Source organism: Pseudomonas vanderleydeniana (assembly GCF_014268755.2).
Classification (GTDB): domain Bacteria; phylum Pseudomonadota; class Gammaproteobacteria; order Pseudomonadales; family Pseudomonadaceae; genus Aquipseudomonas; species Aquipseudomonas vanderleydeniana.
The window spans coordinates 1,265,426-1,496,111 of record NZ_CP077093.1 but is presented as its reverse complement, the minus strand read 5'-3'; the positions used below and the strand labels follow the sequence as shown (position 1 = coordinate 1,496,111).

At 63.3% G+C, this 230,686-nt stretch carries 200 protein-coding genes, 1 tRNA gene, 1 other RNA gene, 3 pseudogenes and 1 riboswitch (2 of these 206 cut by a window edge); of the genes and pseudogenes, 62 read left to right on the top strand and 143 right to left on the bottom strand.

Going from position 1 to position 230,686, the window contains the following annotated elements; genetic code table 11:
• The 3 genes from HU752_RS06650 to HU752_RS06640 form a co-directional block, all read left to right on the top strand.
• Nucleotides 1–582, top strand: partial view of a gamma-aminobutyraldehyde dehydrogenase gene (locus HU752_RS06650; protein ID WP_186680893.1) — the end only. The gene continues 843 nt to the left of window position 1, outside the view; only the last 582 of its 1,425 coding nucleotides appear in the window; its start codon lies off the left edge, out of view; it ends in the stop codon at nt 580–582.
• 179 nt (nt 583–761) lie between these two features.
• The gene (locus HU752_RS06645; protein ID WP_186680895.1) at nt 762–2,243 is read left to right on the top strand and encodes an APC family permease; all 1,482 of its coding nucleotides are present in this window, start codon (nt 762–764) and stop codon (nt 2,241–2,243) included.
• Between the two features lie 63 nt (nt 2,244–2,306).
• On the top strand, nt 2,307–4,169 hold the full coding sequence (locus HU752_RS06640; RefSeq protein WP_186680897.1) for an NAD(P)/FAD-dependent oxidoreductase: 1,863 nt from the start codon (nt 2,307–2,309) through the stop codon (nt 4,167–4,169).
• Nucleotides 4,170–4,327: 158 nt separating this feature from the next.
• Here the strand turns inward: HU752_RS06640 and HU752_RS06635 are convergent, their stop codons facing one another.
• The 5 genes from HU752_RS06635 to HU752_RS06615 form a co-directional block, all read right to left on the bottom strand.
• Entirely contained in the window at nt 4,328–4,519 is a 192-nt protein-coding gene (locus HU752_RS06635; RefSeq protein WP_186680898.1) for a hypothetical protein, read from the bottom strand.
• A gap of 154 nt (nt 4,520–4,673) precedes the next feature.
• Nucleotides 4,674–5,207: a GNAT family N-acetyltransferase gene (locus HU752_RS06630; protein ID WP_186680900.1), complete on the bottom strand. Its 534-nt coding sequence runs from the start codon at nt 5,205–5,207 to the stop codon at nt 4,674–4,676.
• 12 nt (nt 5,208–5,219) lie between these two features.
• Nucleotides 5,220–6,326 carry an NADH:flavin oxidoreductase/NADH oxidase gene (locus HU752_RS06625; RefSeq protein ID WP_186680901.1) on the bottom strand — a complete coding sequence of 369 codons (1,107 nt, stop codon included), beginning with the start codon at nt 6,324–6,326 and terminating at the stop codon, nt 5,220–5,222.
• A gap of 185 nt (nt 6,327–6,511) precedes the next feature.
• Nucleotides 6,512–8,221, bottom strand: a complete 1,710-nt coding sequence (gene recJ / locus HU752_RS06620; RefSeq protein WP_186680903.1) for a single-stranded-DNA-specific exonuclease RecJ — start codon at nt 8,219–8,221, stop codon at nt 6,512–6,514.
• A 52-nt stretch (nt 8,222–8,273) separates the two neighbouring features.
• Nucleotides 8,274–8,816: a YaeQ family protein gene (locus HU752_RS06615; protein ID WP_017904979.1), complete on the bottom strand. Its 543-nt coding sequence runs from the start codon at nt 8,814–8,816 to the stop codon at nt 8,274–8,276.
• Between the two features lie 138 nt (nt 8,817–8,954).
• Here HU752_RS06615 and HU752_RS06610 point away from each other — a divergent pair, with 138 nt between their 5' ends.
• On the top strand, nt 8,955–10,154 hold the full coding sequence (locus HU752_RS06610) for a CaiB/BaiF CoA transferase family protein (protein WP_186680904.1): 1,200 nt from the start codon (nt 8,955–8,957) through the stop codon (nt 10,152–10,154).
• A gap of 51 nt (nt 10,155–10,205) precedes the next feature.
• Nucleotides 10,206–11,087: a TIGR02285 family protein gene (locus tag HU752_RS06605; protein ID WP_186680906.1), complete on the top strand. Its 882-nt coding sequence runs from the start codon at nt 10,206–10,208 to the stop codon at nt 11,085–11,087.
• A gap of 162 nt (nt 11,088–11,249) precedes the next feature.
• Here HU752_RS06605 and HU752_RS06600 read toward each other — a convergent pair whose 3' ends face one another.
• Nucleotides 11,250–11,531, bottom strand: coding sequence for a DUF3509 domain-containing protein (locus HU752_RS06600; protein ID WP_186680908.1), 282 nt, complete (start codon nt 11,529–11,531; stop codon nt 11,250–11,252).
• 309 nt (nt 11,532–11,840) lie between these two features.
• On the opposite strand from HU752_RS06600, the gene HU752_RS06595 reads away from it, so the two are divergent.
• Entirely contained in the window at nt 11,841–12,503 is a 663-nt protein-coding gene (locus HU752_RS06595) for a response regulator (protein WP_186680910.1), read from the top strand.
• Here HU752_RS06595 and HU752_RS06590 read toward each other — a convergent pair.
• The 11 genes from HU752_RS06590 to ffh form a co-directional block, all read right to left on the bottom strand.
• On the bottom strand, nt 12,500–13,738 hold the full coding sequence (locus HU752_RS06590) for an EAL domain-containing response regulator (RefSeq protein ID WP_186680912.1): 1,239 nt from the start codon (nt 13,736–13,738) through the stop codon (nt 12,500–12,502). The two genes, HU752_RS06595 and HU752_RS06590, sit on opposite strands and share 4 nt — an antisense overlap.
• An 87-nt stretch (nt 13,739–13,825) precedes the next feature.
• Nucleotides 13,826–17,347: an ATP-binding protein gene (locus tag HU752_RS06585; RefSeq protein ID WP_186681228.1), complete on the bottom strand. Its 3,522-nt coding sequence runs from the start codon at nt 17,345–17,347 to the stop codon at nt 13,826–13,828.
• Between the two features lie 198 nt (nt 17,348–17,545).
• Nucleotides 17,546–18,955 (bottom strand): threonine synthase, encoded by a 1,410-nt coding sequence (gene thrC, locus HU752_RS06580; protein ID WP_186680914.1) that lies wholly within the window; start codon nt 18,953–18,955, stop codon nt 17,546–17,548.
• A 31-nt stretch (nt 18,956–18,986) separates the two neighbouring features.
• Nucleotides 18,987–20,291, bottom strand: a complete 1,305-nt coding sequence (locus tag HU752_RS06575; RefSeq protein ID WP_186680915.1) for a homoserine dehydrogenase — start codon at nt 20,289–20,291, stop codon at nt 18,987–18,989.
• Between the two features lie 140 nt (nt 20,292–20,431).
• The gene (locus HU752_RS06570) at nt 20,432–21,163 is read right to left on the bottom strand and encodes a DsbC family protein (protein ID WP_186680917.1); all 732 of its coding nucleotides are present in this window, start codon (nt 21,161–21,163) and stop codon (nt 20,432–20,434) included.
• Between the two features lie 129 nt (nt 21,164–21,292).
• Nucleotides 21,293–22,189, bottom strand: a complete 897-nt coding sequence (xerD, locus tag HU752_RS06565; RefSeq protein ID WP_186680919.1) for a site-specific tyrosine recombinase XerD — start codon at nt 22,187–22,189, stop codon at nt 21,293–21,295.
• Nucleotides 22,190–22,300: 111 nt separating this feature from the next.
• Entirely contained in the window at nt 22,301–22,651 is a 351-nt protein-coding gene (rplS, locus tag HU752_RS06560) for a 50S ribosomal protein L19 (protein ID WP_017904968.1), read from the bottom strand.
• Nucleotides 22,652–22,696: 45 nt separating this feature from the next.
• Nucleotides 22,697–23,449 carry a tRNA (guanosine(37)-N1)-methyltransferase TrmD gene (gene trmD / locus HU752_RS06555; RefSeq protein WP_186680921.1) on the bottom strand — a complete coding sequence of 251 codons (753 nt, stop codon included), beginning with the start codon at nt 23,447–23,449 and terminating at the stop codon, nt 22,697–22,699.
• A gap of 3 nt (nt 23,450–23,452) precedes the next feature.
• Complete coding sequence (gene rimM / locus HU752_RS06550) at nt 23,453–23,989, bottom strand: ribosome maturation factor RimM (RefSeq protein WP_186680923.1); 537 nt, start codon at nt 23,987–23,989, stop codon at nt 23,453–23,455.
• Nucleotides 23,990–23,994: 5 nt separating this feature from the next.
• On the bottom strand, nt 23,995–24,246 hold the full coding sequence (rpsP, locus tag HU752_RS06545; RefSeq protein WP_017904965.1) for a 30S ribosomal protein S16: 252 nt from the start codon (nt 24,244–24,246) through the stop codon (nt 23,995–23,997).
• Nucleotides 24,247–24,496: 250 nt separating this feature from the next.
• Complete coding sequence (gene ffh / locus HU752_RS06540; RefSeq protein WP_186680925.1) at nt 24,497–25,873, bottom strand: signal recognition particle protein; 1,377 nt, start codon at nt 25,871–25,873, stop codon at nt 24,497–24,499.
• A gap of 188 nt (nt 25,874–26,061) precedes the next feature.
• Here ffh and HU752_RS06535 point away from each other — a divergent pair, with 188 nt between their 5' ends.
• The 3 genes from HU752_RS06535 (at nt 26,062) to HU752_RS06525 (ending at nt 29,807) form a co-directional block, all read left to right on the top strand.
• Entirely contained in the window at nt 26,062–26,874 is an 813-nt protein-coding gene (locus HU752_RS06535; RefSeq protein ID WP_186680927.1) for a cytochrome C assembly family protein, read from the top strand.
• Nucleotides 26,875–26,886: 12 nt separating this feature from the next.
• Nucleotides 26,887–28,131 (top strand): HlyC/CorC family transporter, encoded by a 1,245-nt coding sequence (locus HU752_RS06530; protein WP_186680929.1) that lies wholly within the window; start codon nt 26,887–26,889, stop codon nt 28,129–28,131.
• A 359-nt stretch (nt 28,132–28,490) separates the two neighbouring features.
• A complete protein-coding gene (locus HU752_RS06525) occupies nt 28,491–29,807 on the top strand; it encodes an MFS transporter (RefSeq protein ID WP_186680930.1) in 1,317 nt (438 codons plus the stop codon).
• A gap of 189 nt (nt 29,808–29,996) precedes the next feature.
• On the opposite strand, the gene purT is transcribed toward HU752_RS06525, so the two are convergent.
• The 5 genes from purT to HU752_RS06500 form a co-directional block, all read right to left on the bottom strand.
• Nucleotides 29,997–31,178 (bottom strand): formate-dependent phosphoribosylglycinamide formyltransferase, encoded by a 1,182-nt coding sequence (gene purT, locus HU752_RS06520; RefSeq protein ID WP_186680932.1) that lies wholly within the window; start codon nt 31,176–31,178, stop codon nt 29,997–29,999.
• A 107-nt stretch (nt 31,179–31,285) separates the two neighbouring features.
• Nucleotides 31,286–31,765, bottom strand: a complete 480-nt coding sequence (locus HU752_RS06515; protein WP_186680934.1) for a preQ0 transporter — start codon at nt 31,763–31,765, stop codon at nt 31,286–31,288.
• Nucleotides 31,766–31,840: 75 nt separating this feature from the next.
• Nucleotides 31,841–32,056 carry a DUF1289 domain-containing protein gene (locus tag HU752_RS06510; protein ID WP_189656554.1) on the bottom strand — a complete coding sequence of 72 codons (216 nt, stop codon included), beginning with the start codon at nt 32,054–32,056 and terminating at the stop codon, nt 31,841–31,843.
• Nucleotides 32,053–32,577 (bottom strand): gamma carbonic anhydrase family protein, encoded by a 525-nt coding sequence (locus HU752_RS06505; RefSeq protein ID WP_186680936.1) that lies wholly within the window; start codon nt 32,575–32,577, stop codon nt 32,053–32,055. The genes HU752_RS06510 and HU752_RS06505 overlap by 4 nt, the downstream gene beginning before the upstream one ends.
• 52 nt (nt 32,578–32,629) lie before the next feature.
• Nucleotides 32,630–33,229, bottom strand: a complete 600-nt coding sequence (locus tag HU752_RS06500; RefSeq protein ID WP_186680937.1) for a CoA pyrophosphatase — start codon at nt 33,227–33,229, stop codon at nt 32,630–32,632.
• A gap of 141 nt (nt 33,230–33,370) precedes the next feature.
• Here HU752_RS06500 and HU752_RS06495 point away from each other — a divergent pair, with 141 nt between their 5' ends.
• The 7 genes from HU752_RS06495 to nagE all read left to right on the top strand — a co-directional run bounded on the left by HU752_RS06495 (nt 33,371) and on the right by nagE (nt 41,792).
• A complete protein-coding gene (locus HU752_RS06495; protein WP_186680939.1) occupies nt 33,371–33,928 on the top strand; it encodes an NUDIX hydrolase in 558 nt (185 codons plus the stop codon).
• 34 nt (nt 33,929–33,962) lie between these two features.
• Nucleotides 33,963–34,466 carry a L,D-transpeptidase family protein gene (locus HU752_RS06490; protein ID WP_186680941.1) on the top strand — a complete coding sequence of 168 codons (504 nt, stop codon included), beginning with the start codon at nt 33,963–33,965 and terminating at the stop codon, nt 34,464–34,466.
• A gap of 171 nt (nt 34,467–34,637) precedes the next feature.
• A complete protein-coding gene (locus HU752_RS06485; protein WP_186680943.1) occupies nt 34,638–35,369 on the top strand; it encodes a GntR family transcriptional regulator in 732 nt (243 codons plus the stop codon).
• A gap of 19 nt (nt 35,370–35,388) precedes the next feature.
• A complete protein-coding gene (nagA, locus tag HU752_RS06480; RefSeq protein ID WP_186680945.1) occupies nt 35,389–36,495 on the top strand; it encodes an N-acetylglucosamine-6-phosphate deacetylase in 1,107 nt (368 codons plus the stop codon).
• Nucleotides 36,476–37,498, top strand: coding sequence for an SIS domain-containing protein (locus HU752_RS06475; RefSeq protein WP_186680947.1), 1,023 nt, complete (start codon nt 36,476–36,478; stop codon nt 37,496–37,498). The genes nagA and HU752_RS06475 overlap by 20 nt, the downstream gene beginning before the upstream one ends.
• A gap of 13 nt (nt 37,499–37,511) precedes the next feature.
• Complete coding sequence (ptsP, locus tag HU752_RS06470; RefSeq protein ID WP_186680948.1) at nt 37,512–40,025, top strand: phosphoenolpyruvate--protein phosphotransferase; 2,514 nt, start codon at nt 37,512–37,514, stop codon at nt 40,023–40,025.
• 24 nt (nt 40,026–40,049) lie between these two features.
• On the top strand, nt 40,050–41,792 hold the full coding sequence (nagE, locus tag HU752_RS06465) for an N-acetylglucosamine-specific PTS transporter subunit IIBC (protein WP_186680950.1): 1,743 nt from the start codon (nt 40,050–40,052) through the stop codon (nt 41,790–41,792).
• On the opposite strand, the gene HU752_RS06460 is transcribed toward nagE, so the two are convergent.
• Together HU752_RS06460 and purL are read right to left on the bottom strand one after the other, a co-directional pair.
• The gene (locus tag HU752_RS06460) at nt 41,731–42,042 is read right to left on the bottom strand and encodes a YqfO family protein (protein WP_186680952.1); all 312 of its coding nucleotides are present in this window, start codon (nt 42,040–42,042) and stop codon (nt 41,731–41,733) included. The two genes, nagE and HU752_RS06460, sit on opposite strands and share 62 nt — an antisense overlap.
• Nucleotides 42,043–42,049: 7 nt before the next feature.
• Nucleotides 42,050–45,946, bottom strand: coding sequence for a phosphoribosylformylglycinamidine synthase (gene purL, locus HU752_RS06455; RefSeq protein ID WP_186680953.1), 3,897 nt, complete (start codon nt 45,944–45,946; stop codon nt 42,050–42,052).
• A 286-nt stretch (nt 45,947–46,232) separates the two neighbouring features.
• Between purL and mltF the strand changes: the two genes are divergently transcribed.
• Nucleotides 46,233–47,693 (top strand): membrane-bound lytic murein transglycosylase MltF, encoded by a 1,461-nt coding sequence (gene mltF, locus HU752_RS06450; RefSeq protein WP_186680955.1) that lies wholly within the window; start codon nt 46,233–46,235, stop codon nt 47,691–47,693.
• A gap of 256 nt (nt 47,694–47,949) precedes the next feature.
• On the opposite strand, the gene pdxJ is transcribed toward mltF, so the two are convergent.
• The 9 genes from pdxJ to lptF form a co-directional block, all read right to left on the bottom strand.
• Nucleotides 47,950–48,696 (bottom strand): pyridoxine 5'-phosphate synthase, encoded by a 747-nt coding sequence (gene pdxJ, locus HU752_RS06445; RefSeq protein ID WP_186680957.1) that lies wholly within the window; start codon nt 48,694–48,696, stop codon nt 47,950–47,952.
• Nucleotides 48,697–48,799: 103 nt separating this feature from the next.
• A complete protein-coding gene (recO, locus tag HU752_RS06440; protein ID WP_186680959.1) occupies nt 48,800–49,489 on the bottom strand; it encodes a DNA repair protein RecO in 690 nt (229 codons plus the stop codon).
• 249 nt (nt 49,490–49,738) lie between these two features.
• Nucleotides 49,739–50,641 (bottom strand): GTPase Era, encoded by a 903-nt coding sequence (gene era, locus HU752_RS06435; protein ID WP_186680960.1) that lies wholly within the window; start codon nt 50,639–50,641, stop codon nt 49,739–49,741.
• Nucleotides 50,634–51,323: a ribonuclease III gene (rnc, locus tag HU752_RS06430; RefSeq protein WP_054059217.1), complete on the bottom strand. Its 690-nt coding sequence runs from the start codon at nt 51,321–51,323 to the stop codon at nt 50,634–50,636. Before rnc ends, era begins: the two co-directional genes overlap by 8 nt.
• Nucleotides 51,320–51,697: a DUF4845 domain-containing protein gene (locus tag HU752_RS06425; RefSeq protein ID WP_186680962.1), complete on the bottom strand. Its 378-nt coding sequence runs from the start codon at nt 51,695–51,697 to the stop codon at nt 51,320–51,322. Before HU752_RS06425 ends, rnc begins: the two co-directional genes overlap by 4 nt.
• 66 nt (nt 51,698–51,763) lie before the next feature.
• A complete protein-coding gene (lepB, locus tag HU752_RS06420; RefSeq protein WP_186680963.1) occupies nt 51,764–52,618 on the bottom strand; it encodes a signal peptidase I in 855 nt (284 codons plus the stop codon).
• Nucleotides 52,619–52,623: 5 nt separating this feature from the next.
• Complete coding sequence (lepA, locus tag HU752_RS06415; protein WP_186680965.1) at nt 52,624–54,423, bottom strand: translation elongation factor 4; 1,800 nt, start codon at nt 54,421–54,423, stop codon at nt 52,624–52,626.
• Between the two features lie 169 nt (nt 54,424–54,592).
• Entirely contained in the window at nt 54,593–55,654 is a 1,062-nt protein-coding gene (gene lptG / locus HU752_RS06410) for an LPS export ABC transporter permease LptG (RefSeq protein WP_186680967.1), read from the bottom strand.
• Nucleotides 55,647–56,765 carry an LPS export ABC transporter permease LptF gene (gene lptF / locus HU752_RS06405; RefSeq protein ID WP_186680969.1) on the bottom strand — a complete coding sequence of 373 codons (1,119 nt, stop codon included), beginning with the start codon at nt 56,763–56,765 and terminating at the stop codon, nt 55,647–55,649. Before lptF ends, lptG begins: the two co-directional genes overlap by 8 nt.
• 279 nt (nt 56,766–57,044) lie before the next feature.
• Here lptF and HU752_RS06400 point away from each other — a divergent pair, with 279 nt between their 5' ends.
• The 5 genes from HU752_RS06400 (at nt 57,045) to leuA (ending at nt 64,833) form a co-directional block, all read left to right on the top strand.
• Complete coding sequence (locus HU752_RS06400) at nt 57,045–58,535, top strand: leucyl aminopeptidase (protein WP_186680971.1); 1,491 nt, start codon at nt 57,045–57,047, stop codon at nt 58,533–58,535.
• Between the two features lie 57 nt (nt 58,536–58,592).
• Nucleotides 58,593–59,021: a DNA polymerase III subunit chi gene (locus HU752_RS06395; RefSeq protein ID WP_186680974.1), complete on the top strand. Its 429-nt coding sequence runs from the start codon at nt 58,593–58,595 to the stop codon at nt 59,019–59,021.
• Between the two features lie 8 nt (nt 59,022–59,029).
• Nucleotides 59,030–59,512 (top strand): DNA polymerase III subunit chi, encoded by a 483-nt coding sequence (locus HU752_RS06390; protein WP_186680976.1) that lies wholly within the window; start codon nt 59,030–59,032, stop codon nt 59,510–59,512.
• 366 nt (nt 59,513–59,878) lie between these two features.
• Nucleotides 59,879–62,725: a valine--tRNA ligase gene (locus HU752_RS06385; RefSeq protein WP_186680978.1), complete on the top strand. Its 2,847-nt coding sequence runs from the start codon at nt 59,879–59,881 to the stop codon at nt 62,723–62,725.
• A gap of 425 nt (nt 62,726–63,150) precedes the next feature.
• The gene (leuA, locus tag HU752_RS06380; RefSeq protein ID WP_186680980.1) at nt 63,151–64,833 is read left to right on the top strand and encodes a 2-isopropylmalate synthase; all 1,683 of its coding nucleotides are present in this window, start codon (nt 63,151–63,153) and stop codon (nt 64,831–64,833) included.
• A gap of 197 nt (nt 64,834–65,030) precedes the next feature.
• Here the strand turns inward: leuA and HU752_RS06375 are convergent, their stop codons facing one another.
• The 21 genes from HU752_RS06375 to trmJ form a co-directional block, all read right to left on the bottom strand.
• On the bottom strand, nt 65,031–65,822 hold the full coding sequence (locus HU752_RS06375) for an amidohydrolase (RefSeq protein WP_186680982.1): 792 nt from the start codon (nt 65,820–65,822) through the stop codon (nt 65,031–65,033).
• Nucleotides 65,810–66,958 carry a pyridoxal phosphate-dependent aminotransferase gene (locus tag HU752_RS06370; protein ID WP_186680984.1) on the bottom strand — a complete coding sequence of 383 codons (1,149 nt, stop codon included), beginning with the start codon at nt 66,956–66,958 and terminating at the stop codon, nt 65,810–65,812. The genes HU752_RS06375 and HU752_RS06370 overlap by 13 nt, the downstream gene beginning before the upstream one ends.
• A gap of 114 nt (nt 66,959–67,072) precedes the next feature.
• Nucleotides 67,073–68,542 carry a ribosome biogenesis GTPase Der gene (gene der, locus HU752_RS06365; protein WP_186680986.1) on the bottom strand — a complete coding sequence of 490 codons (1,470 nt, stop codon included), beginning with the start codon at nt 68,540–68,542 and terminating at the stop codon, nt 67,073–67,075.
• Nucleotides 68,543–68,679: 137 nt separating this feature from the next.
• Nucleotides 68,680–69,831, bottom strand: coding sequence for an outer membrane protein assembly factor BamB (gene bamB, locus HU752_RS06360; RefSeq protein ID WP_186680988.1), 1,152 nt, complete (start codon nt 69,829–69,831; stop codon nt 68,680–68,682).
• On the bottom strand, nt 69,824–70,465 hold the full coding sequence (locus tag HU752_RS06355) for a tetratricopeptide repeat protein (RefSeq protein ID WP_186680990.1): 642 nt from the start codon (nt 70,463–70,465) through the stop codon (nt 69,824–69,826). Before HU752_RS06355 ends, bamB begins: the two co-directional genes overlap by 8 nt.
• Nucleotides 70,466–70,506: 41 nt before the next feature.
• Nucleotides 70,507–71,796: a histidine--tRNA ligase gene (gene hisS / locus HU752_RS06350; RefSeq protein ID WP_186680992.1), complete on the bottom strand. Its 1,290-nt coding sequence runs from the start codon at nt 71,794–71,796 to the stop codon at nt 70,507–70,509.
• Between the two features lie 22 nt (nt 71,797–71,818).
• On the bottom strand, nt 71,819–72,928 hold the full coding sequence (ispG, locus tag HU752_RS06345; RefSeq protein ID WP_186680994.1) for a flavodoxin-dependent (E)-4-hydroxy-3-methylbut-2-enyl-diphosphate synthase: 1,110 nt from the start codon (nt 72,926–72,928) through the stop codon (nt 71,819–71,821).
• A 3-nt stretch (nt 72,929–72,931) separates the two neighbouring features.
• Nucleotides 72,932–73,936 (bottom strand): RodZ domain-containing protein, encoded by a 1,005-nt coding sequence (locus tag HU752_RS06340; RefSeq protein WP_186680996.1) that lies wholly within the window; start codon nt 73,934–73,936, stop codon nt 72,932–72,934.
• Nucleotides 73,936–74,694, bottom strand: coding sequence for a type IV pilus biogenesis/stability protein PilW (pilW, locus tag HU752_RS06335; protein ID WP_186680998.1), 759 nt, complete (start codon nt 74,692–74,694; stop codon nt 73,936–73,938). Before pilW ends, HU752_RS06340 begins: the two co-directional genes overlap by 1 nt.
• Nucleotides 74,695–74,717: 23 nt before the next feature.
• On the bottom strand, nt 74,718–75,866 hold the full coding sequence (gene rlmN, locus HU752_RS06330) for a dual-specificity RNA methyltransferase RlmN (RefSeq protein ID WP_186681000.1): 1,149 nt from the start codon (nt 75,864–75,866) through the stop codon (nt 74,718–74,720).
• A 28-nt stretch (nt 75,867–75,894) separates the two neighbouring features.
• Nucleotides 75,895–76,320 carry a nucleoside-diphosphate kinase gene (gene ndk, locus HU752_RS06325; RefSeq protein WP_186681002.1) on the bottom strand — a complete coding sequence of 142 codons (426 nt, stop codon included), beginning with the start codon at nt 76,318–76,320 and terminating at the stop codon, nt 75,895–75,897.
• Nucleotides 76,321–76,424: 104 nt separating this feature from the next.
• Nucleotides 76,425–76,625 carry a Fe-S cluster assembly protein IscX gene (iscX, locus tag HU752_RS06320; RefSeq protein ID WP_186681004.1) on the bottom strand — a complete coding sequence of 67 codons (201 nt, stop codon included), beginning with the start codon at nt 76,623–76,625 and terminating at the stop codon, nt 76,425–76,427.
• A 26-nt stretch (nt 76,626–76,651) separates the two neighbouring features.
• Complete coding sequence (gene fdx, locus HU752_RS06315; protein WP_186681006.1) at nt 76,652–76,993, bottom strand: ISC system 2Fe-2S type ferredoxin; 342 nt, start codon at nt 76,991–76,993, stop codon at nt 76,652–76,654.
• A 2-nt stretch (nt 76,994–76,995) separates the two neighbouring features.
• On the bottom strand, nt 76,996–78,858 hold the full coding sequence (gene hscA, locus HU752_RS06310; RefSeq protein WP_186681008.1) for a Fe-S protein assembly chaperone HscA: 1,863 nt from the start codon (nt 78,856–78,858) through the stop codon (nt 76,996–76,998).
• A 45-nt stretch (nt 78,859–78,903) separates the two neighbouring features.
• The gene (hscB, locus tag HU752_RS06305) at nt 78,904–79,425 is read right to left on the bottom strand and encodes a co-chaperone HscB (protein WP_186681010.1); all 522 of its coding nucleotides are present in this window, start codon (nt 79,423–79,425) and stop codon (nt 78,904–78,906) included.
• 8 nt (nt 79,426–79,433) lie between these two features.
• Nucleotides 79,434–79,757: an iron-sulfur cluster assembly protein IscA gene (iscA, locus tag HU752_RS06300; protein ID WP_017904917.1), complete on the bottom strand. Its 324-nt coding sequence runs from the start codon at nt 79,755–79,757 to the stop codon at nt 79,434–79,436.
• A gap of 45 nt (nt 79,758–79,802) precedes the next feature.
• Nucleotides 79,803–80,189 carry a Fe-S cluster assembly scaffold IscU gene (gene iscU, locus HU752_RS06295; protein ID WP_007929523.1) on the bottom strand — a complete coding sequence of 129 codons (387 nt, stop codon included), beginning with the start codon at nt 80,187–80,189 and terminating at the stop codon, nt 79,803–79,805.
• 101 nt (nt 80,190–80,290) lie between these two features.
• Complete coding sequence (locus tag HU752_RS06290) at nt 80,291–81,505, bottom strand: IscS subfamily cysteine desulfurase (RefSeq protein WP_186681012.1); 1,215 nt, start codon at nt 81,503–81,505, stop codon at nt 80,291–80,293.
• Between the two features lie 50 nt (nt 81,506–81,555).
• A complete protein-coding gene (gene iscR, locus HU752_RS06285; protein WP_054057279.1) occupies nt 81,556–82,047 on the bottom strand; it encodes a Fe-S cluster assembly transcriptional regulator IscR in 492 nt (163 codons plus the stop codon).
• A 280-nt stretch (nt 82,048–82,327) separates the two neighbouring features.
• Nucleotides 82,328–83,104, bottom strand: a complete 777-nt coding sequence (cysE, locus tag HU752_RS06280; protein WP_186681014.1) for a serine O-acetyltransferase — start codon at nt 83,102–83,104, stop codon at nt 82,328–82,330.
• A 2-nt stretch (nt 83,105–83,106) separates the two neighbouring features.
• Complete coding sequence (gene trmJ, locus HU752_RS06275) at nt 83,107–83,865, bottom strand: tRNA (cytosine(32)/uridine(32)-2'-O)-methyltransferase TrmJ (RefSeq protein WP_186681016.1); 759 nt, start codon at nt 83,863–83,865, stop codon at nt 83,107–83,109.
• Nucleotides 83,866–84,010: 145 nt separating this feature from the next.
• On the opposite strand from trmJ, the gene suhB reads away from it, so the two are divergent.
• Complete coding sequence (gene suhB, locus HU752_RS06270; protein WP_186681018.1) at nt 84,011–84,826, top strand: type III secretion system regulator SuhB; 816 nt, start codon at nt 84,011–84,013, stop codon at nt 84,824–84,826.
• 51 nt (nt 84,827–84,877) lie between these two features.
• Here suhB and HU752_RS06265 read toward each other — a convergent pair whose 3' ends face one another.
• From HU752_RS06265 to queA, 6 genes are all read right to left on the bottom strand, one after another.
• Nucleotides 84,878–85,432 carry a glycine zipper 2TM domain-containing protein gene (locus HU752_RS06265; protein WP_186681020.1) on the bottom strand — a complete coding sequence of 185 codons (555 nt, stop codon included), beginning with the start codon at nt 85,430–85,432 and terminating at the stop codon, nt 84,878–84,880.
• A gap of 121 nt (nt 85,433–85,553) precedes the next feature.
• Nucleotides 85,554–86,468 (bottom strand): protein translocase subunit SecF, encoded by a 915-nt coding sequence (secF, locus tag HU752_RS06260; protein WP_186681022.1) that lies wholly within the window; start codon nt 86,466–86,468, stop codon nt 85,554–85,556.
• Between the two features lie 9 nt (nt 86,469–86,477).
• Nucleotides 86,478–88,346 carry a protein translocase subunit SecD gene (secD, locus tag HU752_RS06255; RefSeq protein WP_186681023.1) on the bottom strand — a complete coding sequence of 623 codons (1,869 nt, stop codon included), beginning with the start codon at nt 88,344–88,346 and terminating at the stop codon, nt 86,478–86,480.
• Between the two features lie 62 nt (nt 88,347–88,408).
• A complete protein-coding gene (gene yajC / locus HU752_RS06250; RefSeq protein ID WP_186681025.1) occupies nt 88,409–88,747 on the bottom strand; it encodes a preprotein translocase subunit YajC in 339 nt (112 codons plus the stop codon).
• 36 nt (nt 88,748–88,783) lie between these two features.
• Nucleotides 88,784–89,899 carry a tRNA guanosine(34) transglycosylase Tgt gene (gene tgt, locus HU752_RS06245; protein ID WP_186681231.1) on the bottom strand — a complete coding sequence of 372 codons (1,116 nt, stop codon included), beginning with the start codon at nt 89,897–89,899 and terminating at the stop codon, nt 88,784–88,786.
• 14 nt (nt 89,900–89,913) lie between these two features.
• Nucleotides 89,914–90,978 (bottom strand): tRNA preQ1(34) S-adenosylmethionine ribosyltransferase-isomerase QueA, encoded by a 1,065-nt coding sequence (gene queA, locus HU752_RS06240; protein WP_186681027.1) that lies wholly within the window; start codon nt 90,976–90,978, stop codon nt 89,914–89,916.
• Between the two features lie 110 nt (nt 90,979–91,088).
• Between queA and HU752_RS06235 the strand changes: the two genes are divergently transcribed.
• Together HU752_RS06235 and HU752_RS06230 are read left to right on the top strand one after the other, a co-directional pair.
• Nucleotides 91,089–91,173: transfer RNA gene (locus tag HU752_RS06235), tRNA-Leu, on the top strand.
• Nucleotides 91,174–91,267: 94 nt separating this feature from the next.
• On the top strand, nt 91,268–91,597 hold the full coding sequence (locus HU752_RS06230; RefSeq protein WP_186681029.1) for a hypothetical protein: 330 nt from the start codon (nt 91,268–91,270) through the stop codon (nt 91,595–91,597).
• A 120-nt stretch (nt 91,598–91,717) separates the two neighbouring features.
• Here the strand turns inward: HU752_RS06230 and HU752_RS06225 are convergent, their stop codons facing one another.
• Nucleotides 91,718–91,993 carry a DUF3077 domain-containing protein gene (locus HU752_RS06225; protein WP_186681031.1) on the bottom strand — a complete coding sequence of 92 codons (276 nt, stop codon included), beginning with the start codon at nt 91,991–91,993 and terminating at the stop codon, nt 91,718–91,720.
• A gap of 1,203 nt (nt 91,994–93,196) precedes the next feature.
• On the opposite strand from HU752_RS06225, the gene HU752_RS06220 reads away from it, so the two are divergent.
• The 5 genes from HU752_RS06220 (at nt 93,197) to HU752_RS06200 (ending at nt 99,816) form a co-directional block, all read left to right on the top strand.
• Nucleotides 93,197–94,264 (top strand): hypothetical protein, encoded by a 1,068-nt coding sequence (locus tag HU752_RS06220; protein WP_186681033.1) that lies wholly within the window; start codon nt 93,197–93,199, stop codon nt 94,262–94,264.
• Nucleotides 94,265–94,677: 413 nt separating this feature from the next.
• Nucleotides 94,678–95,154, top strand: a complete 477-nt coding sequence (locus HU752_RS06215) for a formate dehydrogenase subunit gamma (protein ID WP_186681035.1) — start codon at nt 94,678–94,680, stop codon at nt 95,152–95,154.
• Nucleotides 95,151–96,713: a formate dehydrogenase beta subunit gene (locus HU752_RS06210; protein WP_186681036.1), complete on the top strand. Its 1,563-nt coding sequence runs from the start codon at nt 95,151–95,153 to the stop codon at nt 96,711–96,713. Before HU752_RS06215 ends, HU752_RS06210 begins: the two co-directional genes overlap by 4 nt.
• Nucleotides 96,710–99,598, top strand: a complete 2,889-nt coding sequence (gene fdhF, locus HU752_RS06205; RefSeq protein ID WP_186681038.1) for a formate dehydrogenase subunit alpha — start codon at nt 96,710–96,712, stop codon at nt 99,596–99,598. Before HU752_RS06210 ends, fdhF begins: the two co-directional genes overlap by 4 nt.
• Nucleotides 99,595–99,816, top strand: a complete 222-nt coding sequence (locus HU752_RS06200; RefSeq protein WP_186681039.1) for a formate dehydrogenase subunit delta — start codon at nt 99,595–99,597, stop codon at nt 99,814–99,816. The genes fdhF and HU752_RS06200 overlap by 4 nt, the downstream gene beginning before the upstream one ends.
• A gap of 90 nt (nt 99,817–99,906) precedes the next feature.
• Here the strand turns inward: HU752_RS06200 and HU752_RS06195 are convergent, their stop codons facing one another.
• Nucleotides 99,907–100,428, bottom strand: a complete 522-nt coding sequence (locus HU752_RS06195) for a sterol desaturase family protein (protein ID WP_186681041.1) — start codon at nt 100,426–100,428, stop codon at nt 99,907–99,909.
• Between the two features lie 101 nt (nt 100,429–100,529).
• Nucleotides 100,530–101,315, bottom strand: a complete 786-nt coding sequence (locus HU752_RS06190; protein WP_186681043.1) for a DeoR/GlpR family DNA-binding transcription regulator — start codon at nt 101,313–101,315, stop codon at nt 100,530–100,532.
• 369 nt (nt 101,316–101,684) lie between these two features.
• Here HU752_RS06190 and HU752_RS06185 point away from each other — a divergent pair, with 369 nt between their 5' ends.
• The gene (locus HU752_RS06185; protein WP_186681044.1) at nt 101,685–103,082 is read left to right on the top strand and encodes an amino acid permease; all 1,398 of its coding nucleotides are present in this window, start codon (nt 101,685–101,687) and stop codon (nt 103,080–103,082) included.
• A 70-nt stretch (nt 103,083–103,152) separates the two neighbouring features.
• On the opposite strand, the gene HU752_RS06180 is transcribed toward HU752_RS06185, so the two are convergent.
• The 6 genes from HU752_RS06180 to HU752_RS06155 all read right to left on the bottom strand — a co-directional run bounded on the left by HU752_RS06180 (nt 103,153) and on the right by HU752_RS06155 (nt 109,268).
• Nucleotides 103,153–103,614: a GNAT family N-acetyltransferase gene (locus HU752_RS06180; protein ID WP_186681046.1), complete on the bottom strand. Its 462-nt coding sequence runs from the start codon at nt 103,612–103,614 to the stop codon at nt 103,153–103,155.
• A gap of 33 nt (nt 103,615–103,647) precedes the next feature.
• Nucleotides 103,648–104,886: a phospholipase D-like domain-containing protein gene (locus HU752_RS06175; RefSeq protein ID WP_186681048.1), complete on the bottom strand. Its 1,239-nt coding sequence runs from the start codon at nt 104,884–104,886 to the stop codon at nt 103,648–103,650.
• 224 nt (nt 104,887–105,110) lie between these two features.
• Nucleotides 105,111–105,758 (bottom strand): MotA/TolQ/ExbB proton channel family protein, encoded by a 648-nt coding sequence (locus tag HU752_RS06170; protein ID WP_186681050.1) that lies wholly within the window; start codon nt 105,756–105,758, stop codon nt 105,111–105,113.
• A gap of 34 nt (nt 105,759–105,792) precedes the next feature.
• Nucleotides 105,793–108,072 (bottom strand): TonB-dependent receptor, encoded by a 2,280-nt coding sequence (locus HU752_RS06165; protein ID WP_186681052.1) that lies wholly within the window; start codon nt 108,070–108,072, stop codon nt 105,793–105,795.
• A gap of 24 nt (nt 108,073–108,096) precedes the next feature.
• Nucleotides 108,097–108,858, bottom strand: a complete 762-nt coding sequence (locus tag HU752_RS06160) for an energy transducer TonB family protein (protein WP_186681054.1) — start codon at nt 108,856–108,858, stop codon at nt 108,097–108,099.
• A 2-nt stretch (nt 108,859–108,860) separates the two neighbouring features.
• Nucleotides 108,861–109,268 (bottom strand): ExbD/TolR family protein, encoded by a 408-nt coding sequence (locus HU752_RS06155; RefSeq protein WP_186681056.1) that lies wholly within the window; start codon nt 109,266–109,268, stop codon nt 108,861–108,863.
• 188 nt (nt 109,269–109,456) lie between these two features.
• Here HU752_RS06155 and HU752_RS06150 point away from each other — a divergent pair, with 188 nt between their 5' ends.
• Together HU752_RS06150 and HU752_RS06145 are read left to right on the top strand one after the other, a co-directional pair.
• Nucleotides 109,457–110,008: a GNAT family N-acetyltransferase gene (locus tag HU752_RS06150; protein ID WP_186681058.1), complete on the top strand. Its 552-nt coding sequence runs from the start codon at nt 109,457–109,459 to the stop codon at nt 110,006–110,008.
• 21 nt (nt 110,009–110,029) lie between these two features.
• Nucleotides 110,030–111,628 carry an alkaline phosphatase D family protein gene (locus HU752_RS06145; RefSeq protein ID WP_186681060.1) on the top strand — a complete coding sequence of 533 codons (1,599 nt, stop codon included), beginning with the start codon at nt 110,030–110,032 and terminating at the stop codon, nt 111,626–111,628.
• A 17-nt stretch (nt 111,629–111,645) separates the two neighbouring features.
• Here the strand turns inward: HU752_RS06145 and HU752_RS06140 are convergent, their stop codons facing one another.
• The 9 genes from HU752_RS06140 to bcsQ are packed head-to-tail and all read right to left on the bottom strand — an operon-like array spanning nt 111,646 to nt 126,491.
• Nucleotides 111,646–112,791: an alginate O-acetyltransferase AlgX-related protein gene (locus HU752_RS06140; RefSeq protein ID WP_186681062.1), complete on the bottom strand. Its 1,146-nt coding sequence runs from the start codon at nt 112,789–112,791 to the stop codon at nt 111,646–111,648.
• On the bottom strand, nt 112,791–114,206 hold the full coding sequence (locus HU752_RS06135; protein WP_186681064.1) for an MBOAT family O-acyltransferase: 1,416 nt from the start codon (nt 114,204–114,206) through the stop codon (nt 112,791–112,793). The genes HU752_RS06140 and HU752_RS06135 overlap by 1 nt, the downstream gene beginning before the upstream one ends.
• A 19-nt stretch (nt 114,207–114,225) precedes the next feature.
• Nucleotides 114,226–114,903, bottom strand: a complete 678-nt coding sequence (locus tag HU752_RS06130) for a cell division protein FtsQ (protein ID WP_186681066.1) — start codon at nt 114,901–114,903, stop codon at nt 114,226–114,228.
• Nucleotides 114,904–115,587: an SGNH/GDSL hydrolase family protein gene (locus HU752_RS06125; RefSeq protein ID WP_186681068.1), complete on the bottom strand. Its 684-nt coding sequence runs from the start codon at nt 115,585–115,587 to the stop codon at nt 114,904–114,906. It lies immediately after the preceding gene.
• 18 nt (nt 115,588–115,605) lie between these two features.
• On the bottom strand, nt 115,606–119,523 hold the full coding sequence (locus HU752_RS06120; protein ID WP_186681070.1) for a cellulose biosynthesis protein BcsC: 3,918 nt from the start codon (nt 119,521–119,523) through the stop codon (nt 115,606–115,608).
• Nucleotides 119,505–120,728 carry a cellulose synthase complex periplasmic endoglucanase BcsZ gene (gene bcsZ / locus HU752_RS06115; protein WP_186681072.1) on the bottom strand — a complete coding sequence of 408 codons (1,224 nt, stop codon included), beginning with the start codon at nt 120,726–120,728 and terminating at the stop codon, nt 119,505–119,507. Before bcsZ ends, HU752_RS06120 begins: the two co-directional genes overlap by 19 nt.
• A complete protein-coding gene (gene bcsB / locus HU752_RS06110) occupies nt 120,725–123,061 on the bottom strand; it encodes a cellulose biosynthesis cyclic di-GMP-binding regulatory protein BcsB (protein WP_186681074.1) in 2,337 nt (778 codons plus the stop codon). The genes bcsZ and bcsB overlap by 4 nt, the downstream gene beginning before the upstream one ends.
• On the bottom strand, nt 123,058–125,283 hold the full coding sequence (gene bcsA / locus HU752_RS06105; RefSeq protein WP_186681076.1) for a UDP-forming cellulose synthase catalytic subunit: 2,226 nt from the start codon (nt 125,281–125,283) through the stop codon (nt 123,058–123,060). Before bcsA ends, bcsB begins: the two co-directional genes overlap by 4 nt.
• Complete coding sequence (gene bcsQ / locus HU752_RS06100; protein WP_186681078.1) at nt 125,280–126,491, bottom strand: cellulose biosynthesis protein BcsQ; 1,212 nt, start codon at nt 126,489–126,491, stop codon at nt 125,280–125,282. Before bcsQ ends, bcsA begins: the two co-directional genes overlap by 4 nt.
• A gap of 352 nt (nt 126,492–126,843) precedes the next feature.
• Here bcsQ and HU752_RS06095 point away from each other — a divergent pair, with 352 nt between their 5' ends.
• Nucleotides 126,844–127,548 carry a hypothetical protein gene (locus HU752_RS06095; RefSeq protein ID WP_186681080.1) on the top strand — a complete coding sequence of 235 codons (705 nt, stop codon included), beginning with the start codon at nt 126,844–126,846 and terminating at the stop codon, nt 127,546–127,548.
• 119 nt (nt 127,549–127,667) lie between these two features.
• Here HU752_RS06095 and HU752_RS06090 read toward each other — a convergent pair whose 3' ends face one another.
• From HU752_RS06090 to HU752_RS06075, 4 genes are all read right to left on the bottom strand, one after another.
• Complete coding sequence (locus HU752_RS06090) at nt 127,668–127,907, bottom strand: hypothetical protein (RefSeq protein ID WP_186681082.1); 240 nt, start codon at nt 127,905–127,907, stop codon at nt 127,668–127,670.
• A gap of 4 nt (nt 127,908–127,911) precedes the next feature.
• The gene (locus tag HU752_RS06085; protein WP_186681084.1) at nt 127,912–128,193 is read right to left on the bottom strand and encodes a hypothetical protein; all 282 of its coding nucleotides are present in this window, start codon (nt 128,191–128,193) and stop codon (nt 127,912–127,914) included.
• 3 nt (nt 128,194–128,196) lie between these two features.
• Nucleotides 128,197–128,679, bottom strand: coding sequence for a hypothetical protein (locus tag HU752_RS06080; protein ID WP_186681086.1), 483 nt, complete (start codon nt 128,677–128,679; stop codon nt 128,197–128,199).
• Nucleotides 128,680–128,993: 314 nt separating this feature from the next.
• Nucleotides 128,994–130,202 carry an aspartate aminotransferase family protein gene (locus HU752_RS06075; RefSeq protein ID WP_186681088.1) on the bottom strand — a complete coding sequence of 403 codons (1,209 nt, stop codon included), beginning with the start codon at nt 130,200–130,202 and terminating at the stop codon, nt 128,994–128,996.
• Nucleotides 130,203–130,304: 102 nt separating this feature from the next.
• Between HU752_RS06075 and HU752_RS06070 the strand changes: the two genes are divergently transcribed.
• Nucleotides 130,305–131,210, top strand: coding sequence for a LysR family transcriptional regulator (locus HU752_RS06070; protein ID WP_186681090.1), 906 nt, complete (start codon nt 130,305–130,307; stop codon nt 131,208–131,210).
• A 26-nt stretch (nt 131,211–131,236) separates the two neighbouring features.
• Here the strand turns inward: HU752_RS06070 and HU752_RS06065 are convergent, their stop codons facing one another.
• Nucleotides 131,237–132,061, bottom strand: a complete 825-nt coding sequence (locus tag HU752_RS06065; RefSeq protein ID WP_186681092.1) for an alpha/beta fold hydrolase — start codon at nt 132,059–132,061, stop codon at nt 131,237–131,239.
• A gap of 148 nt (nt 132,062–132,209) precedes the next feature.
• Between HU752_RS06065 and HU752_RS06060 the strand changes: the two genes are divergently transcribed.
• Together HU752_RS06060 and HU752_RS06055 are read left to right on the top strand one after the other, a co-directional pair.
• Entirely contained in the window at nt 132,210–133,058 is an 849-nt protein-coding gene (locus HU752_RS06060) for an AraC family transcriptional regulator (protein ID WP_186681094.1), read from the top strand.
• Between the two features lie 96 nt (nt 133,059–133,154).
• Nucleotides 133,155–133,766, top strand: a complete 612-nt coding sequence (locus HU752_RS06055; RefSeq protein ID WP_186681096.1) for a DedA family protein — start codon at nt 133,155–133,157, stop codon at nt 133,764–133,766.
• Here HU752_RS06055 and HU752_RS06050 read toward each other — a convergent pair.
• From HU752_RS06050 to hmpA, 8 genes are all read right to left on the bottom strand, one after another.
• Nucleotides 133,731–135,356, bottom strand: a complete 1,626-nt coding sequence (locus HU752_RS06050; protein ID WP_186681098.1) for a methyl-accepting chemotaxis protein — start codon at nt 135,354–135,356, stop codon at nt 133,731–133,733. The two genes, HU752_RS06055 and HU752_RS06050, sit on opposite strands and share 36 nt — an antisense overlap.
• Before the next feature lie 608 nt (nt 135,357–135,964).
• Nucleotides 135,965–136,852: a heme o synthase gene (cyoE, locus tag HU752_RS06045; RefSeq protein ID WP_054060158.1), complete on the bottom strand. Its 888-nt coding sequence runs from the start codon at nt 136,850–136,852 to the stop codon at nt 135,965–135,967.
• Nucleotides 136,853–136,862: 10 nt separating this feature from the next.
• Complete coding sequence (gene cyoD, locus HU752_RS06040; protein ID WP_186681100.1) at nt 136,863–137,192, bottom strand: cytochrome o ubiquinol oxidase subunit IV; 330 nt, start codon at nt 137,190–137,192, stop codon at nt 136,863–136,865.
• On the bottom strand, nt 137,193–137,819 hold the full coding sequence (locus HU752_RS06035) for a cytochrome o ubiquinol oxidase subunit III (protein ID WP_186681102.1): 627 nt from the start codon (nt 137,817–137,819) through the stop codon (nt 137,193–137,195).
• 3 nt (nt 137,820–137,822) lie between these two features.
• Nucleotides 137,823–139,841, bottom strand: a complete 2,019-nt coding sequence (cyoB, locus tag HU752_RS06030; protein ID WP_186681104.1) for a cytochrome o ubiquinol oxidase subunit I — start codon at nt 139,839–139,841, stop codon at nt 137,823–137,825.
• Nucleotides 139,842–139,844: 3 nt separating this feature from the next.
• Nucleotides 139,845–140,771 (bottom strand): ubiquinol oxidase subunit II, encoded by a 927-nt coding sequence (cyoA, locus tag HU752_RS06025; RefSeq protein WP_186681233.1) that lies wholly within the window; start codon nt 140,769–140,771, stop codon nt 139,845–139,847.
• A gap of 784 nt (nt 140,772–141,555) precedes the next feature.
• Nucleotides 141,556–142,065, bottom strand: coding sequence for a disulfide bond formation protein B (locus HU752_RS06020; protein ID WP_186681106.1), 510 nt, complete (start codon nt 142,063–142,065; stop codon nt 141,556–141,558).
• Nucleotides 142,066–142,392: 327 nt separating this feature from the next.
• Nucleotides 142,393–143,574, bottom strand: a complete 1,182-nt coding sequence (hmpA, locus tag HU752_RS06015) for an NO-inducible flavohemoprotein (protein WP_186681108.1) — start codon at nt 143,572–143,574, stop codon at nt 142,393–142,395.
• 155 nt (nt 143,575–143,729) lie between these two features.
• Here hmpA and norR point away from each other — a divergent pair, with 155 nt between their 5' ends.
• The 5 genes from norR (at nt 143,730) to HU752_RS05990 (ending at nt 148,045) form a co-directional block, all read left to right on the top strand.
• A complete protein-coding gene (norR, locus tag HU752_RS06010; RefSeq protein WP_186681110.1) occupies nt 143,730–145,280 on the top strand; it encodes a nitric oxide reductase transcriptional regulator NorR in 1,551 nt (516 codons plus the stop codon).
• A gap of 157 nt (nt 145,281–145,437) precedes the next feature.
• Entirely contained in the window at nt 145,438–146,340 is a 903-nt protein-coding gene (locus HU752_RS06005) for a chemotaxis protein (protein ID WP_186681112.1), read from the top strand.
• A 1-nt stretch (nt 146,341) separates the two neighbouring features.
• Nucleotides 146,342–146,833: a GNAT family N-acetyltransferase gene (locus tag HU752_RS06000; protein WP_186681114.1), complete on the top strand. Its 492-nt coding sequence runs from the start codon at nt 146,342–146,344 to the stop codon at nt 146,831–146,833.
• A gap of 37 nt (nt 146,834–146,870) precedes the next feature.
• Nucleotides 146,871–147,194 (top strand): hypothetical protein, encoded by a 324-nt coding sequence (locus HU752_RS05995; RefSeq protein ID WP_186681116.1) that lies wholly within the window; start codon nt 146,871–146,873, stop codon nt 147,192–147,194.
• 98 nt (nt 147,195–147,292) lie between these two features.
• The gene (locus HU752_RS05990; protein WP_186681118.1) at nt 147,293–148,045 is read left to right on the top strand and encodes a YkgJ family cysteine cluster protein; all 753 of its coding nucleotides are present in this window, start codon (nt 147,293–147,295) and stop codon (nt 148,043–148,045) included.
• Between the two features lie 11 nt (nt 148,046–148,056).
• On the opposite strand, the gene HU752_RS05985 is transcribed toward HU752_RS05990, so the two are convergent.
• The 8 genes and pseudogenes from HU752_RS05985 to HU752_RS05955 form a co-directional block, all read right to left on the bottom strand.
• Nucleotides 148,057–149,109, bottom strand: a complete 1,053-nt coding sequence (locus tag HU752_RS05985) for a methyl-accepting chemotaxis protein (RefSeq protein WP_437182358.1) — start codon at nt 149,107–149,109, stop codon at nt 148,057–148,059.
• Between the two features lie 255 nt (nt 149,110–149,364).
• Nucleotides 149,365–149,646: pseudogene (locus HU752_RS32065) on the bottom strand (PAS domain-containing protein); the annotation flags it as partial.
• Between the two features lie 121 nt (nt 149,647–149,767).
• Entirely contained in the window at nt 149,768–150,751 is a 984-nt protein-coding gene (locus HU752_RS05980) for a fimbrial protein (RefSeq protein ID WP_186681122.1), read from the bottom strand.
• Entirely contained in the window at nt 150,744–151,523 is a 780-nt protein-coding gene (locus HU752_RS05975) for a fimbrial biogenesis chaperone (RefSeq protein ID WP_186681124.1), read from the bottom strand. The genes HU752_RS05980 and HU752_RS05975 overlap by 8 nt, the downstream gene beginning before the upstream one ends.
• Nucleotides 151,520–154,084 carry a fimbria/pilus outer membrane usher protein gene (locus tag HU752_RS05970; RefSeq protein ID WP_186681126.1) on the bottom strand — a complete coding sequence of 855 codons (2,565 nt, stop codon included), beginning with the start codon at nt 154,082–154,084 and terminating at the stop codon, nt 151,520–151,522. Before HU752_RS05970 ends, HU752_RS05975 begins: the two co-directional genes overlap by 4 nt.
• A gap of 109 nt (nt 154,085–154,193) precedes the next feature.
• The gene (locus HU752_RS05965) at nt 154,194–154,922 is read right to left on the bottom strand and encodes a fimbrial biogenesis chaperone (RefSeq protein ID WP_225920101.1); all 729 of its coding nucleotides are present in this window, start codon (nt 154,920–154,922) and stop codon (nt 154,194–154,196) included.
• A gap of 58 nt (nt 154,923–154,980) precedes the next feature.
• Nucleotides 154,981–155,538: a fimbrial protein gene (locus tag HU752_RS05960; RefSeq protein WP_186681130.1), complete on the bottom strand. Its 558-nt coding sequence runs from the start codon at nt 155,536–155,538 to the stop codon at nt 154,981–154,983.
• A 411-nt stretch (nt 155,539–155,949) separates the two neighbouring features.
• Nucleotides 155,950–156,273 carry a type 1 fimbrial protein gene (locus HU752_RS05955; RefSeq protein ID WP_186681132.1) on the bottom strand — a complete coding sequence of 108 codons (324 nt, stop codon included), beginning with the start codon at nt 156,271–156,273 and terminating at the stop codon, nt 155,950–155,952.
• A 376-nt stretch (nt 156,274–156,649) separates the two neighbouring features.
• Between HU752_RS05955 and HU752_RS05950 the strand changes: the two genes are divergently transcribed.
• The 7 genes from HU752_RS05950 (at nt 156,650) to HU752_RS05920 (ending at nt 166,385) form a co-directional block, all read left to right on the top strand.
• Complete coding sequence (locus tag HU752_RS05950; protein WP_186681134.1) at nt 156,650–157,813, top strand: efflux RND transporter periplasmic adaptor subunit; 1,164 nt, start codon at nt 156,650–156,652, stop codon at nt 157,811–157,813.
• A complete protein-coding gene (locus tag HU752_RS05945; protein ID WP_186681136.1) occupies nt 157,810–160,905 on the top strand; it encodes a multidrug efflux RND transporter permease subunit in 3,096 nt (1,031 codons plus the stop codon). The genes HU752_RS05950 and HU752_RS05945 overlap by 4 nt, the downstream gene beginning before the upstream one ends.
• 9 nt (nt 160,906–160,914) lie before the next feature.
• Nucleotides 160,915–161,595: a heavy metal response regulator transcription factor gene (locus HU752_RS05940; RefSeq protein WP_186681138.1), complete on the top strand. Its 681-nt coding sequence runs from the start codon at nt 160,915–160,917 to the stop codon at nt 161,593–161,595.
• The gene (locus HU752_RS05935) at nt 161,585–162,949 is read left to right on the top strand and encodes a heavy metal sensor histidine kinase (RefSeq protein WP_186681140.1); all 1,365 of its coding nucleotides are present in this window, start codon (nt 161,585–161,587) and stop codon (nt 162,947–162,949) included. The genes HU752_RS05940 and HU752_RS05935 overlap by 11 nt, the downstream gene beginning before the upstream one ends.
• 128 nt (nt 162,950–163,077) lie before the next feature.
• Nucleotides 163,078–163,299: a hypothetical protein gene (locus tag HU752_RS05930; RefSeq protein ID WP_186681142.1), complete on the top strand. Its 222-nt coding sequence runs from the start codon at nt 163,078–163,080 to the stop codon at nt 163,297–163,299.
• A gap of 158 nt (nt 163,300–163,457) precedes the next feature.
• Nucleotides 163,458–164,780, top strand: a complete 1,323-nt coding sequence (locus HU752_RS05925) for an OprD family porin (protein WP_186681144.1) — start codon at nt 163,458–163,460, stop codon at nt 164,778–164,780.
• A 120-nt stretch (nt 164,781–164,900) separates the two neighbouring features.
• Nucleotides 164,901–166,385 (top strand): GGDEF domain-containing protein, encoded by a 1,485-nt coding sequence (locus tag HU752_RS05920; protein ID WP_186681146.1) that lies wholly within the window; start codon nt 164,901–164,903, stop codon nt 166,383–166,385.
• 50 nt (nt 166,386–166,435) lie between these two features.
• Here the strand turns inward: HU752_RS05920 and lpxC are convergent, their stop codons facing one another.
• From lpxC to rsmI, 18 genes are all read right to left on the bottom strand, one after another.
• On the bottom strand, nt 166,436–167,347 hold the full coding sequence (gene lpxC / locus HU752_RS05915) for a UDP-3-O-acyl-N-acetylglucosamine deacetylase (RefSeq protein WP_010452622.1): 912 nt from the start codon (nt 167,345–167,347) through the stop codon (nt 166,436–166,438).
• 112 nt (nt 167,348–167,459) lie between these two features.
• A complete protein-coding gene (gene ftsZ / locus HU752_RS05910) occupies nt 167,460–168,656 on the bottom strand; it encodes a cell division protein FtsZ (RefSeq protein WP_186681148.1) in 1,197 nt (398 codons plus the stop codon).
• Nucleotides 168,657–168,711: 55 nt separating this feature from the next.
• The gene (gene ftsA / locus HU752_RS05905) at nt 168,712–169,977 is read right to left on the bottom strand and encodes a cell division protein FtsA (protein WP_186681150.1); all 1,266 of its coding nucleotides are present in this window, start codon (nt 169,975–169,977) and stop codon (nt 168,712–168,714) included.
• A 14-nt stretch (nt 169,978–169,991) separates the two neighbouring features.
• Nucleotides 169,992–170,861, bottom strand: coding sequence for a cell division protein FtsQ/DivIB (locus HU752_RS05900; protein WP_186681152.1), 870 nt, complete (start codon nt 170,859–170,861; stop codon nt 169,992–169,994).
• A gap of 6 nt (nt 170,862–170,867) precedes the next feature.
• Entirely contained in the window at nt 170,868–171,836 is a 969-nt protein-coding gene (locus HU752_RS05895) for a D-alanine--D-alanine ligase (RefSeq protein ID WP_186681154.1), read from the bottom strand.
• Nucleotides 171,833–173,293, bottom strand: coding sequence for a UDP-N-acetylmuramate--L-alanine ligase (gene murC / locus HU752_RS05890; RefSeq protein WP_186681156.1), 1,461 nt, complete (start codon nt 173,291–173,293; stop codon nt 171,833–171,835). The genes HU752_RS05895 and murC overlap by 4 nt, the downstream gene beginning before the upstream one ends.
• The gene (murG, locus tag HU752_RS05885) at nt 173,286–174,356 is read right to left on the bottom strand and encodes an undecaprenyldiphospho-muramoylpentapeptide beta-N-acetylglucosaminyltransferase (RefSeq protein WP_186681158.1); all 1,071 of its coding nucleotides are present in this window, start codon (nt 174,354–174,356) and stop codon (nt 173,286–173,288) included. The genes murC and murG overlap by 8 nt, the downstream gene beginning before the upstream one ends.
• Nucleotides 174,346–175,560 (bottom strand): putative lipid II flippase FtsW, encoded by a 1,215-nt coding sequence (gene ftsW, locus HU752_RS05880; RefSeq protein ID WP_186681160.1) that lies wholly within the window; start codon nt 175,558–175,560, stop codon nt 174,346–174,348. The genes murG and ftsW overlap by 11 nt, the downstream gene beginning before the upstream one ends.
• Nucleotides 175,557–176,903 (bottom strand): UDP-N-acetylmuramoyl-L-alanine--D-glutamate ligase, encoded by a 1,347-nt coding sequence (gene murD, locus HU752_RS05875; RefSeq protein WP_186681162.1) that lies wholly within the window; start codon nt 176,901–176,903, stop codon nt 175,557–175,559. Before murD ends, ftsW begins: the two co-directional genes overlap by 4 nt.
• 5 nt (nt 176,904–176,908) lie before the next feature.
• Nucleotides 176,909–177,991 carry a phospho-N-acetylmuramoyl-pentapeptide-transferase gene (gene mraY, locus HU752_RS05870; RefSeq protein ID WP_186681164.1) on the bottom strand — a complete coding sequence of 361 codons (1,083 nt, stop codon included), beginning with the start codon at nt 177,989–177,991 and terminating at the stop codon, nt 176,909–176,911.
• Nucleotides 177,991–179,370: a UDP-N-acetylmuramoyl-tripeptide--D-alanyl-D-alanine ligase gene (locus tag HU752_RS05865; RefSeq protein WP_186681166.1), complete on the bottom strand. Its 1,380-nt coding sequence runs from the start codon at nt 179,368–179,370 to the stop codon at nt 177,991–177,993. Before HU752_RS05865 ends, mraY begins: the two co-directional genes overlap by 1 nt.
• On the bottom strand, nt 179,363–180,826 hold the full coding sequence (locus HU752_RS05860; protein ID WP_186681169.1) for a UDP-N-acetylmuramoyl-L-alanyl-D-glutamate--2,6-diaminopimelate ligase: 1,464 nt from the start codon (nt 180,824–180,826) through the stop codon (nt 179,363–179,365). Before HU752_RS05860 ends, HU752_RS05865 begins: the two co-directional genes overlap by 8 nt.
• Complete coding sequence (locus HU752_RS05855; RefSeq protein ID WP_186681235.1) at nt 180,826–182,562, bottom strand: peptidoglycan D,D-transpeptidase FtsI family protein; 1,737 nt, start codon at nt 182,560–182,562, stop codon at nt 180,826–180,828. The genes HU752_RS05860 and HU752_RS05855 overlap by 1 nt, the downstream gene beginning before the upstream one ends.
• Complete coding sequence (ftsL, locus tag HU752_RS05850; protein WP_017904835.1) at nt 182,562–182,855, bottom strand: cell division protein FtsL; 294 nt, start codon at nt 182,853–182,855, stop codon at nt 182,562–182,564. Before ftsL ends, HU752_RS05855 begins: the two co-directional genes overlap by 1 nt.
• A complete protein-coding gene (gene rsmH / locus HU752_RS05845; protein WP_437182331.1) occupies nt 182,852–183,799 on the bottom strand; it encodes a 16S rRNA (cytosine(1402)-N(4))-methyltransferase RsmH in 948 nt (315 codons plus the stop codon). Before rsmH ends, ftsL begins: the two co-directional genes overlap by 4 nt.
• Nucleotides 183,796–184,251 carry a division/cell wall cluster transcriptional repressor MraZ gene (gene mraZ, locus HU752_RS05840; protein ID WP_054059869.1) on the bottom strand — a complete coding sequence of 152 codons (456 nt, stop codon included), beginning with the start codon at nt 184,249–184,251 and terminating at the stop codon, nt 183,796–183,798. The genes rsmH and mraZ overlap by 4 nt, the downstream gene beginning before the upstream one ends.
• 310 nt (nt 184,252–184,561) lie before the next feature.
• An RNA gene (rnpB, locus tag HU752_RS05835) (RNase P RNA component class A) lies at nt 184,562–184,915 on the bottom strand.
• A gap of 133 nt (nt 184,916–185,048) precedes the next feature.
• Nucleotides 185,049–185,891: a 16S rRNA (cytidine(1402)-2'-O)-methyltransferase gene (gene rsmI, locus HU752_RS05830; protein WP_186681171.1), complete on the bottom strand. Its 843-nt coding sequence runs from the start codon at nt 185,889–185,891 to the stop codon at nt 185,049–185,051.
• 249 nt (nt 185,892–186,140) lie between these two features.
• On the opposite strand from rsmI, the gene HU752_RS05825 reads away from it, so the two are divergent.
• The 4 genes from HU752_RS05825 to HU752_RS05810 all read left to right on the top strand — a co-directional run bounded on the left by HU752_RS05825 (nt 186,141) and on the right by HU752_RS05810 (nt 189,635).
• The gene (locus HU752_RS05825) at nt 186,141–187,952 is read left to right on the top strand and encodes a penicillin-binding protein activator (RefSeq protein ID WP_186681173.1); all 1,812 of its coding nucleotides are present in this window, start codon (nt 186,141–186,143) and stop codon (nt 187,950–187,952) included.
• Complete coding sequence (locus tag HU752_RS05820; RefSeq protein ID WP_186681175.1) at nt 187,952–188,323, top strand: YraN family protein; 372 nt, start codon at nt 187,952–187,954, stop codon at nt 188,321–188,323. The genes HU752_RS05825 and HU752_RS05820 overlap by 1 nt, the downstream gene beginning before the upstream one ends.
• Nucleotides 188,324–188,466: 143 nt before the next feature.
• The gene (locus tag HU752_RS05815; protein WP_017904829.1) at nt 188,467–189,060 is read left to right on the top strand and encodes a phosphoheptose isomerase; all 594 of its coding nucleotides are present in this window, start codon (nt 188,467–188,469) and stop codon (nt 189,058–189,060) included.
• On the top strand, nt 189,057–189,635 hold the full coding sequence (locus HU752_RS05810; RefSeq protein WP_186681177.1) for a BON domain-containing protein: 579 nt from the start codon (nt 189,057–189,059) through the stop codon (nt 189,633–189,635). The genes HU752_RS05815 and HU752_RS05810 overlap by 4 nt, the downstream gene beginning before the upstream one ends.
• 109 nt (nt 189,636–189,744) lie before the next feature.
• Here HU752_RS05810 and HU752_RS05805 read toward each other — a convergent pair whose 3' ends face one another.
• The 7 genes from HU752_RS05805 to rplM all read right to left on the bottom strand — a co-directional run bounded on the left by HU752_RS05805 (nt 189,745) and on the right by rplM (nt 194,636).
• Nucleotides 189,745–190,146: a ClpXP protease specificity-enhancing factor gene (locus HU752_RS05805; protein ID WP_186681179.1), complete on the bottom strand. Its 402-nt coding sequence runs from the start codon at nt 190,144–190,146 to the stop codon at nt 189,745–189,747.
• Entirely contained in the window at nt 190,146–190,775 is a 630-nt protein-coding gene (locus tag HU752_RS05800; RefSeq protein ID WP_186681181.1) for a glutathione S-transferase N-terminal domain-containing protein, read from the bottom strand. The genes HU752_RS05805 and HU752_RS05800 overlap by 1 nt, the downstream gene beginning before the upstream one ends.
• Nucleotides 190,776–190,962: 187 nt before the next feature.
• Entirely contained in the window at nt 190,963–191,745 is a 783-nt protein-coding gene (locus HU752_RS05795; RefSeq protein ID WP_186681183.1) for a cytochrome c1, read from the bottom strand.
• Entirely contained in the window at nt 191,745–192,956 is a 1,212-nt protein-coding gene (locus tag HU752_RS05790; protein WP_054059878.1) for a cytochrome b, read from the bottom strand. Before HU752_RS05790 ends, HU752_RS05795 begins: the two co-directional genes overlap by 1 nt.
• Nucleotides 192,956–193,549 (bottom strand): ubiquinol-cytochrome c reductase iron-sulfur subunit, encoded by a 594-nt coding sequence (gene petA / locus HU752_RS05785; protein ID WP_186681185.1) that lies wholly within the window; start codon nt 193,547–193,549, stop codon nt 192,956–192,958. Before petA ends, HU752_RS05790 begins: the two co-directional genes overlap by 1 nt.
• A 251-nt stretch (nt 193,550–193,800) precedes the next feature.
• Complete coding sequence (gene rpsI / locus HU752_RS05780; RefSeq protein WP_017904822.1) at nt 193,801–194,193, bottom strand: 30S ribosomal protein S9; 393 nt, start codon at nt 194,191–194,193, stop codon at nt 193,801–193,803.
• A 14-nt stretch (nt 194,194–194,207) separates the two neighbouring features.
• Entirely contained in the window at nt 194,208–194,636 is a 429-nt protein-coding gene (gene rplM / locus HU752_RS05775; protein WP_017904821.1) for a 50S ribosomal protein L13, read from the bottom strand.
• 246 nt (nt 194,637–194,882) lie between these two features.
• Between rplM and HU752_RS05770 the strand changes: the two genes are divergently transcribed.
• Nucleotides 194,883–195,923 carry an NADP(H)-dependent aldo-keto reductase gene (locus HU752_RS05770; protein ID WP_186681187.1) on the top strand — a complete coding sequence of 347 codons (1,041 nt, stop codon included), beginning with the start codon at nt 194,883–194,885 and terminating at the stop codon, nt 195,921–195,923.
• 319 nt (nt 195,924–196,242) lie between these two features.
• On the opposite strand, the pseudogene HU752_RS05765 reads toward HU752_RS05770, so the two are convergent.
• Nucleotides 196,243–197,381: pseudogene (locus HU752_RS05765) on the bottom strand (acyl-CoA dehydrogenase family protein).
• 221 nt (nt 197,382–197,602) lie between these two features.
• Between HU752_RS05765 and HU752_RS05760 the strand changes: the two are divergent.
• Nucleotides 197,603–198,523 (top strand): GlxA family transcriptional regulator, encoded by a 921-nt coding sequence (locus HU752_RS05760; RefSeq protein WP_186681239.1) that lies wholly within the window; start codon nt 197,603–197,605, stop codon nt 198,521–198,523.
• A gap of 54 nt (nt 198,524–198,577) precedes the next feature.
• Here HU752_RS05760 and zapE read toward each other — a convergent pair whose 3' ends face one another.
• The 3 genes from zapE to HU752_RS05745 form a co-directional block, all read right to left on the bottom strand.
• Complete coding sequence (gene zapE / locus HU752_RS05755) at nt 198,578–199,672, bottom strand: cell division protein ZapE (RefSeq protein WP_186681189.1); 1,095 nt, start codon at nt 199,670–199,672, stop codon at nt 198,578–198,580.
• Between the two features lie 91 nt (nt 199,673–199,763).
• Entirely contained in the window at nt 199,764–201,116 is a 1,353-nt protein-coding gene (locus HU752_RS05750; protein ID WP_186681191.1) for a tryptophan--tRNA ligase, read from the bottom strand.
• Nucleotides 201,117–201,141: 25 nt separating this feature from the next.
• A complete protein-coding gene (locus tag HU752_RS05745; RefSeq protein WP_186681193.1) occupies nt 201,142–201,771 on the bottom strand; it encodes an alpha/beta hydrolase in 630 nt (209 codons plus the stop codon).
• A gap of 148 nt (nt 201,772–201,919) precedes the next feature.
• On the opposite strand from HU752_RS05745, the gene HU752_RS05740 reads away from it, so the two are divergent.
• Complete coding sequence (locus tag HU752_RS05740; protein WP_186681194.1) at nt 201,920–202,357, top strand: Z-ring associated ZapG family protein; 438 nt, start codon at nt 201,920–201,922, stop codon at nt 202,355–202,357.
• Between the two features lie 79 nt (nt 202,358–202,436).
• Here the strand turns inward: HU752_RS05740 and HU752_RS05735 are convergent, their stop codons facing one another.
• The 9 genes from HU752_RS05735 to HU752_RS05695 all read right to left on the bottom strand — a co-directional run bounded on the left by HU752_RS05735 (nt 202,437) and on the right by HU752_RS05695 (nt 220,087).
• Nucleotides 202,437–203,255, bottom strand: coding sequence for a YiaD family glycine zipper/OmpA-like lipoprotein (locus HU752_RS05735; protein ID WP_186681196.1), 819 nt, complete (start codon nt 203,253–203,255; stop codon nt 202,437–202,439).
• A 98-nt stretch (nt 203,256–203,353) separates the two neighbouring features.
• The gene (locus tag HU752_RS05730; protein ID WP_186681198.1) at nt 203,354–203,998 is read right to left on the bottom strand and encodes an MBL fold metallo-hydrolase; all 645 of its coding nucleotides are present in this window, start codon (nt 203,996–203,998) and stop codon (nt 203,354–203,356) included.
• A 273-nt stretch (nt 203,999–204,271) separates the two neighbouring features.
• The gene (locus HU752_RS05725) at nt 204,272–208,591 is read right to left on the bottom strand and encodes a hybrid sensor histidine kinase/response regulator (protein ID WP_186681200.1); all 4,320 of its coding nucleotides are present in this window, start codon (nt 208,589–208,591) and stop codon (nt 204,272–204,274) included.
• A gap of 39 nt (nt 208,592–208,630) precedes the next feature.
• On the bottom strand, nt 208,631–210,325 hold the full coding sequence (locus tag HU752_RS05720) for a two-component system response regulator (protein WP_186681202.1): 1,695 nt from the start codon (nt 210,323–210,325) through the stop codon (nt 208,631–208,633).
• A 204-nt stretch (nt 210,326–210,529) separates the two neighbouring features.
• On the bottom strand, nt 210,530–213,262 hold the full coding sequence (locus tag HU752_RS05715) for a winged helix-turn-helix domain-containing protein (protein WP_186681203.1): 2,733 nt from the start codon (nt 213,260–213,262) through the stop codon (nt 210,530–210,532).
• A 206-nt stretch (nt 213,263–213,468) separates the two neighbouring features.
• A complete protein-coding gene (locus tag HU752_RS05710) occupies nt 213,469–214,833 on the bottom strand; it encodes a DUF1329 domain-containing protein (protein WP_186681205.1) in 1,365 nt (454 codons plus the stop codon).
• Between the two features lie 29 nt (nt 214,834–214,862).
• The gene (locus HU752_RS05705; protein ID WP_186681207.1) at nt 214,863–216,737 is read right to left on the bottom strand and encodes a DUF1302 domain-containing protein; all 1,875 of its coding nucleotides are present in this window, start codon (nt 216,735–216,737) and stop codon (nt 214,863–214,865) included.
• A 334-nt stretch (nt 216,738–217,071) separates the two neighbouring features.
• The gene (locus HU752_RS05700; protein ID WP_186681209.1) at nt 217,072–218,754 is read right to left on the bottom strand and encodes a fatty acid--CoA ligase; all 1,683 of its coding nucleotides are present in this window, start codon (nt 218,752–218,754) and stop codon (nt 217,072–217,074) included.
• Nucleotides 218,755–218,902: 148 nt separating this feature from the next.
• Nucleotides 218,903–220,087 (bottom strand): MFS transporter, encoded by a 1,185-nt coding sequence (locus HU752_RS05695; protein WP_186681211.1) that lies wholly within the window; start codon nt 220,085–220,087, stop codon nt 218,903–218,905.
• A 104-nt stretch (nt 220,088–220,191) separates the two neighbouring features.
• On the opposite strand from HU752_RS05695, the gene HU752_RS05690 reads away from it, so the two are divergent.
• Complete coding sequence (locus HU752_RS05690) at nt 220,192–220,965, top strand: AraC family transcriptional regulator (RefSeq protein ID WP_186681213.1); 774 nt, start codon at nt 220,192–220,194, stop codon at nt 220,963–220,965.
• Here HU752_RS05690 and HU752_RS05685 read toward each other — a convergent pair.
• Together HU752_RS05685 and HU752_RS05680 are read right to left on the bottom strand one after the other, a co-directional pair.
• The gene (locus tag HU752_RS05685; protein WP_186681215.1) at nt 220,952–222,025 is read right to left on the bottom strand and encodes a hypothetical protein; all 1,074 of its coding nucleotides are present in this window, start codon (nt 222,023–222,025) and stop codon (nt 220,952–220,954) included. The genes HU752_RS05690 and HU752_RS05685 overlap by 14 nt on opposite strands.
• A gap of 143 nt (nt 222,026–222,168) precedes the next feature.
• Entirely contained in the window at nt 222,169–222,798 is a 630-nt protein-coding gene (locus HU752_RS05680) for a LysE family translocator (protein ID WP_186681241.1), read from the bottom strand.
• A 92-nt stretch (nt 222,799–222,890) separates the two neighbouring features.
• Between HU752_RS05680 and HU752_RS05675 the strand changes: the two genes are divergently transcribed.
• The 3 genes from HU752_RS05675 (at nt 222,891) to HU752_RS05665 (ending at nt 225,722) form a co-directional block, all read left to right on the top strand.
• Complete coding sequence (locus tag HU752_RS05675) at nt 222,891–223,856, top strand: 2-hydroxyacid dehydrogenase (RefSeq protein ID WP_186681217.1); 966 nt, start codon at nt 222,891–222,893, stop codon at nt 223,854–223,856.
• Between the two features lie 33 nt (nt 223,857–223,889).
• Nucleotides 223,890–224,888, top strand: a complete 999-nt coding sequence (locus tag HU752_RS05670) for a methyltransferase (protein WP_186681219.1) — start codon at nt 223,890–223,892, stop codon at nt 224,886–224,888.
• Between the two features lie 40 nt (nt 224,889–224,928).
• A riboswitch (yybP-ykoY riboswitch) is annotated at nt 224,929–225,050 on the top strand.
• Nucleotides 225,051–225,137: 87 nt separating this feature from the next.
• The gene (locus tag HU752_RS05665; protein ID WP_186681220.1) at nt 225,138–225,722 is read left to right on the top strand and encodes a TMEM165/GDT1 family protein; all 585 of its coding nucleotides are present in this window, start codon (nt 225,138–225,140) and stop codon (nt 225,720–225,722) included.
• 227 nt (nt 225,723–225,949) lie between these two features.
• Here HU752_RS05665 and HU752_RS05660 read toward each other — a convergent pair whose 3' ends face one another.
• Complete coding sequence (locus HU752_RS05660) at nt 225,950–226,768, bottom strand: M48 family metallopeptidase (protein WP_186681222.1); 819 nt, start codon at nt 226,766–226,768, stop codon at nt 225,950–225,952.
• A 211-nt stretch (nt 226,769–226,979) separates the two neighbouring features.
• Between HU752_RS05660 and HU752_RS32060 the strand changes: the two are divergent.
• Nucleotides 226,980–228,323, top strand: a pseudogene (locus HU752_RS32060) (methyl-accepting chemotaxis protein); the annotation flags it as partial.
• A gap of 15 nt (nt 228,324–228,338) precedes the next feature.
• The gene (locus HU752_RS32055; RefSeq protein WP_437182357.1) at nt 228,339–229,181 is read left to right on the top strand and encodes a methyl-accepting chemotaxis protein; all 843 of its coding nucleotides are present in this window, start codon (nt 228,339–228,341) and stop codon (nt 229,179–229,181) included.
• Between the two features lie 491 nt (nt 229,182–229,672).
• On the opposite strand, the gene HU752_RS05650 is transcribed toward HU752_RS32055, so the two are convergent.
• The 3 genes in view from HU752_RS05650 to HU752_RS05640 are tightly spaced (at most 48 nt apart) and all read right to left on the bottom strand, a layout consistent with a single transcriptional unit that may run on beyond the window.
• Nucleotides 229,673–230,293, bottom strand: a complete 621-nt coding sequence (locus HU752_RS05650; protein WP_186686167.1) for an SOS response-associated peptidase — start codon at nt 230,291–230,293, stop codon at nt 229,673–229,675.
• Nucleotides 230,294–230,341: 48 nt separating this feature from the next.
• The gene (locus HU752_RS05645) at nt 230,342–230,602 is read right to left on the bottom strand and encodes a putative signal transducing protein (RefSeq protein ID WP_186686169.1); all 261 of its coding nucleotides are present in this window, start codon (nt 230,600–230,602) and stop codon (nt 230,342–230,344) included.
• Between the two features lie 12 nt (nt 230,603–230,614).
• Nucleotides 230,615–230,686, bottom strand: the 3' portion of a protein-coding gene (locus HU752_RS05640) for a CPXCG motif-containing cysteine-rich protein (RefSeq protein WP_186686172.1). It continues 111 nt past the right edge of the window; only the last 72 of its 183 coding nucleotides appear in the window; the start codon falls outside the window, past its right edge; it ends in the stop codon at nt 230,615–230,617.

Genomic DNA, 230,686 nt, shown 5'->3' with positions numbered 1-230,686 from the left:
GCCGCCTGCCGGGTCTATGCCCAGGCCGGCATCTACGAGCAGTTCGTCGAGAAACTCGGTGCCGCCGTGAGCAGCATCAAGCATGGCCTGCAGGACGACCCGTCGACCGAACTCGGCCCGCTGATCACCGCCCAGCATCGTGATCGAGTCGTCGGCTTCGTCGAACGCGCGATCTCCCAGCCGCACATCCGCCTGGTGACCGGCGGCAAGGCCGTGGAAGGTCCCGGTTTCTTCTTCGAGCCGACGGTGCTGGCCGACGCCCAGCAGGACGACGAGATCGTCCGTCGCGAGGTGTTCGGTCCGGTGGTGTCGGTGACCCGCTTCACCGATGAGGCGCAGGTGCTGGAGTGGGCCAACGACTCGGACTACGGCCTGGCGTCGTCGGTCTGGACAGCCGATGTCGGCCGTGCCCATCGCCTGTCGGCCCGCCTGCAGTACGGCTGCACCTGGGTCAACACCCACTTCATGCTGGTCAGCGAGATGCCCCATGGCGGGCAGAAACTGTCCGGCTATGGCAAGGACATGTCCATGTACGGCCTGGAGGACTACACCACCGTGCGCCATGTGATGTTCAAGCACTGACGGATTCGCCAGCAGGCCGGCAGGAAGCCGGCCTGTCAGCGGCAGACCGCCTTGCGGTCTCATGGACGCTCCACCCGTAAACCAGAACCAACACGACAACATCGAACCGGGACGGGCCCCATGGCTCGGCCACGCTTTCGAACGGCCAGAATCCGCCGATTTTCCGGAGCAATACCGCCATGAGTGCACAACCCCATCTCGGCGCCAGCGCCGACAGCGATGCCGAACAACTGAGGCAACTGGGCTACACCTCGAACTTCAATCGCAGCATGAGCCTGTGGGAAAACTTCGCCCTGGGCTTCACCTACCTGTCGCCGGTGGTCGGCGTCTACACCCTGTTCGGCCTGTGCCTGGCCGCCGGTGGACCGCCGATGTTCTGGGCCTACCTGCTGGTCGGTTGCGGGCAACTGCTGGTGTGCCTGATCTTCGGTGAAGTGGTTTCGCAGTTCCCGATCTCCGGGGGCGTCTATCCCTGGGCCCGGCGCCTGGTCGGCAAGCGCTGGGCGTGGATGGTCGGCTGGATCTACTCCATCGCCCTGTGCGTGACCATCGCCGCCGTCGCCGTGGGCGCAGGCCCCTACCTCGCGGCCATGCTCGGTTTCGAGCCGAGCAACAACACCAACATCGTCATCGCCCTGGTGCTGACGCTGTTCGCCACCGTGATCAACCTCAGCGGCACCAAGACCCTGGCGCGTATCGCCATGTTCGGTTTTCTCTGCGAGCTGGTCGGTGCGGTGATCGTCGGGGTCTATCTGCTGGTCTTCGAACGCCACCAGCCACTGAGCGTGCTGTTCAACACCTTCGACATCCGCGTCGACGGCTCCTACCTGCCGGCGTTCCTCACCGCGTCCCTGGCCGGCATGTTCCTCTACTACGGTTTCGAGGCCTGCGGCGACGTGGCCGAGGAAACCCCGAACCCGAGCAAGCGCATTCCGGTGGCCATGCGCATGACCATCTACATCGGTGGTATCGCGGCGATGTTCGCCTGCCTGGCGCTGATCCTCGCCGTGCCTGACATGCAGGCGGTGATCAACGGCACCGACAAGGACCCGGTGACCACCATTCTCAACAATGCCTTCGGCAGCGTCGGCTCGAAAGTGGTGATGGGCGTGGTGATGATCTCGTTCATCTCCTGCGTGATCAGCCTGCAGGCCGCCGCCAGCCGGCTGCTGTACTCCTACGCCCGCGACGAGATGGTCATCGGCAGCCAACTGCTCAAGCGCATCTCGCCGACCACCCAGGTACCGGTGTCGGCGCTGTTCGTCTCCGGCGTGCTGCCGGCGCTGATCATCGCCCTGGGCTTCTTCCTGCAGGACGCGGTGGCGACCATCGTCAGCTTCGCCGCCATCGGTATCTACCTGGCCTTCCAGATGATCGTGCTCGCCGCCCTGTTCGCCCGGGCCCGCGGCTGGAAACCCAGCGGCAAGTTCAACCTTGGCGCCTGGGGCCTGCCGGTGAACATCGGGGCACTACTCTACGGGGTCAGCGCCATCGTCAACATGGCCTGGCCGCGGACTCCGGATGCGCCGTGGTACACCAACTACGCCATGGTCCTGACCACGGCGATCGTGATCGGTCTCGGCCTGCTCTACATGTGGCTGGGCAAACCCTACGACCGCGGTACCGCGCCAGCGGGCGACGCCTGGAAAATCAGCCGGTAACGGCAATCGCCCGGGCAGGCTACGGCTACCCGGGCACCTACAACAACAAGACAAGGATTCAGTATGGACATCACCCGCCGCGACTTCCTCAACGGCGTCGCCATCACCATCGCCGCCGGCATGACCCCGCTGCAGCTGCTCCAGGCCGCACCGGACGGGCGCTACTACCCACCGGCGCTGACCGGCCTGCGTGGCAGCCATGTCGGTGCATTCGAAGTGGCCCACCAGATGGGCTGGGAGAAGAAGGTCTTCGACACCGACCACCTGCCGATTACCGGTGAGTACGACCTGGTGGTGGTGGGTGGCGGCCTCAGTGGCCTGGCGGCGGCGTGGTTCTATCGGGAGAAGCACCCGAAGGCGCGCATCCTGATCCTCGACAACCACGACGACTTCGGCGGCCACGCCAAGCGCAACGAATTTTCCGCCGGTGGTCGCATGATCCTCGGCTACGGCGGCAGCGAAGCCTTCCAGTCGCCGAACCACCTGTACAGCCAGCAGGTCAATGGCCTGCTGAAAAAACTCGGGGTCGACATCAAGCGCTTCGAAACCGCCTTCGACCGCTCGTTCTACCCGGGCCTGGGGCTGTCACGCGGCGTGTTCTTCGACAAGGAGAACTTCGGCGAAGACAAGCTGGTGACCGGTGATCCGACACCGATGGTCGCCGATGACATCGCCCCGCAGCAGTTGAACGCCCGCCCCATCGATGCGTTCATCAACGACTTCCCGCTGCCAGCGGCCGATCGCCAGGCCTTGATCGAGCTGCACCAGGCGCCTCGCGACTACTTGCCGGGCAAGACCGCCAAGCAAAAGGCCGAGCACCTGGCTGCCACCAGCTACCGCGACTTTTTGCTCAAGGACGTCGGCCTGTCCGAAAACGCGGTGAAATATTTCCAGAGCCGCACCAATGACTTCTCGGCCCTGAGCATCGATGCGGTGGCGGCGTTCGACGCCTACAACGTCGGCTTCCCCGGCTTCGGCGCGATGAACCTCGAGCCCATCAGCGAAGAGGCCAAGGCCGAGATGGAGGAGCCGTACATCTACCACTTCCCGGATGGCAACGCCTCCCTCGCCCGCCTGCTGGTGCGCAGCCTGATCCCGGCGGTCGCCCCCGGCCACGGCATGGAGGACATCGTCCTGGCGGCCTTCGACTACGCCAAGCTCGACCAGCCCCGCTCGCCAGTGCAATTGCGCCTGAACAGCACCGTGGTCAGTGTGCGCAACGTCGGCAAGGGCGTGAACGTCGGCTACAGTCGCGGCGGCCAACTGAGCCAGGTGCGGGGCAAGCACTGCATCCTCGCCTGCTACAACATGATGATCCCCTACCTGCTGCGCGACCTGCCCAAGCCCCAGGCCCACGCCCTGAGCCAGAACGTGAAATTCCCGCTGGTGTACACCAAGGTGGTGGTCCGCAATTGGCAGGCATTCCAGAAGCTCGGCGTGCACGAGATCTACGCGGCCACCCAGCCCTACAGCCGGATCAAGCTCGACTACCCGGTGAGCATGGGCGGCTACGAGCACCCACGCGACCCGAGCCAACCGATCGGCCTGCACATGGTCTACGTCCCCACCAGCCCCAACAGCGGCATGAATGCCCGCGACCAGGCCCGCGCCGGGCGCGGCAGGCTCTACGGCCAGACCTTCGAACAACTGGAGGCGCAACTGCGTGACCAGTTGCAGCGCATGCTCGGCCCCGGGGGCTTCAACCATGAGACCGACATCCTGGCGATCACCGTCAACCGCTGGTCCCACGGCTATGCCTACTTCTCCAACAGCCTGTTCGACGATGCCGATGAAAGCGAGAAACTGATGAACCTGGCGCGCAAGCCGGTCGGCCGGGTGAGCATCGCCAACTCCGATGCGGCGTGGAGCGCGTATGCCCATGCAGCGATCGACGAGGCCTGGCGGGCGGTGGGGGAGATCGGATAGGACACTGCTCCCTGAACTACCGACACCGATCGTTCCCACGCTCCGCGTGGGAATGCCTCTCTGGACGCTCTGCGTCCGCTCTTGTGACGCAGAGCGTCACCGGCTGCGTTCCCACGCAGAGCGTGGGAACGATCAAATGGGCTGAAGTCCGAGCGCGCTCAGAATCGCGACACACTGCCCATCTGGTTCAACAGGCAGAACAGCGCGTCGCGGTCGGCATCGGACAGTGTCCGGTAGCGATCCACCAGTTCGCGCTCCTGCGGGCTGAGCCGGTGCACCCGGGGCGCGGGCGGCGCCCTGAAACGCCAGAGAAACCAGATGAAACCGAAGATGCTGCGCTCCTTTGCCATGGACGACTTCCTTCTGTAACGGGACAGGAACCGTCTGGGCGGGGCGCCTCAGACTTAGCCTAAGGGTAGGAAGGATCAGCATCCGGCTAAGATCTTTTCGGAATTTGCAGCAGAAAAATCCGCAATTACCGGATCCATCGCCTGCATGGCGGCCTCAATGCAACTCGCAATACAGGTGGATATCGTCCGGTTCCAGCGCGTACAGGCCAGGATCGGGCCGCTCCAGCAGCCGGCAGCCGCGCCGCTGGTAGAACTCCACGGTATTGCGCGACGGGGTGGCCGAGACATACAGGGCATCGACGCCCTGGCGGCGGGCCTGGTCGGTGGCCTTGGCAAACAGTCGGCTCGCCAGCCCAGCCCCCCGGTAGTCGTGGCTGACATGCAGAAACTTGAGTTGCAGCAACCGGCGCCCGTCGTTATGGATCGGCTCGCAACCGAGCACCGCCGCCGCCACCAGCGTCGGGCCGGCGAACACGCCATGAAACCAGGCGCCCTGTTCGAAACAGCGGCGCAGGATCACCGCATCCTGCTCCGCCTCACCCTCCGGCCATCCGCTCATGGCGCAGTACTCGTCATACAGTTCCAGGCGGCCGGCCTGGACACGGTAGAACTGTTCGATCAGTTCCTTGCGATCGATCAGTGCCAACTGGCCCAGGTCGCCCAACTGCAGGTCTCGCTCGATCAACACCTTATGGCCTTTCTATTCACGCAGGTCCGATTCATGGATGGGTTGGTCGCGATGGGTCGCACGCTGGTACTGCGCCGGCCAGACGGCCTTGCGCCCGCCCAGGTCATCGTCGGCATGCAACGGCCAGTAGGGATCGCGCAGCAGTTCGCGAGCCAACAGGATGATGTCTGCCTGGCAGGTACGCAAGATGTGTTCGGCCTGGGCCGGCTCGGTGATCAACCCGACCGTGCCGGTGGCGATACCGGATTCCTTGCGCACGCGCTCGGCGAAGCGGGTCTGGTAGCCGGGCCCCGTGGGAATCTCCGCGTTGGCGGCGGTCCCGCCGGACGAGACGTCGATCAGGTCGACACCCAGGGCTTTCAGGCGTCGGGCCAGCTCCACGGTTTCATCAGGGTTCCAGCCATCCTCTACCCAGTCGGTGGCCGAAACACGCACGAACAACGGCAGTTCTTCGGGCCAGACCGCACGCACCGCCTCGCTCACCTGCAGGACCAGGCGGATACGGTTGTCGAACGAACCACCGTACTGGTCACGCCGCTGGTTGCTCAGGGGCGAGAGGAACTGGTGCAGCAGGTAGCCGTGGGCGGCATGCACCTCGACCACCTTGAAGCCGGCCGCCAGGGCACGCCGGGCCGCTGCGACGAACGCCTGGATCACCTCGGCGATCTGCCCCTCGTCGAGCTGCAGGGGCTGGGTGTGCTGCGGATCGAAGGCAATCGGCGACGGTCCGACCGGCGTCCAGCCACCCTCCTCCGGCTTGACGCTGCCATGCTTGCCCAACCATGGCCGATGGGTGCTGGCCTTGCGTCCGGCGTGGGCCAGCTGGATGCCGGCCACGGCGCCCTGGGCCGCGATGAAACGGGTGATGCGCTGCAACGGCTCGATCTGTTCGTCGTTCCACAGGCCCAGGTCCTGGGCGGTGATGCGGCCATCGGCGGTCACCGCCGTGGCTTCGGTGAAAACCAGCCCGGCGCCCCCCACGGCGCGGCTGCCAAGGTGGACAAGATGCCAGTCGTTGGCCAGGCCATCGACACTGGAGTACTGGCACATCGGCGAAACCGCGATGCGGTTCGCCAGGGTCAATTGACGAAGGGTATAGGGTTCAAGCAGCAGACTCATGGGGCACCTCTCAGATCAAGTGGGCTGGCTCCAGGTTCTGTGAGAACGTCGGCAAGTGACACGAACGAAGGTGAAGACCCGCCCCCCGGCGGGTGGAAAGGAAGACAACGTCACAAGACCATTCAGACAGTGCTTAGAGCCTAGTCGACAATGACGGACACCGGAGGGTTCAACCGCGGCAAATCTCAGCGCGGCTCGATGTGCGCGATCATCAGTTGCACGCTTTCCTTGCCGCGGAACTCGTTGAGATCGAGCTTGTAGGCCAGCTCGACCCAGTCGACACGGGCATTGGCCCAGACTTCGGGATCGATGCTGAAAGCGATGCCGTCGAGCTTCAGCGAACCGCATTCGCTTTTCAGCACTACCTTCAGGTGCCGCTCGCCGACGATGCGTTTTTCCACCAGTTGGAACACGCCGTGGAACAACGGCTCGGGGAAGTGCTGGCCCCATGGGCCGGCATTGCGTAGTGCCCGGGCCAGCTCCAGGTTGAATTCCTCCAGCGCCAGCGTGCCATCCGTCTGAAGGCGGCCGGTCAGGTCATCCTCGCTGAGCTGGCGGCGCACCTCGGCATCGAAGGCCTCGGCGAACAGCGGGAAGTTCTCCTGGGGCAGGGTCAGGCCGGCGGCCATGGCATGCCCCCCGTACTTGCTCATCAGGTCCGGATGCTGCGCCGCCACCACGCTCAGCGCATCGCGAATGTGAAAGCCGGCCACCGAACGGCCGGAGCCCTTGAGCATGCCATCACCGGCGTCGGCGAAGGCGATGGTCGGGCGGTGGTAACGCTCCTTCATCCGCGAGGCGAGAATGCCGATCACGCCCTGGTGCCAGTCCGGGTCGAACAGGCACAGGCCGAAGGGCATCGAGTCCAGCGGCAACTCCTTGAGCTGGGCCAGGGCCTCGCGCTGCATGCCCTGCTCGATGGACTTGCGGTCCTTGTTCATCTCGTCCAGCTGGGTGGCCATTTCCAGGGCCAGCACCGGGTCTTCGCACAGCAGGCACTCGATGCCCAGGCTCATGTCGTCCAGGCGTCCGGCCGCATTCAGCCGCGGGCCGAGAATGAACCCCAGGTCGGTGGAGGTCAGCCGGGCCTGCTCGCGCTTGGCCACCTGCAGGATCGCCTTGAGTCCCGGCCGGGCCCGACCGGCACGAATCCGCTCCAGGCCCTGGTGCACCAGGATCCGGTTGTTGGCGTCCAGTGGCACCACGTCGGCGACGCTGCCCAGGGCTACCAGGTCCAGCAGTTCGCCGATGTTCGGCTGCGGCCGGCTGTCATACCAGCCCAGGCTGCGCAGGCGCGCGCGCAAGGCCATCAAGACGTAGAAAATCACCCCGACCCCGGCCAGCGCCTTGCTCGGAAACTCGCAGCCGGGTTGGTTCGGGTTGACGATGGCATCGGCCGCCGGCAGCTCGCTGCCCGGCAAGTGGTGGTCGGTGACCAGTACGTTCAGCCCCGCCGCCTTGGCCGCCTGCACGCCATCGATACTGGAGATGCCGTTGTCGACGGTGATCAGCAACTGCGGCTGGCGCTGCAGGGCCACGGCGACGATTTCCGGGGTCAGGCCATAGCCATAGTCGAAGCGGTTCGGCACCAGGTAGTCGACATGAGCCGCGCCCAGCAGGCGCAGCCCAAGCACCCCGACCGTACTGGCGGTGGCGCCATCGGCATCGAAGTCGCCGACGATCAGGATCCGCTGGCGTTGCTCCAGAGCCACCACCAGCAGGTCGACCGCCGCCTCGATCCCCTTGAGCTGCTGGAAGGGAATCAGCCGGGCCAGGCTCTTGTCCAGTTCGGCCTGGGACTCGACGCCCCGCGCCGCGTAGAGGCGGGTCAGCAGGGGCGGCAGGTCACCGAGGAACGGCAGGGTGGCGGGCAGTGGGCGGGGCTCGATACGCATAACGCTGGCGGAACTTCTCTTCAGGACACAGGAATTGAAACGGCGGCCGGACTCAGCCGCGCTCGCCCAGCAGCCACTGGAGCTGGACTTCGTGCTGGCCACGGTCGTCGGTGACGAAGACGGTGCCGTCGCTGATCATCACGTCCCACTTGATCACCCGTGGCATGTCCTGGGCGAGGGTTTCCAGCACCTCTTGCGGAACGGCGGCGATATTGACGTTCTTCAGGTTCTTCACTGCCGGCACCACCTTGCCTTCCCAGACCCGCAGGCTACCGTAGGCCAGCAGGCTGGTGCGTTCGGTACGGCGCGAGCACCAGGTCAGGCGCTCGGCATCCGGCTGGCCGACTTCGATCCAGTGCAGTACACGGTCGTCCAGGCTTTTTTCCCACAACGCTGGTTCGTCTACTTCAGACAGGCCACGGCCAAAGGCCAGCAGCTCGTTGTACCAGAGGGCGTAGGCCAACAGCCGCACGGCCATCCGCTCTTCGGTCTCCGAAGGATGGCGGGCAATGGTCTGCTTGACGCTCTCGTAGACGTTGCGATCCATGTCGGTGAGGTTGAGTTCGAACTTGTAGGTCGTGGACGGCTGGGCCATGAACAGGGCTTCTAAAGACGGGAAAGGTGCCAAGTCTAACCGATACGCAGGTCAATCAACGACTATCGATGGTTATGAAGATGGCGCGCGCCATGTTAAAAGGCTCTACAACCCCTATCTTGTCCTACAGGATCGTCCATGCCAGTCGCCGACAAACCTCTCTCCGGCCTGAAAGTCATCGAACTCGGAACACTGATCGCCGGGCCTTTCGCCTCGCGGATCTGCGCCGAATTCGGCGCGCAGGTGATCAAGGTCGAATCGCCGGACGGCGGCGATCCCCTGCGCAAGTGGCGCAAGCTGTACGAAGGCACGTCGCTGTGGTGGTTCGTCCAGGCGCGCAACAAGAAATCCCTGACCCTGAACCTGAAGCATCCCGACGGCCTGGCGATCCTCAGGCAGTTGTTGAGCGAAGCCGACATCCTGATCGAGAACTTCCGCCCCGGTGTCCTGGAAAAACTCGGCCTGGGCTGGGAAACCCTGCATGCACTCAACCCCAAGCTGGTGATGGTGCGCCTGTCGGGCTTCGGCCAGACCGGTCCGATGAAGGACCAGCCGGGCTTTGGCGCGGTCGGCGAATCCATGGGCGGCTTGCGCTACATCACCGGCTTCGACGATCGCCCGCCGGTGCGCACCGGCATCTCCATCGGCGACTCGATCGCCGCGCTGTGGGGGGTGATCGGCGCGCTGATGGCCTTGCGTCACCGCGAAGTGAACGGCGGCCAGGGCCAGGTGGTGGATGTCGCCCTGTACGAAGCGATCTTCGCGATGATGGAGAGCATGGTGCCGGAGTTCGACGTGTTCGGGTTCATCCGCGAACGCACCGGCAACATCATGCCGGGCATCACCCCCTCGTCGATCCACACCACCGCCGATGGCCGCCATGTCCAGATCGGCGCCAACGGCGATGCGATCTTCAAGCGCTTCATGCTCGCCATCGGCCGCGAGGACCTGGCGAACGACCCGGCGCTGGCCAGCAACGATGGGCGCGACAGCCGGCGCGATGAGCTCTATGGCGTGATCGACCGCTGGGCCAACTCGCAACCGCTGGACGCGGTACTCGCCGTGCTGGCCGCGGCCGAGGTCCCGGCCAGCCGTATCTACAGCGCCGAGGACATGTTCGGCGATCCGCAATTCCTCGCCCGGGAAATGTTCCTGCAGGCCAAGCTACCGGATGGCAAGGACTTCAAGATGCCCGGCATCGTGCCGAAACTCTCGGATACACCCGGCTCCAGCGAATGGGTCGGGCCGCAGTTGGGCGAGCACAATGCCGAGGTGCTGGCCAGCCTGGGCTACGATGCGGCACAGGTCATGCGACTGCGTGAAAGTGGCGCCATTTGACATGTCACGGTAACCAACGACTGGTTCCAAGCCGAGGAAGGTATCCACCGCATGACTCCCAGTGCCCTGTCGCGACGCCTCGTCCCCGCACTGCTGGCTGTGCTGATCGGCGCCCTGTCACCTGTGGTGCAGGCCAGGGAAACCCTGATCTGGTTGTTGCGGGACCTGCCCCCGCTGAGCATTTTCGACGGGCCGCAACAGGGCCAGGGGGCGGTCGACCGGATGTTGCCGCTGCTGATGGAGCGGCTACCGGAATATGATCACACGATCCTGCGGGTCAATCGCGCCCGGGGCATGCAGATGCTCACCAGCTCCTCGTTCACCTGCGATCCGGCGCTGCTGTGGACTGCGGCCCGGGCACAGAAGATGTTGTTCTCCATTCGCAGCATGGGCACCACCAGCAACGGCCTGCTGATTCGGCAAAAGGATCGGCCATTGGTCGAACCCTTCCTGTCCGACGGCGAGGTCGACCTCGCCGCCCTGCTGAACAGCAACAGCCTGCAACTGGGGATCATCGCCGAGCGCAGCTACGGGCATCCGATCGACGATGTGCTGTCGCATGCCAGCGAGCAGCAGTTGGTGCGCCATTATGGCAACGACGCGCTGGGCAGCCTGTTGCAGATGCAACGCATGGGGCGCCTGAAGGCCCTGCTCGGCTATGGCGTGGAAATCCGCTACCAGGCCCGCCAGCAACAGATCGACGACCGCGAACTGGCCTTCTACCCGATCAAGGGCACGGCCAGCTACCAGTTCATTCGGGTCGCTTGCTCCGACACCCCGCAGGGCCATGCCGCGATACCCCATATCAACGAGATCCTGCGCGAGTTGCGCCAGGAACAGTTGGTCGAGCTCTATGCGCGCTGGCTGGCACCGGCTGACCGGGAAAAGTACCGGGAAGACGCCAAGGGATTCTTCCCAGACCCCGCCCAGTGACGAATTCCGGGCAAAAGAAACCCCGAGAAGTGGGGAGACGACTCGGGGTTAAACATGGCCTACAAAGACCAGTACGACAAGCCACAACCACCGGAGCACAATGCCTGCTCTTGCCGTTATAAATTCTGACAGCGCTTCGGGAAGGAAGGTTCCAAAAAAATTCTAGAGGCTGGCGCCCCGATGCTCTGCGGCGTTACGCAGGGCGGCAATCACGCAGGGCTCCAGGCGGCCCTCGGCAATTCGCAGATCACGATGCAGGCCATCGACCACATCCGTGAGCAGGCGCTTGTCGGTCAGTTGCGCCTGATTGACTTCACGTTCCACCAGCAGCGTGCCGGCAATACCACTCACGCTCACCACGCACTCGCCGTGCCCGCCAGAGGGAGTCAGGGTAACGGCATACGGGCTCAGCGCCTCACTGAGCAACAGGCTGATACTTTCCATTCGATCACCACTCAATAGTCAAAACCCGAAAGGTCGAAAACAAGGTGCCTGGAGTCAGTGACCACCAGTCAGGGAAGAAAGTTCGCGGGGCCCTCCCGGCGCCAGCGAACGGATCGACGTCTCCTGAACATGAACCAGAAAGATGACAAGGAAAAAACAGCGGGAAAAGCATGCCTAGAATCAGATCAGTGGTTTTTAGATTTTTACTACAGGCAACATCGGCTTTACTCACAGACATGAGCCGAAGCATCTGTTCTTTTTTGCTTGATTTTCATCCGCTTCGCCGCTCGCGCCCACCGGAGACCTGTCTTGAGTTCGTCGCCACACACGCCATTGAGGATCGTCCTGGCCGATGATCATCCGATTTTCCTGATCGGCTTGCGCGCCGTCATCGAGCGGGAGTCGACGCTGTGCGTCGTAGGCGAAGCGAGCACCCCCGGGGAGCTTTTCGAACGGCTCGACAACACCCCCTGCGATGCCCTCGTCACCGATTTCATGATGCCGACCACGGACCGCAATGACGGCCTGAGGATGATCGAAGCCCTGCAGCGTAGCCACCCGGCGTTGCCAATCGTGGTCGTCACCATGCTCAACAATGCCGGGCTGTTGCGCTGCATCCTCGACCAGGGGGTCAGGGGCCTGCTGAGCAAGGCCAGCCTGGCGAATGAACTGCCGATGGCGATCCGGCATGTCCGCCAGGGCAAGGTGTTCGTGGCCGATTCCGTGCGCCAGACCCTGGCGCTGGCCGGGGAAGTCGGCACGCACCGGCTGGGCGACCGGGAACAGTTGTCGCCACGGGAACTGGAAGTCACCCGCCTGCTGGCGGCCGGACGCACGGTCGGCGAGATCGCCGCGCGACTGTGCCGTAGCAAGCAGACCGTCAGTGCCCAGAAGATCAGTGCAATGCGCAAGCTTGGGCTGCCCAACGATGCCGCGCTGTTTCTGTACCTGCAGGAACAGGGACTGTCCTAGCCCGGTTGCCGTTCACGCTCGAGCGTATTGGCGAGCCCAGCCGTATGCAGCCAGGGCAACAGTTCGGCGCGGCTCATCGGGGCGGCAATGAACCGCCCCTGGACCAGCACATCGCCCAGCTCCTGGACCAGCCGATGTTCCTCGTCGGTTTCGATCCCAGTGATGACCGCCCGTAACCCCATGCCCTTGGCCATGCCCAGTACCCCGGCGACGATCGAACGCTTGCGAGAGTCCAATGCCATGCCGCTGACGAAACGCGGGGCGATCCTCAATTCCGAGAACGGCAATTCGAGCAGCCGCTGCAGCCCGGCATTGGCTACACCGAAATCGCCGATCGACAACTGGCAACCGAGCATGCGCAAACGCAGCAGCCCTTCTGCCTGGGCCGCGTCGCTGGTGCAGTCGGTACCGTCGATCACTTCCAGGGTCAGCCACCGAGCAGGCAGCTCGAAGCGGGCCAGCAGCTCACCCAGGCGACCGGCGAAATCCACCTGCTCGATCATCAGCCCGGGGATGTTCACCGTCACCGGCAAATAGCGGTCGGTCCCCAGGTACACCTCCAGCGAAAGGCGCACGGCCTGCTCGAGCATGTGCCAGGTGAGGTCCTGGGAAAGCCCGGCATACTCGAGTACCGGGATGAACGTTTCAGGGAGCAGCATGCCCTGCTCCGGATGTTGCCAGCGGGCCAGCGCCTCGACACCCTGCACGCGACCGTCGCAGCTCACCTTGGGCTGGAAGAAGGCCTCGCAATGCTGCCTGATCGCCCCTGCGCCGGCGCCAGCCTGAAGTTCGTGCAGCGAAAGCAGTTCACACACCTGCGCCAATGGCAGCCCCGGACGCTGGCGACCGAAACGGTGCTGATAGGTCGCCAGCAGGTCGCCAAGGATCGCGGCCGAAGCGGGCTTGAGCAGGCAGCCCAGGACGTGCAGTCCCTGCTGCCGGGCCATGTGCGCGGCGCCTTCGCGCAGTTCCGTCTCGAGGCTGCTGAGGATGATCAGCGCCTGGGCCTCGCGGTTTTCCGCCAGGTGGCGGATCAGCTCCAGACCATCCCCCTCCTCCAGGTGCAGGTCGCAGATGGCAATGTCGATCGGCCCCCGGTTGGCCAGTGACTGGCGGGCGCTCTCGACGCTCTCGGCAGTGAGGACATCGAAGACGCCGTTGGCGTTGAGCATCTGGTGCAACGCCATCAGTTGAAAGGGATTGTCTTCCAGAATCAGGATCCTGAGCGCACGCATCGATGTTCTCCGCAGGTGGCAGCGGTGGTTATCCGCATCGGCCTTCCACCTTAGCCACCTGCATCGACATTCCCCATAGGACAAGTCCTAAAGTGCCGGTTTTTCCTGCAGGTTCGGCTCGATCTCGGCGAGCATCCGTTCGATCACCCCCTTGAGCGCCTGCCCGTTGGCGGACAGGTGCTCGACCTGCCGCCGACGCACGCAGTCGTCCATGTTCGCACAGGCCTGCGCCAGGGCCAGGGCATCGACCAGACAGGCAATCCCCTTGAGGCGATGGACACAGGCGGCCATGCCGTCCCAGTCATCCTGGCCACTCCTGGCCTCCAGCTCGCAATACTCATCCCGCAGGTTCTTCCACAGTTCCAGCAACATGTGCTGCAGCACACCGGCATCGGCCTGGGTCATGTCGACGAGCGTCTGGAGATTGAAAGAGCGCTCCGCAGGGGCGACCTGCCCCAGCAGACGAGCCAGGTCGTCGAGCAGCACCGGCTTGACCAGCAGGTCGTTCATCCCGGCCTCCTGGCAACGTTGGCGCTCATCGCTCATGGCATTGGCCGTGCAACCGACGATCAGGCAGGCGGCCCGTTGCTCCGCAGCCTCGATCTGGCGCAACGCCCGGGCCAATTGGTAGCCATTCATGCCGGGCATGTTGCAATCACTGATGACCAGGTCGAAACGCCGGCCTTGCCAAACTTGCAGGGCCGCCTGCGCCGTCTGGCAAGCCTCCACGCGCTGGCCGAGGAAGCCGAGCTGCTGCTGCAGCACCAGGCGGTTGGCGGACAGGTCATCGACGATCAGCACGTCCAGGCTCGGCAATTGAAACCTGGCACGCTCCAGCGCCGTCGTTGGCGACGGTTGCCCCTCGCGCCTGAGCACCAGTTCGATGCGCACCCGGGTGCCTTGGCCTGGCTGGCTTTCGAGCTCGATGGAACCCTCCATCAACTGCACCAGTTGCTTGCAGATGCTCAGGCCCAGGCCGGTGCCTTGATGTTCCCCATCGGCCTCGTCACGGGCCTGCACGAAGGGCGCGAACAGGATTGCCTGCTGCTCGGGACCAATGCCCTTGCCGGAGTCCTCGATATCGAGGCACAGATGGTCGCTGTCCAGCGCTTGCGCAAGGCACAGGACCCGAACACGGACAAAACCCCGGGTGGTGAACTTCAAGGCATTGCCGATCAGGTTATGCAGGACCTGCCGCAGGCGCAGTGGATCAAGCCGATACAGGCCCGCGAGCAACGGATCGATATCCAGGCCGAGGACGATGCCCTTCTCCCGGGCCAGGGCGTCGAACAGTTGCACGACCGCTTCGAGGAAGGCCCTCAGGTCGGTCGGCTGCAACACCAGGCGCATGCCGCCAGCCTCGATCTTCGCCAGGTCCAGGCTGTCACCGATCAGGGCGGTCAGTTCCCGGGCCGACTGATAGGCCACCTGCAACCCCTGCGGGAACACCTGGCCACGGGCCAGCGCCTGCTCGCGCTCGACCTCAAGCAGGCCGATGATCGCGCCCATGGGCGTGCGTATCTCGTGACTCATGGTGGCCAGGAACGCACTCTTGGCCTGGCTGGCCCGCTCGGCCTGCCGGCGGGCCTCGGTCAGCTGTGCCTCGAGCTGCTTGCGTTCGGTGATATCGATCCAGCCCCCCAGCAGCCCCTGCAACTGTGCACCCGCCGAATGGAACGGCACCATCCACAGGTAGACATCGATGCTGCCCTCGGCAAATTCCAGCTGGCGGTCCCTGAACAGCGGTCGCTGCTGCTCCAGCAACAGCAGGAAGTCGTCGTGCAGCTCCTGGGCAACCCTGGGCAGCAACAACCCCTCCTCGGTAACCCGCCGCCCGCGGACCTGCTCCAGTGTCGTCGACAGGCGTTGCTCATAACTGCGATTGCAACTGATCAGCCGTCCCTGCAGGTCGCGCACGAAGATCGGGTCGGGAATGCCGTCGAGCAACGCACGCTGGAACGCCAACTGGTCGCTGAGTTCGCGTTCGGCCTGGCGCCGCTGGCGGATCTGCACATTCAGCCGACGGTTCCAGGTCAGCGAGACGACGCCCAGCACCAACAGGGCCGTGCCCAGCCCATAGACCCAGCGCGGTACCCGTTTCCAGACCGATGGAGGCGGTGCGACCGGAACGGCCCCCAGCCACTTGATGCGCAACGCCCGCAGCTCCGCAACGGGAAAGGCCTCCAGCGACTTGTTGAGGATGCCGAGCAGTTCCGGGGAGGTCTTGACCACCGAGAAGCTGTCCGCCGACCACAGCCCTTCCACACTGCGCCCGACCTTCAATCGGCCCGGGGGATGCAGATAGGCCAGGGCATCGCTCTGGATGGTTGCCGCCGCCGCGCCGTTCTCAACCAGCCACCGGGCCTCCTCCTGGGTCCTGACGCCACGCAACACGACCTCCGGGTATTCCCGGCGAATCATGGCCTGCAACGCATGCTCCTCGGGCAGCGCCAGTACCCGGCCGGCCAGTTGCCGGAACGAACCTAGCGGCGGGGCATCGCTCGGCACGACAAAGACCCAGGAACTGCCGCCAAAGGCGTAGGTGAAATTCAGGAAAGCCTTGCGCTCAGGGCTCTCTGCCAGCGAACCGTTCATCAACGCCCGCCCCTCCTTGAGCATCGCCAGGGTCTGCGCCGTGGAAAAACTCTCGTCGAAGACGAACTGCAACCCGGTCATGCGGGAAATCCGTGCCAGCAAATCGGCATTGAGGCCGACCCAGCGGTTATGGAAATCCTTGTAGATGTATGGCGGGTACTGCTGGGCGGCTACCGTCACCCGCGGATGGTTGTCGATCCAGGCCCGCTCCGCCGCTGTCAGGTTGACTCGCGGCTGGGTGATGTCCGAGCCGAAACCGGTGGTCCAGCGGGCCAGGATCTCCCGGCGCACGGCTTCGTCGAGGCTGTCCAGCGCGCGCTGGATCAGGCCGCCGAGGACCGGCTCCGACTGGCGCGTGGCGAAGGCGAAACCAACCGGCGGCAAGGCACTCTGCCCGCGGATCTGCAGCCCCATGTAGGGCCGTATGGTCTTGTAGGCCCTGACAATGACCTCGTTGCCGATGAAGGCATCGACCTCGCCCTGCAGCAGCGCTTCCAGCGCGCTGTAGAGGGTCGGTGCAAGGATGATCCTGCTCTGGGGATAGGTGGCATGTACCACCGCGGCATCGGCGTAGCCTTCCAGCAGGAGCACCTTGCGCCCGCGCAGGTCGTCAGGATCCGGGGTCTCGCTGCGGCTGACGACGACCGAACGGTCAGGCATGTATTCGCTGGAGAAGGCCAGCTCGGCAAAACCCCGCTCGAAGCCGTTGGCACTGGTCAGCACGTCGATATGCCCATTGAGCAGCGCCTCCACGGCCTGGTCCCGCTCGACGAACCCCAGCACTTCCACCTGCACCCCGAGCCGATCGCGGATCAGGCCCACGTAATCGGCACTGATCCCCTGATAGCGATTGCGGTCGCTGGTGATATCAACGGGCTCGTAGTCGGCGACCGAGATGCCCACCCGGAGCCGGCGGTCCTTTCCCAACCAACGCCGCTCGTCTGCGCTGAGGGGCAGCCGGGGCAGCTCGACGAACGACGCGGGCAGATTGAAGGGCAGGTCCTGGGCGGCCATCAGCGGGCTTGGCAGGCTCGCCAGCGCCACCCAGGACAGCCACGCCAGAATGAAATGGATCGATCTCCCTGCAAGCGCCATGACGAACTACCCGCCCCCTTGATTCGATGGGAATGAAAAACAGGGGGGAAAGTTTGGCATGCAAAAACGATAAAGCCCGCCAAGGGGCGGGCTCTAAAGTGTGACCGTTCTAGTCGGTCAGAGCGGCTTGCCGCGGTTGCCGTGCTGGCTGACAAAGGCCTGCATGACTTTCAGGTCATTGGCCAGAACGGTGCAGCGCTCTTCCCTTTCAAACAAATCCGAAAGGTGTGCAGGTAGTTCAAGCGCTTTTCCTACACCGGCTTTCTCAACTGCCTCAGGGAACTTGACCGGATGCGCAGTACCCAGGATCACCATCGGGGTATCCAGGCTACGGCGGCACTCGCGAGCCGCCTTGACGCCGATGGCGGTATGCGGGTCGAGCACTTCGCCAGTCTGGGCAAAGACTTCGGCAATGGTCTCGCAGGTTTGCGCATCGTCCACCGCCAGCGAATCGAACAGCTTGCGCGCCTCGGTCCAGCGGTCCTGGTCGACGCTGAAACCACCACCCTGCTTGAAGGTGTCCATCAGGCCGGCGATGGCCGCGCCATTGCGACCGTGCAGATCGAACAGCAGGCGCTCGAAGTTCGACGAGACCATGATGTCCATGGACGGCGACAGCGTCGCATGCAGGGTTTCCTTGACGTACTGGTTGCCGCTCATGAAGCGGTGCAGGATGTCGTTGCGGTTGGTCGCGACGATCAGTTGATTGATCGGCAGGCCCATGTTGCGCGCCAGATACCCGGCGAAGATATCGCCGAAGTTGCCGGTTGGCACCGAGAACGACACCGAACGTGCCGGGCCACCCAACTGCAGCGCCGCGTGGAAGTAGTAGACGATCTGGGCCATGATCCGCGCCCAGTTGATCGAGTTCACCGCAACCAGGCGCGTGCCCTTGAGGAAGCTCTGGTCGGCGAAGCTGTTCTTGACCATCTCCTGGCAGTCGTCGAAGTTGCCTTCGACGGCGATGTTGTGGATGTTCTCGCCGAAGATGGTGGTCATCTGCCGGCGCTGCACCTCCGACACCCGGTTGTGCGGGTGCAGGATGAAGATGTCGACGTTCTCGCAGTGCTTGCAGCCTTCGATCGCCGCCGAGCCGGTGTCACCGGAGGTCGCGCCGATGATCACCACGCGCTCGCCGCGTTTGGCCAGCACGTAGTCGAGCAGGCGACCCAGCAGTTGCAGGGCGAAGTCCTTGAAGGCCAGGGTCGGGCCGTGGAACAGCTCGAGCACCCACTCGTTACCGTTCAGCTGGCGCAGGGGCGCCACGGCGTTATGGGCGAAGACAGCGTAGGTTTCCTCGAGGATCTTCTTGAAGTCCGCATCGGGAATGCTGCCAGTGACGAACGGGCGCATGACCCGGAACGCCAGCTCGTGGTACGGCAGGCCGGCCCAGGAAGCGATCTCCTCCTGGGTGAAGCGTGGCAGGTTCTCCGGCACGTACAGGCCGCCATCGCTGGCCAGGCCGGCCAGCAGCACGTCTTCGAAGTTCAGCGCGGGCGCCTGGCCGCGGGTACTGATGTAACGCATGAAAAATTCCTCTCCAGTCGACGACGTCGACTCAGTTCAAATGCTCGACGCGGATCCGCACGACAGGGCCGACCACACCCTGCAGGGCCTCCAGCGCCGCGATGGCATCGTTGATGCGTTGTTCGACCACGCGGTGGGTCAGCAGGATCATCGGCACCAGGCCATCCTGCTCCTCGACTTCCTTCTGCATGATCGACTCGATGTTGATCCCGCGCTCGGACAGGATGCTCGCCACCTGGGCCAGCACGCCCGGATGGTCCTTGGCCTGGATACGCAGGTAGTACGAGCTCTCGCAGGCTTCGATCGGCAGGATCGGGTGAGCCGACAGCGAGTCCGGCTGGAAGGCCAGGTGCGGCACGCGGTTCTCCGGATCGGAGGTCATGGCGCGAACCACGTCGACCAGGTCGGCGATCACCGAGGAAGCGGTCGGCTCCATGCCGGCACCGGCACCGTAGAACAGGGTCGAGCCGGCGGCATCGCCGTTGACCATGACCGCGTTCATCACGCCGTTGACGTTGGCGATCAGGCGATCGGCCGGGATCAGCGTCGGGTGCACCCGCAGCTCGATACCGGCCGCGGTGCTGCGCGCCACGCCCAGGTGCTTGATGCGATAGCCCAGGGCCTCGGCGTAGTTCACGTCCGCCGTGGTCAGCTTGGTGATGCCCTCGGTGTAGGCCTTGTCGAACTGCAGCGGAATACCGAAGGCGATGGACGCCAGGATGGTCAGCTTGTGCGCAGCGTCGATACCCTCGACGTCGAAGGTCGGATCGGCCTCGGCGTAACCCAGGGCCTGGGCCTCGACCAATACGTCCTCGAAGGTACGGCCCTTCTCGCGCATTTCGGTGAGGATGAAGTTGCCAGTGCCGTTGATGATGCCCGCGACCCAGTTGATCCGGTTGGCCGACAGGCCTTCGCGAATCGCCTTGATCACCGGGATGCCGCCTGCCACCGCGGCCTCGAAGGCCACGATCACGCCCTTTTCACGGGCCTTGGCGAAAATTTCGTTACCGTGCACGGCGATCAGCGCCTTGTTCGCGGTAACCACGTGCTTGCCGTTCTCGATCGCTTTGAGTACCAGCTCACGGGCAACGGTATAGCCGCCCATCAACTCTACGACGACGTCGATCTCAGGGTTCGTGGCCACTTCGAAGACATCGTTGGTAATCGCAATACCGGTCGTTTGGAACTGAGGCTTTGGCGTGCGAATGGCAATCTGTGCCACTTCGATCCCACGCCCGGCACGACGAGCAATTTCCTCGGCGTTACGCTGAAGTACGTTGAAGGTGCCGCCACCGACGGTACCTAACCCACAGATGCCTACTTTGACCGGTTTCACTCTTGACTCCCCATGAAACGGCCGACACGAGGTCGGCCGTGAAAAACAGCCGCTGATCCACCAGCGGCTTGCTGTTTAAGACCGACGGACCTGATGCCCGTGGCCGTGCTCGTCAGAAGGCTGACTGCGACGAGACTGAATTACTTGGCTGCCAGCGCCAGTTTGGCAACTTGTGCCGCCGGCTGGTAGCCCGGAATCACCTGGCCGTCAGCCAAAACGATGGCCGGCGTACCGTTGACCCCGATCGACTGGCCAAGGGCGAACTGCCGGGAAACCGGGTTGGCGCACTTGGCCGCCTTGATTTCCTCGCCTTCGACCATCTTGTCCATCGCCGCACGCTTGTCGGTCGAGCACCAGACCGCCTGCAACTGCTGGTCACCCGGCGAACCCAGGCCCTGGCGCGGGAACGCCACGTAGCGGACCTCGATGCCCATCTTGTTCAGGGCCGGCACTTCGGCGTGCAGCTTGTGGCAATAAGGACAGGTGGTGTCGGTGAACACGGTGATGTGCGACTTGGTTTCACCAATGGCCGGATAGACCACGGTTTCGGCCACCGGAATACCGTTGATCAGCTTCGAGATGCCCAGGCGCTCGGTCTTCTCGGTCAGGTTGACCGGCTTGCCATCCTTGAGCTGGAACAGGTAGCCCTGCATGACGAACTGGCCGTCGGCGCTGGCATACAACACGCGGCTGCCCTTGAGCTTGACCTCGTACAGGCCGCTCAACGGGCTGGCGGTGATGCTCTCCACCGGGGTTTCCAGCTGGAGGCTGTCGAGGCTCTTGCGGATCGCCTGCTCGGCCGCGTCGTCGGCCAGGGCGAAGGTGCTGGCCAACGCCAGGGCGGCGGCGGCGAAAATCTGGATCAAGCGCATGGGAACTCCTGATAGCGGGCACGAGGCCAGGCTGGTCTGTCCATTCTGAAACGGAGCGACTCCAAGCGCCCGCATCGCAAACCGATAGAGCCTAACACATAAGCCCGGCCGGGCCGAAGCCCGTATGGATCAACCGCGCGGGTGATGCCTGGCATGCATCTCCTGCAGCCGGGCACGGGCGACATGGGTGTAGATCTGGGTGGTCGACAGGTCACTGTGGCCGAGCAGCATCTGCACGACCCGCAGGTCCGCGCCATGGTTGAGCAGGTGGGTGGCGAAGGCGTGACGCAGGGTATGCGGCGACAGCGACTTGCCGATCCCGGCCACCTGGGCCTGGTGCTTGATCCGGTGCCAGAAGGTCTGGCGCGTCATCTGTTCACCGCGCTGACTGGGAAACAGCACGTCACTGGGGCGTCCGCCGAGCAGCTCGCCACGGGCATCGCGCAGATAGCGCTCGACCCAGACGATCGCCTCCTCGCCCATCGGCACCAGCCGCTCCTTGCTGCCCTTGCCCATCACCCGCAGCACGCCCTGGCGCAGGTTGACCTGTTCCAGAGTCAGGCTGACCAGCTCGGTCACCCGCAACCCACAGGCATAGAGCACTTCAAGCATGGCACGGTCGCGCTGGCCGATGGCCTCGCTCAGGTCCGGCGCCTTGAGCAGCGCCTCGACGTCGGCTTCCGACAAGGACTTGGGGAGTGGCCTGCCCAACTGCGGCATTTCAACCTGCAGGGTCGGGTCGACGGCGATTAGTTTTTCCCGCAGGAGATAGCGATAGAAGCCACGTGCCCCCGAGAGGAAACGCGCAGTGGAGCGCGGCTTGTAGGCTTGTTCCAGGCGCCAGGACAAGTGATCGAGGATCAGTTCGCGCCCGGCGCTGGCCAGTTCCAGGCCCTTGTCCTGCAGCCAGCCATTGAACAGCGTCAAATCGCTTCGATAGGCATCACGGGTATTGTCCGAGAGGCCTTTTTCCAACCACAGGGCGTCGAGGAACTGGTCGATGAGGGGATGATCGATGGCAGGCATAGGGACTCGAGCAACGTGACACGGCGAACCGGGCCAGAGTGCCCAAGGATAAAAGTCCAGGCAACAAAAAAGCAGCCCGTAGGCTGCTTTTTTCTGCATCGGAAGCTGGACTCAGGCCAGTTTTTCCTTGATGCGAGCTGCTTTACCCGACAGGTCGCGCAGGTAGTACAGCTTGGCTTTACGTACGTCGCCGCGACGCTTGACAGCCATGCTGTCGATTTGCGGGCTGTAGGTCTGGAAAGTACGCTCTACGCCAACACCGTTGGAGATTTTACGTACGGTGAACGCGCTGTTCACACCGCGGTTACGCTTGGCAATTACCACGCCTTCAAAGGCCTGCAGACGCGAACGATCGCCTTCCTTCACTTTCACCTGAACGACAATGGTGTCGCCCGGGGCAAAGGCTGGGATCTCTTTGGTCATCTGCTCGGCTTCGAGTTGCAGAATGATTTTGTTGGTCATGCTGTGCTCCTAAGGTAAATCGTCGGATCTACCATCGATACGTTGTTAACTATCGTCCCGCTCGCGGATGTATTCCTCGAGCAGCTTCTTCTCTTCTCCAGAAAGCGAGCGTCTTTCCAGAAGATCGGCGCGTCGTTCCGAGGTCCTGCCAAGGGACTGCTTCAGACGCCAACGCCGGATATGTGCGTGGTTGCCACTGAGCAACACGTCGGGAACACGCTGATCCGCATACACCTCCGGACGGGTGTAGTGCGGGCAATCCAGCAAACCATCCGTGAAGGAATCTTCCTCCGCGGAGTCCGCATGCCCTAAAGCTCCGGGCAGCAGTCGTGTAACCGCATCTATCAGGACCATTGCCGGCAGTTCACCACCGGACAGGACATAGTCCCCAATCGACCACTCTTCATCGACATGCGCCTCTATGAAACGCTCGTCGATGCCTTCATAACGACCAGCAATGAGGATCAAGGCATCCTCTTTCGCCAGGTCGCGAACCGCCAACTGATTCAGTTGCCGACCCTGGGGCGACAGGTAGATCACCTTCGCCGCCTCCCCCGCTGCTGCCTTGGCCTCGACCAGGGCGTCCTCGAGGGGCTTGATCTTCATCACCATGCCCGGACCACCGCCAAATGGGCGATCATCCACAGTGTGATGTCGATCCGTGGTGTAGTCCCGCGGGTTCCAACAGGTCAGTTGCAACAACCCCTGTTTCACCGCACGGCTACTGACGCCGTAGTCGCTGATGGCGGAAAACATCTCGGGAAACAGCGTAATCACTTCTACGCGCAGGCTCGCCATTGCTTAGAAGTCCGCGTCCCAATCCACCTTCATCTCGCCAGCCACCAGGTCGACTGCCAACACGCATTGCTCGGTATACGGCAACAGGCGTTCGCGATCATCCAGGCTGCCCGGACAAGGCTTGACCACCATGACATCATTCGAGCCGGTTTCGAGCAGGTGATCGATTTTCCCGAGCAGTTGCCCGAGGATGTCGATGACCTTGAGACCTTCCAGCTGGTACCAGTAGTACTCGCCGTCGGTCAACTCAGGGAACAGGCTGCTTGGCACGCAGATCTCATAACCGGCCAGAAGACGTGCTTCTTCACGATCATCGAGACCCTTGAGCTTCGCGACCAGGAACTTATCGTTCCCGCGTCCACTGACCAGCTCAACCTGCTTGACACTACCTTCGCGCTTGAGCGTCCAGGTCTTGTAGTTCAACAGGTTCTTGATCGGATCAGTAAAGGAATAAACCTTCACTTCGCCGCGAACGCCATGAACAGAATAGATCTTGCCGATAACGATCAGATCATCGGTAGAAGCAGGCGTCGCGTTCATATCGCTCAGGCCGCAGCCTTGGCGTTTTCCTTCAGCAACTGAGCAACACGCTCAGAAGGTTGTGCACCAACGCTCAACCAGTAGTTGACGCGCTCTTGGTTCACGGACAGACGAACTTCCTGACCACGAGCAATCGGGTTGAAGAAACCCACTTGTTCTTTGTGCGAACCGTCACGAGCGTTGCGGCTGTCGGTTACGGTCAGGTGGTAAAACGGGCGCTTTTTGGAGCCGCCAAGGGCAAGACGGATTGTTAGCATGTGAACATCGTTCCTGTAGTCGGTGCTGCAAATCTAAATGCACAGCGGGCATGGGTGCCCGAAAGGCCGCATATTCTAAGGAATATCCGGACTTTTGCCAATGCCTTTTTCCGGCGTCCAGCGCCGTGCAATAGATATCTGCCATGAAGCCGTTGTGATCAACGGCGGGTCAGCCCCCGCCAGTGCGGGTTTGCTGGAGTTCCCCGCATCCCTGCGAGGCAACGCCGACACGACGGCCGGCGCAGATTCCTTACATTTTCGGCATGCCGCCACCCGGCATCATGCCACCAAGACCGCGCATCATCTTGGCCATGCCGCCCTTGGCGGTGAATTTCTTCATCATCTTCTGCATCTGCTTGTGCTGCTTGATCAAGCGACCGATGTCCTGCACCTGGGTACCGGAACCCAGGGCGATCCGGCGCTTGCGCGAGCCGCTGATCAGCTCGGGATCGCGGCGCTCGGCCGGGGTCATGGAGTTGATGATGGCTTCCATCTGCTTGAATTGCTTCTCCGCCGCATTCTGGGCGTTGCCCATCTGCGACAGGTTCACGCCGCCGATGTTCGGCAGCTTGTCCATCAGGCCGCCGAGGCCGCCCATGTTCTTCATCTGTTGCAACTGATCGCGGAAGTCCTCGAGGTCGAAGCCCTTGCCCTTCTTCAGTTTCTTGGCCAGCTTGTCGGCCTTTTCCTTGTCGAGGGTCTGCTCGGCCTGCTCGATCAGGCTGAGCACGTCGCCCATGCCGAGGATTCGCGAGGCGATCCGATCCGGATGGAAGGGGTCGAGCGCTTCACTCTTCTCGCCCATACCGATGAACTTGATCGGCTTGCCGGTAATGGCACGTACCGACAGCGCGGCGCCACCACGGGCATCACCATCGACCTTGGTCAGCACCACGCCGGTCAGCGGCAGCGCATCGCCGAAGGCCTTGGCGGTGTTGGCCGCGTCCTGGCCGGTCATGGCGTCGACCACGAACAGCGTCTCCACCGGCTTGATCGCCGCGTGCAGTTGCTGGATCTCGACCATCATCTCGGCGTCGACATGCAGACGGCCGGCGGTATCGACGATCACCACGTCGATGAACTTCAGCCGCGCTTCCTTGATGGCCGCTTCGGCGATGGCTACCGGCTTCTGGCTGATATCGGACGGAAAGAAGGTCACGCCGATATCGTTGGCCAGGGTTTCCAACTGCTTGATCGCGGCCGGACGGTAGACGTCCGCCGACACCACCATCACGCTCTTCTTCTTGCGCTCTTTAAGGAAGCGCGCCAGCTTGCCGGCGGTGGTGGTCTTGCCCGCGCCCTGCAAACCGGCCATCAGGATGACCGCAGGCGGTACGGCGGCGAGGTTCAGGTCCTCGTTGGCCGCGCCCATCAGGCTTTCGAGTTCGGCCTGGACGATTTTCACGAACGCCTGGCCCGGTGTCAGGCTGCGCGAGACTTCGGTGCCGACCGCGCGCTCCTTGACCGAGTTGACGAAGTCCTTCACCACCGGCAGGGCGACGTCGGCCTCGAGCAACGCCATGCGCACTTCACGCAGGGTGTCTTTGATGTTGTCCTCGGTCAGCTTGGCCTTGCCGGTGACATGGCGCAGCGTCTGCGAGAGACGGTCGGTCAGGTTTTCAAACATGCGCGATCCTTTGAAGCCACTGAGGTAATGGGCCGCCGGCGAACGCAAAGACGCGCCTGGCAAGCCTGCAGCGTGGGCAGATCGCGAATTATAGCGAGACTGCGTGCGCGGCACTAGCGCCACGGTCTTTCGTGGACTGGCGGTTGTATGCCAAACTCAGCGCCTTTCGGGCTTGCCTCACAGGACTTATGTTTCCTTTGTCACCCAGTTTTCTGACCAGCATTGCCGCAGCCTGCCTGTATGCCGCCGCGGCCCTCTATCAAGGTGCGCGCCTGCGCCAGCGTGCCAAGGCCGACAAACGCCTGCTGGTCGGGCTCGGCACCTTCGCCCTGCTGGCCCACGCCATCGCCCTGTGCACCCACCTGGCGACCCCGGTCGGCCTGGGCCTGGACTTCTTCAACGCGGCCAGCCTGATCGCCGTCGCGGTGATCGCCCTGACCCTGGTCGCCTGCCTGCGCATTCCCGTGGAGAACCTGCTGCTGCTGTTGTTCCCACTGGGCCTGCTGACGGTCCTGCTGGCGCAGTTCGCGCCGTCGGGCACGGTGCAGATCATCGACGAGGAGCCCGGTATCCTCGCGCATATCCTGCTGTCGATCCTCGCCTACGGCATGTTCACCATCGCGGTATTCCAGTCGCTGTTGCTCCTGCTGCAGGACCACCAGCTCAAGAACAAGCATCCCTCGGGCCTGATCCGCAACTTTCCGCCCCTGCAGACCATGGAAAGCCTGCTGTTCGGTTTCCTCTGGGCCGGCTGGACGCTGCTGTCGCTGTCGCTGATCTCCGGCTGGCTGTTCGTCGAGAACCTGTTCGCCCAGCACCTGGTGCACAAGACCCTGCTGGCCTGCCTGGCCTGGGTGGTGTTCAGCGTGCTGCTGTGGGGGCGCAACCGCCTTGGCTGGCGCGGGCACAAGGCGATCCGCTGGACCCTGGCCGGTTTCTGCCTGCTGATGCTGGCCTACTTCGGCAGCAAGCTGGTCCGCGAATACATCCTGCACATCTGACGGGCCGAGAACATGGACAACCTGCCCGCCGGGCCGATGCTCGCCGTATTGGCCCTGCTGATCCTCTGGTCGGCGCTGTTCACCGCCATCGAGGTCGCCCAGCAACTGCTCATGGCCCAGCGTCCGGCCACCCGTTCCGGGGACAAGCCAGCGGCCCGCCTGAGCTTTCCGCGCGAAAGCCTGATCTTCTGCAACACCCTGTGCCGCATCGTCGTCGTGATCATCGCCACCCTGCTCTCGCTGCTGCTCTGGGGTAGCCATGGTCCCTGGCTGGCCTGCCTGGGCAGCGCCGTCGCCCTGCTGGTGCTGGCCGACTACCTGCCACGCCTGCTCGCCGCGCGTTATCCCGAAGCCATGCTCTCGGTCGGCAACACGCTGCTGGCCATCCCCCTGAAGATCATCTACCCCGCCGCCTGGCTGATGAACGGCAGCGCACGCCTCTTGCTGCGCCCGTTCATCAGCCAGGCCAGCGCAGTCAAGCAGAGTGACGAGGACATGCCACCGGTCGACCTCGACGAGCCCGGCAAGGAACACTCGGGCCGGCCACCGCTGCTGTCCGGAATCCATGCGCTGGACAACATCACGGTCAACGACATCCTGGTGCCACGCAGCGAGGTCGACGGGATCAACCTCGATGACCCGATCGAGGCCATCATCGAGCAACTGCGCCATAACAAGCGTACACGCCTGCCGGTTTTCCACAGTGACATCAACCAGGTCGAGGCGGTGCTCAACACCCGCCAGGTCCGCCACCTGCTGCCCGATGCCAGCCTGACCCTGCCGGCCCTGCTGAGCGCCTGCCACGAACCCTACTTCGTCCCGGAAAGCACCCCGCTGCAATTGCAACTGCTGAACTTCCACAAGCAGCAGCGGCGACTGGGCATGGTCGTGGACGAGTACGGCGAAGTGCTGGGCATCGTCACCCTGGAAGACATTCTCGAAGAGATCGTCGGCGAGTTCGAAAGCGAGCACAGCCTCGACAACCCGCACATCCACCCGCAAGCCGACGGCCGCCTGGTGATCGAAGGCGCCGCCTCGATCCGCGAACTGAACAAGAGCCTGGGCTGGCACCTGCCCTGCGATGGACCCAAGACCCTCAACGGCCTGGTGACCGAAGCCCTGGAAACCATTCCGGAAAGTGCGGTCTGCCTGAAGATCGGACGATACCGCCTGGAAATCCTCGAGACCGAGGACAACCGGGTCAGCCGGGTGCTGGCCTGGCATACCAGCGCCACCCCCACGCCTCCTCCGCTGTAGGAGCAGGGCCTGCCTGCGAAAGGGCCTTCGAGACCGCTCAAGGCTTCGCGGCGGTGCGGTGTTCAAACAAGCCCTGCGCCTACGGGGTTACAGGTGGTTCATCAACTTTGTGCCTGACGAACCATTGCGGACCAGGAGCCTGAGCAGTGCTCTTGTTCGATGCATAGGCTGCTTCCTATAATCGAATCGGCTTACCCAGCCGCCACCGGACCGCCTGCCTACCGGCATCTCGCCCTCCGGCCCTACACGTTGCAACCTCCCCGCACCGGACAGGACCCTCGACCGGCCCGGGAAAACCCTTATCCCTGGGTGTTCACTACTAATAATTCGCATGAGCAAGACTTTCAGGGAATCGCGTGATGACTTCCAGCACCACCTTCGATGACGCCAGATCGACCACACCGCTGAACTCCACTGCCCGGGTCGCGACTGCCAGCTTCATCGGCACCGCCATCGAGTTCTACGACTTCTATGTCTACGCCACCGCCGCCGCACTGGTGATCGGACCGGTGTTCTTCCCCCAGACCGACGGCACCGCACAGATGCTCTCGGCCTTCCTGACGTTCGGCATCGCCTTCCTGGCTCGCCCACTGGGCTCGATCCTGTTCGGCCATTTCGGTGACCGGATCGGCCGCAAGTCGACCCTGGTCGCCTCGCTGCTGCTGATGGGCGTGTGCACCACGCTGATCGGCGTGCTGCCCGGTTACTCGAGCATAGGTGCCTGGGCGCCGTTGCTGCTCTGCCTGCTGCGCTTCGGCCAGGGCCTCGGACTGGGCGGGGAATGGGGTGGCGCCGCGCTGCTGGCGACCGAGAACGCCCCCGAGGGCAAGCGCGCCTGGTTCGGCATGTTCCCGCAACTGGGCCCGTCGATCGGTTTCCTCGCGGCCAACGGCCTGTTCCTGATCCTCGCCATGAGCCTCAGCGACGAGCAGTTCCGTTCGTGGGGCTGGCGCATTCCGTTCCTGCTCAGCGCCGTGCTGGTGATCGTCGGCCTCTACGTGCGCCTCAAGCTCGAGGAAACACCGATCTTCGCCAACGCAGTGGCGCGCCAGGAGCGGGTGAAGATGCCGCTGATCGAGCTGTTCAGCCGCTATTGGGTACCGGTGCTGCTGGGCTCGGTGGCCATGGTGGTGTGCTATGCACTGTTCTATATCTCGGCGGTGTTCTCCCTGAGCTACGGCGTCGCCAACCTGGGCTACAGCCGCGAGACCTTCCTCGGCCTGCTGTGCTTCGCGGTGCTGTTCATGGCGGCGGCCACGCCCTTGGCAGCCTGGGCCAGCGATCGCTTCGGGCGCAAGCCGGTACTGATCGTCGGCGCACTGCTGGCGCTGCTGTCCGGGTTCACCATGGAACCCCTGCTGGGCCATGGCTCGACCTGGGGCGTCGCGCTGTTCCTGAGCCTGGAGCTGTTCCTGATGGGAGTGACGTTCGCCCCGATGGGCGCACTGCTGCCGGAGCTGTTTCCGACCCACGTGCGTTACACCGGCGCTTCGGCGGCCTACAACCTGGGTGGCATCGTCGGGGCCTCGGCGGCGCCGTTCTTCGCCCAGAAGCTGGTGGCGATGGGCGGGTTGAGCTGGGTGGGCGGGTATGTGTCGGCAGCGGCGGTGTTGAGCCTGATTGCCGTTCTGTGCCTGAAGGAAACGCGCTACAGCGATTTGGACAAGGTTGGCTGATCACGCTGGGGAATGGCCGCCTGCGGCGGGTCGCGGGCAAGCCCGCTCCACAGCAATCATTCGCGGCGACCCGGCACCGGGCAAGCCCACTGCCATACGGATCGCCAGCAAGCCGGCTCCCACAAGGCACTCCGAATCGGACTCGGTGATTGTGGGAGCGGGCTCGCCCGCGAATAGGGCAAACGCGGTTTACAGCTCTACAACGACTGCCTGAGCCGCACGGGTCGCCTTGGCCCGCGCGGCCTCGATCGACTCGTCACGCGCCAGGGCCACGCCCATGCGGCGCTGGCCGTTGACTTCCGGCTTGCCGAACAGGCGCAGGGCGGTGTCCGGCTCGCTCAGGGCCGCGCCGAGATTGGCGAACGCGGTCTGGGTCGACTGCCCCTCCACCAGGATCACAGCCGAGGCCGATGGGCCGAACTGACGGATCAGCGGGATCGGCAGGCCCAGGATGGCCCGCGCATGCAGGGCAAACTGCGACAGGTCCTGGGAAATCATGGTGACCATGCCGGTGTCATGCGGACGCGGCGAGACTTCGCTGAACCACACCTGGTCGCCCTTGATGAACAGCTCGACGCCGAACATGCCGCGACCGCCCAGGGCCTCGGTGACTGCCTTGGCAACCCGCTCCGACTCGGCCAGCGCCACCGGGCTCATGGCCTGCGGCTGCCAGGACTCCTGGTAGTCGCCCTTCTCCTGCCGATGACCGACCGGTGCACAGAAAGTGGTGCCACCGACGTGGCGTACGGTCAGCAGGGTGATTTCGTAGTCGAAGTCGATGAAGCCCTCGACGATCACGCGCCCCTTGCCGGCACGCCCGCCTTCCTGGGCATAGTCCCAGGCCTTCTGCACGTCATCGACGCTGCGCAGCAGGCTCTGGCCCTTGCCCGAGGAACTCATGACCGGCTTGACCACGCAGGGGAAGCCGAGGTCCTGGACCGCCTTGCTGTAGTCTTCGAAGGTGTCGGCGAAGTGGTACGGCGAGGTCGGCAGCTTCAGCTCCTCGGCGGCCAGGCGACGAATGCCTTCGCGGTTCATGGTCAGTTGCGCGGCACGGGCGGTCGGCACCACGGTGAAACCTTCGCTCTCCAGCTCCACCAGGGTGGCGGTGGCGATGGCTTCGATTTCCGGCACGATGAAGTGCGGCTTCTCCGCCTCGATCACCGCGCGCAGGGCCGCGCCATCGAGCATGTTGATCACGTGGCTGCGGTGGGCGACCTGCATGGCCGGCGCATTCGCGTAGCGGTCGACCGCAATCACTTCGGCGCCCAGGCGCTGCAGCTCGATCACGACTTCCTTGCCCAGCTCACCACAGCCACAAAGCAATACGCGAGTCGCGGTCGGCGACAGTGGAGTTCCGATACGGGTCATTTCAGGTCCTCGAGGAAACGGATCATCGAAGGTGCCCGGTCACCGGGCACCTGCTGGGAAGAAAGGCGGGCATTTTACATGAACTGCGGCGGTTCGCCTGTATGGCGCTACCCCTTCAGACCGTCCTGATGAACGGCATTGCGCTGGCGCCAGGCCATGGCCAGCCAGACCACGGTGACCCCGGCGAATTTCGAACCCAGCGCGGTGAAGATCACCCCGGGAGTCAGGGCGTCGATCAGGCCGAAGAAGATGAAGGTGTCCAGCGGGATACTCAGGGCCGAACTGATCCACAGGCGATCATGCAGGGGGCGCCGGGTGATGGTGAAGACCAGCCAGTCAATGCACTCGGACACCGCGAACGCCGTGGCGCTGGCCAGGGCGATGGCCGGATCGGAGGTGACATAGGACAGCAGCAGCGCGACCAGCATGGCGACGATCGAACCATGACCGAAGCGGGTTTGCACCATGTCCCGCAGCACGAACACCAACCCGCCCCAGGCCGACCAGATGATGTCCAGGTGCGGCGCACTGGAAAACGCAAAGTTGATCAGCACGACGCTGGCGATGTAGGCGATGAGAAAGAGCATGGATGAACGGGTTACCTGTCGATATAGCCGCACAGGGTACTGTAGGAGCCGGCTGGCTGGCGATAGCGGTGTTGGTCAGGACACCGCCGGACCGGCCACTGTCCACACCAATCCGGCAGCCCTGGCCCGCTCGTGACAACGGCCAAGCACCTCACGGCGCTCGGCGTTGTCCATCCGCCCCCAGCGGGTGATTTCACCGGCCGTACGCTGGCAGCCGGTGCAGATGTCCTGCTCGTCCAGCGCGCAGATGCTCACGCAGGGCGAGGCCACCGGGCGTTCCGCGATACTCATGCCTCGTCTTCCTGCAGGTCGCGGGCATACCGTTGCGCGTTATGCACATAGTGGGCGGCACTGGCTTCGAGCATCTTCTTCTGCGGCTCGGTCAGCTCACGCACCACCTTGCCCGGCGAGCCCATCACCAGCGAACCATCGGGAATCTCCTTGCCCTCGCCGATCAGCGAGTTGGCGCCGATGATGCAGTTCCTGCCGATCTTCGCGCCGTTGAGGATCACCGCGTTGATACCGATCAGGCTGTAGTCGCCGACGGTGCAACCGTGCAGCATGGCGTTGTGGCCGATGGTCACGCCAGTGCCGATGGTCAACGGGTAGCCCATGTCGGTGTGCATCACCGTGCCGTCCTGGACGTTGCTGTTGCGGCCGATCAGGATCAGTTCGTTGTCACCGCGCAGCACGGCGTTGAACCAGACGCTGGCGCCCTCCTCCAGTTTGACCTTGCCCACCAGTACGGCATTCGGGGCCACCCAGCTCTGCGGATGGGTTTCGACGCGAAAGTCGCCCAGACGGTATTTCATGCGGTAATCCTCACGGCTCGGGGTACGGCGCCATACTGACGATGGCTTGGGTTCAGAGATTGATGAAGCGCTGCGGTGGCTGGTACAGGTCGATCCGGGTGTCATACAACAGGTTGACCAGTTCGACGATCATGATCGCGGTCAGCCCCCAGATCTTGTAGTCGTCATAACGGTAGCTCGGCACGTAGCAGCTGCGGCCCTGGTAGTCGATGCGATGGGTGTGCTCGCGCGGGTCCTCGCGAAAGAACGCCAGGGGCACGTTGAACACCGCGGCGATCTCGGCATCGTTGGCCCGGTACTCGACGAAGTCCGGCACCACGCCGACGTAGGGCGTGACCTTGAGCCCATGCAGAGAGACCAACGGGCTCAACGGCCCCACCACCTCCACCAGGCCCGGGGCCAGGCCGATTTCCTCCTCGGCCTCGCGCAGGGCGGTGAACACCAGGTCCGGATCCTCCGGGTCGCGCCGGCCACCGGGAAAGGCCACCTCGCCACCGTGGGTCGAAAGGCCGCTGGCACGCAAGGTCAATACCAGTTCCGGCTCTTCGTTGCGCGTGATCGGCACCAATACCGCCGCCTCCGGAAAACGTCGGTCCGTTTCCAGCGGCCGGGGGGTATGCTCTCTTACACGTCGAAGTAGCTCATCCTGCATGGCTGATCTCGATGTCTGACTTACCCTGCATCATGCACCAAACCGCCGGACCGCCCAACCCCTCGACGGTTTCATCAACGCACAACTTGCCGACAGGCGACGGCACACGCAAAAATAGGCGGATCCTCCAGAGAATAGCCCATGAAGTTCTGCAGCCAGTGCGGCAAACCGGTCAGTCAACGTATCCCCGAGGGTGACTCGCGACTGCGTTTTGTCTGCGACCATTGCCAGACCATCCACTACCAGAACCCCAATATCGTCGCCGGCTGCCTGCCGGTCTGGGGCAGCCAGGTACTGCTGTGCCGCCGCGCCATCGAACCACGGCTTGGATACTGGACCCTGCCGGCAGGCTTCATGGAGAACGGCGAGACCGTGGAACAGGCCGCGCGTCGGGAAACCCTCGAGGAAGCCTGTGCCCGGGTCGACAACCTGAGCATCTACACGCTGATCGACGTGCCGCACATCAACCAGGTCCATGTGTTCTACCGTGCGCGGCTGACCGACCTGGATTTCGCCGCCGGCCCCGAAAGCCTGGAGGTGCGCCTGTTCGAGGAACACGAAATCCCCTGGTCAGAGCTGGCTTTCAGGACCGTCGGGCGTACCTTAGAATGCTTCTTCGCCGACCGCCCTACCCAGGAATTTCCGGTACGCAGCGAAGCCGTGCCGCCGATGATGCCGAAGGCGACCGACCCACAATAAGCCGCTCTGCCACCTTTCCAGGGATATCGTTTCAATGCGTTGGTTGTTCGCCGTTTTCTGCCTGTCGTTTGCCACGTTGTCCCAGGCCACCGCCGCCGACCCGCTACAGGGCCTGGTCATCGAGAAAGTCCTGGTTCTCAAGTCCGCCCACCAGTTGCAACTGATCAACGACGGCAAGCCGCTCAAGACCTATCGGATTTCCCTGGGCCGCAATCCCAAGGGCCCCAAGCTGATCGAGGGCGACCGGCGCACGCCGGAAGGCTTCTACTGGATCGATTGGCGCAAGACCAGCGACAAGTTCAACCTGTCGATGCACATCTCCTACCCGAACATCAGCGACGCCGCCCGCGCCCGCCGCGAAGGGGTCAACCCCGGCAGCATGATCATGATCCACGGCACCCCGGACTCCGAGGACTACCCGGAGCAATGGCTGCACACCCTGGACTGGACCGACGGCTGCATCGGCATGCGCAACGTCGACATGCGTGAAGTATGGAACCTGGTCAAGGACGGCACCCTGGTGGAAATCCGCCCCTGAGCCTTGCTACCACCCTGATACCAACCAAACCCCAGAAGCCCGGCATGCACTGCATACCGGGCTTTTTGTTACGTTCGGAAAGACCACTGGCATTGACATGGTATTTAAGTGGTATTACTTTCAATACCACTACCGAGCACAAGAACGCCAATAACCGCATCGGAAACCTGCATGGACAAGATCCTCGCCCTGCGCCCTGACGAGTCGCAACCCACCCCGCTGTACCTGCAACTGGCGCGCAACCTCGAAGCCGCCATTCACGCCGGCCAGTGGAAAGCCGAACAGGCGCTGCCCTCGGAACGCAATCTCAGCGAGTGGCTCGGTATCTCCCGAGTGACCTCGCGCAAGGCCCTGGAGGTCCTCCTCGAACAGGGCCTGATCCGTCGCAACCAGGGCTCCGGGACTTTCATCACGCCACGCCTGGAACAACCGCTGTCGCGTCTCTCCAGCTTCAGCGAGATGCTCCGCTCCAAGGGCTTCGTGCCCGGCTCCCAATGGCTGGAGCGCCACATCACCCTGCCCAGCCATGAAGAACTGATCCGCCTGGCCCTCTCGCCCAGCGCCCAGGTCGCGCGCCTCAAGCGCCTGCGCAAGGCCGACAACACGGTGATGGCGATCGAGATGAGCACCTTGCCCGCCTCGCTGCTGCCTGAACCCGAGAAGGTCGGCGATTCGCTCTACGAATACCTCGACGGCATCGGCCGCCCAGTGGTCCGCGCGCTGCAACACATCCGCGCGATCAACGCCTCGCCGGAGTTCGCTGCACTGGTCGGCATCGAACCCGGCACCGCGATGCTGTTGATGACCCGCGTCGGCTACCTCGAGGACAACACCCCCATCGAACTGACCGACACCTATTGCCGCGACGACTACTACGACTTCGTCGCCGAGTTGCGGCGCTAGCCAGCCCAGGGAGGCCGCCATGCCCGAAGACAATATCCTGACACCCCAAGGCTGGATCCGCGGTCACCTGAGCCACCAGCAGGGCCGGGTGCTGCGTATCGACGGCGAGCCCTGCGATCCGGCCGACAACGACCTGCCGTACCTGCTGCCGGGCTTCATCGACCTGCATGTCCACGGCGGCGGCGGCAAGGACATCATGCAGGGCGGCGACGCCTTCAAAACCATCGCCCGCACGCATCTGCGCTTCGGCACCACCGCCCTGCTGGCGACGACCATGACCGCGCCGTCCGAAGAGATCGGCGCGATCCTGGCCCAACTCGGCCCCTACTGCGAACAGCGCCAGCCGGGCACGGCCAGAATCCTTGGGGTGCACCTCGAGGGCCCGTTCATCAACCCCGGCAAACTGGGTGCCCAGCCGAATTTCGCCCACACCGCCATTGCCGCCGAAATCGACGAGTACCTGCGCCTCGCGCCGATCCGGGTGATCACCATCGCCCCGGAAATCGCCGGCCACGAAGCGCTGATCCGCAGCCTCAGCGCGCGCGGCATCCGCATGCAGATCGGCCACACCCTGGGCAGCTACGAGGAAGGCGTCGCCGCCCTCGCCGCCGGGGCCAGCAGTTTCACCCACCTGTACAACGCCATGAGCCCGCTGCACCACCGCGAACCGGGAATTGTCGGTGCCGCGTTGGCCCACGCGCGCTACGCCGAACTGATTCCCGACCTGCTGCACGTGCACCCGGGGGCGATGCGCGTGGCCCTGCGCTCGATCCCCTGCCTGTATTGCGTGACCGATTCGACCGCCGCCGCCGGCATGCCTGATGGCGAGTACAGCCTCGGCAGCCACATCGTGACCAAGTGCCTGGGCGGCGTGCGGCTGGCCGATGGCACCCTGGCCGGCAGCACCCTGACCATGGACCAGGCCCTGCGCAACCTGGTGAAAATCGGCCTGCCCATCGCCGAAGCCTCGCAACGACTTTCGCAGTTTCCCGCCGACTATCTCGGCCTCGCCGACCGAGGACGCCTGCAACCCGGCAGTTGGGCCGACTGCGTGCGCCTGGATCGCTCATTGAAACTGACCAAGGTAATGGTCGAAGGAGAAGCCGTTGACTTCCAGAATGCTTGAAGAGGCGCTGTCCTCACACGAGGCGGTCAGCCGCCAGTTGCTGGAACTCGATGAGCGCCTGGTCGCCATCGGCGCGCGCCTGCGCCAGCAGCCGCCGCATGTGGCGATGACCGTCGCCCGTGGCAGCTCCGACCATGCCGCCAGCTACCTGGCCTACCTGACCATGCAGCACACCGGCGTGCCGGTGGCGTCACTGCCGATGTCGGTGGTGACCCTGCGGCACTCGCCCTTGCAGGTCAACGGCCAGGCGGTGTTCGCCCTGTCGCAGTCCGGGCAGAGTCCCGACCTGGTCGACAGCCTGCACCTGCTGCGCGAACGCGGGGCTCTGAGCGTGGCCATGGTCAACGCGCCGGACTCACCGCTGCAAGCCGCCTGCGAATACACCATCCCGCTGCTGGCCGGCACCGAACAGAGCGTCGCCGCCACCAAGAGCTTCATCGCCACCCTCAGTGCCAGCGCCCGCCTGCTCGGCTACTGGCAGTACGACCCGGCGCTGCTGGAAGCTGGCCGAGCCCTGCCCGAAGGCCTGCAACAGGCGGCAGCCCTGGACTGGAGCCCGGCCCTGGAGGGGTTGCGTGGCAGCGAGCGGCTGATGGTGATCGGCCGCGGCGCCGGTTTCGCCATCGCCCAGGAGGCGGCCCTGAAGTTCAAGGAAACCTCGGCGATCCAGGCGGAAGCCTTCAGCAGCGCGGAGGTGCGCCATGGACCGATGGCGCTGATCGACGCCGGCTATCCACTGCTGGTCTTCGCCCCGCGCGGAGCGGAACAGGCCGGGCTGCTCAGGCTCGCCGCCGACATGCGCCAGCGCGGCGCACGGGTGCTGCTCGCCGCCCCCACCGACATCGCCGAGCGCGACCTGGACCTGGCCTGCGCCCGCCACCCGGCACTCGACCCGATCCTGGCCATCCAGAGTTTCTACGTGATGGCGGCGCAACTGGCCGTGGCCCGCGGCATGGACCCCGACCAGCCGCGCCACCTGAGCAAAGTCACCCGTACCCACTGACGAGTACCGCGCCATGCATAACAACAATAATGAGCTCACCCTCGGTGCGCCGCTGAGCGGCCCCGTCATGCCACTGTTCAACATCGACGATGCGGTCTTCGCCAGCGGAGCCCTCGGCGACGGCATCGCCATCGACCCACTCAACGACAGCCTGCATGCACCCTGCGGCGGAGTCATCGTGCAGGTCGCGCGGACCCTGCACGCCCTGACCCTGCGCGCCGACAACGGCGCCGAACTGCTGCTGCACCTGGGCCTGGATACCGTTGCCCTGGAGGGTGAAGGCTTTACCCTGCTGGTCGGGGAAGGCGCCCGGGTCGAAGCCGGGCAGGCCCTGCTGCGGTTCGACCTGGACCAGGTGGCCCGCCACAGCAGGAGCCTGGTCAGCCCGCTGGTGCTGACCAATGGCGAACACTACGAACTGCGGGCGCGAGCACTCGAGTCGGTCAAGGTCGGCGACCCCGTGCTGCAGATCGTCCCACGCCAAACGCCACGCGCGGCAGCCACGCCGGAAAGCAGCGACGACGAAGTCCGGCGGCATGCCCGGGTCGCCCATCGCGGCGGCCTGCATGCGCGCCCCGCCGCCCTGCTGCGCCAGACCGCACAACGCTTCGACTGTAGCGCCCGCCTGCACCTGGGGGATCGCTCGGCCTCCCTCGACAGCCTGATCGGTATCATGGGACTGGGTGTCGAGGAACAGGCCCAGGTCGAAATCAGCTGTCGGGGCAAGGACCGCGAAGCAGCCATACAGGCCCTGTTGCAGGTGCTGCAAACGCCCCTGGCCGAAGACCACCCTCACGCCGCGCCACCCCCGCCCATCGCCAGCCGGCCCGTCGAGGCCGGCGTTCTGCACGGCGTGTGCGCCGCACCCGGCCTGGTCAGCGGTCCGCTGGCGCGATTGCAGGGCATCCAGTTGCCACCCGATCCCGGCGGGCATGACGCGCAGGAACAACGACAAGCGCTCAACAGTGCACTGGAACAGGTGCGCAGCGAGATCCGCGCGACCGAGCAGCAGGCCCTGAGCCGTGGCGATCATGCCGAACAGGCGATCTTCAACGCCCATCTCGCACTGCTCGAAGACCCGGCACTGCTCGATACCACCCACCAGGCCATCACCCACGGCAGTGCGGCCACCCATGCCTGGAGCCAGGCGATCGACAGCCAGTGCCAGGTCCTGCTTGAGCTGGGCAACCCGCTGCTCGCCGAACGCACCAATGACTTGCGCGACCTGCGCCAGCGCGTACTGCGCGCCCTGCTCGGTGAAGCCTGCCACTACGAACTACCACAGGGTGCGATCGTCGTCGCCCAGGAGCTGACGCCTTCCGACCTGCTGCTGATCAGCCAGAAGGACGTCGCCGGGCTGTGCATGGCCGAAGGGGGGGCCACCTCGCATGTCGCCATTCTCGCCCGGGCCCGGGGCCTGCCCTGCCTGGTCGCCCTCGGTCCGGCACTGTTGGAGATCGCTCCCGGACAACAGCTGGTGCTCGACGCCGACCATGGCCGTCTCGAACTGACGCCCGACCAGGCCCGTCTCGAAGGCGTCGCCATCGCCCGCTGGCAACATCAACTGCGCCGCCAGCGCCAGCAGGAGCGCGGCCTGTCACCGGCCCAGACCCGCGACGGCCGGACGATCGAGGTGGCGGCCAATGTCGCCTCGGCCGCCGAGGCACGGCAGGCTCACCTGAGTGGCGCCGACGGCGTCGGCCTGCTGCGCACCGAATTTCTCTTCGTCGACCGCCGGACCGCGCCCGACGAACGGGAACAGCTCGACGCCTACCAGGCGGTCGTCGATGCCATGGGCGACAAGCCGGTGATCATCCGCACCATCGACGTCGGCGGCGACAAGCAGCTCGACTACCTGCCCCTGCCCGCGGAGGCCAATCCGGTGCTCGGCCTGCGCGGCATCCGCCTCGCCCAGGCACGTCCGCAACTGCTGGAACAGCAACTGCGGGCGCTGTTGCAGGTCAACCCCGCGCAACGCTGCCGGATCCTGCTGCCCATGGTCAGTGAGGTCGACGAACTGCTGCAGATTCGCCGCTGCCTGGAGCGGCTGGCCGGTGAACTGGGGATCAGCCAACTCCCGGAACTGGGCGTCATGATCGAGGTGCCGTCCGCTGCACTGCTGGCCGGTCAACTGGCCGAGCACGCGGACTTCCTCTCCATCGGCACCAACGACCTGTCGCAATACACCCTGGCCATGGACCGCGACCATGCCGGCCTGGCCGGGCGGGTCGACGCCCTGCACCCGGCGATCCTGCAACTGATCGCCAGCACCTGCGCCGGGGCCGCTCGACACCAGCGCTGGGTCGGTGTCTGCGGCGCCCTCGCCTCGGACCCTCTGGCCACGCCGGTGCTGATCGGCCTGGGCATCAGCGAGCTGTCGGTGAGCCCGCCGCAGATCGGCGAGATCAAGGAGCGGGTGCGCCACCTCGACGCCGCCGAATGCCGCCGTATCAGCGCGTCGCTGCTCCAGCTCGGCAGTGCCGCGAGCGTGCGCGAGGCCTGCCGCCAACACTGGCCACTGGACTGAATAACAACAATAAGGAGAGCCACCATGTACCAGCTTTTTATCGAAGGCCTGCAACGCCTCGGCCGGGCCCTGATGCTGCCCATCGCCATCCTGCCGATCGCCGGCCTGCTGCTGCGCCTGGGTGACGCCGACCTGCTGAACATTGCAATCATCCACGATGCCGGCAATGCCATTTTCAGCAACCTGGCGCTGATCTTCGCCATCGGCATCGCTGTCGGCTTTGCCCGCGACAACAACGGTACCGCCGGGCTGGCGGGGGTCATCGGCTACCTGGTGCTGGTGGCCACGCTGAAGGTCATCGATGCCGAGATCAACATGGGCATGCTCGCGGGGATCATCAGCGGCCTGCTGGGCGGCGCGCTGTACAACCGCTTCAAGGACATCAAGCTGCCCGAATACCTGGCCTTCTTCGGCGGCCGGCGCTTCGTGCCGATCGTCACCGGGTTTTCCGCGGTCGGCCTGGGGCTGGTGTTCGGCCTGATCTGGCCGCCGATCCAGCATGCCATCAACAGCCTGGGGCTGATGATGGTCGAGAGCGGCAGCATCGGCGCGTTCATCTTCGGCGTGTTCAACCGCCTGCTGATCGTCACCGGCCTGCACCACATCCTCAACAACATGATGTGGTTCGTCTTCGGCAGCTTCACCGACCCGGACACCGGCCGGGTCGTCACCGGCGACCTGGCACGCTATTTCGCCGGCGACCCCAAGGCCGGACAGTTCATGACCGGCATGTTCCCGGTCATGGTCTTCGGCCTGCCCGCCGCCTGCCTGGCGATGTATCGCAATGCGCGCCCCGAGCGCCGCAAGCTGATGGGCGGCATCCTGCTGTCGATGGCGTTGACCTCGTTCCTGACCGGCGTGACCGAACCCATCGAATTCGCCTTCATGTTTCTCGCGCCACTGCTCTATGTGGTTCATGCCCTGCTGACCGGGCTGTCGATGGCGATCACCAACCTGCTGGACATCCACCTCGGCTTCACCTTTTCCGGCGGTGCCATCGACATGGCCCTGGGCTGGGGCAAGTCCACCAACGGCTGGTGGGTGCTGCCGGTGGGACTGGCCTACGCGCTGATCTACTACGCGGTGTTCGACTTCTGCATCCGTCGTTTCGACCTGAAGACGCCCGGGCGTGAGGCCACCACCACTCCGGCTGCCACGCCGGTGCTCGACGGCAATCAGCGAGCGGCAGCCTACATCCGTGCCCTGGGCGGTGCCGCCAACCTGCTGACGGTCGGAGCCTGCACCACCCGGCTGCGCCTGGAGCTGCAGGATCGTGACAAGGCGCAGGACAGTGAGCTCAAGGAGCTGGGCGCCCTGGCCGTGGTACGGCCCGGCCAGGGCGGCAGCCTGCAGGTGGTGGTCGGTCCCCTGGCCGACAGCATCGCCGACGAAATCCGCCTGGCGCTACCGGATACCATCGCGAATACGCCGACAGCCGTTCAGCCCGTCGTAGTGGAGACGAGCACGATCCGCACCGGCCAGTTGCAACAATGGCTGGAAGCATTGGGAGGCCGGGACAATGTGCTGGCACTGGACTGTGTCGCCCAGACGCGGCTGCGGGTACAACTGAAGGATGTGGACAGGTTGTCCGAGGTGCAACTCGGTGCTCTCGGTTGCAAGGGCATCAGCCCATTGGCGGGCGGTGCCTGGCACCTGCTGGTCGGCATGCACGCCGAGGGGATCGGCGAGGCCTTGCGGGCAACGCTCAGAAGTCGGCCAGACGCCAGACCTCATACGCCGGCGTTTCGTAGGGATGGCTCTGCTTGAGCGCCAGCACGACTGCCGCGATCAGTGAATCGTCGACGACCAGCTCGACCTTCCACTCCTGCACCTGCTCGACCGCGCCAGTCTGCCCGAGGAACGGCTGGCTGCCGTCCAACGGGCGAAACTGGCCCTGGCCCAGCACCTGCCATGCGCAGTGATCATAGGTGCCGATTCGACCGCCACCGGCGGCGAATACGGCATTCTTGACCTGCTCCACATGGCTGGGTGGAACGAAGAAGGCGAGCTTGTACATCGCCGGATCAGTTCACCCAGACGCGCGCGTTGCGGAACATGCGCATCCACGGTGCATCTTCGCTCCAGTCGTCCGAACGCCAGGAGTTCTGCACGGCACGGAACACCCGCTCAGGGTGCGGCATCATGATCATGACGCGACCGTCACGGCTGGTCAGGCCGGTGATCCCGCGCGGCGAGCCGTTCGGGTTGGCCGGGTAGGTCTCGGTGACCTTGCCGTGGTTGTCGACATAACGCATGGCCACGCAACCGGACAGGTCGGCCTGCAGCAGCGCTTCCTCGCTTTCGAACTCGGCATAACCTTCGCCGTGGGCGATCGCGATCGGCATGCGCGAACCGGCCATGCCCTGCAGGAAGATCGAGTTCGACTCCTGGATCTGCACCATCGCCACCCGCGCCTCGAACTGCTCGGAGCGGTTGCGGACGAAGTGCGGCCAGAACTCGCTGCCCGGAATCAGTTCGTGCAGGTTGGACATCATCTGGCAACCGTTGCACACGCCGAGGGCGAAGCTGTCGTTGCGCTCGAAGAAGCCCTGGAAGGCGTCACGGGCACGGCTGTTGAACAGCGCCGACTTGGCCCAGCCTTCACCGGCACCCAGCACGTCACCGTAGGAGAAGCCGCCGCAGGCGACCAGGCCCTTGAACTCGTTCAGATCGACACGACCGGCGAGGATATCGCTCATGTGCACGTCGATGGCGCTGAAGCCGGCACGGTCGAACGCCGCCGCCATTTCCACCTGGCCGTTGACGCCCTGCTCGCGCAGTACCGCCACCTGAGGACGAATGCCCTTCTTGATGTACGGGGCGGCAACATCCTCGTTGACGTCGAAGCTGGTCTTGTAGCTCAGGCCCGGGTTGCCTTCGTCGAGCAGGACGTCGAATTCCTGGTCGGCGCAGTTGGCATTGTCGCGCAGGCGCTGGATGCGGTAGCTGGTTTCCGCCCACTGGCGTTGCAGCAGACGGCGCTCGCCGGTGAACACGCTTTCACCGTTGAAGCTGATGCTGATTTCGCCGTTGTTCAACGGCTGGCCGATCACCGAGACACACTCGCCCAGGCCGGCGGCGCTGAACTGTGCCAGGACTTCGGCGGTGGCGTCCTGGCGGACCTGGATCACCGCACCCAGTTCTTCGTTGAACAGGATGGCCGAGATGTCCGCAGCGGTTTCCGCCACGCCATCGAGGTTCAGGTTGAGGCCGCAGTGGCCGGCGAAGGCCATCTCCACGGCGCTGACCAGCAGGCCGCCATCGGAACGGTCGTGGTAGGCCAGCAGGTGACCGTCGGCGTTGAGGCCCTGGATCACCGCGAAGAAGGCCTTCAGGTCTTCGGCGTCATCGACGTCCGGAGCCTGCTTGCCGAGCTTGCCGTGCACCTGGGCGAGAATCGACGCGCCCATGCGGTTCTGCCCACGACCCAGGTCGATCAGGATCAGGTCGGTGGTGCCCTTGTCCATGCGCAGCTCTGGCGTCAGGGTCTTGCGAATGTCGGTGACAGGCGCGAAACCGGTCACGATCAGCGACAGCGGCGAGGTCACGCTCTTGTCGACGCCGTCATCCTTCCAGCGGGTGGCCATGGACATGGAGTCCTTGCCGACCGGAATGGTGATGCCCAACTCGGGGCACAGCTCCATGCCGACCGCTTTCACGGTGTCATACAGGCGGGCGTCTTCGCCCGGATGGCCGGCAGCGGACATCCAGTTGGCCGACAGCTTGATGTCGGAAATCTTGCCGATACGCGAGGCCGCCAGGTTGGTCAGGGTCTCGCCGATCGCCATGCGGCCGGACGCCGGGGCATCCAGCAGGGCCAGCGGCGTGCGCTCGCCCATCGCCATGGCTTCACCGGTGTAGACGTCGAAGCTGGTGGCGGTGACGGCCACGTCGGCGACCGGAACCTGCCATGGGCCGACCATCTGGTCGCGGGCCACCAGGCCGGTGATGGTACGGTCGCCGATGGTGATCAGGAAGCTCTTGCTGGCCACGGCCGGATGGTGCAGGACGCGTTCGATGCTGTCGGCGAGCGCCAGGCTGCTCGGGTCGAAATCATCGCCCAGCTCCTCTTCGCGCTTGACCGAACGGTGCATGCGTGGCGGCTTGCCCAGCAGCACTTCGAGCGGCATGTCCACCGGGCTGTTGCCAAAGTGGCTGTCGGTGACGGTCAGTTGCGGTTCGGCAGTGGCTTCGCCGACCACGGCGAACGGGCAGCGTTCGCGTTCGCAGATCGCCTTGAAGCGCTCGAAGTCGGCCGCGTCGACCGCCAGTACGTAGCGTTCCTGGGATTCGTTGCTCCAGATTTCGTGCGGGGCCATGCCCGGCTCGTCGTTGGGCACGTTGCGCAGTTCGAAGCGGCCACCGCGGTCGCCGTCGTTGACCAGTTCCGGGAAGGCGTTGGACAGACCACCTGCACCCACGTCGTGGATGAAGCTGATCGGGTTCTTGTCACCCAGCTGCCAGCAGCGGTCGATCACTTCCTGGCAACGACGTTCCATTTCCGGGTTTTCACGCTGTACCGAAGCGAAGTCCAGGTCAGCCGAGCTGGTGCCGGTGGCCATCGACGAGGCCGCACCGCCACCGAGGCCGATCAGCATCGCCGGGCCGCCGAGCACGATCAGCTTGGAACCGACGCTGATTTCGCCTTTCTGCACGTGTTCGGCACGGATGTTACCCATGCCGCCGGCGAGCATGATCGGCTTGTGGTAGCCGCGCACTTCTTCGCCGTGCGGCGTGTTGATGGACTGCTCGAAGGTACGGAAGTAGCCGGTCAGGGCCGGACGACCGAACTCGTTGTTGAACGCGGCGCCGCCCAGCGGGCCCTCGATCATGATGTCCAGGGCGTTGACGATGCGCTCGGGCTTGCCATACGGCACTTCCCAAGGCTGTTCGAAGCCCGGGATCTGCAGGTTGGACACGGTGAAACCGGTGAGACCGGCCTTCGGCTTGGCACCACGGCCGGTGGCGCCTTCGTCGCGGATCTCGCCACCGGAACCGGTCGACGCGCCGGGGAACGGGGCGATCGCGGTCGGGTGGTTGTGGGTCTCGACCTTCATCAGGATGTGTACCGGCTCCTGCACCGCGCCGTACTGGCGGGTCTCGGGGTCCGGGAAGAAGCGGCCGGCAACGTTGCCGACGATCACCGAGGCATTGTCCTTGTAGGCCGACAGGACACCCTCGTTGTGCATCTGGTAGGTGTTCTTGATCATGCCGAACAGGCTTTTTTCCTGGCTCTCGCCGTCGATGTCCCAACTGGCGTTGAAGATCTTGTGACGGCAGTGCTCGGAGTTGGCCTGGGCGAACATCATCAGCTCGATGTCATGCGGGTTGCGCGCAAGACCGGTGAAGGCGTTCATCAGGTAGTCGATTTCGTCTTCGGCCAGGGCCAGGCCCAGCTCGACGTTGGCTTTCTCCAGCGCGGCGCGACCGCCACCGAGGATATCGACTGCGGTCAGCGGCTTCGGCTCGGCATGACTGAACAGGCCAGCGGCCTGCTCCAGGCTGCCCAGGACGATCTGGGTCATGCGGTCATGCAGGGCGGCGGCGACCTGCTCGGCCTCCGCCTCGCTGAACTGGCCGGCCACGTAGAACGCGATACCGCGCTCGATACGCTGGATTTTCCCCAGGCCGCAGTTGCGGGCGATGTCACTGGCCTTGCTCGACCAGGGCGAAATGGTGCCGAAACGCGGCAACACCAGGAACAGACGACCGCTTGGCTCCTGAACCGGCACGCTCGGGCCGTATTTCAGAAGACGGGCCAGCACTTGCTGTTCGTCGCCGGTCAGGTCGCCGGTCACTTCGGCGAAGTGGGCGAACTCGGCATACAGGCCACTGACAGCCGGAACTTTCTGGCTCAGTTGCTCGAGAAGTTTGCCGTGGCGAAAGGCGGAAAGGGCAGGAGCACCGCGCAGGATCAACATCTTCGGGACAGCCTCGGGAAGGGGGTGTGCTTTGAGGCCGTGCATTCTAGCCTAAACCGCCCGCGACGGCACCCGAAACGGCATCCTCGCGCAGGCCGGATGTCGATTCGGGCCTGGCTGCTTATTATTAATAGGCATCAAGGACATTCAGTACGGTGATTTTTGCACCGTCGCCCGGCCGCAACCGCCCATTCCAGCGGCCTGCAGCCCGACCCGGAATTCGCTAGCAGACCGGCACCTTTCTGTCGAGATATGGCGGCCGAGGTCCTTTGCGTATACTGCGCACATGTTTTCCCAAACTGCTTTCCGCCAGCGCTGCGCCAAGTGGCTCATCGCAACCGGACTCTTCCTGATGCTCGGCGCCTGTGTTGAGAAACCCAGCACGCTCGAGCGCGTAAAGGAGGACGGTGTGCTGCGCGTGATCACCCGCAACAGTCCGGCCACCTATTTCCAGGATCGCAACGGCGAAACCGGTTTCGAATACGAACTGGTCAAGCGTTTTGCCGATGACCTGGGGGTCAAGCTCGAGATCGAAACGGCGGACAACCTCGACGACCTGTTCAGCCAGCTGGGCAAGCCCAACGGCCCGGTCCTCGCGGCGGCGGGCCTGGTCGGCAGCGACGAACGCAAGCAACAGGCGCGCTTCTCCCATCCGTACCTGGAAGTCACCCCACAGGTCATCTACCGCAATGGCCAGCCACGCCCTACTACACCGGCGGACCTGGCGGGCAAGCGCATCACGGTTTTGAAGGGCAGCACCCACGCCGAACAGCTGGCCGAGCTGAAAAAGCAGAATCCCGCAATAGAATACGAAGAGTCCGACGCCGTCGAAGTCGTCGACCTGCTGCGCATGGTCGACGAGGGCCAGATCGACCTGACGCTGGTGGACTCCAACGAAGTGGCGATGAACCAGGTCTACTTTCCCAACGTGCGGGTCGCCTTCGACCTCGGTGATGCCCGCAACCAGCGCTGGGCCGTGGCCCCCGGGGAAGACAACAGCCTGCTCAACGAGATCAACGCCTACCTCGACAAGGTGCAGAAGAACGGCACCCTGCAACGGCTGAAGGATCGCTACTACGGGCACGTCGACGTCCTCGGCTATGTCGGCGCCTACACCTTCGCCCAACACCTGCAGCAGCGCCTGCCCAAATACGAGAAACACTTCCAGGCCGCGGCCAAGGAAGAAAAGGTCGACTGGCGCCTGCTGGCCGCCATCGGCTACCAGGAATCGCTGTGGCAGCCGGACGTCACCTCCAAGACCGGCGTGCGCGGCCTGATGATGCTGACCCAGAACACCGCCCAGGCCATGGGCGTGTCCAACCGCCTGGATGCCCGGCAGAGCATCAGCGGTGGCGCCAAGTACCTGGCCTACATGAAGGACCAGCTCGATGAAAAGATCGAGGAACCGGATCGCACCTGGTTCGCCCTGGCGGCCTACAACGTCGGCAGCGGCCACCTCGACGACGCGCGCAAGCTCGCCGAAAACGAAGGCCTGAACCCGAACAAGTGGCTGGATGTGAAGAAGATGCTGCCGCGCCTGTCGCAGAAGCAGTGGTACCGCAAGACCCGCTACGGTTATGCCCGCGGTGGCGAACCGGTGCATTTCGTCGCCAACATCCGCCGCTACTACGACATCCTGACCTGGGTGACCCAGCCGCAGCTCGAAGGCAGCCAGGTCGCCGAGGGCGTGCTGCACATACCGGGCGTGGACAAGACCAAGCCGACCGAGCAGCCTTCGCAGCTTTGAATGCGAGCGTGACGCGAAGCGGCACTGGATGCATTCCCACGCAGAGCGTGGGAACGATCAATTGCCGAGCGCGGGAACGATCAATTGCCGAGCCTGGGAACGATCAGTCGCCGAGCGCGGGAACGATCAGTCGCAGAGCGCAGGAACGATCAATCGCCGGGCGCGGGAACGATCAAGGTAGGGAGTGAAGAGGTCGAAGATCGTTCCCACGCTCGGCGTGGGAACGCCTCACAGGACGCTTCGCGTCCGAGCTGACTCAGGCCTTGGCCGCAGCCGCCAGAATCAAGGCCTTCATTTCCGCCACGGCGCCCTTGAAACCGACGAACAACGCATGGGCCACCAGCGCATGACCGATGTTCAGCTCGTTGATGCCTGGAATCGCCGCGACCGCCTCGACATTGTGGTAATGCAGGCCGTGCCCGGCATTGACGATCAGCCCCTGGGCCACGCCAAACGCCACGCCATCGGCGATACGCTTCAGCTCCTCGGCGACCTCGGCCGGGGTCTCGGCGTCGGCATAACGCCCGGTGTGCAACTCGATCGCTGGCGCGCCAACCTGCTTGGCCGCAGCGATCTGCCGCTCATCGGCATCGATGAACAGCGACACTTCGCTGCCGATCCGACTCAGGCGCTCGACCGCTGCCTGGATCCGTTCGATCTGGCCGGCCACGTCCAGGCCGCCTTCGGTGGTCAGCTCCTGGCGGGTCTCCGGCACCAGGCAGATGTGCGCCGGACGGATGCGCTCGGCGAACGCCATCATCTCCTCGGTCACGCCCATTTCGAAGTTCATGCGGGTTTGCAGCACATCCTTGAGCAGCAGCACGTCACGCTCCTGGATATGCCGGCGGTCTTCGCGCAGGTGCACGGTGATGCCATCGGCTCCGGCCTCCTCGGCGTCCAGCGCGGCCTTGACCGGGTCAGGATAACGGGTACCCCGGGCCTGGCGCAGGGTGGCAACGTGGTCGATGTTCACGCCGAGAAGAATGCGGGTGCTGGTGCTCACGGAGAGGCTCCTGAAGAGTTGAAGATTCACCCCACAGCATACACGGGACGCAGGCCTCCCCGTTCAGTTCCATCGATCAAATTAGTGGCGGCGCCCTGCCCGCTCAGGGCTTGCGGAACAACTCGCGACTGACCAGTGGCTTGCCGCCCAGGTGCACCGCAAGTGCCTGGCGCATCAGGCGCTTGGCCGCCGACAAGGCGCCGACCGCGCTCCAGTCGGCCTCGGCCATCGCCAGCAGCTCGCGCCCCTGGAACAGCCCGGGCTGCAGCAGATAGACACGCTCCAGGCCGGCATCGACCTGCAGTCGGTACATGCCATCCGCTGCCAGCGGCTCGCCATGGATGTCCACGTTCAGGGCAAAGCCATAACCGAGATCATCCAGCAGCCGCCACTCGAATGAACGCAACAGCGGTTCCAGCGGCCGCCCCTCGGCCAGGGCCAGCAGGGTCAAGGCGTAATGCTCGAACAGCGCCGGGTGTGGGTCTTCTGCCGGCAGCAGGCGAATCAGCAACTCGTTGAGATACAGGCCGCTGAACAGTGCATCGCCGCTCAGCCAGACCGCCACCCCGGCACTTTCCATGCGCCCGACGTTCTTCAGTTCACTCCGGCCACGGAACTCCACTTCCAGCGGCACGAACGGCCGCGCCAGGGTTCCGGCCTTGCCACGGGCATTGCGCAACACCGCGCGCAGCCGGCCCTGGGGCGTGATGAAATCGACCAGGGCGCTGTTTTCGCGATAGGCACGTGAGTGCAGGACGTAGGCCGGTTGGCCGGGAGGCGGTTGGGCGGACATCGGTCTGTGAATGTCTCTGGAAGATGGGCGTGCAGATAAGGGTGGATACAGCTCATTGTAGTGAGCGGGCTTGTCGGGACGCCGCACCGCCGCGCTCGGCTGCAAAGCAGCCGCAAAACCCTGTTTCAGGTTCTGCCTGGCATACCGTCTACCCAGGCTTCGGGGCCGCTTTACGCCGCAGAGCGGCGTTCCGACAAGCCCGCTCGCCACAACAAGCCCGCCCCCCACACACAGGAGAGGGGCGCGCCTTTAGAGGTCGCCGTAGCCCAGCGAACGCAGGGCACGCTCGTCATCGGACCAGCCACCCTTGACCTTGACCCACAGGTTGAGCATGACCTTCGAATCGAACAGCAGCTCCATGTCCTTGCGCGCCTCGCTGCCGATGCGCTTGATACGCTCACCCTTGTCGCCAATGATGATCTTCTTCTGGCCATCACGTTCAACGAGGATCAGCGCATGAATGTGCAAGGTGGCCCCCTGCTGCTTGAACTCCTCGATTTCCACGGTGATCTGGTAAGGCAGTTCCGCCCCCAGCTGGCGCATGATTTTCTCGCGCACCAGTTCGGCGGCGAGGAAACGGCTGCTGCGGTCGGTGATCTGGTCTTCCGGGAAGAAGTGTTCGTTTTCCGGCAGGTGCTGGGCGATCAGGCCTTCCAGGGTATCGAGGTTGTGCCCCTGCTGCGCGGAGATCGGCACGATCTGCGCTTTAGGCAACTGCTCCTGCAACCAGGTCAGGTGCGGCATCAGCTCGGCCTTGTCCTCGATCCGGTCGGTCTTGTTCAGGGCGACGATCACCGGGCCCTCGACGTACTGGATACGCTCCAGGACCAGTTGGTCCTCGTCGGTCCAACGAGTGCGATCGACGACGAAGATCACCACATCGACATCTTTCAAGGCCGCCGAGGCGGTCTTGTTCATGTAGCGGTTGAGCGCCTTTTCGTTGCTCTTGTGCATGCCGGGGGTATCGACGTAGATCGCCTGGATCTCGCCTTCGGTCTTGATCCCGAGCATGTTGTGGCGGGTGGTCTGTGGCTTGCGCGAGGTGATCGCCAGCTTTTGTCCGAGGATGTGGTTCAGCAGCGTGGACTTGCCCACGTTCGGCCGGCCAACGATGGCGACATAGCCGCAGCGTGTTGCAGTTGAATCAGTCATTGCCATTCTCCACGCCCAGGGCGATCAGTGCTGAAGCGGCCGCTACCTGCTCGGCAATACGACGGCTGACGCCCTGCCCACGGCTTTTCTCGTTCAAAAGGGTGACTTCGCACTCGACGAAGAAGGTCCGGCAATGCGGCTCACCCTGGATATCCACCACTTCGTAGCGCGGCAGCTCGCAAGCCCGTGATTGCAGGAATTCCTGCAGGCGGGTCTTGGGGTCCTTGTTGGTGTCGACCAGCGTCAGGCTGTCGAACTCCGAGGCCAGCCAGGCCAACACGCGCTCGCGTGCCACTTCGATGCCAGCATCCAGGTAGATCGCACCGATCAATGCCTCGAGGGCGTCGGCCAGGATCGACTCACGGCGGAAACCACCGCTTTTCAGCTCGCCGGAGCCCAGGCGCAGGTAGTCGCCCAGCTCGAAACCACGAGCCAGTACGGCCAGTGTTTCACCTTTTACCAGGCGTGCGCGCAAACGCGACAACTGGCCTTCACGGGCCTGTGGAAAACGCTCGAACAGCGCCTCGCCGGCCACGAAGTTGAGGATCGCATCGCCCAGGAACTCCAGGCGCTCGTTGTTGCGCCCGGCGAAGCTGCGGTGTGTCAGGGCCAGGAGCATCAGCTCCTGGTCCTTGAAGGTATGGCCGAGCTTGCGCTCGAGACGGCTCAGGGACAGGCTCACGGTTTACCCACGCTGAATTCTTGGTCGAACTTCACCACCAGATCGATATTCTGGATCAGCGCGACACGCTGCTCGTATTTCAGATGGGCAAGAAATCGGCTGCCCTCCACCGTTACGTTTAACGCTTTGTTCAAATCCACATCCTGAATACTGTTGACCTGCATGCCACGGGCAACATGAGTGTAAAAGTCGTTGACGGTGGTCACGCCCGCCGCCTTGTCGGTTTCCACCGACATGATGATTTTCTTCATCGACAGGTTGTCGAGGTAAATCGGGACCAGCTTGAATGCCGTGCTACTGGCGAAGGCCACCAGCGCGAGAGCCAGCAACCAGCCAAAAAACGACAGGCCTTTCTGGGAAGCGGCGGACCGCATAGTCGTTCTCATCGTCTTCAAGTACCTGAAAAGCATTCGGCGCTGTATTCAACAGCGCCGCTTGGGTTACTTGATCAGGCCGACCCGCGAGAAATTCGGCAGGCGGCTGAACTTGGGATCAGGCCAGCTCATCCAGACCGCGAAGGCCTTGCCGACGATATTCTCGTCGGGAACCATGCCCAGCAGTTCCTTGGGAATGTTGGGATCATCCCAGTAGCGGCTGTCGTTGGAGTTGTCGCGGTTGTCGCCCATCATGAAGTAATGGCCGGCCGGAACTTTCCACTCGTGATCAGGCGGTGCGCGATAACGGCCCATTTCCTTGCGGATCAGGTGTTCGACGGCACCCAGCTTCTCTTTATAGAGTTCGGCGCTGCCCAGCATGCCGGGCTCGTTGCCCACCAGTTGCTCGGCCACCGACTCACCGTTGACGAACAGCTTCTTGTCGCTGGTGTAGCGCACCGTGTCGCCCGGCAGCCCGACTACACGCTTGATGTAGTTGACGTTCGGATCGCTCGGATAGCGAAACACCATGACATCCCCGCGTTGCGGATCACCCACCGGGATCACCTTCTTGTCGATCACCGGCAGGCGAATCCCGTAGGAGAACTTGTTCACCAGGATGAAGTCGCCAACATCCAGAGTCGGTTTCATCGAGCCCGACGGAATCTGGAACGGCTCGACCAGGAACGAGCGCAGCACCAGCACGATGAACAGCACCGGGAAGAAGGATTTGCCGTACTCGACCAGCAAGGGCTCCTTGTTCAGCTTCTCGACCACGGCCACGTCAGGTTGCGCGACGCTGCCCTGGTAGCTGGCGATTGCCGCACGCCGACGAGGAGCGAGGAAGACCAGATCAAGCAACGCCAACAGACCGCAGACAGCAACGGCAATGACCAGCAACAGCGGGAAATTTAGTGACATAGGACCTAACTATCCAACCTGAGCACCGCAAGGAAGGCTTCCTGTGGAACTTCCACGTTACCTACTTGCTTCATGCGTTTCTTACCGGCCTTCTGCTTCTCCAGCAGCTTGCGCTTACGGCTCACGTCACCACCGTAGCATTTGGCCAGTACGTTCTTTCTGAGCGCCTTGACGGTTGTCCGCGCGATGATCTGGCCACCGATGGCGGCCTGGATCGCAACGTCGAACATCTGACGAGGAATCAGTTCTTTCATCTTCTCGGTCAACGCACGACCTTTGTAGTGCGCGTTGTCCCGATGCACGATCAACGCCAGGGCATCGACCTTGTCACCGTTGATCATCACATCCAGCTTGACCAGGTTGGCCGACTGGTAGCGATCGAAATGATAGTCCAGCGAAGCATAGCCGCGACTGGTGGATTTGAGACGATCGAAGAAGTCCAGGACCACTTCGTTCATCGGCAGGTCATAGGTCACTTGTACCTGCGAGCCGAGGAACAGCATGTCGTGCTGGATCCCGCGTTTCTCGATACACAGTGTAATGACGTTGCCCAGGTGCTCCTGAGGCACAAGGATGTTGGCCCGTACGATCGGCTCGCGCATGTCCTCGATGGAGGACAGGTCCGGCAGCTTGGACGGGTTGTCGACGTAAATGGTTTCACCATTCTTGAGCTTGAGCTCGAAGATTACCGTCGGCGCGGTGGTGATCAGGTCCAGGTCGTACTCGCGCTCCAGGCGCTCCTGGATGATCTCCATGTGGAGCATGCCGAGGAAGCCGCAACGGAAGCCGAAGCCCAGGGCGTCGGAGCTTTCCGGGGTGTACTGCAGCGAGGAATCGTTGAGGGTCAGCTTCTGCAGGGCTTCGCGGAAGTCCTCGAAGTCGTCGGAACTGACCGGGAACAGGCCGGCATAGACCTGCGGCTGGATGCGCTTGAAGCCCGGCAGCACGTCGACGTCAGGCGTCGAGCTGAGGGTCAGGGTGTCACCGACCGGCGCCCCGTGGATGTCCTTGATGCCGGCGATGATGAAGCCCACCTCGCCCGCCTTCAGGTCGGCGGTGGCGGTGTGTTTCGGGTTGAAGACACCGACGCTGTCCACCAGGTGGACCTTGCCGGTCGACTTGACCAGGATCTTGTCGCCTTTCTTCACGCGACCGTGGCGCACGCGCACCAGGGACACGACGCCCAGGTAGTTGTCGAACCAGGAATCGATGATCAGCGCCTGCAGCGGATCCTCGATGTTGCCTTCCGGCGCCGGGATGGTGGTCACCAGGCGCTCGAGCACCTCGTCGACACCCAGGCCGGTCTTGGCGCTGCAGGTGACGGCGTCGGTGGCGTCGATGCCGATGATCTTCTCGATCTCTTCCTTCACCCGCTCCGGCTCGGCCTGCGGCAGGTCGATCTTGTTCAGGACCGGCATGACCTCCAGGCCCTGTTCGATCGCGGTGTAGCAGTTGGCAACGGACTGGGCCTCGACGCCCTGGCCGGCGTCAACCACCAGCAGCGCACCCTCGCAGGCAGCCAGCGAACGGCTGACTTCATAGGTGAAGTCGACGTGGCCCGGGGTATCGATGAAGTTCAGCTGGTAGGTAATGCCGTCTTTGGCCTTGTAGTACAGGGTGACGCTGTGGGCCTTGATGGTGATCCCGCGCTCGCGCTCGAGGTCCATGGAGTCCAGCACCTGTGCTTCCATCTCGCGCTCGGCCAGGCCGCCGCACATCTGGATGAAGCGATCGGCCAGGGTCGACTTGCCATGGTCAATGTGGGCGATGATGGAGAAATTGCGGATATGACTCAAATCACTCACGGGTCAACACTCAAAAAGGTTGCAGGCAGACTGCCCGCCGAAAAATAGCCGGGAATTGTACCTGATGCGCAGCCAAGGCGTCACGTCAACCGGCAGGAGGACAGGTACAAAAAAGCCCCTGCTGGTCGGCAGGGGCTTTTTTCGGGCTTTCCCGGCGTTCGCAGCCCGCTTAGCCAGCGCGTCGCAGCAGCCAGAACCCGGCAATCGCGCAGATCCCCGCCGGTACCAGCACCGCGAACAGCGGCGAGAAGCCGAACACCAGGCTCGACGGGCCGAGCAGGTCCTGGGCGATGCGGAAGGTGAAACCGACCAGCACGCCGGTGAACACCCGCTGGCCCAGCGTCACCGAACGCAGCGGGCCGAAGATGAACGAAATCGCCATCAGTACCAGTGCCGCGGTGACCAGCGGTTGCAGGACCTTGACCCAGAACGCCAGCCAGTAGCGACCATTGGCCAGCCCCTGGTCCGCCAGGTAGTGGATGTAGCCCCACAGGCCACTGATCGACAGCGACTCGGGCACCATGACCACCGTGCTCAGCAGGTTCGGGCTGAGCGACACGCCCCAGGTTTCCTGCGGCGTATTGATGACTTCGGTGTGATCACCACGGAAATGGGTGGTGGTGACGTCCGTCAGGTTCCAGTGATCCTGCTCGAAGCGAGCCAGCTTGGCGAAGCTGGAGGACTGCAGGCGTCGCTGGTCGTCGAACTGGTAGCGGGTCACCCCGTAGAGCAGGCCGTTGGGCTGCACGGCGTTGATATGGATGAACTCGTCACCCTGGCGATGCCACAGGCCGTGCTTGGAGCTTTGGGCGTCCCCCGAGCCCTGAGCCAGGGCACGATCGGCCTGGGCCTTGCTCTCGGTGACCGGCGCCACGTATTCGCCCACCAGCACGCCGACGATCATCAGCACCAGCATCGGCTTCATGACCGCCCAGACAATGCGCCCGACGGACACGCCCGCCGCACGCATGATGGTCAGTTCGCTGTTGCTGGCCAGGCTGCCCAGACCGATCAGGCAACCGATCAGCGCGGCCATCGGCAGCATGTCGTAGACCCGCCGCGGCGCCGTCAGCACCACGAAGCTGAGTACGTCGCCCCAGGTGTAGGTATCGCTGACGTTGCCCATCTCGTCGATGAAGGCGAACAGCGAGGCCAGGCCAAGGATGATCCCGAGCACCGCCAGGATCGCCATGAATACTGCGCTACCGATGTAGCGGTCGAGCTTAACCACGAGCCATCTCCTTCATGCCGCGACGACTCGCCAGCTTCAAACGCAACGGTTCCCAATACAGCAGCGCCAGGCCGATCGCCAGGAACAGCGCATGCACCCACCACAGGCCCAGCACCGGCGACAGCTTGCCCTTCTCCAGGGCACCGCGGGCGGAAATCAGCATGGTCAGGTAGGCCATGTACAGGAGGATCGCCGGCAACAGCTTGAGGAAGCGCCCCTGGCGTGGGTTGACCCGCGACAGCGGCACCGCCATCAGGGTCACGATGAACACCAGCAGCGGCAACGACAGCCTCCATTGCAGTTCGGCTATCGACTTGCGCTCATTGCTGCCCCACAGGTCGCGGGTCGCCAGTGCATCGCGGTCGGTGACCTCGTTGCTGATTTCCGGTTTTTCCATCTGTACGCCGTAGGTGTCGTACTTGATCACGCGATAGTCCGCCTGCCCCGGGCTGCCGTCATAGCGATAGCCATCCTCCAGGACCAGGAAACGGTTGCCATCGGGCTTGACCTCGAGACGGCCGTGATCGGCAACCAGCACCGAGATACCGCGGTCCTTCTTGTCCTGGCCCAGGCGCTTCTCCGAGATGAATACGCCGCCCAGCTGGGAGCGGTCATCGGAGAGCTTTTCGGTGTAGGTGATCCGTGAACCGTCGTTGAGCGCCTGGAAGCGCCCCGGCTCCAGGGTATCGAACTCGGTCAGGGCGTCCTGCTTGTTGAGCACCATCTGGAACTGGTAGGCCCCCTGCGGTGCCAGGGACAGGCTCAGCCAGGCCACCAGCAGCGCCACCAGCAAGGCCGGTGCCATGGTCATGCCGAGCAGGCGCTGCTGGCTCATGCCAGTGGCGGAGAGCACGGTCATCTCGCTTTCCAGATACAGCCGGCCATAGGCCAGCAGAATCCCGAGGAACAGGCCCAGCGGCAGGATCAACTGCAGGAAGCCCGGCAGGCGAAACCCCATGATCAGGAACAGCGAGCCCGGATCCAGGGCGCCCGAGGCGGCCTGGGCGAGGAATTTGACGAAGCGCCCGCTCATGGTGATCACCAGCAGGACGGCGCTGACGGCACTCAATGTAACCAGGACTTCGCGAGACAGATAACGAAAGACGATCAAACCAGACACTCCAGGGTTGTCAGGCTAAGGCGGCCGAACAAGCAAACAGGGCGGTGCGCACTGCGAACCGCCCGAAAGGATGGCGCATTATCCTGTGATTGAACGCCCCTGTCACTGCGCACGCTCAACCACGCACGCAAAGCTGCAACGCAGGGTTGTCAGCAGCGGTCGGCGAGGTTCAAACTGCCGCCTTTGTCGCTTGCGCGCCACAGTGTCGCCAAGCCACCCAGCGCAGAGCCCCGCTGTGCGCCAACTGACCTTTCATTCAGGGACCCAGACATGGAACTGGTTGTAAAAAGCGTTAGCCCGGAAACGTTGAAGACCGCCACCCTGGTAGTCGCCGTCGGCGAAGGCCGCAAGCTCGGCCCTGTCGCACAGAAGCTCGACGAACTGGCGGGCGGCGCCATCGCTGCCATCCTCAAGCGCGGCGACCTGGCCGGCAAGGTCGGCCAGAGCCTGCTGCTGCAGAGCCTGCCGAACCTGAAGGCCGAGCGCGTACTGCTGGTGGGCGTGGGCAAGGACGCCGAACTGGGCGACCGGCCGTTCCGCAAGATCGTCGCCAGCATCCTCGGAACCCTCAAGGGCCTGGGCGGCAGCGATGCCGTGCTCGCCCTCGACGAAGTCGTGGTCAAGGGCCGCGACAGCTATGGCAAGACCCGCCTGCTGGCCGAGAGCCTGCTCGATGGCGAATACAACTTCGACGCCTACAAGAGCCAGAAGGCCGAGCCTCGCGCCCTGAAGAAGATCACCCTGGCGACCATCAAGGCCGCCCAGGCTGAAGTCGAGCGCGCAGTGACCCACGCCAAGGCGATCGCCAGCGGCATGGCCTTCACCCGCGACCTGGGCAACGCACCACCGAACGTCTGCCACCCGAGCTACCTCGCCGAACAGGCCAAGAGCCTGGGCAAGGCGCACAAGGGCCTGAAGGTGGAGATCTTCGACGAGAAGAAGATCAAGGAAATGGGCATGGGCTCGTTCTACGCCGTCGGCCAGGGCAGCGACCAGCCACCACGCCTGATCGTCATGCAGTACAACGGCGGCAAGAAATCCGAGAAGCCATTTGCCCTGGTCGGCAAGGGCATCACCTTCGACACCGGCGGCATCAGCCTCAAGCCAGGCGCCGGCATGGATGAAATGAAGTTCGACATGGGCGGCGCCGCCAGCGTCTTCGGCACCCTGAAGGCCGTGCTGGAACTCAAGCTGCCGATCAACCTGGTGTGCATCCTGGCCTGTGCCGAGAACATGCCGAGCGGCGGCGCGACCCGTCCGGGCGACATCGTCACCACCCTCAGCGGCCAGACCGTGGAGATCCTCAACACCGACGCCGAAGGCCGCCTGGTGCTGTGCGACGCCCTGACCTATTCCGAGCGCTTCAAGCCGCAGGCGGTGATCGACATCGCCACCCTGACCGGCGCCTGCATCGTCGCCCTCGGTTCGCACACCTCGGGCCTGCTGGGCAACAACGACGAGCTGATCGAGCAACTGCTGAGCGCCGGTCGCCAGGCCGATGACCGCGCCTGGCAATTGCCGCTGTTCGACGAATACCAGGAGCAACTGGACAGCCCGTTCGCCGACATCGCCAACATCGGCGGACCGAAGGCCGGCACCATCACCGCCGCGTGCTTCCTGTCGCGCTTCACCAAGAACCTCAACTGGGCCCACCTGGACATCGCCGGTACCGCCTGGATCAGCGGTGGCAAGGACAAGGGCGCCACCGGCCGCCCGGTGCCGCTGCTGACCCAGTACCTGCTGGACCGAGCCAAGGCCTGACCCTGAGCCGGCCGGGTGGCGTGCCGCAACGCCGCCGCCCGGCCGCCTGGACTCCCTATGACCCAAGTCGACTTCTATATTCTCCCGAGCGCAGACCCCATGGCGCGCCTGGACTTCGCCTGCAAGCTGACCGAAAAGGCCTGGCGCCTGGGCCACCGGATCTACCTGCACTGCAGCGACGCCGCGCAACGCGAGGAGCTCGACGCCCGGCTGTGGCGCTTCAAGGGCGAAAGCTTCGTGCCTCATGGCCCGGCCGAAAGCGAGCCGGAAGGCAGCGTGGTGCTTGGCCTGGGCGATGACCCCGGCACTCACCAGGACCTGCTGGTCAACCTGGACAAACGGGTTCCACCGTTTGCCTCACGTTTTACCCGCATCGCGGAAGTCGTGGTGGAAGACCCGGCCATCCGCCAGGCGGCACGGGAGAGTTTCCGCTTCTACCGTGAACAGGGCTATCCTCTGCAAGATCACCGTCTACAGCGACTTTGAGCAATCCGATGGACACTCCAAAACAATCACAAAAGGCCGCTCCCCTGCTGGACGAGCTTGAGTCGATCCGCAAGCTGCTGGGCGACGAAACCCTGCAGCCACCCCTGCTGACCGAAACCGTCACCCCCGAAGGGCAGATTCCGCTGCTGTTCGACATGGTCGGTGGCAAGGCCAAGGTCGAAGTCCAGGCCGAGGCCAGGGTTGAAACCGCGGTACACGCCACGCCCCCCCTCTCACCCGAGACCAGCAAGCCTGTCGCGGCAAAACCCGAGCCGGCGCCCGAGCCCATCGCCAGTGCCCGCGTTACCGTTGCCGAGCCAGCTCACAACAGTAAACAGGATGCCCTGCTACACCTCGACAGCGAATTGCGCGCCGCCGCACAACTGATCATGCAGGATGTGATCGACGACTTCGCCCCGCATATCGAGGCCGAGATCAAGCGCCGCCTGGACGCCCGGATGGAGCGCCTGCTCAGCCAGTACCCGTCCTGACGCGGTAAAACGCCAGCTCCCCGAGTAAAGAAACTCGAAGTCGAGCACCACCTTGTGGCGAGCGGGCTAGCCCGCGTTCGGTCGCGAAGCGGCCGCAAGATCAGGCAACCCGTTTTGCCTGACACTCCGCATAGACCGGTTTCAGGGCCGCTTCGCGCCCCAGCGCGGCGGTGCGGCGTTCCGACAAGCCCGCTCGCCACAAAAGCACTCCGCCCCTACACACCGGCTCACGCCTGGATAGGCGGATTGAGCGCCTATCCAGCCAATATTTTGCAGCACCACCCCTCACCTCGCTCTACGCCCAGCGCCATATCCCCGTTATACTTGCCGGCTTTCCTGAATTAATGCCTAAGGGTCCCGCCGCGCATGGATAAGACCTACCAGCCACACGCCATTGAAACTTCCTGGTACCAGACCTGGGAGTCCGAGAACTACTTCGCCCCGCAAGGTGCGGGCGACGCCTACACCATCATGATCCCGCCGCCGAACGTCACCGGCAGCCTGCACATGGGCCACGGCTTCAACAACGCGATCATGGATGCGCTGATCCGCTTCCGCCGCATGCAGGGCCGCAACACCCTGTGGCAGCCAGGCACCGACCACGCGGGCATCGCCACCCAGATGCTGGTGGAGCGCCAGCTCGAAGCCCAGGGCCAGAACCGCCACGACCTGGGTCGCGAGAAGTTCCTGGAGAAGGTCTGGGAATGGAAGGAGCAATCCGGTGGCAACATCAGCCGGCAGATCCGCCGCCTGGGTTCGTCGGTGGACTGGAGCCGCGAACGCTTCACCATGGACGACGGCCTCTCCGAAGCGGTCAAGGAAGCCTTCGTGCGCCTGCACGAGGACGGCCTGATCTACCGCGGCAAGCGCCTGGTCAACTGGGACACCAAGCTGCACACGGCGATTTCCGACCTCGAAGTGGAAAACCACGACGAGAAGGGTTTCCTGTGGAACCTGCGCTACCCGCTGGCCGACGGCGCCAGGACCGCCGAAGGGCTGGACCACCTGATCGTCGCCACGACCCGTCCGGAAACCATGCTCGGCGACTCCGCCGTCGCGGTGAACCCGAACGACGAGCGCTACAAGGCCCTGATCGGCCAGTTCGTCGAACTGCCGCTGGTTGGCCGTCGCATCCCGATCATCGCCGACGACTACTGCGACCCGGAATTCGGCACCGGCTGCGTGAAGATCACCCCGGCCCACGACTTCAACGACTATGAAGTCGGCAAGCGCCACAACCTGCCGCTGCTGAACATCTTCGACAAGAACGCCAGCGTCCTGCCGGCCTGCCAGGTGTTCAACCTCGACGGTACGCTGAACGAAAGCATCGACGGCAAGATTCCGGCGCCATACGTCGGCCTCGACCGCTTCGAAGCGCGCAAGCAGATCGTCGCCGACTTCGATGCCGCAGGCCTCTTGGTCAGCGTCGACGACCACGCCCTGAAGGTACCGAAGGGCGACCGTTCCGGCACCGTCATCGAGCCCTGGCTGACCGACCAGTGGTACGTGTCGACCAAGCCGCTGGCCGAACCGGCCATCGCCGCCGTGGAAGACGGTCGCATCGCGTTCGTGCCCAAGCAGTACGAAAACATGTACTTCTCCTGGATGCGCGACATCCAGGACTGGTGCATCAGCCGCCAGCTGTGGTGGGGCCACCGGATTCCGGCCTGGTACGACGAGTCGGGCAAGGTCTACGTCGGCCGCGACGAAGCCGAAGTGCGGGCCAAGCACAACCTCGGCGCCGACATTGCGCTGCAACAGGACAACGACGTTCTCGACACCTGGTTCAGTTCGGGCCTGTGGACCTTCTCCACCCTGGGCTGGCCGGAGCAGACCGAGTTCCTCAAGACCTTCCACCCGACCGACGTACTGGTCACCGGCTTCGACATCATTTTCTTCTGGGTCGCCCGGATGATCATGCTGACCATGCACCTGGTGAAGAACGAGGACGGCACCGCGCAGGTTCCGTTCAAGACCGTCTACGTCCACGGCCTGGTTCGTGACGGCCAGGGCCAGAAGATGTCCAAGTCCAAGGGCAACGTCCTCGACCCGCTGGACATCATCGACGGTATCGAGCTGGAAGCGCTGGTACAGAAACGCACCACCGGCCTGATGCAGCCCAAGCTGCAGAAAGCCATCGAGAAGCAGACCCGCGCCGAGTTCGCCGAAGGTATCGCCAGCTACGGCACCGACGCCCTGCGCTTCACCTTCTGCTCGCTGGCTTCCACCGGTCGCGACATCAAGTTCGACATGGGCCGCGTCGAAGGCTACCGCAACTTCTGCAACAAGATCTGGAACGCCGCCCGCTACGTGCTGGACAAGGGCGAGGACTGCGGCCAGAACGGCGAAGCCTACGAGCTGTCGCTGGCAGACCGCTGGATCATCTCGCAGCTGCAGCGCACCGAAGCCGAAGTGACCCGCCAGCTCGACCAGTTCCGTTTCGACCTGGCCGCCCAGGCGCTCTACGAGTTCATCTGGAACCAGTACTGCGACTGGTACCTGGAGCTGTCCAAGCCGGTGCTGTGGGACGAGAACGCCCCAGTCGAACGCCAGCGCGGCACTCGCCGCACCCTGGTGCGCGTGCTGGAAGTGGCCCTGCGCCTGGCGCACCCGTTCATGCCGTTCATCACCGAGGAAATCTGGCAGCGCCTGGCGCCGCTGGTCGGTGCCGAAGGCAAGACCATCATGCTGCAAGCGTGGCCGGTGGCGAACGAGGAGCGCATCGACCCGGCGGCCGAAGGCGACATCGAATGGCTCAAGGGCCTGATGCTCGGCGTCCGTAACATCCGCGCCGAAATGAACATCGGCCCGGGCAAGCCACTGGCACTGTTCCTGAACAACGCCGGTGCCGAAGACCAGCGTCGCCTGAAGGAAAACGAGACCCTGCTGAAGAAGCTGGCCAAGCTCGAATCGATCACCGTGCTGGCTGCCGGCGAGGAAGCACCGTTGTCCGCCACCGCCCTGGTCGGCGAGATGGAAGTGCTGGTGCCGATGGCCGGACTGATCGACAAGGGCGCCGAACTGGCTCGCCTGGACAAGGAGATCCAGCGCCTGCAGGGCGAGGTCCAGCGTGTTGGCGGCAAGCTGTCGAATGCCGCGTTCGTCGACAAGGCGCCAGCCGAAGTCATCGAAAAGGAGCGCGCCAAGCTCGCCGAGGCCGAACAGGCCCTGGGCAAGCTGGCTGAACAGCACGCTCGAATCTCCAGCCTGTAAGGCTGTCGGCGATTGAAAAGGGAGGCCTTCGGGCCTCCTTTTTTGTCCGCGAGGTCACCTGTACACGCCGTGGCAGGCGTTTTTCAAAGCCAGACAGCCCTGCACCCAGGATTGCGCAGGTCCAAAAGAGTGCGCAATTGTTCTAGACTTTCCGCAGCAGAAGCAAAATAAAATCTCGAAAAAACCATTTTATCGAGTATTCCTCTCAAATTTTTCTACAGGCTTGCCATCTTTCACCCCAGTGGTTAGGGTTGGAAGCATGAAAACCTCTCATACCCTCATTCAGCGTCGTCAACACCGCAGTCTCTGCCTCGTCAGCGCACGACTGCCGGGCTGAATCGCGGTGCCTCATCCCCAGGCTTTTTCCTGACAACGCTACACCGGCTGGCCGCCTCTTTTCGGCCCTGACAAACAAGGAATTCCCCATGAGCATGCTCAAAGACCCGTCTTCGAAATACCGCCCGTTCCCGGTCATCAACCTGCCTGACCGCACCTGGCCGTCGAAAACCATCACCGCCGCGCCGATCTGGTGCAGCTCCGACCTGCGCGACGGCAACCAGTCGCTGATCGAGCCGATGGATTCCGCGAAGAAACTGCGCTTCTGGAAAACCCTGGTCAGCGTCGGCGTCAAGGAAATCGAGGCGTCCTTCCCGGCTGCGTCGCAGACCGACTTCGACTTCGTACGTACCCTGATCGAAGATGGCCACATCCCGGACGACACCACCATCCAGGTGCTGACCCAGGCCCGTGAAGACCTGATCGCCCGTACCTTCGAATCCCTGCGCGGCGCCAAGAAGGCCATCGTGCACCTGTACAACGCCACCAGCCCGTCGTTCCGCCGCATCGTCTTCAACCAGGACCAGCAGGGCGTGAAGGACATCGCGGTGAACGCGGCCAAGCTGTTCGTCAAGTACGCCGCCCAGCAGCCGGACACCCAGTGGCAGTTCGAATACTCGCCGGAAACCTTCAGCGCCACCGAGCTGGAGTTCGCCAAGGAAGTCTGCGACGCCGTGGTCGAAGTGTGGAATGCCACGCCCGAGAACAAGGTGATCCTCAACCTGCCTGCTACCGTTGAGGTGGCTACGCCAAACGTCTACGCCGACCAGATCGAGTGGTTCCACCGCAACATCAACCGTCGTGACAGCGTGATCATCAGCCTGCACACCCACAATGACCGTGGCACCGGCGTGGCCGCCACCGAGCTGGGCCTGATGGCCGGCGCCGACCGCGTCGAAGGCTGCCTGTTCGGCAACGGCGAGCGTACCGGCAACGTCGACCTGGTCACCGTGGCCCTGAACATGTACACCCAGGGTCTCGACCCGCAACTGGACTTCTCCGATATCGACGGCGTGCGCAAGGTGGTCGAGGAGTGCAACCAGATTCCGGTGCACCCACGTCACCCGTATGTCGGCGACCTGGTGCACACCGCGTTCTCCGGCTCGCACCAGGACGCGATCCGCAAGGGCTTCGCCCAGCAGCAGGCGGATGCCCTGTGGGAAGTGCCTTACCTGCCGATCGACCCGGCCGACATCGGCCGCAGCTACGAGGCGGTGATCCGCGTCAACAGCCAGTCGGGCAAGGGCGGTATCGCCTACCTGCTGGAGCAGGAGTACGGTATCAGCCTGCCACGTCGCATGCAGATCGAGTTCAGCCAGGTCGTTCAGCGCGAAACCGATCGCCTGGGCCTGGAAATGACCGCCCAGCAGATCCACGCCCTGCTGCACAGCGAGTACCTGCAAGCCAACACCCCGTATGCGCTGGTCAGCCATCGCCTGCAGGAAGAGAACGGCAACAGCAGTGTCGAAGTCGAAGTCGCGAGCAAGGGCCAGGGCGAAACCAACCTGCACTGGCGCGGCAAGGGCAATGGCGCCCTGGAAGCCCTGGTGGCCGGCCTGCCGGTTCCGGTGGAAATCATGGACTACAACGAACACGCCATCGGCGCAGGCACCAACGCCAAGGCGGCGGCCTACATCGAGCTGCGTGTGAACGGCGAACGTGCGGTGCACGGCGTGGGTATCGATGAAAACATCACCACAGCCAGCTTCAAGGCGGTGTTCAGTGCGCTGAACCGCTCGCTGAGCCAGACCCAGGCCAGCAAGGCCGCGTAAGCGTCCGTCGCAACGAAAAAGGCCCCGGGGTGAGAACCTCGGGGCCTTTTTTCAGGGTGGGATTTTTGTCGAGTCAAAGGGCCCTTTCGCGGGCAAGCCGCGCTCCTACAGAGGGTGGGGTGTATGAAAATTTGCGTACACACGGCCCTGTAGGAGCGTGGCTTGCCCGCGAAAGGGCCTGCCTGCCGACCACCGAATCAGGTGAACTCGAAGGTATCGGCATCCAGGTTGGCCGGAAAGCGCTCGCGGTAGGCGGCCAGCTCGGCGGCACTCAGGCTGACCTGGAACACGCCGTCCGCCTCCCCTGCCCCCAACAGCGACTCACCCTGGAAATCCAGTACCTGGCTGTCGCCGGTGTACGAGAAACCCTTGCCATCGGTCCCCACCCGGTTCACCGCCGCCACATAGCACAGGTTCTCGATCGCCCGCGCCGGCAACAGCCGGTTCCAGTGCAGGCGTCGAGCCCCCGGCCAGTTCGCGGTATAGAGCAACAGATCGGTGTCATGGGCATCCCGGCTCCACACCGGGAAGCGCAGGTCATAGCAGATCAGCGGACGTACCCGCCAACCCTTGAGCTCAAACTGCACCTGGCGTTCGCCCGGCGTGTAGTGGTTGTGCTCACCGGCCATGCGGAACAGGTGGCGCTTGTCGTAGTGCCAGACCTCACCATCCGGACGCGCCCACAACAGGCGGTTGCGATGACTGCCATCAGCGGCATGCACGATCACGCTGCCGGTGATCACCGCATCGAGCTTTTTCGCCTGGCAACGCAACCATTTGGTGGTCGGACCATTCTCAGGCTCGGCCAGGGTCTTGGACTCCATGGAGAAACCGGTGGTGAACATCTCCGGCAGGATGACCAGGTCGGCACCACGGGCCTGCTCGAGCAGCACCTCGAAATGCTCCAGGTTGGCCTGGCGGTCATGCCAGGCCAGGGATGTCTGCACCAGGGCCAGCTTGAGGTCGGGCAACGTACTCAGATCACGCATAGTTTTTCCGCCGCTTCACGCAGCGTCTCCTCGCGCTTGGCAAAACACAGGCGAACCAGTCGCTGGCCTTCGGGCGGGGTCTGGTAGAACACCGACACCGGGATCGCCGCCACGCCATGTTCACGGGTCATCCACATCGCCATGTCGACATCGTTCAGGTCCGGACGGATCTGCGAGTAGTCGACCAGTTGGAAGTAGGTACCCGCCACGCGCTTGAAACTGAAGCGCGACTGGCTGAGCAGGTCGCAGAACAGGTCGCGTTTCTGCTGGTAGAACGCCGGCAGGCGCTGTACATGCCCGGGATCCGCCTCCATGTAGTCGGCCAGGGCGTACTGCAGCGGGGTCACCCCACAGAAACTGACGTACTGGTGCACCTTGCGCAGTTCGGCACTCAAGGCCGGCGGCGCGATCACATAGCCGGTCTTCCAGCCAGTGACGTGATAGGTCTTGCCGAACGAGCTGACGACGAAGGCACGCTGGTAAAGCGCCTCGTGGGCCAGGACGCTGGCATGCGGCACATCGTCGTAGACCAGGTGCTCATAGACCTCGTCGCTGACCAGGTAGATGTCCCGGTCGGCGATCAGCGTTGCCAACTGGTCCAGCTCGGCATGGCTGATCAGTGCACCGCTCGGGTTGTGTGGCGTATTGAGGATGATCATCCGGGTCCGCGGGCTGAGCGCAGCCTGGAGTTTCTGCCAGTCGATGGCAAAGTCGTCGAGACCCAGTTGCACGTGGACGCAACGCCCACCGGCCAGTTCCACCGAGGGCTCGTAGCTGTCATAGCAGGGGTCGAAGACGATGACTTCATCACCTGGCTGGATCACCGCCTGGATCGCACAGAAGATCGCCTGGGTCGCCCCCGGTGTGATGGTCACTTCGGCATCGGCATTCACGTGGACGCCATAACAGGTGAAGACCTTCGCCGCCACCTGCTGGCGCAGGGCTGGCAGGCCGGTCATCGGCGCATACTGGTTGTGGCCGCTGGCGACATGCCGGCCAACCGCATCGCGCAAGGCCTGCGGGCCATCGAAGTCAGGGAAGCCCTGGGACAGGTTCAGCGCACCGGTTTCCGCGGCGAGCTGGGACATCCGGGTGAAGATGGTGGTGCCGACATTCGGCAACTTGCTGGTGATCATGGGGCCGTTTTCCCTGCTGAACATCCGGCTCTACACGGCACGGGAGGGTTCGAGGATAACGTATCCACCAGGCATGAAAAAGGGCGCCATGGGCGCCCTTTCCAGAGTCCGGGATCAGCGCTTGTCGCGGCGCTTCTTCTCGGCTTTCTTGTGGTGCGACATCAGGCGACGCTTCTTGTTGACCTGGCGGTCGGTCAGCGTGTTCTTCTTGCCTTCGAACGGGTTATCACCGCCCTTGAACTCGATACGAATCGGCGTACCGACCAGCTTCAGCACGCGGCGGTAGGTGTTTTCCAGGTAGCGTACATACGAGTTCGGCACCTTCTCGACCTGGTTGCCGTGGATCACGATCAGCGGCGGGTTGGCGCCACCGAGGTGGGCATAACGCAGCTTGATCCGGCGGTTGTTGACCATCGGTGGCGCGTGCTCGGACACCGCATCCTCGAGGATCTGGGTCAGGCGGCTGGTTGGCCAGCGGGTCACCGCCGACTTGAACGAGTTCTGCACCGACTGGTACAGGTTGCCCACGCCAGTGCCGTGCAGCGCCGAGATGAAGTGGATGTCGGCGAAGTCGACGAAGAACAGCCGGCGTTCCAGCTCGGTCTTCACGTAGTCGCGCTCGCCCGGGGTCATGCCGTCCCACTTGTTCAGGGCGATGACCAGCGCACGACCGGCCTCCAGGGCGAAGCCAAGCAGGTTCAGGTCGTGGTCGACCACGCCTTCGCGGGCGTCCATGACGAAGATCACCACGTTGGCGTCCTTGATCGCCTGCAGGGTCTTCACCACGGAGAACTTTTCGACTTCCTCGTGGATCTTGCCACGCTTGCGTACACCAGCGGTGTCGATCAGCGTGTACTTCTCCTCGTTGCGCTCGAACGGGATATAGATACTGTCGCGGGTGGTGCCTGGCTGGTCATAGACGATCACCCGGTCTTCACCGAGCATGCGGTTGACCAGGGTCGACTTGCCGACGTTCGGCCGACCGATGATGGCGATCTTGATACCATCCTTCTCGCTCGGACCCGGAATGCGCGTGGCCTCCTCGCCTTCGGCCACCTCTTCGGCCTCGCCCTCTTCAGGCTCCGCCTCGTCCCGCGGGAAGTCACCCAGAACGATTTCCAGCATCTGGTTGATGCCACGGCCGTGTGCACCGGCGATCGGCAACGCATCACCCAGGCCCATCGGGCTGAACTCGGCACGGGCCATGTCCGGATCGATGTTGTCGATCTTGTTGGCGACCACGTAGGAACGCTTGTTGCGCTTGCGCAGGTGCTCGCCGATCATCTGGTCGGCAGCGGTGTAGCCGGCCTTGGCATCCACCAGGAACAGCACGACATCGGCTTCTTCAATGGCCAGCAGCGACTGCTCGGCCATCTTCTCGTCCATGCCATGCTCGTCGCCGGAGATACCGCCGGTGTCGATCACAATGTAGGAACGCCCCTGCCACTTTGCCTCACCGTACTGGCGATCACGGGTCAGACCGGACAGGTCGCCGACGATGGCGTCACGGCTGCGGGTCAGGCGGTTGAACAGGGTGGACTTGCCGACGTTCGGTCGGCCCACCAGGGCGATTACGGGAACCATGCGGCTCTCCACTTCGTTATTTCAGAAAATACAAAAGCCGCTGCATGGCAGCGGCTGGTGCTCGGGGGGGCGGCACCCTTGGGCGCCGCAAACCTCGTCAGGCGAGGCCGCTCGGGGATTCCCCAAGCATAGTAGCCTTACTTGATGGTCAGGGCTTCCAGCTTGCCGCTGTTGCCATATACGTAAATCATGTCACCCACCACCAGCGGACGAACCCGCAGGCCGTCGCTGTCGATACGCTCGCGACCGACGAAGCGACCGTCCACCTGGCTCAGCAGGTGCAGGTAGCCTTCGAAGTCGCCGACCGCCACGTAGCTGGAGAACACTTCCGGTGCCGACAGCTGGCGACGTGCCAGGGAGTCGTTGCTCCAGATTGCGGTGGTGGAACGCTCGTCGACACCTTCGACGGTGCCCGAAGCCAGGGCAACGTAGACGCTGCCGAAGCCCTGGGCTACGCCAGCATAGCTGGACGCATCACGCTGCCAGAGGATCCGGCCGCTTTCCAGGTCCAGGGCAGCCATGCGGCCCTGGTAGCTGGCGACGTACAGGGTACCGCCGGACAACAGCAGGCCACCGTCGATATCGACCACGCGCTCCAGCTCGGAACGACCTTGTGGAATCGCCACACGGGTTTCCCAGGCCGGCACGCCGTTCTGGGTGTCCAGCGCAACGACCTTGCCGGTAGACAGGCCAGCCACCGCCAGGTGGTTGGTCACCAGCGGGGCACCGGTGCCACGCAGGGTCAGTACCGCCGGCGAGCTGTCGTACAGCCAGCGCTGGTTGCCGGTGGAGGCATCGAGGCCGATCACGCGGTCATCCTGGGTCTGGACCACCACCACGTCACCGTTGCTGGCCGGCGGAGCCAGCACCTCGCTGGTGACGCGAGCGCGCCATTTTTCTTCACCGCTGCTGGAATCCAGGGCAATGATCTCGCCCTTGAGCGTACCCAGCATCACCAGGCCATAGCCGACACCGACGCCACCGGATACCGGCAGCTCCAGGTCCTTCTTCCACTTCACGTCGCCGTTCATGCGGTCCATGGCCACCACGACGCCGCTGTCATCAGCCGCGTAGATGGTGTCGCCGTCAACCGCGGGAACCAGCTGGTTGTAGATCTTGCCCTGGCCATCGCCAATGGAGCGGCTCCACTGCTTCTGCAGAACCACTTCTTCCTTGAAGGAAGTCAGCTCGGCCGGTGGCAATTCCTTCTTGCTGTTGCTGCTGCAACCCGCGGCCAGAATGGCCAGGGCCAGCAATGCTGCATGTTTCCAACGGATCACGTCACGCATCCCCTTTGGCCAAGTCGTCGAGCTTGATTTGTAAGCCACCGACCGCCGCTTCATCGGAAAGCGCCGCCTTGGCCTTTTGGTACGCAGCATGGGCTTCATCGTTACGACCCAGTTGAACCAGCAGGTCCCCCTTGAGTTCTTCACGACTGGCCAGGAACGCCTTGTCGGTATCGCCGTCGAGCAGCTTCAGCGCCTCGTCGGCCTTGTTCTGGGCTGCCAGGACCTGGGCCAGGCGCTGACGCGCGACTTCACCCAGGGTGCTATTGACCGGTTTGTCGACCACACCCTTGAGTTCGGTGGCGGCGTCGTCCAGCTTGCCGGTGTCGACCGCGACCTTCGCGACGAACAGGCTGCCGTACTGCGCGTAGGCGCTACCGCCATACTGGGTATTGAGCTTGCCGGCCAGGTCGGCCACACGCGCCGGATCAGGCTTGCCATCAGGCGTCAGGGTGCTTTCCAGCAGCTCCTGATAGAGCACCGAGGCACCTTGCGACTGGTTGTTCTGGTACTTGTGCCAGGCTTGCCAGCCGAACACCACCACCAGCGCCAGCAGGCCGCCAGTGACCAGGGGTTTGCCGTTGCGCTGCCACCATTCCTTCAACTCGGCTACGTGATCTTCTTCGGAACTCGACACCCCAATACTCCTTATTCTCTAAATCGGCTGTTCTAACAGCTTCAACCCTGCACGACGCAGGTGGACAAGTGCTCGGAAAGAGCATCCCAGGCAATGCTTTGTTGCTCGCCCTGGCCACGCAGGGGTTTGAAACCTACCACTTGCTGAGCCAATTCGTCGTCACCGAGGATCAAGGCGTACAGCGCACCACTCTTGTCAGCTTTCTTGAACTGGCTCTTGAAGCTACCGGCACCGGCATTGATCTGCAAACGCAGGTTCGGCAACTGGTCGCGGACCTTCTCGCTGAGAGCCAGCGCGGCCAGCTCGGCAGCCTCGCCGAAGGCGCAGAGGTAGACGTCGACCTGGCGGGAAATTTCTTCCGGCACCTGCTCCAGGGTTTCCAGCAGCAGGATCAGACGCTCGATACCCATGGCGAAACCGACACCCGGGGTCGGCTTGCCGCCCATCTGCTCGACCAGGCCATCATAGCGGCCGCCGGCGCAGACGGTGCCCTGGGCGCCCAGCTTGTCGGTCACCCACTCGAACACGGTCTTGCTGTAATAGTCCAGGCCCCGGACCAGCTTGGGGTTGATCACGTACGGAATGCCGGCGGCATCGAGGCGGGCCTTGAGGCCGTCGAAATGCACGCGCGACTCTTCGTCGAGGTAGTCGGCCAGCTTCGGCGCGTCCACCAGCACCGCCTGGGTGTCGGCATTCTTGGTGTCGAGCACGCGCAGCGGGTTGGTCTTGAGGCGACGCTGGCTGTCTTCGTCCAGCTGCTCGAAACGCGCGGAAAGGTACTCCACCAGCGCTTCGCGGTAACGGCCACGGGACTCGCTGGTACCCAGGCTGTTGAGCTCCAGCTTGACCGCGTCCTGGATGCCCAGCAGGCCCCACAGGCGCCAGGTCAGCACGATCAGTTCGGCGTCGATGTCCGGACCGTCGATATTGAACACTTCGCAACCGATCTGGTGGAACTGGCGATAACGCCCCTTCTGCGGACGCTCGTGACGGAACATCGGGCCGATGTACCAGAGCTTCTGCTGCTGGCCACCACCGCTGATGCCATGCTCGAGTACCGCGCGGACACAGGCCGCGGTACCTTCCGGACGCAGGGTCAGGGAATCGCCGTTGCGATCCTCGAAGGTGTACATCTCTTTTTCGACGATGTCGGTCACTTCACCGATGGAGCGCTTGAACAGCTCGGTGAACTCGACGATCGGCATGCGGATCTGCTTGTAACCGTAGTTATCCAGCAAACGGGCGACGGTGCCCTCGAAATAACGCCACAGCGGCGTCTGCTCGGGCAGGATGTCGTTCATGCCACGAATGGCTTGCAGAGACTTGCTCACAGATATTCCTTAAATTCTTCGATCAGCCGCGGGCGATGACTGCCGCGTCAGCTTCGACCTTTTCGGCCGCCTTCTGCCGGATCAGCTTTTCCAGCTCATCCACCAGGTTGTCATTCGTCAGTTTCTGCGACGGCTTGCCGTCGATGTAGATCAGGTTGGGGGTGCCGCCGGTCAGGCCGACATGGGCCTCCTTGGCTTCACCGGGACCGTTCACCACACAGCCGATCACCGCGACATCCAGCGGTACCAGCAGGTCCTCCAGGCGCCCTTCCAGCTCGTTCATGGTCTTGACCACATCGAAGTTCTGCCGCGAGCAGCTCGGGCAGGCGATGAAGTTGATCCCACGGGACCGCAGGTGCAGGGACTTGAGAATGTCGTAGCCGACTTTCACTTCCTCGACCGGGTCGGCCGCCAACGAGATGCGAATAGTATCGCCAATCCCTTCGGCCAGCAGCATACCGAGGCCGACCGCCGATTTCACCGTACCCGAACGCAAACCGCCCGCTTCGGTGATGCCCAGGTGCAGCGGCTGGACGATTTCCTTGGCCAGCAGGCGGTAGGCTTCCACCGCCATGAACACGTCGGAAGCCTTCACGCTGACCTTGAAGTCCTGGAAGTTCAGGCGCTCCAGGTGCTCCACGTGGCGCAGAGCGGACTCTACCAGCGCTGCCGGGGTCGGCTCGCCGTACTTCTTCTGCAGATCCTTTTCCAGGGAGCCGGCGTTGACGCCGATACGGATCGGGATGCCACGGTCGCGGGCGGCATCGACCACCGCGCGCACCCGGTCTTCACGACCGATGTTGCCCGGGTTGATGCGCAGGCAGTCCACGCCCAGCTCGGCCACTCGCAGCGCGATCCTGTAGTCGAAGTGGATATCGGCAACCAGCGGTACCTTGACCTGCTGCTTGATCCGGCCGAAGGCTTCGGCCGCATCCATGTCCGGTACGGACACCCGGACGATGTCGACGCCAGCCGCTTCCAGGCGGTTGATCTGGGCGACCGTGGCCGCCACATCGTTGGTGTCGCTGTTGGTCATGCTCTGCACCGCGATAGGCGCATCGCCGCCTACCGGTACCGAGCCGACCCAGATTTTACGCGATTCGCGACGCTTGATTGGTGATTCGCCGTGCATGACTTATTGACCTAGCTTCAGGCGAGCAGTCTCGCCGCTGGTGAACGGGGCGACATCGACCGCCTGCCCGTTGTAGCTGACCTGTGCGCCCTTGGCATAGCCCAGGCGTACCGCAAACGGTGGCTTGCCACTGACTTCGAGCGAGTCGCCCTTGCGCTTGAGACCGCTGAACAGCACCTTGCCAGCGCCGTCGGTGACCTGGGTCCAGCAATCGGCGATAAAGGTCACGTGGACCTGCCCGGCACCAGCGACCGGCGCGCTGGTCGCGGCCGGGGCGCTCGGGGCGCCATTGACCGGGGCAGTTGGCGACACCGGCGAAACCGGGCTTGGCGCCGGCTGCGGTGGCACCACCAGCGATTGCGCCGCATGCGGCACCGGCACGACGGCCTGGGCGGCAGGGGCAGCCGGGGTGGTAGCCGGGGCCGGAACAGCGGCTTCAGCAGCAGGGGCGGCAGGCTCTGCCTCCGGATTGGATTGGTTCTGCGCGACAGCCTGGTCTTCCGGCTCGTCGATCGGATGAATCTGCGTGGTGCCGTCGGCGCTTTCGACTTCGACATGTTCCATGCTGATCGCCGCCTGGTCCTTGGTGCGCTGGCTGGTCTGGTCCTGCCACCAGACAAAGCCACCACCGATCACGGCAATGAGCAGCAACAAGCTGACAATTCGCAAAATGGTGTGGGAAACCCGCACGGGTTCCTCGATACGACCGAGGGCGTGAACATTACTGCCCTGTGAGTCGGTACCGGTGCACAGGTCGAACTGCTGCACCAGCACGGTCTGGTCCATGCCCAGCAACTTGGCGTAGGCACGGATGTAACCGCGGGCAAAGGTATGCCCCGGCAGCTTGTCGAAGGCGCCGGCCTCCAGGTTGCTCAGGGAGCTGCTGGTCAGGTTGAGCTTCAGGGCCACCTCGGCCAGCGTCCAACCATTGCTTTCGCGGGCCTGACGCAGGGTCTCACCGGGATTTTCGCGAGTGGCTGCTACAACTTCTGGATGCGCCGCTTTCATCATTGCTCCGACAGGTATTGCTGATATTCCGGCGTACCGGGATAGAGTCGTTTTAATTGCAGGCCGTAACTGGCGACCGTGTCGCGATCTTGGTAAATCTTCGCCAGGCGGATACCGAGCAACAGACTACGGGCATTCTGCTCGCTGAGCTTGCTGAACTGCTCGTAGTAGTCGCGCGCGGGCACATAATGCCTGTCTTCGTAAGACAACTCAGCCATTTCCAGCAATGCACGTGGCTGCTGGCGATTGAGTCGCAGGGATTTGTCCATGTTCTGCCGGGCCAGCTCGCGATCCCCCAGGGCCAGGGCGGTCAGGCCCAGGTTCTCGTAGACCCGCGAACGCTCGGGATACAGGCTGTCCGCGGCGGCCTGCTCGAAACGCTCATAGGCCTGCTTGTACTGCTTGCGCTCGTACAGGAAGCCACCGTAGTTGTTGAGAATGCGCGCATCGTTCGGACGGGAGGACAACGCCTTGCGAAAATGCTGGTCGGCCAGGTCCCATTCCATTTCGGCCTGGAACACCAGCGCCAGGGCGGCGTTGGCGTCGGCATCGGAGCTGTTGAGCTCCAGGGCCTTCTTCAGCGGGATCTTCGCCTGCTCGGTCTGGCCCTGCTGCAGGTAACCGATCCCCAGTTGCACATAAGCCGTGCGCGCCTCATCACGCCCCTTGCCGGTACTCATCGGATCGACATTGCCAGTCGAAACGCAGCCGGCCAACAGGCCGGCGAACAGTACGGGGAGCGCTACGCGCAGGGTCATGGAGTTCCTCTCTCAGCTTCAGCTCAGGTTCGGCTCGAAGCGCTGCGGGGCATATCGGCATCGGCGCTCAGTTCACGCACGGCGATATAACGTTCGCTGCGACGGGTGCGATCCAGCACCTGCCCGACCAACTGCCCGCAGGCAGCATCGATGTCCTCACCACGGGTGGTACGTACCGTGACGTTGTAGCCGGCCTGGTGCAGCAGGTCCTGGAAGCGCCGGATCGCATTGTTGCTCGGGCGCTCGTAACCCGAATGCGGGAACGGGTTGAACGGGATCAGGTTGATCTTGCACGGCGTGTCCTTGAGCAGCTCGATCATCTCGACCGCATGCTCGACCTGGTCGTTCACATCCTTGAGCAGGGTGTACTCGACGGTCAGGACACGTTTCTCGCCCAGGGTGTCCATGTAGCGACGGCACGACTCGAGCAGCATCTTGAGCGGGTACTTCTTGTTGATCGGTACCAGCTGGTTGCGCAGTGCGTCGTTCGGGGCGTGCAGCGACAACGCCAGGGAGACGTCGATGTGCTCGGCCAGCACGTCGATCATCGGTACCACGCCGGAGGTCGACAGGGTCACGCGGCGCTTGGAGATGCCGTAGCCCAGGTCGTCCATCATCAGGCGCATGGCAGCGATGACGTTGTCGAAGTTCAGCAGCGGTTCGCCCATGCCCATCATCACCACGTTGGTGATGGCGCGGTCGATGGAGGCCGGAATGCTGCCAAAGGATTTATTGGCAATCCACACCTGGCCGATCACTTCGGCGGCGGTGAGGTTGCTGTTGAAGCCTTGCTTGCCGGTGGAGCAGAAACTGCAGTCCAGGGCACAGCCTGCCTGGGACGAAACGCACAAGGTGCCGCGCTTGCCCTGGGGAATGTAGACGGTCTCGACACAGCTGCCGGACGCCACGCGCACCACCCACTTGCGGGTGCCGTCGCTGGAAATGTCCTCGCTGACGATTTCGGGACCGCGAACCTCGGCAACGGCCTTGAGCTTTTCGCGCAAGGCCTTGCTGACGTTCGTCATGGCGTCGAAGTCGTCGACGCCAAAGTGGTGAATCCACTTCATTACCTGGCCGGCACGGAAACGCTTCTCCCCGATCGAGTCGAAGAATTTCTCCATTTCCGGCTGGGTCAGCCCCAGCAGGTTGGTTTTCACAGCAGATGTAGTCATGGATTCACCTTCACTCGTCAGCCGTGGCTTAGCGAGTGGTTACTTCAGTAGCAGCGAAGAAGTAAGCGATTTCGCGAGCAGCAGCGGCTTCGGAGTCCGAACCGTGAACGGCGTTGGCGTCGATGGATTCAGCGAAGTCGGCACGGATGGTGCCTGGAGCAGCTTCTTTAGGGTTGGTAGCGCCCATCAGCTCGCGGTTGCGAACGATGGCGTTTTCACCTTCCAGAACCTGGACGACAACCGGACCGGAAGTCATGAAGGCAACCAGGTCAGCGAAGAAACCACGAGCGCTGTGCTCGGCGTAGAAGCCTTCGGCTTCGGCCTTGGACAGTTGCTTCAGTTTCGAAGCGACAACGCGCAGGCCGGCTTTTTCGAAACGGGTGGTGATCTCACCGATGACGTTTTTTGCAACAGCGTCAGGCTTGATGATGGAGAAAGTGCGTTGAACAGCCATGGTGTAACTCCAGAAACGATAATTTGCGAAAAATTAAACCCGCGAATTATACGCGGGTTCTTGGGTATTGCCTAACTCGGGTATTGCTTGATCTTACCGCCGGATCAGTCGCGTTCTTCGATCCAGTGGGCCTGGATGGCCTCCAGGACCTTCTCGCCACAATGTTCCGGCTTGTCGTCGAACTCCGGCAACTCCATGACCCACTTGCGCAGATCGACGAAATTGACCGAAATCGGGTCGATTTCCGGCTTGCTTTCAGCCAGTTGGATGGCGATTTCCAGCACATCCGTCCACTTCAGGCTCATGGTCGCTCCTCGAATGGTTCCTTGACTCAGTGCGGCGCTTCAGCGGCGTGGTTGAGCGAATACTTGGGAATCTCGACCGTCAGGTCCTCGGTGCCGACGATCGCCTGGCAAGCCAGGCGGGACTGCGCTTCCAGCCCCCAGGCGCGATCGAGGAAATCCTCTTCCAGCTCGTCGGCCTCCTCCAGCGAGTCGAAGCCCTCACGGATGATGCAGTGGCAGGTGGTGCAGGCGCAGACGCCACCACAGGCACTTTCCATCTCGATGTGATGCTCATGGGCCAGATCGAGGATGGAAGTACCGGGCTCGGCCTCGACCACCATGCCATCCGGGCAAAACTTTTCATGGGGCAGGAAAATGACCTGTGGCATCGTTATTCCTCAATCTCGTTCAGGTTGCGTCCGGCCAGCGCGGCTTTCACCGTCGAATCCAGGCGGCGGGCCGCAAAGGCATCGGTCACTTGCGACAGACGCTTGGTCTGCTGCTCGATGGCATGGCCATCGGTCCCTTTTATCAGTTCGCTCAGTTCCTCTACCTGCAGCTCGATGACCAGGCGCTCCTCGGCGTCGAGCAGGCGCTCGCCATCCACTTCCAGCGCACCCTGCACCGCCTCGATCAGGCGCTGGGCATCGACCTGCTGCTCGCGCAGCACGCGGGCGACCTTGTCGTCACCGGCATACTGGAACGAATCCTTGAGCATCCGGGCGATTTCACCATCGGTCAGGCCGTAGGACGGCTTGACCTGGATGCTGGCCTCGACACCCGAACCCAGTTCACGGGCGGAGACACTGAGCAGGCCATCGGCATCGACCTGGAAGGTCACGCGGATCTTCGCCGCGCCGGCAACCATCGCCGGAATGCCACGCAGTTCGAAGCGCGCCAGCGAGCGGCAGTCACTGATCAATTCACGCTCGCCTTGCAGCACGTGAATCGCCATGGCCGTCTGGCCGTCTTTGTAAGTGGTGAAGTCCTGGCCGCGAGCCACGGGAATCGTGGTGTTGCGCGGGATCACCTTTTCCATCAGGCCGCCCATGGTCTCAAGCCCCAAGGACAGCGGGATGACGTCCAGCAGCAACAGCTCGCCACCGTCACGCTTGTTGCCAGCCAGGGTATCGGCCTGGATCGCGGCACCAATGGCCACCACCTGATCCGGGTCGATCTCGGTCAGCGGCTGACGCCCGAACATCTCGGCCACCGCTTCGCGAACACGCGGAACACGGGTCGAACCACCGACCATGACCACGGCATGCACGTCTTCCAGCTCGACGTTCGAGTCGCGCACGGCGCGGCGGCAGGCCTTGAGACTGCGGGCGATCATCGGTTCGATCAGCCCGTCGAAGGTTTCGCGAGTCAACTGCGCGCGCCAGTCGCCGTAGGCGACCTCGACAGCAGCAGCGTCGGTCAGCGCTTCCTTGGCGGCACAAGCGGCCTGCAACAGGCTGCGCTGCGCGCCCGGATCGAGGTCAACCGACAAGCCGGCCTGCTCGATGATCCAGCCGGCAATCGCATGGTCGAAGTCATCACCACCCAGGGCGCTGTCGCCACCGGTGGCCAGGACCTCGAACACCCCGCCGGTCAGGCGCAGGATGGAGATATCAAAGGTGCCACCGCCCAGGTCATAGATGGCCACCACGCCCTCGGCGTGCTGGTCCAGGCCATAGGCCACCGCCGCGGCGGTCGGTTCGTTGAGCAGGCGCAGGACATTCAGGCCCGCCAGACGCGCGGCATCCTTGGTCGCCTGGCGCTGGGCGTCATCGAAATAGGCCGGCACGGTGATCACCGCCCCGACCAGCTCGCCACCCAGGGTCGCTTCGGCACGCTGACGCAGCACCCGCAGGATATCGGCAGAGACTTCCACCGGGCTCTTGGGACCTTGCACAGTGTCGATGAACGGCATGTGCGACTCGCCACCGACGAAGCGATAGGGCAGTTGCTCGCCCAACTGCTTGACGTCCGACAGGCCACGCCCCATCAGGCGCTTGACCGACAGCACGGTGTTGAGCGGATCACTGGAGGCCGCCAGACGAGCCGACTGCCCGACCTCGACGCGATCGGCGTGATAGCGCACCGCGGACGGCAGGATCACCTGCCCATCGGCATCGGCCAGGGGCTCGGAAAGGCCACTGCGCAATGCAGCGACCAGCGAATTGGTGGTACCCAGGTCAATCCCCACCGCCAGACGACGCTGGTGCGGCTGTGGGCTTTGGCCTGGTTCGGCGATCTGCAGTAGGGCCATGGTTATCTGGACTTATCTGAATATCAGGCGTGCGGCAGCACGGGGTTAATCGTCGAGGCGCTCTTCTAGCTGGCGCACTTCGTAGGTGAGCTTGTCGAGGAACTGCATGCGCCGCATCAGGCGCTCGGCCCGTTCGCGTTGCGCGGCATCGTTCCAGCAAGCTGCGAAGCTTTCGTTCAACTCATCCTGGGCCGCCTTCAGGCGCCGCTTGAAGGCGGCAATGCCCGGCAGGTCGGCATCGTCCTGCAGGTCCTCGAGCTCCTCACGCCACTGCATCTGCTGCATGAGGAAATCGGGATCGTGCACGGTGACTTCCACCGGCAGCTCGCCGCCATTCATAGCCAGCAGGTAGCGCGCGCGCTTGGGCGGGCTCTTGAGGGTCTGGTAGGCCTCGTTGAGGCTGGCCGAACGCTCGAGCGCCAGGCGCTGCTCACGCTCGGAAGCATCGGCGAAACGGTCCGGATGAACGGCGCGCGCCAACTCGCGATAGCGCGCGGCCAACTGATCGAGGTCCAGCGTGAAGCCAGGTTGCAGCTCGAACAAGGCGAAATGACAAGGAGTACCCACGAATAGCCTCAGACGTTGAAGCTTTCGCCGCAGCCACACTCACCGCGCACGTTGGGGTTGTTGAACTTGAAGCCTTCGTTCAACCCTTCCTTGACGAAATCCAGCTCGGTGCCATCGAGGTAGGCCAGGCTTTTCGGGTCGATGATCACTTTCTCGCCGTGACTCTCGAACACCTGATCCTCCGCCACCACCTCGTCGACGAACTCCAGCACGTAGGCAAGGCCGGAGCAGCCTGTGGTACGAACGCCCAGGCGAATACCCTCACCCTTGCCGCGCCCGTCGAGGGAGCGTCGCACGTGTCGGGCAGCCGCTTCTGTCATGCTGATAGCCATCGGGGACTCCTTAGCTTTTCGCTCAAATCTTCAACGCCGGATCGGTCAGATCAGGCCTTTCTTCTGCTTGTAGTCGCGAACAGCGGCCTTGATGGCGTCTTCGGCGAGCACGGAGCAGTGGATCTTCACTGGCGGCAGGGCCAGTTCTTCGGCCAGCTGAGTGTTCTTGATGGTCTCTGCTTCATCCAGAGTCTTGCCCTTCATCCACTCGGTAGCCAGGGAGCTGGAGGCGATGGCCGAACCGCAGCCGTAGGTCTTGAACTTGGCGTCTTCGATGATGCCCTGCTCGTTGACCTTGATCTGCAGACGCATCACGTCACCGCACGCCGGGGCGCCGACCATGCCGGTACCGACATCCGGATCCTCGGCATTCATCTTGCCGACGTTACGCGGGTTTTCGTAGTGGTCGATGACCTTTTCACTATAAGCCATGGTACTTATTCCTCACTCATCAGGGCCGCTCTCGACCCTGCAGCTACGCCAGACATCATTTGCCGCGTCGCTACAGGATCTGTATGTGGCGGCTTCTTTGTTTAGTGTGCCGCCCACTCGATCTTCGAGATATCGACGCCATCCTTGAACATGTCCCACAGTGGCGACAGGGCACGCAGCTTGGTCACGGCCTCGCAGACTTTCTGCGCGGCGTAGTCGATTTCTTCCTCGGTGGTGAAGCGGCCGAAGGTGAAACGGATCGAGCTGTGCGCCAGCTCGTCGTTGCGGCCCAGGGCACGCAGTACGTACGAAGGTTCCAGCGAAGCCGAGGTGCAGGCCGAACCGGAGGAAACCGCCAGGTCCTTGAGCGCCATGATCAGCGACTCGCCTTCGACATAGTTGAAGCTCAGGTTCAGGTTGTGCGGTACGCGGGCGGTCATGCTGCCGTTGACGTACAGCTCTTCCAGGTGCTCGACCTGCTTGAAGAAACGGTCGCTCAGGGCCTTGATCCGCACGTTCTCGGCAGCCATGTCTTCCTTGGCCACGCGGAAGGCTTCACCCATGCCGACGATCTGGTGGGTCGCCAGGGTACCGGAACGCATGCCGCGCTCGTGACCGCCACCGTGCATGGTGGCTTCCAGGCGTACACGCGGCTTGCGGCTGACGTACAGCGCGCCGATGCCTTTGGGACCGTAGGTCTTGTGGGCGGAGAAGGACATCAGGTCGACCTTGAGCTTCTGCAGGTCGATCTCGACCTTGCCGGTCGACTGGGCAGCGTCAACGTGGAACAGCACGCCGCGCGAGCGGGTCAGCTCGCCAATCGCGGCGATGTCGTTGACGGTACCGATTTCGTTGTTCACGTGCATCACCGACACCAGGATGGTGTCTTCACGCAGCGCGGCTTCAACCATGGCCGGCGTGATCAGGCCGTCTTCACCTGGCTCGATGTAGGTGACCTCGAAACCTTCACGTTCCAGCTGGCGCGTGGTGTCGAGAACCGCCTTGTGCTCGATCTTGCTGGTGATCAGGTGCTTGCCCTTGGTGTGGTAGAAATGCGCAACACCCTTGATCGCCAGGTTGTCGGACTCGGTGGCACCGGAAGTCCAGACGATTTCACGCGGGTCGGCGTTGACCAGGTCGGCGACCTGGCGGCGGGCATTCTCCACGGACTCCTCGGCTTTCCAGCCGAACACGTGGGAACGCGAGGCCGGGTTACCGAAGTTCCCGTCGACCAGCAGGCATTCACTCATCTTTTGCGCGACACGCGGATCAACCGGAGTGGTCGCTGAGTAATCAAGGTAAATCGGCAATTTCATGGACTTTCTCCTAAATCAGGCTGGCTGGCGCACCGCTGGCTCTTTGGCTGTCATTCGACGGCGGACGCTTCGATCTTATCCAGGCGCGGCGCCTTGCCATTACAGCGGCGCTGGTCCTGACGCAGGGCAACCTCTTGCACTTCACGGCGAGTGACAAGGTCGGCCAGGCTGATGCCACTGAGAAACTCGTGGATCTGCAGGCTGAGGTCGCACCACAGGTGGTGGGTCAGGCAGGTGTCGCCGGAATGGCAATCACCCAGCCCCTGGCATTTGGTGGCATCGACCGATTCATTCACTGCATCGATCACCTGGGCGACCTGGATCCCCTGCATGTCACGCGACAGCTGATAGCCGCCACCTGGACCACGAACACTGGAAACCAGGTTGCTGCGGCGCAGCTTGGCGAACAGCTGTTCGAGGTAGGACAGGGAGATGCCTTGGCGCTCGGAGATATCGGCCAGGGACACCGGCCCGTGTTGCGCGTGCAACGCCAGGTCAAGCATGGCGGTCACGGCGTATCGGCCTTTTGTAGTCAGTCGCATGGACAATTACCACGGAGTTACGGAATGGGTACGAGTATGCGATTCCCGAGTATTTAAGTCAACTATAAGACCTAGTACTTTAGTCAGGTTTACCCGTAAAAGAGCGCGCGTATGATAGCAAAGTCCGCGCGTAATGGCATCGCGCTAGACCGATGGCTTTCTCGCCGGTCTTTTTAAAGCTTCGCGGGCAAGCCTCGCGCCTACAAGGGCCAGCCATACAAGGGCTGATCCCTGCAGGAGCGGGGCTTGCCCGCGAATGGGCCCGGGAGCCCGATACAAATCAGCCGGCCTTGGCCTCGTCTTCGGCTTTCACCTCGGCAAAGCCTTCGCAATGCAACTCAGGGAGGTCCTTGGCGCAGTAGTTGCTGCCCAGGTCCTTCAGCGCGCCGCACATCCCCTCCAGACGCCCATCGACCGCCTGCAGGTGATCGAGCATCTGCCCGATAGCCCGCGCCACCGGATCCGGCATGTCACCACTGACACCGTAGGCATCGAAACCGAGCTTCTCGGCCATCGCCTTGCGCTTGGCCTCCTGCTCGTCGTCGGACTTCATGATGATGCGCCCGGGAATGCCGACCACCGTGGCGCCCGGCGGCACAGCCTTGGTCACCACCGCATTGGAACCGACCTTCGCCCCGGCACCGACCGTGAACGGCCCCAGCACCTTGGCGCCAGCCCCCACCACCACGCCATCTTCCAGCGTCGGATGGCGCTTGCCCTTGTTCCAGCTGGTACCCCCCAGGGTCACGCCCTGGTAGATGGTCACGTCATTGCCAATCTCGGCGGTTTCACCGATCACGATACCCATGCCATGATCGATGAAGAAGCGCCGCCCGACCTTGGCCCCGGGATGAATCTCGATACCGGTCAGCCAGCGACCGAAGTTCGACACCACCCGCGCCAACAACTTCCAGTTGCGCACCCACAGGCCATGACTCAGGCGGTGCAGCCAGATGGCATGCATGCCCGGGTAGCAGGTCAGCACCTCAAAGGCATTGCGTGCCGCCGGGTCACGATGGAACACGCTCTGGATATCTTCACGCAAACGCTCGAACATCATCATTCCTTCCGCTTGAGGAGCTCACCACGGGCCGCTTTCTGGGTTTCCGTGAGGATGCCACGCAAAATATTCATTTCCACTCGACTGACCGAGCTGCGGCCATACAGCCGGCGCAGGCGCGCCATCAGGTGCCGGGGCTTCTGCGGATCGAGGAACCCGATAGCCACCAGGGTCTGCTCCAGATGCTCATAGAAGCGCTCCAGCTCATCCATGGTGACCAGCTCCTCGCCCGCCTCCTCCTTCCCGGCCTTGTGCGGCTGGCCTTCCAGCGCCAGCCAGGCCATGCGCACCTCATAACTCAGCACCTGCACCGCGGCCGCCAGGTTCAACGAGCTGAAGCCGGGATCCGACGGGATATGCACGTGGTAGTGACATCGCTGCAGCTCGTCATTGGTCAGGCCGGAATCCTCACGACCGAACACCAGGGCGATCTGCGCCCCCTGCCCGGCCTCCTCGACCACCTTCACCCCGCACTCGCGCGGCTCCAGCATCGGCCACGGCAGGCTGCGATCCCGGGCACTGGTGCCCAGCACCAGGGTGCAACCGGCCAACGCCTGCTCCAAGGTGGCGACGACTTCGGCGTTTTCAAGGATATCGGTGGCCCCGGAGGCCCGTGCGTCGGCTTCCGCGGAAGGAAAAACCCGCGGCTCGACCAGCACCAGGCGCGACAGCCCCATGTTCTTCATGGCTCGCGCAGCCCCGCCGATATTGCCCGGATGGCTGGTGTTGACCAGGACGATACGAATATTTTGCAGCACGACAAACCGCTCTCGGACAGGGCAAAGGGGAGCAAATCTTACAGAAGCACTCGGGTTTGCGCCACGAAACCGAATGTCATCCTTCACCCGCAAGACTTTTCTGTTAGAATGTTCGGCTTTCTTTAACACTCTAGGTGAAATGTCCATGCAGCCCATGCTGAATATCGCGCTGCGCGCCGCCCGCGCCGCCAGTGAATTGATCTTCCGCTCCATCGAGCGCCTGGATACCATCAAGGTCGACGAAAAAGACGCCAAGGACTACGTGTCCGAGGTCGATCGTGCCGCCGAGCAGAAAATCATCGACGCCCTGCGCAAGGCGTACCCAACCCACGCCATCCGCGGCGAAGAAACCGGCTTCCACGCTGGCAGCGGCGAAGGCGAAGACTACCTGTGGATCATCGACCCACTCGATGGCACCACCAACTTCCTGCGCGGCATTCCCCACTTCTCGGTCAGCATCGCCTGCAAATACCGTGGTCGCCTGGAGCACGCCGTTGTTCTCGACCCGGTTCGCCAGGAAGAATTCACCGCCAGCCGTGGCCGCGGCGCCCAGCTGAACGGCCGCCGCCTGCGCGTCAGCCCACGCACCAGCCTCGACGGCGCCCTGCTGGGTACCGGCTTCCCGTTCCGTGACGACCAGATGGACAACCTGGACAACTACCTGGGCATGTTCCGCGCCCTGGTTGGCCAGACCGCCGGCATCCGCCGCGCCGGCTCCGCCGCCCTGGACCTGGCCTACGTGGCCGCCGGTCGTTTCGACGCCTTCTGGGAGTCGGGCCTGTCCGAGTGGGACATGGCCGCTGGCGCCCTGCTGATCCAGGAAGCGGGCGGCCTGGTGAGCGACTTCACCGGCGGTCACGACTTCCTCGAGAAAGGCCACATCGTTGCCGGCAACACCAAGTGCTTCAAGGCTGTACTGACAGCCATCCAGCCACACCTGCCGGCTTCGCTGAAACGCTAAGACGCCAGAACGAAAAAAGCACCCCGAGGGGTGCTTTTTTTGTGCCTGCGATTACTGGCCCGGCTGCGCTGGCGCCTGGCTCAGGATCAGGCGACCTTCCTTGTCCACCGGGATCTGGTTGCCGGGATCACGATCCATGCGCACCCGACCTTCCTTGCCGTCGAGCTGGTAACGCACGTCGTAGCCGACCACCTTGTCACTGATATCGTTGACCGTGTTGCAGCGGGTCTGGGTCGTGGTGTAGGTGTCACGCTCCTGCATGCCCTCCTGCACCTTGTTCCCCGCATAACCACCGCCCACGGCGCCGACTACGGTCGCCAGGGTCTTGCCACGGCCATTACCGACCAGGCTGCCGAGCAGGCCACCACCGACAGCACCGATCGCGGTGCCGGCCAGGCGGTGCTCGTCCTGCACCGGCTTCTGCCGGGTCACAGCGACATCCTTGCAGACTTCGCGCGGCGTCTTGACCTGGGTTTTCACCGGCTCGACCGCCAACACTTGCGCATACTCAGGGCCGCTCTTCACCATGCTGTAGGTCGCAACAGCACCTCCGGCGGTGACACCGACAGCACCCAATACCGCACCCACCAGCAACGACTTGTTCACGTGAACCTCCTGACCATCACAAGCGGAATCTTTCCGCCTCTCTCCTAGCCTTGGAGTATGAAAAAAGGCGCGAGTTCAACACTCGCGCCTTTGAGGGTGACAGCCGGAGGATGGACGGTCGTCAAGGACGGTCGTCGATTTCCTTCTGGGTGTTGGCAGGAGGAATCAGGTCCTCGCTGCTCAGGTTCAGCCAGATCAGCACCACGTTGGCGATGTAGATCGACGAGTAGGTACCCGCCAGGACACCGACGAACAGCGCCACGGAGAAACCGTGCAGGTTGTCGCCACCGAAGAACAGCAGCGCCGCGATCGCCAACAGGGTGGAGATCGAGGTCGCCATGGTGCGCAGCAGGGTCTGGGTGGTCGAGATGTTGATGTTCTCGATCAGGCTGGCCTTGCGCAGCACCCGGAAGTTCTCGCGAACCCGGTCGAATACCACGATGGTGTCGTTGAGCGAGTAGCCGATGATCGCCAGCACCGCCGCCAGCACCGTCAGGTCGAAGGTGATCTGGAAGAACGACAGGATACCCACCGTCACCACCACGTCGTGCACCAGCGAGACGATGGCACCGACCGCGAACTTCCACTGGAAGCGGAAGGCCAGGTAGATCAGGATGCCGCCCAGCGCCATCAGCATGCCGAGGCCGCCCTGATCGCGCAGTTCCTCACCGACCTGCGGGCCGACGAACTCGACGCGCTTGACCTGTGCCGGGTTTTCGCCGCCGACCTTCTGCAGCGCATCCGCCACCTGATGGCCCAGTTGCGGGTCTTCACCCGGCATGCGCACCAGCAGGTCGGTAGTGGCGCCGAAGCTCTGCACGATCGCCTCGTGATAGCCGGCGTCGCTCAGTTGCGCGCGAACCTTGGTCACGTCCGCCGGACGTTCGTAGGTCAGCTCGATGAGCGTACCGCCGGTAAAGTCCAGACCGTAGTTCAGGCCCTTGTGGAACCAACTGAACAGCGCCACGAGAGTGAGGAGCACAGTGACGCCGAACGCAACGTTGCGGACGCCCATGAAGTTGATAGTACGTAACATGGCAGCCCCTTAAATCCACAACTTCTTGAAGTCACGACCGCCGAAGATCAGGTTGACCATCGCGCGGGTCACCATGATGGCCGTGAACATCGAGGTAAAGATCCCGAGGGACATGGTTACCGCGAAGCCCTTGACCGGACCGGTCCCCATGGCGAACAGGATGCCACCCACCAGCAGGCTGGTCAGGTTGGCGTCGACGATCGCCGTGTAGGCACGGTTGAAACCTTCGTTGATCGCCCGCTGAACACTCATGCCCGCCGCGATCTCTTCACGGATCCGCGAGAAGATCAGCACGTTGGCGTCGACCGCCATGCCCATGGTCAGCACGATACCGGCAATACCCGGCAGGGTCAGCGTCGCCCCCAGCAGGGACATCAGCGCCAGCAGCACGACCATGTTGAAGGCCAGGGCCACGGTGGCGATGATGCCGAAGAAGCGGTAGATCGCGATGATGAACAGCGAGACGAACAGCATGCCCCACAGCGACGCATCGATACCCTTGGTGATGTTGTCGGCACCCAGGCTCGGGCCAATGGTACGTTCTTCAGCGAAGTACATCGGCGCGGCCAGGCCACCGGCACGCAGCAGCAGGGCCAGCTCGGACGATTCACCCTGGCCGTTCAGGCCGGTGATGCGGAACTGCGAACCCAGCGGCGACTGGATGGTCGCCAGGCTGATGATCTTCTTGTCTTCCTTGAAGCTCTGTACCGCGACTTCCTTCTCGACGCCGTTGACCACCTGCTTGGTGTAGGTGGTGACCGGACGCTGCTCGATGAAGATCACCGCCATCTGGCGACCGACGTTGGTGCGCGTGGCACGGCTCATCAGCTCACCACCATGGCCGTCCAGGCGGATGTTCACTTCCGGGCTGCCGTGCTCGCCGAAACCGGCCTTGGCATCGGTCACCTGGTCACCGGTGATGATCAGGCCACGCTCGATCAGCGCAGGCGGGCGCTTGCCCTCACGGAACTCGAATTCTTCGGAGGTCGCCTTCGACGCACCCGGCTCGGCGGCCAGGCGGAACTCGAGGCTGGCGGTCTTGCCGAGGATCCGCTTGGCTTCCGCGGTGTCCTGCACGCCCGGCAGCTCGACCACGATGCGGTTGGCACCCTGGCGCTGCACCAGCGGCTCGGCTACACCCAGCTCGTTGACGCGGTTACGTACCGTGGTCAGGTTCTGCTTGATGGAGTATTCGCGAATTTCCGCCAGCTTGGCCGGGGTCATCGCCAGACGCAGTACCGGCTGGCCATTCAGGTCGGCTGGAACAATGTCGAAATCGTTGAAGCTCTTGCGAATCAGGGCACGAGCCTGCTCGCGGGTATCGTTGTCGGTGAAGCCCAGCTGGATGGCGCCATTGAGCTGCGGCAGGCTGCGATAACGCACACGCTCCTTGCGCAGCAGGCTCTTGACGTCGCCTTCGTAGACTTTCAGGCGGGCATCGACGGCCTTGTCCATGTCCACTTCCAGCAGGAAGTGCACACCACCGGACAGGTCCAGGCCCAGCTTCATCGGGTGCGCACCGAGGTTACGCAGCCATTGCGGGGTGGTCTGTGCCAGGTTGAGGGCCACTACGTAATCGTCGCCGAGCGCCTTGCGCACTACATCCTTGGCGGGCAGTTGGTCTTCCTGCTTGCTCAGGCGCAGCAGGCCATCCTTGCCGTTGGCGGCCAGGGTCGCGGCCTTGACGCTGATGCCGGCATCGGTGAGCGCCTTGCTCGCCCGGTCCAGATCGGCCTGGTTGACCTGCAGCGCCGTGCTGGCACCGCTGACCTGGATGGCCGCATCGTCAGGGTAGAGATTGGGAGCGGAATAAATAAAACCGATCGCCAGCACCACCACGATCAGTACGTATTTCCACAGAGGGTATTTGTTCAGCATCACGCCGCCCGCTTATGACGCGGGGCGCCTTGCGCGCCCCGTCGATTGTTGAATATTGAAACTCAGATCGCTTTCAGTGTGCCTTTAGGCAGGGTGGCCGCAACGGCACCCTTCTGGAACTTCATTTCGACGGTATCGGAAATCTCCAGTACCACGAACTCGTCGGTCACCTTGACGATCTTGCCGGCGATACCACCGGTGGTCACCACTTCGTCACCCTTGGCCAGGCTGCCCAGCAGGTTCTTCTGCTCCTTGGCACGCTTGGCCTGTGGGCGCCAGATCATCAGGTAGAAGATGACCAGGAAGCCGACCAGGAAGATCCACTCGAAGCCGCCCGCAGGACCGGCCGCAGCAGCAGGGGCCGCGCCGTCGGCGAACGCGTTAGAGATGAAAAAGCTCATTTAACACTCCAGTTACGAGAATACGATTCTGAAAAGTCAGTCCAAGGGCGGCACGGGAAGCCCGCGCTTGGCATAGAAGGCATCGACAAAGGCGGCCAATGTACCCTGTTGAATAGCCTCGCGCAAACCAGCCATCAGGCGCTGGTAATGCCGCAAGTTGTGGATGGTATTCAACATACTCCCGAGCATTTCGCCGCACTTGTCCAAATGATGCAGATAAGCACGGGAGAAGTTCTGGCAGGTGTAGCAGTCGCAGGTCGGATCCAGTGGCGAATCATCATGGCGATGGAACGCATTGCGGATCTTCAGCACACCGGTGTCGATGAACAGATGCCCATTGCGGGCATTACGGGTTGGCATCACGCAATCGAACATGTCCACCCCGCGGCGCACACCCTCCACCAGATCTTCCGGCTTGCCAACGCCCATAAGGTAACGAGGTTTGTCAGCCGGCATGCGCCCTGGCAGGTAGTCCAGCACCTTGATCATCTCGTGCTTGGGCTCGCCCACCGACAGGCCGCCAATGGCCAGGCCGTCGAAGCCGATTTTCTCCAGGCCCTCGAGGGAACGCATGCGCAGGTTCTCGTGCATGCCACCCTGGACGATGCCGAACAGCGCGGCGGTGTTGTCACCATGGGCGTTCTTCGAACGCTGGGCCCAGCGCAGCGACAGCTCCATCGACACCCGCGCGACGTCTTCATCGGCCGGATACGGCGTGCACTCGTCGAAGATCATCACGATGTCCGAGCCCAGGTCGCGCTGCACCTGCATCGACTCTTCCGGGCCCATGAACACCTTGGCGCCGTCGACCGGCGAAGCGAAGGTCACGCCCTCCTCCTTGATCTTGCGCATGGCGCCCAGGCTGAAGACCTGGAAACCACCCGAGTCGGTGAGGATCGGGCCTTTCCACTGCATGAAGTCGTGCAGGTCGCCGTGTTCCTTGATCACCTCGGTACCCGGGCGCAGCCACAGGTGGAAGGTGTTGCCGAGGATGATCTCGGCGCCGGTGGCAACGATGTCCCGTGGCAGCATGCCCTTGACCGTGCCGTAGGTGCCCACCGGCATGAACGCCGGGGTCTCGACGGTGCCGCGCGGGAACGTCAGGCGACCGCGACGGGCCTTGCCATCGGTGGCCAGCAACTCGAACGACATACGACAGGTGCGACTCATGCTTGATCCTCGGGTGCCGATGCCTGGGGTCCGGTCGGCGCGGGGTTGCGGGTGATGAACATCGCATCACCGTAACTGAAGAAGCGGTAACCGTTGTCCACGGCGGCCTGGTAGGCGGCCATGGTTTCCGGGTAACCGGCGAAGGCCGAAACCAGCATCAGCAGCGTGGATTCGGGCAGGTGGAAGTTGGTGACCAGGGCATCGACCACATGGAACGGCCGGCCCGGGAAAATGAAGATGTCGGTATCACCACTGAACGGCTTGAGCACACCATCGCGGGCCGCGCTCTCCAGCGAACGCACGCTGGTGGTGCCCACGGCGACCACCCGGCCACCGCGAGCACGACAGGCGGCCACGGCATCCACCACGTCCTGGCCGACTTCCAGCCATTCGCTGTGCATGTGGTGGTCTTCGATACGCTCCACGCGCACCGGCTGGAAAGTGCCGGCACCGACGTGCAGGGTGACGAACGCGGTTTCGACGCCCTTGGCGGCGATCGCCTCCAGCAGGGGCTGGTCGAAATGCAGGCCGGCGGTCGGTGCGGCGACGGCACCCAGGCGCTCGGCGTAGACCGTCTGGTAGCGCTCGCGGTCGGCGCCCTCGTCAGGACGGTCTATATAAGGAGGCAACGGCATGTGGCCGACACGCTCCAGCAGCGGCAGCACCTCCTCGGCGAAGCCCAGTTCGAACAGCGCATCGTGCCGGGCCAGCATCTCGGCCTCGCCACCACCGTCGATCAGGATCTTCGAGCCGGGCTTGGGCGACTTGCTGGAGCGCACGTGGGCCAGCACGCGATGACTGTCGAGCACCCGCTCCACGAGGATTTCCAGCTTGCCGCCGGAAGCCTTCTGGCCGAACAGCCGGGCCGGGATGACCCGGGTGTTGTTGAACACCATCAGGTCGCCCGGGCGCAGATACTCGAGCAGATCGGTGAATTGACGATGCGCCAGGGCCCCGCTGGGCCCATCGAGGGTCAGCAGGCGGCTGTGGCGACGCTCGGCCAGCGGATGGCGAGCGATCAGGGAATCGGGGAGTTCGAAAGTAAAGTCAGCGACGCGCATGATGGGAGGTTCGTCCAGCAGGGCCGGAAAGTTTAGCGGAATTCGTCAAAATTGACCATGAAAGGCAATTGACCAACGGTAGGCGCCTCTCTATACTTCGCCGCCATTGAGCCCTGATGGCGGAATTGGTAGACGCGGCGGATTCAAAATCCGTTTTCGAAAGGAGTGGGAGTTCGAGTCTCCCTCGGGGCACCAAGATTGAAAAAGACCTTGATTATCAAGGTCTTTTTTTTCGTCTGTAGAAAAGTGACCACCAGCGGCCGCAGCGCTCGGCGGAGGAAAACGCCTCATGGAATCGCAACTGGAAACCGTCGCTCTTTTTGCCCTCAAACTGGCCCACGAACGTGACGGCGGGAGCCCGCTTTTGCGCGATGACGTGGTGATGGGCGAGTACCAGAAGGATGTGTTCGAGCTGTTGGTGCGCCAGGGCGATGTCGAGGCGATCCGGGGCAAGCTCAATGCCTGCGTGGCCGTCGCGATGGACGCCGTGGGCGGGACGGACAAGCCCCTGGGGCGTGAACTGCGGCGATTGGCCGATGACTGCAATCAGGTACGGACCACCGCAGACCTGACGGCACCGCTTGATCTGCTAAAGAACTACCTGAAAGACATCCAGTGACGAGCCGCACGCGCCCTGTAGGAGCAGAGCTTGCTACGGGCGGCGTTCCGACGAAGAACGATAACGCGGCGGGCCTGCCGACACCCACCGCCCAATCGCTATTCGCTGAACGTTGCAGACCTACGCTTCAAGCAACATCCGCTGCGTAAGATCGTCGATCACCGCCTTCCCCATCTCCCCCAGATAATGCGCCGCCCAGGCATATCGCTCGCCATCCTTTGCATCCAATGCCGCATCGAGGGACAACGCCTTGGCGCACTGCAGTAACAGGGAAGCATGCTCCATGGCTTCCAGGATCGGCACATCGGCATTGACGCGGAACAGCTCGCGGCCTTGGGAACCGCAGGTGGAAAAGGTGACGGCACCGAGGGTTTTGATGAGGGGTGATGGGCTCATTGGGCACCTCCGGCGAATGCCTGGGTGCTGAGGGGTAAAATCTGAAACGGCGACTTACAAGAAACGCTCATGCGCTTGGCTCCCGCGGAATACTGAATCTCAAGGGCACCAACCATCGTGCTGAAGGGTGGCGCAATATTCCTACTTGCAGGTTTCCAGGCCTGATCGTTGGATTTTCAACGACATTCCGAGAATAGCGGGATACGCACAGTGCCTCAAAAAGCGTTTGAAGCGAGATATTTCAAGGTAATGCATCGCCACCTGCGCAGTGCCCCTTCCCCCCGACATCCCCGGGCCAGTTGGCCGGGATTGCCGCCGAACACGGGAAGATCGAGATACCGACGGTCCAACAGGCATTGATCACCCTGCAAGAGAAGAAGCTGGTCTGGAAGGCTTCTAGCGGCGTATACGCCGTGGATGAGTCGGCCATCACCGACATTCTACAAGAGGCGAATCTACTGGAAGGACTCAACTGAAAGGACGTTTCATTAAACCCGCCCCGGCCGAAACCAGGGCGGGCCACGTCAATAACCCTTACCGCTGGTCATCGAAGTGATCCCGTAGAAACTCATACAGGCGATAAGCCCGAAATGCGTTCACTACGAGGCTCCAGGTACGTCGCAGGATCTTTGACATACTGTGGCCCTCCAAAGCGGGCCAAACCTCCAGCGTACTTACCGGAACACGCACGCCTTCGGGTCCACGCGAGGACTCGGTGAGGCGGCCGGGCTGATGGCCCCCTGAATGAATCCGGCACGGGTTACTAAGCCGTGTCAGGGGGGCCTGAATGCGCGCGCGGGCCTGGCCGCCTCAGCAATGTTTTTCGCGCGAGAGCACCGACATCGTACCCGAGCATCAACCGTCAGATGTTTCTATCAGTTGCTTTTTTGTACAACTTTCAATCAAAACATTTCAGCCCCATCCCTCGACCTAAGGGCGTTGCATAGTCTCATCAGACTGGTTAGGATTGGGCCGTCCACGCGAGGACTCTGTGAAGTGAGCAAATCGACCCTACGGCCGGATTTGCAAAAAGAACCGCCCTACTAAGGCGGTTTTTTTTCGCCTCGTGTCCAGGCCGCAGCCATGAGCATGGCCCGTCGTACATATCGGCACCCTTCCCGGCGCTCCGACGCCCAGACTGGACCCGATAATAGCGCTTCAGTAGCATGCCCCCTCTTCAAGTCCGCCAGCCAGGGATGCTCAATGCCGGTTCTATCCTCCACCCCTTCACGCCTGTTGACCACCGCGACCCTGCTGCTATCAGCCCTGCTGGGCGGCTGCAGCGTCAACGGCACCTACCCGGATGCCACGGAGCCAGACGCCGCCAAGCTGCGTTTTGTCGCCAACACCTCGAACGCCACCCTCGACTATTTCGACGCCGAACACTGCGACGGGCAGACGACCGGGATGCTCAACAACATGCTGATGGGCGACACCAAGCGGCGCGCCGACATGCTCAGCACGCCGCCCAAGGACGCCCGGGGCTACCTGGAAATCAAGCTCAAGCCCGGACACGAGACCCTGTTGCGGGTCAACACCCACGAGGGTTATTCGGTCTGTGGCAACGGCATCAACTTCAAGCCCGAAGCCAATGCCGAGTACGAGCTGACCTTCGACTCCGGCAAGGGCCAGTGCCGCACCCGCCTGCAACGGGTCCGGATCATCGACGGCAAGGAACGGCGTACGCCTGTGCTGCACCTGGGCAAGGGCCTGCCCGCCTGTGCCGGACGCAGTCCGCTGTTCCCCAAGCAGCCGGTGGCCCTGCCGGACACGCCACATCGCCTGGAACTGATGAACCGGATCATCGACAGCAGCCTGATCCCGAGCATGCTGCCTTCCCCGGAAGATGCCAGCAAGACGCCGCTGGCGATGGCAAAGGTCGACAACCTGATCGCCGAGCGCAAGGCCAAGCTGGGCTTCACCCTGCCGGACGACTACTGGGCCCTGTATCGCCAGAACCTCCAGGCCTTCGACGCCGAGTCGGCACAACGCAAGGCACTGACCTTGCAGCGCTACAAGGATGAGTACCTGTCGCGCCTGCGCCCGTTGAAGGATGCCGAACTGGAAGAGTGGGCCAAGCCGGAAGACAAGTCGGCCAAACCGACCAACAAGGCCGCATTCGAGCAGTACAAGTCGATGACGCTCTACTACTTCGAAGCCGGCAAGCAGGTGACCCTGGAGATCATCGAGCATCACCTGGAGCGGATGGCACAGATGGACAAGCGCTACGGGGTATGCGAGCGCTACAGCGAATGCTGGAGAAGCTTCTAACGACGAGACACCTGCCGGGCGGGCCATCCAGGCCAACCGCCCGGCTCTCCCAGAGCCCCCTCCTGCCCCTTTCATGGGGACGCCAGGACACCCGCCCACAGCCGAACGGCCGGGGCCGCGCCCTCCATGCCCCCGTGGCACTCCGCCCGAAGCGTCCCCTTCTATACTCAATGGCAGTCGCGAAAAGAACCATGCAAGTCGCTTTGGTGCCGATAAAGCCGGGGCGCCATGGCAAGCTGGACTTTATGCCCTGAAGAGGTGCGGCAAAGACCGCACCGGGCCAAAAAGATGCCCGCTCAGGGTGCCTGGCCACCGGACATGCCACGATACCGTGACGTGGTGTGAATGCCGCAGCCGACACTTTCGGACAACCGACGACCTCGTGGTATGTCCGTAGCCGTGAGGATTGCCGTATGCCTGATGAGACGTTGCACCTGCCCCTGGTCAATCGCCTGCTGGAACGCCACAAGGGCTCCCCCGGCGCGCTGCTGCCGATTCTTCATGAAATCCAGGAAGGCATCGGCTACATCCCCGATGTCGCCATCCCCGAAATCGCGCATGCCCTGAACCAGAGCCAGGCGGAGATTCGTGGGGTGATCAGCTTCTACCATGACTTCCGTACCGCGCCCCCGGCCCGGCACATACTGCGCCTGTGCCGGGCGGAGTCCTGCCAGAGCCGTGGTGCCGAACAGCTCGCGGCACAGCTGCGCGACCGCCTGCAACTGGACGACCACGGCAGCAGCGCCGACGGTCGCATCAGCCTGCGTCCGGTGTACTGCCTGGGCGCCTGCGCCTGCTCACCGGCCCTGGAGCTGGATGGCCAGGTGCACGCACGGCTCAGCGCCGAACGCCTGGATGCGTTGCTCGACAGCTGCCGGGAGGACGCATGATGCCGAACCTCTACCTGCCCGCCGACTCCCTGGCCCGCGCCGTCGGCGCCGATGAGACCGCCGCGGCCATCACGGCCCGGGCCAGCGCAGGCAATCTACAATTGGATCTGCAGCGTACCAGCTCGCGCGGCCTCTATTGGCTGGAGCCGCTGCTGGAAATCGACAGCCCGCAGGGCCGTCTCGGCTTCGGTCCCGTGAGCGCCGCCGACGTACCGTCGCTGCTCGATGCACTACAGGGCGACCCATCGGCCCATCCCCTTGCCCTCGGGCGGGTGGAAGAACTGCCTTATCTGAAAAGCCAGCAGCGCCTGCTGTTCGCCCGCGCCGGCATCACACGGCCGCTGTCCCTGGACGACTACCGGGCCCATGGCGGGTTTGAAGGACTGGCCCGGGCCATCGCCATCGGCGCTGAACAGGCCGCTACCGCCGTGTTCGATTCGGGCCTGCGCGGCCGCGGTGGCGCGGCCTTCCCTGCCGGGATCAAATGGCGCACGGTCAGCGCCGCCCAGGCGACGCAGAAATACGTGGTGTGCAACGCCGACGAGGGCGACTCGGGCACCTTCGCCGACCGCATGCTGATGGAAGGCGACCCCTTCCTGTTGATCGAAGGCATGACCATCGCCGGCCTCGCGGTCGGTGCCAGCCAAGGCTACATCTACGTCCGTTCGGAATATCCACAGGCGGTGTCGACGCTGCGCCAGGCGCTGGACATCGCCCGCGGGGCCGGCTACCTCGGCGCCGATGTGCTCGGTAGCGGCCAGGCCTTCGACCTCGAAGTACGGGTCGGCGCCGGCGCCTACATCTGCGGCGAGGAAACCGCCCTGCTCGACTCCCTCGAAGGCAAGCGCGGCATCGTCCGCGCCAAGCCTCCCATCCCGGCGCTGCGCGGGCTGTTCGGCCAGCCGACACTGGTGCACAACGTGCTCACCCTGGCTTCGGTCCCGCTGATCCTGGCCAAGGGCGCGCAGTTCTATCGCGACTACGGCATGGGCCGCTCTCTGGGCACCATGCCTTTCCAACTGGCCGGCAATGTCCGTCACGGCGGCCTGGTCGAGCGGGCCTTTGGCCTGACCCTGCGTGAACTGGTGGAAGGCTACGGTGGCGGTACCGCCAGCGGCCGGCCACTGAAGGCGGCCCAGGTAGGCGGCCCGCTGGGCGCCTGGGTACCCCCGGAACAATTCGATACACCGCTGGACTACGAAGCCTTCGCCGCCATTGGCGCCATGCTCGGTCACGGTGGCGTCGTGGTGGCTGACGACAGCCTGGACATGGCCCGCATGGCGCGCTTCGCCCTGCAGTTCTGCGCCGAGGAATCCTGTGGCAAGTGCACACCCTGCCGCATCGGCTCGACTCGCGGCGTGGAAGTGATCGATCGGCTGCTGGCCGCCCCCGACCAGGGAGGCCGCGATGAACAGGCGATCATCCTCAAGGACCTGTGCGATACCCTGCAATACGGTTCGCTGTGCGCATTGGGCGGCATGACCTCCTATCCGGTGGCCAGCGCCCTCAAGTATTTCCCCGCCGACTTCGGTCTGCAGCCCTCGGAGGCCGATCAATGATCACTCTCTTCGATCCGAAAACCGATATGGACCTGGGCACCCCGGCCCACGACAGCCAGGTGCAGGTCACCCTGAACATCGACGGCCAGAGCATCAGCGTCCCCGAAGGCACCTCGGTGATGCGCGCGGCGGCCATGCTGGGCACCAGCATTCCCAAGCTGTGCGCCACCGACAGCCTGGAAGCCTTCGGTTCCTGCCGCATGTGCCTGGTGGAGATCGACGGGATGCGCGGCTACCCGGCATCGTGCACCACCCCCGTCAGCGAGGGCATGGTCGTCCACACCCAGACGCCCAAGCTCGCGACACTGCGCCGCAACGTCATGGAGCTGTATATCTCCGACCACCCGCTGGACTGCCTGACCTGCTCGGCCAACGGCAACTGCGAACTGCAGACCGTCGCCGGCCAGGTCGGCCTGCGGGAAGTGCGCTACGGCTATGAAGGCGACAATCACCTGGCCGACCAGAAAGACACCTCCAACCCTTATTTCGACTACGACCCGAGCAAGTGCATCGTCTGCAACCGTTGCGTACGCGCCTGCGAGGAAACCCAGGGTACCTTCGCCCTGACCATCACCGGACGCGGTTTCGAATCGCGGGTCGCCGCCGCCGGCGGGGAGAATTTCCTCGACTCGGAATGCGTGTCCTGCGGCGCCTGCGTGCAGGCCTGTCCCACCGCGACGCTGATGGAAAAAAGCGTGGTCGAACTGGGCCAGCCCGAGCATGCCGTGATCACCACCTGCGCCTACTGCGGCGTCGGCTGCTCGTTCCGCGCCGAGATGAAGGGCGACCAACTGGTACGCATGGTTCCCGACAAGAACGGCCAGGCCAACCACGGCCACTCGTGCGTCAAGGGGCGCTTTGCCTGGGGCTACGCCACTCACCCGGATCGCATCACCAAGCCGATGGTCCGCAAGCACATCGACGACCCCTGGCAGGAAGTCAGCTGGGATGAGGCGGTCACCTACGCCGCCAGCGAGTTCCGGCGCCTGCAACACAAATATGGCCGCGACTCCATCGGTGGCATCACCTCCAGCCGCTGCACCAACGAAGAAACCTACCTGGTGCAGAAACTGGTACGGGCGGCCTTCGGCAACAATAACGTCGACACCTGCGCACGCGTCTGCCATTCGCCCACCGGCTATGGCCTGAAGCAGACCCTGGGCGAGTCCGCGGGGACCCAGAGCTTCGACTCGGTGATGCAGGCCAACGTCATCCTCGTGATGGGCGCCAACCCCAGCGATGCCCACCCGGTGTTCGCCTCCCAGCTCAAGCGCAGCCTGCGCGAAGGCGCGCGGCTGATCGTCATCGATCCCCGGCGCATCGACCTGGTGGACTCCGTGCACGCGCGTGCCGAACTGCACCTGGCCCTGCGCCCGGGCACCAACGTCGCCATGCTCAACGCGCTGGCCCATGTCATCGTCACCGAGGGCCTGCTCGACCAGGACTTCATCGACGCCCGTTGCGAGGGCGACGATTTCGCCCGCTGGAAAGCGTTCGTCAGCCGCGCGGAAAACTCGCCGGAAGTACTCGGGGTCATCTGTGGCGTTGCGGCCGACGACATTCGCGCAGCCGCCCGCCTCTACGCCAACGCCGACAACGCGGCCATCTACTACGGCCTGGGCGTGACCGAACACAGCCAGGGCAGCACCTCGGTCATGGGTATCGCCAACCTGGCCATGGCCACCGGCAACATCGGCCGCGAAGGCGTCGGCGTGAACCCGCTGCGCGGGCAGAACAACGTGCAGGGCTCGTGCGACATGGGCTCCTTCCCCCATGAGCTGCCCGGTTACCGGCACATCTCCAACGAAGCGGTGCGCAGCCAGTTCGAGCAGGCCTGGAACGTCACCCTGCAACCCGATCCGGGCCTGCGCATCCCGAACATGTTCGAGTCCGCGCTGGCCGGCCACTTCAAGGGGCTGTACTGCCAGGGCGAGGACATCGCCCAGAGCGACCCGAACACCCAGCACGTCACCGCGGCGCTGTCGGCCATGGAGTGCGTGGTAGTACAAGACATTTTCCTCAACGAAACCGCCAAGTTCGCCCATGTGTTCCTGCCGGGCAGTTCGTTCCTGGAAAAGGACGGGACCTTCACCAACGCCGAGCGGCGCATCTCGCGCGTACGCAAGGTCATGGAGCCGTTGGGCGGCAAGGCCGACTGGGAAGGCACCGTGGCCCTGGCCAACGCCCTGGGCTACCCGATGAACTACCAGCACCCCTCGCAGATCATGGATGAAATCGCCAGCCTGACACCGACCTTCACCCACGTCAGCTATGCGGCCCTGGAGCGTCACGGCAGCCTGCAATGGCCATGCAACGACGCGGCACCGAACGGTACGCCGACCATGCACATCGAAGCGTTCGTGCGGGGCAAGGGGCGCTTCATGATCACCGGCTACGTTCCCACCGAGGAAAAGGTCAACAGTCGCTACCCACTGCTGCTGACCACTGGCCGCATCCTCAGCCAGTACAACGTCGGCGCGCAGACCCGGCGAACCGAAAACGTCGCCTGGCATGATGAGGACCGCCTGGAGATCCACCCCACCGATGCCGAGAGCCGGGGTATCAGCGAGGGTGACTGGGTCGGCATCGGCAGCCGTGCGGGGCAGACCGTACTGCGGGCACGAGTGACCGAGCGGGTTGCCCCGGGCGTGGTGTACACCACCTTCCACTTCCCGGAATCGGGGGCCAACGTCATCACCACCGACAATTCGGACTGGGCCACCAACTGCCCGGAATACAAGGTCACCGCCGTGGAGGTCAGTCGCGTCTACCAGCCTTCGGAATGGCAGAAACGCTATCAGGCGTTCAGCGACGAACAGCAGCGCCTGCTGGAGGAGCGCCGCCAGGCAAGCGAAGCCGGAACCCGAGCGGAGGTCCGCCGATGAGCACCGACAACCTGATCAAGATGGCCAACCAGATCGCCCAGTACTTCTCCAGCGAGCCGGACCCGCAACAGGCCGTGCTCGGCGTGCGCAATCACCTGCAGATGTTCTGGACGCCCGGCATGCGCAAGGAATTGCTGGCCTGGCAGATCGAGCACCAGGGCGCCGAGCTGCATCCGCTGGCGCAGGCGGCAGTCAGCGGGGCGGGTTGGGAAGCCTAGCAGCGGGCTTGCCCCCTGGCCCGTGAAGACGGGCCAGGGGGACGCCTGCGAACCGATAGCCGCCATACCTCGGCATTCTCCCTTGGCGGGCTAGAAATCCAAGCGCCTGCGGCGTTCATCGCTGGCGGTACGATCGATCCGACTCCGCGCGGCCTGCCGCGACTCGCGCAACTGCCGTTTCAGCGTTCGCAACGGCGGCGCATACAGGAAACCGAACGACACGCTGTCCTTGCGCCCCTTCACCGCATGATGCAGCAGGTGCGCCTGATACAGGCGCTTGAGGTAACGATTGCGGGGCCGCGGCCGGAACGGCCAGTAGCGATGCACGATGCCGTCATGCACCACCACGTAGATGACCCCGAAGGCTGCCACGCCGGCACCGATCCACTGCAAGGGATCATGCCCGCTGTTACCGGCCACGATCAGGCTGACAGCCACCGCCGCCAACACCAGCAGATAGATATCGTTGGTCTCGAAAGCCCCCAGGTGTTGCTCATGGTGCGAGCGGTGCAGGAACCAGCCCCAGCCATGCATCACGTACTTGTGCGCCAGGTAGCCGACGCCCTCCATCGCGACGAGGGTACAGAGGAACAGGGCAAGGTGGGTGATCATGGAACGCTGTCGACTCGCAGGAACATCGGAATGCAAAGCGGCTGGTAAGGAGCCAGCATACCTTGCCGGAGACGAAAATCGAGCGCTGGAACGACGAGCGCTCAGATCTGCGCCTGCACCACTTCGATCCCCAGGCGCCGATAAGCCTCGATATCGCCCATCACCTGCTGCTCGGTGAACATCGTCTGCAACCGTGTGCACGGCCCCACCACAAACGGCTCCACCGCGCCGAGCTTGTCGGCGGTGCTCACGGCCACCACATGGGAGGCGCTGTCGAGCAGCGCCTGCTTCACCGCCAGCTCCTCGTAGCGCGAACAACTGATACCGACCTGCGGATGGATCGCACAGACCCCGGTAAACAACAGGTCCGCCTTGATCCCCTGGATCAACCGCACCGCTTCGTGGCCCCCCACCGCCATGGTCGCCGGGTTCAGCGTGCCGCCCGCGAGGATCACCGTCACGCCCTGGTGTTCGGCGAGGGTCATGGCAATCATCGGCGAACAGGTCACGGCGGTGAAGGACAGGCCCGTCGGCAGTGACTGGGCGATCTGCAAGGTGGTACTGCCCGAGTCGAACAGGACGATCTGCCCCTGGCCGATCCGCCGTGCCGCCAGTTCGGCCAGGTGCCGTTTCACCTCATTGGTCTCGGCGATCCGGGTGAAATAGTCCTTGCCGGTATCCTTGGGGCGCGGCAAGGCGCCCCCATGGACCCGTTGCAACAGGCCAGCCTGGGACAGCTCGGCCAGGTCACGGCGGATAGTGTCTTCCGACACCGCGAAATGCTGGCTCAGCTCCGAGGCCATGACCTTGCCATCGCGCTCCAGCAACAGCAGGATCTTCTGCCGCCGCACATGAGGCAGCTCGGAAGGGGAATGAAGGTTTTGCATGATTTCGCCTGATTGTGCGTGTTTATGCCGATTTTGATAAAACTATATGACAGCCACCTGCTCGATCAAGCGAAAGCACGATAATAGCGACGTACGCGATCACAGCCGGCGAAAGCTGACGACACAGGCAGTTTTCACGAAATTGGCCCAAATCCGCTGTCGATGTCGCCAATACCTTCAATGCCCACAGCACCTGGCTGTCGGAAACGTCCCAATCCATGCCTAATTTGCCCGCAACCCCGCGTAATACTTGAGCCCCCCATCTTCGGGATTTAATATCCACGCCGCTTATGTCGAGCACTCAGTATCGGTTGCAGATCTGATCCAGTCAGGGCCCCGCTGAGAAGAAAAACTAGAGAAGGTGAAGCAATGACGGGTGAAAACCTGACACCGGGTTTGCTCAAGCGCGGCCTGAAAAACCGCCATATCCAGCTGATCTCCCTCGGTGGGGCGATCGGTACCGGGCTGTTCCTCGGCTCTGCCGGGGTGCTCAAGTCCGCAGGCCCGGCGATGATCCTGGGCTACGCGATCTGCGGTTTCATCGCTTTCCTGATCATGCGCCAGCTGGGTGAAATGATCGTCGAGGAGCCTGTAGCCGGCTCCTTCAGCCACTTCGCCCACAAGTATTGGGGTGGCTACGCGGGCTTTCTCTGCGGCTGGAACTACTGGGTGCTGTACGTGCTGGTGGGCATGGCCGAACTGACGGCCGTGGGCAAGTACGTGCAGTTCTGGTGGCCCGACGTGCCGTCCTGGGTCAGCGCGGCGGTGTTCTTCGTGCTGGTCAACCTGATCAACCTGACCAACGTGAAGACCTTCGGTGAAGCCGAGTTCTGGTTCGCGATCATCAAGGTGGTGGCGATCCTCGGCATGATCGCCCTCGGTGTCTACCTGCTGGTCAGTGGTGTCGGCGGCCCGCAGGCCACCGTCAGCAACCTGTGGAGCCATGGCGGTTTCTTCCCCAACGGCGTCAGCGGCCTGCTGATGGCGCTGTGTTTCATCATGTTCTCGTTCGGTGGCCTGGAACTGGTGGGCATCACCGCCGCCGAGGCCAGCGAGCCACGCAAGGTGATCCCCAAGGCGATCAACCAGGTGGTCCTGCGTATCCTGATTTTCTACGTCGGCGCGCTGACCGTGCTGCTGTCGCTGTACCCGTGGGACCAGTTGCTGGTCACCCTCGGCGCTTCCGGCGACGCCTACAGCGGCAGCCCATTCGTGCAGATCTTCGCCCTGATCGGCAGCGACACTGCGGCACAGATCCTCAACGTGGTGGTCCTGACCGCCGCCCTGTCGGTGTACAACAGCGGCGTGTACTGCAACAGCCGCATGCTGTTCGGCCTGGCCGAGCAAGGCGATGCGCCGAAGTCGCTGCTGAAGCTGAACAGGCAGGGCGTGCCGGTTCGTGCCATCGGCGTCTCGGCGCTGGTCACCCTGCTCTGCGTGGTGGTCAACTACGTCGCGCCCCATGAAGCGCTGGAACTGCTGATGGCGCTGGTGGTGGCGGCGCTGATCATCAACTGGATCGTGATCAGCCTGACCCACCTGAAATTCCGCAAGGCCATGGAGCAGCAAGGCGTGGTACCGGGCTTCAAGGCGTTCTGGACCCCGTTCAGCAACTACCTGTGCCTGGCTTTCGTCGCGCTGATCCTCGGCGTGATGCTGATGATCCCGGGGATCGCCGTGTCGGTCTACGTGATGCCGGCATGGGTTCTGTTCATCTACGGGCTGTACCGCCTGCGCGTGGCCAAGGGCACAGCCCGCACGGCCTGATCACTGAGCTGGATGACAAGGGGACCGAAAGGTCCCCTTTTTTCTTTGTACGAGGCCATGCCCCACGACATCAGGATGACTGAAAGGCCCGTCGATACTTCACGAAGCCACGCTTGGCATCACCGACGAACCTCGCTCGCTGGAAGAATCGATGGGCTGGCTCACGCCCGATGGAACTGAGCAGCATGATCTTCGAACAATCCGTCCGCAGGCAGAACGCCTCGACAGCGACCAGCAGAGCACTGCCGACACCAGTTCCCCGCACCTGCTCGTCGACCACGACATTCTCCAGCACGGCGAAAGGCTGGAAACCGAACATCGCATCGCTGCACAGCGACAGCAGCGCCGTGGCACGGACCTGACCCTCCAACTCGGCAACGAACAGTTCGGTGTGCGGATCACGAGCCAACTGTGCCAAACGCTCGGGCAGCACTCGAACCTCACCGTTGCCAACCAACTGGCGATACAAGACCTCGATGGCCGGCGCATCCTCAGGGGTTGCGGTTCTGATCAACGGTGACGGTTTCAGCATGGTTCACTCCTTGTGAGAACGGCATCGCACGGTTCAGGGCGTGCCCGGATGCGGCTGTGGATAATCCCGGGCCACATCCAGCGGCCAGGCATAGGGTCCATCCCACAACTGCTCGTGCAAGGCGCCGATCCGTTCGGCCATTGCCTGGTCGTGCATCACCACTTCGAGGTTGCGCGAGTTGTCGAGGTAGCCGCCCAGCCAATTGCTGGTACCGACCCAGGCCACCTGCCCGTCGATCTCCATGGTCTTACTGTGGATAACCCGCGCATAGGGGATGAAACCCTGAGGATCCTGGGGCAAGGTGACGATCTTGACCTGGACATTCGGCAACACCGCCAGGCTTTTGAGGTAGGCGACTTCCGGCGCGCCGGTGTTCCAGTCGGAAACCATCAGCTTGATCGAAACGCCCCGTGCCGCCGCCGCACGAATCGCGTTGTCGATCACCGGGTAATACGGACGAGTCTTGTCCGGACCGTAGGACAGCGGCGCATAGTCGAGCAATTGCACCCGTACTTCATGCTGGGCCTCGGCCAGCAGGCGTGGCAGTTCCTGCTGTGAGTCGCCGACGCCCGCCGGGTTATAGCGCTGTGGACTGGCGACCAGGTAGTTGCCGCCACGCCCCGGCTCCTTGCCGGGTTTGGGCAATGGCACCGGCTTGTTCTGGGTCAGCGCGGCCTGGGCGTTCCAGTCCTGATCGAATATTGCCTGGACCTGGCCAACGATGGTTTCGTCGCTGATCCGCAGGCCGGTCTCGTGAATGTGCTCGAGGGAGCGCCAGTCGAAGTTCTGGCTGCCGACGAAGGCCTGCCGGCCATCGACCACCAGGTACTTGGCGTGGATGATGCCCCCGCCCACGCGGGCATAGGGCAGCACACGGAACGTCAGGTTGGGGATCTTGCGCAGCCGTTCCAGGGTGGCCTGGTCGGAGAGCTTCAGGCCCTTCTCTTCCAGCAGGAAGCGGATCTTCACCCCGCGCTTGCCGGCAGCCTCAAGGCTTTCGATGACCTTGTCCATCACCGAACCGGGATGGTCGGCGGCATAGAACTGGCCGATATCGATGCGGCTCTTGGCCCCATCGAACAGTTCGATCCAGACCGGGCCGGGCTGGCGAAGGTCAGGGGTATCGAGTTCGGTTGCCACGGGCACGGTGTGCACCAGCTCGATACCGGGAATGGAGAAATCCGCCTGGGCCAGCGGACTGAGCAGCAGGCCGAGCGCGGCGGCCAGAGCGACGCGCAGGCGTGTCGCGTGAAACGTTGGGATGAGGGACATGGATCTCTCGTATCGGAAGATAAAAACAACGGGTGGCGAGCGGGCTTGTCGGCACGCCGCAGCGCCGCTCTCGGCTGCACAGCAGCCGCAGAACCGGATACCGCGACCTGACTGAGACCCCGGCTGTGCTGATTCCTGGGGGGCGTTGCCCCCCAGCGCGGGCAAGCCCGCTCACCACAAAAACCCTAGCCCAGCCCCAGGGTCCGGGCACAGGGCCAGATGGCTCAGGCCGTGTGCAACTGCGCCGGACTGGTGGCGCGATGCGGCACCTCACCCTGCACCCGGGCACCGGTCGCGGCGCGGATCAGCAGCATCTTGAGCTGGTCGTTGATGCGTTCCAGGCTGTCCTGGAAGAAGTTGTGGAACACCACGCAGAACAGCGCGATGGCGATCCCCAACCCGGTGGCGAACAGCGCCGTACCGATACCACCGGAGATCTGCCCCGGATCGGACACGCCGGCACTGGCCAGGGCCTTGAAGGTGTCGATGATGCCCAGGATAGTCCCGAGCAGCCCCAGCAGCGGCGCCGCCGTGGTGATGGTCTCGATGATCCACAGGCTGCGGGCCAGCGGCGCCCGACTGGCCAGGTACTGGGTGTCGATCACGTCGTCCAGGTCCTTGCGCGGCCCATGCTTGGCCTTCTGCGCCAGCACGGCACAGGCCATGTCCAGCGGCAGGCTGTCACGACGGGTCAGTTCCTGTGGCAGGTCCTTGTCGCTGTGCACATGCGAGCCCAGGGCTTCCATCAGCCCCCGGGCCTGGCGCCGGACGTAGGCGAAGTAGATGGCGCGCTCGATGGCGATGAAGATCGCGATCGCCAGGGCGGCGTACATCACATAGAACGTGATCTCGTGAAGCGTGTTCATGTCCATTAGCGGGTTACCTCTGTAGCGGATGGGACAGACATCAGAAATTCGCCTCCAGCGAGACGGTCACGGTGCGGTCCAGGCCGACGATGTAGGCCGGGTCGCCATCGCGGAAACCGCCGTAGGTCGCCGAGTTGGTCTTGGTGGTGTACACGCCGTCCAGGTACTTCTTGTCGAACAGGTTGTCGACGTTCAGGCGCAGGGTCGCGTCCTTGACCACTTTCTTGTCGACCGGCAGGTAGATACCGGCACCGAGGTTGAACACGGTGCGCCCGGAGATCGCCTCGTCGTTGGTCAGGTCGCCGTACAGCTTGCTGGTGTACTTGCCGCCGAAGGTGCCGTAGAACAGGCCGTCGTCATAACCGATGTTGGCGGCCAGCATGTTCTTCGGCACGTTGGCGAACTGCTTGCCGGCGGTTGGCAGCAGGATCGCCTTGCCGGCGTTGTAGACGGTCAGGTCGTCCTTCTGCTCGGCACGGGTGTAGGTGTACGAGGTGTAGAAGTTGAAGTGATGGGGCAGCAGGCCGCTCCACTCCAGTTCCAGGCCCTTGTTGTCGACGTTGCCGGCGTTGATGTCGGCGAAGTCGCCGTTGATGTCCTTGGACGACACCTGGCGGTTCTCGAACTGCATGTAGAACAGGGTCGCGGCGACGGTCATGTCGTCCTTGGTGTAGCGCCAGCCCAGTTCGTGGTTCCAGCTGGTTTCCGGCTTGGCGTCGATGGAGCCGGCGCCCTTGTCGTACAGCACGTAGTTCTGCGGCACGCGCATGTTGCGCGACAGGCTGTAGAACAGTTGGTCATGCTCGTCGAGCTGGTACTTCAGTCCGGCGTTGGGCAGCAGCTTGGTGTAGGTCTGGCTGCGTTTTTCCGGCTGTTCGGTGAGGCTGCCGTGGTTGGTGCCGTCACGCTTGACGTTCATGTAGGCCAGGCCCGCGACCAGGGTCCAGTCCGGGGTGAAGTACCAGGTGTCCTGGGCCCAGACCTTCTGCGCCGGGGTCACGGTGAAACGGTCGCGCCCCTGCACGGTGTTGCCGTTGGCATCGACCACATAGTCCGAATCCGGCCAGATGCTCTCCGGCTTGCCGTTGGACTTGAGACGGATGAACGGCTGGGTCTGGCTCTGGCGGGCACGCTCGTACCAGTAGCCGAACTGCAGGCTGTGGTCGCCCAGGTCCCAGTTCAGTTTGGTGGTGATGCCCGGACGCCAGGTCTGGGTCCGTGAAGGCCGGTAGTACACGCCGTTGTTCGGCGTGCCGTCGGCGTTGTACTGGGCGCCCGTCGGCAGGTTGCTCAGGTCGAAGACACCGCCGGCGTTCGAACCGCTGTTCAACGCATAGGCCGAACTGCCGACACCGCTGCCGTTACCCCAGTAGTAGTACGGGATCACCGAGAGGGCGAGGTTGTCGGCCAGCTTGAACTGGGTGTTGAGCACGCCGGTGAAGGTCTGGAACGGGTTCAGCGCCAGGCCGTAGTAGCTGTTGATCTTGCCGTTGCTGCCCAGGGCCGGAGTCTGCGGATAGGGATCGTAGCTGCGCCCGTACTGCTGGAACTGCGCCTTGGTCAACTGGCTGTAGCTGGTGTTTTCCTGCTCGTGGTACTTGAGGATCAGGTTCGCGGTGTTGCCGCCGCCCATGTCGAAGAAGCTGTTCCACTCGACCTTGTCGGCGCGCTCGGCACCGCCACCGCGCCACTTCTGGCCTTCGGTATGGGAGACCGACAGCCAGTTGCTCAGGCCGTTGACTTCACCGGTGTTGAGGCGGGCGAAGGTCTTGGTGGTGGCGTGGCTGCCAACCACTTGCTTGACGAACGCACCGGTTTCCTTGGTCGGGCGAATGGTCACCACGCCGATGTTGCCCCCGCTGGAGCCGATGTGCGGGCCATCGGCCTCGGACGAGCCCTGGGTGACGAAGATCTGCTCGATGTTCTCCGGGTCGCCCAGCAGGTTGGCGTACAGCGCGTAGTTGCCGGAGTCGTTGATCGGCATGCCGTCGATGGACATGCCGACCTGGTCGGAGTTCAGGCCGCGCATGGTGAAGCGGAAGCTGCCCAGGCCCGTGGCGTCCTCGCTGGAGATGTTCAGCCCCGGGGTGTACTTGAGCTTGTCGATGGCGTTGCCAGTGGCGGTCTGCTTGTCCAGCGCCTCCTTGGTCACGGTGGAACGCCCCTTGATGCTGTCCTCCTGGACCATGTAGCCGCCGCCGGCGGTCGCCTTGCCCTGTACGCCGATCACGCCGACGTCGGTGCCGCTGGTGTCCGCCATGGCCACGCCGTGGCCCATGCTCGCGGCAACGAGTGCCAGATGAATCCGTGTAAACCTCATCACTCTATTCCTGGTTATAGGTGCTTACTGCACGCTGTAATTGAAAGTGGCGGTGAAGCGTTGCTCGTTGCGTCCGCCAAAGGCTTGCTCAGGGAAAGGCTTGACCTGCTTGATGCGGTGCAGGCTGTTGGTCGCGGCCCGGTTGAGCAGCATGCTCGAGGCCGGGGTCTGGATCCCGGAATCGAGGACACGGCCCTGCCGGTCCACCAGCAGCCAGACCACCACGTCGCCGCTGGGGCGTTCGAGGGAGGCCTGGCGTCCGGTGGGGTACTGCTTGTAGGAGTCCAACTCATTGCGCAGCCCCTTGAGGTAGCCGCCCTCCAGGGCCTGGCTGTCGACCTTCGGCGGTGCGGGCGGAGCCGGCGGCGTCGAGGCCTTGGGCACCACGGGTTCGGCAGCCGGCTTGGCCTCCACCGGTTTGGCCGGCACGGGCGTCGGCTTGGCCACCGGTTTGGGTGTCGGCTTGGGCTTGGGTTCCGGCTTGGGTTCCGGCTTGGGTTCCGGCTTGGGCAGCGGTTTGGGCTGTGGCTTGGGCGGTGGTGGCGGTGGCGCGGGCTCGGCCTCCTCGTCCTCGATCACCGGTGGTGGTGGCGGCTCTTCCACCGCCGGCACCGGCTCGGGGACCACCTCCGGCTCAGGCTCGACCAGGGCCAGTTCCACCGCCGACTCGTCGTAGACCGGCTGGACCTTCAACGGCTGCGAGGTGATCCCCAGGATCACCAGCACCATGGCGATCAGGGCCGGGACACTGCCCAGCAGCTGACGTGCACGAAACAGGATGTACATGATCAGGACTTACGCGTGGCAATGGAGACGGACGTGAAGCCACCCAGACGCAAGGTGTCCATGACTTCCACCAGGCGGGCGACTTCCACGCCCTTGTCGCTGTTGACGATGATCGTCGACTTGGTATCGGGCTTCTCCGCAGCCTTGAGCGCCGGTACCAGGCCATCGACGGTCATGTCCTTGCCGTCCAGCTGCAACTGGCCGTCCACGCCCAGGGTGAGGATGAATTTGTTCTGCGGCTTGAGCTGCTGCGAACTACTGGCACTCGGCAACTGGGTCTTCATGCCGAGCGCCGGAATCACGTTCAGGCTGACCAGCACAAAGAACACCAGCAGGAACATCATCACGTCGATCATCGGGATCAGTTCGATGTGCGCCTTGCGCTTTTTAGGTTCGTCCCAGGTTCTCATTCGGCTGCCCCTTGTTGATTAGGGGCGCCAAGCTAGCAACGAAAAATGACCGATCGGTTAACTTTAATTTACGTTTTTAAGGCTCTAGAACAGGCATTACAAACCGTTACACAGGGATTTTCCGAACGTAATGAAACTGACACCCAGCGCGGACATTCTTGAAAACTTTTCTCAGATGGGTACCCGACATGGACATTCCCCTCCCCCGCCTGGGCACTCGGCGACTGTGGCTGTCAGCCCTGGAAATGAGCCAGGCCGAGACACTTTCCCGGTTGGCGGACGAGCCGGAAATTGCCGCCAATACAGCAACGATACCGTCGCCCTACACCGTGGAAACGGCACAGGCATTCATCGCCGGCCAGGAGGAGCGCCACCGGTCGGGACACTCGCTGGGACTGGGTATTCAGCTGAAGCACAACGCTGAACTGATCGGCGTCATCAGCCTGAGATTTTCCCCCGCGCACCGCAGCGCCCACTTGGGCTACTGGGTCGCCGCCCATGCCCGTCGCCAGGGCCATGCCGTCGAGGCGGTCACCGGGTTGCTGGAATACGGCTTCAATGAACTGGGCCTGCACCGCATCGCCGGCCAGTGCTTCGCCCGCAACAGCGGATCGGCTCGGGTCATGGAAAAAGCCGGATTGCGCCCTGAAGGTTGTATGAAAGGCGCCTTTCTCAAGCATGGGGTCCATGAAGATATGCTGCTCTTCGGACTGCTGCGTGAGCATTGGCACACCCTTTGACTGAACCCACGAGTTTTCTCCATGAGCGATAGTGTTGTGCAAGAACGGGACACGGCGCCGTTCGATCCGGATCGCCGCCGCCTACTGGTTGGAATGGCCGGAGCGGCGGCGCTGTCGATCCTCAGCCCGTTCGCCCGCAGTGCCGGGGTCGACTACCCCTTCACCCTCGGCGTTGCCTCAGGCGATCCGCTGCCCGACGGTTTTGTCATCTGGACGCGCCTGGCCCCCGCGTTCAACGCGGCCGATGGCCGTGGCGGGCTGGACCGGCCGGTGCCGGTGCGCTGGCTGGTAGCGACGGACGCGGCCATGAGCCGTGTCGTCCAGCGCGGCGAAGTGATGGCTGACAATCGTTTCGCCCACTCGGTGCATGTCGAAGTCGCCGGGCTGGAAGCCGGCCGGCCCTACTGGTACCAGTTCGAAAGCCTGGGCGCCCAGAGTCCGGTAGGCCAGTCGCGCACGACTCCGCCACTGCAGGCGCTGACCTCGGCGCGGCTGGGCTTCGTTTCCTGCTCCCACTGGGAACGCGGCTACTTCAGCGCCTATCGCCATCTCGCCGCCGAACAGCCCGATCTGGTGTTTTTCCTCGGCGACTATATTTACGACAGTTCCTACACCGATCCAGGAAAAATCGTGCGACCTCACGGTGCTGGAAACGCCAGGACCCTGGTGGACTACCGCAACCGCTACGCACTGTATCGGACCGACCCGGACTTGCAGGCGCTCCACGCCTGCGCGCCCTGCGCGGCGACCTGGGACGACCACGAGGTACAGAACGACTACGCCAACCAGTGGTCGCAGGACCCGAACCTCTCGCCGCAGGCATTTCTCAAGCAGCGGGCGGCGGCCTACCAGGCGTTCTACGAACACATGCCGCTGCGCGCCAGCAGCCTGCCGCGGGGCCCGGACATGCGCATCTACCGACGGCTCGATTACGGCCAGCTGGCGCAGTTCCACATTCTCGACGGCCGCCAATACCGCTCCGAGCAGCCGTGCATTCCGCCCAACCGCAGCCACCAGGGGCATGTCGCCGCCCTCGACTGCGTCGACCTGCGCGACCCGAAACGCACCATGCTCGGCTGGGAACAGGAGGCCTGGCTGGACCAGGGCTTTGCCCGCTCGACGGCGCGCTGGAACGTGATCGCCCAGGACCTGCTGGTCGCACCGATCCTGCAGCGCAACCCGAGCACTCAGGAACTGGGCCGCTGGACCGATGGCTGGGACGGTTATGCCGCCACCCGCGACCGGGTGCTGCAATCGATCGAACGAACGCGGGTGAACAACCCGGTGTTCTGGGGGGGCGATATCCATTCGTTCTGGACCACCGACCTGCACCTCGACGGCGCAGACCCGGATTCGAAGATCGTCGCCACCGAGTTCATCGGCACTTCGGTGACCTCCGACGGCCCGCCGTTCGAGCTATTCAACTCGCTGATGCCGCTCAATCCCCATGTGCGGTTTTTCGACAGTCGTCAGCATGGGTATGTGTCGGTCGAATTGGAGCCGGGCAGGATGCTGACCAGCTTCCGGGCGATATCCGAGCGCGCCGATCCGCGAGCGACGGTGTCGACGCTCAAGCAGTTCGTGGTCGAGGATGGACGGGCGGGGGCACTGACCCTCTGATGCGCCGGTGCTGCCCCTCAGGGCAGCCGCGCATTGCCGTCATATGGCGTCTGCAGGTCCCGCTCGGGAATCTCCCAGACGATCAGCTTCGGCGGCGTCTGCGTGAACGCCGGGCTATCGAAGTAGGCCTTGGCCGCGCCGGAGAACTCGCCACCATCCTTGGCGAAGTTGCCCACCGGTGCGCCCAGCGCGGCCTCGAGGAAGCCGACGAAGTTCGAGTTGCGCGAAAACGAGGTGCCGATCAACGCGGTATTCGGCAGGTTGTCGTCACCGAACAGGTCATCGAGATTGTCGCCAGTCGCCGCCTCGGCCCGCTCCTTGATCTGCGTCGCCGCGACATTCTCGACGCGCGGCTGCAGCTTCGTCGGCAACCAGTCGATCCCCGCCAGGCGCACCAGGTCACCTGGCCGCACAGCGCTCGGTTGGGTTGTCAGGTCGAAGCTCTTGTGGGGTGTCGGAACGAATTTCACGCCCGTGATCATCCCTGCCACCTGCTCCGCCGCCGCCTTCGCCCCGGCTTCGCTCCAGTGCGTGTCGGTACGCAGATAGGCCGCCTCGCCCACGGCCTGCAGGGTTGGGGTCAGGTTCAGGGCGGTGACGCCAGCGCCCTGCAACAGCGCCAGCCATTCATCGATGCGTGGCGCCAGGACGGCCGGGCGGCTCAGCTTGCACAGCTGGCTGGCGACGATCCGGCTCTTGTCCGGCACCACCGCCACCACCAGCTGGATCCCGCGCTTGCCCAGCGCCTGCTGCAACTCGCTCACGGCCTGGACCTTGGCCCGGGCATTGAGCGCGGCATTGCGGTTCAGGCGCAGCTCATCGGTCAGGAACAGCCAGTCCGGACAACCCTCGCGCACCCGAGGGCCCAGGTCGCCAAAGGCCAGCCAACTGCCACCGCGCTCCAGGTCTGCCGCCTGCTTCGGCACGGGTGCGTCGGACAGGGTCTTGGCAAAACGATGGGTGATATCGCCGTGCAGCAGCATGTCCTGGGTAACGGTCTTGGGCAGGAACTCGATCTTGCCCTTGAACATCAGCCAGACACAGGACAACAGGCCCAGCGCCAGAAACAGCGTGAAGATCCCCCCCGCCAACGGGCTGACGCGTAGCGCCAGCTCCGTGGGGGGCGTGGGTGCGGTCGACGGGGATTGCGTTGGCTTGGTCATCAGAACTGGAAGTACAGGAAGGGCACGGCTTCACGGCTGGCGATCAGAGCGAACGACAGCATGAACCCGAGCACGGGCCAAAGGGCCGCAGCCAGCGCAAACCACGCACTGCCGGCGAATCGACTTTCACAACGCGCCTGCAACAGCGGCGCGAGAATGCACACCACCCCGAGCAGGGCCGCCAGGCCGTGCACCGGCCTGAGGGTGACCGCCAAGGCATCGCCGAGGGCGAAACCATGCTGGCCGAACTGCCCGCCATACATGCTCAGTGCCGTGGCGAAATCCGGGGAACGGAACAGCGTCCAGGCCAGGCAGACGAACAGCAAGGTCGCGGTGTGCGAAGCCCACAGCGGCAGGCCCGGCAGGCTGGAGCGCGACCAGGCGCGATCGATACACAAGGCCACGCCATGGGCCGAGCCCCACAACAGGTAGTTCCAGCTGTCGCCCCCGTGCCACAGGCCGGCAATCGCCATGGTCAGGAACAGGTTGCGATAGGTGTTCCAGGTGCCCTTGCGATTGCCACCCAGCGAGATGTACAGGTAATCGCGCAACCAGCTGGACAACGACAGGTGCCAGCGCCGCCAGAAATCCTGGATGCTGTAGGCCAGGTACGGCCGGTTGAAGTTCTCCGGAAAGTGGAAGCCCAGCATCAGCCCGAGGCCGATGGCCATGGCGCTGTAGCCGGCGAAGTCGAAGAACAGTTGCAGCGAGTAGGCCAGGCAGCCGATCCAGGCATCGACGAACGATGGATTTTCCAGGTGAAAGGCCACGTCGACCAAGGGCGACAGGGTATCGGCCACCAGCACTTTCATGCACATGCCGATCATGAACCGGCGGGCGCCCAGGGAGAAATTCAGCCAGTTGAAATAGCGCTGGTTGAGCTCCCGGCGCACCCAGTCATAACGAATGATGGGGCCTGCGATCGAGTGGCCGAACATCGAGATGTAGGTCGCGTAGTTGACGAAACTGCGCTCCACCGGCACCACATGCCGGTGCACGTCGACCAGGTAGGAGATCGCCTGCAGCACGATGAACGACAGCCCCGCCGGCAACGCCACCTTCTGCCAGGCCATGGGCATGGCCCCGTACCAGGTGATCAGCTCGTTCCAGGTACCGGCCAGGATGTTGGCGTACTTGTACCAGCAGAGCACGGCGGTGTTGATCACGATCAACGCCACCAGCAGGCGCATCCGCCCGCGGCCGTCCTCTCGCGAGCGATCGACCAGCAGGCCGCCGACCCACGCGAGCACGGTCAGGACCATGTGCAGGAACAGGAACAGCGGGCTCAGCCAGCCGTAGAACAGCCAGCTGCCGATCAGCAGGATCACGTTGCGCCAGGCCGGTCTTGCCAGGGCATAGACCAGCAGGAACGCAGGCAGGAACAGCGTCAGGAACTCGAGCGAGGCGAAAACCATGGCGACGGGTGCTTCCGATTCAGTTGGACACGCTGTCCGTGGCGGTAATGAGACGTGGCCCCGTCGACGAAGGCAGGATCAACAGACTGTAGCGCTTGTTGGCTTCCAGGGCGCCCAGTTCGACGGCTGAACCGACCGGCTTGCCGGCACAGACCAGTTGGACGGCCAGCGAGCCACGCGGGTTGAGCTCCTGGCGCCGCGGGTTGCCTGCCGGTGCCTTCTGGAACAGGTCGACATCGCGACCGGCCAGGTTGACCTTGGCCTCGGCGCAACCGGAGTCGGCATCGAATAGCGCAAGCGAGGCCTTGAGCTGGTTGGGAATGTCGAAGGCTTCGTTGACCACCAGTTGGCGAATGCCCTGCTTGCCATCGTCCAGGGCGAATACCGTGGCGAAGTCGCCTGCCGCCACCTTCGCCTCCAGCGCGGCCTTGTGGCCGTCACGGCTGAGGGTGCCCTTGATCGCCTGGCCACCCGGTACCGGGATGAAGTCACTGACGACCTTGTCGCCCTCAAGCTTGAGGCTGGTCTTGGCCCCGTCGGGCGTCAGCTCCAGGGGGCTGGCGGACACGTTGACGAAACGCAGATAGGCCGAGTCCTGGGAAGGACCGGTGGGATACAGGGCAATCTGCGCACCGAACGCCGGCGCGATCAGGGCGGCCCCGAGCAGGCCGCCGACAAGACCGAAAGTCCGTTTCACTTATTTCGCTCCCTTCACTGCGCTGGCCGGCAGTTCGCTGATGGATTTGCCGATCGCCGCCGCCCAGGACTTGTAGCCGGCGATGGTGAAGTGCTGGCCGTCGGAGGTGATCCACTCGCCCGGCTTGGAGAACTTGGTCGAGTCGATGTAGGTGCATGGCGCGACCATGTTCGCCAGGGTGCCGGCGACCAGTTGGGTGCGCACCTGGTTCTTGCCGTAGGTGTTCTCGTTGGTGTTGCTGCCGTTGGCCTTGCCCCAGGCCGGCCCGACCCAGACACACTTGGCGCCGCTGTCGGCGATCTGCTTGGTCAGCGCGGTCACGCTCTGGTAGGCCCAGACCTTGGGAAACGGCGTGGTCTTGTAGGAGGCCATGGTGTCACCCATGATCAGCACGACCAGGTCCGGCTTGTCCTTGGCGATCACGTCCTTGATCGGCTGGGTGTCCATGGTGCCACGGCTCATCACCTTGATCTTCTCGCCCGGGTCGCGGGTCGCACCGCAGTCGAGCTTGAGCTTCGGCGTGACCCAGTCGGCCGGGTTGGCGCCACAGGCACCGATCGCATGCACCTGGGCGCCCTGCTGGGTCAGGTTGTCATACAGCGGGTTCATCAGCGAGTCGGGAAAGCTCATGTGGCTTTCGCCAATCACGAGCAGGGTCAAACCAGCGAGCACGGAAGAAGCCATCAAACTTTCCTCGTTGAATCAATTCGAATAGGGGGAACCGAAGGGACTGACCGGCAGGTCCATGGGGCCGGTCATGTCCTCGAAGGTATAACGCAGGTACACGCCACCGGCGACCTGGCGGTAATCGCTGGCATTGTCCACGCCAAGCGTACCGCCGAGGAAGAAGTTCGTGCCGAACTTGTATTCGCCAGCCGCGTTCAAGCTGTAGCCGATGCCTGTCTTGTTGTCACCGGAATAGCGGCTCAGCCCGACTGCCGTGGCATTGGACTGGTACTCGCTGTGACCGGGGAAGATGTCGGCGCTGTCCTGACCGATATGCTGGATACCGATCGAGGACTTGATCCGATAGGTAAAGCGCTCGGTGCGCTGGGCCCAGCTGACCGGCACGCCGAGGGCGAAGAAGGTCTGCGGGCTGAAGTAGCCGCCATGGCCGTAGGTGTAGAAATCCTGGTTCTCGGAGTAGCTCAGGGCGGAACCGCTGAGGCCGAGGGTGAGGATACTGCCCGGCGTGTTGCGCAGGTACCAGTAGACACCGCTGCCCAACTCGAAGCGGTTGTTGTCGTCGACATTGTTGCCCATCAGCCGATGCGCCGAACCGTAGCCGTAGGCACCGAACTTCTGGTTGTCGTAGCCCAGTTCGCCACGCACGCCGTTGGCAGTGACGCCGCCCCACTTCTCGCCGGTACGTGGGTCACGGGAGCCGGCGAACGAAGTCACACTGTCGGTGACGACACGCCGCGAAGCGCTGACGCCATAGCTGAAGTTGGGGTTGGCGGCGAACGGCCGGTTGAGGCTGACACCACCGATCGGCGTGCTGTAGGTGAAACCGATCGGACTCATGCCGATGTCGGCCTTGAGCCCGTTGTCCTTGTCGCGATAGGCCACGGCCAGGCCGACACCGCTGTCCTTCTGGCTGCCGACGAGTTCGCTGCCGCTGGTGCCGAAGCGTGGCGAACCGTTGGCACCGGGACTGCCCGAATACAGGAAGACCGGAGTGACCTGCAGGGCAATGCTCGCCAGGTTCGAACCGACGGGGAAACTGGCCTCGAACGGTGCCTCGACATCCGTCAGCTTGCCCAGGCCCTTCTCACTGTTGTTGCTGCGCACGGTGAGCCCCTGGACCACATAACCGGTACGGTCCTGGAGAATGTCGTTGAGCGCGACCTGGGCCGGGCTCAGCCCGGTGCTCGGCGCGGTGTCACGGGCGTAGGTGTCGCGCGAGTACGGATCGCTGAACGGGTTGGCACTGCGACTGGCCACCGGGGCTGCCGGGGCTGCCTGGGCCCTGCGCGTCACCGGCTCCGGAATCAGTTCCGGATCACCGGCGCTCAGGCCGCTAGACGAGCCGTCCACCGGTGGCGGAATCAGCGAGGACTCGGCCAGCGAGGTGCCCTGGCGACGCTGCCCGGCCAGCCCGACGAAGGGGTTGGACGATGCGGCACTGCCGCTGGCGACGCCGGCTACATAGGTGTCGACCCGCTGGCCGTTCTCGATCTCGATGGCCTTGCGCAGCAAACGCGCGGACTCGCCGGTCTTGCCCATTTCGCGATAGATCCGCGCCGAAGCGGTCAACGTCTGTGGCACGCCAGGCTCGAGGGCCAGGGCCTTTTCCACCGAACGCTCGGCCAGCGAATAGTCGCGGCCCTGCATGGCGACATCGGCCAGGCCCAGTTGCAGCTTGGCATTGCCCGGGTCGGCCTTGATCAGCGGTTCGTAGAGATTGCGCGCCTTGTCGACATTGCCGCTGGCGGCGTACATGCGCGCCAGCGAGGAAATCGCCAGGCTGTCGTTAGGGCGCTGTTGCAGGGCCGGCGACAGCATGTCGTAGGCCGCCACCAGATCATTCTTCTCACGCAGCTCGTCGGCCTGCTTGACCCGGTAGAGAAATACCAGGTCCTCGTAGCGCTTGCTGGCGGTTTCGCTCATCGGCCGGCCCTGCAACTGACGCAGGATCTCGCTGACCTCGGCGTCCTTGTCGGCCTTGAGCAGCACGCCCGCGTACAGCAGTTGCAGATCCGGGGTCGGTGCGGACTTGTCCATCAGGTCGCGCATCAGGCTCACGCCCTGATCCGGGTTGCCGGCTTCGGCATAGGCGCTGGCCAGCACCGCCACCCGCTCGGGCTTGCCGCGGGTCAGCGGCTCGCAGCGCGACAGCAGGCTCCAGGCTTCCTGGCGCTGGCCGCGACGGGCGACGTCCACCGCCAGCTCGGTCTGCACGTGCAGACGGATGTCCAGCTCCATCTCGTTCATGTCGGCGCTGCGCCGGGCCGCCGGGATCCGCGACAGGGTGCGCTGGGCCTTGGTCCACTCGCCCAGTTCGGCTGAGAGCAAGGTGCTGGTGTACAGCGCATCCGGCTGGTCGGGCTGCTGCTTGAGCAGCTCGTCGATCAGGTCGCGGGCGACCTGGGTCTGGCCTTGACGCAGGTAGACCCGCGCCAGGGCGAAACGGATCCAGGGGTTTTTCGGGTCGTCGGCCAGGGCCTCCTTGTAGGCCCGTTGCGCACCGTTCAGGTCACCACGGCGCTCGGCGAGCTTGGCCACCTGGGTGGCACGCAGCGCGCGAATGCGCACGCTCGGCGCCAGTCGGGCCTGCTCCGCCGGCGACAGGCGATCGATCAGTTGCAGGGCTTCATCGGACTTGCCGGCCCGCGACAGCACACCGATCAGCCCGCTCAGGGCATCCGGGTAGTTCGCGGTGCGCGCCAGCACCTGGCGGTAGCCGGCCTCGGCGGTTTCCAGCTCTCCGGCCTGGGCATACCAGCCGGCCAGCGCGGTCGGCCCGGCGGGTTCCACCGGGTTCCTGGCGATGGCCTGCTCGATCAGTTCCCGCGCCTGGGCCTGGCGACCGCTGCGCTGGGCATCGTTGGCGCGGTCGAGAAGGATCCAGTAGCGCACATCCTCGAGGGCACTTTTCCACTGCGCACCGGCGCCGCTCCGGGTCGCCTGCACCAGGTAGTTTTCCGCCTCGCCGAGACGCTTTTGCTGCTGGCGCAGGATACCCATGCCGCCCAGGGCATCGTAGTCGTCGGGCTTGTCCTTGAGACGCGCCTGCAATTCCTGCTCGGCGGTCGCCAGGTCACCGGCGTCGAGTGCCTTGAGGCCGCGGGCGACATGCGGGTCGCGCTGCCAACCGGAACCGGTGCGGCCCTGGGCAATGCCCTTGTTCATCAGCGCGCGGATCTCGCTGTCGTCCGGGTGCGCCTGCAGGTATTGCTCGAACAGCGACACCTGGTCGCGTGACGGCGGCCCCAGCCAGACCAGGGCGAAACGCCAGGTCTCGTCGGCGTTACCGCCGATGTCCGGGTTGTGCGACAGCCGCGCGAGGGCCCGGATGCCCTCCGGACGGCTGTCGGGGTTGCGCGCCAGGTGCAACGCCAGCCACAGGTCGAGGATCGCGTCGTCCGGACGTTCCCGGCGCAGGCGCTCCAGGCCGACACGGGCCTCTGGCCAGCCACCGGTGGAGAAACCGAGGGTGTTGTAGTACTCGCGGGCGATCAGGCCCTGCGGCTGGCGGCCATCGAACAGTTGCCGATAGACCGCAACGGCCTGGTCGCGCTCGCCGGCATCGCTCAGCTCACGGGCCTTTTCCAGCAGCTGCTTCTTTTCCGGCGGGCTCAGGGCGATGTCCTGCTCGAGCTGCAGGGCCAGGCGCGGCTGCGGCTTGATCGCCTGCAGCCGGGCCAGGTAGTTCTGTGCGTTGGCGATACGCTGGCGTTGCACCTCGATCAGGCCCAGGCCGTACAGCGCATCGGGCTGCTCGGCGTCCAGGCTCAACAGTCGGGTCCACGCCTCGGCCGCGCGATCGGGTTTTTCCTTGGACTGCCAGTAGTAACCCTGCTGGATCAGCAACGATTGCGGGCTGCCGCTGTCCGCGGCGAAGCCGATGCTGGAAGCCAGGGCGGCACAGACCGCCAGGGCTAGGGTTTGCTGGCGCATGCGGCCTCCCAGGATACTTTCACAGTGCCGTCCTTGTTGAACTGATAGCGGTTCTCGCTCCAACCGAGCGCGAACAGGCTCAGCATCACATGATAATACTGATGCTGCTGGTAGGCCGGATCAGCCGGGTCGGTGAAATGCGCGATCGCCTGGTCGACCAGCCGCAGTTGCTGGTCCGCCAGCAGCGGCAGGCCCTTGGCCCGCAGGTAGGGCACCAGCGACGCCGAGAAACCGTAGGGGCCTACGCCCTCGGTGGCCCCGGTCAGCACCTGGACCTTCTCCGGAGGCACGCCGGTGGACGCGGTGGACTGCGCCATGCCGTCGAGGTTGTCGAGCATCGGCTTGGCCAGCGGGTCGGCCGGCGACGTCAGGCCGGCCCAGAGGTAAGTGCGGATCGCGTCGTAGCTGCCCAGCGCGTTGGTGAACTTGTCCACCACGAACATGCCCTTGTTGACGTCGGTACCGCGATAGCCCACCCAGTCCGGAACGAAGCCGAAGCGGTTCATGTTCTTGTCGGCGACCATCTTCGCGGTGCTTTCGGCCACTTCCTTCCAGGGGCTGGATGGCAGTTCCTTGCTGAAGCGGCGCAACAGCGGGATTGGCGTGTAGCTGGCGTTGAAACGCCACAGCTGGTCCGGGTGCTCATAGCCCACCGGCCCCGGCAGCAGCATCTTGCCGAGCCCGGGGATATCGCGGATCAGGGTCTTTTGCACATTGTCGAGGATCCGCTGCGCGTCGGCCCGGTAGCCGGGTTTCTTCCACAGGCGGTCGGCCTCCAGCAAGCTGTAGGCGAACCACAGGTCGGCATCGCTGGCGGAGTTCCTGTCGATGATGCCCCAGGTACCGGCAGGGGTCGGCCCCCACAGCCAACCTGGCAGGTTCTGTGCGATGTTGGCGCCGGCCATGTTGTCCCGGGTCCAACGCCACAGGGCATCGAAGGTCTCCGGGTCGTTGGCGATCAGTGCGAAGAACATACCGTAGGACTGGCCCTCGGAGCTGCTCTGGTTGGGATCCATGCTCGAGCCTAGCATGCGTCCGTCTTTCTGCACGAAACGCTCGGCATAGTTCTTCCACAACGGCCAGTTCTGCACGCTGCAGCCCTCGGCGGCTTTCGCCGCCAGGGGTACCAGCAGGGCCAGGGACAGCAGGCTACGCCCGAACAGACGCCCCACGCCTTTCGTGGAGGTCGACTTGCGCAGACTCATGACAGACGCTTCCGGGCCCGGGAACGCAGGAACACGAACAGCAGCAGGCTCACCAGCGCCAGGCCGCAGACCGTCACCAGCAGCATCCACAACAGATTCTGCGAGAGCATCCACTGCATGCGCTTGAACAGGCTCAGGTCGCCGACGTAGTACTGCTCGTCAGCCACCAGCGAGGTGATGCGCTTGTCCTGCACCACCGCCAGGCTGCCCTGGATGGTGTCCTTGTACTGGTCGCCACCGATCAGCGCAGCCGTGGCATCGGCCAGGCCTTCGGGCTTGCCACTGGCGATCACCACCACGCTGCGCTCGGACTTGAGCGGCGATTCGAAACCGGCCAGGTAGGTGCTACTGTTGGCGCCACTGTAGGTCACTTGCAGGCGTGGCTTGCGCTGGTTGGCCTGCGGGTCCGGGCTGATCCAGTCACGCACGCGCAGGGTCAGGTCGGACAGGCTGAAACGGTGGCCCGTGCCTTCGAAACCGGCCGGCAGGTGGCTGGCCCACTGCTCCAGCAGTGGCTGGTTGGCACCCGAGGCGAACACCAGCAGGTCCTTGTCGCGAACCGACTGGACGTCCTTGGGTTGCACCACGGTCACGGCGGTCGCCGGGTAGCCGGTGGACTCGCCGAAGCGGCCCATCACGGTCAGGTACGCACCCCACTCCTGCGGGCCACTGCCGTCAGGCAGGATCACGGCGCTCTGCGAGAGGTCGGCCAGGCGGGTGAACGGGAAGCCGCTGTCGTTGAACACGCCAAGGTTGGGCAAGGCGATGTAGTGGTTGAAGCCGCGCAGGTCGAGGCTCGAATCCGGGTCGATCAGGCCGCGCATGTTGTCGATGATGATGTCGCGGCATTCACCCTGCTTGATGTAGTCGAACATGAAGCGCAGTTGCAGCTGCGAACGTGGCGAGGCCACGCCCAGTGGCAACAGCACGCGCGCTTCGCGCGGCAGGCTTTCATCCTTCTTCAGCATCGCCAGCAGGTTGTCGCCGCCGTCGAGGCTCTTGAGCGATGGCAATGGCATCGACTTCATGAAGTTGTTGTTCAGGCTCACCAGCAACGAGGAGTTCGCCGACTCCTGTTGTGGGGTATAGCGGTACTTCAGGTCCAGCGGCACGCCCGCCTCGCGCCAGTTGAACAGGTCCGGCGGCAGGCGCACGGGAATGGTGATGTTGCCGGGGTTGTAGCCGGACACACTGAGCTGCTTGGTCTCGATCAGCTCACCCAGGCGCACCGGGCGGTCCGATGGCACCCAGTTCGGCGCATCGTAGGGCTGGCGCGGGCTCAGCGGGTCGAGATGATCGATCACCACGCTGCTGCCCACCAACGCCTTGCTGCCCATGGCGACCGCGTTGGCGGCCAGCTTGAGCTCGGCGGCATCACGACCGGCGACGATCAGCAGCTTGCCACGCGGATCGTTCGGGTTGGCCAGCAGGGTCACGGTCGCGCCCTTGAGCTCCGGGATCTGCAGGCTGCCCAGTTGCACCGCTTCCTTGCTTTCGACCAGGACGATGGCGTTGCCCTGCTGGGGAATCTGGCCCAGGGCGCTGGTGAAGTTGGCCCCGCGATAGGTAGCCAGTGCGCCCATCCACGACGACAGGGCACCGGCGGCCTCCAGGGTCGCGTTATCCGGTTGCTTGGCAAACACGAACGGCAGGTTGAGCTGGCTCGCGTCGCGACGGTCGAAAAACGGCAGCGGCAGGATCGACAGGTCGTCCTTGAGCAGGATCGGCGAAACGCTGAGCTTGAGCTCCGAACCGACGTTGATCTTGGCCCACAGGCTGCTGTGCTGGGGGTCCTCGCACTGCATGGTGTAGTGCCCGATGAATTGCAGGCGCAGGCGGTTGAATTCGGTGATCAGGTGCGGCGGGATGTTCACCACCTGCTGCTGCGGCTGGCCGGCCCCCTCCTTGGGCAACGCCAGGCTGGCAGCGACTTCGTCGTTGACCAGCACGTTGATCTGCGACAGGTCGGCGAGCAGCGCCGGCGAATAGCTGTAGCTGAGCACCAACTGTGCGCCATTGACCACTTCATCGGCGCGGATGTTGAAGTTCACCGCGTCCGAGGCTTCGACGCCCTGCAGGTTCATGGTGTCCAGGCGACCCAGTTGCTTGAGGGTCAATTCTCGGGTGTAGCTGCCGGCTGGCAGCGGGTCCGCGACAGGGGTGGTGACAGCGGGGGTCGCTGCGGGGCTGGCCACCGCGGTGCTGGCGGCCGTGGCGGCGCCGGCATAAGCCATGTGAATCATTGCGCCCAGGCACAGCACCGACGAAGCCAGGCGCATGAAGGGGTGACGTGGGCAGCGGGTAGCGCTGCGAGACGGAGGGTTCATGATCATGACTTGTCCATAAGAGGGTCGAGCGGTTTCGAATTGGCAGATCTGGCAGCCAGGCGGTCGCGAATGCTCAGCACGCTGGCCTTGACCAGCGCACCCATGCCGATCACGCCGATGGCACTGACTTCGCGCAGTGCCGACAGCGGCGTATCGGGCTTGCCGCTACCCCAACTGGCGGCCCAGGTGTCGGCGCGGGAGAACGTCATGCGCACCAGTTCGCTCTGCTGGCGCAGGGTCAACGGGTCGAACAGCGCGCCCAGGTACTGGCCCTTGCTGAACACCACGGTAGTATCGAATTGGCTGGTCTGCGAGTTGCGGAACAGCGATACCCGCATGCGTTCACCGGCGGCCACCGTGGTGCCCTCCGGCAACTTGAGGCCAAGGCCGCGCTGGGAGAAGTCCTGGGTCACGCCATAGAACTCGGTGCCATCGGCCAGTTCGATCTTGACCGGCAGTTCGGCGCGAACCCGCGGCTCGGAACGCACCTGGCGGGTTTCCGAAGCCACTGCCACGGCGGCACTGGTGATGATCAGGTTGTAGAGCGTCCAGACACAGTTGATCAGCACGGTGATCTCGGTGTCGGGCTCGCCCCAGATCAACTGGTAGAGACCGCACAGCAGGCCGAACAGGTTCAGCGCCAGCAGCACGATGTAGGGACGGGCCAGCTTCCAGTCGAAATATTCCTTGTCGATGATGCCGCCCTTGTCGGTGACGTTGAAGCCGCCGAACTTGGGGTTGACCAGCGCCATCAGTACCGGCGGCATGATGTACCAGGCCAGTACCGTCTCGTACACCTCGTTCCAGAACGAATGCCGGAAACGCCCCTGGATACAGGAGTTGGTCAGGTTGGAATGAAACAGGTGCGGCAAGGCATAGGCCGTGATCATCAACGCCGAGGCGTGGAAGATCTGCGCGCCGAAAATCAGGTAGGCCAGCGGTGCGGTGAGAAACACCAGCCGTGGCAGGCCGTAGAAGAAGTGCAGCATGGCGTTGGCGTAGCAGATGCGCTGGCCGATATTCAGGCCCTTGCCCATCAGCGGGTTGTCGAGACGGAAGATCTGCGCCATGCCCCGTGCCCAGCGAATGCGCTGACTGATGTGCCGCGACAGGCTTTCGGTCGCCAGCCCCGCCGCCTGGGGGATCGCCAGGTACGCGGTGTTGTAGCCGGCACGGTTGAGCTTGAGCGCGGTGTGGGCGTCCTCGGTCACGGTCTCGACCGCCACCCCGCCGATCTCTTCCAGCGGCTTGCGACGCAGGATCGCACAGGAGCCGCAGAAGAACGTCGCGTTCCACAGGTCGTTGCCGTCCTGCACCAGGCCGTAGAACAGTTCGCCCTCGTTGGGTACGGCGCGGAAGGTATTGAGGTTCTTCTCGAACGGGTCCGGGGAAAAGAAGAAATGCGGCGTCTGCAGCATCGCCAGCTTATCGTCCTTGAGGAACCAGCCCATGCCGATCTGCAGGAAGGAACGGGTCGGCACATGGTCGGCGTCGAACATGGCGATGTATTCGCCGTCGGTGACCTTGAGCGCTTCGTTGAGGTTGCCGGCCTTGGCGTGGAAATTGTTGTCACGGGTGATGTAGTTGACCCCGATGCTGTTGCAGAACAGGCGGAACTCCTCGCGCCGGCCATCATCGAGCACGTGCACGCGCAGCTTTTCCTTCGGCCAGTCCATCGCCTGGGCCGCGAAGATGCTCAGTTTCACGATGTTCAGTGTTTCGTTGTAGGTGGGGATGAACACATCCACCGTCGGCCAGTCACTCGGGTCACCGGCCAGCAGCACCGGGCGGCGACGCAGCGGCCAGGCGGTCTGCACGTAGCCGAAGATCAGCACCACCAGGGCGTAGAACTCGGCCAGGACCAGGCCATAGCCGAAGACAATGTCCAGCCAGCCTTCGAAGCCCAGGGTATCGGTCAGCCGCCAGTACAGGTAGCGCAGGGACGCCACCAGCGACAGCACGATCAGCGCCAGGATCGGCAGGCGGCCGGGCACCCGCTTGATCAGCAGCGCCGAACCGAAGCACAGCGCCGCGAACAGGCACTGGGTGTACAGGTCCAGCGGTGCACTGACGATGCCGACCAGCAGCAGGCAGGCGATGAGTGCCCCGCCAACCACCAGCGCACCGCGCAGGACTCGCGGCCACTGCCTGACGCGAGCCAGCCAGTCATTGAGGCGCAACTCGGAGCGCCCCGGGATCTGGGGCGTGAAATTGGGATCGATGGTCATGACAGTTGGGACTCTTGCGTACCTTGCACGAGCAGTTCGCACAGCGAACCGGCCACGTCGAGAATGTCCCGGCAACCTCGGGTCGCAGGAGTCTGCGTCAGCGGATTACGCTCATAGGCCAACGCCTCGCCGAGGAAGTGGTCCTGCCGGATCACGCCCAACAACTGGTTATCGACCTTTCTTTTCAATACTTCACACATGTCGAGGCTGAACTGGCGGGAAGTATCCAGCTGATTGATGACATATCGGCACTGCAGCGGGGTTTCGCGCTGCAGGTAAGGCGCCAGCAGGCGACTCATCCGCTCCAGGCTGGAGTAGGAGGCCGCATCGGCGAGTGTCACCACCACGGCGATATCGGCAATGGCCAACACCTGGTCCAGGTAGACGCTGGCACCGGCGGGGGTATCGATGATCACGCTGTCACGCTCGCCCAGCCCCAGGCCCGCCAGTTGCCGGGCCAACCAGTCAGGATCGTCGCGCAGCTCGTTTTCGAAGCTCGCTCGCTGCGCCTCGCCCACCACGCCGTAGGCCAGGCAGTGGCTGCCCGAGAAACCATCACGCAGCAGTGGCTGCCAGCCCTGCTGGAGAGACGCCTGGGCGACCCCCGGCCATTGCTCGCTACCGCCCAGGTGCAGGCAGAGAGCGTTTTGCGGGTCGAGGTCGAGGGCGAAGGTACGGCCTTCGGTACGCTTGAGCGCACCGGCCAGCGCGGCAGCCAGAGTGCTCTTGCCGACACCCCCCTTGGCCGAGACCAGGGCAATGACCCGGGGCTTCTCAAGTGACGGCGAACGAGCCTTTGCCGGTGCGTCGACAGCGCTGGCGGCCCGCTGCTGTTCGATTTCCGCCAACAGGCGGCTGAGAGAGGTCACGGTCTGCGCCGCGGCCTCCATGGCAGCCGGGCTCGGGGCGACAGCGACCGCAGGAGTCGGCGCCACCCTCGGCGAAGCGAGCGGAACCGGGTCCGGTGTGAGGGCCTGCGCCGGCTCGTCATCGACTGCGACCACGGGCGTGGCCGGTGTCTCGCAGTGGACTGGTGCTGAAGGCTCGACCGGAGCGGGCGAAGACGCCGGCTGCAACGCACTCAAGGCGGCGATCAGTTGAGTCGCGGTCTCTTCGGCGTAGTCATAGGACGGTTCGATTTCGAGGTAGGTTTCCGCACTACCCCCGAATCTCTTGAAGAGATTCGCGATATCGTCAGAACGGTGCATGCAGGCGTCCCTTTGCACAATAAAATTCAAGAAAAGCTTCCAAAGGGACAAGCACCAAACCCTGGCTGTACAACTTCCATTATTCCCGACTGCTTCCCCTACAGGTAGTAGCAATATGATGGTGTCATTATTTTGCTGTCTAATTGATTTTATTCAGCACGGACAAATGGTCAGCCAAAATTTTGGCGAACAACTTTGAAACATATTGATTTGTCGACAAACCCTGTCATTGAGCGGGCCGCTCGCCCGGTGATCCGTGACAACAGCGCGCCGCTCCAATAGATTAAACGCCCCCAAAAATGCTGCGGCATTTTGAGCCTTACACCCTGTTAAATGAAATAGCGAATTTTCGATGCCTGACTCTCATACCGATGAAGCCGTAACCTCCTTGTCCGCCAAGCACGAATACGAAAACGCGATCAATCTGTCCCAGCACGTGGCCCAGGCCAAGACCATCAGTGAAATGGTGCTCGACGCTTTCCACACGTCCAGGGAAAGTGAGGAAATCCGCCAGCTGCGCACGGCCATCCGCCAGGCGCACGACCGTTTCGACGACGACCAGGCCTACGAGCTCATGGGCCAACTCAAGCAGCTCAAGGACGCCGAAGCCGCGGACATCGCCGCGCTGGAAGACCTGAGCACGAAATTCCCGATCACCCGGATCCTGTCCAGCTACAAGGATGACCCGGCGTTCCAGGAGCTGGTCTATGGCCTGGCGCTGAAGGTGCTGAACCAGACCCACCAGGCGATCAGCAACCCGAATGCCGGCAAGGGCAAATCGTCGCGGGCGAAGAAGGAAGCCGAGGTGTTCGTCATCAGCAAGGACGGCGCCAGCGTCAATTTCCCGTTGCGTACCCCTCGCACCAAGGCCAACGCCGACCGCGAGGCGTTCGAATTCCTCGGCTTCGCCTTTGCCGGCCACGGCGACCTGGCCGAACTGCTGAGCGAGACCTTTGTGGATAACGAAGGCAACGAGCAGCCGGCAACCCGCAAGAACATCGTCACCGCGATCCAGCAGCAGACGGCGTTTGCCGGCTACAGCGTCGCCCAGCAGTAAAGACATAGAACAGCTTTATCGAAGTCTCGATGGAAAAGGCAGGTCTGTTTCATGGTCGGGCACGTAGGCGACGGCCCTGAAACAGATCTGCCTTTCTGCATTTCTGGACACGGACAATCTCACGCCGACTCGTGAAAAAGCTCACGACTGAAATACAGGTTCGCCCCTAGCGCCACTGCGCCAATGGCAAGGAAATCGGCGTCGAGCAACTCATGGAATGTGGGAGCCAGCCACAGCAGCCCATAACCCAGGGGGATGAGCGAAATGCCCAGACGGGCCCGAATCCGCGGATTTTTTACGCAATAGTAGAGACCTGCGGCGAGAAGTATCGGCATTCCGTAATGCAGGAAATCACTCATTGGCTCACACATCCTTGGGCCGGGAAATGATTCGGCGCCCGACCCGTTGGCACTCCTCGTCGAACCGGCGCCGCCGCCGGAAAAGATCAAAACCCACAGCACTGATCACGAACGAAAAAATGACCAGGTCAAACCCCTGAAACATACGCGGGATCATCCAGGGCGCTGCCAACCCAGCGATGATCATCAGTAGCCCGAGCCACTTTCTCACACTGTAGGCTCTCACGAGATGACCGATTGGAAGCAACAATGCATAAAACGCCAGAAACTGGGCAGGCTCACTCATGTCTTAGCCAGCCTGGGTAGGAATGAGCAGCGATGTGACGGTACGTTGTGGACCTATGCCGCCATTGACATGAGCCTCAATCCCGACAATGACGTCGCCTGCATGGTAAGTACGCAATTGGCTCTGAGAAAACTTTCGCCCCTCCCGAGCCGCCCACAGACTGGTCATTTTCGATATTCCTGAAACGATGCCCCCGAAAATGGAACCGACAAGGACGGCCAGGTCGGATCGCTGCTCATTCAGCAAGTCGGCCTGTTGCCGAGTCAGCGGCTTGGAGACAACCACGCCCATGGCACAAGGCAAATCTCTGGCAAGCATCCGATCATACAGTTCGCGCAGGCGGCGGCTCAGCTCCCAGTTAGCCATGCGGGCCTCATGGAAATAGAGCGTAGTGAGCTCATGTCGATTAATGGAGGTCACGCTGAAACGCGAGATGTAAAAAGTGATTCCATGCCGCCCAAACGCCTGACTTTTCTGAATATCCACCTGACATTCCTTTTGACTGGACAATGTCAGCAAGTCTCCGTTTGCCGTTCGGACGTCGACAAGACAGGCAAGGGCATCGAGGAAGGGTATGACAGGAATTGAAGAAAAGTCCTAGGGCTTTCACGCACGCACAAAAAAACCCGCCGAAGCGGGTTCTTTTGTTGACCTGCCCAACATCCTGTCGGTAGCCATCCTAGCCAGGTCGATCTTCCGTGATCCTGCGCACATCCGTATGCAGCAGTGATGGGTGTAGATTAAGGCAACGACCGGGTCGGGCAAAGACGTGATCGCCAGTGTGTCGTGTAAGCCTTTGGCTATACCGCCACCGCTTTTGCCTCGGCTGCGCTGCACGCGGCGGCCAGGGCACCGCAGACGCCGGCGACGATCATCTCCACTTCCGCCGCATCGATAGTCAGCGGCGGCAGCAGGCGGATGGTCTTGCCCCGCGTGACATTGATCAGCACGCCCTGCTCGCGGGCGGCGATCAGCGCCAGGTCGCGGATCGGCTCCTTCAGCTCTATGCCGATCATCAGTCCCCTCCCCCGGATCGCCACCACCTGCCGGTGCTGCCCCAGCGCCTCCTGCAGGCGCGCCAGCAGCCGATCTCCCTGCCGCCGAGCATTGCTGACCAGCGCCTGCTCCTCGATGATATCGAGCACGGTGCAGCCGACCCGGCAAGCCAGCGGATTGCCACCGAAGGTGCTGCCATGGCTGCCCGGGGTGAACAACTGCGCAGCCTTGCCCCTTGCCAGGCAGGCACCGATGGGAATGCCGTTGCCCAGGCCCTTGGCCAGGGTCATCACGTCCGGGACGATACCCTCGCGCTGGAAGGCGAACCATTGGCCGGTGCGGCCGACGCCGGTCTGGATTTCATCGAGCATCAGCAACCAGGAGCGCCGCTTGCACAGGTCGCGTACCGCCTTCAGGTAGCCCGGCGGCGGCAGCTGCACCCCACCCTCGCCCTGGATCGGCTCCATCAGCACGGCGCAGATGCGCTGGCCATGACTGCGGGCGATGCTGTGCAGGATCTGCAGGTCTCCGAACGGCACCTTGATGAAATCCCCCGGCAACGCGTTGTAGCCCAGGCGCACCGCTGGACCATCGCTGGCCGACAAGGTGCCCAGGGTGCGGCCGTGGAACGCGTTCTCCATGACCACCACCAACGGCTGTTCGATCCCACGGTGCCAGGCATGCAGGCGTGCCAGCTTCAGCGCGGTTTCATTGGCCTCGGCGCCGGAATTGCTGAAAAACACCCGGTCCATGCCCGACAACCCGGCCAGGCGCTGCGCCAGCCGCTGTTGCCAGTCGATGGTGTAGAGGTTCGAAGTGTGCAGCAGCAGCCCGGCCTGCTCGCTGATCGCATTGACCAGCCGTGGATGGGAGTGCCCGACGTTGGTCACCGCCACCCCTGCCACGGCGTCCAGGTACTCACGACCGCCCTGGTCCCACAGACGCGTCCCCAGGCCCTTGACGAAGCCGAGGTCGAGCGGTTGATAAGTAGTCATCAGGCAGGTGGCGGTCATGACGGCAGGCTCCAGGCAATGAGTTGGCGCTTGCAGTATCGTTAGCCACCTGAGCTGGATAAACTCGATAAAACTTCATTCATTCTGAAGCAGGAATTGATAATGGATCTGTTCCAGGCCATGCAGGTGTATGTGAAAGTGGTGGAAAGCGGCAGCATGACCGCCGCCGCCCTGGACTGCGGTATTTCCACCACCATGGTCGGCAATCACCTGCGCTCGCTGGAGCAGCGCCTGGGCGTCAGGCTGCTCAACCGCACCACCCGTCGCCAGCGCCTGACCGAGTTCGGCACCACCTACTACCAACGCTGCCTGGAGGTACTGGGCCTGGTGGCCGATTCCGAGCGCCTGGCCGAACAGGTCCAGGGCGAACCGAGCGGCACCCTGCGGATCACCGCCCCCCTGACATTCGGCTCCGAGCGCCTGGCTCCGGCGCTGAGCGAGTTCGTTCGGCGCTACCCACGGATCAAGCTCGACGTGATGCTCAGCAACCAGCGCGAAGACCTGATCGACAGCGGCTTCGACGTGGCGATCCGCCTGGGTGTCCCCGAGCCTTCGGCGCTGATCGCCCGGCCACTGGAAAACTATGCACTGACCGTCTGCGCCTCACCCGCCTACCTCGAGCGACGCGGCACGCCACAGGTTCCCCAGGATCTGGAGCATCACGACTGCCTGGCTTTCGCCTACCCGGCGGGAGATGACTGGCGCACGGTGGAAAAACAGTGGAGCCTGAGCGGCCCGGAAGGGGAGATCCTGGTACCGGTCAGCGGTCCGATGACCATCAACAGCTCATCGGCACTGTACCAGGCGGCACTGGCCGGCATGGGCATCGTGATGGTGCCGGATGCGCTGTTGCGCGACGATCTGCGCGAGGGGCGACTCATACCGCTGCTGGTCGACTACAAGCTGCCGTCACGACCGATGAACCTGCTCTACGCTCAGGACCGCTACCGCCTGCCCAAGCTACGCAGTTTCGTCGAATTCGCCCTGGAGAAATGGGCAAAGCCCTGAGGCCTTGCCCATTTTCGGCAGTGGCGTTACTGCGCAGTGGCCTTGGCGGCATCCTCGATGATCGCCGCGACCTTGTCCGGATTGGACACCATCACCACATGGGATGCGCCCTTGATATCCACGGTTTCCCGGGAGCCGGCACGGTCAGCCATGAACTTCAGCGCGGCCTCGGGGATGTTCTTGTCCGCCGAACCGTAGATGAACCAGGACGGCAGGGTCTTCCAGGCCGGCTCGCCAGAGGCTTCCTTCAGAGCCGCCTCGGCAATCGGCCGCTGGGTCGCCGCCATCAGCGCCGCTTCCTTCGCCGGCACGTCGGCGGCGAACTGGGCTGGGAACTTGTCCTGCTGGATGAACAGATCCACGGTGCCATTCTTCAGTTGCACCGGTGGTGCCAGGGTTGGGCCCAGGGTACCGCCCGGAAAGCGGCCGGAGAGTTCGATCGCGGTCTCACCCTTCTCCGGAGCGAAGGCGGCGACGTAGACCAGTGCCTTGACATTGGAGTGCTCGTGGACCGCGTTGGAAATCACCGCCCCGCCATAGGAGTGCCCGACCAGGATCACCGGCCCCGGTGTGTGCTCGACGATATCGGCCACGTAGTCGGAATCACTCTTGACGCTGTGCAGCGGGTTGGCGACGGCGACCACCGGGTAGCCCTTGGCCTGCAGGCGGGCAATCACCCCGTTCCAGCTGGACGACTCGGCGAAAGCGCCATGCACCAGGACCACGGTGGCCTTCTTGGCCGGCTCCGTGGCCGCCGAGGCTGAACCACTCCAGCCCAGGGACAGTCCACCGGCGGCGATGGCAACGGCAGCGAAGAGTTTCGACACAGCAGAGAGACGGGACGTTTTCATCGGTAATTCCTTTCGTTTGAAGTGACGGGCCTGCCGGAAGTGGCGGTTTGAACGTGGGGCCATGATGGCGAAAACACGTTTACGAATGGCGTCTTTTTGTCGATGATATGAGGCAGATCGTCTAAATCACTCTACGAGACCCCCTTTCATGGATCGCCTGTCGACCCTGCTGACCCACTTCGGCATCGCCGCCAACACGTTCCACAGCGGTCCGCTGCAGGCCCCGATCGAGGTCGATGGCACAGAGCCCTGCGGCCATGTGCATCTGCTCAAGAGCGGCCGGCTCAGCCTGGGGGCAGGTGGCAGGACGCTGCGTATCGAGGAACCGAGCCTGGTCCTCATTCCCCGCCCCCTGCCCCACCACCTGGTCGCCAGCGAGGCCGATGCGGCGGAACTGGTCTGTGCCTCACTGCGTTTCGATGGGGGCATCGACAACCCGCTGTCGGTCGCCCTGTCCGAGACTATCGTCATGCCACTTGATGCCGTGCCGATGATCGAAGGCACGCTGGACTGGCTGTTCGGCGAAGCCTTCGCCGAGCACTGCGGTCGCGAAGCGGTGATGAACCGCCTGTTCGAGCTGATGGTGATCCAGTTCCTGCGCCACATGATGGCCTACCACAGCATGACCACCGGGATGATGGCGGGCCTGGCCGACCTGCGCCTGGCCAAGGCCATGACCATGATGCACAACCATCCCGAACGGCCCTGGACCGTGGCCGAACTGGCGCAGGAGGCGAACATGTCGCGCGCCAGTTTCGCCGCGCACTTTCACCGGGTGGTCGGCCAGACGCCGGCGGACTATGTGCTCAGCTGGCGCGTCAGCCTGGCCCAGAAGCGCCTGCGCGAAGGGCGGCCGATCGCCCTGATTGCCGATGAGGTCGGCTACGAAAGCCCCTCGGCGCTGGCCCGGGCCTTCCGTCGCAAGATCGGCGAAAGCCCCCGCGAATGGCTGGGGCGTCAGTCGAACGAGCTGAAAGACACTGCCCAGCCGCTCTGAGACGGTTGCCGGGCACTTTCGCCCCGGCGGCCGATCAGACCCTACAAGGGCTCCGCCCGGCTGCCCATGGACTGCAACACGGATCGACTTGCGCCTATGTTCGAACACATCGACTTCACCTACCTGCTCGCCAGCTACGGCTATTGGGCGATCTTCATCGGCTGCCTGCTGGAAGGCGAAACCATCCTGATACTCGGCGGGGTGGCGGCACACCAGGGGGTGCTGCAACTGTGGACGGTGATTTTCTGGGCCAGCCTCGGCGGCATGCTCGGCGACCAGCTGCTGTTCTGGGCCGGACGCTTCTTCGGTGCCCGCCTGCTACCGCGTCTGCACCGCCAGCAGGCGGCGATCGACCGGGTGACCGGGCTGATCGTGCGGCACCCGCTGGTGTCGGTGTTTTCCGTGCGCTTTCTCTACGGCATGCGCCTGGTCGGCCCACTGGTGATCGGCGCCAGCGGCCTGTCGCCGCTGCGCTTCAGTCTGATCAATCTGTTCGGGGCGGTGGTCTGGGCCACTCTGTTCGCCTCCGGTGGCTATTGGGCCGGCGAGTTTCTCGAACAGGTGTTCGGTAACCTCAAGCCCTATCGCCTGCCCATCGCCGTCGGCGTGGTGCTGCTGATGGCCGGTATCGCCCTGGTCCGGCACCTGGTTGCCCGGCGCAAGGCGCGCCGGTCAGACGCGAAACTGCCCGACCATCCCACGCAGTGAGTTGGCCAGTTGCGCCAGCTCGTGGCTGGAGGCACTGGTCTGGTCGGCACCGGCCGCCGAACGCAGCGACAGGTCACGGATGTTCACCAGGTTGCGATCGACCTCACGGGCCACCTGGGCCTGCTCCTCGGCGGCGCTGGCAATCACCAGGTTGCGCTCATGGATCTGGCTCACCGAGGCCGTGATGGTCTTCAGCGCATCACCCGCGCGCTCGGCCAGGACCAGGGTGCTGGCAGCGCGCCGGGAGCTGGCCTGCATCGAATCCAGAGCCTGGGTCGAGCTGCTGCGCATGCCCTGCACCATCTGTTCGATTTCCTGGGTGGATTGCTGTGTCCGGTAGGCCAGGGCCCGGACCTCGTCGGCCACCACCGCGAAACCACGCCCGCTCTCACCGGCACGGGCCGCCTCGATGGCGGCGTTGAGGGCGAGCAGGTTGGTCTGCTCGGCAATCGCCCGGATCACATCGAGCACCTTGCCGATGTCCTGGGACTGGGCAGCCAGTGACTGCACCAGCTCACCGGTCTGCTCCACCTCGCCGGCCAGGGCATTGATCGCCTCGGCCGTTTCACTGACGCGCTCCTGGCCCAACTGGGCCGACTCACTGGATTCGCGGGTGGCTTCGGACGTGGACACGGCATTGCGCGCCACTTCTTCCACCGCAGCGGTCATTTCGTTGACCGCGGTGGCCGCCTGCTCGATTTCGTTGTTCTGCTGCTGCAGGTCACGGGTACTGTTGAGGGTCACCGCATTCAGTTCATCCGCCGCAGTTGCCAGTTGCACCGACGAACCGGTGATGCCCTGCAAGGTGTTGCGCAGCGTCTGCTGCATGGTCGCCAGCGACTCGAGCAGATGAGTCACCTCATCATTGCCACGCGCCTCGATATTCTGGGTCAGGTCGCCACGGGCGACGTTCTGCGCAGCGCCCAGCGCCTCGCCCAGCGGCTTGACGATGCTGCGGGTGAGCAACATCGCCAGGGCCACGGTGGCCAGGGCCGCCAGCACGATGAACAGGATGACGATGGTCCGCGAGTTGCTGTAATGCGCCTCGGACTTCACGCTTTCGGCCTCGACCCGCTTGCTGAACAGGTCGGCCAGGTCGTTCAGTTGCTTGCCGGAACCATCGACCACGGTCTTCATGTCCACCAGCAGCAGCTTGTTCAGGTCGTCCCGTCGCCCCTGCTCGGCCAGGGTGAACGATTGGGCGATGCCGGAACGGTAGGCGGCGAAGGTCGACTTGAACTGGTCGTACAACACCCGGGTCTCCGGGGTGGTCACCAGCTTGTCGTAGGCGACGATCTTCTCGCTCAGTTCCTTGTCGCGGGTATCCATCTGGGCGCGGTAGGTGGCGACGTTTTTCGGGTCCGGGTCCAGCGCCATGCGCAAGGAGATCGTCCGGATGCGCAGCATCAGCTCGCGAATCTCGTCACCCCCGCGAATACTCGGCAACCATTGGGTTTCTACCGCCACTTCACTGTCGCGGATACTCGACATTTTCTCCAGGGCGAAGAGGCCGAGGAAAGCCACGAGAACGGCAATCAGGGCAAACCCGAGCGCTGCGCGCGGCGCGATATTCATTTGGCGAAGAAGCATGGCGGCCTTTTTCCTGGGATGATCCGAAGTGAAGTAGCGTGGGCATGGCTGCCGACGGTTGGCATTCTATCGGCAAGTGATATGACAACTTGAAGTGCACTTCGGAAAATAGCAGGTGCCGGCAATCACCGCTGGACAACCAGGCAATCCACGCCGGAATGGCCGAAGGCCGGCTTGCCCGCCCCGACCGCTCTAGGGCGCCCTTTACCCGGCAGCCGTCACGATCGAGTGCTGGTAATGGATGAATGAAACGTCACTTTTCCACAGGCAACAAAAAACCCGCCTAAGCGGGTTCTTTGTTGCCCATCACGACTCCTGTCATCGACCGTCCTGGTCCGGGCCTGTCGTCCCTGAAGCTGTACACATCCTTGCGCAGCAGCAGTAGGTGTAGATTAAGCCTACCCGGGAATCGTCAACAGAGGAGATCACTGCCAGCGCGTGTAAGCCTTTCGCCATACCTCTGCGCTGTTCGCGAGCATGGGAGGCATTGGGCCTGCACCCATGCCCCACCCGGTCGGTCTACTGATCCCCTCCAGGCGGCCCGCTGGCAGACAAAAAAAAGCCCCGCTCTTCTCTCGAAGGCGGGGCTTTTCCGTCATGCGGGTCACTCAGTGCGCATAAGTCAGCAACAACTCGGTCGGCACTTTGAAATCCAGGGACATCATCACGCTCAGGGCGGTAATGGTGAAGATCGAGAACACGAACAGCTTGCGTGCCCAGACCGTGTCATCCACCGCCTTGTAGCCGGTCCAGGCCATGTACAACCAGTACATGCCCATGGCGGCGGCCACTGCGAGGTAGCTCATGCCGGCATAGCCGCTGAAAGTCAGCATCAGCGTCGCTGCGACGAAAGCCAGGATGTAGAGCAGGATGTGCTTCTTGGCGACCACGATCCCGCGCTTCACTGGCAGCACCGGAATCGATGCGGCCAGGTAATCGTTGAAGCGGAAGATCGCGATGGCGTAGGAATGCGGCATCTGCCACAGGCTGAACATCACCAGCAGCGTCAATGCCGCCATGTCGAAGCTGTTGCTGACCGCAACGTAACCGATCACCGGTGGCATCGCCCCCGACAGACTGCCGATCAGCGTGCCGTGAACCGACTTGCGCTTGAAATACAGGCTGTAGAGGCCGACGTAGATGACGAAGCCGATTACCGCGAACAGCGCCGCCAACGGGTTGGCGACGCGATACAGCAAGGCCACGCCGGCGACGCCGAGGACGGTCGCGTAGACCAGCGCCAGCTTCAGGGAGATGAGGCCCTGGACCAGCACGCGGTTCTTGGTGCGCTCCATCTTCAGGTCGATGTCACGGTCGATGCAGTTGTTGAACACGCAACCGGACGCTACCACCAGCGAAGTGCCGATCATGGCCGCCAGGAAGATGGCCAGATCGACATGCCCCTTGGAGGCCAGGAAGAAACCACCCGCCACAGAAAGCACGTTACCGAAAATGATCCCCGGTTTGGTGATTTGGATAAAGTGCTTGAGCGACATCGGGTTTACCTCACTTCGCCATCATGACGGCGTGGATAGTGAACATGATCCACAGCGACAGACCTACCAGCAGGACGATCACCAGCGCCGCGAAAATGAACGCGATCACGTTGTTGCGTTGCGCGGCGGAGCGGTCCAGGTGCAGGAAGTACACCAGGTGCACCAGCACCTGGATCACTGCGAAGATCAGCACGATCCACAGGGTCGCGGCTTTGGGCAGCGACGGGTACATCACCAGGCCGAACGGGATGGCAGTCAGGATGATCGACAGGATGAAGCCGATCATGTAGGACTTCACGCTGCCATGGTTGGCATCACTGGAATGGTGTGCATTAGCCATTTACAGGGTCCCCATCAGGTAAACAACGGTGAATACGCAGATCCACACGACGTCCAGGAAGTGCCAGAACAGGCTCAGGCAGCTCAGGCGAGTGGTGTTGGTCGGCGTCAGGCCCTTTTTCCAGACCTGGTACATCATCACGGCCATCCAGATCAGGCCGCTGGTGACGTGCAGACCGTGGGTCCCGACCAGGGTGAAGAAACCGGACAGGAAGCCGCTGCGGTTAGGACCGTAGCCTTCTTCGATCAGCTTGTGGAATTCGTTGATTTCCATGCCGATGAAGCCCAGGCCGAACAGGAAGGTGATCGCCAACCAGCCCAGTACCTGGCCTTTCTTGCCCTTGAACAACGCCAGCATGGCGAAGCCGTAGGTGATCGAGCTGAGCAACAGGCAGGCGGTTTCGCCCAGCACGTATGGCAGCTCGAAGATGTCGTGGCCCGACGGGCCACCCGCTACGTTGTTAACCAGTACCGCGTACGCTGCGAAGATCGACGCAAACAGGATGCAGTCGGTCATCAGGTAGAGCCAGAAACCGAATACGGTCATCTCGCCCGAGTCGTGGTGGTGGTCATCGTGCCCATGGTCATGACCATGGGCGTGTCCAGCATGAGTCACTGCATTCGACATGGTTTAAGCCTTTTCCAACGAGGTTTCAACACGGGAGGCCGGAATCACCTTGGCCTCGACCAGCACCTTGTGCTGTTCGGCTTCGATGCGTTCGATGGTCTCTACCGGCACCATGTAGCCCTGGTCATCACGGGCAGCATGGATGATGAAATAGATCACGGTACCTGCGAGGCTGGCGATCGCCATCCACCAGATGTGCCAGATCATCGCGAAACCGAAGACGGTCAGCAGAGCACCCATGACCAGGCCGGTCGCGGTGTTGTTCGGCATGTGGATCGGCTGGTAACGCTTTGGCACGCTGTAGGCAGTACCGTTTTCCTTGGCTTCGGTGAACGCGTCGACAGCGTCGGCTTTCGGCAGTTCGGCGAAGTTGTAGAACGGAGGTGGCGACGAGGTCGACCATTCCAGGGTGTGGCCGTTCCATGGGTCGCCGGTCACGTCCAGGTTCTGCTTGCGATCACGTACGCTGACGTAGATCTGGATCAGCTGCGAAGCGATACCGAAGGCGATCAGGATCGCACCCACGAAGGCAACGTACAGGTACGGTACCCACTCAGGGTTGGTGGTGGCGTTCAGGCGACGGGTCATGCCCATGAAGCCCAGAGCGTAGAGCGGCATGAACGCAACGAAGAAGCCAGTGATCCAGAACCAGAATGCAGCCTTGCCCCAACCTTCATGCAGCTTGAAGCCGAAGGCTTTCGGGAACCAGAAGCTGAAGCCGGCGATGTAGCCGAATACCGCACCACCGATGATCACGTTGTGGAAGTGGGCAATAACGAACAGGCTGTTGTGCAGAACGAAGTCGGCACCTGGAACGGCCAGCAGAACGCCGGTCATGCCACCGATGGCGAAGGTCACCATGAAGCCCAGGGTCCACAGAACCTGGCTGGTGAAACGCAGGCGACCACGGTAGATGGTGAACAGCCAGTTGAACAGCTTCACCCCGGTCGGGATCGAGATCAGCATGGTCGCCAGGCCGAAGAAGGCGTTGACGTTCGCACCCGAACCCATGGTGAAGAAGTGGTGCAGCCAAACCATGAAACCCAGCACCGAGATCGCGCCGCTGGCGTAGATCATCGAGTGGTGGCCGAACAGTTTCTTGCCGGAGAAGGTCGAGATGACTTCGGAGAACACACCGAAAGCCGGCAGGATCAGGATGTAAACCTCGGGGTGACCCCAGGCCCAGAACAGGTTGACGTACATCATCGGGTTGCCGCCGAGTTCATTGGTGAACACGTGGAAATCCAGATAACGGTCGAGGGTCAGCAGTGCCAGGGTGGCGGTCAGGATCGGGAACGAAGCCACGATCAGGACGTTGGCCCAGGTGCAGGTCCAGGTGAAGATCGGCATGTCCATCAGTTTCATGCCAGGAGTACGCATCTTCAGTACGGTCGCCAGGAAGTTGACCCCGGTCAACGTCGTACCCAGACCCGATAGCTGCAGCGCCCAGATGTAGTAGTCCACACCCACGCCCGGACTGTATTGCAGCCCCGACAGCGGCGGATAGGCAACCCAACCGGTCTTGGCGAACTCGCCAACGCCCAGGGACAGGTTGATCAGCACCACGCCGGAAACCAGCAGCCAGAAGCTCAGGGAGTTCAGGAACGGGTAGGCAACGTCACGCGCACCGATCTGCAGCGGCACGACGATGTTCATCAGGCCGGTGAAGAATGGCATCGCCATGAAAATGATCATGATCACACCGTGGGCGGTGAAGATCTGGTCATAGTGGTGAGGAGGCAGGTAGCCAGGCGAACCCTCGGTGGCCATGGCCAGCTGGGAACGCATCATGATCGCGTCGGCGAAGCCGCGCAGCAGCATGACCATGGCGACGACGATGTACATCACGCCGATTTTCTTGTGGTCGACCGAAGTCAGCCACTCGGACCACAGGTAGGTCCACTTCTTGAAGTAGGTGATGGCCGCGAAGACCGCCAGGCCACCGATCGCGATCATGGCGAGTGTCACCATGACGATCGGTTCGTGGAACGGGACCGCGTCCCAACTTAATTTACCAAACATCGTTTACTCCTCTGCCCCGGCAGCTGAATGCGAACCTTCCGTTGCGGCCACTTCTTTCTTCTCGTGCTCGACCGGCTTGCCTGGTTTCATGCCTTCGTACTTGTCGACGATGATCTGGAACAGGTTCGGCGTGACGGAAGAATAAAGCTCGACCGGGTTGTCCTGGCTCGGCTTGGAAAGTTCTGCGTATTCGGCTTGTTCAAGCTGTTTAGGTGACTGCTTGACCTCAGCTACCCAGGCATCGAAATCCGCCTGGCTGGTTGCGATCGCTTTGAATTTCATACCGGTGAAGCCGGCACCGCTGTAGTTGGCGGAGATACCTTCGTACACGTGATTCTCGTTGGAGATCAGGTGCAGCTTGGTCTGCATGCCAGCCATTGCGTAGATCTGGCCACCCAGGCCCGGGATGAAGAACGAGTTCATCACGGAGTCAGAGGTGATCCGGAAGTTGACTGGGGTGTTGGCCGGGAAGACCAGCTTGTTGACGGTGGCGATACCCTGGTCCGGGTAGATGAACAGCCACTTCCAGTCCAGCGAAACCACTTCGACGTTGATCGGCTTGACGTCGGATTCCAGCGGACGATACGGGTCCAGGGCGTGGGTCGACTTGTAGGTCACGATGCCCAGGAACAGGATGATGATGGCCGGAACAGCCCAGACCACGATTTCGATCTTGGTCGAGTGGTTCCATTTCGGCGCGTAGGTGGCGTCCTTGTTCGATGCACGGTATTTCCATGCAAAGGCAAGGGTCATAAAGATCACCGGCACCACGACCAACAGCATCAGCAGCGTGGCGGTGATGATCAGGTTACGTTCGTCCAGGCCTACCTGACCTTTGGGGTCAAGCAAGGTCATGTTGCACCCTCCCAGCAACAACGTGCCGAGCAGCGGCAATAAGCCTAGCAATCTGGGGTACCTAGTTTTACTCATCTCACGACCTCTAAAGCAGCTTGCGCAATGCAGTTGGGTTTTGATCGCCAACACTTCACCCTGCCAAGGGTTGGCATTTTTCTTCAATTGAATAAGGGCCTGCCCTTCGCGCTGATCGCTGATCGGCACATCCGGAGCTGGCAGTGAGTCTTATTCGATTTCGTCGGTCAAAGGCCTTGTTACAGACCAATTCCATTTGGTGCGGATACTTGGAAGGTTGCCTGCACCCGGGATCGCATGGCACCTTTTGGCCCCTGTGCCCGCTCAAAAAATGAACGACGCAGGACACTCAGTGCGGGCGATTGTAGATATGTCGGGTTTTATAAACCATGTCTCATCCTGAAATATTTTTTATCAAGTGGCGCAACAATCCTTCGCCGTTTTTGCAATGATACAGAATCGTATCGCTTTTCATTCTCAACAAGAAGCACTGATACGTTCTTCTATCGGACAATCTGCTATGCTCCGCCAGGCCTCCTGAAACACCCTACGAGGCGGCTCTACCCCCTGTAAAACGGGGGCCATGGCAAGTATTGGGGCGCCTGAAAGAGGCTCCCGGCGAGGGATACGGGAGAAAATCGGCGAACGGAACTTTCCCGGGAATTGTTGTCGATTGGACAGGCCTCAACGAACCGAAAGGCCCCCCTGCGCACCCTGCGACGTGACAATATGTCGCACTTTTTTCGGGCCTTTTGTTGCCTTTCGTCACGGTCATTTTTACCGGCTTCCAGACACGAAAACGCCCCGATTCCGGGCTACGGAACCGGGGCGCCCGAGAGGCCGCTCAGCGAGCGTTCTTACGGTTGCGGTAGATACCCAGCGGCACCAGCACCACGGTCAGCACGAAGGCTACCAGGGCCCACTGCGCGAGGGACAAACCAAGCACCGGCGGATATGGGGTTTCGCAGAAGCCATCGACCTGGAAGCCCAGCGGGAACAGTTTGGCCAGCGGCAGGCCGTCGACGATCGGCTGCAGCACATCGATGCCACAACTGACCTGCGGAAAGGCCTGGATGTAGACATGCCGGCCCGCCACCGCGAGGCCGCCGATCGCGCTCAGCCATGCCAGCCCTTCAAGCACCGACAGGCTGCGCCGGGTCGGCATCGCGGCGCCGATGAAGGCGAAGATCGCGATGAACAGCAAGGCGTAGCGTTGCAGGATACACAGCGGGCAAGGCGCTTCGCCCAGCACCACCTGCATGTACAGCGCACCGCCGATCAGGGCCAGGCAGATCCCCCCCAGCAGGACGAGAAAGCGCTTTTCCCGTCCCAACCGCATCATTTCGTCATTCATCCCATTTCCCTTATGACTCGTTATTGGATCGGCCGCAGGGCAGTGCTGGCGGCAGCTGCAACAGGCCGAGGTTGCCTTCGTCCGGCGCACGGGGCGCCATCCGGGCGTGGTCGATCCCTGGTTCGCCAGTCTACACGCAGGAGATGACCTTTGAGCGTATCGAACAGCCGAGAACGGCAGATGCGCCGATCAACTCCGGCGAATTAACGCGAAGTCGATTAAAGGCGGATTAACCACGGAGGGATTTTGCCGACATGAAAAAGCCCCGTGGCAGCCGGGCTGCACGGGGCTTGTCGGGAAAGCTACGAAACAACGGTGGGAACTGCCTTACTCCAGGGCGGCAGCCGGACCGAAGAACTCATAGCGGCTCTGCTTTTCCGGCACGCCCAGGGCCTTCAGGTGGCGCTTGATCGCGCCCATGAAGCCTTTCGGCCCCAGGAAGTAGGCGTCCAGGTCGCGCTGTTCCGGCAACCACTGGGCCAACTGCTCCTGGCTCAGCAGGCCGATCTTGTCCGCCGCCGGGCTCACCCCGTCATCCTCGGCGTAGCAGTAGAAGCGCTTGAGCTGCGGATGACGTTCGGCCAGGGCGTCGACCCAGTCACGGAAGGCATGCACCGCACCATTGCGCGCGCAATGGATGAAATGCACCGGCCGCTGGGTCGCCAACGCCGCTTCCAGCATCGGCAGGGTCGGGGTGATACCGACACCGCCACTGATCAGCACCAGCGGCTTGTCACTGGCGACCAGGGTGAAATCGCCCGCAGGCGGGAACAGGTCAACGGTCGCACCGACTGCCAACTGATCATGCAGGTAACCCGAGACCCGGCCACCCGCCTCGCGCTTGACGCTGATACGGTACTGCCCGGCCTTCGCCAGCGCCGACAGGGAATAGTTGCGACGCAGTTCCTCGCCATCGATGAGCAGCTTCATGCCGATGTACTGCCCCGGTTCGAAGGCCAGGATCGCCTGGCCGTCGACCGGCTCGAAATAGAAGGAAGTGATTTCCGCACTCTCCTCGACCTTGGCCACCAGCTTGAACGGACGGCTGCCACGCCAGCCGCCCGGTGCGACAGCCTTCTCGTCATAGATCGCGGCCTCGGCACCGATCAGGATGTCGGCCAACTGGTTATAGGCAGCGCCCCAGGCCGCAAGCACCTCGGGCGTGGCGATTTCCTCGCCGAGCACTTCACGGATGGCCCGCAGCAGGCAGGCGCCGACAATCGGGTAATGCTCGGGAAGGATCTGCAGTGCAACATGCTTGTTGATGATCTTCGCCACCAGGTCGCCCAACTGGTCGAGCTGGTCGATGTGCCGGGCATACATCAGCACACCGTTGGCCAGGGCACGGGGCTGGTCGCCGCTGGCCTGGTGGGCCTGGTTGAACAGCGGGCGCACCTGCGGGTACTCGGACAGCATCATCCGGTAGAAATGGGTGGTCAGTGCCTCACCACCGCTTTCCAGCAGGGGCACGGTCGATTTGACGATGGCACGGTCTTGGGCGCTCAGCATGGGTCAACTCCTGGATATGAGGATGTACCTGAATTGACCTGGGTCAATCACACTTCATGCCAAGAATAAAAACCTTAAAAATCAAACAGTTAAAATAATAATAGTCATAATGACCACGCAGACCTTATAGTCAGCCTGACACCACAGGAGTCAATATGACTGCAAAGCCCCTGCTGACCGCCCTCTTGCCGCTGGTGGCGGACCTTTCCCGGGAACTGCCCGAAAGCGAACGTTATCGTCGCCTGCTCGACGCGATGCGAGCCCTGCTGCCCTGCGACGCCGCCGCCCTGCTTCGCCTGGATGGCGAATCGCTGGTCCCGCTGGCGGTCGACGGCTTGAGCCCGGACACCCTGGGCCGGCGCTTCAAGGTCAGCGAGCACCCGCGCTTCCAGATCCTGCTCGACGCCAAGGGGCCGGTGCGCTTTGACAGCGATAGCGAGCTGCCGGACCCTTACGACGGCCTGGTCGATGGCTTGACCGAACACCTGGAAGTGCACGACTGCCTGGGTTGCCCGCTGTTCATCGACGAACGTCCCTGGGGCCTGCTGACCCTCGATGCCCTCGACCCGGAACGCTTCGAACAGATCGAGCTCGATGCCCTGCAGGCATTCGCCAGCCTGGCCGCCGCGACCGTCAGCGCCGCCGAGCGCATCGAGCGCCTGGCCCTGCGCGCCGAGGACGAACACCAGCGTGCCGAGCTCTATCGCCAGGCCAATGGTCCGCAACAGCGCGAGATGATCGGCCAGAGCAAGGCCCACAAGCGCCTGGTGGAAGAGATCAACCTGGTCGGCGGCAGCGACCTGACGGTGCTGATCACCGGTGAAACCGGAGTCGGCAAGGAACTGGTGGCGCAGGCGATCCACGCCGCCTCGCCACGCGCGGAAAAACCGATCATCAGCCTCAACTGCGCCGCGCTGCCGGACACACTGGTGGAAAGCGAGCTGTTCGGCCACGTCCGGGGCGCCTTCACCGGGGCGGTCGGCGACCGGCGTGGCAAGTTCGAGCTGGCCAATGGCGGCACGCTGTTTCTCGATGAGGTCGGCGAACTGTCGTTGAGCGTGCAGGCGAAACTGCTGCGGGTCTTGCAAAGCGGCCAGTTGCAGCGGCTGGGTTCGGACCGCGAACACCAGGTGGACGTACGCCTGATCGCGGCGACCAACCGCGACCTGGCCGAGGAAGTGCGCAACGGTCGCTACCGGGCGGACTTCTATCACCGCCTGAGCGTCTACCCGCTGCAGGTGCCGCCGCTGCGCGAGCGCGGTCGTGACGTGCTGCTGCTGAGCGGCTACTTCCTCGAACAGAACCGTTCGCGCATGGGCCTGGGCAGCCTGCGCCTGAGCCCGGATGCCCAGGCCGCGCTGCTGGCCTACAACTGGCCGGGCAACGTTCGCGAGCTCGAACACCTGATCGGCCGCAGTGCCCTGAAGGCCCTGGGCAACCGTCATGAGCGACCGAAGATCCTCAGCCTGGACGCCACCGACCTGGACCTGCCGACAGCCGCCAGCGAAACACCCGAGGCCCCCACCATCGCCCCGCAGAGCCTGCAGGGCGGGCTCGACTTGCGCCAGGCCACGGAGCAGTATCAACGCCAACTGATCAGTGCCTGCCTGGAACGTCACCAGCAGAACTGGGCCGCTGCGGCACGGGAACTGGGCCTGGACCGGGCGAACCTCGGCCGGCTCGCCAGGCGCCTGGGGCTCAAGTGAGCGCTACGCTACACCGCAGGAACGGTGCGCCCCAATCGGAACGGGCCAAGCCTGCGGCAATATTCACCTAAAGCCCGTCCGGCTCGGGTCGATAACCTGTAGATAACCGTTCAGGGCCGAACCTGCCCTGACGCAGCTCTTTGTACAGAAGGTTTTTATGTCCTCGAACAAAGCTCGCGCAGACTCGCTGTCACTGCTGCTCTTCACCTTGCGCAGCGGCAAGCTGATGGCGATCAACCTGCTTAAAGTCAGCGAAATCATCCCCTGCCCGCCGCTGACCAAGCTGCCCGAGTCCCACCCGCATGTCCGGGGCATCGCCACCCTGCGCGGCGCCTCGCTGTCGGTGATCGACCTGAGCCGGGCCATCGGCGAACGCCCGCTGGCGGACCCCGACGGTGGCTGCCTGATCGTCACCGATGTCAGCCGCTCCAAGCAGGGCCTGCACGTCCAGGCCGTGAGCAAGATCGTCCACTGCCTGACCACCGATATCCGCCCACCGCCCTTCGGCTCCGGCGGTCCCAAGGCGTTCATCACCGGGGTGACCCAGGTCGATGGCACGCTGGTGCAGGTGCTGGATATCGAAAAGGTCATCCATGTGATCGCCCCGACGCAGATCGAAGTCGCGCCGACCGAGCTGACCATGGAAGAAGCCGAACTGCTCGGCAATGCGCGGATCCTGGTGGTCGACGACAGCCAGGTGGCATTGCAGCAATCGGTCCATACCCTGCGCAACCTCGGCCTGACCTGCCATACCGCGCGTAGCGCCAAGGACGCCATCGGCTGCCTGCTGGACCTGCAAGGCACCGCCGAGCAGATCAACATCATCGTTTCGGACATCGAGATGTCGGAAATGGATGGCTATGCACTGACGCGCACCATTCGTGAAACCCCGGACTTCCAGGACCTCTACATCCTGCTGCACACCTCCCTGGACAGTGCCATGAACGCGGAAAAGGCACGCCAGGCCGGGGCCAACGCGGTACTGACGAAATTCTCCTCGCCCGAACTGACCAAATGCCTGATCAAGGCGGCCAGGACTGTTGCCGGGCAGGACTACTGAAATGCCTGACCAGCACTGCCTGCTGCTGCGCAAGGATCTCGACGGTTTGCTCGATGTGCCGAAATGGCCGACAGGCATTCGCCTGGGCGTGTTGCGTCCGGAACAGATGGAAGCGGTACATGCGCTGCTGGTCGAGGGCTACCGCGGCAACGGCATCGAGGTCGACGCTTACCCGCACTGGTGCGAACGCTTCATCACCGACGCCGAGTTCGACCCGGCTCTCTGCCTGATCGCCCTGGACGATCAGGGCCTGGTCGGCGTGGCCCAGTGCTGGACCAGCGCCTACATCAAGGACCTGGTGGTGCATCCCCGGCGCCGTGGCGAGGGACTGGGCCAGGCCCTGCTGCGTCACGTGTTCCAGGTCTTCGCCGCACGGGGCGAGGCCTTCGTCGATCTCAAGGTCATGGAAAACAACCTGCCGGCACGAAGCCTGTACGATGCCGCCGGCATGCGCTTCATCCAGCGCTATGAAGTCAGTCCGGCTCAGGCATAATCGCCTCTTTGCCGGATCCATCTTCAGGAGCCCCGCCATGAAAGCCTCCACCCTGATCCTCATCAGCCTCACTGCGCTCGCCACCCAGGCCCAGGCATCCAGCCCCGCCGAGTGGGCCGCCCACGACAAGGCGGTGCAGGCCAGCTGCATCAAGGCCAGCCATCTCAGGAACGTCAAGCAGGTGGGCAATCCGGCGCTGTTCGACGACAAGCTCGGCTATACCGCCCTGCTGCTGCGCGGTCATTACCCGCAGGCGCACATGAAGAACCAGGCCGGCACCGAGCTGTGCCTGTACAACCGCAAGAGCAAGACCGCCACCGTGACCGAATGGGACTCGGTGATGCCAGCCCGCAGCAACTGAGCGACTGGCGCGCAACTTGCTTCGCCAAGGGTCCATGCGGTGACGGCCTGTCGGGTTTGTGTCGCCGCGCCAGTCTTTTTCTTGTTGCCGGTCGACCGATGAACACCCATTTTTCCTGCGTAGGCTGCGGCAAGTGCTGCACCGATCACCATGTACCGCTGACCCTGGCCGAAGCCCGACAGTGGGCCAGCGATGGCGGCCAGGTGATCGTGCTGGTGGAAGCGTTCCTGCCGGACGGCACCGGGATCACCCCGGACCAGCGCGAACATGCGCAACGCCGCTCCTGGGGCGTGCCCTGTGGCAGCACCGAGGCACGCGTGGCCATCACCTTCGCCGCCTACAATGTCGGCCCCTGCCGGAATCTTGACGAGCGCCAGCTCTGCCGGATCTACGAGCGTCGCCCGCTGGTGTGCCGCATCTATCCGATGGAAATCAACCCGCACATCCCGCTCAGGCCGCAAGCCAAGGACTGCCCGCCGGAATCATGGCTGGCCGAACAACCGCTGCTGGTCAGCGATGGCCGCCTGGTGGATGCCGGGCTGGCACAACTGATCGAGGACTCTCGCCAGGCCGACCGTGACGACATCCGCGCCAAGGAAGCCATCTGTGCCCGCCTGGGCATCCACACCACGGCGCTCAAGGGGGATGGTTTCACAGCCTACCTGCCGCAGATGGCCGCGTTCGCCGAGGCCATCGACCAGGTGCAACGGCAGTCGCACTGGTGCGCCGAAGGCGAGTGGGCGTTTCACGTCTCCGGCGACGAACTGGCCGAGCGCTTGCGCGCCGCCGGGGCGCGAGTGGTCAGCGATACCCCGCTGACCTACACCTTCATTGCGTTGCGCGCGGCCTGAGCAGCGGCCCGCTAGACCCGACTGCCACGCCCCCAGAACTCCTGCGCCAGTGAGCGCAGGTCATCCGCCAGCCCCGCCACGTCACCCGAGTTGATATGGCTCTGCCGACCCGCGCTGACGGTCACTTCGCAGGCATTGCGGATACTCATGATGTTGCGGTTGATGTCCTCGCTGACGGCGCTCTGCTCCTCGACCGCCGCAGCGATCTGCAGGCTCATCTCGGTGATCCGGTTCACCCGCTCGCTGATCCCGCTCAGCGCCTCGGCCGCCTGCTGCACCTGCTGGACGCTGTCCTCGGCATGCTGGCTGCTCTGGCGCATGACCAGCACCGCCTCCTGCGCCCCGTCCTGCAGGTTGCTGATCATCCGCTGGATCTCGCTGGTCGACTGCTGGGTGCGCTGGGCCAGCCCGCGCACCTCATCCGCCACCACGGCGAAACCGCGCCCCTGCTCGCCCGCACGCGCAGCCTCGATGGCCGCATTCAAGGCCAGCAGGTTGGTCTGTTCGGCAATACCGCGGATCACCTCCAGCACGCTGGAGATCTCGATGCTGTGGCTTTCCAGTTGGTGGATCACCTCGGTCGCCCGCGCCAGTTCCCCGGCCAGGCGCAACACCGAGCTGCGGCTCTCGCCCACCAGTTGGTGACCGTCACGGGTCTCGCTGCCGGCCAGGTCGGCGGCCACCGATGCCTGCTGGGCATTGCTCGCGACCTCGGCGACACTGGCGGCCATTTCGTGAATCGCCGCGGCGACCTGGTCGGTTTCCGCCTGCTGGTCCAAGGTGCTGCTGTGACTGCTCTCGATATGCCGAACCAGCTCCTGGGCATGCCCGGACAGCCGCTGCGAAGCGTCGCCAATGCGGCCGACCACCGAGCCGACCTGGGCTTCGAGCATGCGCAGGGCAAATTCGATCTGGCCGAACTCATCGCTGCGCCCGGTATAGATCGCCTGGCTCAACGGGTTGTCGGCCAGATTCCGCGCCCGCTCGGTCAGGCCGGCGAACGGCCGCAGGGCCCAATGAACAGTGGCGGCACACAGGACGCTCCCCAGCCCCCACAAACCCAGTTCGAGCAACAGCGGCTGGGGTGAGAACCAATCCCCCAATGCCAGGGCGGCGGCGAACGCCAGGCTCGACAGCAGTGTCAGCCGCCCTGGCAAGCCCAGGGCGGGCAGGCGCTGGCGCCATGAGCGACGCCCACTGCGCAGTTCACCATAGCAACGCTCGGCGGCCTCGATCTGCCCCGCCCCGGGCTGGGTGCGTACCGACTGGTACTCGACGATCTGGCCATTGCGGCTCACCGGTGAGGCATAGGCACTGACCCAGTAGTGGTCACCGTTCTTGCAGCGGTTCTTCACCATACCCATCCACGAGCGGCCGGCCTTGATCGTCTGCCACATGTGGGCGAACGCTTCCGGCGGCATGTCGGGGTGACGCAGCAGGTTATGCGGTGAGCCCAGCAACTCTTCCCGGCTGTAGCCACTGATCCGGATGAAGTCCGGATTGGCGTAGGTAATGCCGCCCTTCAGGTCGGTGGTCGAAAGGATGTTGGCGTCGCGGGCAACCTCGACGTTTCGGCCGGTAACCGGGAGATTGATCTTCATGGAAGGCGCGCTCGGATTATTGGGGGAAGAGTCGGCAGGGCGTCGACTCTAAGCGGACCAAAATCCCAAACACTGATCCAGATCAGCTTTAGGCGATAAGGCGGGCGCAGGCGGCCTGCCGTCACTTGTAGAACAGATCGACCACCACTTCGGCCGAGAACGGCCCGGCCTTGGGTCGGTCGCTGTTCCATAGCAGCTCGGCATCGAAGCGCGCCGTGGCGGCATGGGTACTGCCCAACAGTTCGGCCAGGTGAAAGGAACGGTTGTACGGGATCAGCGAGCCGCCTCCGGCCCGGACGATGCGGATACCGACCCCGTCGTTGCCATTGGGGATCAGCAACTCGCCGGCCAGGGTGCCGGAGACCGGCTTCAGCCGCGCATCCAGGCTGAAGGCGCTGTCGCAGGTACGACTGGTGTGCAAGGCGAATGGACGCCGTTCGACCACCTGCCCGACCACCACATGCTGGATGGCGATCCGCCCGAAGTCGACGGTTTCCGGGATGACTTGCAACTGGGCATCGCAGGCGACGAAACGCAGGCCGCCGAGGTTGTTGACCACATAGTTGAGCGAGTTGCCGTCGTCGCCCGGCCCACTGCCGCCATCGAGCTGGAACAGCCGGTAGTCCTGCAACTGGCTGGCGATACCCGAGGGCGGTGTCGGGCCGAATTTCTCGATGAACAGCGAGAAGCCCAGGTTGAAACTCAACGGCGCACAAGCCTGGGCATTGGTGCACGCCGGCAGGCTGCGCCCGGTGGCAATGCGGCCGTTGCTCTGGCGATGATCGACGCCCTCGTAGCTCAACCCCAGGCGGATACCCTGGCCGACCACCTGGCGCGCCGGGTTGAGGTAGAGATAGATATCCTCCGCAGGCCCCGCTTGACCATCCCGGGCGCACTCGACTGCCAGATTGAAGGGCTCCGAACGCCAGACCAGTGTGCCATTGGGCGACGACGCGGGAATCGCCACGCTACTGCCAAGATCGGCATTGGCCAGTAGCGCGCCGCTGCCTTGCAGGGTACAGGTGAGGGCAAAACAACTGGCTGGACTGAGCAGGCCAAGCAGCAACAGCCCGCGCTGCCAGGTCATCCGGGACAGGTTAATCATGGGCAGATCCATTCTGTGAGAGTGAGGCCTCGCCCACCAGCGAGGCATTGAACGGCGCACCGAAGTCGAATCGGGCGCGGTAGCTGCGCTGACCGCCGTAATCGGTCAGCGCATTGAACCGCAGCCAGCCCGGATGGGCCGACAGGGCACGGGATGTCAGCAACAGCTCGCGACGACCACCGGGCGGCACCAGCAGGTCATCGCCAAGCAGGTGACGACCGTGCTCATCGGCCAGTTCCAGGCGCAGCAGCGCCGCATGAAAGTCCGTCGGGTTCTCCACCTTGAGCCGGGGCACTCCGCTGGCGTCCCGCTCCAGCACCCAACGCAGGCGTTGCGGGGTCAGTGCCGGATCGCCGGACAGTCCCGGCGGGCGAAACAGCACATTGATCCGCTGGCGAATGGCAATGCTCAGGCGACCGTCGCCGGATGGCGCACGGGGAATCTCCATGACATACAGGTGCAGCAGCGACTCCTGGCCGCTCGGCATGCCCCGCCCCTCATACATCAGTCGCAAGGCCTGCCGGCCCTCGGGCGCCAGCCGCGAGATCGGTGGTGTCAGCACGAACGGCAGGTGGTCCGCACGGTTGTCTTCATGCCCCTCGAGCCAGGCCTGCAGCAACACCTCCTGGCGGCCGCGGTTACGTGCCTCGATGCTCACATCACGAAAATGCCCGTCGAACACCAGGCGCGTACCACTCAGGGAAACGGTCGCCCACACCGGCGCCGTCACGGCCAGCCCCCACATCAGGAAAAATACCCGCAGACCGTTCACCGGCAGACCTCCCTGACCCGGTCATAACTCAGTTGCGGGTCACGTGGCGGCAACTGGAACTGGAACTGGCAACTGCCTCCCGACCACTTGACCTGCAGCGTTCCCTGCTCCTGATCACTGAGCACCAGCGCCCGGCTGGTCGGGTCGACCACCGCCAGTACCTTGCCATCCACCTGCTGAACGCTGGCACCGAACGGCAGGGCGCTACCGTCGGCCTGGCGCAGTTCGAACTGCACTCGCCGCCCGGTACTGGCCTTGAACACCGCGTGGGTCGACGAGCCGCGCCGTGGCACCAGCTGGACGATGGCGTTGTCCACTTCGATATCGGCGCCCAGACGACGGGTGTCCAGGCTGATCCAGTTGGCGCGATAAGGTTGTACGTAGGGCACCACGGCAAAACCGTTGCGGCCGGTCTCGACCCCGCTGAAGTTGTTGAAGTGCGCGCCCTGCACGCCAGGCACCTCGGCCAGGACGAAGGTGTCGCCCAGCGACTGACCGAGGTTCACCCCGCCGGCGTGGGCAACCAGCGACCCACGCGCGCCCAGGCTCCAACTGTTGAAGTCCCGGCCATGGCTGTAGCCGGCGTCGAAACGGCCGACCGCGGTGGTGGCGTTGATACTGGCGGAACCGGCGCGAGCACCACTGCCATCATTGCCGGCCAGCACCGAGTAGAAGGCATTGCGATCCAGCACGCGCCCGGTCAGGCCGGCCATGACACTGGAATCGCCCTCGCTGTCGCGCACCGCGGTCAGCGAAGCGCGAGTCGAGCGTTCATGCCGCCCTAACGGCAATGACAGGGTGAGCGTGAACTGGTGGTCGGTACCGGCACGACCATCGAGATCGGTCGAATGGGTGCGGTCCAGGGACAGGCTGTAGCTGAGGTCGCGCCAGTAGCCGCCATAGGTGGCATTGAACTGCCGCGACTTGCCCGGCAGGTTCCAGTAACGCTGCTCCAGGGCGGTAAGGCTGAAGGTACCCGCCTCAAGCGGCTGGCTGAGGGTGATATCGAAACGATCACGGGCACGGCCGATCGTGCCTTGCGCCAGGTGGCTACGCTCCTCCACGTGCTGTTCGAAGCTGCGGTAATGCTCGCTGGAGTAGCGATACCCGGCCAGGGCAAAGGTGGTCCGCGTAGCGTTCAGGGTATTGGCATAACGCAGGCGCAGGCTCTTGCCGCCAAGATCGGTACCGGCCTGGTGGCTGACCGAGTGGGTCAGGTCGGCCGACACCGCGCCCATGCCGGTATTGACCCCGAGCCCGAGGTTGCTGGCCTCGAAGGCATCGGCCAGCTGCACCCCGCCAAAGCCGGTGAGGTGTTCGCTCAAGCCATAGATCAACGTGGTGCTGGCGAAGCCGGGGTTCAGTTGCCGGTTGTCGTTGCTGTCGTATTCGCCGGCCTCGACGCTGTAGCTGAAAGTGCCCTTGGGCAGCATCAGCGGCAACGAGGCGAACGCCTGGATGAAGGTCCGGCGCCGACCGTCCGCCTCGATCACGGTCACCAGCAGGTCACCGTTGGAGCCGCTGGGGTAGAAGTCGTTGATCTCGAACGGCCCCGGCGGCACGTTCGAGCTGTACAACAGATAACCCGCCTGGCGGATCTCCACCGTGGCGCTGCTTTCGGCGACGCCACGGATGACTGGCGCATAGACCCGCTCGCTGTCGGGCAGCATGCCATCGTCCGAGGCCACCTGGACGCCACGGTAGCGCACGCTGTCGAACACCCGCGAATCGGTGTAGGTCTCGCCCAGGGTCAGCTGGCTTTTCCAGGCGGTCAGGTCGCGCTGGGCGTAGGTCTGGTTGCTGGTGAAACGGGTGGCCTGCGAGTCGCCATGCACCAGCGAGGATTCGTTGCGCAGGCGCCACGAACCGAGATTCAGGCCATTGCGCAGGCCCAGGTAGTAACTGTCGTCCTTCTGCCGATCGAACTCGCGGCGGTTGCCGTTGAAGGAATAGTTGACGAACGCGCTGCCGACGCCCTGGTCCCACAACTCCGGCGACAGGTAGCCGCGGGCATCGCGCCGCAGGGCAATCTGCGGCACGCCGAGATTCAGGGCCAGGCTGTTGGGTTGGTAATCGACACTGGCGCGGTCCAGCCGGGCAAGATCGAAGCACTGCTCGGCGGTCGCCTGTGACGAGACATCGACCAGGCTGCCAAGACGTTCGGTGTCCAACCCCAGGTCCCGCAACAGATCCAGGGTCAGGCAGGGTTCCACCCGCCCGCTGGTGCTGTTGCGGCTGAAGCGCACGTCCCGCCGGGCACTGAGTACCCGGTTCAGGTAGATGTCCACCCGGTAGACACCCGGCAGTACGCTGTTGCCCTCCAGGAATGCACGAATATCGGCCGGCTGCTCACCACCGTGGATGAATGCGGTATTGAACCTTGCGCCCTCCTCGACCGGCTCGGCCAGTGCCAGGTCCGGAGCCAGCAGGCACAACCCCAGCGACAGCGGCCAGCGCGCCTGGCGATTGACGTTGTGCGACAGGAGGCACGTCGTGGCCCGCGCTCTCCCGCGACACGATGACACCCGAACTTCCTTTGTTCTTCGATAAAGCCAGTCCATTTGCAACCTTCACTCGATGTCTTGAGCTGTTTGTTAAAGGCGAACGCTCGCGCGCACGGGCTCTTGCGAGCGTGCGGCGAAGCCTGGAAATGAAGGGGGAGTCGGTGCGCTAATCCTCGGCCCACAAGGCCTGGCCGGTTTTCCAGTCGGAAAGCCGATACGCCACGACGGCACCGTGATCGTTGATGCTCTTGAAACGCAACCGGGCCTGCTGCGGCGCCACCGATGCCGGCAGGGCAAACTCCTGTGCCTGCCCGGGGGCCAGCATCGAGCTGCGGCGATGCAGCAGCCTGTCCGTACCGGCAAACAACTCGATATCCACCAGGGTGATGTGGAAGGGCCCCGGATTGCTCGCCACCAGCACGCCCCCCGGCTTCAGTCGCCAACGCAACTGGCGCGGCGCCTGCTCCGGATCGGCCGCCAACTGCCGGGGACGATAGAACACCTTGATGCGCTGGCGGATCCCGATCTGCAGCACGTTCTCCTGTTCACTGGCCTGGGGTATTTCCTGGACGTTCAGCCAGAACAGCGACTCCCGGTCGGTCGGCATCTGGCCACCGGAATGGATGATCCGTACCGTCTGCCGGCCACCACCGGGCAAAGGTACCAGCGCCGGGATCACGGCGAATGGCAGATCCACGGCTGTCGAATCATCGGCCTCCAGCCAGGACTGCAACAGGATGGTCGACCTGTTGCGGTTCGACACATGAAGTACCGCTTCCTTGTCCTGCGCCGGGTACACCAGCCGGGTGCTGCTCAGCACGATCCCGGCCTGGGCCTGCCCGCACGCCCACGCGACCAGCGCGACGCCGACCGTCGATCTCATCAACTTGCGCATGTTGCGATCCATCTGCTCAGGGGAAACGGAGCCTTGCAGCTCCGTTCAGGACAGTGACTCAGTTGTAGGTCAGTACGAACGGCACCGTCCCCGTGGCCGCACCCGGCACCGTGGAGACGCCGTTCTTCACGAACAACGCGCGCAGCGACAAGGTACCGCTGGAACCGGTGCCACTGGGCTGGAGGATGCCGTCGATGGTGTCGCTGGGGTCCTGGATGTTCAGGAAGTTATCGCTGTCCCGGCGCACCAGGCCAATCCCCACGCCCTTGGCGGCGCCAGCGGTGGGCAGCAGGTAGGGATCGCCCGGGTCGACCTGGGCCGGGCGAAATGACATGTGCACGGTGCTTTCGGCCGCAGGTTGCAGGCAGGTTACCAACAGGTCGATATCCTTCGCCGTGCCCAGGCGGGACTCGGTCCGGTTGCCGATATCGGCAAAGGACACCCGCCCGAGATCGACCGGAATATTGTCAGCCGAACCGCCGCCGGAGGACACCTCGCAACTGGTGTTGGTCAGCGCACCGGTAAAGTTCAGCGTGCCACCGTTGGCCGCGTGGGCGGAGCCCATCACGCCAAGGGCTGAACCCAATAGAGCCAACATCACGGAAATCTTTTTCATGCGAACACAATCCTTCGAGTTAATCGTTTGCACCCATCACTTGGGTGGCGGCCAATATAGTCGGGGACTGTGATTCAAACTATCAGACCTGGCCTTATTCCGGGTGCCAATTCACCCCGTCGCCAGGACATCTGCCTCCGTCAGAAGAGAATGTCACTCACAGGCCACGGAAAAATGACCAGGATCGTGTTTAAAATTAAAAAGGCAACCCATGAAACTCGTCATAAATATATATGACCCACAAACATGACAATGAAACCATGAGATGCTTTTAATTATACCGATCAATCATTTATACAACTCAATCACGAACAGCAAGCCGCTCAGTCAACATAACGACGGATATTTCGTAACACTTTTATCCTTCATATACAGCCAAGACACTGCTTATGTCTGAGTAGACGTACAGCTCTACAGATACGTGATGGTCACGATGCCCTGCGAAGACACTTTTTTCATACCGGAGGCCTTGCCTGGCAAGGCCTGGAAGCGAGTACTGAAGGGCAATATGCTATTACCACAAGCATTATCCGCAGTCTCCACCCACAACATGACGCCGGGGGCGACCTTGATCCGCTCAGAAACGCCATGACGCCCTGTAGAAGTCAATGTCACTTCACAAGCCGCCTCGACAACCTGGCCACTGAAGCGGATCTGTCCCGCATTGGCTGCCGCCACAGTGGAACAAACCCCCATCAACAGCAGCACACCGAATATCGACAATGTGTATTTCATCTCAGCCACTCCCAAACAACTGGAACCTCATATCAATTAAAGCCCAAACGAAAGCATGCCACTCAAGAAACGAGGAATATCCGTAGGACTTCTTATATTCAATTAAACACAGACGAGGCTTAAGCATTCCGCTTTACCGAAACTTACCCACTGGAAAGCAGGCGATTGAAACCCGATCTATATCCGGATATATCGCCGGTGCTACTTTTTTCTTTAATGATCATCCCGTCGCCCCCGCCCGCCGGGGGGTTGCCGCCCCATTGCTGACAGCCGTGTCAGTTAGCTGTCACCGTGCTGACCGGGTGACGGGGTTATAAAGGGGCTATTGTTCTGCCAGCATTGGCTTCATTTTCATCCGTATCGGCGCTTTGACACCATGCACATCCAGAAGAAACCCCTGTTGGGCCTTGTCGCGATCCTGGTGGTGGCCGCCGGTGCAACCTGGGCCCTGACCCGCCCCCCTGCAGCCCGGCACGCGGGCACTACGCCGATCCCGGTCAAGGTCATCCACGTGGCGCAACAGGACGTGCCGCGCTACGCCAGCGGCATCGGCACGGTCCTGTCCCTGCACAGCGTGGTGATCCGCCCACAGATCGACGGCATCCTCACCCGGCTGCTGGTCAAGGAAGGGCAACTGGTCAAGGAAGGCGACCTGCTTGCCACCCTCGACGACCGCTCGATCCAGGCCAACCTGTCCCAGGCCAAGGCCCAACTGGCGCAGAGCCAGGCCCAATTGCAGGTCGCCGAGGTCGACCTCAAGCGCTACAAGCTGCTGACCGTCGACAACGGCATCTCGAAGCAGACCTATGACCAGCAGCAGGCTCTGGTCAACCAGCTCAAGGCGACCGCCCTGGGCAACCAGGCGGCGATTGCCGCAGCACAGGTACAGCTGTCCTATACCCAGATTCATTCGCCGGTGACCGGCAGGGTCGGTATCCGTGCCGTCGATGAAGGCAACTTCCTGCGCATGAGCGATGCCCAGGGGCTGTTTTCCGTGACGCAGATCGACCCGATCGCCGTAGAGTTCTCCCTGCCCCAGCAGATGCTGCCCACCCTGCAGGGACTGCTCGGCGCCAGCAGCCCGGCGGCGGTCAAGGCCTACCTGGGCGACGAAGGCCACACCGACAGCCTGCTCGGCGCCGGCCACCTGATGCTGATCGACAACCAGGTCGCGGCCGGCACCGGCACCATCAAGGCCAAGGCCGAGTTCAGCAACCCGGACCAGCGACTGTGGCCGGGCCAACTGGTCAACATCAAGATCCAGACCGCCCTTGATCGCAACGCCCTGGTCGTGCCGCCGGCGGTGGTGCAACGCGGCCTGGACGGCTACTTCGTCTACCGGATCAAGGACAAGGGTGTGGAAGTGGTGCCGGTGCAGGTGCCCTACCAGGACAGCGAACAGAACATCATCCAGGGCGTGCAGGCCGGCGACCAGTTGGTCAGCGACGGTCAGTCGCGCCTCAAGCCCGGGGCCATCGTCGAGATACTCGGTGCCCCCAAGCTGGCTGAGCAGGCCGTGGCCGTGGAGCCCAAGCCATGATCAAGGACAGCCGCGGTGTTTCCGCGTGGTGCATCAATCACCCGGTGGCGACCATCCTGCTCACCTTCGCCCTGGTGCTGCTCGGACTGATCGCCTTCCCGCGGCTGCCCTTGGCCCCCCTGCCGGAAGCCGAATTCCCGACCATCCAGGTCTCCGCGCAGTTGCCCGGGGCCAGCCCGCAGACCATGGCGTCTTCGGTGGCGACGCCGCTGGAGGTGCAGTTCAGCGCCATCCCCGGCATGACCCAGATGACCTCCAGCAGTGCCCTGGGCACCACCACCCTGACCCTGCAGTTCACCCTGAGCAAGAGCATCGACACCGCCGCTCAGGAAGTCCAGGCGGCGATCAACACCGCCTCGGGCAAGCTGCCCAAGGACATGCCGACCCTGCCGACCTGGCGTAAGGTCAACCCGGCCGACAGCCCGGTGCTGATCCTCAGCGTCAGCTCCAGCCAGATGCCCGGTACCGAACTGAGCGACTACGCCGAGACCCTGCTGGCCCGCCAGCTCAGCCAGATCGACGGTGTCGGCCAGATCAACATCACCGGCCAGCAGCGCCCGGCCATTCGCGTGCAGGCCTCGGCAGACCGCCTGGCGGCCATCGGCCTGACCCTGGCGGACATCCGCCTGGCGATCCAGCAGACCAGCCTCAACCTGGCCAAGGGCGCGTTGTACGGCAAGTCGAGCATTTCGACCCTGTCGACCAACGACCAGTTGTTCCAGCCGGAGGAATACGGCGAGCTGATCGTCTCCTACAAGAACGGCGCCCCGGTGCAGCTCAAGGACATCGCCCGGGTGATCCGTGGCTCCGAGGACGCCTACGTGCAGGCCTGGTCCGGTGACGTGCCAGGGGTGAACCTGGTGATCTCGCGCCAGCCGGGGGCGAACATCGTCGAGACCGTGGACCGGATCAAGGCCGCCCTGCCCGGCCTGGAAGCCATGCTGCCGGCCTCGGTGCAGGTCAAGGAACTGATCGACCGCACCCAGACCATCCGCGCCTCGCTGCATGAAGTGGAAATGACCCTGCTGATCGCCATCCTGCTGGTGGTCGCGGTGATGGCGCTGTTCCTGCGCCAGCTGTCGGCGACCCTGATCGTCTCGGCGGTGCTCGGCGTGTCGCTGGTCGCCAGCTTTGCGCTGATGTACGTGATGGGCTTCAGCCTGAACAACCTGACCCTGGTGGCGATCGTCATCGCCGTCGGCTTCGTGGTCGACGATGCGATCGTCGTGGTGGAAAACATCCACCGCCACCTGGAGGCCGGCGACGGCATGCGCGAGGCCGCGATCAAGGGCGCCGGGGAGATCGGCTTCACCGTGGTCTCCATCAGTTTCTCGCTGATTGCCGCCTTTATCCCGCTGCTGTTCATGGGTGGGGTGGTCGGTCGGTTGTTCAAGGAGTTCGCCCTGACCGCAACCTCGACCATCCTGATTTCGGTGGTGGTCTCGCTGACCCTGGCGCCCACCCTGGCCGCGCTGTTCATGCGCGCGCCGGTGCATCACGAACACGCCAAGGCGACCTTCGGCGAGCGCCTGCTGGCGCTCTACGAACGCGGGCTGCGCCGTGCGCTGGACCACCAGAAACTGATGTTCGGGATCTTCTGCCTGACCCTGGGCCTGGCCATCGCCGGCTACGTGTTCATTCCCAAGGGCTTCTTCCCCGTGCAGGACACCGGTTTCGTGCTGGGCACCACCGAAGCCGCTGCCGACGTGTCGTTCGACAACATGGTGGCCAAGCACAAGGCCCTTGCCGAGATCGTCGCCGCCGATCCGGCGGTGCAGGCGTTCTCCCATTCGGTGGGCGTCTCGGGCAGCAACCAGACCATCGCCAACGGCCGCTTCTGGATCGCGCTCAAGCCACAGGACCAGCGCGACGTTTCCGCCAGTGCCTTCATTGACCGGATCCGCCCGAAGCTGATGCAGATCCCCGGTATCGTGCTCTACCTGCGCGCCGGCCAGGACATCAACCTCAGTTCCGGACCGAGCCGGGCCCAGTACCAGTACGTGCTCAAGAGCAACGACGGCGACACACTGAACACCTGGACCCAGCGCCTGACGGAGAAGCTGCGGGCCAACCCGGCCTTTCGCGACCTGTCCAACGACCTGCAGCTGGGCGGCAGCATCACCCATATCACCATCGACCGCCGGGCCGCCGCGCGCTTCGGCCTGACCGCCAGCGATGTCGACGAAGCGCTCTACGATGCCTTCGGCCAGCGCCAGGTCAACGAGTACCAGACCGAGACCAACCAGTACAACGTGATCCTCGAGCTGGACGCCGCCCAACGCGGTAAGGCCGAGAGCCTGAACTACTTCTACCTGCGCTCGCCGCTGACCGGCGAGATGGTCCCGCTGTCGGCCCTGGCACGCTTCGACGTGCCCACCAGCGGACCGCTGTCGATCGCCCACGACGGCATGTTCCCTGCCGCCAACCTGTCCTTCAACCTGAGCCCAGGCGTGGCGTTGGGCGATGCGGTGCTGCTGCTCAACCAGGCGAAGAACGAAATCGGCATGCCGGCCTCCATCAGCGGCAACTTCCAGGGCGCGGCCCAGGCCTTCCAGAGTTCCCTGGCCAGCCAGCCGTGGCTGATCCTTGCCGCGCTGGTGGCGGTGTACATCATTCTCGGCGTGCTCTACGAGAGCTTCGTACACCCGCTGACGATCATCTCCACCCTGCCCTCGGCCGGCCTCGGCGCACTGATCATGCTCTGGCTGCTGGGCCAGGACTTCTCGATCATGGCACTGATCGGCCTGGTGCTGCTGATCGGCATCGTGAAGAAGAACGGCATCCTGATGATCGACTTCGCCCTTGAGGCCCAGCGTGGCGGACTGACGCCCCAGCAAGCCATCTACAAGGCCTGTATCACCCGCTTCCGGCCGATCATCATGACCACCCTGGCCGCCCTGCTCGGCGCACTGCCGCTGATGCTCGGCCACGGTACCGGTGCCGAGCTGCGCCAGCCGCTGGGCATCGCCGTGGTCGGCGGCCTGCTGGTGAGCCAGGCGCTGACGCTGTTCACCACGCCCGTCATATACTTGTGGCTCGAGCGGCTTTTCCATCGGCCCCAACCGGCAGCCGTGCCGGCGATCACCCATTGAGGCTGAGCAATGCGTGTCCTGATTATCGAAGATGAAGAAAAAACCGCCGACTACCTGCATCGCGGCCTGACCGAACAGGGTTATACCGTCGACCTCGCCCGCGATGGCGTCGGTGGCCTGCACCTGGCGCTGGAGAGCGACTACGCGGTGATCGTGCTCGACGTGATGCTGCCGGAGCTCGACGGCTTTGGCGTGCTCAAGGCGCTGCGGGCGCGCAAGCAGACGCCAGTGATCATGCTCACTGCCCGCGAGCGGGTCGAGGACCGCATCCGCGGCCTGCGCGACGGCGCCGACGACTACCTGGGCAAACCGTTTTCCTTTCTCGAACTGGTAGCCCGCCTGCAGGCGCTGACCCGCCGCAGCGGCGGTGGCCACGAGCCGGTGCAGATCAGCGTGGCCGACCTGTGGGTCGACCTGATCAGCCGCAAGGCCAGTCGCGCCGGCCAACGCCTGGACCTGACCGCCAAGGAGTTCTCCCTGCTCAGCGTGCTGGCCCGGCGCCAAGGCGAAATCCTCTCGAAGACGGCGATTGCCGAAATGGTCTGGGACATCAACTTCGATAGCGATGCGAACGTCGTCGAGGTCGCGATCAAGCGCCTGCGGGCCAAGCTCGACGGCCCGTTCGAACAGAAACTGCTGCACACCATCCGCGGCATGGGCTACGTGCTGGAGAGCCGTGGTGCCGACTAACTCGATCGCCCTGCGCCTCAGCACCATGTTCAGCCTGGTCGCGCTGCTGGTGTTCCTGCTGATCGGTGGTGCGCTGTACCTGCAGGTGGAAAAGGGCCTGGGCCTGCTGCCCGAGGCCGAGCTGGACGCGCGCTACAGCGTGCTCGAGTCCTCGATCAACCGCTTCGGTACCCCGGATCACTGGAGCAAGTTCAGCGCCAAGCTCAAGCAACTGGGTGAAGAGGACAAGCGCATCCGTTTCTGGGTGGTCAGCGGCGACCCGAACTACGAATACGGTGCCCCCGACGCACAGATCCGCGCGTTCGCCGCCGGCCCCAAGGGCATGCGCGACCTGCACCTGCCGGGACATGCCTACCCGTTCAAGGTGCTGCTCAACACGATGCCGGCCAAGGAGCAAAGACCGCCCCTGCAGTTTCTGATCGCCATCGATACCGAAACCTTCCGCCAGACCCAGCACCAGTTGCTGATCGCCCTGGTCAGCCTGGCGATCATCGGCGTGCTGCTGGCCTCGGCCCTCGGTTACTGGGTCGCCCGGATCGGTCTCAAGCCGCTGATCAAGCTGTCGCAGGAAGCCGGCAAGCTGGCGCCGCCACGCCTGACCGGACGCCTGCAACTGTCGCCGCTGCCCCCGGAGCTGAGCCAGTTCGTCAACGCCTTCAACTCGACCCTGGAGCGGGTCGAGCAAGCCTACTCGCGGCTGGAATCGTTCAATGCCGACGTCGCCCACGAACTGCGCTCGCCACTGACCAACCTGATCGGCCAGACCCAGGTGGCACTGACCCGCGGGCGTTCCGCCGAACATTACTTCGAGGTGCTGCAATCGAACCTCGAGGAACTGGAGCGCCTGCGTTCGATCATCAATGACATGCTGTTCCTCGCCAGCGCCGACCAGGGCAGCAAGGCCACCAAGCTGATCAGCACCTCGCTGGCGGCAGAGGTCGCGACGACCCTGGACTACCTGGACTTCATTCTCGAAGACGCCCAGGTCCGGGTCGAAGTCAGCGGCGACGCCCAGGTGCGGATCGAGATTGCCCACCTGCGCCGGGCGCTGATCAACCTGCTGAGCAACGCGGTGCAACATACCGCGCCCGGCCAGGTGATCAGCGTGCGCATCGGGCAGGAAGGCGAACAGGTGGCGATCGCCGTTTCCAACCCCGGGGAGACCATCGCCAGCGAACACCTCTCGCGCCTGTTCGAACGCTTCTACCGGGTCGATGCCTCGCGCAGCAACAGCGGCGCCAACCATGGACTGGGGTTGGCGATCGTCAAGGCGATTGCGCTGATGCACGGCGGCGACGTGTTCGTGCGCAGCGGCGATGGCATCAACACCTTCGGCATCCACCTACCCGCCTGACGCTCCCTCGACAGCGACTGTTGCCCGAAACGTAACAGTCCTTCAAGCGGAGCGGTCTTTTTCCACCCCATCAAGCCCCTTATCCTTGCCTCACCAAACAGCACTTGCTCTGCAAGAAGGTTCTTGAAATGTCCAGTTCCATGGGTGTGGCCAGTCTCTTTGTCCTCAGCGCCGTCATGTTGTCACCTCTGGCTCACGCCGAGGAATCCCAGTCCTTCGTCGCACAGAACGCCGCCCGGGCCGCTGCCCGCCAGGACCGCGCCGAGATGACCGCCAAGGCCAAAAGCCGCATGCCAGAGCAGCACAGTTCGGTAAGCGCGGGTCAGCCGGACAGCGCCAAGGACAGCTGAGCCATACCCAGAGACCGTTTCCCTCTCCATCGATCCAGTTCCTGCCCGTGATCGATGGTTTCAAAAGCCGCTGACACAGCGGCTTTTTTTATTTTTGGCTGCACCCCGCGTTACACAACAAGAACGACCGTTTCATCGACCCAAGGAGCTCAACAGTCATGAAGACTGCCCACTCACTCAGCCCGATCTTCATTGCTCTGGCTGCAACGATGTCGAACGCCGCCCAGGCCGCCGACACTCCCACCGGCGACGGTTTCATCGAAGGTTCGAGCCTCCGGCTCAATACCCGCAACTACTACATGAACCGCGACCGCCGCGACCAGCATGTCGATGACAGCAAGGAATGGGGCCAGGGCTTCATCGGTCTCTTCGAATCGGGCTATACCCCCGGTGTCGTGGGTTTCGGGCTCGATGCCCACGCCCTACTCGGGCTCAAGCTGGACGGCGGTGGCGGCACCGACGGCTCCAGCCTCCTGCCGGTCAGCGATGGCAGCGGCAAGGCGCCGGGATCATTCTCCACCGCTGGCGGCACCCTCAAGCTGCGTGCCCTCGACAGCGAACTCAAGGCCGGCGACCTGTTCCTGGGCAACCCGGTGATCGCGGGTGGCCGCACACGCATGCTGCCGCAAACCTTCCGCGGTTTCAGCCTGGCCAACCACAGCGTCGACGGGCTGCTGCTCGAAGGCGGCCGGGCCAGCTTCACCAAGCTCTACAACCAGAGCGGCCACCGGCGCATCGGCACCGCCTACGGCAGCCTGCCCGACGCTCGCGAAAGCCGTCACCTGGACTGGCTCGGCGCTTCCTGGAGCGGTACTCCCGGCCTGACCAGCAATCTGTACGCGGCCACGCTCAAGGACATCTGGAACCAGTACTACTATGACCTGGACTACACCTGGACACTCGCTGACGGAGTGAGCCTCAATCCCGGGCTGCATGCCTATCACACCCGCGACACTGGCCAGGCCCTGCTCGGACACATCGACAACAACACCTACAGCCTGCACCTGACCCTGGGTGTCGGCAGCCACAGCCTGACCGCCGCCTACCAGCGGGTGAACGGCAATACGCCCTTCGACTACATCAACCAGGGCGACAGCATCTTCCTCGACAACTCCCAGCAGTATTCGGACTTCAACGGGCCTGGCGAGCGCTCGTGGAAACTCAAGTACGCCTACGATTTCGCCGGCCTCGGCCTGCCGGGCCTGACCTCGGCGATCTCCTACTCCCGCGGAACCCTGGACCTGAGCAGCGCCGACCAGGGCAGCCGCGGCTACGCCAGCTGGTACAGCGCCGACGGCACGCACGCGCGGCACTGGGAACGCGACCTGGACATCCAGTACGTGGTGCAGGATGGTCGGGCGAGGGATCTGGCGCTGCGCCTGCAGTGGGCGACCAACCGCGGCAGCGGCGGCTACTCGGCGGTGGATCGGGACGTCGACGAATATCGGGTCATCGTCGACTACCCGGTGAATATCTTCTAGCATTCGCTAAAAAGGCCAGCCCCTGATGCTGGCCTTCTTGCAGTTGGGGCTTCATACCGGCGCCCATCACCCCCGAGCCCCGTGAGGTTTGCCATCAATCATTCTTCAAGCCGTTCGGCATTGCCTCGCCTGTTGCTGATACTCGGCAGCGGCCTGAGCGTCAGCGCGATCCTCGGTATCGTCATCTATCTGCTGATTCGCGAGCGTGGCAGCGCTGAGCTGTTCGCCACGCGCGCCGCGACGAACATCGTGCAACTGATCGATGCCGACCTGCTGCGCAACGCCGAACTCTACGACAGGTCCCTGCAGGACCTGATCGCCGCCTCACGACGCGAGGATCTCAAGCAGGTCTCGCCGCAGATCCGCCACCTGGCGCTGTTCGACAGTGCCACGGCCGCCCCGCAGAAAGGCGACATCCTGCTGCTCGACAAGCACGGCGAGGTGATTGCCGACTCGACCTCGATCGAGCCCCGGCCAGGCAATTTCGCCGACCGCGAATACTTCAAGACCCACGTCGACAACCCGAGCCCGGCGATGATGATCAGTCACCCGTTCCTGGCCCGCGGACGGATCGTCGACTGGCGCATCAGCTTCAGTCGCCGGGTCTCGTCACCCGAAGGCGATTTTCTCGGCGTGGCCAGGGCCGCCATACGCCTGAGCTATTTCAATGACCTGTTCAAGACCCTGAACATCGGTGCCAGCAGCACCGTCAACCTGCTCAGCAGCGACGGCATTCTGCTCGCCCAGGAACCGCTGATGAGCGCCGACATGGTCGGCAAGGATTTCAGCCAGCGTCCCAACTTCCTGCGCATCGTGCGCGAGGGCAACGGCAGCTTCAGCGGTATTTCGGGCAACGACGGCCGCCAGCGCCTGTATACCTTCTCCCAGGTCGGCGAATTGCCATTGATCGTGGTCGTGGCCCTGTCGGAGGAAGAAGTCTATGCCGCCTGGCGACGTACCACCTGGCTGGTGGGCAGCGCCACGGGCGCACTGTGTTTCGGACTGTTGTGGCTGAGCTGGCTGCTGGCACGGGAACTGCGCCTGCGCCAGCGGGCCGAACAGGAGCTGGCCGAATTGGCCACCACCGACAGCCTCACCGGCGTCGCCAACCGCCGGGCGCTGGACCAGTCGCTGCAGCGCGAGTGGAACCGCGCGCAACGCTCGGGACAGCCGTTGTCACTGCTGATGATCGACGCCGACCACTTCAAGGCATTCAATGACCGCCACGGTCATCCGATGGGTGACGAGGCGTTGCGCCAGATTGCCCGGGTGATCGGTGACAACATCCGTCGCCCGGGCGATCTGCTCGCCCGTTACGGCGGCGAGGAGTTCGCGGTGATCCTGCCACAGACCGACGAAGCCGGCGCACGCTGCCTGGCCGAGAAGATCAGGCACGCCATCCGGCAGATACCGCCCCTGCTCGCCGATGCCTCGCCCATCAGTGTCAGCATCGGCGCCAGTACCCGCTGGGTTTCCCGTGAGGCCGTTGCCGGCGGAGCCAGGCTCGACCAACTGGTGCAGGCGGCCGACCAGGCGCTGTATCACGCCAAGTACCACGGCCGCGACCAGGTGGTGCACGCAGCCGATGCCGAAGCCCAGGCATAAAAAAAGGCTGCCCGAAGGCAGCCTTTGAAGAACAACAAAAGGAGAAGTCGTTACACGGCCGCAACGGGACGCATGTACGAGATCGGCGCCGTGCTGGCGTCTTCGAAAGTCACCACTTCCCAGGCATCCTTCTGCTCGATGAGCTTGCGCAGGAGCTGGTTGTTCAATGCGTGACCGGACTTGAAGCCCTTGAACTCACCAATCAGGCTGTTGCCCAGCAGGTAGAGGTCACCGATGGCGTCGAGGATCTTGTGCTTGACGAATTCGTCTTCGTAGCGAAGGCCGTCTTCGTTCAGTACACCATCCGAGTCGACCACGATGGCGTTTTCCACGCTGCCGCCGAGTGCGAGGTTGTGCTTGCGCAGGTACTCGATATCACTCATGAAACCAAAGGTACGGGCGCGGCTGACTTCCTTCACGAACGACGTGCTGGAGAAATCCACGCTGGCACTCTGGGTGCGGTCACGGAACACCGGGTGATCGAAATCGATCTCGAAGCTCACCTTGAACCCGTCGAAAGGCACGAAAGTGGCGCGCTTGTCGCCGTCTTCCACTGTGACTTCGCGCAGGATGCGGATGAACTTCTTGGCTGCGTCCTGTTCTTCCAGGCCGGCGGATTGAATCAGGAATACGAAGGGTCCAGCGCTGCCGTCCATGATCGGAACTTCGGACGCGGAGAGCTCGACGTAGGCGTTATCGATGCCCAGGCCAGCCATGGCCGAGAGCAAATGCTCCACCGTGTCCACTTTGGTGTCACCGTTGACCAGGGTGGTCGACATGGTGGTTTCACCAACGTTTTCCGCGCGCGCAGGGATCTGCACCACAGGGTCGAGGTCGGCACGACAAAACACGATGCCGGTATCCACGGGCGCGGGCTTGAGGGTCAGGTAGACCTTCTCGCCCGAGTGCAGGCCGACACCTGTAGCACGGATAATATTTTTCAGGGTGCGTTGTTTAATCATGGCTTTGGCCGCTTCAGCGCAAATTGCGAACAGGTATCAACAAAGGCTGGCGATAATATCAGACCAGACCTTTGCTGAACACCAATCACCCTAATACTCCTGATACATTCCATCAATCGGCCTGACGACGCAGGAAGGCCGGGATATCCAGATAGTCCAGATCATCCTGTGGATTCATCTTCGCGGCAGTCGCAGCACCGGCCTGGGCCTGGTTGCGCATGACGGTCGGACGGTCCAGGTCACGGTAGTTCACCGACGGCAGTTCCTGACGGGCGGCAGCCGGTGCCTGGGTGGCAGCTGGCTGGCTGGCGGTCTGCAGGGTGTTGTCGATGACCTTCACAGGCTTCTCGATACGGGCCCCCAGGCCGGTGGCAACCACGGTCACGTGCAGCTCGTCGCGCATGTCCGGATCGATGACGGTACCGACCTTGACCATGGCCGCTTCCGAGGCGAAGGCCTCGATGATGCTACCCACGTCGGAGTATTCACCCAGCGACAGGTCCGGGCCTGCGGTGATGTTGACCAGGATGCCGCGGGCGCCCTGCAGGTTGACGTCTTCCAGCAGCGGGTTGCGGATCGCCGCCTCGGTGGCTTCACGTGCACGGTTTGGACCGCTGGCGCAGCCAGTGCCCATCATCGCCATGCCCATTTCGCTCATCACGGTACGCACGTCGGCGAAGTCGACGTTGATCATGCCCGGACGCTTGATGATGTCGGAGATACCGCGAACGGCACCGGCCAGCACGTCGTCGGCCTTGGCGAACGCCGACAGCAGGCTGGCGTCCTTGCCCAGGATGGTCAGCAGCTTCTCGTTGGGAATGGTGATCAACGAGTCGACGCTTTCGCTCAGTGCACGGATGCCTTCATCGGCGATCTGCATGCGCTTGCGGCCTTCGAACGGGAACGGACGGGTCACCACCGCAACGGTGAGGATGCCCATTTCCTTGGCCACTTCGGCGATGATCGGCGCTGCACCGGTACCGGTACCGCCGCCCATGCCGGTGGTGATGAACACCATGTTGGTGCCCTGCAGCACTTCGGCGATGCGCTCACGGTCTTCCAGGGCGGCCTGGCGACCGACTTCCGGGTTGGCACCTGCGCCCAGGCCCTTGGTCACACCGGTACCCAGTTGCAGGATGGTCCGCGCGCCGATGTTCTTCAGCGCCTGGGCATCGGTGTTGGCGCAGATGAACTCGACGCCTTCGATGTTGGTCTTGACCATGTGGTTGACGGCGTTGCCGCCGCCACCGCCGACACCGATAACCTTGATTACCGGGCTTTGTGGGACGTTGTCTACGAGTTCGAACATGTTCCCTCTCCTTTCATTTCTCTAGTTTTTCGCCTACTTCTACTGCTTTGAAACTTTAAAAGTTGCCCTGTACCCAGCGCTTCAGGCGCTCGAATACAGGAGCCTTCTGTTCTTCATCGCGATAGTCGTTTCTGTTGCCGCTGTTGTAACCGGACAGGGGAATGCCATCCGACTGCTTTTGCAGCCCATACAGCAACAGCCCCACACCAGTTGAATAGATCGGGTTGCGGACCACGTCGGACAGGCCCTTGACGGTGTGCGGAACACCCAGGCGGACCGGCATGTGGAAAATTTCCTCGGCCAGCTCGACCGCGCCTTCCATCTTCGAGGTACCGCCGGTCAGCACGATGCCGGCCGGAATCAGGTCTTCGTAGCCGCTGCGACGCAGCTCGGCCTGGATCAGCGTGAACAGTTCGTCGTAGCGTGGCTCGACCACTTCGGCCAGGGCCTGGCGGGACAGCTCGCGTGGCGGACGATCACCGACGCTCGGGACCTTGATGGTCTCGCCGGCACCGGCCAGCTTGGCCAGGGCGCAGGCGTAGCGAATCTTGATCTCCTCGGCGTACTGGGTCGGGGTGCGCAACGCCATGGCGATGTCGTTGGTCACCTGGTCGCCGGCGATCGGGATTACCGCGGTATGGCGGATCGCGCCTTCGGTGAAGATGGCGATGTCGGTGGTACCGCCGCCGATGTCCACCAGGCACACGCCCAGCTCTTTCTCGTCGTCGGTCAGCACCGAGTAGGCCGAGGCCAATTGCTCGAGGATGATGTCGTCGATTTCCAGGCCGCAACGGCGCACGCACTTCTCGATGTTCTGTGCCGCGTTCACCGCGCAGGTGACCACGTGAACCTTGGCTTCCAGGCGTACGCCGGACATGCCCAGCGGCTCGCGCACGCCTTCCTGGTTGTCGATCACATAGTCCTGCGGCAGGGTGTGCAGGACCCGCTGATCAGCCGGAATCGCCACGGCCTGGGCCGCATCGAGTACGCGTTCCAGGTCCGCCGAGCTGACTTCGCGGTCGCGAATGGCGACGATGCCATGGGAGTTCAGGCTGCGGATGTGATTACCCGCCACGCCGACGAACGCCGAGTGGATCCGGCAGCCGGCCATCAGTTGCGCCTCTTCCACCGCACGCTGGATCGACTGGACGGTGGACTCGATGTTCACCACCACGCCCTTCTTCAGGCCGCGGGAAGGATGGGTACCGATACCGACGATTTCCACTGTGCCATCGGCCGCGACCTCGCCTACCAGCGCCACCACCTTGGAGGTGCCGATATCCAGTCCGACGATCATTTTGCCGCTTTGCACGTTTGCCATGGTCCTGCCTCTTCTTAATTCTTCGCAACGGCGGGTTTGGCCGCTACGGGTGCCACAGGTTCCCGCCATCCGACGGCCAGGCCGTTGGCGTAGCGCAGATCGATGCTGGCAATGTTCGTAATCTGTTCTTTCAGCGTTTTTTCATAAATGGCAATGAAACGGCGCATCTTCTCGACCAGGTGGTCGCGACCCAACAACAACTGGATGCCAGGGCCCGAACTGCCGGCACCGGTGGTCAGGAACCAGCTGCCCCGTTCCCGCAGCTCCAGCCGGGCGATGGAGAAGCCCAGCGGGCGCAACATCTGGCTCAGCACCTGGTACTGCTGCATCACCTGCTGCTGGGCCCGCTGCGGGCCGAACAGCTGCGGCAGATGTTCGTAGTTCGCCAGTTCCCGTGGCGCGAACGCCTGGCCCTGGTTGTTCAACAACGCCTCGTCGCCCCAACGGGCCACCGGCAACTGCTCTTCCAGCCGGATCACCACCTGGTCCGGCCATACCCGGCGGACTTCGGCGTGGGCGATCCACGGCATGGTTTCCAACTCGGCGCGCATGCTCGCCAGGTCGATGGTGAAGAAGCTCGCCGCGACATACGGTGCGATCCGCTGCTGCACCGCCTGCTGGCTGATGTAGCTCAGGTCGCCCTGCACGTTGATCTTGCTGATCGGCCGATCCGCATAGGGCAGCAGGCGCTGGGCACCTTCGTAGGTGCCGAAGCCCAGCGCCACCAGCAGTACCGGCCACATCAGGCGCTTGAAAAAGCCGAAATTGGCTTTTGGCATGCGCACCGACACCGGCTCCTTGGCCACCATTCGACTGGCGCCCCGCGGGACCGGCTTGTTACGGCCGGAACCGGGTGGCTGATGACGAATCTGCGCGCCGTGCATGGCTCGTTAACCTCTCGGTCCTGGGTTGCTGGCGACACTTTCCGCCAGGATCGCCAGCACCAACTGCTGGAAATCGAGGCCGGCCGCGCGTGCCGCCATCGGGACCAGACTGTGGTCGGTCATGCCCGGGGCGGTGTTGACTTCCAGGAACCAGAACTGCCCGTCGGCATCCTGCATCACGTCGGCACGCGCCCAACCGGCGATACCGAGCGCCTCGCAGGCTTTCGCCGTGAGGTCCATCAGTTCCTTTTCCTTGGTACTGTCGAGGCCACAAGGGATCCGATACTGGGTATCGGAAGCCAGGTACTTGGCGTCGTAGTCGTAGAACGAATGCGGGGTGCCGAGTGCGATCGGCGGCAAAACCTGGCCGCGCAGCGTGGCAATGGTGAACTCCGGACCTTGAATCCACTGTTCGACCAACACTTGCGAATCGTAGGTGGCGGCGGCTCTCCAGGCGGCGATCAATTCGTCGACGCCGGTCACCTTGGCCATCCCAATACTGGAGCCTTCATGGGCAGGTTTGACGATCAAAGGGAAACCCAGTTCCGCACCGGCTGAAATACAGTCGGCCTCGCAGCCCAGCACGGCGTGGCGCGGGGTCGGAATACCGAGGCTGTGCCAGACCTGCTTGGTGCGCAGCTTGTCCATGGCCAGGGCCGAGGCAAGGATGCCGCTACCGGTGTAGGGAATCTCCAGGCACTCCAGCAGGCCCTGCATGCTGCCGTCTTCGCCACCACGACCGTGGAGGATGATGAAGGCACGGTCGATCCGTTCATTGAGCAGGCGCTGCAGCAGATCGTCGCCCACGTCGATACCGAAGGCATCGACACCCGCGCCCTGCAGGGCTTCGAGCACCGCGGCACCCGACTTCAGCGACACCGGACGCTCGGCGCTCTTGCCACCGAACAGCACGGCGACGCGGCCGAAGTCCTTCGGCTCGAGGGTCGAGAACAGGTTGGCGTAGGCGGCGGTCATTTCGATTTCTCCGCGCCGGTTGCGGCAACCGCGCCTGTGAACAACGCGCTCTTGAGCAATTGCGGGGCAAGGCCACCGATATCACCGGCGCCCTGGCACAGCAGGATGTCACCCGCTTGCAGCAGTGGCTTGACCAGCGGAGCCAGGTCGACGCCCCGCTCGATGTAGATCGGGTCGAGCTGACCACGCTGGCGAATGCTGCGGCACAGCTGGCGGCTGTCCGCGCCGGGAATGGCTTCTTCGCCGGCCGGATAGACTTCCATCAACAGCAACACGTTGGCATCGGCAAGGACCTGGACGAAATCGTCGTACAGGTCGCGGGTACGGGTATAGCGGTGCGGCTGGTAGACCATCACCAGGCGACGCTCCGGCCAACCACCGCGCACGGCCTTGATCACCGCCGCGACTTCGGTCGGGTGGTGGCCGTAGTCGTCGACCAGCATCACGCTGCCACCGTCCACCGGCAGTTCGCCGTAGACCTGGAAGCGCCGGCCGACGCCCTGGAAGCCCGACAGGCCCTGGACGATGGCTTCATCGCTGATGCCCTCGTCGGTGGCGATGGCGATGGTGGCCAGCGAGTTCAGCACGTTGTGGTTGCCCGGCATGTTCACCGACACGTCCAGCGGCTCGCGATCGCGGCGCAACACGGTGAAGTGGGTCTGCATGCCGGACTGGCGAATGTTGATCGCGCGCACGTCGGCGTCTTCGTGAACCCCGTAGGTCACGGTCGGACGGGCGATCTGCGGCAGGATCTCGCGCACCACCGGGTCGTCCAGGCAGACCACGGCGAGGCCGTAGAACGGCAGGTTGTGGAGGAACTCGACGAAGGTCTTCTTCAGCTTGCTGAAATCGCCTTCGTAGGTGTCCATGTGGTCGGCGTCGATGTTGGTGACCACGGCGACCAGCGGCTGCAGATGCAGGAAGCTGGCGTCGCTTTCATCGGCTTCGGCGATCAGGTAGCGGCTGGTACCGAGCTGGGCGTTGGTGCCCGCAGCGTTCAGCCGGCCGCCGATGACGAAGGTCGGATCGAGGCCACCCGCGGCGAACACCGAGGCGATCAGGCTGGTGGTGGTGGTCTTGCCATGGGTACCGGCCACGGCGATACCGTGGCGATAGCGCATCAGTTCGGCAAGCATCTCGGCGCGTGGCACCACCGGAATGCGACGCTCCAGGGCGGTCGCGACTTCCGGGTTGGACTTGTTCACCGCGCTCGACACCACCAGCACATCGGCGCTGGCAGCGTTCTCGGAGCGGTGGCCGATGAAGATCTTCGCGCCAAACGACTCGAGCCGGTCGGTGACCGGCGAGGTTTTCAGGTCGGAACCGGACACTTCGTAGCCCAGGTTCAGCAGCACTTCGGCAATCCCGCACATGCCCACGCCACCGATACCGACGAAGTGGATGCGACGGATGCGGCGCATTTCCGGCTGGGGAATGGCTTTCTGACTCTCAACCATGAGCCACCTCCAGGCAGATCTCGACGACGGTGCGGGTGGCATCGGGCTTGGCCAGGCGGCGTGCGGTGCTCGCCATGGTGTTCAGTCGTTCCGGTTGCATCAAAACCTCTGTCAGGCGTGCCGCCAGATCGGCGGCGCCAGTCGTTCTTTGCGGCAGCAGGAAGGCAGCGCCCTCCCCGGCCAAATATTCGGCATTGCGGGTCTGGTGGTCGTCGATCGCATGGGGCAGAGGCACCAGCAACGAGGGCAGACCGGCAGCCGCCAGTTCACTGACGGTCAGCGCGCCTGCGCGGCAGACCACCAGGTCGGCCCAGCCATAAGCCTGGGCCATGTCCTTGATAAACGGCGCTACCTGCGCCTCGACGCCCGCCGCCTTGTAGCGTTCGGCGGTCACTTCGTCGTGATTGCGACCGGCCTGGTGGAACACCTCCGGACGGTATTCGACCGGCACCTGGGCCAGTGCTTCGGGCAGCAGCTTGTTCAACGGTTCGGCGCCAAGGCTGCCGCCGAGGATCAGCAGGCGCGCCGGGCGACCGCCCAGGGCCTGGCGCGGGGTTTCCAGGAACAGCTCCGGACGCACCGGGTTGCCGGTGGTACGACGCTTGCCCGAGGCCCCGAAGGTGTTCGGGAAAGCTTCGCAGACCCGGGCCGCCAAGGGCACCAGCAGCCGATTGGCGGTACCCGCCACGGCGTTCTGCTCGTGCACGATCACCGGCACGCCAGCCAGACGCGCGGCGACGCCACCGGGACCGGTGACATAACCACCGAAGCCCAGCACGCAGACCGGCTTGAGTTGGCGAATCACCTTGCGCGCCTGCCAGACCGCCCGCAGCAGCACGAACGGTGCCTTGAGCAGCGACAGCTTGCCCTTGCCACGCAGGCCGGCGACGTTGATCAGGTGCAGTGGCAGGCCGGCATTGGGCACCAGCTCGTTCTCGATGCCACGTGGCGTGCCGAGCCAGTGCACGGTGAAACCGCGGGCCTGGAACTCACGGGCACAGGCCAGGGCCGGGAACACGTGGCCGCCGGTACCACCGGCCATGATCAGTACGTTAGCGCCCATGGGGAGTGTCCTCCGCAAAGTCGCTTTCATCGAACTCCATCTCTTCACTACCCAGGTGGGTGCGGCTCTCCCATTCGATCCGCAGCAACAGGCCGAGACAGGCACAGCAGATCACCAGGGAGCTGCCACCGTAGCTGAGGAAAGGCAGGGTCAGGCCCTTGGTCGGCAGCAGGCCGACGTTCACACCGATATTGATGAGGAACTGGCCGATCCACAGGAACGCCAGGCCGTACGCCATATAGGCGGCAAAGAACTGCTTGGCCTTCTCTGCCCACAGGCCGATGTACATGGCGCGCACGCTGACGAACACGAACAGCGCGACGGTGCACAGCGAGCCCACCGCACCCAGCTCCTCGGCCAGCACGGAGAACACGAAGTCGGTGTGCGCTTCCGGCAGGTAGAACTGCTTCTGCACGCTGTTGCCCAGGCCCACGCCCAGCCACTCGCCACGACCGAAGGCGATCAGCGCCTGGGTCAGCTGGTAGCCGGAGCCGAACTGGTCGGCCCAAGGGTCGGTAAAGGTCGTCAGGCGCGCCATCCGGTAGGGTTGCGCCTTGATCAGCACCACCACCGCGACCACCGCCAGCAACACCATCAGCCCGAAGCGCAACAACCCGACGCCGCCGAGGAACAACATCGCCGCCGCCGCCCCCATCATCACGACGGTGGCACCGAAGTCCGGCTCCATTAGCAGCAGGCCGGCCATCGGCAGCAGTACGACGAAAGGCTTGAAGAAACCCATCCAGCTCTCGCGCACTTCCTTCTGCCGGCGCACCAGATAGCCGGCGAGGTAGATCACCACGAACACCTTGGCGATTTCCGAAGGTTGCACGTTGAAGAAGCTGAAACCGATCCAGCGCATCGAACCGTTCACTTCACGGCCGATACCCGGCAGCAGCACCATCACCAGCAGACCGAAGGCGCCGACCAGCATCATGAAACCCATGCGCTGCCAGGTGGCGATCGGCACCATCATCGTGGCGATGCAGGCGCCCACGCCGATGGCCAGGTAAATCAGGTGGCGGATCATGTGATACAGCGCGTTGCCCGACTGCACGGCGGCCACTTCGGAGGAAGCCGAAGTGATCATCACCAGGCCGAGGCCGAGCAACGCCAGGCAGCCGGCGAGCATCGGGAAGTCGACGTCGATGCCACGCCCGGTGATGATCGGCGACGGATACGGCTTGAGGATATTGAAATTCATGCCAAGCCCTCCACGGCACTGGCGAACAGCCGCCCGCGCTCTTCGAAGTTCTTGAACATGTCGAGGCTCGCGCAAGCCGGCGACAACAGCACGGCATCGCCGGCCTGGGCCAGTTCGGCGCAACGCAGCACCGCCTCGTCCAGGGTCTGCACGCGAATCAATGGCACCTCGTCGCCCAACGCCTGGGCCAGGAGTTCGGCGTCGCGCCCGAGCAGGACCACCGCCCGGCAATTGGCCGCGACCGGCGCCCGCAGGGCGGAGAAATCCGCGCCCTTGCCATCGCCGCCGGCGATCAGCACCAGCTTGCCGTCGATATCGGCACCCAGGCCCTCGATCGCGGCCAGTGCCGCACCGACGTTGGTCGCCTTGGAGTCGTTGTAGTAGTTCACGCCAGCATGCTCGCGCACCCACTGGCAACGGTGCTCAAGGCCCGCGAAGGTACGCAGGCTCGAAAGCATGGCGTCGAACGGCAGCCCGACGGCATGCCCGAGCGCCAGCGCGGCCAGCGCGTTGGACTGGTTGTGGGCACCACGGATCTTCAGCTCGCGCACCGGCATCAGGTTCTGGAACTCGAAGGCCAGGTACTTCTCGCCGCCTTCCTCGCGCAAGCCGAAGGCCTTGAAGTCCGGCTTGCCCAGGCCGAAGGTCCAGCACGGCAGGCCTTCGCTCATCAGCGGCCGGGACAGGGCATCCTGACGGTTGACCACCACCTGCCTGGCACCCCGGAAGATCCGGTGCTTGGCCAGGTGATAGGCCGGCAGGCCGCTGTAGCGGTCCATGTGGTCTTCGCTGATGTTGAGTACGGTCGCCACTTCGGCATTCAGCTGATCGGTGGTTTCCAGCTGGAAGCTCGAGAGCTCCAGCACATAGAGTTCGATGTCATCGCCGAGCAGGTCCAGCGCCGGGGTACCGAGGTTGCCCCCGACCGCCACGCGCTTGCCGGCGGCTACCGCCATTTCGCCCACCAGGGTGGTCACGGTGCTCTTGGCGTTGGAACCGGTGATCGCGACGATCGGCGCCTTCGCGTTACGCGTGAACAGCTCGATATCACCGGACAGCTTCACGCCACGGGCCGCCGCGGCCTGCAGGGCCGGGGTCGCCAGGGCCAGGCCGGGGCTCACGTAGAGCTCGTCGGCACGGCAGAGGAAGTCGACGTCCAGCTCGCCACAACGCACTTCCACCTGTGGATAGTCACGGCGCAGCGTGGCCAGCTCCGGTGGATTCTCCCGCGTGTCGGCCACCGCAAAGGCAACGCCCCGGTTCGCCAGGAAGCGAACCAGGGACATGCCGCTCTTGCCGAGGCCGACAACGATGCGGAAGTGGTCAGAAGCGATCAGCGACACGGGTTCTACCTCAGCTTCAGGGTGGCAAGGCCGATCAGCACCAGGATCACGGTGATGATCCAGAAACGGACGATCACGCGTGGCTCGGGCCAGCCCTTGAGTTCAAAGTGGTGGTGAATCGGTGCCATGCGGAACACCCGGCGACCGGTCATCTTGAAGGAGGCGACCTGGATGACCACCGACAGGGTCTCCATGACGAACACGCCGCCCATGATGAACAGGACGATTTCCTGGCGAACGATCACCGCGATGGTGCCCAGGGCCGCGCCCAGCGCCAGCGCGCCGACGTCACCCATGAAGACCTGGGCCGGATAGGTGTTGAACCAGAGGAAGCCCAGGCCGGCACCGATCAACGCGCCGCAGAACACGATCAGCTCACCGGCTCCCGGTACATAGGGGATCAGCAGGTATTCGGCGAACTTCACGTTACCCGACAGGTAGCAGAAGATGCCCAGCGCACCGCCGACCATCACCGTCGGCATGATCGCCAGGCCGTCGAGGCCGTCGGTCAGGTTGACCGCGTTGCTCGAGCCGACGATCACGAAATAGGTCAGGACCACGAAGCCCACGCCCAGGGGAATGCTGACGTCCTTGAGCATCGGCACGATCAGGGTGGTTTCCACCGGGGTCTGTGCAGTCATGAACAGGAAAATCGCCGCGCCCAGGCCGAACACCGACTGCCAGAAATACTTCCAGCGGCTTGGCAGGCCACGCGAGTTCTTTTCGATCACCTTGCGGTAGTCATCGACCCAACCGATGGCGCCGAACAGCAGGGTCACCAGCAGGACCACCCAGACATAACGATTGTGCAGGTCGGCCCACAGCAGGGTGCTGACACCGATGGACGACAGGATCAGCGCACCACCCATGGTCGGCGTACCGGACTTGGACAGGTGCGATTGCGGGCCGTCGTTGCGAACTGCCTGGCCGATCTGCAGGCTCTGCAGGGTACGAATCATCCACGGGCCCAGGAACAGCGACAGAGACAGCGCGGTCAGCACCCCGAGAATCCCGCGCAGGGTCAGGTACTGGAAGACCGCGAAGCCTTTGTAGAACTGTTGCAGGTACTCCGCTAGCAGCAGCAGCATTAATGCGTCTCTCCCTTGATATGAGGCGCAGGCCCGCACAGAGCCGCCACGATGTTCTCCATCGCCGCGCTGCGCGAACCCTTGATCAAAATGGTGGTATTGGTGTCTTGTTCGGCGCCAAGCGCCTCGATCAGATCGGCCTGGGTGGCGAAATGACGAGCGTGCTGGCCAAATGCGTCGACGGCGTGGGCCATCATCGGTCCCACCGCATACAGCGCGGAAACCTTGCCTGAGGCGTAAGCCCCTACTTCACGATGCCCCTGCTCCGCCCACTCGCCCAACTCGCCGATATCTCCGAGCACCAGGACGGTGCGGCCGGAAAAGCCGGCGAGTATATCAACGGCGGCGCACATTGAGGTGGGGTTCGCGTTGTAGGTATCGTCAATTACACGAATGCCATTGATTGCCAATTGCGCTACCGTCCGACCCTTCACCGGCTGGACCGCTTCCAGGCCAGCGACGATGCCCGGCAGGGACACACCCAGCGCATGGGCGGCGGCAGCAGCAGCCAGGGCATTGGCGACGTTGTGGGTACCCAGCAGGTTCAGCTGGACCGTTGCCGAACCTTGCGGACCGTGCAGCTCGAACTGCGGGCAGCCACGCGCATCACGGGAAACCGCGCGGGCATGGAAATCGGCGGCGTCGTTGTCCAGGGCGAAGGTCAGCACCTTGCGCTCGCCGGCGCGGGCCCTCCAGATCGGGAAGGCCTTGTCGTCCAGGTTGAGCACGGCGGTGCCGTCGGCCTGCAGGCCCTCGATGATCTCGCCCTTGGCCTCGACGATTTTCTCCGGGCCACCGAACTCGCCGACATGGGCGGTTCCGGCATTGTTCAGGATCGCCACGTGCGGCCTGGTCATGGCAACGGTGTAGGCGATTTCGCCGATGCGTGAAGCGCCCAGCTCAATCACCGCAGCACTGTGCTCCGCAGCCAGTTCGAGCAGGGTCAGCGGCACGCCCAGGTCATTGTTCAGGTTGCCACGGGTCGCCAGAACCAGGCCACGGGTGCGCAGAATGCTCGCCAGCATCTCCTTGACCGTGGTCTTGCCACTGGAACCGGTCACTGCGGCCACCGGCTGGTTGAACAAGGCACGATTCAACGCCCCCAGTTGCCCCAGGGCCAGGCGGGTATCGCGCACCACCAGTTGCGGCAACTGGCTGTCGGCGACTTCACGTTCCACCAGCGCCGCGACAGCCCCCTTGGCCGCCACGTCATCCAGGTAATCATGCCCGTCGAAACGAGGTCCGGTCAGGGCAACGAACAACTGGCCAGGCTGGATCGACCGGCTGTCGATACTCACCCCGGTAAAACTGGCATCGGCCGCACTCAGGCGACCGGACAAGGCATTGGCGACAGCGCTCAGTTTCATGGCTTCAAGCATTGGCGGCCTCCCAGGCATCCAGAGCCTTGGCGGCTTCGACCAGGTCGGAGAAGGCGTGGCGCTCGCCGTTGATCTCCTGGTAGTCCTCATGTCCCTTGCCGGCCAGGACGAGCACGTCGTCAACACTGGCGGCAGCGACCAGCTCGGCAATCGCCAGGCCACGACCGGCCACGAAGCGCACGGCATCGGGGGCACTGAAGCCGGGGCGAATGTCGTCGAAGATCTGCAGGGGATCTTCGGTACGCGGGTTGTCGTCGGTCACCAGCACGCTGTCGGCCAGGCGCTCGGCCAGCTCGGCCATCAGCGGGCGCTTGCCGCGATCGCGGTCACCGCCGCAGCCGAACAGGCAACGCAACTGGCCCTTGGCGTGTGGGCGCAGGGCCAGCAGGACCTTTTCCAAGGCATCCGGTGTATGTGCGTAGTCGACCACCACCAGCGGCCGCGTGCCACCGCCCAGCCGCTGCATGCGACCAGCCGGGCCTTCCAGCTGCGGCAATACCCGCAGGATTTCATCCAGGGCGTAGTCCAGCCCCAGCAGCGCACCGACCGCGGCCAGCACGTTGCTCAGGTTGAAACGGCCAAGCAGCGTGCTGCGCAGGTGGTACTCGCCTTGCGGGGTCACCAGCGTGGCGCGCACGCCTTCATCGCCGAACTGTGCGTTGCGGCAATACAGGTAGGCGCTGCTGTCCAGCAGGCTGTAGGTGATCAGCCGCGATTCATGCTCGCCGGCCGCCAGTTGCCGGCCGAAGTCGTCGTCGAGGTTGATCACCCGGCAACGCAGGTTGGCCCAGTCGAACAGCTTGGCCTTGGCCGCACCATAGGCCTGCATGGTGCCGTGGTAATCGAGATGGTCGCGCGAAAGGTTGGTCAACACCGCCACGTCGAACGCCAGGGCGCTGACCCGGCCCTGGTCGAGGCCATGGGAGGAGACCTCCATGGCCACCGCCTTGGCACCGGCGCTCTTGAGGTCCGCCAGGGTCGCCTGCACCGCGATAGGATCCGGCGTGGTGAGCATGCCGCTGTTCAATGCACCATGAAAGCCGCTGCCCAGGGTACCGAGAATGCCACAACGCTGGCCGAGCAGGTCCAGGGCCTGCGCCACCAGTTGGCTGACGCTGGTCTTGCCGTTGGTACCGGTGACGCCCACCAGGTTCAGTTGTCGGCTCGGCTCGCCATAGAAGCGTCCGGCAATTTCCGACAACTGCGCGACCAGGCCCTTGACCGGAATCAGCGGAACATCGGTGATCGGCAGCACGGTAGCGCCTTCGGCCTCATAGGCGACCGCCGCCGCGCCGCGCTGCAAGGCATCGGCGATATGGTTGCGACCGTCGACCTTGCCACCGGGCACGGCCAGGAACAGGTCCCCGGCGCGAACCTTGCGGCTGTCGAGCGCCAATTCGCGAATCAACAGATCGCGGCCGGCGTGCGGGAAAATCTTGTTCAGGCTCAAGGACATCAACCCCGCCCTCCTTTGACAGGTTCCGGCGCGGCGATGGCTTGCTGCTGCGGAATACTCGACAGGTCATCCGGGCTGACGTTCATCAGCCGCAGGGTGCCGGACATCACCTTGCTGAAGACCGGCGCCGAAACCAGGCCACCGAAGTAACCGGCCTTGCTCGGCTCGTCGATCACCACCACGATGGCATAGCGCGGGTCGCTCATCGGGCCGAAGCCGGCGAACAGCGAACGATAGGAGTTTTCGGCATAGCCCTTGGTACCGACCGAAGTCTTGCGCGCGGTACCGGACTTGCCGGCGACATGGTAGGCCGGGACCTTGGCCCGATAGACCCCGCGCGGTGCCTCGATCACCTGCTGCAGCATGCCCTGCATGGTCTTGGCGACCTTCTCCGGGATGACCTGGGTGCCTTCGGGCATCTTGTCGGTCTTGATCAGGGTCAGCGGCACGATCTTGCCGTTGTTGGCCAGCGCCGAGAAGGCGTGCACCAGCTGGATGGCGGTCACCGACAGGCCGTAGCCGTAGGACAGGGTCGCGGTCTCGGCCTTGCGCCATTCGCGGTAGTTCGGCAGGTTGCCGACGCGCTCGCCGGGGAAGCCGAGGCCGGTGTCCTGGCCCAGGCCGACCTTCTGCATGACGCGGAAAATCGCCTCGCCACCGATATCGAAGGCGACCTTGCTCATCCCCACGTTACTGGAGTTGATCAGGATACCGGTCAGGTCGAGCACCGGGCCTTCGGTCTTGGAAACGTCACGGATGGTGTACTTGCCCAACTGCAGGGTGCCCGGATACACCTCGACCGTGTCGCTGGGTTTCCAGCGTCCGGTTTCCAGAGCGGCACTCATGGAGATCGGCTTCATGGTCGAACCCGGCTCGAACACGTCGATCATCGCGCGGTTGCGCATCATCGCCGGCTGCAGATTGCGACGGTTGTTCGGGTTGTAGGTCGGCTGGTTGACCATGGCGAGGATCTCGCCGGTCTTCACATCCATGATCACCAGGCTGCCGGCCTTGGCGCCGTTTTCCACCAGGGCGTTGCGCAGTTCGCGGTTGGCCAGGTACTGCAGGCGCAGGTCAATCGACAACGCCAAGGGCTTGCCGGCCTTGGCGTTCTTGGTCACCTGGACATCCTTGATCAGGCGGCCGCGCCGGTCCTTGATCACCTGCCGCTTGCCGGGGACCCCGGCCAGCCACTCGTCATAGGCCAGCTCCACGCCTTCGCGACCGTGGTCGTCGATGTCGGTAAAGCCGACCATATGGGCCGCCACTTCACCGGCCGGGTAGAAACGGCGGAACTCCTCGATGCCATAGACACCGGGAACCTTGAGATCGAGCACGGCCTGGCCCTGCTCCGGGGTCAGGCCCCGGACCAGGTAGATGAATTCCTTGTTGGCCTGTTGTTCCAGGCGCTCGGCGAGCAGTTTCGGGTCCTGCCCGAGGGCCATCGCCAGGGCCGGCCAGCGGTCCTTGGCAAACTGCATTTCCTTGGCGTTGGCCCACAGCGTGGTCACCGGCGTACTCACGGCCAGCGGCTCGCCGTTACGGTCGGTGATCAGGCCGCGGTGCGCCGGAATCGGGATGTGACGCATGCTGCGTGCATCGCCCTGGCCGATCAGGAACGCCCGGTCGATGACCTGCAGGTCGACGATCTTCCAGCTGATATAGCCGACCATGATCGCCAGCGCGCCGAGCACGACCCGGAAGCGCCATGGGTAGAGAGCGCCTTCAAGCTTCATCATGGTGCCACCATCCGCACTTCGGATGGGCTGGGGATGCGCATCTTCAGTTGTTCGGTGGCCAGGGTTTCGATACGGCTGTGGGCGGTCCAGGTGCTCTGCTCGAGGATCAACCGACCCCACTCGGCCTGGGCCTTGTCGCGCACGCTCAGCTCGTTGTACAGCGAGTTGAGCAACTGGCGATTCCAGTGCGCGCTATAGGACACGCCGATGGCGGACACCAATACGGCGACAAACAGCAGGAACATGAAAAAGCTTCCGCCCGGAAGTGGCTTGGCGTAGAGCTTGCTCACCGCAATTTCTCCGCGACACGCATGACGGCACTACGGGCACGCGGGTTGGCCTTGAGTTCGGCCTCCGAGGCGAACTGGGCCTTGCCGTGCACCTTGATACGCGGTTCGAACGCCTGGTGGCGGACCGGCAGGTTGCGCGGCAGGTTGTCTTCCTCGCCCTTGACCAGGCGACGCATGAACAGCTTGACGATGCGGTCTTCCAGCGAATGGAAGCTGATCACCACCAGGCGGCCGCCGACCTCCAGGGCATCCAGCGCCGCTTCGAGGCCGGCCTCGAGGTCGCCCAGCTCGTTGTTGACGTGAATGCGCAGCCCCTGGAACGCGCGGGTCGCCGGGTTCTTGCCCTTCTCCCAGGCCGGGTTGGCGACCTTCAGCACCTCGGCCAGGTCGGCCGTACGTTCGAAAGGCTTGATCTCGCGGCGCTCGACCACGGCGCGGGCCATGCGGCCGGCGAAACGCTCTTCACCATATTCCTTGAAGACGCGGGCAATTTCCTCTACCGGCGCGGTGGCGATGAACTCGGCGGCACTGATACCCCGCGACGGGTCCATGCGCATGTCCAGCGGGCCGTCGTTCATGAAACTGAAGCCGCGCTCCGGGTCATCCAGCTGGGGCGAAGAGACACCCAGGTCGAGCAGGATGCCGTTGACCTTGCCGGCCATGTGCCGTTCGACGACCTCCGCACCCAGCTCGGCAAAGCTGCGCTGCACAACGACAAAGCGGCCGTCTTCGGCCGCTAGCGCTTGCCCGGTGGCAATCGCCTGTGGATCTTTATCGAAGCCGAGAAGCCGGCCATCGGGTCCGAGCCGGCTGAGAATGAGACGACTATGCCCGCCCCGACCGAAGGTGCCATCCAGATAGCAGCCATCAGGGCGTACGGCGAGAGCCTCGACGGCTTCGTCAAGCAGTACGGTGATGTGGTTAAAGCCGCTATCAATAGTCACAGGATCAGATCACGCAGTTCATCAGGCATCGCGCCCGGTTGTTGAATAGCCGCCAGGTCCGCTGCAGCAACAGCGTTCCAGGCGTCCTCGTCCCACAGTTGAAACTTGTTCAGCTGGCCCACCAACATCGCGCGCTTATCCAACTTCGCGTATTCGCGCAGGCGTGGCGGCACCAGGAAACGACCACTGCCGTCGAGTTCGAGGTCGACGGCATTACCAATCAGCAAGCGCTGCAGGCGACGGTTCTCTTCCCGCAACGACGGCAACGCACGCAACTTGGTTTCAATCAGTTCCCACTCGTCGAGTGGGTACACACATAAGCAGGGATCGACCGCATCAATGGTCACGATCAACTGTCCGGAACTACGCGAATCGAGCTCGTCACGGTACCGACTCGGCATGGCGAGACGGCCCTTGGCATCGAGACTGATAGCGTTGGCTCCGCGAAACACAGTTGCGTTTCTCCAAATATTAGCGTTTTACGTCCAAAAAACCCACTTCATGCCACTTTCCTCCACTTGCGCACACTATAGGAATGCGCCCACCACACCGTCAAGGCACGGTCTTAAGGAAAACCCTTACAGAACGGAGATTTAGGAGCGTAAAGGGAGACTTTGCGAGAATCTGGAGGTGTTTCTTCCGGACAAACTCCATGCACCTCAGAAACTTGAGGTCAGAAGTTAAAGTGATTTGTTAAGAGTAAGATTTTTTCGATATTACAAATGCGCTTCTGCCAGCGATTGCAGGCAGGGAGGGAAAGAAGTGGAGAGTCGATCTGTAAGCCGGGTTCTGTCGAGGACAGTCATTCCTCTACGATGGCCATCACTGGACATCTTTAGCAACCTACCCGGTTCCAGCGCGGGCCACGCCTTGGAACCCTATTTGGTCTTGCTCCGAGTGGGGTTTACCTAGCCACGAACTGTTACCAGACGTGCGGTGCGCTCTTACCGCACCTTTTCACCCTTACCGGCACCGAAGTGCTTAGGCGGTTATTTTCTGTGGCACTTTCCGTAGGCTCACGCCCCCCAGGCATTACCTGGCACTCCGCCCTATGGAGCCCGGACTTTCCTCCCCCCTCTAATTTTCATAGAGGGCAGCGACTGTCCAATCGACTCTCCGCCGCGCAGGTTACCGGCACATGGCCAGAAGGACAAGCTTTAAAGCCGCCATCGCCCCGACATGCCGGGACAAAAAGCAGCATCTGGGACCATTCCGATATCAATAGAGGAATAGCCCCACAAGTAAATCATCAATCGTTTTTCTGCTTGCCCAGCGCCACCTGGTACAGCAGGTTCTTGCGCACACCCGTGATCTCCGCCGCCAAGGCGGCGGCGCGCTTGAGCGGCATCTCCTTGAGCAGCAGGTCGAGAATGCGCATGGCCTCGGCGCTGACCGCTTCGTCACCTTCCGGCGCGCTCCAACCGGCGACCAGCACCACGCACTCGCCCCGCTGCTGGTTGCTGTCAGCCTCGACGAAGCTGCGCAGCTCGGCCAGCGGCAGGCCCTTGAGCGTCTCGAAGGTCTTGGTCAGCTCACGCGCCAGCAGCGCCGGACGCTCGGCACCGAACACCGTCTCCATGTCCTGCAGGCACTCGAGAATGCGATGGGGCGCCTCATAGAAGATCAGCGTCCGTGGTTCTTCGCGCAATTGCTCCAGGCGCGAGCGACGCCCCACCGCCTTGGCCGGCAGGAAGCCCTCGAAAATGAACCGGTCGGAAGGCAGCCCCGCCGCCGACAGCGCCGCGATCAACGCACAGGGGCCAGGCACCGGGACCACCTGGATACCCGCGGCACGCGCCTGGCGCACCAGGTGGTAGCCGGGATCGGAAATCAGCGGCGTGCCGGCGTCGGAAATCAGGGCGACGTCCTCGCCCGCCAGCAGCTTGGCAATGAAACGGCTGCCTTCGTCACGCTCGTTATGCTCATGACAGGCGGCCAGTGGCGTGGTGATACCGAAGTGCTGCAACAGCCGCAGCGAATGCCGGGTGTCCTCCGCCGCGATCAGCGCCACCTCGCGCAGCACCTTCATCGCCCGCGCACTGATGTCATCCAGGTTGCCGATGGGCGTCGCCACCACATAAAGCGAGCCCATCGCGGAATTCAAAGCACCTGGAGCAGTCAAAGCGCACACCTCAAGAAGAACGAAAAACCCATTGTAGCGCGTAGAAGCCCTGCCGATATGCTCAACGACGGCGTGAAGGACCCACCCAGGCGGAAAAACCCGGGCCTCTGACATGCCTTGTACGACCAAATTTGACGGTTTCACGCCAGCGACATCGCGCCCCGGCCAGCGCTTGGGTACAATTCCACGCTAATTTGATCGAGTATCAGGAACACTTACATGATCGCTTGCCTGCGGCTGTTCTCTGCCCTCTGCCTCGCTGCCCTGCTGGCGGCCTGCGCCAGCTCGCCCTCTTCCAGCCTTGGCGAACTTCCACGGACCCCGGATGCCAGCATCGAGCAACTGCTCGAACAGGCCTCCTCCAGCAAAACGCCGGACAAGGCCGCGCTGCTGCGCCTGACCGCTGCCGACCTGGCCTACCGCCAGAAGGACAGCGGCCGCGCCTCGCAGATCCTGGCCCAGGTGCAACTGGACCAGCTCAAGCCGGGCCAACAGGTCTTTGCCAGCACGCTGGCCGCCGAACTGGCGATGACCCGCAACCAGCCCAAGGCAGCCCTCACCGCCCTGAGCCACCCGAGCCTGGAACACCTGAGTGAACTGCCGGTCGACCAGCAGATCCGCACCCAGACCGTCCGCGCCCGCGCCCTCGAGGCCGATGGCCAGACCCTGGCTGCCGCTCGCGAGCGCATCTTCATCGCACCGCTGCTCAGCGGCGATGCCGCCCGCGCCAACCACGAGGCGATCTGGGCACTGATTGCCGCCCTGCCGACCGATCAGTTGCAGCCCGCCGGCAACGACGACCTCAGCGGCTGGCTCAGCCTGGCCCTGGCAGTGAAAACCGCTGGCACCCTGGAGCAGCAGCAGGCCGCGATCGACAACTGGCGAGCACAGAACCCCAAGCACCCGGCGGCCCAGCAACTGCCGCAGGCACTGGTGAAGCTCAAGGAACTGGCCAGCCAGCCACTGAGCAAGATCGCCCTGCTGCTGCCCAACGAAGGCCAGCTGGCCTCGGTCGGCAAGGCGCTGCGTGAAGGCTTCATGGCTGCCCAGTACCAGGCCCAGCAGGCCGGCCAGAAGCCGCCGGCCATCGAGTTCTACGACAGCTCGCGCCTGACCTCCCTCGACGATTTCTATCGCAAGGCCCAGGCGGCCGGCGTGCAACTGGTCATCGGCCCGCTGGAGAAACCGCTGGTCAAGCAGCTCAGCGCTCGCCCACAACTGCCGATCACCACCCTGGCGCTGAACTACAGCGAAAGCGCGCAGAACCCGCCGCAACTGTTCCAGTTCGGCCTGGCCGCCGAGGATGAAGCCCGCGAGGTCTCGCGTCGCGCCCGTGCCGACGGCCTGCACCGCGCCGCCGCGATGGTACCGAAAGGCGAATGGGGCGACCGTGTCCTGAAAGCCTTCCGCCAGGACTGGGAAGCCAACGGCGGCACCGTGATCGGTGTCGAACGCGTCGACCAGCCCGTCGCCCTGGCCCAGCAGATCGCCGACCTGTTCCAACTGCGCCACAGCGAGGCTCGCGCCAAGAGCCTGCAGAGCACCGTCGGCGGCCAGGTTTCCGCCCAGCCTTCGCGCCGCCAGGACATCGAGTTCATCTTCCTCGCCGCGACACCACAACAGGCCCAGCAGATCAAGCCGACCCTGAACTTCCAGTACGCCGGTGACGTACCGGTGTATGCCACTTCCCACCTGTTCAGCGCGACTGGCGATATCAACCAGTACAACGACATGAATGGCATTCGCTTCTGCGAAACCCCATGGCTGCTGGATGCCAACGACCCATTGCGTCAACAGGTCACCGCCCAATGGCCACAAGCCGCCGGCAGCCTCGGCCGCCTGTACGCCATGGGCGTCGACGCCTACCGCCTGGCCCCGCGCCTGGGCCAGCTCAAGGCCCTGCCGGACAGCCGCATCGAAGGCCTCTCCGGCAGCCTGAGCATGGACCAGGGCCAGCGGATCGAGCGCCAGCTGCCATGGGCACAGTTCGTCAGCGGCCAGGTCCAGCGCCTGCCGGATACGCCTCGCTGATGCCGCAAGGCTCGCACCTCGAGAGCGGCAAGGATGCCGAGAGCCTCGCGCTCCGGCATCTCGAACAACAGGGACTGCGCCTGCTGGCGCAGAACTGGTTATGTAAACGCGGCGAGCTTGATCTGGTCATGCTCGACGGCGATACAGTAGTATTCGTAGAAGTTCGTTATAGAAAAAACACCCAATGGGGTGGCGCCGCGCACAGCATCGATGTCCGCAAGCGCAAGAAGTTAATATTTGCAGCGCAGTATTTCCTGCAATGTGAATCACGCTGGGCCAGTAGCCCCTGCCGTTTCGACGTGGTCGCCATAGAAGGCGCCCTCGATGCGACACCCCGATTGAACTGGCTACGGAATGCCTTCGACAGCTGAACCAGACTGTCGACCCGGTTACTTTCATTCACCGATTTTGCTCTTTGCTTTGCGGGCCGCACATGACTTGTGCCGAACAGCCCCGGGGGAACCCGGACAGCGTTCGAGCCAGGCAACCGCCCCACTTAAGGTCACCTACATTGATGGACATGCAATCCCGAATTCGCCAGCTTTTCCAGGCCAGTATCGACACCAAGCAACAGGCGATGGACGTTCTTGCACCTCACATCGAGCAAGCCAGCCAGATCATGGTCAATGCCCTGCTCAACGAAGGCAAAATGCTCTCCTGTGGCAACGGTGGCTCGGCGGGCGACGCCCAGCATTTTTCCTCGGAGCTGCTCAACCGCTTCGAGCGCGAGCGACCGAGCCTGCCGGCCATCGCCCTGACCACCGACAGCTCGACCATCACCTCGATTGCCAACGACTACAGCTACAACGAAGTCTTCTCCAAGCAGATCCGCGCACTCGGCCAACCCGGCGACGTCCTGCTGGCCATTTCCACCAGCGGCAACTCGGCCAACATTATTCAGGCAATCCAGGCCGCACATGATCGCGAAATGGTTGTCGTAGCCTTGACGGGACGTGATGGTGGCGGCATGGCTTCGCTGCTGTTGCCCGAGGACGTGGAGATCCGCGTTCCCAGCAACGTCACCGCACGTATCCAGGAAGTCCACTTGCTGGCGATCCACTGCCTGTGCGATCTGATCGACAGCCAACTGTTCGGGAGTGAAGAATGACCGTTAATCGCCTTAGCCTGCTGGCTTTGACTCTGTGCCTGGGCCTCAGCGGCTGCAGCTCGGTACTGACCGCGACCCGCGATGGTCCGATCAATGACGACCAGGGTACCCGTACCCTGGGCAGCAAGATCGACGACTCGGTGATCGAGACCAAGGTCGCGGTCAACGTCGCCAAGGCCGACCCTGACCTCGACGCCGCCTCGCACATCGTGGTGAGCAGCTACAACGGCATCGTCCTGCTCGCCGGCCAGACCCCACGCGAAGACCTCAAGGCCAAGGCCGAGCAGGCCGCATCGAGCGTCCAGCGGGTGAAGAAGGTGAACAACGAACTGCAGATCCTGCAGCCCTCCTCGTTCGCCGCACGCAGCAACGACACCTGGCTGACCAGCAAGATCAAGACCCAGATGCTTACCGACAACACCATCCCCGGCTCACGCATCAAGGTGATCACCGAGAACGGCATCGTCTACCTGATGGGCCTGGTGACCCAGCAGGAAGCCTCGCGCGCGACCAACCTGGTACAAGGCGTTGGCGGCGTGCAGAAGATCGTCAAGCTGTTCGAGTACATCGACTGAGAACCGCACCCCAGGAGCCGGCTTCCACAAGCTGCAAGCGCTCCATCTGAATGAAGAAGCCCCTGCCATCTTGCGATGACAGGGGCTTTTTCGTACACAGGCCCGACGGTTACTTCACAACCTTCAGGCTCGGGCGACCGCTCGGACGCGGCGGCTCCGGCCCCTCGTCATCCGGCTCGACGTCATCCTCGTCTTCCATCGGCGACTCGAGGTCAAACACCATGCCCTGGCCGTTTTCCCGGGCATAGATCCCGAGAATGGCACCAATGGGCACGTACAGCGTATGAGCCACACCACCGAAGCGCCCTTCGAAACTGACCGCTTCGTTATCCATGTGCAGGTGACGCACGGCACTTGGAGAAATGTTCAGGACAATCTGCCCGTCGCTGGCAAAGCCTTGCGGCACCTGGACCGAGGGAGCCTCGGAATTGACCAGGACGTGCGGCGTGCAATCGTTATCCACAATCCACTCGTACAGGGCACGAATCAAATAAGGACGGCTGGAGTTCATCAAACGGCTCCTTGGCGCATATCGCGTTCGACACCAGACAGGCTTGCCTGGAAGGCCTCACGCGCAAACTGGCGCTCCATATAATCGAGCAGCGGCTTGGCTTGCCGCGGCAATTCAATACCCAGAATCGGCAAACGCCAGAGTATCGGTAATAGACAGCAATCGACCAGACTTTGCTCCTCACTGAGGAAGAAAGGCTTGTCGGCGAACAACGGAGAAACCCCGGTCAGGCTCTCGCGCAACTCCTTGCGCGCCTGCGTACGCGCCGGCTCCTTGGTCCGGGAGTCCAGGATCAGGTCGACCAGCCCGCACCAGTCACGCTGGATGCGATGCATCAGCAGACGGCTGTTGGCCCGCGCCACCGGATAGACCGGCAATAACGGTGGATGCGGGTAGCGCTCATCCAGGTATTCCATCACCACGGTCGACTCCCACAACGCCAGGTCACGATCGACCAGGGTGGGCAGGCTGCCGTAAGGGTTCACCTCGGTCAGCTTCGCGGGCTGGCGTCCAGCCTCGACACTGATGATCTCGGCACTGACACCCTTTTCCGCCAACACAATACGCACTCGGTGGGAATAGTGGTCGGCGGGGTCGGAGTAACAGGCCAACCGATTGGTCACGCCCATGGCGGTCCTCCTCGCTTGTTTGAAATGGTCGAAACGCAAAAACGAACGCGCCCAAGGGAAGCCTCCCGTAACGAGTGGAGGGACAACCGGTGAAACCGTTTCGGCCTCACCCCACCACACCAGCTCGCTACGTCTCAGAGGCACCCTTGGGCGCGCACGATTGACTGACCGCTATATTACAACGTTATCAGTGCACATCCTTCCAGTATTCGCGCTTGAGCAGATAAGCGAATACGAAGAGGAAGGCCAGGTACAGCAGAACATAAGTACCGATGCGCTGATGCTGCAGCTTCACCGGGTTGGCCGAGTAGGCCAGGAAGGTCACCAGGTTCTTGACCTTCTCGTCGAACTGCTCTTCCGTCAGGGTACCGGTCTTCGGCACGATGGTCAGCTGGTCGCACGCCTCATGAGTCAATGGCGTGCCGGTCAGCGGATCATACTGCTTCTTGCCGTCCTCGACGATTTGCACCTGCTTGCAACCAACGACCTGACGACCTTGCAGGCCACCCAGGACGTTCGGCATGCCCACGTTCGGGAAGACCTTGTTGTTCACACCCCATGGACGCGCCGGATCCTCGTAGAACGAGCGCAGGTAACCATACAGCCAATCGGTACCACGCACCCGCGCCACCAGGGTCAGGTCGGGCGGAGCCGCGCCGAACCAGGCCTTGGCGTCGGCCGGCTGCATCCCGATGCTCATGTGATCGCCGATCTTGGCGCCAGTGAACACGAGGTTCTTGAGCATCAGGTCATGGGGAATCCCCAGGTCATCGGCCACCCGCTCGTAACGTTGGAACTTGGCGCTATGGCAACCCATGCAGTAGTTGGCAAAGGTACGCGCACCATCCTGCATGGCAGCCTTGTCGGAAACGTCGATGTCGATCTTTTCAAGTTCGGGGCCACCGTGTTCGGCAGCGAAAGACAGAACCGGCAGAGCCGCAAGCATCAAAACAGCGAATAGTTTTTTCATCAGCCAGTCACCCTTTCCGGAACCGGTTTGGTCTTCTCGAGCCGGGTATAGAACGGCATCAGAATGAAGTAGGCGAAGTACAGCACGGTGCACACCTGCGACAGCAGCGTACGCTCCGGCGTCGGCGCCATGACGCCCAGCCAGCCAAGGATCAGGAAGGACACACAGAAGATCACCAGCCAGATCCGGCTCAGCCAGCCCTTGTACCGCATGGACTTGACCGGACTACGGTCCAGCCACGGCAGCACGAACAACAGGGCAATCGAGGCACCCATGGCGAGAACCCCCATGAGCTTGTCCGGAACCGCCCGCAGAATCGCGTAGAACGGGGTGAAGTACCAGACGGGTGCGATGTGCTCCGGCGTCTTGAAGGCGTTGGCCACTTCGAAGTTCGGTTTTTCGAGGAAATAACCACCCATTTCCGGGAAGAAGAACACCACCGAGCAGAACACGAACAGGAACACGACTACGCCGACGATGTCTTTCACGGTGTAGTAGGGATGGAACGGAATGCCGTCAAGCGGTACGCCGTTTTCATCCTTTTTCTTCTTGATGTCGACACCATCGGGGTTGTTCGAACCCACTTCGTGCAACGCCAGGATGTGCAGCACCACCAGGCCAAGAATCACGATCGGCAGCGCCACCACGTGCAGGGCGAAGAAGCGGTTCAGGGTGATCCCGGAAATCAGGTAGTCACCACGGATCCACTGGGTCAGGTCGTTGCCGATGACCGGGATCGCGCCGAACAGCGAGATGATCACCTGCGCACCCCAGTAGGACATCTGGCCCCACGGCAGCAGGTAGCCCATGAAGGCCTCGGCCATCAGCGCCAGGTAGATCAGCATGCCGAACAGCCAGACCAGCTCACGCGGCTTCTGGTACGAACCGTAGAGCAAGCCACGGAACATGTGCAGGTAGACCACGATGAAGAACGCCGAAGCGCCGGTGGAGTGCAGCAGACGCAGGATCGCGCCGTACTCGACATCACGCATGATGTATTCGACGGAGGCGAAGGCCTCTTCCGCCGAAGGGGTGTAGCTCATCGTCAGCCAAACGCCGGTGACGATCTGGTTGACCAGCACCAGCAGCGCCAGCGAGCCGAAGAAGTAGAGGAAGTTGAAGTTCTTTGGTGCGTAGTACTTGCTGAGATGGTCTTCCCACATCTTGGTGGCAGGGAAGCGTGCATCAACCCAATCCATGAACTTGCTCATCACGCTTTCTCCTGATCGACGCCAACGACAATGACCGTGTCGGATTCATAGGAATGCGGCGGAACCGGCAGGTTCAAGGGCGCGGGCTGGGCTTTGTAGACACGACCGGCGAGGTCGTAGTGGGAGCCGTGGCAAGGGCAGAAATAGCCACCTACCCAGTCCTTGCCGAGGTCGGCGGGAGCCACTTCCGGACGGAAGGTGGGAGAGCAACCCAGGTGGGTACAGATACCGATCAGCAGAAGGACCTCTGGCTTGATCGAACGCGTCTTCGGATCGACGTAGGGGGGTTGTACCGAGTTCTTGGAAGTCGGATCGGAGAGTTGCCCCTCGATCTTCTTCAGGTTTCCCAGGATCTCCTCGGTACGGCGAACGATGAAGACCGGCTGACCACGCCACTCGGCAATCATCTGCTGCCCTGGGTCGATCTTGGCGATATTCACTTTCACCGGTGCACCGGCGGCTTTCGCCTTGGCACTGGGAAACCATGACCCCACGAACGGGACCGCAGCCCCCACCGCTCCTGCAGCTCCTACCACGGATGTGGCTGCTACGAGAAAGCGACGCCGGCCTGCATTCACGCCGTCATTGCTCATTCAGTCCTCTCCCATCAGCTTTGTGGCCTGTTAAATCAGGCGTCTAAGTAAAAATCTATCGTTATAAAATTTTTGCCGAATGGTAATGAAAAGCCCCACCTCTGACAAGGTAATTACCCGGCACACAGTGCCCCAGGCCTTGTAGTATAGGGGGTCTACGGATGTGGCAAGTTGTCACAGCAAATATTTCGCCCATAAAAAAAGCCCGGTTCCACATGGGAACCGGGCTTCTTTTGAAGCTGGGAAGCGAATTAACGCTTCGAGTACTGCGGACGCTTACGCGCTTTACGCAGACCAACTTTCTTACGCTCGACTTCACGAGCGTCGCGGGTTACGTAACCAGCTTTACGCAGGGTGCTGCGCAGAGACTCGTCGTAGTCCATCAGGGCACGAGTGATGCCGTGGCGGATTGCGCCAGCCTGGCCACTCACACCACCACCGATGACGGTGACGTAGACGTCGAACTTCTCGACGGTCTCGGTCAGTTCCAGCGGCTGGCGAACGACCATACGGGCAGTTTCGCGACCGAAGAACGTGTCCAGGGAGCGGTTGTTGATGGAGATGTTACCGGTACCTGGACGCAGGAAAACGCGTGCGGTTGCGGTCTTGCGACGGCCAGTGCCGTAGTTTTGAGTCGCCGACATAATGAACTATTCCGTTAAATCTTCAGTTCTTGGGGCTGCTGAGCAGTATGAGGGTGTACAGCGCCCGCATAGACTTTCAGCTTACGGTACATGTCGCGACCCAGCGGGTTCTTAGGCAGCATGCCTTTTACCGCGGTCTCGATCACGCGCTCAGGGGCCTTTGCGATCAGCTTTTCGAAGTTGATCGACTTGATGCCGCCCGGGAAACCGGAGTGGGAGTAGTACATCTTGTCGGAGGTTTTAGCACCGGTCACACGAACCTGCTCGGCGTTGATAACCACGATGTAGTCACCGGTATCGACGTGCGGGGTGTACTCGGCTTTGTGCTTGCCACGCAGACGGCTCGCGATTTCGGTGGCCAGACGACCCAGGGTCTGACCAGCAGCGTCGACGACAAACCAGTCGCGCTTAACTGTTTCCGGTTTAGCAGTAAAAGTTTTCATTCTTTATAGCCTCAGGGGCCGCCTGTAAATAAGACGGCGGATCTTACTGAATAGTGCGTACTTTGACAAGGTCAAAGGCAGCCGGATACAGACGCTATCGGGGGCTCGGGTCGGCGCGTCCGTTCAACGGCAAGATTCTTTGGCGGCGGCGCATCACTTCCACTGCATAAAGAGGTGCGCAATTATCCAGATTGCCAAAAAAAATTCAACCTGCTTTTATGGGTCTTTTTCCCACAGGAGCAGCCAATGGAATACCGTCAGCTAGGCCGGACCGACCTGAACGTGAGCGCAATTTGCCTGGGGACCATGACCTGGGGCGAGCAGAACACCGAGGCAGAGGCCTTTGCCCAGATCGAACGCGCGAAGGCCGCCGGCATCAATTTCATGGATACCGCCGAGATGTACCCGGTGCCGCCCAAGGCCGAAACCTACGCCAGCACCGAACGCATCATCGGCAACTGGTTCCGGCAGCGTGGTGATCGCGACCAGTGGGTCCTGGCGAGCAAGATCGCCGGCCCCGGCAACGGCATCAGCTACATTCGCGACGGCAACCTCAAGCACAACCGCCGGCATATCGTCGAAGCCCTCGACGCCAGCCTCAAGCGCCTGCAGACCGACTGGATCGACCTGTATCAACTGCACTGGCCGGAGCGCAGCACCAACTTCTTCGGGCAACTGGGCTACAAGCACAAGGCCGACGAGGACTTCACGCCGATCGAGGAAATCCTCGAGGCGCTGGACGAGCAGGTCAAGGCCGGCAAGATCCGCCACATCGGCCTGTCCAACGAAACACCGTGGGGCACCATGAAATTCCTGCTCGAAGCCGAGCGGCGCGGCTGGCCGCGGGCGGTGTCGATCCAGAACCCCTACAACCTGCTCAACCGCAGCTTCGAGGTCGGCCTGGCGGAAGTCGCCCTGCGCGAGCAATGCGGCCTGCTGGCCTATTCGCCGATGGCGTTCGGCTTCCTTTCAGGCAAGTATGAAGGTGGCGCCCGCCCGGCGAAGGCCCGCCTGAGCCTCTACAGCCGCTTCAGCCGCTACTTCAACCCGCAATCGGAAGCGGCCTGCAGCCGCTACGTCGCCCTGGCCCGCGAACACGGCCTGGATCCGGCACAGATGGCCCTGGCGTTCGTCACCCGGCAACCCTTCGTGACCAGCAACATCATCGGTGCCACCACCCTGGAACAACTGGACAGCAACATTGCCAGCGCCAGCCTGGAACTGTCGGAGGAAGTGCTGGCAGGAATCGAGGCGATCCACAAGGATCATCCGAACCCGGCACCATAAGCCGCAACCCAGGCCAGCCCCAGCCTTGTGGCGAGCAGGCTTGCCTGCGCTGGGGCGCGGAGCGCCCCCCACAACCGGCCCACGCGGTGCATCAGGAAGAATGGGGTGCGGCTGCTTTGCAGCCGAGCGCGGCGGTGCGGCGTCCCGACAAGCCCGCTCGCCACAAAGGCTGCGGCGTGCCCCTTTTCGGTTTTTACCGGACACCAGTGACGCTCCGCGTGGGAATGCCTCCCAGGACGCTCGGTGTCCGTTCTTGTGACGCAGAGCGTCACGGGCTGCGTTTCCACGCAGAGCGTGGGAACGATCAAACGGTCGCCCCTCACAGCGAGCGTGCAATGATCTCCTTCATGATCTCGTTGGTCCCCGCATAGATCCGCTGCACACGCGCATCCGCCCAGGCCCGGGCCACCGGGTAGACTCCCACATGAAACCGTAGCCGCCATGCAACTGGACGCACTCGTCGAGCACCTTGCATTGCAGGTCCGTGCCCGAATACTTGGCCATCGCCGCGGTCGGCACATCCAGCTTGCCCTCCAGGTGCAGCTCCAGGCAGCGATCGACGAACACCCGGCCGATCTGGATCTCGGTCGCCATCTCCGCCAGCTTGAAACGAGTGTTCTGGAAGTCGGCGATCGCCTTGCCGAAGGCCTTGCGCTCACGGGTGTAGTCCAGCGTCCACTGCAACGCCGCCTCGGCTGACGCCAGCGCCCCGACCGCCACGGTCAGGCGCTCCTGGGGCAGCTCCTGCATGAGGTAGGCGAACCCCATACCGGCCTGCCCCAGCAGGTTCTCCTTCGGCACCCGGACATCCTGGAAGAACAGTTCCGAAGTGTCCTGGGCCTTCATCCCGACCTTCTCCAGCCGCTTGCCCTTGGCAAAACCCGGCGTGTCGGCCTCCACCAGGAACAGGCTGGTGCCCTTCGCCCCGGCCTTCGGATCGGTCTTGGCGACCACGATCACCAGATCGGCGAGAAAGCCGTTGGTGATGAAGGTCTTCGAACCATTGAGGACATACTCGTCACCATCGAGCACCGCGGTGGTCTTGACGCCCTGCAGGTCGGAACCGGCCCCCGGCTCGGTCATCGCGATGGCCGTGACCATCTCGCCACTGACCAGCCGCGGCAGGTACTTGAGCTTCAGTGCTTCGCTGCCGTAATGCAGGATGTACGGCGCGACGATATCCGAATGCAGCGAGAAGCCGATCCCGCTCAGGCCCAGCCGGCTGATCTCCTCGATCACCACCGCGCTGTAGAGAAAGTCCGCCGCCATGCCACCATACGCTTCCGGCAGATGCGAGCAGAGCATCCCCGCCTCCCCCGCCTTGTTCCACAACTCGCGATCGACATAACCCCGCTTTTCCCACTGGGCATGGAAGGGCAACGCCTCCTGCTCGAGGAACTTGCGTACGCTGCTGCGGAATAGCTCGTGCTCGGAACTGAACAGGGTTCTGGGGATCATGCAGGCACCTTGCAGACACACTGAAGCCGGAATTGGCCCAGTGAGCCTATGCCAGTGTTTTACCTCGAACCACTGGACACATGCGCCAAAAAATAAGACGATCCAGCCGTTTGTTGACCACTTTCCCTTATAAGAATAATCGAATCATGGCTAACACCTCCTCGACGCCCTTGCGGCGCGTCAGCATCCTGGCTACCGACCGGGTCTTCGCCTCGACCCTCATGCAAGCCAAGGATTTCTTCCACCTCGCCAGCCTGCGCTACGGCAAGCAACTCGGCCAGGGCCTCACCCCTGCCTTCGAGACCCGCCTGGTCAGTCCGGACGGCAATCCCGTGGGCAGCTTCAGCGACGTGATCATGCCGGTGGACGGCGGCCTCGGGAACACCGACGTGATCATCCTCCCGGCATTCTGGGACGACTTCGACAACCTCTGCGAACGCTACCCGCAGGTCCTGCCCTGGCTGCGTGAACAGCACGCGCGCGGCGCGGTGCTCTGCGGCGAGGCGACCGGGGTCTTCTGGCTGGCCGAGGCCGGCCTGCTCGACGGCAAGGAGGCCACGACCTACTGGCGCTTCTTCAATACCTTCAGCGAACGCTTCCCCAACGTCCAGCTGAATCAGGACAAGCACCTGACCGACGCCGACAACCTGTACTGCGCCGGCGGTACCACCTCGGCCTGCGACCTCTACATCTACCTGATCGAACGTTTCTGCGGGGCCAACATCGCCCAGGCGGTGGCCCGCGACATCCTCTATGAAGTGCAGCGCAGCTATGCACCGGGGCGCATCGGTTTCGGCGGCCAGAAGCTGCACCAGGACGTGATCATCCTGCAGATCCAGCAATGGCTCGAAGAGCACTTCGCCGACAAGTTCCGCTTCGAGGATGTGGCCCGCGACCATGGCATGAGCATCCGCAACTTCATGCGTCGCTTCCAGACCGCCACCGGCGACAAGCCGCTGCACTACCTGCAGCGCCTGCGCATCGAGACGGCCAAGGGCCTGTTGTCGGGCACCCGCAAGAGCATCAAGACCATCAGCTACGAGGTCGGCTACGACGACGCCAGCTTCTTTGCGCGGTTGTTCCGCCAACACACCGAACTGTCGCCGAACCAGTATCGGCAACAGTTCCAGCAGGCGGCCTGAGCCGCGGCGGTCAAGGACAGACTGAGGGGCGTCGAGCGACGCCCCGAAGGCTCGCTAAGGCTTGTGCGCCCGCGACAGGAACTCGTGGGACTGCATTTCCAGCAGGCGGCTGAGGGTCCGCTGGAATTCGAAGGTCAGGCGACCACCGGTGTACAGATCCTTGAGCTCGACTTCCGCCGAGATGATCAGCTTGACGTTGCGATCGTAGAACTCGTCGACCATGTTGATGAAGCGACGGGCGATGTCGTCGGTGGTGACGCTCATCTGCTCGACGCCACTGAGCAGCACGGCGTGGAAAATCTTGCCCAGCTCGATGTAGTCGTTCTGGCTGCGTGGGCCGTCGCACAGTTCGCGGAAGTCGAACCAGGCCACGTCATCGCAGGTGCGCAGGGCACGGATCTCGCGGTTCTCGATGATCAGCACATCGTTTTCCACTGCCTGGGTGCACTCCGGCGTCAGCGCGCGGAAGCTCTTGCGCAGGCTTTCGTGGGCAGCTTCGTTGAGCGGATAGTGGAACAGCTCGGCTTGCTCCAGGTGGCGCAGGCGATAGTCGACGCCGCTGTCGACGTTGACGATCTCGGTGTTCTGCTTGATCAGGGCGATCGCCGGCAGGAAGCGCGCACGCTGCAGGCCGTCCTTGTAGAGGCCGTCCGGCACGATGTTCGAAGTCGCGACCAGGGTCACGCCGTTCTTGAACAACTCTTCCATCAGGGTGCCGAGGATCATCGCGTCGGTGATGTCGGAGACGAAGAACTCATCGAAGCAGATCACCCGGGTCTCGGCGGCGAAGCGCTTGGCGATGATGGTCAGCGGGTTCTTCTCGCCGCCCAGGGTCTTCATTTCCTCGTGCACGCGCTTCATGAAGCGGTGGAAGTGCGTACGGGTCTTTTCCTTGAAAGGCAGCGCCTCGAAGAAGGTGTCCACCAGGTAGGTCTTGCCGCGACCTACGCCGCCCCAGAAGTACAGGCCCTTGACCGGCGCCTGGTCCTTCTTGCCGAACAGCTTGCCGAGCAGGCCCGGTTTGTTCTGCGAGGCCGCGACCAGGTCGTCGTACAGGCGCTGCAAATGGCGCACAGCCGTTTCCTGGGCCGCGTCATGAAAGAACTCGGGGCGTTTCAGATCAGCTTGATATCGTTCTAGGGGCGTCATAATTTCGTTAGCGAGGTAACAAAAACGGGCCGTCACTTTAGCGATGGCCCGTCGGAATGGCAATCGGCCCTTGGTCGGGCCGAATGCTGGATCAGTCCTGAAGCGGCGTCAGCGCCACCCGCAGGGCCTCGATAGCGGCATCACGAGCCGCTTCGTCGGCGAACTCGGGGCTGTCGGCGACACAGGCACCGTCCAGCCAGACGCTGAAGGCGCGCGCCTCGCTGCGGATATCCAGGTCCTGGCCCGACTGCAACTGCTTGGTCACCACGCCCGCGGCCTTGCCGTCGGCAAAGTTGCGCGACAACAACAGTTGTTCGCCATCGGCCGCCAGCAGACGGAAACGGAAGCTGTCGTCCTCGCGGAAGCTGACGAAACGCGCGGCCTTGGCGGCTTTCTTCTTGCCGGTTTCAGCCACCTGCACCTGGCTGACGAACGACCGCAGGCCAACCGCCTCGCGCAGTTGTGCGAGGAACGGCGTGGCGACCTTGCGGGCCTTCTGCGCGCCGGCCTGGAGGATGTCCTCGAGGTCCGCCGGACGCGAAATCAGCTCGTGGTAACGCTCGCGCTTCTCGCCTAGCTCGGCATCGAGCAGTTGGAACAGACGATTTTTCGCCTCGCCCCAACCCAGGCCACCCAGCAGTTCATCACGGAAGCCGGCGGCCTGCTCGGTCGTGGCGAACGCCTGGTACAGGGTGAACAGGTGGGAATTGTCCGGGTCCTTCGCTTCACCCGGCGCGCGCGAGTCGGTGACGATGCGCGAGATGGCGTCCTTCATGTCCTTGGCACTGGTGAACAACGGAATGGTGTTGTCATAGCTCTTGGACATTTTCCGACCATCCAGGCCCGGCAGCGTCGCCACGCTTTCCTCGATCAACGCCTCAGGCATGACGAAGAATTCCTGGCCCTGGCCGAACAGGTGGTTGAAGCGCTGTCCGATGTCACGGGCCATTTCCACGTGCTGGATCTGGTCGCGACCGACCGGCACCTTGTGCGCGTTGAACATCAGGATGTCCGCCGCCATCAGCACCGGGTAGCTGTACAGGCCCATGGTGATGCCGGCATCCGGGTCTTCACCGGTCTCGACGTTCTTGTCCACCGAGGCCTTGTAGGCATGCGCGCGGTTCAGCAGGCCCTTGGCCGCGACACAGGTCAGCAGCCAGGTCAGTTCGGGAATCTCCGGGATGTCCGACTGGCGATAGAACGTCACGCGGTCCACATCCAGTCCGCCGGCCAGCCAGGTCGCGGCGATTTCCAGGCGCGAACGCTGGATACGCAGCGGGTCGTCGCACTTGATCAGCGCGTGGTAGTCGGCCAGGAAATAGAAGGAGTCGGCATTGCTGTCACGGCTGGCCAGGATCGCCGGGCGGATGGCGCCGGCATAGTTGCCCAGGTGCGGGGTGCCCGTGGTGGTGATGCCGGTGAGGATACGCGTACGAGTCGTCATGGGTAATCGCTTAGTCAGACTGCTATCAATTCGAGAGGCGCGGCAGGAGCAGATCCTTCAGATCAGTCAGCTTGCCATGAAAAAAGTGTCCGCATTCTGCCACTTTCAGCAGCTCATGGGGACGGTCGAGGGCGGCGGACCAGTCGTAGACCACCTGCGGGTCGATCACTTCGTCGGCTTCCGGCTGGATCAGGGTCAGCGGGCAACTCTCGGGCAGGCGGTCCTCGGCGCGCAGGCGCATCACCGCCGCAGCCACCATGAACAGGTGCTTGAGCGACTGGCCACGGGCCTCCAGGCGACCACCGAGACTCGCCGCGACGAAACCGCCAAAGGAAAAACCGAACAGCGTCAGCGGCAAGTCCGGGTGTTTCGCCAGCAGCCACTGCGCGGCGGCCTCGGCGTCATCGACTTCACCACTGCCCATGTCGTGGCTGCCGGCACTGGCGCCGACGCCCCGGTAGTTGAAACGCAAGGTGATCAGCCCGGCATCGCGGGCGGTGCGCTGCAGGGTCGAAACGACCTTGTTGAGCATGGTCCCGCCCTGCACCGGGTTGGGGTGACAGATCAACGCCAGGCCACGGGGCTCGGGGTTGTCCAGGTACAGGGCTTCCAATTGACCGACCGGGCCGTCGATGAAAAAAGCGGTTTCACGCATAAGCAAGGAATGAACTCCGTGACCTCTCTAGGGGTCGACTCGTCTAGCTAAAAGTCTGTGCCTGACAGCTTGCGACCAGAAGATCGCGGTATACAGCGCAGGTCCGAGCCGTTAACGTAAAGCAAAGCCGTTTATAGAGGAAGGACTCGTGGAACACTCGCTCTTAGTTTGGTTGTTGCCGACTCTTGCCCTGGTTGCCGGTGTCGCCATCGGTTTCCTGGTCGCCCGTCTGGTCCCGAGTGCCGCTCCCAGCAGCACGCAGCGTCAGCTGGACGATATCCAGGAACGTTTCGATACCTATCAGAATGAAGTGGTGACCCACTTCAACAGCACTGCGGCACTGGTCAAGAAACTCACCCAGAGCTATCAGGAAGTGCAGGACCACCTCGCCGAGGGTGCCAACCGCCTGGCCCTGGACGAGCTGACCCGCCAACGCCTGCTGGCCGCCCTGCATTCCGAAGCGCCCCAAACGCCACGGGAACGCCTGACCCCGCCACGGGAAAACCAGGAGCCGCCACGGGACTACGCGCCCAAGGCGCCGAACGCACCCGGCATGCTCGACGAGCATTACGGCCTGAAGAAGTAAGCCGACTTCAGCGCTACGAAAAAGCCCGCCCGATCTGTGATCGGGCGGGCTTTTTTACATCCGGGCTTCAGTCAGACCTTCAAGGGTACTGCTGGACCGGCTGGCCGTACACCTGGCCCTGCGGTTGCTGGTACTGCTGCTGGTAACCCTGCTGTTGATAGCCCTGCTGCTGTTGCGGGTACTGGCCCTGCTGCTGCGGCTGGCCGTACTGCTGACCAGGAATGGCGCGCAGGTTGACTTCCACCCGGCGGTTCTGCGCCCGGCCATTGACGTCGGCGTTGCTGGCGATCGGATTGTCCGGACCGGCACCACGGGCCGACAGGTTGGCACCGTTGACGCCCTGCGAGGTCAGGTAGTTGGCCACGCTCTGTGCCCGGCGCTGGGACAGGTCCATGTTCAGCTGGCGGCTGCCGGTGCTGTCGGTGTAGCCGACGATCTCGATCTGGTTCTGGTTGAACTCCTTGAGGGAGTTGGCCAGGTTGTTCAGCGGCTGGTAGAAGCTGCTGGCGATGGCATCGGAGTTGGTGGCGAAGGTGATGTTGCCCGGCATGATCAGCTTGATCTGATCGCCCTGGCGCTGCACCTGGACGCCGGTGTTGGCCATGCTTTCACGCAGTTTCTTTTCCTGCTGGTCGGCATAGTAACCGTAGCCGGCAGCCCCCGCACCGGCGACCAGGGCACCGATCAGCGCACCCTTGCCCCGGTTGTTGTGGTCGATGGCGGCACCGGCGACGGCACCGGCCAGGGCGCCCAGGCCACCATACTTGACGGTCCTGCTCATGCCCGAAGAGCCACCCTGCTCTACCTGTCCCTGGTTGTCATACGGGTTTTGCGTTGCACAGCCGGACAGCATGGCAACGGTGGTAGCGACGAGAATCAAACGACGCGAGGTGAACATGGATCTAGCTCCTACTCATTGAAAGTGCAGAGGCCGTTGGCAATGGGACCTGTGCTGGCGTTGGAACACGACGAACGGCAAAAATTCCATGAAAGTTCTCAGCCACGCACAAACGGGTTCTCCCGCATCTCGTCGCCCAGACGGGTATCGGGACCGTGGCCGGTGACCACCGTCGCCTCCTCGTCCAGCGTGTACAGGCGCTGCCGGATCGAACGCACGATGGTGGCCTGGTCGCCACCCCACAGGTCGGTACGACCGATGCCGCGGCGAAACAGCGTGTCCCCGGCAATCAACAGTCTAGCCTCGGAAAACCAGAAGCTCATGGAGCCCGGGGTATGTCCCGGCGTGTGCAGGGCCACGCCACAGCCGCAGGCCAGCTCCTCATCATCGGCCAGCCAATGGTCCGGCGACGGCACCGGCGTATAGGGCACGCCGAACATCTGGCACTGCATTTCCAGGTTGTCCCAGAGAAACTGGTCATCCTTGTGCAGATGCAGGGTGGCGCCGGTTTTCTCCTTCAACTGGCCCGAGGCCAGGAAATGATCCAGGTGCGCATGGGTATGAATGATGCTGACCACCTTCAATCCCAGGGCCTCGAGCCGGGCCAGGATCAATTCGTGATTGCCGCCGGGATCGACGACGATGGCTTTTTTCGTGATCGGGTCGCCGATGATCGTGCAGTTGCACTGCAACGGGCCGACGGGGAAGGTTTCGCGGATCAGCGCGGGTTTTGCAGAGTCCATGGGCTGCTCCTGCAACAGGCTCGACAGACAGTAAAAAGCCCCTGTGCGGTTCCGGCACCGCAGCGCAAAAACCGAACAGGAGCATGTGGCGGGAAGTATAAAGCCCACCGCCTGGCCGTTGAATCACCGTCATGCCCTGCCGCAACCGCCTGGTGTGCATTCTAGCGCTCGACACGTTCCGGTTTCGCCTCCACTTGGTGTGCCGCTCGTTACGCCAGGGCACACCATCGTTGCCGCCAGCGACACAATCGAGGCAACGCCCGACCAGCCCGTTCAAGGGGCGGTCATTGCCTCCCGCGGCGCGTCCCCCCGATAGCCATTGCCAAACGCCGCCTGCAACTCTTCGACGCTACGGGTCAACAACTGCCTAAGTTCAGGCAACCAGTGCGGATCGTCGAGCACCCGGGCTATCACGGCGGCATCGCCATACAGCAGCTCACGCTCCAGGGCCCCGGCCCGCTGCGACAGCGCCTGGGCGCCCATGGTGCCGGAGCTGCCCTTGATCGCATGCAGCACGGCGGCCAGCGCCGGACCGTCACGGTCCCGCAGATGGGCCGGCAACAGCGACAGCTGTTTATCCAGCTCCGCACCAAAGCCGTAGAGGACCGTACTGATCAATTCGAGATTGCCGCCGAACCGGGCCATGATCGACTCGCGCGCCTCCAGCACCGTGTCGGCCCCATTCGCCATGACCGTGGAAATCTTGGGCCGAGGGACTTCACGCCCGGTCTGGATGCGCAGGCTCAGCACCAGCTCCTCCAGGTCGATGGGTTTGCTCACATGGTCGTTCATTCCCGCCGCCAGGCAGGCCTCACGATCACTGCTGGAAGCATTGGCGGTCATGGCCAGGATCGGTAGCGAAGCGAAGTCGGACTGCCGGCGAATCCGCCGGGTCGCCTCCATGCCATCGATATCCGGCATCTGGATGTCCATCAGCACCGCATCGAACGGCGTCGCACTGGAGAACACCTGGCTGACGCCTTCCAACCCGCCTTCGGCCAGCACCACCTGCGCGCCCTCGCCCCTGAGCAGTTCGTCGGCGACCTGGCGATTAAGCGCATTGTCTTCCACCACCAGCAGGCGCATGCCGGACAGGCGTCGCTGCCGCTCCGGCGCCGGGCGCACCTCGGCAACCACCTCGCTGCTGCTGAAGGCCCGCTGCACCGCGTCGGCCAGTTGCAGCGGGGTCACCGGCTTGGTGAGGAAGCCGACGAAGGGGGCATCGCCTTCATGGTGCACGTCGGCCAGCACCTCGCGACCGTAGGCCGTGATCATGATCACCATCGGTGGCGGTACGCTCTGTTCCTGCAGGCTGATCAGCCGGGCGGCGCTAAGACCGTCCATGTCCGGCATGCGCCAGTCCATCAACACCACGTCATACGGTTCGCCGCGCAACTGCGCGTTGCGCACGCTTTCCACCGCCCGCGTGCCGCCATCCACCGTGTCTGCGGTCCAGCCCAGGGAGCGCACGGTGCGCAACAGCAGCTCACAGGCCATGGAATTGTCGTCGGCCACCAGCAGGCGCATCTGCGAGTCCACGCCGGGGCAGGACAACCGCAGCGGCTCGGTGCGCGACACGTCCAGGGTGATGTCGAACCAGAACCGGCTGCCGCTGCCCTCCTCGCTCTCGACCAGCAGCTCGCCCCCCATCAACCCGACCAGGCGCTTGCAGATCACCAGCCCCAGCCCCGTGCCGCCAAAGCGGCGGGTGGTCGAGGCCTCCGCCTGGGTGAAGACCTCGAAGATCCGCTGCAACTGTTCGGCGTTGATACCGATACCGGTATCGCAGACCTCGACCCGCAACTTCACCCTGCCCTCCAGACGCTGCAACTGGCGGAGGCTGACCACGACCTGGCCCTGCTGGGTGAACTTCAGGGCATTGCCCGCCAGGTTGATCAGCACCTGCTGCAGACGCATGCTGTCGCCGACCAGGCTGCCCGGCAGTTCGGAGTCGAGGTCGAACATCACTTCGACTTCCTTGCTGCCCTGGTTGCCCGCCAGCACTACCGCCAGGTCGCGCATCAGCGCCTCGAGCTCGAACGGGTGCATGTCCAGGCGCAGCTTGCCGGCCTCGATCTTGGAGTAGTCGAGAATGTCGTTGAGCAGTCCCAGCAGCGACTTGGCCGCCGTCTGGGCCTTGATCACATAGTCGTGCTGGCGGGCGTTGAGGTCGGTGTGCTGGACCAGTTGCAGCATGCCGAGTACGGCGTTCATCGGCGTGCGGATTTCATGGCTCATATTCGCCAGGAAGAACGATTTGGCGGCACTGGCGCTGTCGGCACGATCGCGGGCCTGCAGCAAATGCGTTTCCAGCTCGCGCTGGGCGGTGATGTCGCGGTTGATACCGGTGACCCGCAGCGCCTGGCCCTGGGCGTCGCGCTCGATCTGCGCACCGGCCTGGATGATGCGGATCCGGCCATCCGGCGCCAGCACCCGGAAGACCGGGTCGTAGATGCCCTCGCCGGCCACCGCCGCCGCCAGTTGCGCGGCCACGGCCTCGACATCCTCGGGGTGTACCCGCTCGTACCAGTGCGCATAGTTCAAGCCGTTGTCACGCAGGCTCAGCGGCTGACTGTAGAACTCGAACATCCGCTCGTTCCATTGCAGCGCGTTGTCCGCCAGGGTCCAGGTCCAGATACCCAACTCGGCCACGTCGGCCGCCATCAGCAACTGGTCACGGATCACCCGGGTGGCCTGCAGGCTCAACTCCAGCTGGTGCTCGGCGGCCTTGCGCTGGGTAACATCGATCGCGATTCCCAGGTAGCCGGCCAACTGGCCGTCCTCGTCGCGCAGCGACGTCACCACCAGGCTTACCGGCACATGGGAGCCATCCTTGTGCACGTAGGTCCACTCGCGGATCTCCGCATGTTCGAACTCCGGCTTGTGCACCAGGACCCGGAAGCCCTCGATGACCTGGCCATACTCGCGGCTGAGTTCGTTGCTACGCTCGGTGATTTCCCGATCGACGTGCAGGATCGCCGGCGTGGCCTTGCCCACCACCTCTTCGGCGCGATAGCCGAGCATCTGTTGCGCCCCTTCATTGAAGACGCTGATGACCCCGTCCAGGTCGGTGGCGATGATCGAGACCTTGGAGGCCGAGCGCAGCACGCTGCTGAGCAGCAGGTTGGCTCGCCGCAACGCCGAAGTCCGCTCGGCCACCTGCTCCTCGAGGTTGGCATTGAGTTCGAGAATCTGCGCCTCGGCGGCCTTGTGCGCGGTGAAGTCGCGCAGGATCTTCGACGCCCCGATCACCGTCCCGCCTTCATCGCTGATGGGCGAGACATTCGCCGAGACATTGAGCAGGCGACCGTCCTTGCAGCGACGCACAGTGTCCAGGTTGACGATCGTCTCGCCGAGCGCAATGCGCCTGAGTATATCGGTCTCTTCCGCCGCCAGGTCGGCGGGCACGATCAGCTCCAGCAACGGTCGCCCGACCGCTTCCTGGGCGGTATAGCCGAGCAGCTTGCGTGCCCCCCGGTTCCAGTTGGTGACGATGCCATCCAGGGTCGTGCCGATGATCGCGTCCGCCGAGCTTTCGACAATCAGCGCCAGCCGGGTCTGCTCGGCGATCACCTGCACGCGACGCTGGGAACTGATCCCGGCAATCGCCGAGAGTGCCGCCACCAGGACACTCGCCAGGGCCCCGAGGACAAACACCATCAGCGGCGAGACCTGATGCAGGCGTTGCGTGAACAACGGCAAGGCCTGCAGTTCAATCTGCCAGCGCCGACCATAGACCTCGCGCTCCAGGGTGCGGCTCATCAGCCCGGCCGACTGCAGCTGCGGGTCATGGACCGTCTGGTAGAAGTCCACCGCCGGCCCTGGCCCGGTGATATCACGCAGGCGCAGGTTGACCGCCTCGTTCTCCGGTACCAGGCCGGCGAGCACGCTCTCGATCATCAGTGGCGCATAGCTCCAGCCGATGACTGCCGCCTCACGCTCCTCTTCGCTCTGCGGCACGATGGCGCCCTTGTAAATTGGCAGCAGGATCAGGAACGACTGCTGTGGCTTGCCCACCGCCTGCACCAGGGTGATCGGCGAGGTCAGTCGCACCTCGCCCGTACGGGCCGCCGCCCGCGCCGCGGCGGCCCGATCCGGTTGCGAGGCGATGTCCAGGCCGAGTGCCACCGCCTGGTCACGGTTGGGCTCCAGGTACTGGATGATGTAGAGATCACCGTCATGCGGCGCGAACTGGCGCAGGCTGAAATTGGACGCACCATCGCTGCGGGCCCGTTGCAGAAACTGCTCCAGGTCCCCAGGTGCCACCCGCCGGATGAAGCCGAAACCACGAGCGCCAGGAAATTCTCTCGGGACATCGCGTGTCAGGCTGTAGCGGTGGAAAGTCTCGCGGGTCATGCCCTCCTCGCCGGCGGCGATGAGGGCCCCGCGAGTGCCGCGCAAGCCATACTGGTACGACTGCAGCCGGGCGAACACCGCATCCACCGCGTCATCGGTGGCATTGAAAAGTGCTTCCTGGGCTCGCTGCTCGTTGAGGTTCTGCAGGGCCAGGCTACCCGCCAGGCTCGCCAGCAGGCCGACCACCAACAGCAGGAGCGAGCGCCCATTCAGGGCATGCAGGCGGAATCGTTTCAACTCGGGTCCCCTTGAACACTATGATTGTGACGCCTGGGTTCAGTTGGTCTGCGACCACGAGGCCAGCAGCGTACGTATCTGCGCGAAGGGGACCGGCCGGCAGTACAGGTAGCCCTGCATGACCTGGCACCCCTGCTCCAGCAACAGTTCAGCCTGTTGCCAGGTCTCCACTCCCTCGGCCACCAGTTCCAGGCCCAGTGCCTGGCCCAGCTTGATGATCGCCTCGACGATCGCCAGGTCGCTCTTGTCGGTGAGCATGTCGCGCACGAAACTCTGGTCGATCTTCAACACATCGATGGGAAAACGCTTGAGGTAGGCCAGGCTCGAATAGCCCGTGCCGAAATCGTCGATGGCCACGTGCACGCCCAGCGCCTTGAGCGCCATCAGGGTCTCGCGGGCATTGTCGGTATCGCGGGCCAGCACGCCTTCGGTGATCTCCAGCTCCAGCCACTGCGGGGCGAGCCCGGAGTCGAGCAGGATGCCCTTGACCATGCTCAGGAACGACTCCTCGCGGAACTGCACCACACTGATGTTGACGCTGACGCAGACCGGGAAGCCCTGCTCATGCAGGCGGCAGGTGTCCTTGCAGGCCTGGAGCATCACATACTTGCCGATGGGGATGATCAGCCCGGTTTCCTCGGCCAGCGGGATGAAGTCCGACGGCGAAACCAGGTTGCCGTTGCCGTCGCGCCAACGGATCAGCGCCTCCATGCCGACGATCCGGTGCTCGCGGACATTGACCTTGGCCTGGTAGAACACCTCGAACACGCCCTCGTCGATTGCCGCGCGCATGTGTCGCTCTAGCAGGTGCCGGGCACGCATGCCGCTCTCGATGGCGGGTGAGAAGAACTGGTAGCGGTTGCGCCCGGCCTGCTTGGCCTGGTACATGGCCGAGTCGGCATGACGGTAGAGCGACTCCAGGTCATCGCTGTCTTCCGGAAATACCCCGATGCCGATGCTGGCCGTCAGGTCGTAGCGATTGCCCTGCAGCGAGAACGGGTTGGAGATGGTCGTCAGCACCTGCTCGGCAAAATTGCCCACGGCCTCGAAACTGTCGACCTCCGACAGCAGGATGATGAACTCGTCGCCACCTTGTCGGCTGAGCGTGTCCATGCTGCCCAGGATCAGCGACAGCCGCGTGGCGACGTACTTGAGCATCTGGTCGCCGACCGAATGCCCCATCGAGTCGTTGATCGCCTTGAAGTTGTCGAGGTCCAGCAGCAGCATCGCCAGCCGTCCGTGGTTGCGCCGGGCCATTTTCAGCGCCTGCTCCGCGCGATCACGCAGCAGCATGCGGTTGGGCAGCCCGGTCAGGGCGTCGTGGTTGGCCAGCCGCTTGGCTTCGTTGCGCAGGGTGATATGCGCGTTGATATGGGCCCGGGCCACCGGCAGGTTAAGCGGTTTCTGGATGAAATCGATACCGCCGTAGCCAAGGGCCTGCAACTCGTAGTCGGCCTGGGCATGAGAGGTGACGAAGATCACCGCGGCGTCGGACAGCTTCGGGTCGGCCTTCAACGCCTTGCAGACCTCGAAACCGCTCATGCCGGGCATCTCGATATCGAGCAGGACCACGTCCGGGAGGAACTGGCGGGCCACCCGCAGAGCCTCCTCGCCATTGCTGGCGACATACACCTGCGCCAGATCCCGTACCGACTCACTGAGAATGAGCGCATCGGTTGTCTGGTCATCGACGATCAGCACAACCGGAGCTGGACTGAAGGAGGTTTCACGCATTCCTTGCTCCCAGGCAATTCCTTGTTAACTCATGGTCAAAGGGCGCCGACAGGTTTCCCGTCCGCTGAGTCGGTGCAGGGTGTGCGGTGCGTCAGGCGCCGCAAGGGAAATCACACGTCTATTGGTTATAGCGCAGACAAGGCATATAGCCACCCCTTGGCCGGGGTTTACGCTTGGAACGGTGGGATACGACGCAGTTCCAACTCAGCGTGACTCGCCGAGCAGGCCCAGCTCCTGCGCCCGAGCCACCGCCTGGGTGCGTCGCTCCACGCCGAGCTTGCTGTTGATGTGGCTGGCGTGGGTCTTCACGGTGTGCAACGAGATGAACAACTGGTCGCTGATTTCCTGGTTCGAGCAGCCTTGGGCGATCAGTTGCAGGACCGCCAGTTCGCGAACGCTCAGTTGCTCGCCGGGAGGCAGCGGTTCGCGTGCCACCGGCGCCGGCAACAGCGCCAGCAGGCTATGGCGCAGGGGGGTATCCGGCCCCGATAGCAACTGCTCGCGCATCCACTCCGGATGGTGGGCGCTCAAGGCCTGGAAGGGCAGCAGGGCACCACCGGTGCCCGCCTCCACTGCCCGGGCGAACAGCGAGCGGGCCTCGCCCTCCCGCGACTCGGCGAGAGCCAGCAGGATCTGCTGGTTCCAGGCCAGGATGCTGAGCAGTTGCCCACCACTGGCCTGCCCCTGCGCCACCAGCCGCCCCAGGCGCTGGCGGGCCGCCTCGGGCCGGCCCTGGCTGACGTCGAGCTGCGCCTGCTGCAACTCGATGTGTGCCGGCAACTGTGGATGAAACTCCGGCGCTGCCGCCGGCTGTTCTCCATTGTAGGTCTGCCCCAGGCGACCGAGCCAGGCGTCGGCCAGGTCCACCCGGCCCTGCGCCAGCCACAGCTCGCATTTGACCAGGGTGATCATCGCCAGGTAGTAGATCGGCGGCACATCCCAGATATGCATCAGTCGCTCGGCTTCGGCCAGTTCGGCAAAGGCCCTGGCGAAATCACCGGCGCGGCCTTCCTGATTGGCGATCACGCAGTAGCCGATCAGCACACTGATGTCGCGACAGGCCCGCGCTTCATGCAGTCCCGCCAGAAGGCGCAGGCGCGCCTCCTCCGGCTGCAGGCGCAGGCTCAGCAGATACCCCTCGTACATCGTCAGCCGTGCCCGGGCCGCATACAGTCGCTGGGGCGACAGCCCCTGCAGGCGCTGCAAGCCCTGCTGAACCTCGACCAGCGCCCGCTGGATCTCGCCACGGGCCTGCAGCACCCGCGCCCGGTCGTAATGGGCCAATGCCTCGAACAACGGGTTGCCGACCCGCTGGGCCAGCTCCAGCGACTCGCGGTTCAGGCTGCGGGCGCGCCACAGGTCACCCTCGGAAATCGCCAGGTTGGACAGCGTCGACAGGCACAACAGACGCTGGCCATAACGCTTGTGCGGCAGGCTGAGCAGGGCTTCGCCGCAATAGGCCAGGGTCCGCTCACGGTCGCCGCGACCGCGGGCGATGATGCCGCTCAGGGCCAGCCACTGGGCCAGCATGGACTTCTGCGCCGTGGCCGAGGGTGCCGGCAGGAAGTTGCTCAGGTTGCTGGCCAGTTCCTCTGCGGCATCCAGTTGGCAGGCCAGCCCCAGGGCCCAGGCATACAGCACGATCAGCCGCGGCGAACTGATCAGCAGGCTGTCGGGCAGGTCCATTTTCCAGCGCAGCAGCATGCCGACGTTCTGCTCGGCCAGCAGTTGCTCTTCGGAAAGGTTCTGTACGAGGTTGGCCGCCACGTCCAGATGACCGGCGCGCAACGCCTGCTCCACCGCCTCATCGAGCAGCCCCTGGGCGCTGAACCAGCGACAGGCGCGCAGGTGCTGGGTAGCGGGTGGCACCAGGGTGTTGGTGGCGGGCCGGCTGCGCAGCAGGTCGGAGAACAGGTGGTGATAGCGAAACCAGTGGCCGTGCTCGTCCAGCGGCACGAGGAACACCTGGTGCGACTGCAGGTAATCGAGAATCTGCCCGCTGTCATGGGACTCACGGATCGCATCGCACAGCTCGCGGCAAAACCGCTCCTGCGGCGCGGTGTCATACAGAAACGCCTGGACATGCGGCGGCAGGAAGTCGAGCACCTCCTCCAGCAGGTAATCGCGGATCAGGCCTTCGCCGCCGTGCAGGACCTGGGGCAGTTCCTCATCGTTGGCCTGTGCCGCCAGCAGCCAGAAGCGCAATCCGGCAACCCAGCCCTCGCTGCGCTCGATCAGGGTCTGCAGGGCATCACCGCTCAATGAATTGCGGTGTCGGTCGAACAGGGTCATGCACTCGCCGGCGGTCAGTCGCAGGTCCTGCTCGTTGAGTTCCAGCAGTTGTCGCGACAGGCGCAGGCGCGCCAGGTGCCACTCCGGCCGCTGGCGGCTGGTGACCAGCACCAGCAACCCCGGTGGCAGATGGTTGAGGAAGAACTGCAGGCAGCGGTCCAGCACCGGCCCCTGGGCCAAGTGGTAGTCATCGAGCACCAGCAGCAGCGGGGTGTTGCTCGACAACTGCAGCGCCAACTCATCGAGCAGCCCGTCCAGCCATTCCTCGAAGGCAAACGGCTGGTGGCGCTGGCGCATCTTCAACAGGCCCAGCGCTCGACCGCCCAGTTGCGGGAAATATTGCTGCAAGCCTTCGAGCAGGCGTTCCAGGAAACGTCCCGGATCACTGTCGCGCGGGCTGAGCCCCAGCCACAGGCTTTGCCAGTGCCCGGGCAGGCTCTGGCAGAACTCCACCGCCAGTGAACTCTTGCCGAAGCCAGCCGGGGCACTGATCAGCAGCAGACGTCCCTGCAGGCCGGCCGCCAGCCGTTCGCACAGGCGCGGGCGCAGCACATGCCCCTCGGGCAACGGCGGTCGGTAGAAACGTCCTTCCAGTACGGGTATGGCCGCCCCCATGGGGCCAGGCATACGAAACAGGTCAGTCATGGCCGGCTCTTGTCAAAGGCTGTTATCGGCAAGGCACATCAACGCAGACTAGCGGGAATTGTCAGCGCACTGAAGGTTTTTTTAGCGCAAATGTGTCGAAATGCCTTCATCTTGAAATATCTAGCCATAGTTTTTCCGGACAAAAAAACGCCCCGAACCAGTCGGGGCGTTCTGACAGAGGATGCGCCTCTGCCTTGCAACAAACCTCAGCGAACGCCGTCCTGACGCAAGGCGGCGGGAGTGAAATCGCTGGTATTGGCGGTGAAACCGAAGTCGTACGCCTGTTTCTCCTCGTTCTTCATGCCCAGTGCCAGGTAACGGCCGGACTGCAGGTCATAGAGGGTTTCCAGGGCATACCACGGCACCTGCTTGTCGTAGTAGTTCTCGGCATGCGCCTCGGCCACGCGCCACAGCTGACCACGACCGTCGTAGTGGTCGATCACGGCTGCCTGCCAGGTGTCCTCGTCGATGTAGAAGTCACGCTTGGCGTAGATGTGGCGCTGGCCTTCCTTCAGGGTCGCGACCACATGCCAGACCCGGCGCAGCTCGTAGCGAGCCAGGTCCTGGTTGATGTGGCCGGCCTTGATGATGTCGGCGTACTTGAGCTTCGGATCGTCGAGCCGGTAGCTGTCGGAGGCGATATACATCTCCTTCTTGCCTTCGAGCTTCCAGTCGTAGCGATCCGGCGCGCCGTTGTACATGTCGAGGTTGTCGGAGGTCCGCAGGCCGTCAGCCGCGGTACCCGGGCCGTCATAGGAAACCTGCGGGGCACGCCGCACGCGACGCTGGCCGGCGTTGTAGACCCACGCCGAACGCGGCTCCTTGACCTGGTCGAGGGTTTCATGGACCAGCAGCACGCCACCGGCCAGGCGCGCCGGCGCGGTCACTTTCTGCTTGAAGTAGAACAGGATGTTGCCGGGGTTGGCCGGATCGTAGTCCTTCATCTTGTCGCGGAACACGAACTGGTCCTGGAAATACACCAGGCTGAACGAACCGTTGGCCTGTGGCGTGGCCTGGGTCACCAGGCGGGTCACGCTGCCGCCGCGATAGCGGGTGATGTGGTTCCAGATCACTTCCACGCCGCTTTTCGGAATCGGGAACGGGACCGCCGTCTTGAAGTTTTCCAGGCCGTTGCCGCCACTGACCAGATTGGTCCTGGTGGCGTTTTCCTTGATCGCGGCAAACACGTCATCCGGCACGGTGGCACCGCGATGGGACGGATACACCGGCATCTTGAAGGTATCCGGATAGCGCTTGATCATCGCGTACTGGCCTGGCGCCAACTGGTTCTTGTACTGCTCGACGTTCTGCGCGGTGATGATGAACAGCGGCTTTTCGCTGGCATACGGGTCGGAGAGGAAACCCTTGCTGTCCGCGCTGCCGATGTTCTTCGGCATCGGTTTCCAGGCAGGAATGGTACCGGCCGCGTTGCCGGCCATTTCCGCGCCCATCGGGGTCAGGCTGCTGCCCAGCTTGGCCGCTTCGTCAGCCGACACCGCGGCCATCACGCTGCTCGCCAGCAGGGACAGCCCGAGTACGCCGACCTGCAACAGATTCTTGGTCATCTTCATCTTCTTGTTCTTCCTGAAATACAGCCTGCTTAGAAGTTCACACCGACGCTCAGCGCCACGAAGTCACGGTCATCCACCGTGCTGTAGTCGCCACCGAAGAAGTTGGTGTAGGCCAGGCTCGCGGTGTAGGTGTTCTGGTATTCGGCATCGAGGCCCAGGCTGACGGCCTTGCGACCTTCCTCGAAGTTGCCGCCAGGGCCTGGCGAATAGCCTTTCACGTCGTGGGACCAGGCCACGTTCGGCTTGAGGTTCACGCCAGCGAAGACATCCGGATATTCCCAGATGGCCCGGGCGCGATAGCCCCAGGAGGTGGCGGTGGTGAAGCCGTCGTTGTTGCAGTTCTCGGTACGGTTGCTGCCATCCGCGCCTGGACCAGCGCCCAGAATCGTACCGGCGTTGAGCGTTGCACAAAGTGCCCCTGCGCCCGGACCAAATACCGGGTCACGTCCATAACGCGCCTTGGAACTGCTCTCCAGACCACCAACATGGGTAACCCCTACTTCACCGACCAGAGTCAGGCGACTGGCGCCCATGACCTGATCAAAAAAGTGCGTGAACGTTGTCTGGAATTGAGTGATCTCCTTGCGGCGATAGCCATGCAAATCGGTGCCGGCAGTGCCCTTGAGCGGAGATGCCGCCCCCAGCCCAATCAACGGCGTGACACCCGCATAAAGAATGTCGGTCGTGTTGAGCTGCACCGGTGCGTTTGGCCTGTAGCTCAGTTCACCGCTCCAGGCCGTTCCGGTAGGCAGAGTCGTGGAAAAGCTCAAACCATAGAGTCGAATGTCTTCGGGATACTCGACAAAGTAGCTGGAGTTGCCCGCGACAATCAGAGGACGCAAGCTAGCGGCAGGAGTCAGCGTCAACGCGTTAGCCGCGGCAAAAGTCGCTGCCGACGCACCTGTGGCACTGAAAATCGGCGCACGACTATGATAATTCATGAAATAGGCGCCGAACTCGGTATCCAGCGGCTCGAAGTTGTAATGGAACGCTACACCGAATTGACCACTGTCCCGAGCATCACGGTCAGCACCGCGTTTGACCAGAACCCCCTCTTCGTTGACGTTGACCCCGAACCCTGCCAGCAGCGGCAGTGCACCAGGCTGAGTCGCGAGAAACGAACGCTTGCTCAGTAACCTGAGATTGTCCGAGCAGCCATCAGAGATCACATCCGGCTGCGAGAAAAACGTCCCGCAGTTATCCGTCACCGTCTGGTCCCATTCCAACTGGTAGAACGCCTCGGCCGACAGGTTATCGGTCAGGGTCTGGGACACATAGAACATGTTGACCGGGATCAGGCCTTCCTTGATCTCGGCGCCTGGACGTCGGAAAGCCGACACGTCGATCGGGTTGATGGAGTTGATGCCACCGCCGATGAAGGTGCTCTCACCCCAGCTCACCACCTGCTTGCCGAAACGCACCGAACCCGGCTGATCGGCAATCGAGTAGTTGTGGTACACGAACGCATCGAGAATCTGCCCACCGGACGACTTGGCGCCTTCCTTGCGATTGTCGTTGCTGACGTTCTTGAATCTCAGGTCCTCGTCTTCCAGCTTGAAGTCGTACCAGTACTTGCCGCGCACGAACACACCGGTGTCGCCGTACTTCAGCTCCAGGTCATGAATACCCTTGAAGATTTTCGAAAAGGTATCCCCGGCCTTGAAGTTCAGGTGCCCGTCGTCGGAGGTTTGCGACAGGCCCTTGCCGCCGTTGTTGACGCCAATCAGGTTCTTGTTCGGGTTCTGGGTCGACCAGCTGGCGCCCAGCGACAGCGACGAATCGAAGCTGCCTTCGATTTCACCGATGTTGAAACTGACGCCGAAGGCGGGACCGGCAAGCGTAGAGGCGAGACTGACGGCCAAGGGCAGTTTTGCCCGGCGCCAGAACGGGTTTACTGAGATCATCGACGCTACTCCATGTGCTTTATTGTTATGGCAGTGAGCACTTTCAAGAACGCCCCGGGCACACGGAAAACCTGCTTCCCTGTCTCGTTCGAGGTGGCACGCTCATAGCGCGTGCCTGCTCCGTTATTGAAAATCCCTGGACGGACTATAGCCAGCGGGTAGTACTGCTTGATCCCTCTAAAGTGTGATTTGCAGTCGGCAACCACTCTGGCACAGCCCTTTGCCCCGCCTCGCCACCATTGGCGAGGCAAGCATGGCCGAAAAAAATCATTTGGCAAGGCAAGCGCTTGCTTGGTGGGGGTTGCCACGCCCTCGCGGGCGCGGCGAGGCAGGGTTACAAGGTGGAAAGGAAGGCGCTGTTGCTTTCCTGCCATTCGACGATGTCGAGGCGGATACGCTTCTTGTCGAGCTTGCCGACGCTGGTCTTGGGAATTTCAGTAACAACGGCAATCTGGCTCGGAATCGCCCACTTGCTCAGGTGGCCCAGCTCGACGAACGGCTTGAGGTGTTCCTTGAGCTCCCTCGCGTCGATCTGCTGACCTTCACGCACCACCAGCAGGGCAAACGGACGCTCGCCCCACTGCGGGTCGGCAATGCCCACCACTGCTACTTCGCGTACCGCCGGATGGCGGCTGACCAGGTCCTCCAGGGCCAGGGACGAGACCCATTCGCCACCGGTCTTGATCACGTCCTTGATCCGGTCACGAATGTCGATCACGCCCATGCTGTCCAGGGTCGCGACGTCCCCGGTGTGCTGCCAGCCACCGGCCCAGAGCTGGGCCCCCTTTTCCGGCTCGTTGAAATAGCCCTCGCTCAACCACGGCGCCCGCAGTACCAGCTCGCCCTGGCTCTCGCCATCGGCCGGCAGGAAATTGCCTTCATCGTCGATGATCGCCGCCTCGACCAGCGGCCCGGGCACACCGGCCTTGATCCGGTAGGTGGTGCGCTCGTCCTCGCTGCCGGCCATCAGCTCTTCGTTGAGATGCGCACAGGACACTAGCGGCCCGGTTTCCGACATGCCGTAGGCGGCTGTCAGCTGGATGCCACGGCTCTTGGCGGTTTCGTACAGTGTGCGGTTCAGCGCGCTGCCGCCGATGACCATCTTCCAGCCCTTGAAGTCGGTGCCTTGCGCTGCCTTGGCGTTGAGCACCATCTGCAGGATGGTCGGTACGCAGTGGGAGAAACTGACCTTCTCCCTGCGCCACAGCTCCACCAGGTACTCCGGGTCGTAGCGGCCAGGGTAAACCTGCTTGAGCCCAAGCATCGTCGCCACATAGGGCAGGCCCCAGGCGTGCACGTGGAACATCGGCGTGATCGGCATGTACACATCGTTGGTACCCAGCAGGCGTACACTGTCGACGCTGCCCATGACCGTCGCCACGCCCATGGTGTGCAGCACCAGTTGCCGGTGGCTGAAATACACGCCCTTGGGGTTGCCGGTGGTACCGGTGGTGTAGAAGGTGGTCGCGACGGAGTTCTCGTCGAAATCATGGAAGTCGTAGACCGGGCTCGCCGCCGCCAGCAGTTGCTCGTACTCGCCGACCAGGTTCGGCAGCTCGGCCGTGGTCGCGTCGGTATCGGTGAGCAGCAGGGTCTTCTCCACGGTGGTCAACTGCCCGGCAATCGCCTGGTACAGCCCGACGAACTCGCTGTTGACCAGCACGAAGCGGTCATCGGCGTGGTTCATGGTGTAGAGGATCTGCTCCGGCGACAGGCGCACGTTGATCGTATGGATCACCGCACCGAGCATCGGAATGGCGAACATGCACTCCAGGTAGCGATGGCTGTCCCAGTCCATCACCGCCACGGTATCGCCGGCCTTGACGCCAGCGGCGGTCAGCACGTTGGCCAGGCGGGCGACCCGCTCGGCCAGGGTGGGATAGTTGTAGCGCACCTTGTCGCGATAGACGATTTCGCGGGTCTTCTCGTAGCGGCTGCCGGACATCAGCAACCGCTTGATCAGCAACGGGTATCGATAAGCCCCTTCGGCGGGCGGAATTACGCGTGTCTGCAACATGGAGTTCCCTTTCTCTGACTGCACGGTCGTGGCTAAAGATAGGCACTCTAGAGACGTCGCGCACTCTCTAAATCACCCAAAGGGATGATTTGCAGACGGACGCGAATAATGGCAATAAGACACTATTCGCGTCGCAGCATTCCCCAGCTCAGGCCGCCTGCCCCGCTGGCAGCTGGGCCGGGGTCCTGGGAAACACCAGCGCGGCGATGAAGGTCAGCGCGCCAAACCCCGCCAGGACCAGGTACAACCCGGCAAAACCCTGGCGCGGCTCGATGTAGGCGATCAACGGAATCGCCGTGGCGCTGGCCCCGAAGGACAGGCAGTAGCGCAAGGCGAACACCCGTGCCTGCCACTGCGGGGCGACGAAATTGGCGACCATCGCGTCGTTCACCGTGACCTGGCCGAACACCACGAACATCAATGCCGCGCCCAGGACCATCACCGCCACGCCATCGACATGGGCCAGCCCGAACAACATCGGCGCCTGGCACAGGGTCAACAGCACGAAGGGCCACTTGAGGCTGACACGGTCGATCACCCGGCCGATGCTCAACTGCGCGACCGCACCGAAGGCATAGGCCAGGCTGACCACTAGGCCGAGGGCCTGCGGCGAGGCGAACAGGTCATGCAGACGCTCCTGGAACAGCTTCGGGTAGGTCATCGTGGTGGCGTTGAACACCACTCCGCCGGTGGCGGTGACCAGGGCCAGTACGCTGAATACCATGACCATCGAGATCTGCCGGCCATTCTCACCCTTGGGCCGGACATGGGCAGTCACCGGGATCGGCTCCTCGCGCACCTGCAAGGCAAATCCCACGCCCAGCAGGATCGAGATCACCCCGGGCAGGATGAACGCGGCGCGCCAGCCGAAGTGCGCCACCAGCAGTCCGGTGACCAACGCCGAAAACGCCACGCCAAGGTTGCCCCACATGCCGTTGATGCCGATTTCCCGGCCGCGGTTGCGCGCGTAGCTGACCAGCATCGCCGTGCCCACCGGATGATAGATCGCGGCGAAAATGCCGATCAGCGTCAGCCCCAGGGTCAACATCGGCGCCGTGCTGGCAAGGCCGGTGAACACCGCGGCCGCACCGATGCCGAAGAAGAACAGCAGCATCATGCTGCGCCGGCTCCAGCGATCGCCCAGCCAGCCCGCCGGCAGCGAACAGGCGCCAAAGGCAATGAAGCCGCCGAGGGAAAGGCCAATCATCTGGGCGAAGTCGAGACCGAAGGCCTCGCCCATGCCCAGTACGGCAGCGGGAAAGATCAGCATGAACATGTGGTCGATCACATGGGCGGCATTGATATAGCGGATCACGTTTCTGGCTTGGTGCATGGCGGCACGCCTCACGAAAGTCGGGGGAGCCCTATGCTAGGTTGGCAACAAAACGCATTTCTGCCATATAAGTCATCAAACCGGACAGACTGGGCCCATCGCACATGTTGATCAGCCACTTCCTCCACGGCCCCGTCAGCGCCTACCCACGGGACTACCCCGACGGTGCCCACCAGGAACTGCACCGACATGCCGAGGCGCAGTTGCTGTATGCCGCGTGTGGCGTGATGCGCCTGGTGACCAGCCAGGGGGCGTGGGTCATCCCGCCGACCCGGGCGGTATGGATTCCACCGCAGGTGGAGCATGAGATTTTCATGAGCGGCGAGGTGCGGATGCGTTCGCTGTTCGTCGCCGCCGAACTGTCGCCGGCCAACCTGCAGAACTGCTGCGTACTGGCGGTGACGCCGCTGCTGCGTGAATTGATCATGAGGGCGGTCCAGGGACCAGAGCAGGCCGGCAATCCGTTGATCCAGCAACTGATGCTGGAAGAACTCGCCACCCTGGAGAACCTGCCGCTGCACATCCCGATGCCCAGCGACCGGCGGCTGCAACGCATCTGCCTGGCACTGCTACAGACCCCGACCCATCCCAATACCCTGGAAGACTGGGCGCTGCAGGTCGGTGCCAGCACCCGGACCCTGGCCCGGTTGTTCCAGCAGCAGGTGCAGATGAACTTCAACACCTGGCGCCAGCAGTTGCGCCTGATGGAAGCCCTGCCCCGGCTGCTGGCCGGAGACAGCGTGCAACAGGTGGCCAAGGCCACCGGCTACGGCAGTGCGCGAGCGTTCAGCTCGATGTTCCGGCGACTGCTGGGGGAGAACCCGCGCGAATATGTCGCCAACCTGAACCAGTTCAATGAAATGATCAGGATCGGGTAGAGCCTACTTGCGAGAAGTGTTCTTGCGAATATTCACGCCATTGTTTTCCTGCTGCAACGCATGATGGCTTAGGCAGTCCCTGCGGCCACCCATCCGAATCAACGGAGTGTGCAGCGAGTCGAATCTCTTTCAAGCCTTTTTCCCACCAGACAGCACGGCAGGCATCGGCATAGTGCGAAGTGGACAATACACTGCCGTAGAGCAGGTCACGCCCCACCTTGTGAAGAGCTACAGGTGTGCGTATAAGGTCAATTTTGATTCTTGCTCTTGATAGAAAGCCTGGAACGCATTTGTACACAGGCACTTCTTTCGACAATCCAGGTAGCTCTTCCCGATAGTGCTCGCCATATTGCTCAAAGAAAACCTTGTGCATCGCATGGAAAAACTTCTTGTCTGAGTAGTAGTGGTAAATCTGTCGCCGAGTCTGTCCTATCCGCTTGCCATGCATCACCCATGACAAGGCTATCTGTTCAAGCGTATGCAGATCCTTGACATGCCTGGACCAGCTATCGATCAACTTGATGGACTCGGTCATCAAGCCGACATCCCTGTCCATCAGGCCACAGACACCACTGTTGAACAGCCTCCATCCGGCTGGAGTCGGTGAGTTACTGGCTTGCAGATGCTGAGACAGCGCCAGAAACTGAGAACGCCTCTTCACCTCGTCCCACGAAAACTCGAATTCATCGACCCAGTAATGCTCCGGCTTGATACGACGAATCAACGGGAGGGGATCAACCAGGAACAGGGTATCCGTATCGACAAACAGTGTTTTTTCTGCAAGTTCAAGGCCTGCGGCAATCGCGCAGGCCTTGCGCCGGTGATAATAACCATCAACGCCCTGCCACTCTTGCAGCAACTCGGCACTCAACGGCACTGTATCCACAGGCCAGCCAAGAAAGTCATCAGGGTTGTCGGTGAACACCCGGATAACAAGTTCTCCAGGAGTTTTACACTTCGCAAGTGCCGACAGAATGCTGAACTTTGCTTCTCGACGATATACGTCCTGCCCACCGTATACCAGGTAAAGAAGCTGCTCGGGTCGTTTCTTGAGTACCATCAGTTAATCCAGTTCAAAATCCAGTTGAGTGATTGGGCATCTGGCCGCAAAGGATCGATAAAAAGCCGCGCATCATACGTTCAAAGCCCATCAGCCGTGAACAGCCGATATGCCGCAGGGAAAATACGCCGACAGTGGGTAGCTCAGTGCATCTCGCTGAACGCCAGCTTCACGCCGATGGCGATCAGCACCGCGCCCATGGTCCGGTCGAACCAGTGGCCCATGCGGGCGAAGCCGGCGCGCACCCGTGGCTGGCTGAACAACCGCGCCACCAGGCAGAACCACAACGCGGTGGCCGCGGCCAGGTAGATGCCATAGCCGGCCTGGATCGCCAGCGGCGTGTGGGGATTGATCACCACGGTGAACAACGACAGGAAGAACAGCGTCGCCTTGGGATTCAGGCCATTGGTCACGAAGCCCGCCGTGTAGGCCCCGCGGGCCGTACGCTCGCCCGCCTGCTTGGCCAGCTGCTCCGAGGCCGGCGCCGCCGGCCTGGCGCGAATCGCCTTGAAGCCGATGTACAGCAGATAGGCCGCCGCCAGCCATTTCAGCACGTTGAACAGGACGATCGACTGCGACACGATCAGGCCGATGCCCAGCAGCGAATATCCGACATGCAGGAAGATCGCGCTGCCCACTCCCAATGCGGTCCAGGTGCCGGCACGCCGGCCATGGGTCACGCTCTCGCGCACCACCACGGCAAAGTCGGGGCCCGGGCTGGCCACCGCCAGCAGGTGAATCAGCGCAACGGTCAAGAATTCGGTCAGGTACATGGACACGCCCGTGGACTCCTCGGTAACTGGGTAGGTCATCTGTTAGGCTGGCTACCTTACGCGTTCACCCGACAGCACAAAAGGTACAGTTGATGAGCCACCCTCGCCGCGCGGTATTTCTCGATCATCCCTCCCTGGACCTCGGCGACCTCGACCTCGAACCCTTGCGCGCCTGCTTCGACGAGTTGCGCCTGTGCAGCCGGACCACAGCGCAGAACCTGCTCGAACACCTGGCCGGTGCCACTGTCGCCATCACCAACAAGGTGCCGCTGGACGCCGCGACGCTGGCTGCCTGCCCCGAGTTGAAACTGATCCTGGTCTCTGCCACCGGTACCAATAACGTCGACCTGGTTGCCGCCCGGGCGCAGGGTATCACCGTCAGCAACTGCCAGGCCTATGGTACCCCGTCGGTAGCCCAGCATACGTTGATGTTGCTGCTGGCCCTGGCGACCCGCCTGAACGATTACCAGAAGGCCGTGGGCGAGGGCCGCTGGCAGCAGGCGACACAGTTCTGCCTGCTGGACTTCCCGATCGTCGAACTGCAGGGCAAGACGCTCGGCCTGCTCGGTCATGGCGAACTGGGCGGGGCGGTGGCGAAGCTGGCCGAAGCCTTCGGCATGCGCGTGCTGCTGGGGCAGATTCCCGGACGACCACAGCGAGACGACCGCATCCCGCTGGCACAGTTGCTGCCGCAGGTCGACGCCCTGACGCTGCACTGCCCCCTGAACGAACACACCCGCCATTTTATCGGTGTCGCCGAGTTGGCCCTGCTCAAGCCGGGAGCCTTCGTGGTCAACACCGCCCGCGGCGGCCTGATCGACGAGCAGGCGCTGGCCGACGCCCTGCGCAACGGTCATCTCGGTGGCGCGGCGACCGACGTTCTCAGCGTCGAGCCACCGCGTGCCGACAACCCGCTGCTGGCCGGCGACATTCCGCGATTGATCGTCACCCCGCACAACGCCTGGGGCAGCCGCGAAGCCCGGCAACGCATCGTCGGCCAACTGGCGGAAAATGCCCTGGGCTTTTTCGCCGGGGCAGCGCTACGGGTCGTCAATTGATAGACTGCCGGACTTTTTTTCAGGGAGCAGACCATGGATCCGCGCAGTGAAGTACTGCTTCGTCAGGCCGAATATTTCCAGGGCAACCTGCTGCTGGTCGGTCTGCCCGCCGACGACCTGCTCGGCCACTTGCCCAACGCCCGCGGCTGGTGCTGGCACGCCGGCGACCAGGCGGCCCTGGAGGCACGTTTCGCCGGGCGCAGCCACTTTGGCGTGAATCCGCCGGAGGCAGCGTTCGACGCCGCCGTGGTGTTCCTGCCCAAGTCCCGCGAACTGGCCGACTACCTGCTCAATGCCGTCGCCTCGCGGCTGCCCGGCGGCGAGGTTTTCCTGGTCGGTGAAAAACGCGGCGGCATCGAAGGCGCGGCCAAAAAGCTGTCGACACTCGGCAAGCCACGCAAGCTCGACAGCGCCCGGCATTGCCAGCTGTGGCAGGTTGGTGTCGCCGAGGCACCACAGGCCAAACCGCTGGAGAGCCTCGCCAGGCACTACCAGTTGGAACTGGCCGATGGTCCCCTGACGGTGGTCAGCCTGCCCGGCGTGTTCAGCCATGGTCGCCTGGACCGGGGCACCGCCCTGCTGCTCGAACACCTGGACAACCTGCCCGGCGGTCCCCTGCTCGACTTCGGCTGCGGTGCCGGTGTCCTCGGCGCGGCGGTGAAGCGTCGTTACCCGGACAACCCCGTGGTCATGCTCGACGTCGACGCCTTCGCCGCCGCCAGCAGTCGCCTGACCCTGGCTGCCAACGGTCTGGAAGGTGAGGTGCTGACGGGGGACGGAATCGATGCCGCGCCCCTGGGATTGAGCACGATCCTGAGCAACCCGCCGTTCCATACCGGGGTTCATACCGATTACCAGGCCAGCGAGAACCTGCTGAAAAAATCGGCCAAACATCTGCGAAACGGCGGCGAACTTCGCCTCGTGGCGAACAGCTTCCTACGCTACCAACCGCTGATCGAGGAGTACCTGGGCAACTGCGTGACACGGGCCGAAGGCGACGGTTTCCGAATCTACAGTGCCAGGCGCGGCTGAAAAATAAACGCTTGCGCAATGGATTTTGCCTAGGCAGAATCCGCTCCGTCCTAGGGGAGTAGTCTCCCACGAGCGCCACGCTCGTCCGGCATGCGTCAACATACTTGGTCCTCAGACCATGGCGCATGCGACCCACGGTTCGCACAGACGAACCCGGGGTTTGACAAGACCTATGACACGCACACCTTACCCGGGGCGGGAAGGCTGTACGTGTCATAGCCGTGTCGACCCGCCCCTTAGGAAAACCTGATGCTGGATTCTCTTCTCGTTCCCACCGCAATCGTTGCCTTGGCCGAAATCGGCGACAAGACGCAATTGCTCGCGCTCATCCTGGCAGCTCGTTTTCGCAAACCCTGGCCGATCATCGCCGGTATCGTCGCCGCGACCCTGGCCAACCACGCGGCAGCCGGCGCGGTAGGTGCCTGGTTCGGCAGTTTCTTCTCGGATGCGGTGTTGCACTGGGTGCTGGCCGCGAGCTTCACCGCCACCGCACTGTGGACCCTGGTGCCAGACAAGATGGACGATGACGAAGCCAGCACCAGCCGCAAGTTCGGCCCGTTCCTGACCACGCTGATCGCGTTCTTCCTGGCGGAGATCGGCGACAAGACCCAGGTCGCCACGGTCATGCTGGCGGCCCAGTATCCGGAACTGTGGCTGGTGATCATCGGCACCACCCTGGGCATGCTGATTGCCAACGTACCGGTGGTGCTGGCCGGCAACTTCGCCGCCGACAAGCTGCCGCTGACCCTGATTCGCCGCCTGGCCGCCTCGGCGTTCTTCATCCTGGCGATCGTCGCGGTGTACAAGGCAATGCAGAGCAGCGGCTGGATCTGAAGACGATGCCCTCCCCCTGCTGGATGACCAGACCAGGGGAGAGGGTTTATGTGGCGAGCGGGCTTGCCCGTGCTGGGCTGCCAAGCAGCCCTGAACCTGGCCTACCCGTACGATCGGAAAGAACGAGGCAGCAGGTTTGCGACTGCTACGCAGCCGAGCGCGGGCAAGCCCGCTCGCCACAGGTACTGCTCAACCACGAGTACTGCTCAACCCCGGGAACATGATTCTCAGGACTTGCGGGCCTGCTGGTACAGCGGCATGACCTTGGGAATCGCCGCCTGCAGCGAAGCAATCCGGCTGCTGGAGGCCGGGTGAGTGCTCATGAACTCCGGCGGCGCGCCTTCAGAGGCCTTGCTCATCTTGTTCCAGAGGGTAATGGCCGCGTTCGGGTTGTAACCGGCGCGAGCCGCCAACTCCAGGCCAATCAGGTCGGCTTCGTTCTCGTTCTCCCGGCTGTTGGGCAGGGTCATGCCGTAGTTCGCCACGGTATCGGCCAGCGCCAGGCTGTCCTGGGTCAGACCGAACAAGGCACCCGCCCCCTGCTTGGCCATCTGGATGCCATAGGCCTTGGACATCGCTTCGCGGCCGTGCTCGCGCAGGGCGTGGGCGATCTCATGCCCCATCACCGCGGCGATTTCGTCATCGGTCAGCTTGAGCTGGTCGATCAACCCGCTATAAAAGATGATCTTGCCGCCGGGACCGCAGTTGGCGTTGAGCTCATCGCTCTTGATCAGGTTGACCTCCCACTGCCACTGCGCCGAGTCCGGGCGGAAATTCGGCGCCTGGGCGATCAGCCGATTGGCGATGGCCTGGACCCGCTTGGCATTGGCACTGGTCTTGTCCAGCACGCCCGATCCCTTCGCCTCACCCAGCGTCTTCTGATACGACTGGGCATACATCTGATCGACTTCCTGACTCGACAACATGCTGAACATATATTGTTGGCGCTGAACGCCAACGGCACCGCCGTTGGTGGTATTGACCGCCTGGCACCCGGCCAGCAGCATTCCCGTTGTCAACGCACACAAAACCAATCGTTTAGTCATGAACACTCTCCCTGAAAACTGCCGGCTATCCTAGGCGGTGATTTGTATCGACGCCAGATACAAAACTTCTGTCGTTCCGGATTTCAGACGAGCTTCAACATTTGTAGGAAAAAATTCACGACTCATTGCTCGGCGCGGCTGGCAGGGCCTGGAGACTTATTCATTTACGACATGGGCGCACTCAAAACGGTCATTTCCAGCCACGCCCCTCATGCCCGAACAAATCCTTGCCGATACAACCGGACAGACGTCATCTCCCGCGTCCGGAGCTCCCATGAAATTCAAGTCGATCCAGTTTTCCGTCGCGGCCCTGGCCGGCGCGATCGTCCTCAGCGTGGTTGCCGCCCTGGTGATCTATGCCCTGGTGTCCGGGGCCAAGACCCAGGAGATGGTGCAGCAACGCACGCAGGAGCAGTTCGAGCAGGTGATCGAACAACGGCTCAATGCCCTGGCCCGAACCCAGGTCAGCCAGATCCAGCGCGAGCTCGAGGCACCCCTCCTGATCGCATCCGGGCTGGTGCATGTCAACGCCCTGCTCGGCACCACGGACGCCGACGGCAAACCGGTCCTGAGTATCAGCCGTGAACAGTTGATCAGCCTGATCAAGGAAAACGTCGAGCAGAACCCGAAGGTGCTCGGCGCCTACATTGGCTGGGAAAAGAACGCCCTGGATCACAACGACGCAGCCTATGCCGACAATGCCAAGGCCGGTGCGGCCAAGGACGGGCGTTTCCTGCCCTGGTGGTTCCGCAATGACGATGGCAGCCTGGGCTTCTCGACCCTGGTCGACGTCGACGACCAGAAGGTGCTCTCCACCGGCGTGCGCGCCAGCGAGTACTACCTGTGTTCCAAGGAAACCCGCAAGACCTGCGTGATCGACCCGGCCCCCTACAAGGTCGGCGACAAGATGGTGATGCTCGCCTCCTTCATCCAGCCGATCATGCTCGGCGGCGCATTCCAGGGCATCGTCGGCGCCGACCTGTCGGTGAACTTCATCCAGGACATGCTGCTGGCGGCCAACCAGAAGCTCTACAACGGCGTCGGCAACATGGCCCTGGTCGGCACCAACGGACGCCTGGTGGCGTACACCAAGGACCCGAGCAAGTTCGGCGAGAAGGTCAGCGACATTCTCGATGCCGACAAGGTCGCCACCCTGGGCAAGCTCAACCGTGGCGAAGTGACCTACAACGTCGACAAGAGCAAGGGCCTGATCGAACTCTACCTGCCCTTCGGCATCGGCCAGAGCGATGCGCGCTGGACCCTGATGATGCAGTTGCCGCTGAACGCGGTGATGGCCGACCTGCACAAGCTCCAGGGCGACCTCGACGAACAGCGCAAGGCCGACGTATTCGGCATGGCCGTGGTCGGCCTGGTCATTGCCGCAATCGGCCTGCTGGTGATCTGGCTGGTCGGCCACGGTATCGCCCGGCCGCTGCGGCAGATGGTGGCGATGCTCGACGACATCGCCCAGGGTGAAGGCGACCTGACCCGCCGCCTGAGCAGCGACCGCGCCGACGAACTGGGCTCGATCGCCAAGGGCTTCAATACCTTCCTGGTGAAACTGCAGGCGATGATCACCCAGGTGGTGACATCAGTGCAGAGCGTCAGCGACTCCTCGGAGCACACCGCCGACATCGCGATCCGCACCAACCTCGGCGTGCACAAGCAAATGGCCGAGATCGACCAGGTTGCCACCGCCGTGCAGGAAATGACCGCCACCGCCCAGGACGTGGCCCGCAACGCCACCCAGGCCGCACAGGCTGCCAGCCACGCCGACATGGCCGCCAGCGACGGCATGCGCATCGTGCGTGACACCTCCACCGCCATCGGCGACCTGGCCGTGGAAATCGGCCGCGCCGTGGGCGTGGTGCAGACCCTGGCCAAGGACAGCGAGAACATCAACGCGATCCTCACCGCGATTCGTGGCATTGCCGAGCAGACCAACCTGCTGGCGCTCAACGCGGCGATCGAGGCGGCCCGGGCCGGCGAACAGGGGCGCGGTTTTGCCGTGGTGGCCGACGAGGTACGCAACCTGGCACAGAAGACCCAGCAGGCCACCGAGGAAATCCAGTCGATGATCCAGCAGTTGCAGCAGGGCACTCGCGAAGTGGTCAAGGTCATGGAGGACAGCCAGCACAAGACCGACGAAAGCGTGCAACATGCGGCCAAGGCCGCCCAGGCCCTGGAAACCATCACCCAGGCGGTGTCGGTGATCAACGACATGAACACCCAGATCGCCAGCGCCGCCGAGGAACAGAGTGCGGTGGCCGACGACATCAACCGCAACGTGATCAACATCGGCCAGGTGGCGAACGAGGTCGCCGGCGGTGCCGACGAGTCGAGCACGGCCAGCGCGCAACTGACCAAGCTGGCGGAGCAGCAGCGCCGGCTGATCAATCAGTTCAAGGTCTGATACCACCCGGTGTGATGACTTGAACTAAACCTGCTGGTGAACCGATCGTTCCCACGCTCTGCGTGGGAATGCTCCCTGGACGCTCGGCGTCCGCTCTTGTGACGCACAGCGTCACAGGCTGCGTGCCCACGCGGAGCGTGGGAACGATCATCAAAGGTCTGATACCACCCGGTGTGATGACTTGCACTAAACCTGCTGGTGAACCGATCGTTCCCACGCTCTGCGTGGGAATGCCCCCTGGACGCTCGGCGCCCGCTCTTGTGACGCACAGCGTCACGGGCTGCGTGCCCACGCGGAGCGTGGGAACGATCATCAAAGGTCTGATACCACCCGGTGTGATGACTTGCACTAAACCTGCTGGTGAACCGATCGTTCCCACGCTCTGCGTGGGAATGCCCCCTGGACGCTCGGCGTCCTCTCTTGTGACGCACAGCGTCACGGGCTGCGTGCCCACGCGGAGCGTGGGAACGATCATCAACGAGTGCAGGGCCTCAACCCGGCGTCAGGCACTCCGGCGCATTGAGCTTCGGATCATTCACCAGGTTGGCCAGCAGACGCTCGCGCAACGGCATCTGTGGACTCGCCAGCAACCCCTGCAACACGTGCAGCGGGGTGTCTTCGGCCAACCAGGCGGCCTGCCCGGCCTCGTCGAGGATCAGCGGGCGACGCTGGCTGGCCGCCGCTTGCGTGACCACTGCGGTACTCAGCCAGACCTGCTCCTGCACCGGGTAGGCCTCCCAGACCGCCGCGAAGAACAGGCTCGAGCCCTCGGCCGGCGTCAGCCAGTACGGACGCTTGCGCTGGGTGCCACGCCACTCGTAGAAACCGTTGGCCGGCAACAGGCAACGCCGCTCGCGAAACGCCTGGCGAAACATCGGCTGCTCGGCCAGGGTTTCGGCCCGCGCATGCGCCGGTGTGCGCGACAGGTCGGTCAGCCAGGCCGGAGTCAGCCCCCAGCGGGCACGGGCCAGTTCACGCTGGCCGGCATGGGCGCGCAGGATCAGTACCGAATCGTTGGGCGAAATATTCCACTGCGCCCGCTGATCAGCGGGAAAACCGGGCAGTGCCGCAAAGGCGGGGTTCCAGCGAAACAGGGCAAAACGTCCACACATGGGGCAATACGACTCGTTCTGTAAACTCGATCAAGGGCCTGGAGGCTGCTAGCAGAGCAGCACGCCGGCAACGTGCTCCGGCTCGTCGCCAGGCAAGGGCAATGCGGCATTGTACGCGGCGATCAGCTCTCGTGCGTACTGCGCCTGGTCGTTCTCGACCGCCAGGGCCAGCAGGCCGAACACCGGCAACTCGCCGGCGCCGCCCAGCAGGTCGCGCCCGACCAAGTGCGCCTCGATACCTTCGCTGGCGAGCATGCCCTGCAGCAGCTCGCCCTCCATCAGGTTCTCCGGTTCATAGATGCGCTGCATAGACACGCCCCATCACTCGTTTTCCGTGTGCACGTCGAGCATCCACTCCTGACCGTCGGTCTGCAGGGTGAACACGATCGGTCG

What these genes read in the sequence shown, in the direction of transcription:
- xerD (WP_186680919.1), bottom strand. Translation starts at nt 22,189, where the DNA reads ATGCCTGCCATCGATCATCCCCTCATCGACCAGTTCCTCGACGCCCTG.
- cyoA (WP_186681233.1), bottom strand. Translation starts at nt 140,771, where the DNA reads ATGAGTAAAACTAGGTACCCCAGATTGCTAGGCTTATTGCCGCTGCTC.
- HU752_RS06145 (WP_186681060.1), top strand. Translation starts at nt 110,030, where the DNA reads ATGAGCGATAGTGTTGTGCAAGAACGGGACACGGCGCCGTTCGATCCG.
- HU752_RS06175 (WP_186681048.1), bottom strand. Translation starts at nt 104,886, where the DNA reads ATGTCCCTCATCCCAACGTTTCACGCGACACGCCTGCGCGTCGCTCTG.
- cyoB (WP_186681104.1), bottom strand. Translation starts at nt 139,841, where the DNA reads ATGTTTGGTAAATTAAGTTGGGACGCGGTCCCGTTCCACGAACCGATC.
- HU752_RS05980 (WP_186681122.1), bottom strand. Translation starts at nt 150,751, where the DNA reads ATGATTAACCTGTCCCGGATGACCTGGCAGCGCGGGCTGTTGCTGCTT.
- cyoD (WP_186681100.1), bottom strand. Translation starts at nt 137,192, where the DNA reads ATGGCTAATGCACACCATTCCAGTGATGCCAACCATGGCAGCGTGAAG.
- yajC (WP_186681025.1), bottom strand. Translation starts at nt 88,747, where the DNA reads ATGAGCTTTTTCATCTCTAACGCGTTCGCCGACGGCGCGGCCCCTGCT.
- purL (WP_186680953.1), bottom strand. Translation starts at nt 45,946, where the DNA reads ATGTTGATCCTGCGCGGTGCTCCTGCCCTTTCCGCCTTTCGCCACGGC.
- HU752_RS06220 (WP_186681033.1), top strand. Translation starts at nt 93,197, where the DNA reads ATGCCGGTTCTATCCTCCACCCCTTCACGCCTGTTGACCACCGCGACC.
- bcsQ (WP_186681078.1), bottom strand. Translation starts at nt 126,491, where the DNA reads ATGCACCGTTCTGACGATATCGCGAATCTCTTCAAGAGATTCGGGGGT.
- HU752_RS05860 (WP_186681169.1), bottom strand. Translation starts at nt 180,826, where the DNA reads ATGTCCTTGAGCCTGAACAAGATTTTCCCGCACGCCGGCCGCGATCTG.
- HU752_RS05730 (WP_186681198.1), bottom strand. Translation starts at nt 203,998, where the DNA reads ATGGACTCTGCAAAACCCGCGCTGATCCGCGAAACCTTCCCCGTCGGC.
- hscA (WP_186681008.1), bottom strand. Translation starts at nt 78,858, where the DNA reads ATGGCCCTACTGCAGATCGCCGAACCAGGCCAAAGCCCACAGCCGCAC.
- bamB (WP_186680988.1), bottom strand. Translation starts at nt 69,831, where the DNA reads ATGCGTGACGTGATCCGTTGGAAACATGCAGCATTGCTGGCCCTGGCC.
- HU752_RS06005 (WP_186681112.1), top strand. Translation starts at nt 145,438, where the DNA reads ATGTCCTCGAACAAAGCTCGCGCAGACTCGCTGTCACTGCTGCTCTTC.
- HU752_RS05690 (WP_186681213.1), top strand. Translation starts at nt 220,192, where the DNA reads ATGTTGATCAGCCACTTCCTCCACGGCCCCGTCAGCGCCTACCCACGG.
- HU752_RS06390 (WP_186680976.1), top strand. Translation starts at nt 59,030, where the DNA reads ATGGACACTCCAAAACAATCACAAAAGGCCGCTCCCCTGCTGGACGAG.
- mraY (WP_186681164.1), bottom strand. Translation starts at nt 177,991, where the DNA reads ATGCTGCTGCTGCTAGCGGAGTACCTGCAACAGTTCTACAAAGGCTTC.
- recO (WP_186680959.1), bottom strand. Translation starts at nt 49,489, where the DNA reads ATGTCCGCCCAACCGCCTCCCGGCCAACCGGCCTACGTCCTGCACTCA.
- HU752_RS05965 (WP_225920101.1), bottom strand. Translation starts at nt 154,922, where the DNA reads ATGCGCAAGTTGATGAGATCGACGGTCGGCGTCGCGCTGGTCGCGTGG.
- der (WP_186680986.1), bottom strand. Translation starts at nt 68,542, where the DNA reads ATGGTTCCCGTAATCGCCCTGGTGGGCCGACCGAACGTCGGCAAGTCC.
- HU752_RS05675 (WP_186681217.1), top strand. Translation starts at nt 222,891, where the DNA reads ATGAGCCACCCTCGCCGCGCGGTATTTCTCGATCATCCCTCCCTGGAC.
- ndk (WP_186681002.1), bottom strand. Translation starts at nt 76,320, where the DNA reads ATGGCTGTTCAACGCACTTTCTCCATCATCAAGCCTGACGCTGTTGCA.
- murG (WP_186681158.1), bottom strand. Translation starts at nt 174,356, where the DNA reads ATGGGCGCTAACGTACTGATCATGGCCGGTGGTACCGGCGGCCACGTG.
- rplS (WP_017904968.1), bottom strand. Translation starts at nt 22,651, where the DNA reads ATGACCAACAAAATCATTCTGCAACTCGAAGCCGAGCAGATGACCAAA.
- HU752_RS05770 (WP_186681187.1), top strand. Translation starts at nt 194,883, where the DNA reads ATGGAATACCGTCAGCTAGGCCGGACCGACCTGAACGTGAGCGCAATT.
- cysE (WP_186681014.1), bottom strand. Translation starts at nt 83,104, where the DNA reads ATGTTCGAGCGTTTGCGTGAAGATATCCAGAGCGTGTTCCATCGTGAC.
- HU752_RS06590 (WP_186680912.1), bottom strand. Translation starts at nt 13,738, where the DNA reads ATGCGTGCGCTCAGGATCCTGATTCTGGAAGACAATCCCTTTCAACTG.
- HU752_RS06625 (WP_186680901.1), bottom strand. Translation starts at nt 6,326, where the DNA reads ATGAGTCTGCTGCTTGAACCCTATACCCTTCGTCAATTGACCCTGGCG.
- leuA (WP_186680980.1), top strand. Translation starts at nt 63,151, where the DNA reads ATGAGCATGCTCAAAGACCCGTCTTCGAAATACCGCCCGTTCCCGGTC.
- hmpA (WP_186681108.1), bottom strand. Translation starts at nt 143,574, where the DNA reads ATGCTGAGCGCCCAAGACCGTGCCATCGTCAAATCGACCGTGCCCCTG.
- rplM (WP_017904821.1), bottom strand. Translation starts at nt 194,636, where the DNA reads ATGAAAACTTTTACTGCTAAACCGGAAACAGTTAAGCGCGACTGGTTT.
- HU752_RS06000 (WP_186681114.1), top strand. Translation starts at nt 146,342, where the DNA reads ATGCCTGACCAGCACTGCCTGCTGCTGCGCAAGGATCTCGACGGTTTG.
- HU752_RS05960 (WP_186681130.1), bottom strand. Translation starts at nt 155,538, where the DNA reads ATGAAAAAGATTTCCGTGATGTTGGCTCTATTGGGTTCAGCCCTTGGC.
- fdhF (WP_186681038.1), top strand. Translation starts at nt 96,710, where the DNA reads ATGATCACTCTCTTCGATCCGAAAACCGATATGGACCTGGGCACCCCG.
- HU752_RS06215 (WP_186681035.1), top strand. Translation starts at nt 94,678, where the DNA reads ATGCCTGATGAGACGTTGCACCTGCCCCTGGTCAATCGCCTGCTGGAA.
- HU752_RS05945 (WP_186681136.1), top strand. Translation starts at nt 157,810, where the DNA reads ATGATCAAGGACAGCCGCGGTGTTTCCGCGTGGTGCATCAATCACCCG.
- mltF (WP_186680955.1), top strand. Translation starts at nt 46,233, where the DNA reads ATGTTTTCCCAAACTGCTTTCCGCCAGCGCTGCGCCAAGTGGCTCATC.
- HU752_RS06190 (WP_186681043.1), bottom strand. Translation starts at nt 101,315, where the DNA reads ATGCAAAACCTTCATTCCCCTTCCGAGCTGCCTCATGTGCGGCGGCAG.
- HU752_RS05900 (WP_186681152.1), bottom strand. Translation starts at nt 170,861, where the DNA reads ATGCACGGCGCGCAGATTCGTCATCAGCCACCCGGTTCCGGCCGTAAC.
- HU752_RS06225 (WP_186681031.1), bottom strand. Translation starts at nt 91,993, where the DNA reads ATGAGCCCATCACCCCTCATCAAAACCCTCGGTGCCGTCACCTTTTCC.
- thrC (WP_186680914.1), bottom strand. Translation starts at nt 18,955, where the DNA reads ATGCGTTACATCAGTACCCGCGGCCAGGCGCCCGCGCTGAACTTCGAA.
- suhB (WP_186681018.1), top strand. Translation starts at nt 84,011, where the DNA reads ATGCAGCCCATGCTGAATATCGCGCTGCGCGCCGCCCGCGCCGCCAGT.
- iscU (WP_007929523.1), bottom strand. Translation starts at nt 80,189, where the DNA reads ATGGCTTATAGTGAAAAGGTCATCGACCACTACGAAAACCCGCGTAAC.
- HU752_RS06085 (WP_186681084.1), bottom strand. Translation starts at nt 128,193, where the DNA reads ATGAGTGAGCCTGCCCAGTTTCTGGCGTTTTATGCATTGTTGCTTCCA.
- iscA (WP_017904917.1), bottom strand. Translation starts at nt 79,757, where the DNA reads ATGGCTATCAGCATGACAGAAGCGGCTGCCCGACACGTGCGACGCTCC.
- HU752_RS05700 (WP_186681209.1), bottom strand. Translation starts at nt 218,754, where the DNA reads ATGTTGCAGACACGCGTAATTCCGCCCGCCGAAGGGGCTTATCGATAC.
- rlmN (WP_186681000.1), bottom strand. Translation starts at nt 75,866, where the DNA reads ATGACTACATCTGCTGTGAAAACCAACCTGCTGGGGCTGACCCAGCCG.
- secF (WP_186681022.1), bottom strand. Translation starts at nt 86,468, where the DNA reads ATGTTACGTACTATCAACTTCATGGGCGTCCGCAACGTTGCGTTCGGC.
- HU752_RS05790 (WP_054059878.1), bottom strand. Translation starts at nt 192,956, where the DNA reads ATGAGCAAGTTCATGGATTGGGTTGATGCACGCTTCCCTGCCACCAAG.
- HU752_RS05865 (WP_186681166.1), bottom strand. Translation starts at nt 179,370, where the DNA reads ATGCTTGAAGCCATGAAACTGAGCGCTGTCGCCAATGCCTTGTCCGGT.
- HU752_RS05695 (WP_186681211.1), bottom strand. Translation starts at nt 220,087, where the DNA reads ATGCACCAAGCCAGAAACGTGATCCGCTATATCAATGCCGCCCATGTG.
- purT (WP_186680932.1), bottom strand. Translation starts at nt 31,178, where the DNA reads ATGACCCGTATCGGAACTCCACTGTCGCCGACCGCGACTCGCGTATTG.
- bcsB (WP_186681074.1), bottom strand. Translation starts at nt 123,061, where the DNA reads ATGATCATGAACCCTCCGTCTCGCAGCGCTACCCGCTGCCCACGTCAC.
- cyoE (WP_054060158.1), bottom strand. Translation starts at nt 136,852, where the DNA reads ATGTCGCTCAAGCACTTTATCCAAATCACCAAACCGGGGATCATTTTC.
- HU752_RS06185 (WP_186681044.1), top strand. Translation starts at nt 101,685, where the DNA reads ATGACGGGTGAAAACCTGACACCGGGTTTGCTCAAGCGCGGCCTGAAA.
- HU752_RS05820 (WP_186681175.1), top strand. Translation starts at nt 187,952, where the DNA reads ATGCCGCAAGGCTCGCACCTCGAGAGCGGCAAGGATGCCGAGAGCCTC.
- HU752_RS06050 (WP_186681098.1), bottom strand. Translation starts at nt 135,356, where the DNA reads ATGCTTCTTCGCCAAATGAATATCGCGCCGCGCGCAGCGCTCGGGTTT.
- rpsI (WP_017904822.1), bottom strand. Translation starts at nt 194,193, where the DNA reads ATGTCGGCGACTCAAAACTACGGCACTGGCCGTCGCAAGACCGCAACC.
- HU752_RS05670 (WP_186681219.1), top strand. Translation starts at nt 223,890, where the DNA reads ATGGATCCGCGCAGTGAAGTACTGCTTCGTCAGGCCGAATATTTCCAG.
- HU752_RS05715 (WP_186681203.1), bottom strand. Translation starts at nt 213,262, where the DNA reads ATGACTGACCTGTTTCGTATGCCTGGCCCCATGGGGGCGGCCATACCC.
- ftsZ (WP_186681148.1), bottom strand. Translation starts at nt 168,656, where the DNA reads ATGTTCGAACTCGTAGACAACGTCCCACAAAGCCCGGTAATCAAGGTT.
- HU752_RS05815 (WP_017904829.1), top strand. Translation starts at nt 188,467, where the DNA reads ATGGACATGCAATCCCGAATTCGCCAGCTTTTCCAGGCCAGTATCGAC.
- HU752_RS05855 (WP_186681235.1), bottom strand. Translation starts at nt 182,562, where the DNA reads ATGAAGCTTGAAGGCGCTCTCTACCCATGGCGCTTCCGGGTCGTGCTC.
- HU752_RS06165 (WP_186681052.1), bottom strand. Translation starts at nt 108,072, where the DNA reads ATGAGGTTTACACGGATTCATCTGGCACTCGTTGCCGCGAGCATGGGC.
- HU752_RS06020 (WP_186681106.1), bottom strand. Translation starts at nt 142,065, where the DNA reads ATGAATGACGAAATGATGCGGTTGGGACGGGAAAAGCGCTTTCTCGTC.
- HU752_RS32055 (WP_437182357.1), top strand. Translation starts at nt 228,339, where the DNA reads ATGATCACCCAGGTGGTGACATCAGTGCAGAGCGTCAGCGACTCCTCG.
- HU752_RS05680 (WP_186681241.1), bottom strand. Translation starts at nt 222,798, where the DNA reads ATGTACCTGACCGAATTCTTGACCGTTGCGCTGATTCACCTGCTGGCG.
- HU752_RS05745 (WP_186681193.1), bottom strand. Translation starts at nt 201,771, where the DNA reads ATGCGTGAAACCGCTTTTTTCATCGACGGCCCGGTCGGTCAATTGGAA.
- HU752_RS05735 (WP_186681196.1), bottom strand. Translation starts at nt 203,255, where the DNA reads ATGTTCACCTCGCGTCGTTTGATTCTCGTCGCTACCACCGTTGCCATG.
- HU752_RS06640 (WP_186680897.1), top strand. Translation starts at nt 2,307, where the DNA reads ATGGACATCACCCGCCGCGACTTCCTCAACGGCGTCGCCATCACCATC.
- queA (WP_186681027.1), bottom strand. Translation starts at nt 90,978, where the DNA reads ATGCGCGTCGCTGACTTTACTTTCGAACTCCCCGATTCCCTGATCGCT.
- HU752_RS06210 (WP_186681036.1), top strand. Translation starts at nt 95,151, where the DNA reads ATGATGCCGAACCTCTACCTGCCCGCCGACTCCCTGGCCCGCGCCGTC.
- rsmI (WP_186681171.1), bottom strand. Translation starts at nt 185,891, where the DNA reads ATGGGCTCGCTTTATGTGGTGGCGACGCCCATCGGCAACCTGGATGAC.
- nagE (WP_186680950.1), top strand. Translation starts at nt 40,050, where the DNA reads ATGTACCAGCTTTTTATCGAAGGCCTGCAACGCCTCGGCCGGGCCCTG.
- HU752_RS06195 (WP_186681041.1), bottom strand. Translation starts at nt 100,428, where the DNA reads ATGATCACCCACCTTGCCCTGTTCCTCTGTACCCTCGTCGCGATGGAG.
- HU752_RS06155 (WP_186681056.1), bottom strand. Translation starts at nt 109,268, where the DNA reads ATGAGAACCTGGGACGAACCTAAAAAGCGCAAGGCGCACATCGAACTG.
- HU752_RS05750 (WP_186681191.1), bottom strand. Translation starts at nt 201,116, where the DNA reads ATGACGACTCGTACGCGTATCCTCACCGGCATCACCACCACGGGCACC.
- HU752_RS05760 (WP_186681239.1), top strand. Translation starts at nt 197,603, where the DNA reads ATGCAAGCCAAGGATTTCTTCCACCTCGCCAGCCTGCGCTACGGCAAG.
- HU752_RS05665 (WP_186681220.1), top strand. Translation starts at nt 225,138, where the DNA reads ATGCTGGATTCTCTTCTCGTTCCCACCGCAATCGTTGCCTTGGCCGAA.
- HU752_RS06035 (WP_186681102.1), bottom strand. Translation starts at nt 137,819, where the DNA reads ATGTCGAATGCAGTGACTCATGCTGGACACGCCCATGGTCATGACCAT.
- HU752_RS05970 (WP_186681126.1), bottom strand. Translation starts at nt 154,084, where the DNA reads ATGGACTGGCTTTATCGAAGAACAAAGGAAGTTCGGGTGTCATCGTGT.
- HU752_RS06160 (WP_186681054.1), bottom strand. Translation starts at nt 108,858, where the DNA reads ATGTACATCCTGTTTCGTGCACGTCAGCTGCTGGGCAGTGTCCCGGCC.
- HU752_RS05795 (WP_186681183.1), bottom strand. Translation starts at nt 191,745, where the DNA reads ATGAAAAAACTATTCGCTGTTTTGATGCTTGCGGCTCTGCCGGTTCTG.
- recJ (WP_186680903.1), bottom strand. Translation starts at nt 8,221, where the DNA reads ATGCGTATCGAGCCCCGCCCACTGCCCGCCACCCTGCCGTTCCTCGGT.
- HU752_RS06060 (WP_186681094.1), top strand. Translation starts at nt 132,210, where the DNA reads ATGGATCGCCTGTCGACCCTGCTGACCCACTTCGGCATCGCCGCCAAC.
- HU752_RS06230 (WP_186681029.1), top strand. Translation starts at nt 91,268, where the DNA reads ATGGAATCGCAACTGGAAACCGTCGCTCTTTTTGCCCTCAAACTGGCC.
- nagA (WP_186680945.1), top strand. Translation starts at nt 35,389, where the DNA reads ATGCCCGAAGACAATATCCTGACACCCCAAGGCTGGATCCGCGGTCAC.
- HU752_RS05800 (WP_186681181.1), bottom strand. Translation starts at nt 190,775, where the DNA reads ATGGGCGTGACCAATCGGTTGGCCTGTTACTCCGACCCCGCCGACCAC.
- HU752_RS06055 (WP_186681096.1), top strand. Translation starts at nt 133,155, where the DNA reads ATGTTCGAACACATCGACTTCACCTACCTGCTCGCCAGCTACGGCTAT.
- bcsA (WP_186681076.1), bottom strand. Translation starts at nt 125,283, where the DNA reads ATGACCATCGATCCCAATTTCACGCCCCAGATCCCGGGGCGCTCCGAG.
- HU752_RS05925 (WP_186681144.1), top strand. Translation starts at nt 163,458, where the DNA reads ATGAAGACTGCCCACTCACTCAGCCCGATCTTCATTGCTCTGGCTGCA.
- HU752_RS06150 (WP_186681058.1), top strand. Translation starts at nt 109,457, where the DNA reads ATGGACATTCCCCTCCCCCGCCTGGGCACTCGGCGACTGTGGCTGTCA.
- HU752_RS06375 (WP_186680982.1), bottom strand. Translation starts at nt 65,822, where the DNA reads ATGCGTGATCTGAGTACGTTGCCCGACCTCAAGCTGGCCCTGGTGCAG.
- HU752_RS06600 (WP_186680908.1), bottom strand. Translation starts at nt 11,531, where the DNA reads ATGGAAAGTATCAGCCTGTTGCTCAGTGAGGCGCTGAGCCCGTATGCC.
- HU752_RS06125 (WP_186681068.1), bottom strand. Translation starts at nt 115,587, where the DNA reads ATGGCTTCTTCCGTGCTCGCTGGTTTGACCCTGCTCGTGATTGGCGAA.
- HU752_RS06065 (WP_186681092.1), bottom strand. Translation starts at nt 132,061, where the DNA reads ATGAAAACGTCCCGTCTCTCTGCTGTGTCGAAACTCTTCGCTGCCGTT.
- HU752_RS06290 (WP_186681012.1), bottom strand. Translation starts at nt 81,505, where the DNA reads ATGAAATTGCCGATTTACCTTGATTACTCAGCGACCACTCCGGTTGAT.
- murC (WP_186681156.1), bottom strand. Translation starts at nt 173,293, where the DNA reads ATGGTTGAGAGTCAGAAAGCCATTCCCCAGCCGGAAATGCGCCGCATC.
- HU752_RS05720 (WP_186681202.1), bottom strand. Translation starts at nt 210,325, where the DNA reads ATGCGTGAAACCTCCTTCAGTCCAGCTCCGGTTGTGCTGATCGTCGAT.
- HU752_RS05660 (WP_186681222.1), bottom strand. Translation starts at nt 226,768, where the DNA reads ATGACTAAACGATTGGTTTTGTGTGCGTTGACAACGGGAATGCTGCTG.
- HU752_RS05825 (WP_186681173.1), top strand. Translation starts at nt 186,141, where the DNA reads ATGATCGCTTGCCTGCGGCTGTTCTCTGCCCTCTGCCTCGCTGCCCTG.
- rimM (WP_186680923.1), bottom strand. Translation starts at nt 23,989, where the DNA reads ATGAACGCGACGCCTGCTTCTACCGATGATCTGATCGTTATCGGCAAG.
- lepB (WP_186680963.1), bottom strand. Translation starts at nt 52,618, where the DNA reads ATGTCACTAAATTTCCCGCTGTTGCTGGTCATTGCCGTTGCTGTCTGC.
- HU752_RS06525 (WP_186680930.1), top strand. Translation starts at nt 28,491, where the DNA reads ATGACTTCCAGCACCACCTTCGATGACGCCAGATCGACCACACCGCTG.
- trmD (WP_186680921.1), bottom strand. Translation starts at nt 23,449, where the DNA reads ATGGCGAGCCTGCGCGTAGAAGTGATTACGCTGTTTCCCGAGATGTTT.
- HU752_RS05685 (WP_186681215.1), bottom strand. Translation starts at nt 222,025, where the DNA reads ATGGTACTCAAGAAACGACCCGAGCAGCTTCTTTACCTGGTATACGGT.
- HU752_RS05955 (WP_186681132.1), bottom strand. Translation starts at nt 156,273, where the DNA reads ATGAAATACACATTGTCGATATTCGGTGTGCTGCTGTTGATGGGGGTT.
- HU752_RS06460 (WP_186680952.1), bottom strand. Translation starts at nt 42,042, where the DNA reads ATGTACAAGCTCGCCTTCTTCGTTCCACCCAGCCATGTGGAGCAGGTC.
- HU752_RS06530 (WP_186680929.1), top strand. Translation starts at nt 26,887, where the DNA reads ATGGACAACCTGCCCGCCGGGCCGATGCTCGCCGTATTGGCCCTGCTG.
- iscR (WP_054057279.1), bottom strand. Translation starts at nt 82,047, where the DNA reads ATGCGACTGACTACAAAAGGCCGATACGCCGTGACCGCCATGCTTGAC.
- HU752_RS05995 (WP_186681116.1), top strand. Translation starts at nt 146,871, where the DNA reads ATGAAAGCCTCCACCCTGATCCTCATCAGCCTCACTGCGCTCGCCACC.
- HU752_RS05990 (WP_186681118.1), top strand. Translation starts at nt 147,293, where the DNA reads ATGAACACCCATTTTTCCTGCGTAGGCTGCGGCAAGTGCTGCACCGAT.
- ftsW (WP_186681160.1), bottom strand. Translation starts at nt 175,560, where the DNA reads ATGAATTTCAATATCCTCAAGCCGTATCCGTCGCCGATCATCACCGGG.
- HU752_RS06490 (WP_186680941.1), top strand. Translation starts at nt 33,963, where the DNA reads ATGCGTTGGTTGTTCGCCGTTTTCTGCCTGTCGTTTGCCACGTTGTCC.
- petA (WP_186681185.1), bottom strand. Translation starts at nt 193,549, where the DNA reads ATGAGCAATGACGGCGTGAATGCAGGCCGGCGTCGCTTTCTCGTAGCA.
- HU752_RS05895 (WP_186681154.1), bottom strand. Translation starts at nt 171,836, where the DNA reads ATGACCGCCGCCTACGCCAACCTGTTCTCGACCCTCGAGCCGAAGGAC.
- HU752_RS06645 (WP_186680895.1), top strand. Translation starts at nt 762, where the DNA reads ATGAGTGCACAACCCCATCTCGGCGCCAGCGCCGACAGCGATGCCGAA.
- HU752_RS06610 (WP_186680904.1), top strand. Translation starts at nt 8,955, where the DNA reads ATGCCAGTCGCCGACAAACCTCTCTCCGGCCTGAAAGTCATCGAACTC.
- ffh (WP_186680925.1), bottom strand. Translation starts at nt 25,873, where the DNA reads ATGTTTGAAAACCTGACCGACCGTCTCTCGCAGACGCTGCGCCATGTC.
- HU752_RS06075 (WP_186681088.1), bottom strand. Translation starts at nt 130,202, where the DNA reads ATGACCGCCACCTGCCTGATGACTACTTATCAACCGCTCGACCTCGGC.
- bcsZ (WP_186681072.1), bottom strand. Translation starts at nt 120,728, where the DNA reads ATGAGTCTGCGCAAGTCGACCTCCACGAAAGGCGTGGGGCGTCTGTTC.
- pilW (WP_186680998.1), bottom strand. Translation starts at nt 74,694, where the DNA reads ATGACCCTGCGCGTAGCGCTCCCCGTACTGTTCGCCGGCCTGTTGGCC.
- HU752_RS06395 (WP_186680974.1), top strand. Translation starts at nt 58,593, where the DNA reads ATGACCCAAGTCGACTTCTATATTCTCCCGAGCGCAGACCCCATGGCG.
- iscX (WP_186681004.1), bottom strand. Translation starts at nt 76,625, where the DNA reads ATGAGCCTGAAGTGGACGGATGTGCTGGAAATCGCCATCCAACTGGCT.
- tgt (WP_186681231.1), bottom strand. Translation starts at nt 89,899, where the DNA reads ATGTCGTTCGAGTTGCTGGCCACCGATGGCAAGGCCCGTCGCGGTCGC.
- zapE (WP_186681189.1), bottom strand. Translation starts at nt 199,672, where the DNA reads ATGACGCCCCTAGAACGATATCAAGCTGATCTGAAACGCCCCGAGTTC.
- HU752_RS06425 (WP_186680962.1), bottom strand. Translation starts at nt 51,697, where the DNA reads ATGCGGTCCGCCGCTTCCCAGAAAGGCCTGTCGTTTTTTGGCTGGTTG.
- ispG (WP_186680994.1), bottom strand. Translation starts at nt 72,928, where the DNA reads ATGCACGGCGAATCACCAATCAAGCGTCGCGAATCGCGTAAAATCTGG.
- HU752_RS05650 (WP_186686167.1), bottom strand. Translation starts at nt 230,293, where the DNA reads ATGTGTGGACGTTTTGCCCTGTTTCGCTGGAACCCCGCCTTTGCGGCA.
- HU752_RS05930 (WP_186681142.1), top strand. Translation starts at nt 163,078, where the DNA reads ATGTCCAGTTCCATGGGTGTGGCCAGTCTCTTTGTCCTCAGCGCCGTC.
- HU752_RS06500 (WP_186680937.1), bottom strand. Translation starts at nt 33,229, where the DNA reads ATGCAGGATGAGCTACTTCGACGTGTAAGAGAGCATACCCCCCGGCCG.
- HU752_RS06485 (WP_186680943.1), top strand. Translation starts at nt 34,638, where the DNA reads ATGGACAAGATCCTCGCCCTGCGCCCTGACGAGTCGCAACCCACCCCG.
- HU752_RS06200 (WP_186681039.1), top strand. Translation starts at nt 99,595, where the DNA reads ATGAGCACCGACAACCTGATCAAGATGGCCAACCAGATCGCCCAGTAC.
- HU752_RS06635 (WP_186680898.1), bottom strand. Translation starts at nt 4,519, where the DNA reads ATGGCAAAGGAGCGCAGCATCTTCGGTTTCATCTGGTTTCTCTGGCGT.
- HU752_RS06140 (WP_186681062.1), bottom strand. Translation starts at nt 112,791, where the DNA reads ATGACCAAGCCAACGCAATCCCCGTCGACCGCACCCACGCCCCCCACG.
- HU752_RS06605 (WP_186680906.1), top strand. Translation starts at nt 10,206, where the DNA reads ATGACTCCCAGTGCCCTGTCGCGACGCCTCGTCCCCGCACTGCTGGCT.
- HU752_RS06370 (WP_186680984.1), bottom strand. Translation starts at nt 66,958, where the DNA reads ATGATCACCAGCAAGTTGCCGAATGTCGGCACCACCATCTTCACCCGG.
- HU752_RS05710 (WP_186681205.1), bottom strand. Translation starts at nt 214,833, where the DNA reads ATGAAGATGACCAAGAATCTGTTGCAGGTCGGCGTACTCGGGCTGTCC.
- HU752_RS06090 (WP_186681082.1), bottom strand. Translation starts at nt 127,907, where the DNA reads ATGAGTGATTTCCTGCATTACGGAATGCCGATACTTCTCGCCGCAGGT.
- HU752_RS05950 (WP_186681134.1), top strand. Translation starts at nt 156,650, where the DNA reads ATGCACATCCAGAAGAAACCCCTGTTGGGCCTTGTCGCGATCCTGGTG.
- HU752_RS05810 (WP_186681177.1), top strand. Translation starts at nt 189,057, where the DNA reads ATGACCGTTAATCGCCTTAGCCTGCTGGCTTTGACTCTGTGCCTGGGC.
- HU752_RS06570 (WP_186680917.1), bottom strand. Translation starts at nt 21,163, where the DNA reads ATGCGCTTGATCCAGATTTTCGCCGCCGCCGCCCTGGCGTTGGCCAGC.
- ptsP (WP_186680948.1), top strand. Translation starts at nt 37,512, where the DNA reads ATGCATAACAACAATAATGAGCTCACCCTCGGTGCGCCGCTGAGCGGC.
- HU752_RS06505 (WP_186680936.1), bottom strand. Translation starts at nt 32,577, where the DNA reads ATGAAATACCGTCTGGGCGACTTTCGCGTCGAAACCCATCCGCAGAGC.
- HU752_RS06535 (WP_186680927.1), top strand. Translation starts at nt 26,062, where the DNA reads ATGTTTCCTTTGTCACCCAGTTTTCTGACCAGCATTGCCGCAGCCTGC.
- HU752_RS06400 (WP_186680971.1), top strand. Translation starts at nt 57,045, where the DNA reads ATGGAACTGGTTGTAAAAAGCGTTAGCCCGGAAACGTTGAAGACCGCC.
- norR (WP_186681110.1), top strand. Translation starts at nt 143,730, where the DNA reads ATGACTGCAAAGCCCCTGCTGACCGCCCTCTTGCCGCTGGTGGCGGAC.
- HU752_RS06135 (WP_186681064.1), bottom strand. Translation starts at nt 114,206, where the DNA reads ATGGTTTTCGCCTCGCTCGAGTTCCTGACGCTGTTCCTGCCTGCGTTC.
- HU752_RS05645 (WP_186686169.1), bottom strand. Translation starts at nt 230,602, where the DNA reads ATGCAGCGCATCTATGAACCGGAGAACCTGATGGAGGGCGAGCTGCTG.
- HU752_RS06120 (WP_186681070.1), bottom strand. Translation starts at nt 119,523, where the DNA reads ATGCGCCAGCAAACCCTAGCCCTGGCGGTCTGTGCCGCCCTGGCTTCC.
- HU752_RS06180 (WP_186681046.1), bottom strand. Translation starts at nt 103,614, where the DNA reads ATGCTGAAACCGTCACCGTTGATCAGAACCGCAACCCCTGAGGATGCG.
- era (WP_186680960.1), bottom strand. Translation starts at nt 50,641, where the DNA reads ATGACTGATTCAACTGCAACACGCTGCGGCTATGTCGCCATCGTTGGC.
- HU752_RS06515 (WP_186680934.1), bottom strand. Translation starts at nt 31,765, where the DNA reads ATGCTCTTTCTCATCGCCTACATCGCCAGCGTCGTGCTGATCAACTTT.
- HU752_RS06170 (WP_186681050.1), bottom strand. Translation starts at nt 105,758, where the DNA reads ATGGACATGAACACGCTTCACGAGATCACGTTCTATGTGATGTACGCC.
- rpsP (WP_017904965.1), bottom strand. Translation starts at nt 24,246, where the DNA reads ATGCTAACAATCCGTCTTGCCCTTGGCGGCTCCAAAAAGCGCCCGTTT.
- fdx (WP_186681006.1), bottom strand. Translation starts at nt 76,993, where the DNA reads ATGCCACAGGTCATTTTCCTGCCCCATGAAAAGTTTTGCCCGGATGGC.
- HU752_RS06385 (WP_186680978.1), top strand. Translation starts at nt 59,879, where the DNA reads ATGGATAAGACCTACCAGCCACACGCCATTGAAACTTCCTGGTACCAG.
- HU752_RS06070 (WP_186681090.1), top strand. Translation starts at nt 130,305, where the DNA reads ATGGATCTGTTCCAGGCCATGCAGGTGTATGTGAAAGTGGTGGAAAGC.
- HU752_RS05940 (WP_186681138.1), top strand. Translation starts at nt 160,915, where the DNA reads ATGCGTGTCCTGATTATCGAAGATGAAGAAAAAACCGCCGACTACCTG.
- HU752_RS06340 (WP_186680996.1), bottom strand. Translation starts at nt 73,936, where the DNA reads ATGAAAGCGGCGCATCCAGAAGTTGTAGCAGCCACTCGCGAAAATCCC.
- HU752_RS06510 (WP_189656554.1), bottom strand. Translation starts at nt 32,056, where the DNA reads ATGAGTATCGCGGAACGCCCGGTGGCCTCGCCCTGCGTGAGCATCTGC.
- HU752_RS06585 (WP_186681228.1), bottom strand. Translation starts at nt 17,347, where the DNA reads ATGGCCGCCCAGGACCTGCCCTTCAATCTGCCCGCGTCGTTCGTCGAG.
- secD (WP_186681023.1), bottom strand. Translation starts at nt 88,346, where the DNA reads ATGCTGAACAAATACCCTCTGTGGAAATACGTACTGATCGTGGTGGTG.
- ftsA (WP_186681150.1), bottom strand. Translation starts at nt 169,977, where the DNA reads ATGGCAAACGTGCAAAGCGGCAAAATGATCGTCGGACTGGATATCGGC.
- lpxC (WP_010452622.1), bottom strand. Translation starts at nt 167,347, where the DNA reads ATGATTAAACAACGCACCCTGAAAAATATTATCCGTGCTACAGGTGTC.
- HU752_RS06095 (WP_186681080.1), top strand. Translation starts at nt 126,844, where the DNA reads ATGCCTGACTCTCATACCGATGAAGCCGTAACCTCCTTGTCCGCCAAG.
- HU752_RS06615 (WP_017904979.1), bottom strand. Translation starts at nt 8,816, where the DNA reads ATGGCCCAGCCGTCCACGACCTACAAGTTCGAACTCAACCTCACCGAC.
- HU752_RS05705 (WP_186681207.1), bottom strand. Translation starts at nt 216,737, where the DNA reads ATGATCTCAGTAAACCCGTTCTGGCGCCGGGCAAAACTGCCCTTGGCC.
- HU752_RS06495 (WP_186680939.1), top strand. Translation starts at nt 33,371, where the DNA reads ATGAAGTTCTGCAGCCAGTGCGGCAAACCGGTCAGTCAACGTATCCCC.
- HU752_RS05805 (WP_186681179.1), bottom strand. Translation starts at nt 190,146, where the DNA reads ATGAACTCCAGCCGTCCTTATTTGATTCGTGCCCTGTACGAGTGGATT.